Source organism: Streptomyces sp. NPDC091279 (assembly GCF_044757465.1).
Lineage (GTDB): Bacteria > Actinomycetota > Actinomycetes > Streptomycetales > Streptomycetaceae > Streptomyces.
The window spans coordinates 125473-356158 of the sequence record NZ_JBIVVA010000007.1; the positions used below are offsets into that span (position 1 = coordinate 125473).

Consider the following 230686-nt stretch of genomic DNA (forward strand, 5'->3'; position numbering starts at 1 on the left):
CCCGGCTCGCCCGCAAGGGCCCCGCTCGCCCGCATGAGCCCCCCCGCTCGCTCGCCGGGGCTCGTTGTCAGTGGGGCGTGGGATGCTTGGCGTAATGGCCAGGAAGACTGCGAATGATGACCCTCTTGCCCCGGTGACGCTCGCCGTGGGCCAGGAAGACCTGCTGCTCGACCGTGCGGTGCAGGAGGTGGTGGCCGCTGCCCGGGCCGCCGACTCCGACACGGACGTGCGGGATCTCGCGCCGGAGCAGTTGCAGCCGGGCACGCTCGCCGAGCTGACCAGTCCGTCGCTCTTCGCGGAGCGGAAGGTCGTGGTCGTGCGCAACGCGCAGGATCTGTCGGCCGACACGATCAAGGACGTGAAGTCCTATCTGGGCGCGCCCGCCGAGGAGATCACCCTCGTACTGCTGCACGCGGGCGGCGCCAAGGGCAAGGGGTTGCTCGACGCGGCGCGCAAGGCGGGGGCGCGGGAGGTGGCCTGCCCGAAGATGACCAAGCCGGCGGACCGGCTGGCGTTCGTGCGGCAGGAGTTCAGGGCGACCGGGAGGTCGGCCACGCCGGAGGCCTGTCAGGCGTTGGTCGAGGCGATCGGGAGTGATCTGCGGGAGTTGGCGTCGGCGGTCTCGCAGTTGGTCGCGGATGTCGAGGGGACGATCGACGAGGCCGTCGTCGGCCGGTACTACACGGGGCGGGCCGAGGCGTCGAGCTTCACGGTTGCGGACCGGGCCGTGGAGGGGCGGGCGGCGGAGGCGTTGGAGGCGCTGCGGTGGGCGTTGTCGACGGGGGTGGCGCCCGTTCTGATCACCAGTGCGCTGGCGCAGGGCGTGCGGGCGATCGGCAAGCTGTCGTCGGCGCGGGGCGGCAGGCCCGCCGACCTCGCCCGTGAACTGGGGATGCCCCCGTGGAAGATCGACCGGGTCCGCCAGCAGATGCGCGGCTGGACACCTGACGGCGTCTCGGTGGCGTTGCGCGCGGTGGCCACGGCGGATGCGGGAGTGAAGGGCGGCGGCGACGATCCGGCGTACGCCTTGGAGAAGGCGGTGGTTGCGATCGCGGGCGCGGCCAGGTCACGGGGGCGGGGGTAGCCGACGTTGTCGGGCGGTACTGGTTGCCGGGCGGTACTGGACGGGGCGGGCCGAGGCGTCGAGCCTGTCTGAGGGGCGGGCCCCGGCCTCTGGGTACGGCCCCTGGGTGGGCCCCGGCCTTGGTCTGTCTGAGGGGTGGGCCTCGGTACACCGCTCGGGATACGCAGGGGCAGACGGCCGTCTGAGCAGACAGAAGCCCCGCCCATGCGCCACGGGGGATGGACGCACGGACGGGGCAGTCAAGGGCCTGATGTTCAGCGCGGGGCGTGCATAGGGGCGCTCTGTTCCCTCAGTTCAGACAACCGCCGCTGGTACAGAGGGCCGATGGCATGTGTGCCCCTGGCCTCGCTCGGGGTGGTCTGTTCGATCAGATGATGGGAAACCGCCTTGAGGTGAGCGGCCCAAGCAATCACGTGCTGTTGAGCTGTCCGCCCGCACTCCTTCGGTTCACCGGGGAGGCACAGCGGGAGTTCCGGCCCAAGCTTGTTGGCTGCGTGCCGGACGTACCGAGCGAGGGTGAGCCATTCGTCCTCGCTCCGCCGAATGGCGTTGCTTTGGTCCTCCCACCCCCACGGGCCGAAGTCGTCCCCATGATCGTCCATGCGCGCTCCCGATCGTCTCAGCGCATTAAGCCGGTGAACCGATCGTAGCGGCGCTCTCTGCCTCCCTGGGGTCACAGTGCCCGACCGAGGGAACACGCGGACCACACGGCCCGCACATGGGAAGGAATTGCGGGGGCGTACACGACTGCGCGCCTTCTCCGTGCACGGCAGTGATATCGGCCAACGCCTCTGCCATTCGCACCCCTTCCCAGATTTCGGAAAGCGGCGAGTCCAGTACGTTGCCGATGTTCAGGAATCGGCCCAGCACGCACGGCCACACGTCACCGCTGGGGCCCATGGCGCACTTCTCATGCGCGCAGTGCCTGCACAGGTCCCCGATGGTCGGTTCAGCGCCGTTGCTGGCACGTCCGAATGCGCGGGTCCGGTCTCCGCCGACAGTGCCCACACCGAGTGTTGCAAGGTCCCGTGCTGCCTCTTGGACGCGCTGCCCGGACCGCACGGCGACGACGCCACCCCGGAGCGGAATATTCAGGCTGAGCGCCTTTTCGATGTTTGCCCGAGTCTTCTTGTGGGAGCCCCGGAGCCTGGTCACTTCGTCGTGTTCCTCCGCCGTGTCGGAGTAGTACGACGTGGCGAGTTTGACCCCACATCCCGTGAACGTCTCCCACAGCTCATCTCGAATGTGGGTCATGTTCGAGAACACTTCGACGGACAGCCCAGCTCCGTGCGCGTGCGTGATCAGCTCTCGCAGGTTCGGGTACAGCGTGGGTTCCCCGCCGATGAACTGCACGTCAAGCGCGCCGATCTCGGCGAGTTGGTCAATGGTGCGCTTCCAGTCCGGCACGGTCATGGTGCCGTGCGTTCCCTTGGGGGACGAGTCCGCATAGCAGTGATCGCAGAACTCGTTGCAAAGGCCCGTCACCTCCAGCCATGCGAATTTCAGTCGGTTTTGGGCAGCGCTCATCGTGAGACTCCTTGCGACTGGTGTTCAGCGGACAGTGCACCGCCCCTACCGGGATTCCGAATGGGTATCGGGGGGAGCCCCAATCGGCTACGTCCGGTAGGGGTGGAGTTCATGGGTGGCCCATAGCGGCCACGGTGAAGACGAAGCGCACCCATCCGAAGCGCATCACGTACTTCACGCTTTGCCCCTCTCGCGGCGGCACCGCTTGCACCCGGGGAAGGGGCACGGCGGGTAGTTCGGGCCGGGCAGGTAGACCACGCCGGATTTCACGTTCAGCGCTCCCCCGTACTCCGTCCACCACCCATCGGGCTGCCTTCGTACGCCGTGCCCTTGAACGGGCCCACAGCGGGCTTCTGTGTCGCCTCAGAGGACGTCACAAGCCCCACCCGCCCGCACGCCGGTTCTCTTTCTGCACAAGGGGCCGTAGGCGTTCTATGGTCGGCGTGTGTGATCTGTCATCGTCCGTCCGGGCGTGCTCCTGGTCATCGTCGGCAACGGTGTCGGGGCACTCCGCCCGCCCACACCGGCGCGGCGGGAACGTGAGGGCCGAACAGGGCGCGGGGTCCGCACCTTCCGGGTAGTCGGCGTTCACACTCGACCTCCTTCGCGTCCGTGGTCCGGCGCTGTCGGAACTGCTTCAAGGGGCAGGCAATCAGGGAGAGTTGGGGACGACCACGGCAGAAAGGCCGCAGTCCTGCCGCACTCTGGCCGCAGTGGATACGCTGACCTGGGCAGACAGGACCCGGACGAGAGGCGACGGGCACGATGACCGACAGCAGGCGCCGAAGATTTGCGGAGCGCCGAAAGGAGCGCGGATTTAATCAAGAGGAATTCGCGGAAGCGGTAGGCGTTGACCGGTCCACGGTCCAGCGCTGGGAGAATGGGAAAACCGGCCCCCAGCCCTGGCAAAGGCCCAAGATCGCTAAAGCGCTGGCAGTCACAGCGAATGAGCTTGACGCCATACTGATCCCCGACGCCTACACGCTGCCTCAGCCTCCAAGTACGTGGCTTTCCGTCGCGCCCCCCACGACCGATGATGAATTCGACGCGTTCGAGTTGGCGCGTAGAGTCTCGGCAAGTGACGTAGGGAAAGATACGCTAAGCCGACTCGAAAAATCCTTTGATGAGTTGGCCATGAAATATCCGGTGTCACCACCACAGGAACTGTTGGAGCGAGTACGAAAAAATTCCGCCTATGTCGCGCACCTCATGGATGCGCGTATGACCATTAGCGAACAGCGGCGGCTGTATGTTGTCGGAGGCTGGTTTCAGCTATTGGGCGCGACGCTCCATATTGACCTCAATCAAGAACACGCGGCTACGGCCCGATTGCAGACGGCGGCAACTCTCGCCCGGCACGCCGAACACCATGAAATTGAGGCTTGGTGTTACGAGACGGACGCTTGGCGCGTCCTGACGGACGGCGATTATAGCCGCGCGCTGGAACTTTCCCAAATCGCGCAGAAGCTCGCACCGGCAGGAAGCTCCGCCGCAATTCAGGCAACGGCACAAGAGGGAAGGGCAAGGGCGCGTCTCGGGGAAGGTGCAGAGACCTACGCCGCAATTGAAAAGGTCCACAGGATGTCAGCGGCCATGATTCCACGAAAAGGTACCGAGCATCATTACCAGTACGACCCTGGCAAGTCGCTGGCGTACACCGCAACAACGCTGGCGTGGGTCGGAGACCCGGCCGCAGAGACATATGCACGGGAAGTGATCGCAAGGTTGAATCCTGCCGAAGACATCCACAAATGGCCCCGTCGGGTTGCGTCGGCCAATATCGATTTGGCTTTGACCTTGCTCGGCGGTGACCGTCTGGACGAAGCGTGTAACGCAGCTCAGCGGGCAATACTGTCCGGCCGCATCGTCCCTTCTAATCACTGGCGTGCTTTGGAGGTCGTGAAGGCAGTGGAAACGCGGCAACTGCCGGAAGCTACGGATCTCCGGGAGGCTTACCAGGGGCTCAAGGCGCTAGAGGCCGGGGGCTAGAAACTATCACTTTGCGTATACCGGAATGGCCGTGTCGGCCGGGCCGTAGAGGTAGCTATGCCCGTTTCTTTGCCACGCTGCGTGACCAAAAGCAGAAAGCCCCCGACGACGCCCTGGCGCGGGCAATCATCGGGGGCTCTGTCTTTCTTCGCGCGGACTTCAGGGGCCTTGACTACCCCTTCAAGGACAAGTCGTCCGGTGTATGCGGCCACCAAGGCTGCTGTCCACAATCTGGCCCGCACGCTGGGCAGTGATCTCGCCGGGCGCGGCATCCGGGTCAACTCCACCAGCCCGGGCTGCATCGTCACCGAGATGTTCGACGCCGCCGACCCGGACCCTGCCACGCACGATGCCATCCGCTCCCAGGTGCCGCTGGGGCGCCGTCGACGGGGGTCTGGCAACCACCCTCCGCGACCGGCCGTAATCGTCGTATGAGCACAGCGGTCAACCTGGGCGGGTTCCTCCGCACCCGCCGCTCCCTCCTGCGCCCCGAAGACGTCGCCCTGCCGGATTTCGGAGGCCGACGCCGGGCCGCTGGCCTGCGCCGCGACGCCGTTCGCAGACAGACCTGCGCTTGGACGCCGTTCGCGCCTGGCGCGGCCGGTTCGCCCACGGCGGGCTACCGGCCCTGGCCACCCGACCCCGTCCCCGCACGAGCCCCCCCGTCCCCGCACGAGCCCCCCCGTCCCCGCACACCCCCCAGCTCCCCGCCCCCCCAACCAAAACCCCACCCCAAACCAAAAACCCCACCACCCGCCCGGAAATGGGCAGTTGATGGGGTTTCGGGTCGAGATGTTGAGCCCGTACCCGCGTGGCGAACGCAGGCCGCGTACAGGCTCGGGGGGGCCGGTCGGGAGCGGAGGAGAGAGGGCCCGCTCGGTTCCTTCCGGCGTCACATCAGATGTCAGCCCTTGAGAGCCGTGACCTTCGAAGCAAGCGCCGACTTCTTGTTGGCGGCCTGGTTCTTGTGGATGACGCCCTTCGAGACGGCCTTGTCGAGCGCACGCGCGGCTTCGCGCTGGAGCTCGGTGGCCTTCTCGACGTCACCCGCGGCAGCGGCCTCACGGGCCTTGCGGACCGCGGTCTTGAGGGAGGACTTCACGGCCTTGTTGCGCAGCCGGGCCTTCTCGTTGGTCTTGATCCGCTTGATCTGGGACTTGATGTTCGCCACGAATGAGCCTTTTCAGGTTCAGGCACCGGACCGCGAGGCCCCGCACCGATGATTTTTCAGAGAGTGTGTCTCGCGCTGAGAGGGCAAGAGACACAGCCGCCCACACTACCAGCGGCCCCCCGAGTGGCCCAAACCGGTCGTCGGTCCCCGCCCGTGGGACCATGGAAGCTACGTATCGATCCGACCCGAGGCATAAGGCGCCTCAAGAGACAGGACCCTGCGTGCCCGCGATCCCTGACAATGTGCCCGAGCCGAGCCGTACCGACCCGGCGCTGATCCGCAATTTCTGCATCATCGCGCACATCGACCACGGCAAGTCCACCCTCGCCGACCGGATGCTCCAGCTGACGGGAGTGGTCGAGCAGCGGCAGATGCGCGCTCAGTACCTCGACCGCATGGACATCGAGCGTGAGCGTGGCATCACGATCAAGTCCCAGGCGGTGCGCCTGCCGTGGGCTCCGACGCACGAGCCCGGCAACACGCACATCCTGAACATGATCGACACCCCCGGGCACGTCGACTTCACCTACGAGGTCTCGCGGTCGCTGGCCGCCTGCGAGGGCACCGTCCTCCTGGTCGACGCCGCTCAGGGCATCGAGGCGCAGACCCTCGCCAACCTCTACCTGGCGATGGAGAACGACCTCACGATCATCCCCGTGCTGAACAAGATCGACCTGCCGGCCGCGCAGCCCGAGAAGTTCGCCGAGGAGCTGGCCAACCTCGTCGGCTGCGACCCCGACGACGTGCTCCGCGTCTCCGCAAAGACCGGCATCGGCGTCGACGCGCTCCTGGACCGGGCCGTGCGGGACATCCCGGCGCCGGTCGGTGTGAAGGACGCCCCCGCCCGGGCGATGATCTTCGACTCGGTGTACGACTCGTACCGGGGCGTCGTGACGTACGTCCGTGTCATCGACGGCCAGCTCAACAAGCGTGAGCGCATCCGGATGATGTCCACCGGCGCCACCCACGAGCTCCTGGAGATCGGCACCAACTCGCCGGAGATGCTCGCGGCCGACGGCCTCGGCGTCGGCGAGGTGGGCTATCTGATCACCGGGGTGAAGGACGTCCGCCAGTCCAAGGTCGGCGACACCGTCACCAGCCAGCACAAGGGCGCGACCGAGGCCCTCGGCGGCTACAAGGACCCGAAGCCGATGGTCTTCTCGGGCCTGTATCCGCTGGACGGCTCGGACTACCCGGAGCTGCGCGAGGCCCTCGACAAGCTCCAGCTCAACGACGCCGCCCTGGTGTACGAGCCGGAGACGTCCGCCGCCCTCGGCTTCGGGTTCCGCGTCGGCTTCCTCGGCCTGCTGCACCTGGACGTGATCCGGGAGCGCCTGGAGCGCGAGTTCGGCCTCGACCTCATCGCCACCGCGCCGAACGTCGTCTACCGCGTCCTCATGGAGGACGGCGCCGAGCATGTCGTCACCAACCCGAGCGAGTTCCCCGAGGGCAAGATCACCGAGGTGTACGAGCCGGTCGTGCGCGCCACCATCCTGGCGCCGACCGAGTTCATCGGCTCGATCATGGAGCTGTGCCAGACCCGGCGCGGCACCCTGCTCGGCATGGACTACCTCTCCGAGGACCGGGTCGAGATCCGCTACACGCTGCCCCTCGCGGAGATCGTCTTCGACTTCTTCGACCAGCTGAAGTCCAAGACGCGCGGCTACGCGTCCCTCGACTACGAGCCCACCGGCGAGCAGACCTCCAGCCTGGTCAAGGTCGACATCCTGCTGCACGGCGACAAGGTGGACGCGTTCTCGGCGATCACCCACAAGGACCAGGCGTACGCGTACGGCGTGCGGCTCGTCGCCAAGCTGCGCGAGCTGATCCCCCGGCAGGCCTTCGAGGTGCCGATCCAGGCGGCCATCGGCTCCCGGGTGATCGCCCGCGAGACCATCCGCGCCATCCGCAAGGACGTCCTCGCCAAGTGCTATGGCGGTGACATCTCCCGGAAGCGGAAGCTGCTGGAGAAGCAGAAGGAGGGCAAGAAGCGGATGAAGATGGTGGGTTCCGTGGAGGTTCCCCAGGAGGCCTTCATCGCCGTCCTGAGCAGCGACGACAGCGCGGGTTCCGGCAAGGGCAAGAAGTAACCGCGGGTCCGTTCGCGGTTTCTCGGCAAAACGGTCGCAACAGGGGCCCGTCGTGCGAAGCCGCGGCGGGCCCCCGCGCGCGTACGGCGTCGTTTCCCGGGGAAAGCAGCAGAAACCGGGGGCGATCAGCGAGGAATCGGCGGGGAATCGGCGGAGAAAGTGACCGACCGCCGCCTCTTACGTACCGGGCGGTCGGGCCTTACGCTGATCCCTGCTCGATAGTTACTCGCGAGTTAAACAGCGCGGGTGAGCGAGCGCTGTGTGAGTGAGACCCGCACGCAGGACGCGCGCGTGAGACGCGTGAGTGGACAACAGCCGCACCGAGCCAGCCGTATCGAGCAGCCGCATCGACGCGGGCCCCGGAGGACGTCGTGAGCGACACCCAGACCCTGATCGAGAACCGGCCGTCCAGCGTGGCGGCCGTCTTCCTGGAGCGCGTGGCCGCCACCCCGGACGCCGAGGCCTACCGCTATCCGGTGCCGCCCGCCTCCGGACAGGGCCCCGACGACTGGGCCTCCCTCACCTGGGCCGAGGCCGCCGAACGGGTCCACGCGATCGCCGCCGGTCTGATCGAACTGGGCGTACGGCCCGAGCAGCGCGTCGCCCTCGCCTCCGCCACCCGCATCGAGTGGATTCTCGCCGACCTCGGCATCCTGTGCGCCGGCGCCGCCACCACCACCGTCTATCCGCAGACCAACGCGGACGAGTCGGCGTTCATCCTCGCCGACTCCGAGAGCCGGGTGCTGATCGCGGAGGACGCCGGTCAGCTCGCCAAGGCCCGGGAGCGGCGTGCGGAGCTGCCCGAGCTGACCCACATCGTGGTGATCGACCCGGCCGGCGTCGAGACCGGCGACGACGTGCTCACCCTCGCCGAACTGGAACGGCGCGGCGCCGCCCACCTGGAGAAACACCCCCGGCTGATCGAGGAGCGGGTCGGCGCCATCACCCGCGACCAGCTCGCCACCCTCATCTACACCTCCGGCACCACCGGCCGCCCCAAGGGCGTACGCCTCCCGCACGACAACTGGGCCTACCTCGCGCGGGCGATCGCCGCCACCGGCTTCGTCGGCCCCGACGACGTGCAGTACCTCTGGCTGCCGCTCGCGCACGTCTTCGGCAAGGTGCTCACCTCCGGCCAGATCGAGGTCGGGCACGTCACCGCCGTCGACGGCCGGGTCGACAGGATCATCGAGAACCTGCCGGTGGTACGGCCCACCTACATGGCCGCCGTGCCGCGCATCTTCGAGAAGGTCTACAACGGCGTCGCCGCCAAGGCCCGCGCGGGCGGCCCCGCCCAGTACAAGGTGTTCCAGTGGGCCGCCGAGGTCGCCCGCGCGTACGCCAAGGCCGCCCAGGACAGCTTCCGGCGCACCGGCACCATCTCCGTGCCGTTCGCCCTGGCCGCCAAGCACCGGGTCGCCGACGCGCTCGTCTACGCCAAGATCCGCGAGGCCTTCGGCGGCAACCTGCGCGCCTGTGTCTCCGGGTCCGCCGCGCTCGCCCCCGAGATCGGCTTCTTCTTCTCCGGCGCCGGCATCCACATCCTGGAGGGCTACGGCCTCACCGAGTCCTCCGCCGCCTCCTTCGTCAACCCCGGCGAGGCCTACCGCACCGGCACCGTCGGCAAGCCGCTGCCCGGCACCGAGGTCCGTATCGCCGACGACGGTGAGATCCTGCTGCGCGGCCCCGGCATCATGGAGGGCTACCAGGGGCTGCCCGAGAAGACCGCCGAGGTCCTGGAGCCGGACGGCTGGTTCCACACCGGCGACATCGGCGAGCTGTCCCCGGACGGCTATCTGCGCATCACCGACCGCAAGAAGGACCTCATCAAGACGTCCGGCGGCAAGTACATCGCGCCCGCCGAGGTCGAGGGCCAGTTCAAGGCCGTCTGCCCCTACGTCTCCAACATCCTGGTGCACGGCGCCGACCGGAACTTCTGCACCGCCCTCATCTCCCTCGACGAACCCGCCCTGCTGGAGTGGGCCAAGGAGAACGGCCTGGCGGGCAGGAGCTACGCCGAGGTCGTCGCCGCCCCGGCCACGGTCGCGATGGTCGAGGACTACGTGGGCGAGCTGAACGCCGGGCTCCAGCGCTGGCAGACCATCAAGAAGTTCCGGCTGCTGCCCCGCGACCTCGACGTCGAGCACGGTGAGATCACCCCGAGCCTCAAACTCAAGCGGCCGGTCGTGGAGCGCGCCTACCGGCACCTCATCGACGAGATGTACGCGGGCACCCGCGAGGCCTGATCGCCGTTCCGCTTGCCGCTGCGCGCCCACCCGGCCGTTCGCTCCGTCGGACGGACGCCGCCCCGAGTCGATCGGATTCCCCTCCGCATCCGATCAACTCCGGGCACACGCGTAGCACGGTTCTCCCTCATGACGGTCCACTTCGGTAACTCGGTGCTTACGGGTGGGTCCGGTCTGTCACGCTGTCGCCATCGACTGAGGCGTATTCGTGCACACCGTTCGGGGAGCTGTCCATGGGGGCCATTCCGACGCAACGGGAGACCGGTTCCGGTGCTCCCGGCGCGTCCCCCGCTGCCGACGCGGCCGTCCGGGGAAGCGCGCCCCCGCTCCCGCGGACCGCGCACCCGCAGGCCTACTCGACCCTGGTCGGCACCCCGCACGCGCCCGCCGCCGCCCGCGACCTGGTGCGCACCACGCTCGGCGAGTGGGTCGCCGCCGCGCTCCCCGGCGCCGACTTCGTCACCTGCCCACTCGTCGACAGCGCCGTGGTCGTCGTCAGCGAACTCGTCACCAACGCCATCGTCCACGCCGGTACCGACGTCGAGGTGATCTGCCGCCTGGAGGCCGACGACCGGGCCCTCGTCATCGAGGTCGCCGACCACCACCCCTCCCGCGCGCCCCGCGACACCGAGCCCTCCTACGACACCCCCGAGCACGGCCGCGGCCTGCGCCTGGTCTCCGCCCTCGCCGAGGCCTGGGGCGTCACCTACCGCCGGGGCGCCAAGACCGTCTGGGCCCGCCTGTCCGCCGAGACCGCCGCAGGACCCGGCGAGGAGGGCGACGACGGCGACGGCACCGGCGTCTCGGCGTTCGACGCGGCCGGCGCCCTGCCCGGCGGGCTGCGCGTCGCCGAGAGCCTCGCCCCCGAACCCCGGCCCGCCGAACGCGAGCGGGACTGGCTCGACCGGGGCGCCCTGTCGTTCCTCGCCGAAGCCTCCGACCTGCTCGCCGGACAGCTCGACGAGAACCTCGTCGCCGCCCTCGCCGGACAGCTGATCGTGCCCCGGCTGGCCGACTGGTGCGCCGTCTGGCTGGAGGACGAGGCCACCGCACGCGGCGGCCGCGCGGGCGACGGCACCGAAGGGCCGGGCCCGGTGCGCGTCTGGCACGCCAGCGAGAACCGCATCGAGGAGCTGCGCAAGGCCCTGGAGCAGGGCCCGCCCCGCCCCACCGACACCGGCCACGCCCCCGTCCCGTACCCGTGGCCCGGCCACGCGCTCGGCCCGCACGAGGAGCTGGGCGCCGCCCTCGCCTACCGCCTGGTGGCCGGCGGCCGCCCGCTCGGCACCCTGGTCATCGGCCGCTCCGGGCTGCCGAGCTTCCCCGACGAGATCACCGGCCTCGTCGAGGACCTCAGCCGCCGGGTCGCCCTCGCCGTCGGCGCGGCCCGCCAGTACGCCCGCCAGGCCACCATCAGCCAGGTTCTGCAACGCGGCCTGCTGCCCGCCGGGGTCGCCGAGATCCCCGGCGTGCGCAGCGCCCTCGTCTACGAACCCTGCGTGCAGGGCGGCCCCAGCGGCGACTTCTACGACCTCTTCCCGGGCGGCAAGGGCCGCTGGTGCTTCGCCGTCGGCGACGTCCAGGGCAAGGGCCCCGAGGCCGCCGTCGTCATCGGCCTCGCCCGGCCCTGGCTGCGGCTGCTGGCCCGCGAGGGCTACCACGTCGCCGACGTCCTGGACCGCCTGAACAAGCTCCTCCTCGACGACGCCACCGAGGCCGCCGACGCGGCAGCCCGCGCCCTGGTCCGCCCGCCGGGCCCCGGCGACGGCCCCCAGACCCGCTTCCTCTCCCTCCTCTACGGCGAACTGGTCCCCTTCGACGGCGGCGTCCGCTGCACCCTCGCCTCCGCCGGACACCCGCTGCCGCTGCTGCTCGGCCCCGACGGGACCGTCCGCACGGTGGCCAGACCGCAGACCCTGCTGGGGGTCGTCGAGGACGAGACGTACATCAGTGAAACGTTCGAACTGCGCCCCGGGGACACCCTCCTCTGCGTCACCGACGGCGTCACCGAGCGCCGTTCGGGACCGGACCAGTTCGACGACAACGACGGCCTCACCACCGCCTTCGCGGGCTGCGCGGGGCTGGACGCCGAAGGGGTCGCCGAACGCATCCGACGGCTGGTCCACGAGTTCGGCGCGAAACCGCCGGACGACGACCTCGCCCTCCTGGTGCTCCAGGCGGAGTGACCCGGACGGCTCCCCGCGCGCGTGCTGGACAATGGAAGGCATGCCTTCCGCACTCCCCGACGGTGAGCCCGTCCCCGACGACGGCGCGCTGCCCGCCGCCGCGCTCACCGGCGCCGCCGACCGCCCCCTCGGGTTCTACCTGCACGTCCCGTACTGCGCGACCCGCTGCGGCTACTGCGACTTCAACACCTACACGGCGACCGAGCTGCGCGGCACGGGCGGTGTCCTCGCCTCCCGCGACAACTACGCGGACACCCTCACCGACGAGGTCCGCCTCGCCCGCAAGGTCCTCGGCGACGACCCGCGCCCGGTCCGCACGGTCTTCGTCGGCGGCGGCACGCCCACCCTGCTGGGCGCGGCGGACCTGGTGCGGATGCTGGCGGCGATCCGCGACGAGTTCGGCCTCGCGCCCGACGCCGAGGTCAGCACCGAGGCCAACCCCGAGTCGGTCGACCCGGCCTACCTCGCCGAGCTGCGCGCGGGCGGCTTCAACCGGATCTCGTTCGGCATGCAGAGCGCCCGCCCGCACGTCCTGAAGATCCTCGACCGCACCCACACCCCCGGCCGCCCCGAGGCCTGCGTCGCCGAGGCCCGCGCGGCCGGCTTCGAGCACGTCAACCTCGACCTCATCTACGGCACCCCCGGCGAGTCCGACGACGACTGGCGGGCCACCCTCGACGCCGCCCTCGGCGCCGGTCCCGACCATGTCTCCGCGTACGCCCTGATCGTCGAGGAGGGCACCCAGCTGGCCCGCCGCATCCGCCGGGGCGAGGTCCCGATGACCGACGACGACGTCCACGCCGACCGGTACCTCATCGCCGACGAGACCCTCGCCGCGGCCGGGTTCGACTGGTACGAGGTGTCCAACTGGGCCACCTCCGACGCAGCCCGCTGCCTGCACAACGAGCTGTACTGGCGCGGCGCCGACTGGTGGGGCGCGGGCCCCGGCGCCCACTCCCACGTCGGCGGCGTCCGCTGGTGGAACGTCAAACATCCCGGCGCCTACGCGAGCGCCCTCGCCGCGGGCCGCTCACCCGGCGCGGGCCGCGAGATCCTCACCCCGGAGGACCGCCGCGTCGAACGCGTCCTCCTCGAACTCCGCCTCCGCGAAGGCGCCCCCCTCACCCTCCTCCACGAACAGGGCCGCAAGGCAGCCCACCAGGCCCTCACCGACGGCCTCCTCGCCCCCACCCCTTACGCGGCAGGCCGAGCAGCCCTCACCCTGAAGGGCCGCCTCCTGGCGGACGCGGTGGTACGAGACCTGGTGGACTGACATCCCGGGACGTCAGCCCGGCGCCGTGACGAAGTCGATCAATTCCTCGACCCGGCCCAGGAGTTCGGGTTCCAGGTCTTTGTAGGACGTGACCCGGGACAGGATCGCCTGCCAGACCGCGCCGGTGTTCTCCGGCCAGCCGACGGCTCGGCAGACGCCTGTTTTCCAGTCCTGGCCGCGAGGAACCCGGGGCCAGGCCTCGATGCCCACCGACGACGGCTTCACCGCCTCCCAGATGTCGATGTACGGGTGGCCCACCACCAGGGCGTGTGCGCTGGTGACCTGCTCGGCGATGCGCCACTCCTTGGTGCCCGGCACCAGGTGGTCGACGAGGATGCCGAGGCGGGCGTCCGGGCCCGGCGCGAACTCGGCGACGATCGACGGCAGGTCGTCCACCCCCTCCAGGTACTCCACGACGACGCCCTCGATGCGCAGGTCGTCGCCCCACACCCGTTCGACCAGTTCCGCGTCGTGCCGGCCCTCGACGTAGATGCGCCCGGCCCGCGCCACCCGCGCGCGGGCCCCGGGCACGGCCACCGAACCGGACGCCGTGCGCGCCGGGCGCCTCGGCCCCGACGCGGGGCGGACGAGGGTCACCACCCGGCCCTCCAGGAGGAAGCCGCGGGGTTCCAGCGGGAACACCCGGTGGGCGCCGAAGCGGTCCTCCAGGGTCACCGTGCCCGCCTCGCAGCGGATCACCGCCCCGCAGAAACCGGTGCCGGGCTCCTCCACCACCAGACCGGGGTCGGCCGGGACCTCCGGGGCGGGCTTGGGCTTCTTCCACGGCGGGGTCAGGTCGGCGGAGTACTGGCGCATTCGGATGACGATAGGAGAACCACGCCGACCCCGGTCACGACACGCCGAAACGCGCCGCCAGCCTGTCCCGTTGCGCCCGCACGAACCCCGCGTCCACCACCGCACCGTGACCGGGCACATACAGCGCGTCCTCGCCGCCCAGCGCGAGCAGCCGGTCGAGCGCCGCCGGCCACGCGGACGGAACGGCGTCCGGGCCCGCCTGCGGTTCACCCGACTCCTCGACCAGGTCGCCGCAGAACACCGTCGCGGGCGACCCCGGCACCAGCACCGCGAGGTCATGCGCGGTGTGGCCCGGGCCGACCCTCGCCAGAAGCACCCGCCGGCCGCCGCCCAGGTCGAGTTCCAGCTCGCCGGAGACCAGCCGGCCGGGCGGCACCAGAGCGCCCGCAGCCTCGGCGGCGACCCGCGCGTCAAGGCCGTTGCGTACCGCGTCCGCCCGGATCTCCGCCACGCCCTGCGCGAACACGGCGTCCAGACCCGCCGCCCCGAACACCTGCGCGTCCGCGAACGCCGGTGCCCCGAAGACATGGTCGAAATGAGCGTGTGTCAGCGCGAGATGAGTCACACGGCACCCCGCGAGCGCCTCGGCCCGCTCCCGGACCGACGCCCCCTCCACCAGGCTCGACCCCGCGTCGACCACCAGCGCCGCCGTGTCCCCCGCCACCAGCCCCGCCGTGCAGTCCCAGCCCGGCAGCCGGCACCGGCCGACCCCGTCCGCCAACCGTTCCCACCCCAGCTCTTCCCAAGTCACCGTCATACGGCGACGCTAGCGGTGGTGGGCCGACCTTGCCCCGGGTGCACCTCACCGCCGTACACTGGGCCCCGGCACGCTGGCACTCGCACGCGCTGAGTGCCAGGCAGGTAACAGGGGAAGAGTCTGGAGGTGGGCGCGATGCTGAACGAACGACGGCTTCAGGTGCTGCGCGCCATCGTCCAGGACTACGTCGGCACCGAGGAGCCGGTCGGCTCGAAAGCGCTGACCGAACGGCACAACCTCGGCGTCTCCCCGGCCACCGTGCGCAACGACATGGCCGCCCTGGAGGACGAGGGCTTCATCGCCCAGCCGCACACCAGCGCCGGACGCATCCCCACCGACAAGGGCTACCGGCTCTTCGTCGACAAGCTGGCCGGCGTCAAACCGATGTCGGGCCCCGAGCGGCGCGCCATCCACCACTTCCTCGACGGCGCCGTCGACCTGGACGACGTCGTCGCCCGCACGGTGCGGCTGCTCGCGCAGCTGACCCGGCAGGTCGCCGTCGTGCAGTACCCGTCGCTGACCCGTTCCACGGTCCGGCACGTGGAACTGCTCTCGCTGGCCCCGGCCCGCCTGATGCTGGTGCTCATCACCGACACCGGACGGGTCGAACAGCGGATGGTCGACTGCCCGGCGCCGTTCGGCGAGTCCTCGCTCGCCGATCTGCGGGCCCGGCTCAACAGCCGGGTCGCCGGGCGGCGCTTCACCGACGTGCCCACCCTCGTCGAGGACCTCCCCGAGGCCTTCGACCTGGAGGACCGGGGCACGGTCTCGACGGTGCTCTCCACCCTCCTGGAGACGCTCGTCGAGGAGAACGAGGAGCGGCTGATGATCGGCGGCACCGCCAATCTCACCCGCTTCGGACATGACTTTCCTCTCGTGATCCGTCCCGTCCTGGAGGCCCTGGAGGAACAGGTCGTTCTCCTCAAACTCCTGGGCGAGGCGGGGGATTCGGGCATGACCGTACGCATCGGTCACGAGAACGCCTACGAGGGACTCAACTCCACGTCCGTGGTGTCGGTCGGCTACGGTTCGGGCGGCGAGGCAGTAGCCAAGCTCGGCGTGGTCGGCCCGACCCGCATGGATTACCCGGGAACGATGGGAGCGGTACGCGCAGTGGCACGGTACGTCGGACAGATCCTGGCGGAGTCGTAAGTGGCCACGGACTACTACGCCGTTCTCGGCGTGCGCCGCGACGCTTCGCAGGATGAGATCAAGAAGGCCTTCCGGCGGCTCGCACGCGAGCTGCATCCGGATGTGAATCCGGACCCGAAGACCCAGGAGCGGTTCAAGGAGATCAACGCCGCCTACGAGGTGCTCTCCGACCCGCAGAAGAAGCAGGTCTACGACCTCGGCGGCGACCCCCTCTCGCAGGCGGGCGGCGGAGGCGCGGGCGGCTTCGGCGCGGGCGGCTTCGGGAACTTCTCGGACATCATGGACGCGTTCTTCGGAACGGCGTCGCAGCGGGGCCCGCGCTCGCGGACCCGGCGCGGCCAGGACGCCATGATCCGCCTGGAGGTCGAGCTGGACGAGGCGGCCTTCGGCACCACGAAGGACCTCCAGGTCGACACGGCCATCGTCTGCACCACGTGCAGCGGCGAAGGGGCCGCGCCCGGCACCAGCGCCCAGACCTGCGACATGTGCCGCGGCCGGGGCGAGGTGTCCCAGGTGACCCGGTCCTTCCTCGGCCAGGTCATGACCTCGCGGCCCTGCCCGCAGTGCCAGGGCTTCGGCACGGTCGTCCCGACGCCGTGCCCGGAGTGCGCCGGGGACGGGCGGGTGCGGTCGCGGCGCACGCTCACGGTGAAGATTCCGGCCGGTGTCGACAACGGCACGCGGATTCAGCTCGCCGGTGAGGGGGAGGTGGGGCCGGGAGGTGGTCCCGCCGGTGACCTGTACGTCGAGATCCATGAACTCCCGCATGCCATGTTCCAGCGGCGGGGGGATGATCTGCACTGCACGGTCACCCTGCCGATGACGGCCGCCGCGCTGGGCACGAAGGTTCCTCTGGAGACCCTGGACGGCCTCGAAGAGGTCGACATCCGTCCCGGGACCCAGTCGGGGCAGTCCATTCCGCTGCACCAGCGGGGCGTTACCCACCTGCGCGGTGGGGGGCGTGGGGATCTCATCGTGCATGTCGAGGTGCAGACTCCTACCAAGCTTGACCCTGAGCAGGAGCGGTTGTTGCGGGAGTTCGCCAAGCTGCGGGGTGAGGAGCGGCCGCTCGGGCAGTTCCAGCCGGGGCAGCAGGGGTTGTTCTCGCGGCTGAAGGACGCGTTCAACGGGCGTTGAGCCTGTGCGGTCGGCTGAGGCGGGCGTTTCTGGGGGCTGCCGCCCCCAGACCCCCGCTTCGGCCTGAACGGCCTCGTCCTCAAACTCCCGCAGAGGGGGGACCCTCACGGGCTGAAAATGCCCAAAGCGGCGTTTGCGGGAGCCGAAAATGGCCTCGCCCCCGTCAAGGGGACGGAACAGCCAGGGCCGATTCGGACCATCTCCGTCGACGTGACAACATGCCGTCATGTCCTCCCCGCTCACCGATCTTCTCCGGTATCCGATCGTGCAGGCCCCCATGGCGGGCGGCGTTTCCGTGCCGCAGTTGGCCGCTGCTGTGTCCGAGGCCGGTGGGCTCGGGTTTCTTGCCGCCGGGTACAAGACCGCCGACGGCATGTACCAGGAGATCAAGCAGTTGCGGGGGCTCACCGGGCGCCCGTTCGGCGTCAACCTCTTCATGCCGCAGCCCGAGTACGCGGACCCCTCCGCCGTCGAGGTGTACGCCCAGCAGCTGGCCGGTGAGGCCGCCTGGTACGCCACCGAGCTGGGGGACCCGGACAGCGGGCGGGACGACGGGTACGACGCCAAGCTCGCCGTGCTCCTCGACAACCCGGTGCCCGTCGTGTCGTTCCACTTCGGCATCCCGAAGCCGGAGGTGCTGGAGTCGCTGCGGCGGGCCGGGACCTTCACGCTCGTCACCGTCACCACCGCCGAGGAGGCTCGCGCCGTCGAGCGGGCCGGGGCCGACGCGGTGATCGCGCAGGGCGTCGAGGCCGGCGGCCACCAGGGCACCCACCGGGACCAGCCCGAGCTGGACGGCGCCGGGCTCGGGCTGCTCGCGCTGCTCGCGCAGGTCCGGGAGACCGTCGCGCTGCCGATCGTCGCCGCCGGCGGCATCATGCGCGGCCACCAGATCGCCGCCGCCCTCGCCTCCGGCGCCACCGCCGCCCAGCTCGGCACCGCCTTCCTCGCCACCCCCGAGTCCGGCGCCAACCCCGTGCACAAGCAGGCCCTCACCAACCCCCTGTTCGTCCGTACCGAGTTGACCCGGGCGTTCTCCGGGCGCCCGGCGCGTGGCCTGGTCAACCGGTTCCTGCGCGAGCACGGCCCGTACGCGCCCGCCGCCTATCCCGAGGTCCACCACCTCACCTCGCCGCTGCGCAAGGCCGCCGCCAAGGCCGGGGACGCGCAGGGCCTCGCGCTCTGGTCGGGGCAGGGGCACCGGATGGCCCGTGAGATGCCCGCCGGTCAGCTCGTCGAGGTGCTCGCCGCCGAGGTCGAGGAGGCCAGGTCGGCCCTGCTGGCCGGGGGCGAGGCGCGATGACCGCGCCGGTCTTCGTCGTCGACTCCCGCTCCCTCGACGGGCTGGGGGTGGAATACGTGCTCGACGGCGCCGAGGGACGGCACGCCGTCTCCGTGAAGCGGCTGCGGGCCGGGGAGCGGGTCGTGCTCACCGACGGGCTCGGGCGGTGGACCGAGGCAGTGGTGTACTCCGCCGAGGGGAAGGACCGGCTTCTCCTCACGGATCTGGCGGGCGTGAAGGAAGAGGCTCCTCCCTCTCCTCGGATCACTGTGGTGCAGGCGCTGCCCAAAGGCGATCGGGGTGAAGTCGCCGTCGAGACCATGACCGAGGTCGGCATCGACGCCGTCGTGCCCTGGCAGGCCTCGCGGTGCATCACGCAGTGGAAGGGCGAGCGGGGCGCGAAGGCCCTCGCCAAGTGGCGGGCCACCGCGCGCGAGTCCGGCAAGCAGTCCCGCCGGGTGCGCTTCCCGGAGATCGCGGAGGCGGCAACGACCAAGCAGGTGGCGGCACTTCTGGCCACCGCCGACCTCGCCGTCGTTCTCCACGAGGACCGGGAGCACGACAGCGCGCCGCTCGCCACCGCCCAACTCCCCGCCGACGGCGACATCGTGCTGGTCGTCGGGCCCGAAGGAGGCGTCTCCCCCGAGGAGTTGGCGCTCTTCGAGCAGGCGGGCGCGAAGGCTCACCGGCTCGGGCACAGTGTGCTGCGGACCTCCACCGCCGGGACCGCCGCCGGGGCGCTGCTGCTCGGGCGGACCGGGCGCTGGGCCTGACGTTCGTCCCCGGGGGCGTGCGAGGGGCGTGCGCGTGACCGTTTGCGCCCTACCGGGCCGGCGTGGGCGGTGGGACGCTGCCGGGTATGGCCGGACGGGTGCGCGGGGCGCGAGGGCGGCGGGTGCTCGCCGCCGTGGGACTGGTGACGGTGGCCGTGGGCGCCACGGCGGCGTGCGACCCGACGGGCGGACTCAGCTCCGCGACCGTCGCGTACACCACCGACCAGGCCGCCACCGAGCAACTGAAGCAGCAGAGGATCGGCGTGCAGTGGCTCACCTGCAACGGCGACTACGGCGACCGCGGCGCCACCCCGACCCCGTCGGCCGGTGCGACCACCGTCGTCTCCGTCGACTGCCGGGGCCGGACCACCGACGGCAAGGACATCACCGTCGACGGACAGGTCACCCGGGCCGTCAGCGGCGCCTGTGTGCGCGGCGACCTCACCGCGAAGGTCGGCGGCAAGCAGGTCTTCCACGTGACCGGGCTCGGCAACTGCGACGCCACCCCCTCGGCGATCTCCAACCCCACCTACGGGGGCGGGAGTCGGCCCACGGTCACGGTCACCGTCACCCGGACCGTGTGGTGCGTGGGCGACCCGCAGTGCGGGCCGGTGGCGGGCAAGTAGCCGCCGGGCAAGGCTCGTTGGGGAATGGATCAAAACCCCTGTTCCCGTGAGCCGTCGCTGCATAGGGTGATCGGGTGACTCAGCCCGTAGCCCCCGCGTATCTCCGGTACCCGCATCCGCACGGCGACCTGGTCGCGTTCACGGCCGAGGACGACGTCTGGCTCGCGCCCCTCGACGGTGGCCGGGCCTGGCGGGCCAGCGCCGACAACGTCCCCGTCAACCAGCCGCGCATCTCGCCCGACGGCACCACCCTCGCCTGGACCTCCACCCGCGACGGCGCCCCCGAGGTACATGTCGCGCCGGTCGACGGCGGGCCCTCGACTCGCCTGACGTACTGGGGGAGTCGACAGACCCGGGTACGCGGCTGGACCCCCGACGGACAGGTCCTCGCGACCACCACGCACGGCCAGGCATCCCTGCGCCGCAGCTGGGCGCGGGCCGTCCCGCTCGACGGCGGACCCGCGACGACCCTGCCCCACGGCCCCGTCGGCGACGTGGCGTTCGGCCCCGCCACCGTGCTGCTGTCCGCGCCGATGAGCCAGGAACCCGCCCGGTGGAAGCGCTACCGGGGCGGCACCGCGGGCAAGTTGTGGATCGACCACGACGGCGACGGCGAATTCACCCGCCTGCACCAGGAGTTGGACGGCAACCTGGAGTGCCCGGTGTGGGTCGGCGACCGGATCGCCTTCCTCTCCGACCACGAGGGCGTCGGGGCCGTCTACTCCTCCCTCGCGGACGGGTCCGACCTGCGCCGGCACACCGGCATCGAGGGCTTCTACGCCCGCCAACTCGCCGGGGACGGCCGGCGGTTGGTGTACAGCTCGGTCGGACAGCTCTGGCTGCTCGACGACCTGGAAGGCGCCGAACCCCGCCGTCTGGACGTACGGCTCGGCGGGGCCCGCGTCGACCGGCAGCCCTACCCGGTGAACGCCGGACGCTGGTTCGGCGCCGCCCACCCCGACCACACCGCACGCGGCAGCGCCGTCGCCGTCCGGGGTGCCGTGCACTGGGTCACCCACCGCTCGGGACCCGCCCGCGCGCTCGCCGCCGAACCCGGCGTCCGGGCCCGCATGCCCCGCGTCTTCCGCGCCGACGGCGAGGAGTGGGTGGTCTGGGTGACGGACGCCGAGGGCGACGACGCCCTGGAGTTCGCGCCCGCCACCGGCACCGCCCCGGGCGCCACCCCACGCCGGCTCGCCGCCGGACAGCTCGGCCGGGTCCTCTCCCTCGCCGTCGCCCCCGACGGCAGCCGGGTCGCCGTCGCCGCCCACGACGGACGCGTCCTGCTCGTCGAACGGGACAGCGGCGAGGTCCGCGAGGTCGACCGCAGCACCGACGGCGAGGCCTCCGGGCTGGTCTTCTCGCCCGACTCGGCATGGCTCGCCTGGTCCCACCCCGGCGCCCGCCCGCTGCGCCAACTGCGGCTCGCCCACACCACCGACCTCACCGTCACCGAGGCGACCCCGCTGCGCTTCCAGGACTGGTCGCCGACGTTCACCCTGGACGGCAAGCACCTCGCGTTCCTGTCCGCGCGCGCCTTCGACCCCGTCTACGACGAGCACGTCTTCGACCTCGCGTTCCTCGCCGGGGCCCGCCCGCACCTGATCACCCTCGCCGCGACCACGCCCTCGCCGTTCGGGCCGCAGCGGCACGGCCGCCCCTTCGACGCCCCCGACAAGGACGAGACCCCCGACAGCGAGGGCACCCCCGCCACCCGCGTCGACCTCGACGGACTCGCCGACCGGATCGTGCCGTTCCCCGTCGAGGCCGCCCGCTACTCCACCCTGCGCGCCGCGAAGGACGGCGTGCTGTGGCTGCGGCACCCGGTGCGCGGGGTCCTCGGCGCCTCCCGGGCCACCCCGGACGACCCCGACCCCAAGTCCGCCCTGGAGCGGTACGACCTCGCCCAGCAGCGCGTCGAGCACCTCGCCTCGGACGCCGACCACTTCGCCGTCAGCGGCGACGGCAAGCGGGTCCTGCTGTGGACCGACGGCAAGCTCAAGGTCGTCCCCAGCGACCGGCGGGCCTCCGGCGACGAGGACAGCGACACCAACATCACCGTCGACCTCGGGCGCATCCGGCAGATCGTCGACCCGGCCGCCGAGTGGCGCCAGATGTACGACGAGACCGGCCGCCTGATGCGGGACAACTTCTGGCGCGCCGACCTCGGCGGCGTCGACTGGGACGCCGTTCTCGACCGCTACCGGCCCGTCCTGGACCGCGTCGCCACCCATGACGACCTGGTCGACCTGCTCTGGGAGGTGCAAGGCGAACTCGGCGCCTCGCACGCCTACGTCAGCCCGCGCGGCTACGGCGGCGGCGAACGGCAGGGCCTGCTCGGCGCCGACCTGTCCCGGCACGAGGACGGCCACTGGCGCGTCGACCGGGTGCTGCCCGCCGAGACCTCCGACCCCGACGCCCGCTCCCCGCTCGCCGCACCCGGCGTCGCCGTCCGCGCCGGGGACGCGCTCGTCGCCGTCGCCGGACGCCCCGTCGACCCGGTCACCGGGCCCGCGCCGCTGCTGGTCGGCACCGCGGGCAAGCCCGTCGAGCTGACCGTGCTGCCGGCCGGCGGCGGCGATCCCCGGCACGCCGTCGTCGTCCCCCTCGCCGATGAGGAACCCCTGCGGTACCACGCCTGGGTCGCCGACCGGCGGGCCCATGTCCACGAGAAGTCCGGGGGCCGGCTCGGCTACCTGCACGTGCCCGACATGGTCGGCTCCGGGTGGGCGCAGCTCCACCGGGATCTCCGGATCGAGGTGGCCCGGGAGGGTCTGGTGGTCGACGTCCGGGAGAACCGGGGCGGCCACACCTCCCAGCTCGTCGTCGAGAAGCTGGCCCGCCGGATCGTCGGCTGGGACCTGCCCCGCGGGCTGCGCCCCTACAGCTACCCCGAGGACGCGCCGCGCGGCCCGGTCGTCGCCGTCGCGGACGAGTTCTCCGGCTCCGACGGGGACATCGTCAACGCCGCGATCAAGGCCCTCGGCATCGGCCCCGTCGTCGGCACCCGCACCTGGGGCGGGGTGATCGGCATCGACAGCCGCTACCACCTCGTCGACGGCACCCTCGTCACCCAGCCCAAGTACGCGTTCTGGCTTGAGGGATACGGGTGGGGCGTGGAGAACCACGGCGTCGACCCGGACGTCGAGGTCGTGCAGCGCCCGCAGGACCACGCGGCGGGCCGGGACGCCCAACTCGACGCGGCCATCGCACTGGCCCTGGAGAACCTCGCGGCCACCCCCGCCAGGACACCCCCAGAACTGCCCTAGCGGCACTGGATAGCATGCACGCGTACATGATCAGCCGGGCGTGAGGAGGCCACACCATGGCAGGGGAAGCACAGGGCGACTGCCTGTTCTGCGGGATCGTCGCGGGGCAGATCCCGGCGACGATCGTCCGGGAGACCGACACCACCGTCGCCTTCCGGGACATCAACCCGCAGGCGCCCATCCACATCCTGGTGATCCCCAAGGCGCACCACCCGGACGCCGCCGCGCTCGCGGAGGCCGATCCGCAGCTCGCCGCCGACGTGCTGCGCGCCACCCGCGCGGTCGCCGAGCAGGAGCAACTGGACAGCTACCGCACCGTCTTCAACACCGGCGCCGGTGCCGGGCAGACCGTCTTCCACGCCCACGCGCACGTCCTCGGCGGCCGTGGCCTCCAGTGGCCGCCCGGCTAGGTCCCCGTCATGTCCGTCCGTGAACTCGTCGTCCTCGGCACCGCCAGCCAGGTCCCGACCCGGCACCGCAACCACAACGGCTACCTGCTGCGCTGGGACGGCGAGGGCATCCTCTTCGACCCCGGCGAGGGCACCCAGCGCCAGATGCTGCGCGCCGGGGTCGCCGCGCACGACCTGAACCGGATCTGCGTCACGCACTTCCACGGCGACCACTCGCTGGGCCTGGCCGGGGTGATCCAGCGGATCAACCTCGACCGGGTCCCGCACGAGATCACCGCCCACTACCCCCGCTCGGGCCGCCGCTACTTCGAACGGCTGCGGTACGCCACCGCCTACCGCGAGACCGTCGCCCTCACCGAGGCCCCGGTCGACACCGACGGCGACCTCGCGGTGACCGCGTCCTACACCCTTGAGGCCCGCAGGCTGTCCCACCCCGTCGAGTCCTACGGCTACCGCCTCGTCGAGCCCGACGGCCGCCGGATGCTCCCCGAGCGGCTCGCCGCGCACGGCATCGCGGGCCCCGCCGTCGGCCGTCTCCAGCGCGAGGGCAGCGTCGACGGGGTGTCCCTCGCGGACGTCAGCGAGGTGCGCCGGGGCCAGCGGTTCGCGTTCGTCATGGACACCCGCCTCTGCGACGGCGTCCACGCACTCGCCGACGGCTGCGACCTGCTCGTCATCGAGTCGACGTTCCTCGACGAGGACGCCACCCTCGCCCAGGACCACGGCCACCTCACCGCCGGACAGGCGGCCGACGTGGCCCGCCGGGCGGGCGTCCGGCACCTGGTGCTGACCCACTTCAGCCAGCGGTACACGGACCCCACCGCGTTCGAACGACAGGCCCGCGCGGCCGGGTTCGACGGCGAGCTGACCGTGGCCCGCGACCTGCTCCGGGTCCCGATTCCGAAACGCAGCTGAAACCGCCGTACGATACTGCGATGCCCCTCCCCAAAGCGGAACTGCACCTGCACATCGAAGGCACCCTGGAGCCGGAGCTGGCTTTCGAGCTGGCCGCCCGTAACGGCGTCACGCTTCCGTACCCGGACACGGAGCAGTTGCGCGAGGCGTACGCGTTCGACGACCTCCAGTCGTTCCTGAACCTGTACTACGAGCTGATGGCCGTCCTGATCACCGAGCAGGACTTCGAGGCCCTCGCCGACGCCTACCTGACCCGCGCCGCCGCCCAGGGCGTGCGGCACGCGGAGATCTTCTTCGACCCCCAGGCCCACCTGGCCCGGGGCGTGTCGATGGAGACGGTGGTGGAGGGCCTGTGGCGTGCCCTGTCCCGCAGCGAGGAGACCCACGGGGTGTCGACCCGCCTGATCCTCTGTTTCCTGCGGGACCAGTCGGCACGGTCCGCCCTGGAGACCCTGGCGGCGGCCAAGCCGTACCTGGACCGGATCACCGGGGTCGGCCTGGACTCGGCGGAGGTCGGGCATCCGCCGGCGAAGTTCCGCGAGGTGTACGAGCAGGCGGCGGCGCTCGGGCTGCGCCGGGTCGCGCACGCCGGTGAGGAGGGCCCGCCGGAGTACATCACTGAGGCGCTCGACGTCCTCGGCGTGGAGCGCGTCGACCACGGCCTGCGCTGCGTGGAGGACCCGGCCCTGGTGGCCCGCCTGGTCCGGGACCGCACCCCGCTGACCCTGTGCCCGCTCTCCAACGTCCGCCTGCGCACCGTCGACACGCTGGCCGACCACCCGCTCCCGGCGATGCTGGAAGCGGGCCTGATGTGCACGGTCAACTCCGACGACCCGGCCTACTTCGGCGGCTACGCGGGCGACAACTTCGACGCCGTCCGCACCGCCCTCGGCCTCACCGAGGACCGCCTGCGCGAACTGGCCCGCAACTCCTTCCTGGCCTCCTTCCTGGAGGACGAGGAGGAACGGCGGGCGAGCTATCTGGCCGAGGTGGAGGCCTACGTCTTCCCGGCCTAGGCGACGATCGTGGTGTCCCGGGCGAGCGGCGCCACCGCCGTGGACGTCTCCACCGGGATCTCGACGACGGGCAGCACCCGCCGCCCCGCCCCGAGCGCGACGACGGTCATCGGAACGGCGATCACCAGCAGCGCGCAGGCCAGCACCAGGCCCATCACCGGGAACCCGGCGGCCGCCGCCAGCACGCTCCCGCTGAGCGGCCCGGCCGCCGTCCCCAGCGAGGACGCGGAGCCCACCAGCACGGCCCACCGCCCACGCGGGTCCAGGGAGGCGGCGAGCCCGATGACGTACGACAGGACGACCGGGTAGCCGAGGTTCCAGGCGATCTCGCCGACGGCGAAGGTGGTCAGGTCGGTGGCGGACGCGCTCAGCACGATGCAGGCCGCGATCAGGACCGTTCCGCCGCCTATCGGCACGGCCCGCCCTATCCGCGGGCCGATCGCGCCCGCGCCCAGCACCCCGAGCAGCCCGGCCCCGAGGGCGACGGCGAAGACCACGCCGACGACGGTCTCGGTGAGGTGCGCCTGCGCGGTGCCGATCCGCCCGCTGACGCCCCACAGCGCGTTCTGCGCGAGGGACCAGCAGGGCATGGTGGAGACGAGCAGCAGCCCGTACTTCAAATGCGGCAACCTCCGGCTGTCCGAAGCGTGTTGCGCGCTGGTGGTACGGGACGGCAACCGTCCGGTGAACGGCCACACGGCGAGCGCGGTGAGCGCGACCGCCGCCAGCGGCTGACCATGGCCGGGACCGAGGTGGGGGACCGTCAGATAGACGGCGCCGGCCAGCGCGGAGACGGTGAGCAGTCCGACGGTGGAGACCCGGTGCGGGTCGGACTGGGCGGCGATCCCGGTGGTGGCGACGGCGGAGGCGGTACCGGAGCCGACCCCGCCGAGCAGCGCGCCGGCCACCACGAGGGCCACGGGGTGAGCGAGGGCGGCGGTGCCGTACCCGGCGACGGCCAGCGCGAGCCCGACCCGGGCCAGCCGCCGCACGCCGAGCCGTTCCACCTTGGCGGCGAGCAGGAACCCGGCCGACGCCGAGCACAGCAGTATCGCGCTGCCGACGGCACCCGCCTGAGTGGCGGTCAGCGACAACCCGGAGTCGAGGCGGCCGACGGTGGTCGGCAGCAGATAGGGGGAGAGGTACCCGGCCGTGAAAAGGGCGACGAGGGACCAGGGGATGGTGCGGGGGGCGAACACGGGCGTTCCCAGGGCATGCGAAAGAAGCGGCTCAAGAAGGGGGGTGGGCGCAGGCCGTCGATCGACAGGAACGCGCGAAGAATTTGTATCAAGCACGCGGTTGGGGGAAGAAGCGCGGGGGGTGTGATCTAGGTCACAGTTGGGTTTGGGTGGGGAAACGCCGGGTAAACGACGGGTTTTTGAGGTCGCTCGGGCGAGATGGCAGCGCGGGCCGGCGCCAATCAGCCCGCCCGGGGGCGGCAGCCCTCAGCGCAGCCGACCTGGCGATGTGGCCTTCCGCTACCTCCACTCGACCGCCCCACCCCCGGAGGAACCTTCCACCTTGCCCCGGATCTCCCGCATCACCGCCACCACCGACGCCTCATGCTCCGGCGTCAGCCGGGCCACCGGCACGGAACAGCTGATCGCGTCCGTCGCGGGCGAGTCGTACCGCAGTGCGAACCCGAACCCCACGATCCCGACGACCCCCTCCTCGCGGTCCACGGAGTACCCCCGCTCCCGCACCTTCGCGAGATCGGCGACGAGCGCCTCCCGTGTCGTGTGCGTACGGGGCGTCCACGCCTCGTAGGGCCCCTCGGGCAACCCCGCGTCGTCCCGCTCGGCGAGCAACGCCTTCCCGAGCGCGCCCACATGGGCCGGCAACCGCCGCCCGACCCGGCTGATGGTCCGCAGATACTCGTGCGACTCCCGCGTCGCGAGATACGCCACGTCCCGCCCGTCGAGCCGCCCCATGTGGACCGTCTCGCCCAGCGCCTGGGACGCCTCGTCGAGATACGGCCGCACGGCCCGCACGCGCGGATCGGAGTCGAGATAGCTGGTGCCGGTGAGCAGCGCGTGGATGCCGATCCCGTACAGCGAGCCGGTGACGTCCGTGCGCACCCAGCCGCGCCCGATGAGCGTCTGGAGCAGCGCGTACATCGAGCTGCGCGGCACCGCCAGTTCGTCCGCCAGCTCCTGGAGCCGGGCGGGCCGGTCGCCGCGCTCGGCGAGCAGCTCCAGCAGTTCGACGGTCCGCGCGGCGGACTTCACCTCGCGGACGCCGCCTGGCGCGTCGCCCGCCTCCGACCTGCCCCGAGCCTCCGACATGTCCCGATCGTAAGCGGCGCGGACCGACCCATTGACGCCCGCCGTTCGCGTATCTAATCTCCATCTTCATACGTAGATCACGTCTACATAGGGAGATGGCGAGTGAGTCCCCACCCGGACCCGGTCCGACGGTTGCGCGAGGGCATGGCACGCGGCGTGCTGTCGTTCCCGCTCACCAGCTTCCACGCCGACGGCACCCTCGACCCCGACGGCTTCCGCACCCATGTCGCCGCCCAGATCGCCACCGCCCCCGGCGCCGTCTTCCCCGCCTGCGGCACCGGCGAGTTCTTCTCGCTCGACGAGGACGAGTACCGCACCGTCGTCACCGTCGCCGTCGAGGAGGCCGCCGGACGCGTCCCGGTGGTGGCCGGCGTCGGCTACGGCTGGGCCCAGGCCGCACGGTTCGCCCGCATCGCCGAGGAGGCCGGCGCCGACGCCCTGCTCGTCCTGCCGCACTACCTCGTCGCCGCCCCGCAGGACGGCCTTGTCGCCCACCTGGCACAGCTCGCCGCCCGCACCCGCCTCCCCCTCATCGCCTACCAGCGCGGCCAAGTCACCTACACCGCGGCCTCGTTGCGGCGCATCGCGCAGATCCCCGGCGTCATCGGACTCAAGGACGGGCACAGCGACCTCGACCGGCTCCAGCGCCTCACCCTCGCCGCCCCCGCAGGCTTCCTCTTCTTCAACGGCGCCGCCACCGCCGAGATCCAGGCCCGCGCCTACGCCACCGTCGGCGTCCCCGCCTACTCCTCCGCCGTGCACGCCTTCGCCCCCGAGATCGCGCACGCCTTCTTCACCGCCCTGAACGCCGCCGACCACTGCCGCGTCGACACCCTCCTGCGCGACTTCTACGTGCCGCTCGTCGAACTCCGCGACCGGGTGCCCGGATACGCCGTGTCCCTGGTCAAGGCGGCGGCCCGGCTGCGCGGACGCCCCGTCGGACCGGTCCGCGCCCCGCTCACCGACCCCTCGGACGCCGACCTCACCGACCTCACCGCCCTGCTCACCGCCGGACTCGCCCTCGTAGGAGCCGACCTGTGAACCTCACCATCACCGACGTCCGCCTCACCCCGATCCTCGTCGCGGACCCGCCGCTGCTCAACACCCAGGGCGTCCACCAGCCCTACACCCCCCGGCTGATCGTCGAGGTCGAGACCGCCGACGGCGTCACCGGCATCGGTGAGACCTACGGCGACACCAAGTACCTCGAACTCGCCCGCCCCTTCGCCAAGAAACTGAAGGGCCGTCACGTCAGCGACCTCAACGGCCTGTTCACCCTCGCCGACGAGGTGGCCGTCGCCGAATCCCGGGTCTCGGGCCAGGTCGACGTGGGCGGACTGCGCGGCGTCCAGACCGCCGACAAACTCCGCCTCTCCGTCGTCTCCGGCTTCGAGGTCGCCTGCCTCGACGCCCTCGGCCACGCCCTCGGCCTGCCCGTGCACGCCCTGCTCGGCGGCAAGGTCCGCGACGCCGTCGAGTACAGCGCCTACCTGTTCTACAAGTGGGACCAGCACCCCGAGGGCGTCGCCGCCGAACGGGACGACTGGGGCGCCGCCCTCGACCCGGCCGGCGTCGTCGCACAGGCCCGCCGCTTCACCGAGCGCTACGGCTTCACCTCCTTCAAGCTCAAGGGCGGCGTCTTCCCGCCCGACGAGGAGATCGCCGCGATCCACGCCCTCGCCGCCGCCTTCCCCGGCCACCCCCTGCGCCTCGACCCCAACGGCGCCTGGTCCGTGGCGACTTCACTCACCGTCGCCAAGGAACTCGGGGACGTCCTGGAGTACCTGGAGGACCCCGCACTCGGCACCCCGGCGATGGCCGAGGTGGCCGCCGCCACCGGCGTCCCGCTCGCCACCAACATGTGCGTGACGACGTTCGCGGAGATCCAGGAAGCCTTCACGCGGGGCGCCGTGCAGGTCGTCCTCTCCGACCACCACTACTGGGGCGGGCTGCGCAACACCCAGCAACTCGCCGCGATCTGCCGCACGTTCGGCGTCGGCGTCTCCATGCACTCCAACACCCACCTCGGCATCAGCCTCGCCGCGATGACCCACGTCGCCTCGACCGTGCCCGACCTCCACCACGCCTGCGACTCCCACTACCCCTGGCAGTCCGAGGACGTCCTCACCGAACGCCTCACCTTCACCGACGGCAAGGTCACCGTCTCCGACGCACCCGGACTCGGCGTCCAACTCGACCGCGACAGGCTCCAGTTCCTCCACCGGCGCTGGCTCGACGACGACGGCGGCCTGCGCGAGCGCGACGACGCCGCCGCCATGCGCGTCACCGACCCCGACTGGACCACCCCGGCCGTGCCGCGCTGGTAACTCCCCCTCCCCGCCTGCTCGTTCCTGCCCACGACCGGAGCCGCTCGTGTCAGCAGCAGTCCCCCCGGAGCACCCGCCCGCCGCCCGGACCGCCATCCGCAAGATCTTCCGCCGCGTGGTCCCGCTCTTCTTCGTCATGTTCGTCGCGAACTATGTGGACCGCGTCAACCTCGGCTTCGCCCAGGACCAACTCCGCGCCGACATCGGCCTGTCGGCCGCCGCCTTCGGACTCGGCGCCGGCATCTTCTTCGTCGCCTACGCCCTCTTCGAAGTCCCCTCCAACATCCTCATGGAGCGCTTCGGGCCCAAGATCTGGCTCACCCGCATCATGATCAGCTGGGGCGTCGTCGCCACCGCGATGGCCTTCGTCGACAGCCCGGCCATGTTCTACACCCTGCGCTTCCTGCTCGGCGCCGCCGAAGCCGGCTTCTTCCCCGCCGTCATCTACTACTTCAGCCGCTGGCTGCCCGACTCCCACCGGGGCCGGGCCACCTCCCTCTTCCTGATGGGCTCCGGCACCGCCACCGTCATCGTCGGCCCGATCTCCGGCGCCCTCCTCGACCTGCACGGCATCGGAGGCCACTCCGGCTGGCAGTGGATGTTCTTCGTCGAGGGCGTCTTCTCCGTCGTCCTCGGGTTCGTCGTCCACCGCTTCCTCGACTCCCGTATCGAGAGCGCCAGTTGGCTCACCGCCGACGAGAAACGCGAACTCGTCGCCGTCATCGACGCCGAACAGGACGCCCGCGACGCCCGACGCGGCACCGCCGCCCCCGCCTCCCGCTGGAGACTCCTCGCCGACCCCCAGATGCTGCTGTTCCTCTGGATCTACTTCGCCATCAACGTCGCCCTGTACGCGGTCACGTTCTGGCTGCCGTCCCTCGTCGACGACATCGGCGGCCTCAACGACATCCAGGTCGGCCTGGTCAGCTCCGTGCCCTGGCTGTGCGCCCTCGTCGCCGTCTACGTCAGCGGCCGGGTCTCCGACCGCGTCGGCCGCCGCCGACCCCTCCTGATCGCCCTCCTGCTCCTCGGCGGCACCGGCACCCTGCTCGCCGTGTTCGTCTCCCCGTGGGCCGGGCTCGGCGCCCTCTGCCTGGCCGCCATGGGCTTCAAACCGGCCTCGCCGATCTTCTGGACCATCCCGCAGAGCTACCTCGACGCCCGCGCCGCCGCCCCCGGCATCGCCCTCGTCAACTCCCTCGGCAACCTCGGCGGATTCGTCGCCCCGACCGCGTTCGGCATCATCGAGGACACCACCGGCTCCACGAAGGCAGGCCTCGTCGGCCTCACCGTCGTCGGCTTCCTCGCCGCCCTCAGCGTCCTGTTCCTCCACGGCGGCGGCCGCAACGACCACCCCCGCACCCGCCGCGCCCCCACCCCCGGCGCGGCCCGCACACCCCACGACCCCGGACCCACGCCCGCCTGACGCCCCGGACCGCCAACGGCGCCAACGGTGACGCCAACGGCCCGGCACCCACCCCCGCCCCTAACTCGGGCCCTATCCACCCCTATCCACAGGAACCTGACCGCCGTTGTCAGTGACGTGGTGCACACTGGCCTGATCCGCACCACGCCCAGGGAGTGCACCGTGATCGCGTCCCACGCGCCCACCGGAAAGGGACCGTCGACCGCCGACGCCGCGACGGCCGACCGGACCCAGGTCGACCCGCTCGCCGCGCTGCGCACACCCACCGACCCACCCTGGGACGTCTACCTCACCGGCACCGTCTTCCTCGACATCATCTTCACCGGGCTCGACACCGCCCCGGTACGCGGCACCGAGTCCTGGGCACGCGGCATGGGGTCCAGCCCCGGCGGCGTCGCCAACATGGCCACCGCCCTGGCCCGCCTCGGCCTGCGCACCTCGCTGGCCGCCGCGTTCGGCGACGACCACTACGGCGAGTACTGCTGGGACGCCCTGGAGACCGGCGAACACATCGACCTCTCCACCTCCCGCACCATCCCCGGCTGGCACTCCCCGGTCACCGTCTCCATGGCCTACGAGGGCGAACGGACCATGGTCTCCCACGGCCACGACCCCCACCCCGCCCCCGGCACCGTCCCCGACGACGAACCCTTTGGCATCCCCGACCACGCCCCGCACGCCCGCGCCGCCGTCGCCTCCCTCACCCCCGGCCGCAGCGCCCCCTGGATCGCCGAGGCCGCCGGGCGCGGCACCCGCGTCTTCGCCGACGTCGGCTGGGACGACACCGGCGCCTGGGATCTCGCGGGCCTCACCGACCTCGCCCACTGCGAGGCCTTCCTCCCCAACGCCGAAGAGGCCATGCGCTACACCGGCGCCAGCTGCCCGCGCGCCGCCGCCCACGCCCTCACCGCCCACGTCCCGCTCGCCGTCGTCACCCTCGGCGCCGAGGGCGCCTACGCCGTCGACCGGCGCACCGGCGAGAGCGCCGAGGTCCCCGCCATCGCCGTCGAGGCCCTCGACCCGACCGGCGCCGGAGACGTCTTCGTGGCCGGCTTCGTCACCGGCACCCTCGCCGACTGGCCGCTCGCCGACCGCCTCGCCTTCGCCGGCCTCACCGCCGCCCTCTCCGTCCAGGAGTTCGGCGGCTCCCTCTCGGCACCGGGCTGGTCCGAGATCACGGCCTGGTGGCGCCGGGTCCAGTCCCTCGAATCCCAGGCCCCGACGCCGTTGCGCCGCTACGCCTTCCTGGAATCGCTCCTCCCGCACGACCCCTCCCGCCCCTGGCCCCTGCGCAGAGCGGTCCCCACCATCGGCTTCGGCCGCTCAGCCTGACCACACACCAGAAGGGGCAAGCCGAACGACGGTGAGGGCCACGCCCGCCCGGACGCCCCGCCCCTCGGCCGCCCGGCGTGAGCAGCCGCTCGCGCCACCCGAGGAGCGAGCCGAACGACACCGAGGGCCCCGCCCCTCGGCCGCCCGGCGTGAGCGACCGGCCGTGCCACGCGGCGGGCGGGGCGCACGACGGTGAGGGCCTCGCGTGCAGCGGGGCGAACGGCGGTGAGGGCCGCGCCCGCCTCATGGCCCCGCCCGTTGCCCGCAGGCCCGGCCCGCCCGCCGGCCCCGCCCGTCGCCCGCAGGCCCCGGCCTCCCCGCCGGCCCCGCCCTCTCCTCACCGGCTCCCGGTGGCTCGCTCCAGTACGGTCGCGATCTGCTCCCGCACGGCCTCCCGCAGTTCGTCCGACAGGGCCCCGATCGCCGTGTCGGCCAGGGCGGACATGACGTCCGTCGCCCCGAGCCCTTCGCACGGCACTCGCTCGCTCAGGAACTCGTAGCCGTCCCGCACGGCGAGGCGCAGTTCGGGTCCGGCGGCCAGGGTGTCGTACACCGCCGTGGCGATCACGAACGGCGGCGGGCCGCCCGGCACCTCCGCGAGCTTGCGGTAGCCGCTCGCCACCGGGGTGCGCCAGCGCAGGCCGATCAACAGCGGCTGCTTGGCGAGGAGTTCGGGCAGCTCGGTCTCATAGGGTCCGTCGACGCCCAGGACGAGCGCACGGGCGCCCAGCACGGTCGCGGCGGGCAGCAGACAGCGCAGGGTGCTGCCGACGAGGTTGCCGCCGACCGTCGCCGTCCGCCGCACGGCACCCGTGCCGATGCCGGCCGCCGCCGCGCGCAGCACCTCCGGCACCCGGTCGTCCACCCGGTGCAGCAGGACGGCCGCGCCCAACTCCTCGGCGCCCAGGACGTTCGCCTCCGGTACCTCGCGCAGGGACATCGCCTGCTCCGGGAAGCCGTCGCGTTGCCAGGTGGCCCACACCAGCGTGGCACCACCGACGGGTATCGCCCCCTCGGTCAGGCACGCGCGGGCCTCGGGCAGGGACGTGGGCAGCCGCAGCAGCACGGTCCACCAGCTTTCTTCCGGAGGGACGTCGAACAACGGCGCGAGTGGACACCCGCGCGACGCTGGCCGGATTCTGCCCATGCGGCCCGGGGATGCATGCAGGGCTCACGGGGGCAATCAGGGCGCCTTTACCTGCGGGCCGCCTCCCGTAAACCCCCTGTCCGCCCCGGGCGGCGGCGGCCGAAAAGGCCTACGGGGATGTCAGTGGCCCGGCGTACCCTGGGATCACCAGGCCGCCCCTGTGGCGAGCGTGCCGCATCGAGGAGGACGAGCAAGGCCTACGAGCCGGCCCATGACGCAGACACCCACAGCTGACACCCCCGCGCGGGAACCGGCACGCGCACGGTTCACCGTTCCCGCCCAGCACCCCATGGTGGCCGTGCTGGGGTCCGGAGACTCGCTCCTGCGCGTGATCGAGAAGGCCTTCCCGGCGGCCGACATCCACGTCCGGGGCAACGAGATCAGCGCGGTCGGCGACGCCGGTGAAGTCGCCCTCATCCAGCGCCTGTTCGACGAAATGATGCTGGTGCTCCGCACGGGGCAGCCGATGACGGAGGACGCTGTGGAACGCTCGATCGCCATGCTCAGGGCGAGCGGGAACGGAGAGGGCGACGGCCCGGAGACCCCGGCCGAGGTGCTGACGCAGAACATCCTGTCCTCGCGCGGGCGCACCATCCGCCCCAAGACGCTCAACCAGAAGCGGTACGTCGACGCGATCGACAAGCACACGATCGTCTTCGGCATCGGCCCCGCCGGTACCGGCAAGACCTACCTGGCCATGGCCAAGGCCGTCCAGGCCCTCCAGTCCAAGCAGGTCACCCGCATCATCCTGACCCGCCCCGCGGTCGAGGCCGGCGAGCGCCTCGGCTTCCTCCCCGGCACCCTCTACGAAAAGATCGACCCCTACCTCCGCCCCCTCTACGACGCCCTCCACGACATGCTCGACCCGGACTCGATCCCCAAGCTGATGGCAGCGGGCACGATCGAGGTGGCCCCGCTCGCATATATGCGTGGCCGCTCGCAACCGACGTTCACCAACGTCCTGACACCGGACGGCTGGCGTCCCATCGGTGACCTCCAGGTCGGTGACCTGGTCATCGGTTCGAACGGCGAGCCGACCCCGGTGCTCGGCGTCTACCCGCAGGGCGAGCGGGACATCTACCGGGTCACCGCCCAGGACGGCTCCTGGACCCTGTGCTGCGGAGAGCACCTCTGGACGGTCCGCACGGCCTCGGACAAGCGCCGGGACAAGCCGTGGCGGGTCCTGGAGACCCAGGAGATGATCGGCAATCTGCGCGCGGCACACGCCCGCCGCTATGAGCTGCCGCTGCTCACCGAGCCGGTCCGGTTGCCGGAGCGCGCCGTGCCGATGGACCCGTACGCCCTCGGCCTGCTGCTGGGCGACGGCTGCCTGACGGGCTCCACCACGCCGTCCTTCGCCACCGATGACCCGGAGCTGGCCGTGGCGCTGGAGAGCGCGCTGCCGGGCGTCACGGTCCGCCACCGCGGCGGGCCCGACTACGTCCTGAACCGCGTCAAGTCGCCCGGCGACGTGGTGACCCTGGAGAACCCGGTCACCGGCGCCCTGCGCGCGCTGGACCTGATCGGTTCCAGGTCGAACAGCAAGTTCGTCCCGGACGACTACCTCCAGAACTCCGCCGAGGTCCGACTGGCCGTCCTCCAGGGCCTGTTGGACTCCGACGGCGGCCCGGTCACGCAGCAGGACCGGACCTGCCGCATCCAGTACGCGACGACGTCGATCATGCTCCGCGACGACGTGATCGCGCTGGTGCAGTCGCTGGGCGGGGTCGCGTACACCCGGCGCAGGGCGGCCGAGGGCCGCAAGCCCGGCTTCGCGGACGGGCGAGAGGTCGGCTACCGGCACGACGCCCACATCGTCGACATCCGCCTTCCCGAAGGCATCGAGCCCTTCCGTCTGGCCCGCAAGCGCGACACGTACCACGCGGCCGGAGGCGGTGGGCGCCCGATGCGGTTCATCGACAGCATCGAGCCCGCTGGGCGTGAGGAGACCGTCTGCATCCAGGTGGCCGCCGAGGACTCCCTCTACGTCACCACGGACTACCTGCTGACCCACAACACCCTCAACGACGCCTTCATCATTCTTGATGAGGCTCAGAACACGAGTCCTGAGCAGATGAAGATGTTTCTCACGCGGCTCGGGTTCGAGTCGAAGATCGTGATCACCGGGGATGTCACGCAGGTCGACCTGCCCAGTGGGACCAAGTCGGGGCTGCGGCAGGTGCAGGACATCCTGGAAGGCGTCGACGACGTGCACTTCTCGCGGCTGTCGTCGCAGGATGTCGTCCGGCACAAGCTGGTCGGCCGTATCGTCGACGCGTACGAGAAGTACGACAGCACGCACGGTACGGAGAACGGCGGCCACAAGGGCGGCCGGGGCACGTCCGGGCCCAAGGGGAAGTAGACAAGCACCGCGTCATGTCGATCGACGTCAACAACGAGTCCGGAACCGAGGTCGACGAGCAGGCGATCCTCGACATCGCCCGCTACGCCCTGGCGCGGATGCGCATCCACCCCCTCTCCGAGCTGTCGGTGATCGTCGTGGACGCCGACGCCATGGAGCAGCTCCACATCCAGTGGATGGACCTGCCCGGGCCGACCGATGTCATGTCCTTCCCGATGGACGAGCTGCGTCCGCCGAGCAAGGACGACGACGAGCCGCCGCAGGGGCTGCTCGGTGACATCGTGCTGTGCCCGGAGGTCGCCGAGAAGCAGGGCAAGGAGGCGGCCACCGAGCACTCCATGGACGAGGAGCTGCACCTGCTCACCGTCCACGGGGTGCTGCACCTGCTCGGCTACGACCACGAGGAGCCCGACGAGAAGGCCGAGATGTTCGGGCTCCAGGCGGCGATCGTGGACGGCTGGCGTGCGGAGAAGGGCCTGGAGGGTCCGTCGCCGGCTCCGACCGTCTCATGAGCCCGCAGATCGTCGCGGGCGCGATCGCCCTGGTCGTGGTGGCGTGGCTGGCGGCCTGCGCGGAGGCCGGTCTCGCCCGGGTGTCCAGTTTCCGGGCCGAGGAGGCCGTCAAGTCGGGCCGTCGGGGCGGCGCCAAGCTGGCCCGGATCGCGGCCGATCCGACGCGCTATCTGAACGTCGCGCTGCTGGTCCGCGTCGCCTGCGAGATGGCGGCGGCGGCGCTGGTGACGTACGCGTGTCTCCAGGCGTTCTCCGGCACGACCGAGGCGCTGCTCGTCGCCATCGGCGTCATGGTGCTGGTGTCGTACGTGGCGGTCGGGGTCTCCCCGCGCACCATCGGGCGTCAGCATCCCCTGAACACGGCGACGGTCGCGGCGTATGTGCTGCTGCCGCTGGCCCGGATCATGGGGCCGATCCCGAATCTGCTGATCCTCATCGGCAACGCCCTCACCCCGGGCAAGGGGTTCCGGCGTGGTCCGTTCGCGTCCGAGGCGGAGTTGCGGGCGATGGTGGACCTGGCGGAGCAGGAGTCGTTGATCGAGGACGAGGAGCGCCGGATGGTGCACTCGGTCTTCGAGCTGGGCGACACCCTGGTGCGTGAGGTGATGGTGCCGCGTACCGACCTCGTCGTCATCGAGCGGTACAAGACGATCCGGCAGGGCCTCACCCTCGCCCTGCGTTCCGGGTTCTCGCGCATCCCGGTGACGGGCGAGAGCGAGGACGATGTCGTCGGGATCGTCTATCTGAAGGACCTCGCGCGCAAGACGCACATCAGCCGGGACGCGGAGAGCGACCTCGTGGCGACGGCGATGCGTCCGGCGGCGTTCGTTCCGGACACGAAGAACGCCGGTGATCTGCTGCGCGAGATGCAGCAGGACCGCAATCACGTGGCGGTCGTCATCGACGAGTACGGCGGCACGGCCGGCATCGTCACCATCGAGGACATCCTTGAGGAGATCGTCGGTGAGATCACCGACGAGTACGACCGGGAGCTGCCGCCGGTGGAGAAGCTGGGCGACGACCGTTACCGGGTCACCGCCCGCCTCGACATCACCGACCTGGGTGAGCTGTACGGCCTGGAGGAGTACGACGACGAGGACGTGGAGACCGTCGGCGGGCTGCTCGCGAAGGCGTTGGGCCGGGTGCCGATCGCGGCCGCGTCCAGCGTGGTCGGGCTGCCGGACGGGCGGGAGCTGCGGCTGACGGCGGAGGCGGCGGCCGGGCGGCGAAACAAGATCGTGACGGTGCTGGTGGAGCCGGTGGTGGCGGCCGGGGCGACGGCGGGGGAGGGGTCGGCGGAGTGAGTCCGGGGGAGCTGCGGGCGCTGTGTCTGTCGTTCGGCGCGGCGGTCGAGGAGTTCCCGTTCGGGCCGGAGACGTCCGTCTTCAAGGTCGGCGGGAAGATGTTCGCGCTCTCGGCGCTGGACGGGCGTCCGCTGACCGTCAATCTCAAGTGCGACCCGGAGGACGCGGTGCGGCTGCGCGTGGAGCACGCGGGGCTGGTCGTGCCGGGGTGGCACATGAACAAACGGCACTGGAACACCGTGACGGTGGACGGGGCCCTTCCGGGGCGGCTGGTGCGGGAGTTGGTCGAGGACTCCTACGACGCGGTCGTGGCGGGGTTGCCGCGGGCGCAGCGGTTGCGGCTCGACCGGCCCTGAGCGGGGTGCGGTGGGTGGCGCTTCGTATGCTCGGGGCATGAGCGAGAGCAACGAGCTTGATCCTGAAGACCGCAAGATCGTCACGTTGGCGCGTTCGGCGCGGGCGCGTAACGGGGTGCCCGAGGGGGCGGCTGTGCGGGATGAGACGGGGCGTACGTATGTCGCGGGGACGGTGGAGTTGGCCTCGCTGAAGTTGTCCGCGTTGCAGACGGCGGTGGCGATGGCGGTGGCTTCGGGGGCGACGTCGTTGGAGGCGGCGGCGGTGGTGACCGAGGCGGACGAGGTGCCCGGCGCGGACCTCGCCGCCGTGCGGGACCTGGGAGGCGCGGGAACTCCGGTGCTGGTGGCGGGCGTTGACGGTGTCGTGCGGTCGACGGCCGCCGCGGGCTGAGCCTCCGGCGGGGTGGCGTGTCGGGTGCGGCGCCGGGGGCGTCGTTCCCGGTCGTGCCGTGGGCGGCGGCGGCCGTCGTTGTGCTGCTGGGGCTGGGCGGTGTGGGTCAGAGGGCGTCGGGGCCGCGTTCGCCGGTCCTGACCCGTACGACCGTCTCCACGGGCAGTGACCAGACCTTGCCGTCGCCGATCTTCCCGGTCTGCGCGGCCTTGACGATCGCGTCGATCACCGGGTCCGCGTCGGCGTCCTCGACGACGACCTCGATGCGGACCTTGGGGACCAGGTCGACCTGGTACTCGGCGCCCCGGTACACCTCGGTGTGGCCGCGCTGGCGGCCGTAGCCGCTGGCCTCGGTCACGGTGAGACCGTGCACGCCGAGTTCCTGGAGGGCGGTCTTCACCTCGTCGAGGCGGTGGGGCTTGACGATCGCGGTGATGAGCTTCATGCCTGGCTCTTGACCTTCTGCGCGGAGGGGACGACGGAGGCGGAGACCGGGGCGCCATGGCCCAGGACCCCGTGATCGTAAGCGCTCTCGGCGTGCACCGTAAGGTCGAGGCCGGTGTGCTCGTGCTCCTCGCTCGCCCGGAAGCCCATCGCCCTGTCGATCACCTTGCCGATCGCGTACGTCACCGCGAAGGCGTACCCGGCGACCACGACGACGGCCACCAGCTGCTTGCCGAGCTGTGCGAGCCCGCCCCCGTACAGCAGGCCGTCCGCCCCGCCGCTCATCGACTCGACGGCGAAGACGCCGATCAGCAGGGTGCCGATGACCCCGCCGACCAGGTGGACGCCGACGACGTCGAGGGAGTCGTCGTAGTTCCAGCGGAACTTCCAGCCCACGGCGTAGGAGCAGACGACGCCGGCGGCGAGGCCGATGACCAGGGCGCCGAGCAGGGAGACGGTGCCGCAGGACGGGGTGATGGCGACGAGTCCGGCGACGGCGCCGGAGGCCGCGCCCAGGGTGGTGGGGTGGCCGTCGCGCTTCTGCTCGACGAAGAGCCAGCCGAGGAGGCCGGTGCAGCCGGCGGCGAGGGTGTTGAGGAACGCGGCGGCCGCGAGGCCGTTGGCGCCGAGCGCGGAACCGGCGTTGAAACCGAACCAGCCGAACCAGAGGAGCCCGGCGCCCATCACGACCATGGGAAGGTTGTGCGGGCGCATCGCGTCCTTCTTGAAGCCGAGCCGCGGGCCCAGCACCAGGCACAGGGCCAGCCCCGAGGCGCCGGAGGTGATCTCGACGGGGAGCCCGCCCGCGAAGTCGAGGGCGCCGAGCCCGTCGAGAATCCAGCCGCCCGGACCCCACACCCAGTGCGCGACCGGAACGTATACCAGCAGCGCCCACACCGGCACGAAGACCAGCCACGCCCCGAACTTCGCCCGGTCCGCGACCGCGCCGCTGACCAGAGCCGCCGTGATGATCGCGAACGTCAGCTGGAACGTCGCGAACAGCAGCGTCGGCACCGTGCCGTGCAGGCTGTCCGGGCCGAGGCCCCGCATCCCGGCGTGTTCCAGGCCGCCGATGAGGCCGCCGCCGATGTCGTCGCCGAAGGTCAGGGAGTAGCCGGCGGCCAGCCACACCACGGTGACCAGGGCGATCGACACGAAGCTCATCATGAGCATGTTCAGGACGCTCTTGGTGCGGACCATGCCGCCGTAGAAGAGCGCCAGGCCCGGGGTCATCAGCAGGACCAGGGCGGTGGCGGCGAGCAGCCAGGCGGTGTCACCGGTGTCGGCGTGCGCTGCGGCGAGGGTCACGGGGTCTCCAACGCTGTGGGGGCTCGTCAGAGGGTCACCGGCATGCGTTTCCGGTCGCGTACGGGTGTATTTCCGTGACGTTTCATTGCGTGGGGGTTTCCGGAAGCTCACCGGCGGGTGCTGTGCCCGGGCGCTGTGCGGCGGTGCCTTGGCGATCAGGGAGAATGGGGGCCATGAGCGTGCGTACCCAGTCATCAGAGCAGCCGGCCGAGGCCGTCCACCGTGCCGGCTTCGCCTGCTTCGTGGGCCGCCCGAACGCGGGCAAGTCCACCCTTACGAACGCTCTGGTCGGGCAGAAGGTGGCGATCACGTCCAACCGGCCGCAGACCACGCGCCACACCGTCCGGGGCATCGTGCACCGGGAGAACGCGCAGCTGATCCTGGTCGACACCCCGGGGCTGCACAAGCCGCGCACGCTGCTGGGGGAGCGGCTGAACGACGTGGTCCGCACGACCTGGGCGGAGGTCGACGTGATCGGTTTCTGCGTGCCGGCCGACCAGAAGCTCGGCCCCGGTGACCGGTTCATCGCCAAGGAACTGGCCGGCATCCGCAAGACCCCGAAGGTCGCCATCATCACCAAGACCGACCTGGTCGACCCCAAGGTGCTCGCCGAGCAGCTCATCGCCATCGACCAGCTCGGCAAGGAACTCGGCATCGAGTGGGCCGAGATCGTCCCGGTGTCGGCCGTCGGCGACAAGCAGGTCGGTCTCCTCGCCGACCTCCTGGTGCCGCTCATGCCCGAGGGCCCGGCGCTCTACCCCGAGGGCGACCTCACCGACGAGCCCGAGCAGGTCATGGTCGCCGAGCTGATCCGCGAGGCGGCGCTCGAAGGCGTGCGGGACGAACTGCCGCACTCCATCGCCGTCGTCGTCGAGGAGATGCTCCCGCGCGAGGACCGCCCCGCCGACAAGCCCCTCCTCGACATCCACGCCAACCTCTACATCGAGCGCTCCAGCCAGAAGGGCATCATCATCGGCCCCCAGGGCAAGCGCCTCAAGGAGGTCGGCATCAAGAGCCGCAAGCAGATCGAGGCCCTCCTCGGCACCCCGGTCTTCCTCGACCTCCACGTGAAGATCGCCAAGGACTGGCAGCGGGACCCGAAGCAACTCCGCCGCCTGGGCTTCTGAGCCGCCCCTGCGGGAGGCGGCACTCCCCATCCGCCGGCCCCGGCTCGGCGCCGGTCGGTGGCCCGGCGATGCCCTCCGGCGGGCGCCCTCACCCCCGCCCCCGCAACCCCTCCCGCAGCCACGCGTACGACGCCTTCGGGGTCCGTGTCTGGGTGTCGAAGTCGACGTGGATCAGGCCGAAGCGGCGGGTGTAGCCCTCGGCCCACTCGAAGTTGTCGAGGAGGGACCAGACGAAGTAGCCGCGGACGTCGACGCCGGCCCGCATCGCGTCGTGGAGGGCGCGGAGGTGGGTGTCGAGGTAGGTGATGCGGGCCTGGTCCTCGATGCCGGGGTAGGAGCAGCCGTTCTCGGTGATGATGATCGGCGGGAGGCGGTCGGCGTAGCGGGATGCGAAGGCCGTGAGGAGTTCGGTGAGGCCCGCCGGGACCACCGGCCAGCCGAAGTCCGTCACCGGGTGGCCCTCGATCTCCCGGACGGAGAAGGGCAGTTCGGCCGGGAGTGTGAGGCCGCCGAACTCGATCTCGTCGCCCTGCGGTGCGCCCACCCGGGTCGGCGCGTAGTAGTTGATGCCGTACCAGTCGAGGGGTTCGGAGATCACCTTCAGGTCGGCGGCCACGTCTCCCGGCATCAACTCGCCCAGGCCCGAGGGGTATTCACCCAGGAGCAGCGGGTCGGCGAAGAGGCGGTTGAGGAGGAGGTCGTAGAAGTCCGCCGCCTCGATGTCCGCCGGGTCCTGGGAGGCCGGCCAGGTCGGGCCGTGGGAGTTGGCGACGCCGATGTCACGGGCGCCGGACGCGCGCAGGGCCTGGACGGCCAGGCCGTGGCCGAGGAGTTGGTGGTGGGCGGCGGGGAGGGCGTCGAACAGGAGCTTCCCGCCGGGGGCGTGGGCGCCCAACGCGTGGCCCAGCAAGGTGTGTTCGGCCGGTTCGTTGAGGGTGATCCACTTCGGGACGCGGTCGCCGAGGCGGGCCGCGACCACCGACACGTACTGAGCGAAACGCGATGCCGTGTCCCGGGTGAGCCAGTCCTCGGAGACCGGGAGATCCCAGTGGAAGAGGGTCGGGACCGGGCGGATGCCCGCGGCGCACAGTTCGTCGACGAGACGGTCGTAGAAGTCGAGCCCGCCGGGGGAGTTGACCCGGGGCCAGGAGATCGAGAAGCGGTAGGCGTCCACGCCGAGGCCGGCGAGGAGGGCCACGTCCTCGCGGTAGCGGTGGTAGTGGTCGCAGGCCACCGCCGCCGTCGAGCCGTCCTTCACCTGTCCCGCGACGGCCGTGAAGGTGTCCCACACGGACGCCTCGCGGGTGTCCGCCGCGCCCTCGATCTGGTGGGCCGACGTCGACACCCCCCACAGGAAGTCGGCCGGGAACTGGGATATCGGGTGCGCGGTCTGGTGCGGTACCGGGTTCTTCGCCATCGGCGGATCATCCGTACCCATCGGTAAGGAAGTCAACAGGGCGGCGGGGGAACGCCGTTGCCCGCCAGGCCCGTTCGCTCAGGCGTCCAGCGCCGCCCCCGCGCCGCCCCCGCGCCTCACCTCACCGTCCCCTTCAGGCGCCCTCCTTCAGGACTCGGGAGATCAACTCCCGTTGGTCGTCGGTCAGTCGGGGGTCGGCGGCGTGGACGGTGCGGCCGTCGACGGTGATCTCGTAGCTGAAGCCGTCCGGCACTCCGGTGGAGGACGCCTCCCGCCCCGCGGACAGGGCCCGTTCGGCCAGGGACCGCCACTCCTGGGCGTCGGGCAGTGCCGAGGTGTCCACCTCGGCACTGCGCTCGATGCCCGCGAACCCGCCCGTACGCCTCACTCGAATACGCATGGGACGTGTCTAGTACGGAACTACGCGGTCCGCACCCCGACCGTCTCCCATGCCTTCGTCACGGCTTGCAGCTCCGCCCCCTGCTGGTACCGCGCCTTGGCGGCGGCGGCCGTCGCCTTCGCGAACCCGGCGAAGTCCACGTCGTTGTCGAGGTCCCCGCCGGTCAGCACGTCGTACCAGATCTGCCCGGCGCGCTCCCAGGCGTTGCCGCCGAGGGCGGTGGCGACCAGGTAGAACGCGTGGTTGGGGATGCCGGAGTTGATGTGCACGCCGCCGTTGTCGCGGCCGGTGCGGACATAGTCGGCCATGGTCGCGGGCTGCGGGTCCTTGCCGAGGACGTCGTCGTCGTAGGCGGTGCCCGGGGCCTTCATGGAGCGCAGGGCGGTGCCGGTGACGCGCGGGGCGAGCAGGCCCGCGCCGATCAGCCAGTCGGCCTCGGTGGCGCTCTGGCCGAGCGTGTACTGCTTGATGAGGGAGCCGAAGACGTCGGAGACCGATTCGTTGAGCGCGCCGGACTGGCCGAAGTAGGTGAGGTTCGCGGTGTACTGCGTGACGCCGTGGGTCAGTTCGTGCCCGATGACGTCGATGGGGAGGGTGAAGTCGAGGAAGATCTCGCCGTCGCCGTCGCCGAACACCATCTGCTCGCCGTTCCAGAAGGCGTTGTTGTAGTCCTTGCTGTAGTGCACGCTCGCGTCGAGCGGCAGGCCCTCGCCGTCGATGGAGTGCCGCCCGTACGCCTTGAGATACAGCTCGAAGGTGGCGCCGAGACCGGCGTAGGCGCGGTTGACGGTGGCGTCCTGGCCGGGCTCGGAGCCCTCGGCGCGCACCTTGGTGCCGGGCAGGGTGGTGCCGTGCTTGGCGTCGTAGATGGTGCGCTGCGGCTGGTCGGAGGCGGCGCCCGGGGGCGCGGCGACGGCGGTGGCGCCGACGACGGTGGTCATCCGGCGGTGGGTGCGCTCCCAGGCGTCGCGCTCCAGGGTGCGGCGCGCGGCCGAGGAGAGCGCCGGGTCCTGGTTCTGGGCGATCCGGTCGAGGACGTGCGGTGGTACGACAGTGCAGAAGACGGGCTCGTGGCCCCCGTTGGTCGTCATGTCTCGCACCATCGCACTGAGTCACTCAACTGTCACTACCAGCGACCATGATTGGTGAAAAAGCGTGACATTGTCTGCGTCTGCCCCGGCCGTAGTGGTATGGCGCACTTTTTATCCCGTTCGCCCCGGTTCCCCCGCATACTGATTCCGCATACTGATACGACGACCCCGGCCCGGAGCGTCTGGACTAGCATGCTCCGCATCATGCGTTTCGCGCTCCTTCTCCTTAGCTGCCGCGGCGAGGGCCTGTAGTCCAGGTCGACTCCCTCCCCGCGGAGCTTGGCGTTGCGTCGTCGGCCGTCCTTCAGGACACCCCATGAGGAGCCTCGCGAACATGGCGAACCGCCAGCAGCCCAGCACCATGCCGATCCACAAGTACGGCCGTTACGAGCGGGTCGAGCTGCCCGACCGCACCTGGCCCGAGCAGCGGATCACCGCGGCTCCCCGCTGGCTCTCCACCGACCTGCGGGACGGCAACCAGTCCCTGATCGACCCGATGTCGCCCGAGCGCAAGCGCCGGATGTTCGACCAGCTGGTCAAGATGGGCTACAAGGAGATCGAGGTCGGCTTCCCCGCCTCCGGCCAGACCGACTTCGACTTCGTGCGCTCGATCATCGAGGAAGAGGGCGCGATCCCGGACGACGTCACGATCTCCGTGCTGACGCAGGCCCGTGAGGACCTGATCGAGCGGACCGTGGAGTCCCTGAAGGGCGCCCGCCGGGCCACCGTCCACCTCTACAACGCGACCGCGCCGGTCTTCCGCCGGGTCGTCTTCCGCGGCTCCAGGGACGACATCAAGCAGATCGCCGTGGACGGCACCCGGCTGGTCGTCGAGTACGCGGAGAAACTGCTGGGCCCCGAGACCGAGTTCGGCTACCAGTACAGCCCGGAGATCTTCACGGACACCGAGCTGGACTTCGCGCTGGAGGTGTGCGAGGCGGTCATGGACGTCTGGCAGCCCGCGCCGGGCCGCGAGATCATCCTCAACCTGCCTGCCACGGTGGAGCGTTCGACCCCGTCGACGCACGCGGACCGCTTCGAGTGGATGCACCGCAACCTCTCCCGCCGCGAGCACGTCTGCATCTCCGTCCACCCGCACAACGACCGCGGAACGGCGGTGGCGGCGGCCGAACTGGCGCTGATGGCCGGCGCCGACCGCGTCGAGGGCTGCCTGTTCGGACAGGGCGAGCGCACCGGCAACGTCGACCTCGTCACCCTGGGCATGAACCTGTTCTCGCAGGGCGTCGACCCGCAGATCGACTTCTCCGACATCGACGAGATCCGCCGCGTCTGGGAGTACTGCAACCAGATGGAGGTCCACCCGCGCCACCCGTACGTGGGCGACCTGGTCTACACGTCTTTCTCCGGCTCCCACCAGGACGCCATCAAGAAGGGCTTCGACGCCATGGAGGCCGACGCCGCCGCCAAGGGCGTCACCGTCGACGACATCGAGTGGGCCGTCCCGTACCTGCCGATCGACCCGAAGGACGTCGGCCGCTCCTACGAGGCCGTCATCCGCGTCAACTCCCAGTCCGGCAAGGGCGGTATCGCCTACGTCCTGAAGAACGACCACAAGCTGGACCTGCCCCGCCGGATGCAGATCGAGTTCTCGAAGATCATCCAGGCCAAGACGGACGCCGAGGGCGGCGAGATCACCGGCTCCGACATCTGGTCCGTCTTCCAGGACGAGTACCTGCCCAACCCCGACAACCCGTGGGGCCGCGTCCAGGTACGGCACGGCCAGTCGACGACCGACACCGACGGCGTCGACAGTCTCACCGTCGAGGCCACCGTCGACGGCGAGGACACCGTCCTGACCGGCTCGGGCAACGGTCCCATCTCGGCCTTCTTCGACGCCCTGCACGCCATCGGCATCGATGTGCGCCTGCTGGACTACCAGGAGCACACGATGAGCGAGGGCGCCTCCGCGCTGGCCGCCTCGTACATCGAATGCGCGATCGACGGCAAAGTCCTGTGGGGGATCGGCATCGACGCGAACACGACGCGTGCGTCGCTGAAGGCGGTCGGCTCCGCCGTCAACCGCGCGACCCGCTGACCCACCCTGACCGGCTGTTTAGGGGCCCTGATCGTCGTATACGGCGATCAGGGCCCCGTCGTTTCTCGGCCAACGGGGTGTGCGGGTCGAGGGGAGGTACCTGACGGGGTACTGACTCCACCTCCAAGATGTGGCTAACATCACGCAAAGCGCGGCGATGTTGCCGTGGCGTTACGGAGGTGCGACGTGCTGCCAGGACGGGGACGAGACGGCCGTGCCGGCAGGCCTGCCCGCTTACTGGGCGCCCGCACCGTATGGACGCCGGTCGGGGACGGCGAGTTCTTCTGCCCCGGCTGCGGAGGCGACCGCAACTACCAACGGCTCACCGGACGCCGCCGGTTCACCCTGCTCGGCCTGCCGGTGCGGCCCGGCAGCGAGACCGGCCCGGTCGTCGAATGCGCCTCCTGCCGCCGCCACTTCGGCACCGACGCCCTCGACCACCCCACCACCACCCGCTTCTCCGCGATGCTCAGGGACGCCGTGCACACCGTCGCCCTCGCGGTGCTGGCCACCGGCGACGGCTGCACCCGCGCCGCCCTGGAGTCGGCCGCCTGCGCCGTCCGCGCCGCCGGTTTCGACGACTGCACGACGGACCAACTGGCCGCCCTCGTCGAGGCGTTGGCCGACGACACCGGCCGCGCCCACAGCCGCCCGTGCGGCGCGGGACTCGCCATAGAGCTGCACGAGGCCCTCGACCCGCTCGCCCCGCACCTCGCCGGCGTGGGCCGCGAGTCGATCCTCCTCCAGGGTGCCCGCATCGCCCTCGCCGACGGCCCCTACACCCCCGCCGAACGCGATGTCCTGGCCACCGTCGGCGCCGCCCTCACCCTCTGCGCCGACGACGTCACCCGCCTCCTCGCGGCAGCCGCCCGTACCCCGTCCTGACCACACCCCGTCCCCCGAACGGATGACACCGCCCCGCCCCCCGAAGCCCCAACCCCCTTGGTCTGAACGGCACTTGGTCCCCCCGGCCACCTCCACCCATCGCGTCAACGACGGTCACCCCGGGAACCCTCAAGGGGTGACCTTCCCGAGCCGCACGCTGCTGGCCGCCGCCGTCCTCCTGGCCCCGCTCACCCTCGCCACCCCCACCGCCTCGGCAACCGCCCCCTGCACCTCCTCCGTCCCCTACGTCTCGGGCGAGGGCGGCTACGACACCTACCGCATCCCGGCCGCGCTCACCACCCGCCGGGGCACCCTCCTCGCCTTCGCCGAGGGCCGCCACAACGGCGCCGGCGACTCCGGCGCCATCGACGTCGTCCTGCGCCGCTCCACCGACGACGGCTGCACCTGGGGCCCCCTCCAGGTCGTCACGGCCGGGAACGGCGACACCCGGGGCAACCCGGCCCCCGTCATCGACCCGCACACCGGCGACATCGTCCTGGTGACCTCGTACAACAGCGGCCAGGTGACCGAGGCGCAGATCATGCGGGGCGAGGTCACGCCCGAGCAGGGCCGCCGCGTCTTCGTGCAGCGCGGCCGGGACGACGGACGCCGGTTCAGCGCGCCCCACGAGATCACCGGCGAGGTGAGACGCCCCGGCTGGCGCTGGTACGCCACCGGCCCCGGACACGCCGTCGCCCTCACCCGTGGCCCGCACGCCGGGCGCCTGGTGGTCCCGGCCGACCACTCCTCGGCGCCGCCCGCCGGTTCCCCCGACACCGGCCAGGAGGGCAGGTACTACGGCGGCCACGCCCTCTACAGCGACGACGGCGGCCACCGCTGGCACCTCGGCTTCGTCGACGACTCCTACGACGGCACGGCCAACGCCAACGAGACCAGCGCCGCCCAACTCCCCGACGGCAGGCTCTACTTCAGCGCCCGCGACCAGGGCGGCAGCACCGGAGGCAACCGCCTCGACAGCTACTCAAGCGACGGCGGCACGACCCTGGACCGCCCCTACACCGCCCAGCACACCCTGGACGAGGCCCCTGCGGTAGCGGCCAGCGTCCTCCAACTCCGTTCCCCATCAGCCCCCTTGCTGTTCTCGGCCCCCTCGGTCCCCACGGCCCGCCGCGCGATGGCCATCTGGCGCAGCACAGACAAGGGCACCACCTTCACCAAGACCCTCACCCTGTCCCCCCACCCAGCCGCCTACTCAGACCTTGTCCAACTCCCCCACGCCTCAGCAGCCCTCCTCTACGAAACAGGCACCAAGAACCCCTACGAGACCATTGAGTTCAGCCGTTTGACGAGGGAGCAGCTGGGCGAGTGAGGGGCGCGGGGCTGTATCGATGTGCGGTTCCGCCTCGTGGGCGCGACAGGCGGGGCCGAGCAATGTCATCGACGGTCCGGCAGCGCCCCGATAGGGGCGCGGGGCCGTATCGATGTGCGGCTCTGCCGCGTGGACGCGACAGGCGGGGCCGAGCATTCTCACTGACGGCCGGGCAGCGCCGTTAAGGGGCGCGGGGCCGTATCGATATGCGGCTCCGCCGCGCGGGCGCGACAGGCGGGCCGAGCAATGTCATCGACGGTCCGGCAGCGCCCCGATAGGGGCGCGGGGAACTGCGCGACCAGCCACGACGGCGCCGCAGTCAACCGACAACCTGACCCGGAATGACCAACGCGCCGCGCCGCTAAAGCAACCCCGCCGCCGCGAGGAACCCGGCGACCCGTTCCACCTCCTCCGGAGCCAACGGAACCTGCGGCTCCGCAGTAGCCGCACACTCGATGACCCCCCTCAGCCGCAGCGCGGCCTTGAACGCCCCGATCGCAGACGACCCACCCCCCATCCGGACCGGGTCCCCGACCCCGACCAGCCCGAACAGCCCACACAACCGCTCCTGTTCGGCCCGAGCGGCGTCCCACTCCCCACCCCGGCACAGCCGGTCGAGCCGGACGTACCCGTCGGGATCGACGTTGGCAAGGCCGGGCACCGCCCCACCCCCGCCCAACGCCAACGCACTGTCGACGAACAGCTCGGACCCCGTCAGCACGGCGAACCCGGGATACGCCCGCGCCCCGGCGACCACCGCCCGGAACCCGGCCAGGTCCCCGCTGGAGTCCTTGAGCCCGGCCAACACCCCCTCCGCCGCCAACTCCAGTACCAGACCGGCGTCGAGCTTGGTGTGCACGGCCGACGGAATGTCATAGGCGACGACAGGCACGGGACTGGCGGACGCCAACAGCCGGAAATGCCGGGCGATTTCGGCGGCATGGGTGCGTGTGTAGAACGGCGCCGTGGCGACGACCGCGTCCGCACCGGCCGACGTCACGGACTCGACGTGGTCCAGGACCCGGGGCGTCGTCATGTCGATCACCCCGGCCAGCACGGGGAGTTGACCGCCGACGTGGGCGACGACGGCCTCCACGACCTGGCGGCGCTGACGGTCGGTGAGGAAGGCGGCCTCGGAGGTGGAGCCGAGGACGAAGAGGCCGGAGACTCCGGCGCCGACCAGCCGGTCGACGAGCCGCAGCAGCGAGCGGACGTCCACCTCGCGTTCCGGTGTCAGGGGTGTGCACAGGGGCGGGACGACACCGGTCAGCGGGGTGGGGAAGGTCATGTGGGCTCCTGGGGTGCGCGGCCGTGGGCGGGCGGTGCGGGTTGTTCGTCGTTCACAGGATGGTGGCAGCGGTAGCGGTGCGCGGGCCGCGACGCGGCCGTGAACTCCGGCAGCAGCCGGGCGCACACATCGTCCGCCCTCCAGCAGCGGGTGCGGAACGGGCAGCCGCCGGGCGGCCGGGTCGCCGACGGCACGGGCCCGGTGAGCGGGATCGGGTCGACCGGTCCAGTCCGACCAGGCCCGTCAACTCCCCTACCCGTTCGTCCCGTTGGGCGCGGGTGCCGCGTCGGTGGACGTCCAGCGGGTCACGCAGGATGTGCCGTACGGGCAGCCTGCGGTTCAGGGCGGTCGAAAGGAACGGGCCAGTTCACTCACCGTACGGCCTCGCTCGCGGGCGCCTCGACGACGTCGGCGGTCACGCCCGTCTCCACGATCCGCCCGCCGTACATCACCACCACCCGGTCGGTGACGTCGGCGATCAGCGCCAGGTCGTGCGAGACGAGGATCAGCGCGCAGCCGAGTTCCGCGCGCAGCCGCAGCCGCAACGGCCTAGCCGAGCGTCTCGGCCAGTAGGGCTGCCGCCTGCGCGATGAGGGCGTCGTCGCGGACGGAGTCCTTGGCCGGCATGGACGACAGGAGGGCCAGGACGACGGGGGTGCCGTCGGGGGTCCAGGCGATGCCGACGTTGTTGTTGGTGCCGTAGCCGCCGGTGCCGGTCTTGTCGGCGACGGTCCAGTTCTTCGGCACCCCGGCCCGCAACCGGGTGCCGCTGGTGGTGTTGGTGAGGAGCCAGTGGGTGAGCCGGGCGCGGTCCTTGTCGTTCAGGGCGTCGCCCAGGACCAGGCGGGCGTAGGAGCGGCCGATCGCCGCCGGGCTCGTGGTGTCGGTGACGCGGTCCGGCTCCCCGGAGTTCAGCTCCGTCTCCCAGCGGTCGAGACGGGTCACCGGGTCGCCGATCGACCGCGCGAACCGGGTCACGGCGGTCGGCCCGCCCAGCTCACGCAGGAGCAGGTTGGCGGCGGCGTTGTCGCTGTAGCGGATGGCGACGTCGGCCAGTTCGGAGACGGTCATGCCCTCGGCCAGGTGCTCCCGGGTGTGGTCCGAACCCTCGACGAGATCGGCCTCCGTGTAGTGGACGCGCCGGCCGAGCACCTCGCCGTCCCGGTCCAGGTCACGCAGAACGGCGCTCACGGCCACGGTCTTGAACACCGAGCACATCGGGAACCGTTCGTCGGCCCGGTGGGCGACCGTCCTCCCGGTGCGGACGTTGTGCGCGAACACACCGAGCCGGGCGCCGTACCGTGCCTCCAACTCCCGCAGCCGGTCGGCGGGTTGCCGCCCGGCCGCCCCCGCCGAGGCGCCGGTGAGCAGGACGGCGGCAGAGGCGGCACCGGCGGCACCGGCGGCGATGACGGTACGGCGGGCAGGACGGGCAGGACGGGCAGGACGGGCAGGACGGGGCCGAGGGGCGTCGGGGGTGTGCGGCGAGGCTGAGATGACGTGCTCCTTCACTCGGCGGATCGGTCTCTGCCTTGACCGACGTTTTACGTGAGACGTCGGTTGCCTCGGCGGGGCACGCGGTGCCGGTCCGGCAGGGGGCGCCCGGGGTCGGTCCGGGTAGGTGAGAATGGGGCGCATGAGTCTGTTCCGTGATGACGGCGTCGTGCTGCGCACCCAGAAGCTGGGTGAGGCGGACCGGATCATCACGCTGCTCACGCGCGGTCACGGGCGGGTACGCGCCGTGGCCCGGGGGGTGCGCCGGACGAAGTCGAAGTTCGGGGCGCGCCTGGAGCCGTTCTCCCATGTCGACGTGCAGTTCTTCGCGCGGGGGAGTGAGCTGATCGGGCGTGGGCTGCCGTTGTGCACGCAGAGCGAGACGATCGCGCCGTACGGCGCCGGGATCGTCACCGACTACGCCCGCTACACCGCCGGTACGGCGATGCTGGAGACGGCGGAACGGTTCGCCGACCATGAGGGCGAGCCGGCCGTTCAGCAGTATCTGCTGCTGGTGGGCGCCCTGCGCACGCTGGCCCGCGGGGAGCACGCCCCGAACCTGGTCCTGGACGCCTTTCTGCTGCGTTCCCTCGCCGTGAACGGGTACGCGCCCAGCTTCGGGGACTGCGCGAAGTGCGGGTTGCCGGGGCCGAACCGGTTCTTCTCGGTGGCGTCCGGCGGCTCGGTCTGCGTCGACTGCCGGGTGCCCGGCAGCGTCGTTCCCTCGCCGCAGACCCTGGCACTGCTGGCGGCGCTCCTCACGGGAGACTGGGGGACCGCGGACGCCTGTGAGCCGCGGCACGTGCGGGAGGGCAGCGGGCTGGTGTCCGCCTATCTGCACTGGCACATGGAGCGCGGGCTGCGCTCGTTGCGTTACGTAGAGAAGTAAGCCAAGAGGAGACGAGAAGCATGGCTGTAAGCGGGATTCTGGGACGGCGGCGCCGCGAGTACCGGGCGCCGGAGCCGCACCCGTCCGGTGCCCACGCCCCGAAGCTCCCGAGCGAGCTGGTCCCCAAGCACGTGGCGATCATCATGGACGGCAACGGCCGCTGGGCGAAGGACCGCGGGCTGCCGCGCACCGAGGGCCACAAGGTCGGCGCCGAGCGGGTTCTCGACGTCCTCCAGGGTGGCATCGAGATGGGCGTGGGCAGCATCTCGCTGTACGCGTTCTCCACGGAGAACTGGAAGCGTTCCCCTGACGAGGTCCGCTTCCTGATGAACTTCAACCGGGACTTCATCCGCAAGACCCGCGACCAGCTCGACGGACTCGGCGTGCGGGTGCGGTGGGTGGGCCGGATGCCCAAGCTGTGGAAGTCGGTCGCCAAGGAACTCCAGATCGCCCAGGAGCAGACCAAGGACAACGACGCCCTGACCCTGTACTTCTGCATGAACTACGGCGGACGCGCGGAGATCGCCGACGCCGCCAAGGCGCTCGCCGAGGACGTGAAGGCGGGGCGCCTGGACCCGTCGAAGGTCGACGAGAAGACGTTCGCGAAGTACCTGTACTACCCGGACATGCCGGAGGTGGACCTGTTCCTGCGGCCGAGCGGTGAACTGCGCACGTCCAACTACCTGTTGTGGCAGAGCGCGTACGCCGAGATGGTCTTCCAGGACGTCCTGTGGCCCGACTTCGACCGCCGCGACCTGTGGCGTGCCTGCGTCGAGTTCGCGTCCCGTGACCGCCGTTTCGGCGGCGCCACCCCGAACGAGGTGCTGGCCGAGCTGGAGGGCCGCTCCGCCACCTGACGTCTACCGGCGGTTCACGGCGATCGCTCATCATCGGCACATGAAGCGCTTTCCCTCCGCCCTGCCGTCGGTCCTGCCGTCCGCCCTGCCGCCCGTTCTCGCCCTGTGCACGCTGCTGGCGGCGGCCCTGCCCGCGCAGGCCGCCGACCAGCCCGCGCACCGCGACAGCTACGGCACCAAGGCCCCGTACGCGCCGGGCCAGAACGCCCGCACGTACCAGAAGGCCCCGGCCGGGTTCGTGCCGGTGTTCACCGAGAACGTCTCCCGGCACGGTTCCCGGGCGGCCACCGACGGCGAGGACGGCGACCTGGTCCTCGCCCTGTGGGCCAAGGCTGAGGCGGCCGGTCAACTCACCCGCCAGGGAACGGAGTTCGGCCCCAAGGTGCGGGCCCTCCAGGCGGCCATGGCGAAGGTCGGCTACGGCGACCTCAGCGGTCGGGGCAAGCAGGAGATCCAGGACACCGCCACCCGCATGGCCAGGCGCCTGCCGTCCCTGTTCGCCGGGATCGTCCGCAAGGGCGAGAAGATCGACGTCGTCAGCTCGGGCCAGGGCCGCGCGGTCGACAGCGCCGACCTCTACGCCGCCGCGCTGTCCGCGTCCGACCCGGCCCTCAAGCCGTTGATCGGGGCGACCCGCACGGACAAGGACCTCCTCTACTTCCACAAGGCCGACGGCGGCGCCGCGTACCGCGACTACATAGCGAACGACCAGCGCCTGGCGACGACGCTCAAGACCCTCACCGACCAGCCGAAGACGCACCGGGCGGCCCGCAGCGTCCTGCTCCGCCTCTTCGAGCCGGCCTTCGTGAACGGCCTCTCCGACGCCGACCGGGTGGCCGCCGCGCAGGCTGTATACAACCTGTATGCCATCGCCCCCGCGATGAGCGAGGAGAGCCCGGGAGGCAAGGGCTGGGGTCTCGACCGGTACCTCTCGACCGCCGACGCGGCGTGGTTCGGGTACCTGAGCGACACCGAGGACTTCTACGAGAAGGGCCCGGGCTTCGCCGACAGCGACATCACGTACAAGATGGCGAACGTCCTCCTCACCGACTTCTTCCACCAGATCGACGCCAAGCGCGACGGCGCCAGCACCCTCGGCGCCGAACTCCGCTTCACCCACGCCGAGGAGATCATCCCCCTCGCCGCCCTCATGGGCCTGCCCGGCAGCACCACCCCGGCCACCGGGACCCACCCCTACACCTACGCCACCAACCCCTGGCGGGGCGCGGAGGTGTCCCCGCTGGGCGCCAACATCCAGTGGGACGTCTACGAGAAGAACGGCCGCTACCTCGTCCACATGCTCTACAACGAGAAGGAAACCTCCTTCAAGCCCACCTGCCACCCGATAGCCAAGGGCAGCAAGTTCTACGACGCGACCGAACTGGAGCGGTGCTTCGGGCGGGGGTAGGGCCGGCGGGTTCCGGGCGGGCGGGGCGGGCACCAGGCTGTTCGCCGCCGGGGCAGCCGGATCGTCCTGGTAGTCACGCCTGCTCATCCACGCCCTCCCGACCGGTGCCCCCGGGAACTCCCGGTGCCAGGCACCGCCGGGTGCGGGCGTCGCCGTTCATGAACGGGCTTCGGGGGTGCGGACCTTCGCCCGCGCCCACAACTCCTCGCTGTGTTCCGCGAAGCGATCGAACATCCCGCCGTCTCCCTGCCTGCGGAGATGCAGAAGGGGCGAGTCATGCCCGACGAGACGGGCGAGGTGGGGCGTCACAAGCGCCTCCTGATCGAAGCGGAACACGGAGAGGCTGACGTGGTTGACCGCGTCCTCCGGCGCACCGAAGCGAGTCTCCAGGCCGTCCAGCGGCCCCAGCCGGTCAAGGTGCTCCAACGTGATCCTGATGCGCGTGGACACCGTCAGCGCCACGTCCTCCACGATCTCCCGCTGCCGCGTCACCTCGGCGTCAGGGTCGCCCAGCAGAAACCGGACGCGACACCCCGCCGCCGTCTTCTGACGCACCGTCTCCAGGAAGGCGGGCACCTGCGTCCACAGGAAGTAGTTCGTGTACCCGGCGAAGAAGAGATCCCTGCCGGAGTCCTGGATCAGGTCGCTCCACACCGTCGACGGGCACGCGGAGCGGTACGGGTAACTGCGGACCAGTTCTCGGTCGTGACCGCTCTTGACGCGGTCCTTCACCACCTGGGGCCAGATCATTTCCTCGTCCACTCCCAACGACGGCCCCGCACCCGTGCAGGCCCCGGACAACGCGGCAGGCGATGACCGCCCCCAAGGGGACAACCACCGCCTGCCCGAACGGACTTGACTCCGGCGCTCAGACCCCGCCGAACGCCCCACCCTTGACGCCGGTCACGAACGACGCGAACGCGGTCGAGGGGACGCCCAGTACCGGACCGGCCGGGTTCTTGCTGTCCCGTACCGGCACGACGCCCTGCGGGGCAACGAGGTTGAAGGCGACCTCGACGCAAACGCCGCCGCCTCCGCTGTAGGACGACGTGAACCAACTCGGGGATTCCATCAACGCACCCTGCCCTTCGGTCAGTTGAACTTCCCGGACTTGACGCCCGACACGAAGTGTCCGAACGCGGCGACGGGAAAGTCCAGTACCGGACCGGCCGGGTTCTTGGAGTCCCGGACGGGCACGGTGCCGTGCGTGGCGACGAGGTTGGCAGCGGCCTCAAGGCAGTTGCCGCCGTTGGAGCTGTACGAGGACTTGAACCAACTCGGGGTTTCCATCAACGCGGTCTGTCCTTCGGTCAGTTGAACTCGCCGGACTTGACCCCGCTCACGAACGACGTGAACGCGGCGGTGGGGAGGTTCAGGACCGGACCGGTCCGGGACTTGCTGTCCCGGACCGGCACGATGCCGTGCGAGGTGGAGAGGTTGACGGCGACCTCGACGCACTCGCCGCCGTTGGAGCTGTACGAGGACGTGAACCAGCACGGGGATTCAGTCAACACAGCTTGCCCTTCGGTCAGTTGAACTCGCCGGACTTCACGCCGGTCACGAAGGTCGCGAACGCGGCGGTGGGGACGCTCAGAACCGGGCCGGTCGGGTTCTTGCTGTCGCGGACCGGGACCACGCCGTCGGAGGCGATGAGGTTGGCGGCGACCTCGATGCAGTCGCCGCCGTTGGAGCTGTAGGAAGACTTGTACCAGCCAGGCTCGTTAGTCACGGATTTGCCCTTTCGTATCCTCGATCATGGCCACCGATGCCGCCTGCGACAGTGCTTCGGCCTGTAGATGATGGTATGCGTTCAACACCGATAGAACGAACGTGCTTTCACGATCCACATGACCCTGAGCTTGCGACTCGGCGTAGGCCATCATGGACCGGTCGGCCATCGTCAGCAAGTTCACCGGAAGGTTGAACGGCCGCCGCTCTCCTATGCCGTACGGCGATACCTGGAGCACCGTGTTGGGGAGCGCGGCGAACTCGACCAGCCGTTGCAGCTGGGGCCCCATGACCGCTGGCCCGCCGACCGAGTGCCGGAGGCAGCTCTCGTCCATGACCACGAGCATCATGGGCGGGCGGGACCGCACGAGCGCTGCTTGCCGATCTTCAAGGAACTCGACTCGCTGTGCGGCCTGTTCGGGCGAGATCGCCCCTCGTCGTATGTCGCCGTCCGCCAACGCCTTTGCGTACTCCGGTGTTTGCAGCAGTCCCGGCACGATCCCGACGGCGAACAACCGGATCTCCACCGCTCGACCTTCGTACCCGACGTACTCGGGGAAGCCCTCCAGCAGCGAGCCATTTTGCAGCTCGTAATACCGACGCTCGAATGTGTCCGTTGAGCCAGCGGTGCCGAAGGCCACGTCCGCGCTACGCGAAAAGCGCAAAGTAGGAACCTTGCGGCCAGTTTCGACGGCCGAAATATGCGTGCTGGAATATGCCATTTGCTCGGATGTGACCTCCTGCGTCCAGCCACGAGCCTCCCGCAAGCTGCGCAGATGTGCGCCGTACGCAGCTCGGGGGCTCTTCTCCGGCTCTAACTCCTTGCGATTCACCGGAGTATCACTTCCCTTCTGCCTCTGATGACAGGTTGAACAGGGTCTGACTCTAAGCCAATCTGTGGCCTCCCGGTAGTGGAATGACTACGGAGAGGAGCGACTCATGTCCAAGGACACCGCCCCGTCCCTCGGAACCCTGTTGGTCGACGCTCACGACAAGGTGGGTGAGTTCCGGGCCGCGTTGTTCGGCCGTTGGTACCTGCGTCCCGTGAACGGGGGTGTCGAGTGGGACGTCGACCCCCGCGACGTCTCGCCGGCCAGCCCCGAACAGCGCCTGCGTGCCGAACTCGCCCGCGCCAACGCCCAGAGCCGCACGAACGCCTACTGCAAGCGCGACCCGAAATGACCACCCGCCCCCGGCTGAACTTCCGCCTCCCGCGCTGGTTACGCCCCCGCCGCCGCCGTTCCGCGTGGCCCAACACCCTCCACCACTCCCGCCGCACCGGCCCGGCCCTGGAGCCGTCGAGCTACCGGGCCGAGGTCCGCGCCGAGTGGTCCGCCCCCGGCACCGGTGAACCGAAGTGGCTGGTGCTCGGGACGTTCCAGTCGATCTCCCCGAAGCTGATACTGCGCTGGCTGGCCGGAGAGGCGGTGCGGGTCGCGGACCGGCTGGCTCCCCGGCCGACCGGCACCCCGTGGGTGTCCCCGCTGATGCACGCCTTCCGTGTGCCCGACCCCGGCTGTTCCGGCGAACTCCGCGCATGGGCCGCCGACACCGACGAACTGCACGCCGCCCGCACCCACATCAAACGCGGCTACCCGCTGTTCGTGACGTTCACGGACGACGACGACTGCACCTACACCCTCACCGTGTGGCCCGTGAACTCCCGCACCCCGCACGACAGTTACCCGCCCACTGCGATGCCGTTGCCGGTGTGGCACCGGGTCGGCGGACTCGCCCACCCCCTCTACGTCCTCGCCCCGCAGGACCCATGGACGTCACCGTGACAACTACCCCCCACCCCAAACCCGTTGACCCCGCCACCCTCACCGAAAAAGCCGCCGCCCGGGACGCCGCCCGCGCCGACAGCACCCGCATCATCGAGCGCTACCAGGCCCGCGAACCCGTCTCCCGCATCGCCGCCGACTACGGCGTCAACCCCGACTGGCTCGCCCTGCGCCTCGTCGAATGGGGCATCCACCGCCGCCACCGGCACGAGGCCCACGCGTTGCGCCGACCGGCGGGACACGTCTTCCGGGGCCGGACGAAACGCCGCACCACCGCCGAAGTCCGGGACGCCCAGGCCAAGTTCACCGCCAACCGGGACGACATCAGCGCCCGCTACCTCGCCGGAGCGTCCGTCACCGGACTCGCCCGCGAATACCAGGTCGCCCCCACCTGGATCGCCGAACGCCTCGACGACTGGGGCGTCCCCCGTCGGAAACGGCCCGTCCCGACGCAGGCGCACGACACCACCGTTCCACCGCACTGAGACTCCGCCCCCTCGCGCGGGCACCTCCTCGTGTCGGCGCGGCCCATCCGTCCGTTCACAGAGAAAGTGCGGCCCATGGCCAAGGAGAAACAGGAGAAGAACCCGCAGCCGCCCCCGCCGAGGCCACCCGGGCCCTGCGGCCCGCGTCCGCCGAACCGGTAGGCCGAACCCCCAACTCGCAAGCAACCAAGGCACCTTCCGAGAGAGGAACCATCATGGGCAAGCACGGAGACGGCAAGGACGGCAAGGACGGCGACAAGAAGCAGTCGCCGAAGGAGTCCGACGGCAAGTGGACCAAGCCGGTCACCAACCCGCCCAAGAAGCGGGGTAGTTGATGACCTCCCAGCAGCAACTGGTGGACGCTCTCACCGCCGAGGGCGCCCTGCCGGACGAGTGGCGGGACACCGTCACCTCCGTCGACCGGGGCCTGTTCATCCCGAACCGGATCGGCGACGTCGACAAAGCCGCCGACCCGGAGGAGTGGGCGCGGCTCGTCTACGCGGACGTACCCGTGGTGACGCAGGTGGACGACGGCGAGGGCGACGGGCCGGGTCGGCCGACGTCGTCCAGTTCGATGCCGTCGCTCATGCTCGACATGCTGTCCCTGCTCGGCGTCCAGGACGGCCACCGGGTCGGGGAGGTCGGCGCGGGCACGGGCCTGAACGCGGCCTGGCTGGCCCATCGGCTGGGCGTCGAGAACGTCAGCACCGTCGAGTACGACCCCGTCGTCGCGGAGCGGGCCCGGGCCAACCTGGCGGCGGCCGGACTGCCCGTCCCGGTGCTCACCGGCGACGGCATGGCCGGACTGCCGGACCACGCGCCCCTGGACCGGCTGATCTGCACGTGCACCGTGCGGACGGTGCCGTACGCGTGGGTCGCGCAGACGCCCGGCGGGCGGATCGTCACCCCGTGGGGCGGCTCGTTCCACTCGTACTCGTTCGCGGTGCTGGACGTGGCGGACGGTGTGGCGCGGGGCCGGTTCGTCGGCGACCCCGACTTCATGTGGTCCCGGGACCAACGGGGCCGCCGGTGGGCCATCGCCGACGTCTACCACCGGCAGGAGGGCGAGAAGTCCACGACGCCGGTGGACCCCCGCGAGATCGACGGCGACGCCGACGCCCTCTTCGCGATCGGCACCCAACTCCACGATGCCTACCCGCAGTTGCACCACGCCGACGACGGCTCAGGCGAGGCCACCTACTGGCTCCTCGGCGACGACGGGACCTCGTGGGCAACGGTCGAGTACGTGCCCGACCGCACGCACTTCGAGGTCGAACAGCACGGGCCACGACGCCTGTGGTCCGAGGCGGAGGCCGCCTGGAACTGGTGGCTCGACCAAGGCCGCCCGACCCGCGACCGGTTCGGCCTGACGGTCGACCAAAACGCCCAACGCCTATGGCTCGACGATCACCTTCTCCCCCCACTGCCACCAGCCGAACGGCACTCCACGTCACGCCGACCCGTTCCTCCTGCGCCGACGCTTCGACACTGAGCCGCATCGATGAACCTGCCGAGACAACGACGTTCAAGAAAGGTCCCTTTCCGGTGGAGGCCAGGGTCCGCCCTCGCCGCCGCCCCCCTCATATACGAAAGGCCCCGCGAGCCTCCCTCAAGGGGATCGCGGGGCCTCGCTCGTGGGAGAAGCGTCAGCTTGCTCCTACGACGTCCTTCTCCTCCGCGAAGTGGCACGCCGAGTCGTGGGCCGCCTCCGTGTTCGCCTCCCTGAAGCGCTCGGGGATCGCCAGCAGCGGCGTCTCCTGCGCGCACTTGTCCTGCGCCTTCCAGCAGCGGGTGCGGAAACGGCAGCCGGAGGGCGGGTTGGCCGGGGACGGCACGTCGCCGCTGAGCAGGATGCGCTCGCGGTGTTCGCGCGCCTCCGGGTCCGGTACCGGCACCGCCGACAGGAGCGCCTGGGTGTACGGGTGGGTGGGGTGGTCGTAGATCTGGGTGTCGGTCCCGATCTCCGCCATCCGGCCCAGGTACATCACGCCGACCCGGTCGGAGATGTGCCGCACGATGGACAGGTCGTGCGCGATGAAGAGATACGACAGGTCGAACTCGTTCTGGAGCTTCTCCATCAGGTTGATCACCTGGGCCTGCACGGAGACGTCCAGCGCGGAGACCGGCTCGTCGCAGATGATGATCTCGGGGTTGAGCGCCAACCCCCGTGCGATACCGATGCGTTGCCGCTGCCCACCGGAGAACTGGTGCGGATACCGGTTGATGTGCTCCGGGTTGAGGCCGACGACCTCCAGCAGGTCCTGGACCTTCTTGCGCCGGTTCTCCTTGGGGGCCACCTCGGGGTGGATCTCGAACGGCTCCCCGATGATGTCACCCACCGTCATCCGGGGGTTGAGCGAGGTGTACGGGTCCTGGAACACCATCTGGATGTTGCGCCGGACCGCCTTGAGGGCGCGGCCGGTGAGGCGGGTGATGTCCTCGCCCTTGTAGAAGATCTCGCCGGCGGTGGCGGTCTCCAGGTTCATCAGCAGCTTGGCGACGGTCGACTTGCCGCACCCGGACTCACCGACGATGCCCAGCGTCTCGCCCCGGTAGAGGTCGAACGAGATGCCGTCCACCGCCCGCACGGCGCCGACCTGGCGTTTGAAGACGATGCCCTGGGTCAGGGGAAAGTGTTTGACCAGGTTGCGGACCTGAAGGATGGGCTCCTTGTCGCGGGGCTCAGCCATGGATCGTCTCCTTCCAGAAGTGGCACGCGCTGCCGCGGCCGGTCAGCTCCGTGCCGTCCTGCTCGGTGACCTGCACCAGCGGCGGCACCTCGGCACGGCAGATGTCCTGGACGTGCGGGCAGCGCGGGCTGAACGCGCAACCGCCGGGAATCCGCAGCAGGTTGGGCGGCAGGCCCTTGATCGCGTACAGCTCCTGGCCCTTCTGGTCCAGGCGCGGGATCGATTCGAGCAGCCCCTTGGTGTAGGGATGCGCGGGCCGCTTGTAGATCTCGTGCACCGGCGCCTGCTCGACGATCCGGCCCGCGTACATCACGGCGATCTTGTCGGCGACGTCGGCGACCACCCCGAGGTCGTGCGTGATGAGGATCAGCCCCATCTGGAACTCCCGCTGCAACTCCGCCAGCAGGTCCATCACCTGAGCCTGGACGGTGACGTCGAGGGCGGTGGTGGGCTCGTCGGCGATGATCAGGTCGGGTTCCAGGGCGAGCGCCATCGCGATCATGATGCGCTGGCGCATCCCGCCGGAGAACTGGTGCGGATAGTCGCCCACCCGTGCCGCAGCCGCCGGGATGCGCACCCGGTCCATCAGCTCGATGGCCTTGGCCTTGGCCTCCTTGCGGGAGCTGCCGAGGTGGACCCGGAACATCTCGCCGAGCTGGAAGCCCACGGAGAGCACGGGGTTGAGGGAGGACAGCGCGTCCTGGAAGATCATGGCGATCTTGCGGCCGCGGATCTTCCGGCGCTCCTCGGCGGACATCTTGAGCATGTCCTGACCGCGGAAGAGGATCTCGCCCTGCGGAATCCGTCCCGGCGGCATGTCCAGGATGCCCATGAGGGCCTGGGCGGTGACCGACTTGCCGGAGCCCGACTCGCCGAGCACGGCGAGGGTCTCCCCGGCGGCGACCGAGTAGTTGACGCCGTTGACGGCCTTGACGACACCCTCGCGGGTGTGGAACTCGACGTGCAGGTCCCGGACTTCGAGGAGCGGAACGTCGCCGGCGCCGTCGCGCGGGGCGGGCTGCGCCGCCGTTTCTTCAGTGATGGTCATGTCCGTACGCCCTCCTCAGCGCAGCTTGGGGTCGAAGGCGTCGCGGACCGCGTCGCCGAGCATGATGAACGCGAGCACGGTGATGCTCAGCGCGGCGGCCGGGAAGAGCAGGGCGTGCGGCGAGGTCAGGAACCGGTCCTGGGCGTCGCTGATCATCAGGCCCCAGGAGATGTCCGGGGGCTGGATGCCGATGCCCAGGTAGGACAGCGCCGACTCGGCGGAGATGTAGACGCCGAGGTTCATGGTGGTGAGGACGATGACGGGGGCGAGGGTGTTCGGCAGGACGTGCCGGAAGGCTATCCGCCGGGTGTCCGCGCCGAGCGCCTTGGCCGCCATCACATAGTCGTTGTGCTTGTTGGTGATGACCTCGCCGCGCATGATGCGGTAGACCTGCGGCCAGCCGAGGACGGCCATGACCAGGGAGACGGTCCACACGTTGCTGGTCTGGAACATCGACATGATCAGCAGGGCGCCGATCATCAGCGGCAGCGCGAAGAACACCTCGGTCACCCGGGACAGCACGGTGTCCAGCCAGCCGCCGCGCAGCCCGGCGATCATGCCGAGGGTGGCGCCGAGGCCGGTGGTCAGGCAGGTGGTGGCGACGCCGACGATGATCGAGTTGCGGGTGCCCCACACCGTGCGGGTGTAGATGTCGCAGCCCTGGACGTCGTAGCCGAACCAGTGGTCGCCGGACGGGCCGTTCATCGAGTTCATGAGGTTGCAGAAGCCGTCGGAGAACGGGCTGCGGTCGGTGAACAGCTGCGGGGCCACGGCCAGCGCCAGCAGGAAGACGATGACGACGCCGGAGATGATGAACCACCAGTTGCGGCGCAGGTCCTCCCAGCCGTCCCTGAGCAGGCTGGCCGCGCGGGCCGCGCTCTTGTCGTCCTCGATCGGGCCGTCCGCCGAGGGCAGCGGGTCTCCGGTCGGGACGGTCTTCTCCATGGTGTTCTCACTCATAGCGAATCCTCGGGTCGAGCACGGCGTAGAGAACGTCTACGACCAGGTTGGCCACCAGGTAGATCAGGACGAGCAGGGTGGTCAGACCGACCACCACCGGCCGTTCCCGCAGATAGACGGACTGGGCCAACTGCCCGCCCAGACCAGGCAGGTTGAAGACCCGCTCGGTGATGATCGCGCCGCCCATCAGGGCGCCGAGGTCCATACCGAGGAACGTCACCACGGGGATCAGCGAGTTGCGCAGGGTGTGGACGCCGATGACCCGGCGGCGCGGCAGGCCCTTGGCGATCGCGGTGCGGACGTAGTCGGCGCGCACCGCCTCCATCACGCTGGTCCGGGTGAGGCGGCTGATGTACGCCATCGACGTCGACGCCAGCACGAGGCCGGGCAGGATGTAGCTGGTCGGCCAGCCGTCCTCGATGCCGGCCACCGGGAAGATCTGCCACTGCACGCCGAGCACCAGCTGCAACACGCTGCCGAGCACGAACACCGGCACGGAGATCAGGAACAGGGTGCTGATGAGCACCAGGTTGTCCACGAACCTGCCCCGGCGCAGGGCGGCCAGCGTGCCGGCGAGGACGCCGATGACGGCCTCGATCCCGAACGCGGTCAGCGAGAGCTGGAGGGTGACGGGGAACCGCTGGTCGACGATGTCGGAGATCGCCCGGCCCGTGTACGTCGTTCCCAGGTCCCCGGTGAACAGACCGCTGATGTAGTACCAGTACTGCACGATCAGCGGCTGATCGAGGTGGTATCTGGCGCGCAGGATGGCGGCGATCGTGGGATCGGCGCGCTTCTCTCCGGCGAGTGCCTGGATGGGATCGCCGTGCAGGGCGAACACCAGGCAGAAGATGATGAACGTGACGCCTATCAGTACAGGGATCGCCTGAAGGATACGGCGCACGACGTATCGGCCCATTGCTTCTCCAAAGAATGCTGACCCGCCCGTGGGCAGGAGGGCGGGGTGGAGGCGGACGGCGAACAGGGCGGGCAGGGGGGCCCGTTGAACGGACTCCCCCTGCCCACCCTTTGTGTGTCAGCCGTTATGTCGCGGGGTCCACGCCCCGACGGTTCAGGACAGCTTGACGGTGTCCCACAGGACGTTGTGCCCGGCGACCTCGACGCTCTTGATCTTCGAGCTGAAGCCACCGTTGAGGCGGTAGAAGTACACCGGGATGTACGGCATGTCCTTGAGGACCACGTCGTCGGCGGCCTGGTACTGCTTCACGGCCCCGGCCGAGTCGGTGGCCTGGTCGCCCGCGGCGAGCAGCTTCTCGAACTGCTCGTTCGTGTAGCCCGCGTAGTTGGAGCCGTTGGCGATGGCGTCCTTGGAGAAGATCGGGCGGAGGTAGTTCTCCATGTTCGGGTAGTCCATGTTCCAGCCCATCCGGAACGCGCCCTTGTACTTCTTGGCGTCCAGGTCGTTCAGGATCGTCTGGAACTGCTCGAACGGCTTCGCGGTCACCTTGATGCCCAGCGCGCTCTGGATCTGGTTGGCGACGGCCTGGACCCAGGCCTTGTGGTCGCCGTCGGCGTTGTAGCCGATCTCCAGGGTGTTGCCCGGCAGGCCGCCGCTCTCCTTGTAGAGCTTCTTGGCGGCGGCGGGGTCGTAGGTGCACGCCGTGCCGCAGGCGCCCTTGCGGTAGCCGTCGATGATCGGGCTGATGTAGTCGTCGGCGGGGGTGCGCGCGCCGAGGAAGATCTTCTCCGCGATCGTCTTCCGGTCGATGGCCATCGAGATCGACTTGCGCAGATCGGCGTTCTGGAACGCCTTGTTGTACTTCAGCGGGAAGCCGATGTAACCGACGCCGGAGTCCGGGATGTCGATCGAGCGGTCCGGGAGGTCCTTCTTGTACGTGGCCAGACCCGAGGTCGGGATGTTGATGTCCAGGTCGATGTTGCCGGCGACCAGGTCCTTGTACGCGGTGTCGAGGTTCGAGTAGATCTGGAACTTGATCTGCTTGACCGCGTAGCTCGACGCCTTGGGGTACTTGGCGTACTTGGTCACGGTGATGGACTCGTTGTGCTCGACCGAGCCCTTCATCTCGTAGGGGCCGTTGCCGATCGGCTTCTCACCGAAGGCCTTCGGGTCCTTGTAGAACGCCGTGGGCAGCGGGTCGAAGGCGAGGTAGGAGAGCTGCGCGGGGAACGCCGAGAACGGCGCCGTCAGCGTCACCTGGAGCGTGGAGTCGTCGACGACCTTGAGGCCGGACAGACCCTTCGCGGTGACCTTCTTCTTCGCGCCCGGGTTGAGGTCCGCGTAGCCCGCGATGTGCGAGAACAGCGCGTTGGTCTGCTGCGCGTTGTCCTGGTTCGCGCCGTAGTTCCAGGCGTCGGCGAAGGACTTGGCGGTCACCTTCTCACCGTTGTGGAAGGTGTAGCCCGACTTCAGCTTGATCGTCCAGACCTTGCTGTCCTTGGTCTCGATGGACTGCGCGACGTCGTTGACGACCTTGTTCTGGCCGTTGAGCCGGGTGAGACCGCTGAAGAGCGCGCTGACGACCTGGCCGCCCTCGGTCTCGTACGTGTTCGTGGGGATCAGGCCGTTCTGCGGCTCACCGATCTCCATCGAGACGGAACCGTCGCTGCCCCCGCTGGCGCCGTCGCCACCCCCACCACAGGCCGTCGCACCCAGTGCCACAACCGCGGCTATCGCAACCCACTTGGCGCTTCTGGCACCACGCATGGGGCCCCTCCTCATTAAGTCCATAGGTTCACCGCACGGAAGGGCACACGACGCATCACCGTCACCGGTGCCTGAAATGGTCAAGTGCCCCCGAGCTCGCAGGTCGGCCTGGCGAGGCCGTGACCCGAGGTCCGAGCTGTCTACGCGCCTAACTATCTGCCATCGGCCAGGACCGAACCACACCCCCCAGGTCTCGGTTCAATCACAGCTGGCGTGAAGGTCTTTCAAAATCCGGACAAACCGTTTGCTGAAAGATCCTTACGAAACGGACCTGTTACACAAGTATCGACATCGAGTGTCCGGAATGCGGACGCGTGGTCCAGAAAACCAGTTGCGGTGAACGGCGGAGCGACACTCGACGCCGTACCGGGGTGCCTGCCCCCGTGCGAAGCCCAGACGAGCCGGGCATTCGGCACACCCTAGCGCCGCGTCACCGGGTAGGTCACCGACTCCGGGCGATGCCGCGAGACCGTAGGGAAAACCCTGTATCCGGACGCCTTTCAGGGCCACTTCCGGCCAGGGACGCGACGTGGCCGGACCCCCAGAGGAGATCCGGCCACGGATGGAACGTCGGTGAGATCAGCCGTGCTTGGCCCGGCTGGCCGCGCGGGCGCGCTCACGCGCGTCCAGGTTCACCTTGCGGATACGGACCGCCTCCGGGGTCACCTCGACGCACTCGTCGTCGCGGCAGAACTCCAGGGACTGTTCGAGCGACAGCTTGCGCGGCGGCACGATCGCCTCGAACGAGTCGGCCGACGAGGACCGCATGTTCGTCAGCTTCTTCTCCTTGGTGATGTTCACGTCCATGTCGTCGGAGCGCGAGTTCTCGCCGACGATCATGCCCTCGTACACCTCGGTGCCGGGGTCGGTGAACAGCACGCCGCGCTCCTGGAGGTTCGTCATCGCGAACGCGGTGACGGCACCGGCGCGGTCGGCGACCAGGGAGCCGTTGTTGCGGGTCGCGAGGGTGCCGAACCAGGGCTCGTGACCCTCGTGGATCGAGTGCCCGATGCCGGTGCCGCGGGTCTGCGTGAGGAACTCGGTACGGAAGCCGATGAGACCGCGCGACGGCACCACGAACTCCATGCGGACCCAGCCCGAGCCGTGGTTGGACATGTTGTCCATGCGGCCCTTGCGCACGCCCATGAGCTGCGTGACGGCGCCCATGTGCTCCTCGGGCACGTCGATCGTCATGCGCTCGACGGGCTCGTGGACCTTGCCGTCGATCTCCTGCGTGACCACCTGCGGCTTGCCGATGGTCAGCTCGAAGCCCTCGCGGCGCATCTGCTCGACCAGGATGGCGAGCGCCAGCTCACCGCGGCCCTGCACCTCCCAGGCGTCGGGGCGCTCGGTGTCGAGGACGCGCAGCGAGACGTTACCGATCAACTCGCGGTCGAGACGGTCCTTGACCTGGCGGGCCGTCACCTTGCGGTCCTTGACGGCCGCCTTCGCGTCGGCGCCCTTGCCGGTGCCGCCCCGGCCGACCAGCGGCGAGGTGTTGGTGCCGATGGTCATGGAGATCGCCGGCTCGTCGACCGTGATGAGCGGCAGCGCGACCGGGTTCTCGGGGTCGGCGAGGGTCTCGCCGATCATGATGTCCGAGATACCGGCGACGGCACAGATGTCACCGGGGCCCGCCTTCTCGGCGGGCTTGCGGGTGAGGGCCTCGGTCATCATCAGCTCGGAGATGCGCACGTTGCTGACCGAGCCGTCGCGCTTGATCCAGGCGACGGTCTGGCCCTTGCGCAGCTCGCCCTGCTCGACGCGGAGCAGCGCGATACGGCCGAGGAAGTTGTCGGCGTCCAGGTTGGTGACGTGGGCCTGGAGCGGGGCTTCCTCGTCGTAGGTCGGCGCCGGGATGTGCTGGAGGATCGTCGAGAAGAACGGCTCCAGGCTGGTGGAGTCGGCCGGGACGGTGCCGTTCTCAGGCTTGGTCAGCGAGGCGATGCCGTCACGGCCGCAGGAGTAGACGATCGGGAACTCGATCTGCTCCTCGTCCGCGTCCAGGTCGAGGAAGAGGTCGTACGTCTCGTTGACGACCTCGTCGATCCGGGCGTCGGGGCGGTCCGTCTTGTTGATGCAGAGGATGACGGGCAGCCGGGCCTGGAGCGCCTTGCGGAGCACGAAGCGGGTCTGCGGCAGCGGGCCCTCGGAGGCGTCGACGAGGAGCACCACGCCGTCCACCATCGACAGACCGCGCTCGACCTCGCCGCCGAAGTCGGCGTGGCCGGGGGTGTCGATGATGTTGATGGTGATGACGTCCCCCCCGTCCTTCGGGTGGTACTTCACCGCCGTGTTCTTGGCGAGGATCGTGATGCCCTTCTCACGCTCCAGGTCGTTCGAGTCCATCATGCGGTCGTCGACGCCTTCGAGCTGATGGGCGGCGAAGGCACCGGCCTGCTTCAGCATGCCGTCGACGATGGTCGTCTTGCCGTGGTCGACGTGGGCGACGATGGCGACGTTGCGGATGTCGTGGCGCGTGGCCATATTGCGGAGTACTCCCGGAGTGTGAGGAAGGCCTTCGCGTACGTCCGTGTGACGCGGGCCCTGCCGGGCTTGACATGCCACGGCCTCACCCCATGTTACGGGCCTAATGTGACCGGGGCGCGCCCGGTGGCATCACCCCAGCTCAGGCCCGGTTCCAGCGCCCACGGGGCGGCAAAAGCACGCTCTTCCGCCCCCACCGGCCCCCGACGCACGAAGGCCGCCGCCCCTACCGGAGGAGCGACGACCTTGACACGACCCGAACCGGCTGAGTCCCACGATCCGAACGGCCCTAGTCCCATGCGTCGAACCCGCCGGGTCCCACGCGTCGAACGGTCCGGTGACCACACCCCGGACAGGTCCGCCCCGACTCGGTCATACGGGCGGGGCCGGAGTTCCGTCGTAGGGGCAGAGAGGTCGCAGGAGCGGAGACAGAGAGGGGGGAAGGAAGGCAGGGGGGAAGGAAGGCAGGGGGGAAGGCAGGGAGGGAGGAAGGAAGGGAGGGCTCAGTCGCCGGTCGGGGCGGCGGACGGCTTGGCGCCCTTCTTCAGGAAGCCCATGTCTTCGTAGACGGGGCTCTGGAAGCCGAAGGAACCGACGTTGGCGAGATTCGAGCGGGCGGCCGTGAGCTGGGGGCGCTGGTAGAGCGGGATGGACCCGGCGGTGGCCCAGATCCGGGAGTCGGCCTTGCGGATCAGGGCACGGCTCTCGTCGTCGTCCAGCGTCCCGGCGGCCTGGTCGAACAGCTGGTCGACCTGGTCGGTGCCGACGCGGGTGTAGTTCTGCTCGACGTTCAGGGAGCCGTCGGCGGCCGGGACGGGCTTGGCGTAGATGGGCCGCGCATCGGTGGCCGGGAAGGCGGAGGCGGGCCAGGAGTAGAGAGCGAGATCGTACTGACCGGAGGCGATGTGGTCCTTGAAGTAGCTGCTGTCGGAGACCTTGGTGATGTCGGTGCGGATGCCGACCTTCTCCAGCATGGTGCTGATCTTGTCGGCGACCGCCCGCAGCGAGCCGGAACCGGAACCCGACGGGAGCACGAAGCGCAGGGTGAGCGGCTTGCCGTCCTTGGCGAGCGGACCGGCCGCGGGCGAGGGAGCGGCGGTGCCCTTGGGGGCGTAGGCACCGGCGGCGCCGCCCTGCTTGAGGTGCTGGTCGTACTTGCCGTCGGCGAGGTGCTTGGCGCCGTCCTCGTTCTCCTTGGCGCCCTTGTCCTCGTGGTCGGTGTACTCGCTGCGCTCGCCGCGGGCCTTGTTGTCCTCGCCGACGATGTAGGTGCCGTCCTCGCCGCCCTCGGAGTCGTCGGCCTTCTGGCCCTCGGCACCGGCCGCCTTGTCGCCCTTGCCCTTCTTCTTGTCCTTGAGGGGGCCGCCGGGCACCCACCCGGCGTCGGCGAGCAGCGCCTGCGCCTCGGCGGTGTCCTGGTCGCCGAGGGCGCCGCTGTTGTCGGCATAGGCGGCCTGCCCGGCGAGGGCGAGGTGGCTGCCGATGGCGACGGCGGGCAGGCCGAGCGGCTTGAGGACGACGGCGGCGAGCGCCTTGCGGTCGAGGGCGCGGGCCACGGCCCGGCGGACCCGCTCGTCGGCGAGGGGGCCGTCGGAGCCGTTCATGGCGAGCTGGGTGTAGGCCGGTTCGAGGGACTTGCGGACGTCGAAGCCGCGCAGGGCCTGCTGCTGGCGTTCGTACGTGGCGATGGCCTTGCGCTGCTTCTTGCGGGCGCGGAGTTCTTCGTCGGCGGCGTCCTCGTCGGTGCCGTTGGCGATGGCCCAGGAGCGCAGGTCCTTGGCGGCGGTACGGCCACCGGCGGGCCCCGCGGCGCCCTGCGACAGGGTGCCGCCCGCACCGGGGTGTCCGGCGTGGGCGATGCGGGAGGCGGTGTCGGGGTCGATCTCGGCGAGGTCGACCTTCCCGGCGGCGAGCGCGGCGGCCCGCTTGGAGCGCGGGACGGCCTTGAGGTCGATCTCGGCGAGCTTGGCGGGCCTGCCCCACCAGCGCGGGTTGCGGGCGAGGGTGATCTGCTCGTCGTCCCGGTCGATCGACTTCACGCTGAACGGCCCGGCGGTCACCTTGAGCTTGCGCCGCGCCCCGTCGTTGAACGCGTCCGGGGTGCCCATCACGCTCTTCGGGTACAGCGGCGAGAACAGCGACCGCCAGTCCGCGTACGGCCGCGCGAAGGTGACCTTGACCTCCAGGTCGTTGGCGCCCTTCTGGATGTTCGCGATCCGGTCGTACCCGGCGTTGCGGGCGGTCCAGTAGGCGCTGTCCTTGCCGGACAGGGCACGCCACTGGGCGGCGAAGTCGGCGGCGCCGATCTCCCGGCCGTCGCTCCACACGGCCTGCTGGTTCAGCTTGTAGAGCACGACCTGCCGGGGCTCGGTCGCGACGACCTTGGCGGACTCCAGATAGTCCGCCGCCCGCTGCGGCCGCCCCTGCGCGTCCATCCGGAACATCGCAGGCAGCACGGCCTGCGCGACCCGGTTGGTGGCCGCGTCGGCGTCCGCCTGGAACGTGTTGAGGGTCTCCGGAACGTCGTCCACGGCCCAGCGCAGGGTGCCGCCGTCGGCGATCTGGTCCCGGGCGGCCGGCGCGATGTCCTGCCCGGCGAGCGGCTTCCCGGCCTCGTCGTCGGAACTGCATCCGGCAAGCACGGGCACCGCGAGCGCACCCGCGGTGAGGAAGGCGACCGAGCGCATGACCGCGCGCAGTCCGACGCCGTGGTGGGACATGTCGTCTACCTCCGGGAGAGACCGCCGCCGATCACGTTTGGCGGTATATGGAGCTGATCAGATCTATGCGGCCACTGAAGATGACGAATTCACCACAACGCCCCCGACACGACGACCAACCTCCACAAGCCCACCCATGCGGCGCAACCCCCACCAGCCCGCCCGGCGTCTGGGGTCTCTTGGACGCGAGGGCAGCGCAGGCCGGTGTCAACCAACCAGCCCGTCCGGCGCTTGAGGACGAGGCCGTCCAGGCCGAAGGGGGGTCTGGGGGCACAGCCCCCAGAGTCTGGTGCCCGAGCAACTCGATGCAGGCCAGCACATTCCAGCCCGTCCGGCGCTTGAGGACGAGGCCCGTTCAGGGCCGAAGCGGGGGTCTGGGGGCGCAGCCCCCAGGTCTCTTGGACGCGAGGGCAGCGCAGGCCAGTGCAACTCAGCCCGTCCGGCGCTTGAGGACGAGGCCCGTTCAGGGCCGAAGCGGGGGTCTGGGGGCGCAGCCCCCGGGTCTCTTCGGCGCGAGGGCAGCGCAGGCCAGTGCAACTCAGCCCGTCCGGCGTTTGAGGACGAGGCCCGTTCAGGGCCGAAGCGGGGGTCTGGGGGCACAGCCCCCAGGTCTCTTGGGCGCGAGGGCAGCGCAGGCCACAACATCCAGCCCGTCCGGCGCTTGAGGACAAGGCCCCTCGCCGCACCCGGCGAGGAAACAGCGCGCCCCAGCCAATCCGTGCACACGCCTTCCCACCGCGAGGTGAGACACGCAACACTCGCAGACGCATGAACGACCCCGCCCAGGGCCCCGCCGCCACAGGGAAGTGAGGCCACGTCATGTCCCTCCAAGACGACCTGACGTCAGTCCGACGCAGCGTCGAAGACCTGCTCACCTCCGTCGGCCGCCTCGAAAAACACCTCGGCCCCCACGGCATGGACATGCGCCGCGTCCGCAACGACGCCAACCACCTCCACGAGAGCCTCGCCCTGTTGCAGGCGGCCACCAAACCCCCCGCGACGCCCAGCGCCAGCGACCTCGTACCGGTCCCCGACACCCCGTACGACACCACCCTGTGGACGGACTCGGACGACGAAGGCGTCGGCGCCCGCCACCACGCCCCCTGAACCCGACCGGAGTCAACCCTTGACCACTGGTACGGAACCCACCCCCCGCCCGACCGGCGTCCGCACCGCGACCCGCGCCGCGATCACCGCCCGCCACCTGCGCACGGACCGCTGGTGGCTGGCCCCGGCCGGCACGGCGGCCGGCCTGCTCGCGTTCATCGTCTACTCGACGTGGCGGGCGCTCGCCGACGCGGACTACTACGCGGCGCCGTACGTGTCGCCGTTCTACTCGCCCTGTCTGGCGGAGCGCTGCCAGACCATGCACAGCGGTCCGAACGCGGACCTGTTCGGGAGTTGGTGGGCGATCTCCCCGGCGGTGATCATCCTGGTCTTCCCGCTCGGTTTCCGGCTGACCTGCTACTACTACCGCAAGGCCTACTACCGGGGTTTCTGGGCGTCGCCGCCGGCCTGCGCGGTGGCCGAGCCGCACGCGACGTACTCCGGTGAGACGCGCTTCCCGCTGGTTCTTCAGAACCTGCACCGGTACTTCTTCTACGCGGCGATCCTGGTGGCGGGGGTGCTGACGTACGACACGGTGCTGTCGTTCCGCGACGCGCAGCACCGGTGGGGCCATATGGGCCTGGGCACCGTGGTGTTCGTGGCCAACGTGGCGTTGATCTGGGCGTACACGCTCTCCTGCCACTCCTGTCGGCACATCGTCGGCGGCAAGCTGAAGCACTTCTCCCGGCACCCCGTGCGCTACCGGGCCTGGCGGGTCGTCGGACAACTGAATGCCCGTCATATGCAGCTCGCCTGGGCGTCGTTGGTGAGTGTGGCGGCCGCCGACCTCTATGTGTACCTGCTCGCGTCCGGCGTCTTCGACGATCCGAGGTTCTTCTGATGTCCGTGGTCGACCGCCAGGAGTGGGACGTTGTCGTGGTCGGCGCCGGTGGCGCGGGGCTGCGGGCGGCGATCGAGGCGCGGGAGCGGGGCGCCCGGACGGCGGTGATCTGCAAGTCGCTGTTCGGCAAGGCGCACACGGTGATGGCCGAGGGCGGCATCGCGGCGGCGATGGGCAACGTCAACTCCGGCGACAACTGGCAGGTCCACTTCCGGGACACCCTGCGCGGCGGCAAGTTCCTCAACCAGTGGCGGATGGCGGAGCTGCACGCGAAGGAAGCCCCGGACCGGGTATGGGAGTTGGAGACCTGGGGCGCCCTCTTCGACCGGACGCGGGACGGCCGGATCTCGCAGCGCAACTTCGGCGGCCACGAGTACCCGCGCCTCGCGCACGTCGGCGACCGCACCGGCCTGGAGCTGATCCGCACCCTCCAGCAGCGGATCGTGGCGTTCCAGCAGCAGGACAAGAAGGAGACCGGCGATTACGAGTCCCGGCTGAAGGTCTTCCAGGAGTGCACGGTGACACGGGTGTTGAAGGACGGCACCCGCGTCTCCGGCGTCTTCGCCTACACGCGGGAGTCGGGCCGTTTCTTCGTCCTGGAAGCGCCCTCCGTGGTGATCGCCACCGGCGGCATCGGCAAGTCCTTCAAGGTGACGTCGAATTCATGGGAGTACACCGGCGACGGTCACGCGCTGGCGCTGCTCGCCGGGGCGCCGTTGCTGAACATGGAGTTCGTGCAGTTCCATCCGACGGGCATGGTCTGGCCGCCGTCGGTGAAGGGCATCCTGGTCACGGAGTCGGTGCGCGGGGACGGCGGGGTGCTGCGCAACTCCGCCGGGAAACGGTTCATGTTCGACTACATCCCCGATGTCTTCAAGGAGAAGTACGCGGAGTCGGAGGAGGAGGGCGACCGCTGGTACGAGGACCCGGACCGCAACCGGCGCCCCCCTGAGCTGCTCCCCCGCGACGAGGTCGCCCGCGCCATCAACTCCGAGGTGAAGGCGGGCCGGGGCTCCCCGCACGGCGGGGTCTTCCTGGACGTGTCGACGCGGATGCCGGCCGAGGTGATCCGGCGCCGACTGCCGTCGATGTACCACCAGTTCAAGGAGTTGGCCGACGTCGACATCACGGCGGAGGCGATGGAGGTCGGGCCCACCTGTCACTACGTGATGGGCGGCATCGCCGTCGATTCCGAGACGGCGGCGGCGCGCGGGGTGCCGGGGCTGTACGCGGCCGGTGAGGTGGCGGGCGGCATGCACGGCTCGAACCGGCTGGGCGGCAACTCCCTGTCGGATCTGCTGGTGTTCGGGCGCCGGGCGGGTCTGCACGCGGCCGAGCACGCGGCGGCCCACGCGTTCGAGCGGCCGGGCGTGGACGCCGTTCAGGTGGAGTCGGCGGCGGCGGAGGCGCTGCGCCCGTTCTCGGCGGAGGAGCAACTGCCGTTCGACGGCGATGAGTTGGGGTCGACGGCGACGCGGCCGCCCGAGAACCCGTACACCCTGCACCAGGAACTCCAGCAGACGATGAACGACCTGGTCGGCATCATCCGCCGGGAGGGCGAGATGGAACAGGCCCTGGAGCGGCTGGCGGAGTTGCGGACTCGGGCCAGGCGGGCGGGGGTCGAGGGGCACCGCCAGTTCAACCCGGGCTGGCATCTCGCCCTGGACCTGCGGAACATGCTGCTGGTCAGCGAGTGCGTGGCGCGGGCCGCGCTGGAGCGCACGGAGTCGCGCGGCGGCCACACCCGCGAGGACCACCCGACGATGGAACGGTACTGGCGCCACGTCAACCTGCTCTGCACGCTGGCCGATTCACCCGACGAGCCCGTCCAGGGCCGGGGCCGGATCGCCCTGTCCCGCGAGAACACCCCGCCCATCCGCCCCGACCTGCTCGCCCTCTTCGAGAAGGAGGAGCTGGTCAAGTACCTGGCCGAAGAGGAGCTATTCGAGTGAGCAGCTACCAGGCCCGCTTCAAGGTGTGGCGGGGCGACGCGGAGGGCGGGGCGCTTCAGGACTTCACGGTCGAGGTGAACGACGGTGAGGTCGTCCTCGACATCGTGCACCGCCTCCAGGCCACTCAGGCGCCCGACCTCGCCGTTCGCTGGAACTGCAAGGCGGGCAAGTGCGGTTCGTGTTCGGCGGAGATCAACGGCCGCCCCCGGCTGCTGTGCATGACCCGCATGTCGGTGTTCACGCGGGAGGAGACGATCACCGTCACTCCGCTGCGGGCCTTCCCGGTCGTGCGCGATCTGGTGACCGACGTGGGCTTCAACTACCAGAAGGCGAGGGAGGTTCCGGCCTTCGTGCCGCCCGCCGGACTGGCTCCCGGCGCGTACCGGATGGCGCAGGAGGACGTGGACCGCTCGCAGGAGTTCCGCAAGTGCATCGAGTGTTTCCTCTGCCAGGACACCTGCCATGTGGTGCGTGACCACGAGGAGAACAAACCGGCGTTCGCGGGCCCGCGTTTCCTGATGCGGGTCGCGGAGCTGGACATGCACCCGCTCGACGCCGCCGCCGAGACCGGCCTCGACCGCAAGGCCACCGCGCAGGACGAGCACGGCCTCGGCTACTGCAACATCACCAAGTGCTGCACGGAGGTCTGCCCCGAACACATCCGCATCACGGACAACGCCCTGATCCCCCTCAAGGAACGAGCCGCCGACCGCAAGTACGACCCCTTGGTCTGGCTGGGTTCGAAGATCAGGAGGCGCCCGTAATACCCGTAGCCCCCGTCACACGCATCGCAGCCGTCGCACCCGTAGCCCCCGTCACTTCACACGCACCCACCCCTCCCGGTAGGCCGTCCAGTCGGCCTCGGTGGCCGCGAAGTCGACGTACAGGGCGACCCCGAACCGGGCGCGGTCGGCATCGGTGCGGGTCAGTCCGAGCCGTACGCCCCGGACGGCCGCCGGGACGGTCTCGGCGGCGGCCCGGTGCCCGAGCTTGGTCTCGTGGAAGAACGGCAGCCCCATCAGCAGGTCCGTCGACTTCGGGGTGACCTCCAGGGCCAGCGAGGTCTGCCGGGCGACATACCCGCCGTACAGGCTCCGCACCGGCATCGCGGTGTCGTACGACATCACGGCGATCTGGTCGACCCGCCGGGCCACCTGCCCGAAGTACGCCTGCGACCACCATTTGGGGTGCCCGGTGAGCGTGTCCAGGACGGAGTGCAGCGCGGGCAGCGGGTCGATCTGATGCGCGGCGACGGACAACGGCACCCCGCGCGCGCCGGTGACCCGGTGCAGGTCGTCGAGGAGGCCGAGGTAGTCGCGGTCCCCTGAGTGCAGGGGCTCCAGGTCGAAGTGGACGCCGTCGAACCCGGCGTCCAGGATCTGCCGGGTCGATCCGACGATCGCGGCCCGGGTCGCGCCCCGCTCCAGGCGCAGCCCCTCGGGCGTCTCGGTCGCCAGCCTGTCCCCGAGCCACGCCTGCACCCGCACCCCGGGAACGGCCCGATGCACCGCCCCGATCAGCCAACCCGCCCGCGTGTAGGCCGACGTGGGCAGTGTCCCGTCATGCTCCAACGGCCCCGCGTGCACATACAGATCCCGTATCCCGGTCCCCTTCAGCCGCCGGGCGAGCGCGTCGACGTCACCGTCCTTCTTGCGCCCGTCGACCCAGGCATGCCCCAGCCACACCGCGTCCCGCCCCCGGCTCTTTGCCCCGCCGCCGGGCTCACCCGCATAGGCGACCCGCAGGGCAACGGCAGCGGCGACGACCGGCACGACCAGCAGGAGAACGACCCCGAGGGCGACCCACCGCCCCCGACGCCGACGCCCGCGCACCCGGGGCAACGGCTCCGCACCGCCGCCCCGCCCCGACGGCTCGGCCGGGACCCGCTCGCCGTCGCCGCCGTCGGCCCCCGAACCGGCGTCCGGCCCCCGCTCCCGCTCCCGCTCCCCCGACCGCTCGTCCACGCGCCCACCCCTCCCCTGCCCCTGGCCCTTGTCCTCGCCCGTCACCACCCACCTCGCCCCGCCCTCCCCCTGTCTCCCCACCCCGGCGCACCCCGCTCGCGGGCGCGCATTCCTGCTCATACGCTCCCCCATGTGACGTCATCCTTGTTCCGGGGGCGGCCCAGGCGCCGCGCGCCCGCCTCCATATCGGCGCGGATGCTGTACACGGTGCTGGGCGGGCTGACGGGACTCGTGTGGCTGGTGCTGCCCGGGGTGACGTCCCACAGCACCACTCCGGTTCCGGCCCACCGCACCACTGAGGCCCCGGCCGACCAGGCACCCGCCCCCGCCACGGTCGCCGCCGAGACCTCCGCCACCGACCTGGTGGTACCGCTGGTCGCGGTGGTCGTCGCCGTGGTCCTCGGGGGGTACGGGTATCTCCGGCGCACCCGGCGGGCCCGCACCCGGACGACCCCCGCCCGGTCGGCCCCGTACGCCGGAAGTACCCCGCCCCCGTTGTCCGAGGTGGACGAACAGGTACGGACCCTGCTCGTGGAGGCCGACGACTGGGTCCGGGTGGCCCGGGAGGAACTGGACTTCGCGGAGGCGTCCCTGGGGGCCCCGGCCGTCATCCCCTACGTGCGGGCCGTGCGGGAGGCCGAGGCCGAGTTGTCGGCCGCCTTCCGGATGCGCGAGCAGTACGACGCCGGGGTACCCGAGGACCCCGCCGAGCGGCGCCAGGCGCTCGCCGGGATCATCGGCCGGTGCCAGGAGGCGGGCTGGCGGCTCGACACGGACGCGGACGGGTTCGACCGGCTGCGGGGGCTGGAACGCGGGTCGGCGGCGGGGCTCGCGGACGCGCTGGTGGTCGCGGAGACACGGTTCCGGAGGCTGGCCGGGTCCATCGGCGGTGCCGAGGCACGGCTCGTCGGCCTCGGGGCGCGGTACGGCACCGGCGCCACCGCGTCCGTCACCGGGTACCCCGAACAGGCCAGGGACCGGCTCGTGTTCGCCACCGCCCGCCTCAACGCGTCCCACCAGTGCGCCGACCGGGGCGAGCCGGACCGGGCCGCCCGGCACCTGCGCGCCGCCGAGGGCGCGATCGCCCAGGCCGACGGCTTCGTCACCGCCGTTGACCGCCTGGCCACCACCCTGGCATCGGCCGACCGCCTCCTCCCCAGCGCCCTGACGGACGCGGAAGCCGACCTCGCCCAGGCCCACAAGCCCACCCCCGAGCACGCCCCGCCGCCAGCGACCCCCGGCCGGCTCCGCCCGGACCCCGGCCCCACCGGAGCCACCCGCACCGCCCCGGACAACGACACGAGCGCCACACCCCCCACCGACCCCGACCACCCCCACCCGGACAACACCCCACCCGAACCACCGCCCCCCGAGCCCGACTTGCCCCACCCGGAGAGCGCCCCGGGCACAGCCCCCCGCCCCCAACCCGACCCACCCCACCCAGAGAACGGCCCAGCCGCAGCCACCCCCGCCGAACCCGACCGCCCCCGCCCGGAGGGCAACAGCGGCGGCGCGACCCGCCCCCAACCCGAGCAACCCCTCCCGGAGGGCACCGGTGGCGGGGCGTCGCTCGCCCAACCTGCCTTGTCCCAGGCTGAGTTCACCGGCGTGCCCCGTCGGGGCTGGCGTGCGTTCACCGTGCGGCGTTCCTCCCCGCCGGTCCTTCCCGCGAGCCGTGTGGCCGGAGGTGAGGCCGTCGACTCTCCTTATGCGTCCGGCGAGTTGGGGGCTCGGGTCGAGTCGGCCGGTGGGGTGCTCGGGGGTGTTCGGCGGATGGTGGCCGGTGGGGTGTACGACCCGCTCGACGCGCTACGGCGGGTCGTCGTCGCCATGTGGCCGCTGGACCCCGGGCGGACCGGGGCGGTCGCGGGGGCGGCGGCGCTGGTCGCCGAGCACGCCACCGCCGACGCGGACACCTTCGTCGGCACGCATCGAGGTGCCGTGGGCAGCGAGGCGCGGACCCGACTGGCGGCGGCGGTACGGCAGTTGGAGGCCGATCCGGTCGCCGCCGACGCGTCGGCCCGGCGGGCGCGGGAGCTGGCCGAGCGGGACGTGCGCGCGCACGGCAACCCCCTCACCGGCGCGACCGGGCACGAGAGCGGGTTGGCGGGCGCGCTGCTCGGCGGCGTTCTACTGTCTCCCGCGAGCGCGCATCCGGCCGCCGCCGTCGGCCCGCCGCCGAGCTTCGGCGGGCCCCGCACCTGGGGGCGCCGGGCGGGCGAGCCGGCGTAACGGCGGGGTCAGAAGAGGCTGAGGAGCGCCTCCGCCGGGTCGGTCAGGCCCGTTTCGCCGTCGGGGAGCGGGAGTTCGAACCAGACCGTCTTGCCCCGGGGGGTGCGGCGGGAGCCCCAGGACGTGCTGAGCAGGCCGACGAGTTGCAGGCCACGGCCGCCCTCGTCGGTGTCGCGGGCGCGGCGGCGGCGCGGCTGGACCAGGCCGGAGTCCCAGACCTCGCAGACCAGGGTGCGGTCGAGGAGGAGCCGGAGCCGGATCTCGCCCTCGCCGTAGCGCAGGGCGTTGGTGACGAGTTCGCTGACGAGGAGTTCGGCGGTGTCGACGAGGGGTTCGAGGTCCCAGGCGATCAGCTGGGTGCGGGCGTACTCGCGGGCGCGGCCGACGCTGCGGGGCTCGCGGGGCAGTGTCCAGTCGCCGACGGAATCGGCGGGCAGGCCCTGGACGCGGGCCATGAGCAGGGCGATGTCGTCCTCGCCGTGGTGGGTGTCGAGGGTGTTGAGGACGTGGTCGCAGACGTCCTCAAGGGGTTGGGAGGGGTCGGTGAGCGCGCCGACGAAGGCCTGGAGCCCCTCGTCGAGCGGGTGGTCGCGGGACTCGACGAGGCCGTCGGTGTAGAGGGCGAGGAGCGCGCCCTCGGGCAGGTCGACCTCGACCTCCTCGAACGGTTCCCCGCCGACCCCCAGGGGCATCCCGGGCGGGACGTCGAGCATCAGCGCGTCCTCGCCGGGTTCGACGAGGACCGGCGGGAGGTGACCGGCGTTGGCGAAGGTGCAGCGGCGGGTGACGGAGTCGTAGACGGCGTAGACGCAGGTGGCGAGGTACACCTCGGACAGGTCGGCCTCACGGGGCCGCCGGGCGGAGCGGGTGGCCTGCTGGACCCCGCCGGGTGCGCCGAGGCCGCGGGCGATCTCGTCCAACGCGCTGAGGACTTCGGCGGGTTCGAGGTCGAGCAGGGCCAACGTGCGCACGGCGGAGCGCAGTTCGCCCATCGCGACGGCGGCACGCAGGCCGCGCCCCATGACATCGCCGACCACCAACGCGGTGCGGTGGCCCGGCAGTTCGATGACGTCGAACCAGTCGCCGCCGACCTCGCTGGGCCGGTCGGAGTTGGAGTTGCCGGGCCGGTAGCGGCAGGCGATGTCGAGGCCGGCGGCGACCGGGTCGCCGGGCGGCAGCAGGGACCGTTGCAGTATCAACGCCCGCTCGTGCTCGCGCCGGTACAGGCGCGCGTTGTCGATACAGACGGCGGCGCGCGCGGCGAGTTCCACGGCGAGGTCGCGGTCCCGGTCGCCGAACGGCTCGCTGCCCTTGGTCCGGGCGAACTGCACGAGTCCGACGACGGTGTCGTGGGCGACCATCGGCACGGCCAGGGTGGACTGCACGAGCCCGCCCTCGGAGGCCGGTACCCGCTGGGTGCGGGCGGTGCGCAGGGCGTCCGCGCAGGGGGAGTTGAAGGGGTAGTGGTGGACGGCGCCGAGTTCGACGGAGGTGGCGCCGCCGACGAACGGGGCGTCGGAGACGGCGCTGGCGAAGGCGACCCGGCGCAGCGCGGCGCTGCCGTCGGCGAGGCCGGGCGGCGTCTCGTCCCCGGCGAGGAGCCCTTGGTAGAGGTCGACGGTGGCGAGGTCGCAGAAGCCGGGGACGACGACGTCGAGGAGTTCGCGGGCGGTGGTCTCCAGGTCGAGGGAGTTGCCGATGCGGGCACCGGCTTCGTTGAGGAGGGCGAGGTTGCGGCGGGCGGCGGCGGCCTCGCGGGCGGCGGCGCGGCGGGCGGTGATGTCGGTGCCCAGCCAGGCGACGCCGACGGGCCGGCCGCTTCCGCTGTGCACGCGGTAGAGGTTGACGGACCAGTGCCGGCGTTCGTCGTGGCCCGGCACGAATCCGGTGACGTGCATGTCGGTGATGGCGTTGCCGGTCTCCAGGACCCGGCGCAGGGTGGCCGTGACCCGGTCGGCCTCGCCGCGCGACAGATAGTCCTGGACGCCCCGGCCCCGGTGCAGGTCGGGGGTGCCGCCGAACAGGGAGGCGAACCGCTGGTTGACGCGCCGGACCCGTAGATCGGGGTCGATCAGCAGGAACCCGAACGGCGACTGGCCGAAGATCGACTGCGAGGCGGCGAGGTCGGTCTCGATGCTGCGCAGGGTGCGGACGTCGACGACGATGCAGACGGCGGCCTTCTGACCGTCCTCGGCCAGCGTCGGCATGACGTAGACCTCGGCGAGCCCCTCCTTGCCGTGCTCGCCGGCGCGGCCCGGTTCGGCCACCCGGAAGGGGACGACGCCGGTCCACTCGCGGCCGTCGAGGATCTCGGCCATCTTGCGCTGGCCCTGCTCGCGCAGGTCGGGGTCGACGAACGCCTCGATGGGGTCCATGCCGACGGCGTGTTCGGCGGAGATCCCGAAGAGCTGTTCGGCGCGCAGGCTCCACTGGTCGACGAGTCCGTCGGGGCCGATGGAGAAGGAGGCGACCTTGATGTAGTCGTAGATCGAGCCGGGCGGACTGCTCTGCCACAGGGCGTCGCCGGGGCGCGGGGGCTCGCCGACGCCCGCCCGCGCACGCTGCGCCTGCGGGGCCGCAGCACCCGCGATGTACGACCTCGCGCCGCCCGACGGGTCCTCGGACTCCGTGGCCTTCGCTGGTATCTCGCTCACGCGAACCGTCCCCTCCAGCTCACCGCGTCCGGCACCGGTCACCGGCAACGGCTGCCCGCAGTATCCAGCACTACGGCGCCGCACGACACGGTGTTCACGATCACAGCACGGTCCCGAAGGTTTTCGGTCCGGACCGTGACAACACTTCCAGTCTTCTAACCAGCCAACACACCGTCGAACCACTCCCGGCCACACCCGCCGACACGTGCCAGGGGCACACACCCGGCGGGGCGGTGCGAAGGACCCCCTCGTAGAGCCTTCACGCGCGGGCGAGGCGTCCGGTTCACCCCGGTACCGCCAGTTCGAACCAGACCGTTTTGCCCGCTTCTCCGGGCCGGGTACCCCAGTTGTCCGACGACAGCGCGACCAGTTGGATTCCCCGTCCGCTCTCGTCGTCGGGGCGGGCGACGCGTTCGCGGGGCGGGTCGGGCAGCGGGTCGGAGACCTCGACGCGCAGCAGGTCGCCCTGGCCCGCGGGGCGGACCAGGCGGACGCCGATCGGTCCGGTGGCGTGCCGCAGGGAGTTGGTGACGAGTTCGCTGACCAGCAGGGTCGCGAGATCGGTGAGGGCGTCCAGGTTCCAGCGGCGCAGCCGGTCGCGGACGGCGGCACGGGCGTTGCGGACGGCTCCCGGCTCGGCGGGAAAGCTCCACTCGACGCAGTCGCCTTCGGTGTCGATCACGCCGAATCACTTCCCGGGCCAGGGGGCCTACCCATGTCCGATTTCATGGGGTTAATGGCCACATACCCGATATTCAACGCGGAGTACCGCTCCCCCAGGGGCACTGTGGTACGAACGGCGGGAGCACTGTGGCACGAACGGCGTACCAGCCGCCCTCACTCCCCGGCCCGCCGCTCCCGCACACCCCCTGTGCGCCCCTACTCCCCCTGACCTGAGCGCCCCCCTACCCCCTACCTACTCGGCGCGCCCGACCTGTTCGGCCGTCAGCCGCGTCGCCGCCTCGCGCACCGCCGGCACGTCCTGGTCGAGCCAGTCGACATCCATGAGCTGATCGGCGGTGAGCCAGCGCAGCGCGTCGTGGTCCTGGAGGGCGCGGGGCTCGGCGGAGCCGGGGAGCAGCCGCGCGGTCCACACCTGGAGGACGAACGGCGGCTTCAGCGGCCACTGGCCGGGAACGCGTTCGACGGGGTGGATGTCCACGCCCAGCTCCTCGCGCAGTTCGCGGACGAGGGCGACCTCGGGGCTCTCGCCGGGTTCGACCTTGCCGCCGGGCAGCTCCCAGCGGCCCGCGAGTTCGGGGGGCGCGCTGCGGCGGGCCGCGAGCAGGCGGCCGTTGTCCAGGAGGGCGGCGCCCACCACGATCCGTTCCGTCATGCGCCGGAGCCTACGGGAGTCGTACGCGGGCGTTCGGCGCCCGTCAGTTGAGGGTGGTCGCCTCACCCTGGTCGTCGGGCCCGACGCATTCGACCCAGTACATCTGTTTGTGGCCGCGGGCGTCGAGCCGGTCCGCGGTCCTCTCCGCCTCGGCCCGCGTCGCATACCGGCCGACGCTGTAGCGATTGCCGTTGTCGTCCTCGCGTATCAGACGCCAGGGCAGAGTGAGTGTGCCGTCGTTCATCACGCCAATTCGCCCCTTCCCACCCGCGGTTGACGCCGCGCTCCGCCCACCCCGGAAACCGCGACCCGCATATGCCCGAGCGTACGCCCAACCCTCACGCAGCGAACATGCGTTTACACAAAGAGGTACGCAACCGGCCAGAAGGTAGGGGGCGCACAACAGCGGATGCGCCGTGCGGACCTGCCGACGCGCGCCTCCGGGGCGCCCCGAACAGGGGTGCGGCGACCTGCTAGAACGGCCGGAATCGAACGGCGTCGACGGGGACCGTCCGTCGCCGGTCGGGGGCGCGGGGGCGCGTCAACCCCCTCTGGATGTGCGCTACTTCACGGGCAGGTGGTACGCGGCCCGGTAGCGGTCGGCCGGGACGACCACGTCGGCCGTCTCCACCGCGCGCCCCGAGGCGTAGAACGTGCGCTGGATGACCAGGACCACATGACCGGGCACGCCCCCGAGCGCGTGCAGCTCCTCGGCGAGCCCGGGGCGGGCGCCGACCTCCTCCGTGACGTTGTCCACGATCACGTCGATGGCCGCCATGCGCTCGGCGACGCCCATCCCGCCGAGGGGGCCCTCCTCGGGCAGCATCACCGGGGTGCGGCCGGTGACCTCCAGGGGCTCCCAGGAGGTGGAGAGCATCATCGCCTCGCCGGCCTCGCGGAAGACGTAGCGGGTGCACATCACGCGGTCGCCGGGCTTGATGCCGAGCCGCTCGGCGACGGCGCCGCCCGCCTCGGTCTGCTCGCTGCGGGACTCCCAGCTGCCGCGCGCCTCCCCGTCGGCCTGCTCCTGCCGGAACGGCGTCGCCCCGCCCCCCGACCGGAAACCGGACCGGGCGATCCGGCGCGGCACGGGCCTCTCCCGCACATAGGTCCCCGACCCGGAACGGCCCTCGACCAGCCCCTCGGCCATCAGCACCTTGCGTGCCTCCAGCGCGACAGTGTCCGAGACGCCGTACTCTTCCCTGATCCGGGCCTGGGAGGGCAGACGGGTGTGCGGGGGCAGCGAACCGTCGACGATCTTCTTACGGAGATCACCCGCGACGCGCAGATACGCCGGCTGCTCACCGAAAGCCACAGGCCGCTCCCCTCAGCTGTACAGACAGCGACAGCCTGGCAACCCTGGGTTCAACCACGCAAGCAAAGGCCAAAGAATCACCCGATGTGATGACTCGCCCAGTCCAGAGACCTCCCAGCCCCTTCCTCCCCACTAGGGCCCCCACCACACCCAAACCCCCAGGGATTGACGATCCCGTGGCCCACCCCGAACCGGAGCTCGGCAGACTCACGCCGTCCAGGCGCGTGCAGGCGTCGACGCCGGGAGGGGCAGGCTCCGCGGAGTCTGCCCCTCCCTTGCGCTTTCTCCGGCTCAGCCCGCTGTGCAGGAGACCGTCGGCCAGGTCCAGTTGCCGTTCGGTTGGATGGTGACGCCCCAGGTGTTGCCTGTGCCGTTGGGTTTGGCGGTCAGGGTCTGGGAGTTGGGGTAGGTGGCGGTGATGTTCCAGGTGGCGAGGATCTTCGCCGGGGACGGGACGTTCATCGTCGCCGTCCAGGAACTGGAGCCGTTCACCGTGATGGTGAGGTTGTAGCGGTCGGACCACTGCTGGCCCGCCGAGACCGTCGCGGTGCAGGCGCCGGAGCCCCCGCCGCCGCTGCCGTCGGGTGCCACCGCGCGGCCCGTCTGGGGGGAGATCATCCCCGCGCACAGGTTGCGGGCGGCGAGGCCCTGGGCGATGCGCGGGATCGCCGCGACGGTGTTGGCCGGCCAGTCGTGCATGAGGATGACCTGGCCGCTGGTGAGCCGGCCGGCCGCCTGGACGATCGCGTCGGTGGAGGCGCCGTTCCAGTCCTGGGAGTCGACGTCCCAGATGATCTCCGTCAGGCCGTACTTCGCCTCGACCGCCTTGACCGTCGCGTTGGTCTCGCCGTACGGCGGGCGGAAGAGCTTGGGGGTGCCGCCGCCCGCGCCCGCGATGGCCTGCTGGGTGCGGGAGATCTCGGAGTCGATGGTGGCCTGCGTCTGCTGGGTCAGGTGCGGGTGGGTGTAGCTGTGGTTGCCGACCCACATCCCCGCGTCGACCTGGGCCTTGACCTGTGCGGGGTAACTGGCCGCGTTCTGGCCCTGGTTGAACATCGTGGCGCGCAGCCCGTTCTGCTTCAGCGCGTTGAGGAGGGTGGGGGTGCTGCCGGAGGGGCCGTCGTCGAAGGTGAGGCCGACATAGCCGGTGCAGGTGGCCGCCTGGGCCGGGGTGGCCGCGTCGACGGCGAGGGTGCCGGCGGCGGCGAGGGCGACCACGGTCAGCCGGGTGACCAGGGCGCGTAACGCGGATGTGCGTGCGGCGTTCATCGGAAAGGGGGCTCCAGCCTGGGGAGTTGGCGGATCAGGACGCGGCGCAGGAGACCGTGGGCCAGGTCCAGTTGCCGTTCGGCTGGACGGTGACGCCCCAACTGTTGCCCGAGCCGTTGGGTTTGGCGGTCAGGATCTGGGAGCTGGGGTAGGCGGCGGTGACGTTCCAGGTGGAGAGGATCTTCGCCGGGGACGGGACGTTCATCGTCGCCGTCCAGGAACTGGCCCCGGACACCGCGACGTTGAGGTTGTAGCGGTCGGACCACTGCTGCCCCGCCGTCACCGACGCCGTACAGGCGCTGCCGCCGCTGCCCGAACCCGCGTCGGCCACGGTGATGGTGGAGTTGCCGCTGCTCTGGTAGCCCTCGGTCGCCATGATCATGTAGTAGCTGAAGCTGCCCATCGGCATGCCCGCGCGGGCCCAGGCGTCGAAGTGGTTGCCGGTGGTGATGGTGCCGCCGGTGCGCTTGGACTGCCGCACGCTCCAGTACTGGTCGAAGGTCTTCGTGCCTTCCACCGAGGGGGCGTTGTAGCGCGTCGTCTTGTAGATGTCGTACGTGCCGCCGTCACTGGTCACGGTGCCCTTGTAGGTGCCGGTGGGCCGGTAGGTGCCCCAGTTGTCGACGATGTAGTACTCGACGAGCGGGTTCGATGTCCAGCCGTAGAGCGCCAGGTAGGCGTTGCCCGACGGGTTGAACGTCCCCGAGTAACTCACGCTGCGGCGGCCGCCGTTGCTCCAGCCCTTGCCCGCGACGAAGTTGCCGGTGTTGCTCCAGGAGGTGCTGTAACTGCCGCCGGAGCCGAGGTTCATGGAGACCGTCCCCTGGGAGTCGGTCCAGAACGAGTAGTAGTAACCGCCGTTAGAACCGGTCTGGTTGGTGTTGATCACCGTGTCGGCGCTGGCGGTGCCCGGCAGGGTCAGCGCCGCCAGCAAGGCCAGTAACAGGGCGCCGGCGCCGCTGACGAACAGCCGGAAACGGCCGCGTCGTTGGGGAGTGAGCTGTGCGGGTGTGTCGTTCATGGGGTGGTTCCTCCTCGTCCGGGAGCCGATGGGGTCCGGGGACGTGACGCGCGCCCAGGGCTGCTGGCGCTGGGCAGGGGGCGACGGCGGTCAGGTTCGTCGTCGCGCGGCACGGTCACGGCGGGCGGCTCCGCGTCGGCAGGGGGGAGCCCTGCCGACGGCGCCAGTGTTGAGCTGGCCCTGTCAACTGTCAAGACTTTCGGTCACCGCACCGAAAAGTTCGCCGTCGGCCCGGCTCGCCCACCCTTTCCATTTGTCCAGCCCACACGCTTAGTTGAGTGTTTCGCCGGAAGGTCGAGAGAGGAGAACACGGACCTTCAAGATCTATTGCCGAATGTTGCGACCGAATGTTTCGAAGAATTTCCGGACGCCCTGAACGCCGTGGACGTCCCGGATGCCCTCGGCGTAGAACGGCACGCGCGGCGGAATACCCGACGCGCAACGGCAGTTCGCCGTCATCATTCGGCGATGACGGTGAACTGCCGTTGCGGGGTGGGGCGTTGGTCGGTCGGTTTGCCGTTCCGGGGACGGTTACGCGCCCGCCCTGCGGCCCGGCTTGAACGCGTAGGTGCGGGCCTGCCACACGAGCAGCGAGGCCAGGGCCGCGAGGATGAGGAGAATCCACGGGAAGGACGCCGTGCCGGTGGCGTTCAGCAGGATGCCGCCGACCAGGCCGCCGCCCGCGACGGCGAGGTTGAAGACGGTGACGAAGATGGACTGGGCGGTGTCGGCGGCCCGGCCCGCCGCGTCCGCGAGCGCCGTTTGCAGCAACGTCGGCGCCCCGCCGAACGTCAGCCCCCACAGCACGACGCCGATCACGATCATCACGCCGTTCCCAGCCCCGATGCCCAGCACCAGCGCGCCGGCCGCGAACCCGACGCTGCTCGCCAGGGTGAGCAGCCGCAGCCGTTGGTCGGTGAAGAGTCCCGTCAGCCAGATGCCGACGAGGGCGGACACGCCGAAGACCAGCAGCATCACATCGACCCGGTCGGCCAGGTCGGCGGCGGCCAGGAAGGGCGCGATGTAGGTGTACAGCATGTTGTGGGCGAGCATCCACAGGAACATCACCGTCAGCACCTGGAGCACGCCCGGGATGCGGAAGACGTCCTTCAGCCCGGAGCCCTTCCGGGAGCCGAGGCCGGGCAGGTCGGGCACGGAGACGCGGACCCAGACCAGCAGGACGAGCCCGACGGCGGCCATGACCCAGAAGACCCCGCGCCAGTCGAACAGCGACCCCAGCCAGGTGCCCAACGGCACCCCGAAGGCCAGCGCGACCGGCTGCCCCACGCTGGCCAGCGCCAGCGCGCGCCCCTGGAGGTGGGTGGGGACCAGGCGCCGGACGTAACCGGCGAGCAGCCCCCAGACCACGCCGGCCGCCATGCCGGCGAAGAGGCGGGCGCCGAGGGTGAGCACGTAGTTGGTGGACAGCGCGGTGACGACGTTGAAGACGAGGAGGCCGGCGACCGCGGAGAGCATCAGTCCCCGGCGCCGCAGGGCGTGGGTCGCGGCGATGATGGGGATGGCCGCCACCACCGAACCGATCGCGTACAGCGTGATGAGCTGTCCGGCCAGGCCCTCGGAGACGCCGAGCCCCTCGCCGATGCGCGGGAGGAGCCCGGCCGGCATGGTCTCGGTGACGATGGCCAGGAACCCGGCGATGGTGAAGGCCAGGAGCTGGAACTTGGGAAGCTTGCCGACGGGCGGGCTGTCCACCTCCAGTACGCCTGTACAGGACGTGTCACGGTCGTTCATCAGGGCATCCTTCTCCTGCACTCGATGTCCGGTACTCGGTTTCCAGTACTCGATGTCCAGAACTCGATGTCCGGTACGTCTTGCGGTGATCGATGAGTGGCGACGGGTGGGCGTCCCGCCTCGGCCATGACCGTCGAGGCCGGAGAGGCATCCGCTCTCCGGCCTCGACGCAGGCGGGGGGACCAACGGCGTCAGGGGGCGCCGGGGTCCTGGACCGAGGTACGGACCGGAACCGACGGCTCCGGACCAGTACCCGGCGTTCTAGAACCGGGCGAGCAGCGAGCCGCAGCCGGTCAGCCGGTCCTCGATGGCGTTGTTCCGCAGCGCGTGCCAGTAGAGGACGGTGTTGTTGGAGAGGACCGGCTTGCCGAGCCAGTGCTCGGCCTCGGCGGCCACCCGCATCATGGCGACGTTGGTGCCGGTCTGCACGATGGCCTCCACGTCCGGGCCGTCGATCTCCCGTACGACCTCCCGCAGTTCGGCCTCGGAGACGTGCGCGATCTTCTCCGGGCTGGCGCAGCCGAGGCCGCGGAGGGCGACGACGTCGTAGCCGTTGTCGGTGAAGAACGTCTTCACCGAGTCGTCGTCGACCGGCAGATAGGGCGTGATGACGGCGATGCGGCGGACCTCGTGGGCGGTCAGGGCGGCCTGGTAGGCGTCGGGGCTCATGGTCACCGGCAGCCCGCCCGCGGCCGCCCGCATCGCCTCAAGGACGGGGGCGTGCGAGCCCGGTCCGTCCCAGTAGATCTCGGGCGAGAAACCGAGCACGACGCAGTCGGGGTTGCTCGGGACGAGGCTGTCGATGGCCCGGGTGGTGGAGGCCCGGTAACTGTCCACCAGCGAGGTGATCGACTCCTCCAGGGAGACGTCCTGGGTGAGCATGCGGGCGGTGTGGTTGGTGACGCCGGTGGGGCGCAGGGCCTCCATCTCCGGCTGGACCGAGGTGTTGGTGGCGGGCACGACCACGCCGACCTTGAGGCGCGGTCCGAGGGAGTCGGTCATGGTGAACTCCTCAGTGTTCTCAGAGGGTTGGGGGCGCTCAGCTGGTGAGGTAGGTCGGGTTCTTGATGAGCAGGTGGGCCCGCAGGACGAGTTCGGGCGACACCACCCGGTCGTTCCAGTCGGCCTGCGCGACGGGCTCCACGGCGACGGAGACCGCCCCGTCGTCCACCTCGAAGAACCGCGTGATCGTACGGGTCAACTCCTCGGCCAGCTCAGCTTTCTGAGGCTCCGTCAGTTTGTAGGGGAAGTGCTTGATGGTCACGTGCGGCATGCGCGGGGGTCCTTTTCGTCGCAACGGCGGTCAGGAGCGGGTCAGTTGGCGAGGCGGGCGCGGATCGCCGCGGTCAACTCGGCGACTCCTCGCGGCTTGAGGACGCTGTAGTGGTCGCCGTCGAGGGTGACCGTGGTGGGCGGGGTCGCGCAGAAGCCGTCGCTGTTCTCGATGAAGGAGTAGTCGTCGCCCTGCGCCTTCAGGATGGTCACCGGCGCGTTCAGGGTGCGCTCGGCCAACTCGCTGAAGGTGTATTCAAATTCGTAGGTCTCCTGCACGATCGCCGTGATCCGGCGTATCTGGTCCACCTCAAGCGCCGGGAACCTGCGGGCGACGAACGCGACGAACGTCTCCTCGTCGTGCGCCTCGGCCCGGCACTCCTCGACGTCCGGGCCGGTGATCGTCCCGGAGAACACCGAGTACAGGATCGTCAGATAGGCCAGGTCATCGTAGGTGGCGGAGCGGGCGCGCCGGGTGGTGCCCGGGGTGTCGACGTGGGGGTTGCCGGGGCAGATCAGCAGGACCTGTTCAACCCGCTCACCGAGCTGCTCCAGCTGCCAGGCCGTCTCGAAGGCGACCCGGGCCCCGAAGGAGTACCCCCAGAGCATGTAGGGGCCCTCGGGCTGGACCCGCCGGATCTCCGCGACGTCGGCGGCGGCCATCTCGCGGACGGTGGAGTAGGGGGCCTCGCCGCTGTTGATGCCGTACGCCTGGATGCCGTAGAACGGGCGGTCGACGTCGGCCTCCTGGGCCAGCGGGCGCAGGTTCATCGGGTAGCCGCCGAGCCCCGGCCAGCAGAAGACGGGCCGCTCGGCGCCGGTGTCCTGGAGCCGGACCAGGCGGGAGGAGTGGCCGGCGTCGTCGGCGCCGATCCGGGCGGCGAGGTCGACGAGCTTGGGGTGCTCGAAGATGGCCTGGAGGGGCAGTGCGGCGTCGAACTCACGGTTGATGCGGTTGATGAGGGCGACGGCGGTGAGCGAGTTGCCGCCGGAGGCGAAGAACTCGTCCTCGACGGACACCTCGTCGTACTTCAGGACCGTGCCCCAGGCGTCGGCCAGCCACTTCTCGTGCGGCGTGGAGGGCGCGACATAGCGGGAGACCTGCGCGGTCCGCACGTCCGGTGAGGCGGCGAGGGTGGTGAGGTCGACCTTGCCGTTGGGGCTGAGCGGGAGCGCGTCGAGCACCAGGACCCGGTTGGGGATCATGTAGTCCGGCAGGACCAGGGCGAGTTCGTCCTTGATCAGCTCGGCCGGCCCCTTCATGTGGACGGTGTCCTCGTCCATGCCCTCACTGCGGGCCTGGCCCTCGGTGACCCGGCCGCCGACGAAGAAGTACGAGGGGCCCGACGCGATGCCCTGGGAGGCGAGGACCTCGTCCATGCGGACGGCGGCGGGCAGCGGGTTGCCCGACTTGGAGCTGTAGCCCGAGGACATGAAGCCGAGGGAGAGGCCGTTGCGCTGGAGGTGGTGGAGCTTGGTGCCGAGGCCGATGTACGTCAGCCACTCCTCGGTCTCCCGGCTGACCGCGGTGATGCCGAACGACGCCCGGTCGTAGACCGCCTGGTTGATCGCGATGACATGGCGGGGCTGCACCAGGTCGTCCGAGACACGTGTCAACTCCCCGTCGGCGTACCGGTACTGGCCGGCCGGCAGGTCGTCCATGCGGCCGGGGTGGGCCTGCACATAGATCTCGGTGCGGTCCGCCTGCGGGGTGCCGTCGTGCGGGTGGATCTCGAAGGTGCCGAGGTAGTAGTCCTCGTCGGCGACCCCGAGGCGGTCCTTCACGGCCGGGGTGAAGGCGGCGGGGCGGATACCGCGCCCGTACGCGGGGAGCACCTCCTCGAAGACCCCGATCATGTGCCCGGTCTCGATCTCCAGGACTTCCTGGATGTTGTTGGCGTAGACCGGCTCGATGGCCTGCTTCTTGCCGATGAAGTGGACGCGCAGCGCGGCGCCCGAAGTGGCGTCGGCCACCCGCACGAGGGTGTGGTCGAGGGGATGGTAGTAGTACGTGCCGGCGTCGACGCCGTCCGCGCCGTCGGTCTCCACGTACAGCTGGGTGGCATACAGGGCACCCGGTGAGGCGTAGGAGTACTTCGGCAGCAGTCGTTCCCCGCTGTGGAACTGGCCGAACCAGCGCAGGAGTTCACCCAGCCGGGGCAGGGTCAGCGGCTCCGGGTCCGACACCGGGGCGGGAACGGGGCGGGGCGCGAGCAGCTCCAGGAGGTCGGCCCGGGTGACGGCGCCGCCGTCGTAGAAGCGGTACGTCTTGCGGGAGAAGACGGTCTCCCGCTGGCGCCGGGTCTCCTGCTTGCCCGGCAGCGGCACCGGGGGCCTGCCGCCGCTGTCGGCCGCGCGCAGGCCGGGGTTGGACAGCTGGGCCTTCACCTGGAGCTTGCTCGACTTGGACTGGTGGTGGGCGCCGTGGTTCCCCTGGTCCATCAGGGGCGCTTCCTGCGGGTTCAGTTCGAGGCAGACGACCAGGTTGGCCTGGTCGGTGCGCTCGTCGGTGACGGCGACGGCGGCGGCCCGCCGGACCCACGAGTGCTTCTCGACGGCCAGCGCGATCTCGTCCAGCTCGATGCGGTAGCCGCGCAGCTTGATCTGGTGGTCCATGCGGCCGACGCAGGTCATGGTCCCGTCCGGGTTCCAGTACGCGAGGTCACCGGTGCGGTAGAGGCGCTCGGTGGGGACGAACGGCGACATGATGAACCGTTCGGCGGTGAGGTCCGAGCGGTCCACGTAGCCGCGGGCCAGCTGGACGCCGCCGATGTACAGCTCGCCGGTGGTGCCGATGGGAACGGGCGCCAGGTCCTCGTCGAGGATGTAGCACTGGGTGTTGTCGACCGGGACGCCGATGGGCACGGAGCCGTCGTCGTCACCGATCTTGTCCGCGTCCACCCGGTAGGCGGTGGCGTTGATGGTGCATTCGGTGGGCCCGTACAGATTGACCAGGGCCGTCGCGGGGAAGCGCGCGGTGAACGTCTGCGCGAGCCGGCGGGAGAGCATCTCGCCGCCCGCGAAGACCTGCCGCAGCGAGGTGCAGGTGTCGAACCCCTCGGTGTCGAGGAGGGCCTGAAGGAGCGTCGGGACGCACTGGAGGGTGGTCACCTCGTGCTTCTTGATGACGTCCACCAGCGCCTCGGGGTCCCGGTAGATGCCCGGCGTCCCCAGCACGACCCGCGCGCCGGTGGCCGGGGCGAGGATCTCCCACTGCGCCGCGTCGAAGCTCATGGGCGTCTTCTGCAACACCGTCATGTCCGCGTTGAGGCCGCCGAAGTACTGCATCCAGCGCATCTGGGAGACGATGCTGCGGTGCTCGATCATCACCCCCTTGGGCTTGCCGGTGCTGCCCGAGGTGTAGATGACGTAGGCCAGGGAGTCCGGCCGGGGCCGGGGCACCTCGGCGGCGGCGACGCCGCTGGTGTCGGCCAGGGTGACCATCGTCGTGCCCGGCGGGGCCATGGCGGCGAGGCGTTCACGCAGGTGCTCCTGGGTGACGATGACCCGGGCCCGGCTGTCCTCCACCATGTAACGGACCCGCTCCTCGGGGTACTCCGGGGAGAGCGGGACGTAGGCGGCACCGGCCCGCAGGGTGCCCCACGCGCCCACCATGAGGTCCCACGACGGCTCGACGAACAGGCCGACCCTGTCGTCCGACCCCACGCCGAGCCGGCTGAGGGTCGCCGCCATGCGCTTGCTCGCATAGTTCAACTGCCCAAAGGTGTACCGTCGGCTGCCGCTCTCCACGACGACGGCCGACGGGTGCGTGCGCGACTGTAAGTCGAGGACGTCGGGGAGCGTCGTGGGCGCGTCATGGGCAGCGCCGGTCCTGACGGAAACTTCCTGAGTGGCTTTCATGGAATCCTCCACACTGGTTCGATTGAGGCACTCAGAATTTGCCAACCGCGATAGTGCCAAGTGCTCACAGGAATGCCATCCCTCTGCTCACGTACTTCAGAAGTACTTCGCAAAGGTTCCTTCAAAACGGAATGTGGCACGCCGCCGAGATAGCTGTCCAATAGCCGCCGACTTGGGCTCGATAGCAACCGCCTAAGTGTGAACAGGCGTGAAGGCGTGCCCGCGCATTTCCGATGGGCGGCGTCACGAGGCCGAGCGAACACCCGGGCAGCGCCGCGCCGGGCTCCCCCGCAAGATCGACAAGTGGGCCCCCGGGGGCTCCGGCGCAGGCTGTGCGGCCGCTGTGAATATGCCGGGCACGCTACGCGGGGGTGTCACGACGGTGTGTGCACGCCGTTTCGACGGAGGGCGCGCGGTGGGTCGGGGGCGGCGGACCGAGAGGGGTCAACAGGGCATATGCATCGGTCAGTTGAGACTTTGAACACTCTCCCCGAACGGGACGGGAACCTCGCACCTGGGGAGATACCGGCACCACCGCTCCAGCGGCACTCCAGTCTCACTCAAGCCCGGAGTGCCGCCGCTGCCGGGGAGGTTGACGGGGAAGGCGCGACCGGCGAGCCCACTCGTATACGACCCCGACACGATCGACGCCCCGCCGCACCTCCCCCCAGGTCCCCCCAGGCCGATGCCGCAGCCCGCCCACAACCCCTCCTCCCCCTTGAAATGTCCATGAAAGTGGTAGCGTGACGTGACCTACTATGTGCGGTGAGCGATAAGGGCAGTTCGTCGGAGGGGGAACACGTGGATCTGAACCGTGGATGACCGACGAGCGTCCGCCCAGGAAGGGCGCGGAGGAGGCCCGGTCACCGGGCCCCCGGGCACCTGTATGCCACCCCGCGCCTTCTGCGGGAGCGCTCCGGTCCACAGTTCAGCGCGAGAGGAACCACCGTGTCGAGCGTCAACTCCGGCCACCTCCGTCGCCTCGAATACTTCGTCGCCGTGGCGGAGGAACTCCATCTGGGGCGCGCCGCACAGCGCTGCGGAGTCTCCCAGCCCACCCTTTCCCAGCAGCTCAAGGTGCTTGAGGACGAGTTGGGGGTGCAGTTGCTCGAACGCGGCGCGCGGGGGCTCTCCGTCACCCCGGCCGGCGGGATTCTGGCCAGCGAGGCGCCGCTTCTTCTGGAAAACATATCTCGAATACAGGAAATGGTCCGGGCGTCCTCCCGAGTAGTGCGTGTGGCCTACAGCAAATCGGGGGCACCGCTCCAGCAGTCCATGGTGCGGAAGTTCCGTACCGAGAATCCTCATTATGAAGTCTCGATGAAGTCGAGCTGGTCCGAAAGCAACATCGACCTCGTGCGTTCGGGCGGCGTCGACTTCGCGTTCGTGCGGCCGCCCGTCGAAGCGGAGGATGTGCGCGTCTCGGTGGTGAAGACGGACGAACTCGTCGCCGTGGTGCCGTCCAGCCTCGACCATCTGCCCGGCCGTATCTCCGTCAACGACATCGCGGACCTGCCCATCGTCATGTGGCCCCGCAGCTCCGCCCCCGGCTACTACGAGAGCATCATGGAGTTCGCCTCGCCGGGCGGTGAGCCCCGTACGGTGCTGGAGGAGCCCGACTACATCTACGTCGCCGTCGCCGTCGCGGCCGGCGAGGGCGTCTCCTTCATGGACCTCAGCAGCGCGGAGTGGCTGAGCCGGGGCAATGACGTCCAGATCCGCGCCTTCGACTCCCCCGCCCCGAAGGTCGAACTCGCCGTCGCCTGGCGCGACTCACTCGACCACCAACTAGTCTCCCGCTTCCTCCGAGCCTGCCGCCAGTACAGCGCAACCCGCTACACCCGAGAACGGATAGCCCTGAACACATCCCGATGGACCCATCCGGGGCGGTGAGGGGGGTGCGGGGCGACCTTGGGGGCGCCGGCTCGTCCAGCACCGGTCCAGCGCGGGGAAACAACCAGGGGCCCGACCCCGAAGAGCCGGACCCCCTTTGACCTGGGCGTTCGGTAGGTCAGCGATGTGGTGCTATGTCAGCCACTACACGTTAAAACGGAACTCCACCACGTCGCCGTCCTGCATCACGTAGTCCTTGCCCTCCATGCGGGCCTTGCCCTTGGCTCGGGCCTCGGCTACTGAGCCTGTTTCGACCAGGTCTTCGAAGGAGATGACCTCGGCCTTGATGAAGCCCTTCTGGAAGTCGGTGTGGATCACGCCGGCCGCCTCGGGGGCTGTCGCGCCCTTCTTGATGGTCCAGGCGCGGGATTCCTTGGGGCCGGCCGTGAGGTAGGTCTGGAGGCCCAGGGTGGCGAAGCCGACGCGGGCGAGGGTGGCCAGGCCCGGCTCCTCGGCGCCGACCGACTCAAGCAGCTCCAGGGCGTCGGCCTCGTCCAGCTCGGCGAGGTCCTGCTCCAGCTTGGCGTTGAGGAAGATCGCCTCGGCGGGGGCGACCAGGGCACGCTGCTCGTTCTTGAAGGCGTCGTCGGTCAGTTCGTCCTCGTCGACGTTGAAGACGTAGAGGAACGGCTTCGTGGTGAGGAGGTGGAGGTCGTGGAGCAGCTCTTCGTTGCCGGAGCCCTGGACGATGCCCGCCGAGAACAGCGTGTCGCCCTTCTCCAGGATCGCCTGCGCCTCCTCGACCGCCTTCACCTTCGGGCCGACGTCCTTCTTGATCCGCGATTCCTTCTGGAGGCGCGGCAGGACCTTCTCGATGGTCTGGAGGTCGGCGAGGATCAGCTCGGTGTTGATCGTCTCGATGTCGTCCTTGGGTGAGACCTTGCCGTCGACGTGGACGACGTTCTCGTCCTTGAAGGCGCGGATGACCTGGCAGATCGCGTCGGACTCGCGGATGTTCGCCAGGAACTTGTTGCCCAGGCCCTCACCCTCGCTCGCGCCGCGCACGATGCCCGCGATGTCGACGAAGTCGACGGTCGCCGGGAGGGTCTTCTGCGAGGAGAAGATCTCGGCCAGCTTGGTGAGGCGGGCGTCGGGGACGCCGACGACGCCGACGTTCGGCTCGATGGTCGCGAACGGGTAGTTGGCCGCGAGCACGTCGTTCTTGGTGAGGGCGTTGAACAGGGTCGACTTGCCGACATTCGGCAGGCCGACGATTCCGATCGTGAGCGACACGTTGCGACTTCCCGTACGTGAGAGGACATCAGGGGCTGGGGGCTGCGGGCCCGGTCCTGACAACGGTGCGGCGGGCCGATCCACCAGTCTACGGCGTACCGGCACCCGCCCCGCCGACGTATCGAACGCTTGGCCAAGCCCCGTCTCCCGGCGTGTCTGGTGGACCGTTGCGCACATGATCCGACCTAGGTTGGTCCAGTGGAGCAACACAGGACGCGCCCCCCGCAGCAAGGACCGCGACGCGGCACGCCCCCACTGCCCCCGCAGGCGGCACGCGGGGGGAAGGGCGCAGCGGCGGGCAGGGCAGGCAATGGCGCCGGGTCGGCCGGGCGGCGGCGCCCCGGCGTCTCCCGGCCCGCCCCGGCCCGCTCGCCCCTCGCCGGTGCCCTGCGACGGCTGCCCAACCCGCGGCTGACCGGGCTGGGCGGCGGGCTGTTCTGCGGGGCCGTGATGGTCCTCCTCGGCCTGCTGGACGGCCTGCTCCTCGGGTCGCTCACCGCGTACAGCGTGCTGTTCGTGCCGGTGTGCCTGGTGACCGCCGCGTGGGTGCGACGGGGCGACCTGCTGACCGCGCCCGTCGTCGCGCCGATCGCCTTCGCCCTGGGGCTGCTGCCCGTGGCCGAGGGCGACGGCGGCTTCCTCGGCCGGCTGATGGGCCTGGTGACGGCGCTGGCCACCCAGGCCGGCTGGCTCTACGGCGGCACCCTGCTCGCCGGGATCGTGGTGCTCGCCCGCCGGGTCGCCCTGCTGCGCGAGCGCACGGACCGGCGCCGCTACCCCGTCTGAGGCCACCGGCTCCCTCAGCCCTCCTGCGTCGTCCTCCGTCGTCCTCAACCGTCCTTCGCGTGCATGGCGGCGCCCACGATCCCCGCGTTGTTCTGGAGCTGGGCGGGGACGATCTCCGCCTTGATGCCCTCGATGAAGTGCAGGAACTTGTCGGCCTTGCGGCTGACCCCGCCGCCGATGATGAACAGCTCGGGCGAGAAGAGCATCTCGACGTGGGCGAGGTACTTCTGGACCCGGTGGGCCCAGTGCTCCCAGGTCAGGTCGCCGTCCTCCTTGGCCTTGCTGGAGGCCTTCTTCTCGGCGTCGTGGCCGTTCAGCTCCAGGTGGCCCAGCTCGGTGTTGGGCAGCAGCGCGCCGTTCACGAAGACGGCGCTGCCGATGCCGGTGCCGAACGTCAGCAGGATGACCGTGCCCTTGCGGCCCTGGCCCGCGCCGAACGCGATCTCGGCGACGCCCGCCGCGTCCGCGTCGTTGACCACGGTGACCGGCAGGCCGCCGAGCCGCTCGCCGAACAGGGCGCGCGCGTCGGTGTCGATCCAGCTCTTGTCGACGTTGGCCGCCGTACGGATGGTGGAGCCGCCCGTGACCACGCCCGGGAAGGTGAGGCCGACCGGGCCGGTCCAGCCGAAGTGCTCCACGACCTCCTTGACCCCGTCGGCCACCCCGTCGGGGGTGGCCGGGTGCGGGGTCAGCACCTTGAACCGCTCGTGTGCGAGGTCGCCCTTGTCGAGGTCCACAGGGGCGCCCTTGATCCCTGATCCGCCGATGTCCACGCCGAAGATCTGCATGGCCCTACGTTACGACGGAGGACTGACAGTCACTCAGCGGAGGCACCGCCCAAGGCGTCCGGCGCCCCGGAACCACCGCGTCCCGCGACCAGGTCGGCCGCCTCTTCCCGCAGGTCACGGCGGAGTTCCTTGGGCAGCGAGAAGATGATCGACTCCTCGGCCGCCTTGACGATCTCGACGTCCTCGAAGCCGCGCCCGGCCAGGTACTCCAGGACCTGTTCGACGAGGATCTCGGGGACGGACGCGCCGGAGGTGACGCCGACCGTGGTGACGCCCTCCAGCCAGGCGGCGTCGATCTCGTCGGCGAAGTCCACGAGGTGCGCGTCGCGGGCGCCGGCCAGCTTGGCGACCTCGACGAGGCGGACGGAGTTGGAGGAGTTGCGGGAGCCGACCACGATGACGAGGTCCGCCTCCTCGCCCATCTGCTTGACGGCGAGCTGACGGTTCTGTGTGGCGTAGCAGATGTCGTCGCTGGGCGGCGAGATGAGCTGCGGGAACTTCTCCTGGAGGGCGTCGACGGTCTCCATCGTCTCGTCGACGGAGAGGGTGGTCTGCGAGAGCCAGACGACCCTGGAGGGGTCGCGGACCTCGATCTTGGCGACGTCCGCGGGGCCGTCGACGAGCTGGATGTGTTCGGGGGCCTCGCCGGAGGTGCCGATGACCTCCTCGTGGCCCTCGTGCCCGATCAGGAGGATGTCGTAGTCCTCCTTGGCGAAGCGGACGGCTTCCTTGTGCACCTTGGTGACGAGGGGGCAGGTCGCGTCGATGGTGGCGAGTCGGCCGCGCTCGGCCTCCTCGTGGACGACGGGGGCGACGCCGTGCGCGGAGAACATCACGATGTTCCCCTCGGGAACCTCCTCCGTCTGCTCGACGAAGATGGCTCCCTTCTTCTCCAGGGTCTGCACGACGTACTTGTTGTGGACGATCTCGTGACGGACATAGATCGGAGCGCCGTACTGCTCCAGGGCTTTCTCGACGGCGATCACGGCGCGGTCCACGCCCGCGCAGTAGCCCCGAGGGGCGGCGAGCAGGACACGGCGGCCAGGCGAAGCAGTCATGCCACCCATCGTAAGGCCGCGTTCGGCGGGTCAAAGATCACGTTTTTGGGGAGACTGGCCGTGAGGCGGGAGAGACGGGGCGCAACGGGACGGCCGAGAGCACAGGCGGAGGCACGATGTCCGGGACGGACGCGGCGGCACGAACGGCCGGAGAAGGGCATGACCTGCGGCGCAGCCTGGGCTTCCGGGATCTTGTCGTCTATGGGCTGCTGTTCATCGCGCCGATGGCCCCCGTAGGGGTGTTCGGAACCCTGGACGCGAAGTCGCACGGCGCGGTGGCGCTGGTCTACCTCGTCGCGACGGTGGCGATGGCGTTCACGGCGTTCAGTTACGCGCAGATGGTGCGGGTGGTCCCGCAGGCGGGCTCGGTGTTCGCCTACGCGCGCGTGGCGCTCGGCAAGGAGGCCGGGTTCGTCGCGGGCTGGATGGCGATGCTGGACTACCTGCTGATCCCGGCGGTCGCCTACCTGTTCTCCGGGATCGCCATGAACTCCCTGGTTCCCGGCGTCTCGCGCTGGGTGTGGACGGCGATCGCGGTGGTCGTCACCACGCTGCTGAACCTGTGGGGCGTGCGGGCCGCGGCCCGGGTCGGCTTCCTGGTCCTGGCGATGGAGATCGTGGTCCTGCTGGTCTTCGTCGTGTCGGCGATCGTCGTCCTCGCGCGCGACGGCGCCCAGCGCGGCTGGCTCTCGCCGTTGACGGGCGACGGTTCGCAGGGCGCGTTCGCGCTCTCGGCGGTGATCGGCGCGGTGTCGATCGCGGTGCTGTCGTATCTGGGCTTCGACGCGATCGCCTCCTTCGCCGAGGAGGTCACGGGCGGTTCGCAGAAGGTCGCCCGCGCGGTGCTGTTCTGCCTGGCGCTCGCGGGCGTGCTGTTCGTGGCGCAGACCTATCTGGTCGCGCTCCTGGAGCCGACGACGTCCGCCCAACTGGCCGCCGACCCGGGCAAGCAGGGCTCGGCCTTCTACGACGCCGTGGACGTCTCGGTCGGAAGCTGGCTGCACGACCTGGTGGCGGTGAGCAAGGCGATCGGCGCGGCGTTCGCGGCGCTGGCCGGACAGGCGGCGGCCGGCCGCCTGCTGTTCGCGATGGCCAGGGAACGGCGGCTGCCGCGCGCCCTGTCGAAGACGGACTCCGGCGTGCCCCGGCGCGCGCTGCTCTGTGCGGCCGTGATCACGATGGTCGCGGCGGTCTGGGCGGCCGACCGGGACGACGGCCTGGACCACCTGGTGTCGGTCGTCGACATCGGCGCCCTGACGGCGTTCACGCTGCTGCACGCGAGCGTGGTGGGCTGGTTCGCGGTCCGGCGCGCCGGGGGCCCGGTGAGCTGGTGGAAGCACGTCCTGATCCCGGTCCTGGGCGCGGCCATCACGATCGCGGTGATCGTGGAGGCCTCCGGCACGGCCCAGGTGGTGGGCGCGGTGTGGCTGGTGATCGGCCTGGTGATCCTGATCAGCCAACGAGGCTGGACAGAGGCGTGACGACCGCCTGACAGCAGCCCGACCGGCAGGACGACTGGGCTTGCGGGGGCCTCGGGCCGATCTGAGGCTGGCGGCGGGCTGGGGGCGGGGCCCGTTCGGGGAAACGGGGGCTGCGGGCGGGGTCTGGGGGTGTTTTTGCAGGTGGGGGGTGTTGTCAGTGGGGGCCGTTAGTCTCGGCGGTATGGCTGCCAATACGTCTTCGGAGTCGCCGCTTCCTGTCGGGGAGGTGTCGCGGCTGATCGGTGGGTGGGTCGATCGCCTCGGTGCCATCTGGGTCGAGGGGCAGATCACCCAGTTGTCGCGGCGACCCGGTGCCGGGGTCGTGTTTCTGACGCTGCGTGATCCGTCGTACGACATCTCGATCAGCGTCACCTGTTATCGCCAGGTGTTCGAGGCCGTCGCCGATGTCGTCGGGGAGGGCGCGCGGGTCGTCGTGCACGCGAAGCCCGAGTGGTACGCGCCGCGTGGGCAGTTGTCGCTGCGGGCCGCCGAGATCAAGCCGGTCGGGGTCGGGGAACTGCTGGCGCGTCTCGAACAGTTGAAGAAGTCGCTGGCCGCCGAGGGGCTGTTCGCGCGGGAGCGGAAGAAGCCGTTGCCGTTCCTGCCGCAGCTGATCGGGCTGGTGTGCGGGCGGGCGTCGGCCGCCGAGCGGGACGTCCTGGAGAACGCCCGGCACCGCTGGCCCGCCGTCCGCTTCGAGGTCCGCAACGTCCCCGTGCAGGGCGTCCACGCGGTCCCCCAGGTCGTCCAGGCGGTCAAGGAGCTGGACGCGATGGCGGAGGTCGACGTCATCGTCGTCGCGCGCGGGGGCGGCAGTGTGGAGGACCTGTTGCCGTTCTCCGACGAGCAGTTGGTGCGGGCGGTCGCGTCCTGTCGTACGCCGGTGGTGTCCGCGATCGGGCACGAGCCCGACAGTCCGCTCCTCGATCTGGTCGCCGACCTGCGGGCGTCCACGCCGACCGACGCGGCCAAGAAGGTCGTGCCGGACGTCGGTGAGGAGCTGGAGCGGGTGGACGGGCTGCGGAACCGGGCGCGCCGGTGCGTGGAGGCCGTTCTCGCGCGGGAGGAACGCGGGCTGGCGCACGCCCTCGCGCGGCCGTCGATGGAGGACCCGCACCGCATGATCGACGAGCGGGCCGACCATGTGGCGTCCCTCGTCGACCGCTCCCGGCGCACGCTGGGCCATCTCCTGGACCGCGCGGACTCGGAGCTGACCCACACGCACGCGCGCGTGGTGGCGCTCTCCCCCGCCGCCACCCTCCGGCGCGGGTACGCGGTGCTCCAGAAGGCCGACGGTCATGTGGTGCGGGCCCCGGAGGAGATCGCGGCGGGCGAGCCGCTGCGGGCGCGGGTGGCCGAGGGCGAGTTCACGGTTCGAGTCGATGAGAGCGATGCGTAGGGTGGGCGGAATGACCGGCAAGGTGGCGGAAGAGACCCTCGGGTACGAGCAGGCCCGGGACGAGCTGATCGAGGTCGTACGGCGCCTGGAGGCGGGCGGGACGACCCTGGAGGAGTCCCTCGCCCTCTGGGAGCGCGGCGAGGAGCTGGCCAAGGTGTGCCGCCGCTGGCTGGAGGGCGCCCGGGCCCGCCTGGACGCGGCCCTCGCGGAGGAGAACTCCGAGGACGGGGACGGGGAGTAGACGACGGGGGGGGGCGGTTACGCCGTTTTCAACGCCTTCGCCATTTCCGTCAGCTGGGCGAACGAGCCCGTGCCCGCGACCACCGTCGTCGCGCCCTTGCCCGGCAGGACGAGCGCGTCGTAGCGGCCGCCGGTGTAACGGGTCCAGGTGCGGCCGTCGATCTCCTGGGTGACCTTCGTCTCCTCGGCGCCCTGGCTCGCCTCGTCGACGAACGTCGACTGCTTCTGGGTCGACTGCTCTATCTGCACGTACTGCCCGTCGGGGGCCTGGAAGCCGAGGTGCCAGGCGTCGAAGGCGTCGCCCTTGAAGCGGACCGAGGTCGCCTTCCACTCCTTGGCCAGGCCCTCGGGCGCGGCCACCGGGTAGGCGGCGGCGCGGCGCGCCGTCAGCAGTTCGACACGGTAGTCGACACGTTTGACGTCGGGAGCGGAGTCGTTGTGCGGGATGAAGACGTAGATGACCGCCGCCGCGACCCCGATGAGGGCCAGCGAGAGAATCATGTCCCGGACCGTCTTCTGCTTACCGTTCGAACCTGCCACGCCCCTATCGTCGCAGGTGCCCCACCCCGCTCATCCGTGGGGCCCCCTGCTCATTTTGTCGGACTGGAGATAGAGTCGGAGTCACCCTCATCCGGCCGTCGTCGTATCAGAAAGGTGCGCTCCGATGACCGAGCATCATCACTTGCCGTCCGAGCTCGAAGTCCCCAGCGAAGCTCCCGACCGCAACCTCGCCCTGGAACTCGTCCGCGTCACCGAGGCCGCCGCCATGGCCGCCGGTCGCTGGGTCGGCCGGGGTGACAAGAACGGCGCCGACGGCGCGGCCGTACGCGCCATGCGGACCCTCGTCCACACCGTGTCGATGAACGGCGTCGTCGTCATCGGCGAGGGCGAGAAGGACGAAGCCCCGATGCTCTTCAACGGAGAGCGCGTCGGCGACGGCACCGGGCCCGAGTGCGACATCGCCGTCGACCCCATCGACGGAACGACCCTCACGGCGAAGGGCATGACCAACGCGATCGCCGTGCTGGCGGCCGCCGACCGCGGGTCGATGTTCGACCCGTCCGCCGTGTTCTACATGGACAAACTGGTCACCGGGCCCGAGGCGGCGGACTTCGTCGACATCAACGCGCCCGTGTCGGTCAACATCCGCCGGGTCGCGAAGGCCAAGCGGTCCACGCCACAGGACGTCACCGTCGTCGTTCTCGACCGGCCCCGGCACGCCGGGCTCATCGAGGAGATCCGGGAGACCGGCGCGCGCATCAGGCTGATCGCCGACGGCGATGTCGCCGGGTCGATCCTCGCGCTGCGCGAGGGCACCGGCGTCGATCTGCTCCTCGGCGTCGGCGGCACGCCGGAGGGCATCATCTCGGCGTGCGCCGTGAAGTGTCTCGGGGGCACGATCCAGGGCAAGTTGTGGCCCAAGGACGACGCGGAGCGGCAGCGCGCGATCGACGCGGGGCACGATCTCGACCGGGTGCTCACCACGGATGACCTCGTGTCGGGGGAGAACGTGTTCTTCGTCGCCACGGGCATCACCGACGGGGAGTTGTTGCGGGGGGTTCGGTATCGGTCGGAGACCGCCACGACCGACTCGATCGTGATGCGGTCGAAGTCCGGGACCGTGCGGAGGATCGACTCCGAGCATCGGCTCAGTAAGTTGCGGGCGTACAGCGCGGTGGACTTCGACCGGGGGAAGTGACGCCCCACGGGGTGGGGGCCCAGGAGCAACGCCCACGGGGTGGGGGGACCTGTTCGACCAGCGGCTGACGGTCGGTGGGGGCTGGTCGCGCGGTTCCCCGCGCCCCTTACCTGCGTGGCCCCTCCCCCAGTTGGAGAGCGAGGGAGCCCTACCCCCCCCGTTCTCCCTAGTGGGCGTCCCCTGGTGTGGATAGGGGGCGCCCGTCTGCTTGGGGTCAGCCGGCTTGGGCTATGTGGTTGGTGGCTGTGGCTGCCTTTTTGAGTTCTACGTCTCGGCGACGGCGGCGGGCCAGGACCACGCGGCGTTCGGCGGCGGTGAGGCCGCCCCAGACGCCGTAGGGCTCGGGTTGCAGGAGCGCGTGTTCGCGGCACTCGACCATCACCGGACAGCGGCCGCAGACACGCTTGGCCGCCTCCTCACGGGAGAGCCGGGCGGCGGTGGGCTCCTTGGACGGTGCGAAGAACAGGCCCGCCTCGTCGCGCCTGCACACCGCCTCGGTGTGCCAAGGGGCGTCTTGGTCCCTGTCCGGCACTGGCACCCGCTGCGCCGGAACGGCAGTTACCTGCAGGGACGAATGCGGCGGTTGCAGCACGGTCTACTCCTGACGACGGCTTCGCGAGCGAGCGACGATGCGCAAGGCCTACCCGCTGTGCGCGGGCCTATGCACTGAGTTCCCAACCGCTGGATTTCGGGGAGTTGAGCGTTCCGTTTCAATTCGGGGCGTCAGGGTCTTCAACGGTCCAGGTGGCGGCGTGCCTTGCGGTCGACGGCCTTGTCGACCGTGCGCTGCACCCGGTCGAGGATGTCCGCGACGAACCTGCCGCGCTTCGGGCGTGCCTCGATGTTGCCCAGCACGGCCCAGCCGTCGACGTGGACGACCGGCGCGTTCGGGTCGCCGGAGTCGAGGTGGTCCACCTCGAAGTTGCCGAGGACGCCGCCTCCGGTGCCGCGCAGCGAGACGTTCTCCGGGACGCGGACCTCGACGTTGCCGAAGACCGAGAGCGCCTTGATGACGACCTGCTGGTACTCGAACAGCGCCTCGCTGAGGTCGATCTCCACGCTGCCGAACACCGCGTACGCGTGGATGCGGCGACCCGCTCGCCAACGGCCCTTGCGGACGGCGCTGCTGAACACCGCCACCACGTGGTCGTCGGGGTCGGCCGGGAGGGCCTGTCGGGCGGGGCCGAGGGGCGCCGAGGTGAACGCCGGTGCGGCCGGGCGGGTGTGCGCGGCCGGCAGGTCCTGGACGAGGGGTTCGAGCTGGCCGACGGTCTTGGCGCGGTAGACGCCCTCGATCCGCTCGGCGTGCTCGTCTGCGGTCAGCCGGCCCTCCGCGAGGGCCTCGCGCAGGATGTCGGCGAAACGGTCACGGTCGGCGTCGGAGGCGCGCAGCTCGGCGGTCTCGGGCGCCGTGTCGGCCTGCGGGGCATGCTTCTGAAGGTCCACGGCAGCAGCGTACCCAAACGCGATAGATCGCGACCAGGGGTGTGGATAAACCTCTCCGACCCGTTCCCAGCGCCTCCCGGCCTCTCCCGACGCCCCTCGCTGCCTCCCGGCGCCTCCCGACCCCTCCCGACGCCTCTCGATGTCTCCCGGCGACCGCCTCGCCGTTTCTCCCCGCTTCCTCCCGGCTTCCCCTCGATGACGTGCGGGCGGGGTGTCGTTCTCACAACTGAGCCTTACCTAACCAGCGGCGCCTTCGGGGGCGGTTCTACGCTGAGGTGGCCCGCCAGTGTCGGCGGGTCGTCGTCCGTCGAGTGAGGAATGGGCTGAGATGCCTGAGTTCGCATACACCGATCTGCTCCCCATGGGAGAGGACTCCACGCCCTACCGGCTGGTGACCTCCGAGGGTGTCTCGACGTTCGAGGCCGACGGGCGGACGTTCCTCAAGGTCGAGCCCGAGGCCCTGCGCACGCTGGCGGCCGAGGCCATCCACGACATCCAGCACTATCTGCGCCCCGCCCACCTGGCCCAGCTGCGCCGGATCGTCGACGACCCCGAGGCGTCCGGCAACGACAAGTTCGTGGCGCTCGACCTGCTGAAGAACGCCAACATCGCGGCGGCCGGGGTGCTCCCGATGTGCCAGGACACCGGCACGGCGATCGTCATGGGCAAGCGCGGGCAGAACGTCCTCACCGAAGGTGAGGACGAGAAGGCCCTCTCGCACGGCATCTACGACGCCTACACCAAGCTGAACCTGCGCTACTCGCAGATGGCCCCGGTCACCATGTGGGAGGAGAAGAACACCGGCTCCAACCTCCCCGCGCAGATCGAGCTGTACGCGACCGACGGCGGCGCCTACAAGTTCCTCTTCATGGCGAAGGGCGGCGGCAGCGCCAACAAGTCGTTCCTCTACCAGGAGACGAAAGCCGTCCTGAACGAGGGCTCCATGATGAAGTTCCTGGAGCAGAAGATCCGTTCGCTGGGCACGGCCGCCTGCCCGCCGTACCACCTCGCGATCGTCGTCGGCGGGACGAGCGCCGAGTACGCGCTGAAGACCGCGAAGTACGCCTCCGCGCACTACCTGGACGAGATCCCGGCCGAGGGGTCGCCGCTCGGGCACGGGTTCCGGGACAAGGAGCTGGAGGAGAAGGTCTTCGAGCTGACGCAGAAGATCGGGATCGGCGCGCAGTTCGGCGGCAAGTACTTCTGCCACGACGTGCGGGTGGTGCGGCTGCCCCGGCACGGTGCCTCCTGCCCGGTCGCCATCGCCGTCTCCTGCTCGGCCGACCGGCAGGCCGTCGCGAAGATCACCGCCGAGGGCGTCTTCCTTGAGCAGTTGGAGACCGACCCGGCGCGGTTCCTGCCGGAGACCACCGACGAGCACCTCGACGACGCGTCCGACGTCGTGCGCATCGACCTCAACCAGCCGATGGACGACATCCTCGCCGAGCTGACCAAGTACCCGGTCAAGACCCGGCTCTCGCTCACCGGACCGCTCGTCGTCGCCCGTGACATCGCGCACGCGAAGATCAAGGAACGCCTCGACGCCGGCGAGGAGATGCCGCAGTACCTCAAGGACCACCCGGTGTACTACGCCGGGCCCGCGAAGACGCCGGAGGGGTACGCGTCCGGGTCCTTCGGGCCGACGACCGCCGGGCGCATGGACTCCTACGTCGAGCAGTTCCAGGCGGCCGGGGGGTCCAAGGTGATGCTCGCCAAGGGCAATCGCAGCAAGCAGGTGACCGACGCGTGTGATGCGCACGGGGGCTTCTACCTCGGTTCCATCGGGGGGCCTGCCGCGCGGCTCGCGCAGGACTGCATCAAGAAGGTCGAGGTCGTCGAGTACGAAGAGCTCGGCATGGAGGCGGTCTGGAAGATCGAGGTCGAGGACTTCCCGGCGTTCGTCGTCGTCGACGACAAGGGGAACGACTTCTTCCAGGACCCGGCGCCCGCGCCGACGTTCACGTCGATTCCGGTGCGGGGGGCTGGGCTGGGGTGAACGCCGTGGGGGTGGCTGGGGGTGGTTTCTCGCCCCCGCCGCCCTTACCCGTCCCACCACGAGGGGCTCCGCCCCTCACCCCGCCAGGGGCTCCGCCCCTCACCCCGTCGGGGCTGCGCCCCTGAACCCGCTGGGGGTGCGCGCCTGGACCCGCTGGGGGGCACGCCTGGACCTGCCGGGGTGGGCGCGTGAACCCCACCGGGGCCGTGTCCCCGGACCCCGTCGGGGCTGCGCCCCTGAACCCGCTGGTTGGCCAACGGCCGTTGGCCATTGAGCGTTGGCCAACGCCGGTGGGCCAACGCTGGCTTAGCCCACGCCAGTTGGCCAACAGTGGTGGGCAAACGCAGGTGGGCCAACGCCGGTGGGCCAACGCCCGTTGATCGGCATCGGCGCGCCAACGGCCGTTGGCCATCGGGCGGGACCTGTAACCGCTGGTGAGATCGTCGCCGCGCACGCCTATTGGCCTACGTGGGTTGGCCTACGCGGGTTGGCCCACACCAGGTGGCCAACACTCGTTGACCCACGCCTGTTGGCCTACGCCCGTTGGCCCACACCCGTTGGCCCACGCCGGTCGACCTGGGCGAGCTGGCCCACGCCGGTTGGCCAACACTCGTTGACCCACACCCGTTGGTCCACGCCCGTTGGCCCACGCCGGTCGACCTGGGCAGGCTGGCCCACGCCGGTAGGCCAACACCGGCAGGCCAACACCAGTAGGCCAACGCCAGTAGGCCAACGCCCGTTGATCGACACCGGCGCGCCAACGCCCGTTGAGCAACGGGCGGGACCTGCCCCCGCCGGCGAGAGCCTCGCCGCCCACGCCTGTTAGCCCACGCCCGTTGGCCAACGCCGGCAGGCCAACGCCCGTTCGCCGTCGACCAGGACCTGCAACCGCCGGCGAGAGCGTCGCCGCCCACACCCCCTAGCCCACGCCTGTTGGCCTACGCGAGTTGACCCACACCCGGCAGCCAACACCCGTTGACCCACGCCGGTTGGCCTACACGGGTTGGCCAACACCCGTTGACCCACACCCGTTGGCCCACACCCGTTGGCCAACACCCGTTGCCGCACACCCGCCGCCCCACACCCGTTCCCCCCGTGCGCCCTGCCCGCACGCACCGCCCCACGCCCAAGGCCCACCCCCGCCCCGCCAAGCCTTGGCCCCCGCACCCGCACCCGCACCCGCACCCCCCAACGCCCGACGGACCGGTCCTCCTGGATCTCAGGTGGACCGGTCCGGCTGAGTGGTGGGCAGGGGGGCGGGGGCAATTGCCCCGGCCCGGCCTGCACTCTACTTGCAGTTCAGCCAGTCGTAGCCGCCGTTTCCGTTCGGGTAGACCGCCACCTCTGTGCAATTCAGGCCCGTGTTCTGGACGTCCTGGCCGGAATTGAACTCGTACTGGAGAAGGGAACCGGTCGCGGCGCCCTGGCATTGCGTGTCGCCGAACGCCTGAATGGTGAAGTCCTGGCCGCCATTGGTGAAGGTGGCGGGGCTGAAGTGGACGATGTTGCCGGTCGAGGGCATCGCGACACAGACGGAGCCGCCCTTGGGCGGGAAAGCGAGCTTCACGCTGCCGGTTCCGGACGGGACCTGGCTCTTGTTGACGACGACCTCCCACTGGCTGGCCGCCGACGCCGTCGACGTGGTGACGCCGAGCAGCGTGACGGCCGCGACGCCCGCACCGAGGCCGAGACGGACCGCGCGGTTGCGGAGGAAAGAGGAACGGTTCGAGAACATGAAAAGGCTCCCTGGATTGACCGGAGTTCTCTGGCGAGTTCTTATCCTGGGAACACCGCGAACCGCTCCACTAGAGGCAAACATCACCGCGCCTTATCTCTTACGGGTTCTTTACACACCCCTCCTGGTTCCGATGATGTTTGCCTCTATTGCGGGCCGTGCGGCGTCGACAGGATTCGGGCAAGGGAAAACCCCCGTTGCTCGGTCCTTCATAAAGAAACGGACGCATCATGAAGATGATTGCGCGCAAGCGTCTGCTCGCCCCCGTCAGCGTCGCCGCGGTGGCCATGGTCGCCCTCGCCGCCGCCCCGGCCTCCGCCACCTCGATCACCATCCACGTCGGGAGCCAGCGCATCCCCTCCGGCGCGGGCTGCGTCTACGTGACGGACGACATCTCGGGCGGGTCGGCCGGGGGCATCAAGTTCACCTCGGGCGGCACGGTCACCGTCACCGGCATCGACGTCAACGCCGGCGACACCGTGTTCTTCGACTACCGCGACTCCAACTGCGACCGGACCACCATCCGCCAGGACAGCTACACGGCGCCCAGCGACGTCGCCAGCGGTGTCTGGAACATCAACTAGCCCTACCTCGCGACGACTTCGACCCCGGCGCCGGCTCAGCAGGCGTCGGGGTCCGCCGGCGTTCGCGCCGCGTCCCGTGTCGCCAGGTGGCCGAGCCAGTACAGGATCGCCTCCGACTGCCGGTGCACGCCGAGCTTGGTGTAGACGCGGCTGAGGTAGTTGCGGACCGTCTTGTCGGTCAGGGACATCGCCTCGGCGACCTCCCGCACCCCGAGCCCCGCCGCCAACAGGTCCATCAACTGCCGTTCCCGCAGCGACAGATGCGGGAGACAGGAGGGTGGGGGAAGGATCGGGCCGGGCGGGTGCGGGAGTGGGGACACGGGCGGGATCTGCTCCGCGCCCGGAGCCTCCCTCGCCGGTGCCTCCGCGTCCGACCCGTCCCTCGGCGCCGTTGCCCGGCCGGGGCGGTCTCTGGTCGCCTCCTCCGCGCGGGACCGGCAGGCGGCGCCGACCCGTTCCGCGGCTATCTCCGGGTCCAGGATGCTGGCCCCCCGTGACGCGCAGACCAGCGTCTCGGCGAGCGGGAACGCGTACCGGTTCTCGATCAGATAGCTGGCGGCGCCGTGGTCCAGGGCGAGCGCGACGTCGTTCCAGTCGAGGCGGGGCGCGAGGACCATCACGGGCGGGAGTTCGCCCTCGGCCGCCGCCGCGAAGTGCCGTACGCGGTGGCCCATTCCGGCGCCGTAGAAGAGCACGACGTCGTCGCCCGCGCGGATCTCGTGCGGCGTGCCGACCAGTCGGGCGGCCACTCCGGTGAGCCGTGCGGGCCGGTGGCCCTGGGGGTTGACCAGGGCAACTGACAACGATGTCGGCACTAATACGTCCGACTGGGCAGTGAGGTGGGAGGACACGACTGCTCCATATGGGGGGTTACGACACCGGAGCCCGATACGGTGGGGTCGCCCCGATGTGTTTGAACTTTTTAGCACACTATTCAATGACAGACCGTGCGGTAAGGCACAGGTCCACCACAGCGGGACATGAGAGAGGGACGGGAGCGGACGGCGGGCCCGGCGTACTGTCGGGCGTGGAGGTGATCGGCGCATGGCCGACAGGAACACGGCGGACGGTTTCCGGATCGAGCACGACTCCATGGGCGAGGTCCGGGTGCCCGCCGGCGCGAAGTGGCGGGCCCAGACCCAGCGGGCGGTGGAGAACTTCCCGGTCTCCGGGCAGCGCATCGAGCGCGCCCACATCGAGGCGCTGGCCCGCATCAAGGGGGCCGCGGCGAAGGTGAACGCCGAACTCGGCGTCGTCGAGGGGGACATCGCCGACGCGATCCAGCAGGCGGCCCGCGAGGTGGCCGAGGGGAGGTGGGACGAGGAGTTCCCGGTGGACGTCTTCCAGACCGGGTCGGGCACGTCGTCCAACATGAACGTCAACGAGGTGCTCGCCACCCTGGCCACCGAGCGGCTCGGCCGGGACGTGCACCCCAACGACCATGTGAACGCCTCCCAGTCGTCCAACGACGTCTTCCCCTCCTCGATCCACATCGCGGCCACCGCCGCCGTCACCCACGACCTCGTGCCCGCCCTGGAGCATCTCGCCGCCGCCCTCGGGCGCAAGGCGGAGGAGTTCGCGGACGTCGTGAAGTCGGGGCGCACGCACCTCATGGACGCCACTCCGGTGACCCTGGGCCAGGAGTTCGGCGGGTACGCGGCGCAGGTGCGCTACGGCGTGGAGCGGCTCACCGCGTCGCTCCCCCGGCTCGCCGAACTGCCCCTGGGCGGCACCGCCGTCGGCACCGGCATCAACACGCCGCCCGGCTTCTCGGCCGCCGTCATCGCGGAGGTGGCCCGCGCCACCGGGCTGCCGCTGACCGAGGCCCGCGACCACTTCGAGGCCCAGGGCGCCCGGGACGGCATCGTCGAGACCAGCGGACAGCTGCGGACCATCGCGGTCGGCCTGACGAAGATCGCCAACGACCTGCGCTGGATGGCGTCGGGGCCGCGCACCGGGCTCGCCGAGATCAGCCTGCCCGACCTCCAGCCCGGTTCCTCGATCATGCCCGGCAAGGTCAACCCGGTGATCCCGGAGGCCGTTCTCATGGTCGCCGCGCAGGTCGTCGGCAACGACGCCACGGTGGCCACCGCCGGGGCCGCGGGCAACTTCGAGCTGAACGTCATGCTGCCGGTCATCGCGAAGAACGTGCTGGAGTCGATCCGGCTGCTCGCCAACGTCACCCGGCTGCTCGCCGACCGGACCGTGGACGGCATCGTCGCGGACCGCGAACGGGCCCGCGAGTACGCCGAGTCGTCGCCCTCCGTCGTCACCCCGCTGAACAAGTACATCGGCTACGAGGAGGCCGCCAAGGTCGCCAAGGCGTCCCTCGCCGAACGCCGGACGATCCGTCAGGTGGTCCTGGACGGCGGCTATGTGGAGCGCGGCGACCTGACCGTCGAGCAGCTGGACGAGGCGCTGGATGTCCTGCGGATGACACGCCCGTAACCGGACGCGAACCTTTGGCTCCCGGCCGTGCGAACCGTGACCCGCGCCGCAGCGTCGTATGCCGCAGGCACCTAATATCTGTGCATGGCAGACGGTGGAGCGGTGAGCGCGGACGTGGAGCGGGTGACGGCGGGCGGTCCGACGGGTTTCTGGGACCCCGGGAGTCAGATCCTGTGGCGTTACCGGGAGAACGGCGGCGCCCGCCTCCACATCGTGCGCCCGGTCACCGTCGTGCGCGACGACGCCGAGCTGCTCGCGGTCTGGCTGGCGCCCGGCACCGAGTGCGTGCGCCCGGTCCTCGCCGACGGTACGCCCGTGCACCAGGAGCCGCTGGAGTCCCGTTACACCAAGCCGCGGACGGTCCAGCGCGACCGCTGGTTCGGCACCGGGGTGCTGAAGCTGGCGCGGCCGGGCGAGCCCTGGTCGGTGTGGCTGTTCTGGGAACCGGGCTGGGAGTTCAAGAACTGGTACGTGAACCTGGAGACGCCGCTGGCCCGTTGGGCGGGCGGGGTGGACTCCGAGGACCACTTCCTGGACATCACCGTGCAGCCGGACCGGGCGTGGGACTGGCGCGACGAGGACGAGTTCGCGCAGGCGCTGCGGGACGGTCTGATGGACCCGGAGCAGGCCGCGCGGGTGCGGGAGGCCGGGCACGCGGCGGTGGCGGCGATCCGCGCCTGGGGGCCGCCGTTCAGCGAAGGTTGGCAGCACTGGCGCCCCGATCCGTCGTGGCCTGTACCGTCACTCCCGGAGGACTGGGACCGTACGCCCGCGCATGTGTCCCCATGAGACCCTTGCTGCGCCCCCGGGCCGCAACCGTAGGATCGTCCTCCGCAAGGGCGCACAGCAGCAACTCCCGGAGCATGCGCCGGGCTTGGCCGAACGTGACCGAGGGGCGGCAGGACGTGAGCGAGGGGTACGAGGACACCGTTGCGAGCCGCAGAGGGTTCGCCGGTGGCACAGGAAGAGCCTCTGACCACGCGGAAATTCCGTTCCTGGGGCGCGTTTTCCGGGTATCGGCACTTCTGCGGGACGAACCGCGCGCACGGCGCGCAGCCCCGGACGGACGGATTCGACACGCGTGACGGAGCACCCCATCTCCTTCGAACGCCCCCAGCCGGGCGTCGACCCCGCGGACCCTCGCGGGGCGCTCCTGCACACCCCCGCGCAGGTGCCCGTCGCCCCGGCGGCGGCCTTACCTGCGCAGGCCCGCACGGGTGAGCCGCCGGAGCCCGCGCCGCCCTGCGGCCAGGCCAAGAGCGCGGCCGGCAGCGACACCGAGCACTCCCAGCCCGACGCCGACGAGCCGGGCACCCACCGGCCGCGCCCGGCGCCCGAGGGCATCCCCGCCCAGCCGGGTGCCGAGGCCGAGCGCGCGGTGGCCCTGGGCGACGCCGAACGGCGCTCCGGCAAGGGGCTGCCGCCGGGACAGCCGACGCCGATGCGGCGCGACGGCGACCGGCTGCGCTTCGTGGGCGCCGCGACCCGGCGGATCGCCCGCGGCATCGACCTGGACGAGATCGTCATGGGGCTGTGCCGGGCGACCGTACCGACGTTCTCGGACGCGATCCTGGTCTATCTGCGCGACCCGCTGCCGGTCGGCGACGAGCGGCCCACCGGGCCCCTGCTGCTGCGGCTGCGGCGCACCGACCGGATACCCGCCGAGCGGGACACCGAGGGCGGTTTCGCGCCGGTCGCGCCGCCGGAGCCGTCCGAACTTGACATCGTCGGCAACGAGTTGTGCGAGGTGCGGCCCGGCAGCGCGCTCGCGGAGGTGCTGCGCGGGGTCCGCCCGGTCTTCACCGACGCCCCCGCCGCCCGCGCCGCGCTGCCCGAACTGCTCGGTGAGGGCGGCGAGTTCACCGTCCCCGGCGGACAGCGCGCGATCCTCGCCCCGCTGCGCGGCCGACGTCGGGTGATCGGCGCCGCGCTCTTCCTGCGCCGCCCCGAACGCGTCGCCTTCGAGGCCGACGATCTGCTGGTCGCCGCCCAACTCGCCACGCACAGCGCGCTGGGCATCGACAAGGCGGTCCTGTACGGCCGTGAGGCGTACATCGCCGACGAGTTGCAGCGCACCATGCTGCCGGAGAACCTGCCGCGTCCGACGGGCGTACGGCTGGCGTCCCGCTACCTCCCGGCGGCCGAGACCGCGCGGGTGGGCGGCGACTGGTACGACGCGATCCCGTTGCCCGGCAGCCGGGTCGCCCTCGTCGTCGGCGATGTCATGGGCCACTCCATGACGTCGGCGGCGATCATGGGCCAGCTGCGCACCACCGCGCAGACCCTGGCCGGGCTCGACCTGCCGCCGCAGGAGGTGCTGCACCACCTCGACGAGCAGGCCCAACGGCTGGGCAGCGACCGCATGGCGACCTGCCTGTACGCCGTCTACGACCCGGTCTCGCACCGCATCACCATCGCCAACGCCGGTCATCCGCCGCCCATCCTGCTGCATCTGGGCGGCCGGGCCGAGGTCCTGCGGGTGCCCGCGGGGGCGCCGATCGGGGTCGGCGGCGTCGACTTCGAGGCCGTCGAGCTGGACGCGCCCGCCGGAGGCACCCTGCTGCTGTACACGGACGGTCTGGTGGAGTCCCGGCTGCGGGACGTGTGGACCGGCATCGAGCAGCTGCGCGAGAAGCTGGCCGCGACGGCTCAGCTGACCGGGCCCGACCATCCGCCGCCGCTGGAGGCCCTCTGCGACGAGGTGCTCGACATGCTCGGCCCGGGTGACCGGGACGACGACATCGCGCTGCTCGCCGCCCGCTTCGACGGGATCGCGCCGAGCGACGTCGCGTACTGGTTCCTTGAGCCGGAGGACGCCGCTCCGGGGCGGGCCCGTCGGCTGGCTCGCCGGGCCCTGTCCCGCTGGGGCATGGAGGACCTGACCGACTCGGTGGAACTGCTGGTCAGCGAGGTCGTGACGAACGCCGTGCGGTACGCGACCCGGCCGGTCACGCTGCGGCTGCTCCGTACCGACGTGCTGCGCTGCGAGGTCGGCGACGACGTGCCGCAGCTGCCCCGGCTGCGGCAGGCGCGCGCCACCGACGAGGGCGGCCGGGGTCTCTACCTGGTCAACCGGCTGGCCCGGCGCTGGGGCGCCACCCGGCTCAGTACCGGGAAGGTGGTCTGGTTCGAGCTGAACCGGAACTGAGGGGCTCCGTCGCGGGTGCCGGGGAGGCTTCCAGCGCAGGTGCCGGGGCTGATGGTCGGGGTCCGAAGTTGGATCACGTCCAAAAGTTGCCGACTTCGTGTGGGAAGCGTTGACTACTGGGGTACGCGAAACGACCTGACCCGATCCATCCCCGGATCACGGAGGCACTCGTGACGCAGACACCCCGACAGAATCCCTACACGACGAGCAACGCGGGCATTCCCGTGGAGAGCGACGAGCACTCGCTCACCGTCGGGGCGGACGGCCCGATCCTGCTCCAGGACCACTACCTCATCGAGAAGATGGCGCAGTTCAACCGGGAGCGGGTCCCCGAGCGCGTGGTGCACGCCAAGGGCAGCGGCGCGTACGGCGTCCTGGAAGTCACCCACGACGTCAGCCAGTTCACCAAGGCGGACCTCTTCCAGCCCGGCAAACGCACCCAGATGCTCGCGCGTTTCTCGACGGTCGCCGGTGAGCAGGGCTCCCCCGACACCTGGCGCGACCCGCGGGGTTTCGCGCTGAAGTTCTACACCGAGCACGGCAACTACGACATGGTCGGCAACAACACCCCGGTGTTCTTCGTGCGGGACCCGCAGAAGTTCCAGGACTTCATCCGCTCGCAGAAACGCCGGCCCGACAACGGCCTGCGCGACCACGACATGCAGTGGGACTTCTGGACCCTCTCCCCCGAGTCCGCGCACATGGTGACGTGGCTGATGGGCGACCGCGGCATCCCGAAGAGCTACCGGCACATGAACGGCTACTCGTCGCACACCTATATGTGGGTCAACGGCGGCGGCGAACGGTTCTGGATCAAGTACCACCTCAAGACCGACCAGGGCATCGACTTCCTCACCCAGGCCGACGCCGACCGGCTGGCCGGCGAGGACCCGGATCTGCACCGGCGTGACCTGTTCGACGCGATCAAGGGCGGCGAGCACCCGTCCTGGACGGTGTATGTGCAGGTCATGCCGTTCGAGGACGCGCCGGGTTACCGGTTCAACCCGTTCGATCTGACCAAGGTGTGGCCGCACGGCGACTACCCGCTGATCGAGGTCGGCCGGATGACCCTGAACCAGAACCCCGAGGACTACTTCGTCCACATCGAGCAGGCCGCGTTCGAGCCGTCGAACCTGGTGCCCGGCATCGGCCCGTCGCCGGACAAGATGCTGCTGGGCCGGCTGTTCTCCTACCCGGACACGCACCGCTACCGGATCGGCGCGAACTACACCCAGCTGCCGCCCAACCGGCCGCACTCCCCGGTGAGTTCGTACGCCAAGGACGGCGCGATGCGCTACGAACCGGCCCGGGTCGGCGCCCCCTACGCCCCCAACTCCTACGGCGGCCCGGCCGCGGACACCGACCGCTTCGGCGACATCGCGGGCTGGCGGGCGGCGGGCGAGATGGTCCGCGAGGCGTACGCCCTGCACTCCGAGGACGACGACTTCGGGCAGGCCGGCACGCAGGTCCGCGAGGTCCTCGACGACGCGGCCCGCGACCGCCTCGCCGACAACATCACCGGCCACCTCAAGGACGGCGTCTCCGCCCCGGTCCTCGCCCGCGCCCTCCAGTACTGGCGCAACGTCGACAAGGAACTCGGCGACCGGATCGCGGGCGCCTTCAACGGAGGCTGAGACCGGAGAGGCAGCTGACACCCGAGAGGCAGCTCCTCCCTGAGAGGCAGGGGAACGACAAGGGGCGCCCGGCAGCTCGCCGGGCGCCCCTTCTTGTCAGCTGTAGGTGGCCTCGCCGCTAGCCACCCGGGTTGAACGGGTCGTCCAGACCCCCGGTCGGGGTCTCGGTCGGCGTCTCGGTCGGGGTCTCGGTGGGGGTCTGCGTCGGCGTCTGCGTCGGGGTCTCGGTCGGCGTCTCGCTCTGCGTCGGCGTCTGACTCGGGGTCTGGCTCGGCGTCTCGCTGGGCGTCTGGCTCGGCGTCACGGTGGGCGTCGGGGTCACCGTGGGCTCCACGGCCGCGCCCTGCGTGGTGTCCAGGTCGAAGCGGGCGTCCTTGTCCGAGACCCCGAAGGTGTACGCGGCCCAGATCTGCGCCGGGAAGCCACCGCCGTTGACCCGGTCGAGGCCGCCGGCGCCGTACATCGCGACCTGGGCGCCGTTCTTCTGGGCCTCGCCGAACAGGCCCACCGAGGTGACCAGGTCGGGCGTGTAGCCGGTGAACCAGGCCGACTTGTTGTTGTCGGAGGTACCCGTCTTGCCGGCGACCTTACGGCCGTCGCGCTCGGCGTTGTCCCGCACCGACGTCTTGGCCGTACCGTCGTCGACCACGCCGGTCAGCACCGAGGTGACCGTGTCGGCGGCCTCGGTGCTGATGACCTGGTCGCCGATCGGGTTCGGCAGCTCGACCGAACGCTTGCTGTTCTCCACGGACTTGATGATGGACGGCGTGACCTTCTTGCCGTGGTTGTCGAGGGTCGCGTACACGCCCGCCATCTGAAGGGGGCTCGCGCCCATGGTGCCCAGGGTCTGCGCGGGCACCGCCTTCAGGCCCTCGGTGTCCATGCCGAGCTGGCCGCCGACCTTGAGCACGTGTTGCATGCCGACGTCCACGCCCAGCTGCGCGAAGACGGAGTTGACGGACTTGTTCATCGCCGTCTGGACGGTGATGGGGCCGTAGTTGCCGTCGTCCTCGTTCTCCGGGGCGAAGCCGACCTTGACGCCGTTGTCCACGACCGGGCGCTTGCTGGTGCCGTCGTAGATCGTGTCGGCCGTGATCTGGGTGCCGTTCTGCGTCTTGGCGTTCTCGTCGAGGGCCGCGGCGAGGATGACCGGCTTGAACGTCGAGGCCGGCTGGTAGTCCGTGCGGGTCGCGTTGTTGCGGAAGTGCTTGTAGTAGTCCGTGCCGCCGTACATCGCGACGACCGCGCCGGTCTTCGGGTCGACGGACGCGGCACCCGCCTGGACGTCCCCGTCGACGGAGCGTTCCTTCGCGTCCAGCTTGCTGGTCAGCTGCGACGTCGCGGCCTTCACCAGCGCCGCCTGCCGCTTCTTGTCGATGTTCAACGTGATGTTCCAGCCGCCCGCCCGGACCATCGACAGCGCCTCGTCGAGGTTGTCGGCGGTGCCCTGCGTGACCAGTTGCCTGGCCAGCTGGTTGTTGGCCGCGTCCACCAGGTAGCCGACCTGACCGCCCATGCCGGGCGCCGCCTTGGGCTCCTTGGGGGTCGGGAACGTCATGGCATCGCGCTTGGTCTTGTTCAGCCAGTCCTGACCGACCATGTTGTTCAGAACGTAGTTCCAGCGCTCCTTGACCAACTTCTTACCGGTCGGGGTGGCGATGGCCCAGTCGTACTGGTTCGGCGCCTGGAGCAGCGCGGCGAGATAGGCGCCCTGCTGGACGTCGAGCTTCTCGGCGTCGATCCCGTAGTAGGCCTGGGCGGCGGCCTGGATGCCGTAGGCGCCCCGGCCGTAGTAGCTGGTGTTGATGTACCCGGCGAGGATGTAGTCCTTGGTCTTCTCGCGGTCCAGCTTCAACGAGATGACCAGCTCGTTCAGCTTGCGCGTGATCGTCTGGTCCTGCGTCAGGTAGTAGTTCTTGACGTACTGCTGGGTGATCGTCGAACCACCCTGCGCGCCCTTGCCGGAGAGGGTGTTGATCAGGCCTCGGGCGGTGCCCTTGAGGTCGACGCCGGAGTCCTGGTAGAAGCTCTTGTTCTCCGCGGCGACGAAGGTGTAGCGCACCTCCTTCGGCACCTTGTTCAGGCCGACGATCTCGCGGTTGCGCTGGCCGTCCCGGGTCATCAGGGAGCCGTTGCTGTACTTGTAGACGTTGCTCTGGAGCTGCGCGTCGGCGTTGCCCGCGGGGATGTCGATCATCATGTACAGCACCACGAAGGCGCCCATGCCGAGCAGGCAGAGACCTATCAGGGTGCCGACGATCTTCTTCCAGGTGAACATCCGGCGTATCAGGCTCCGGCCGTCCTTGCCCTTGCCCTTGGTGCGGCCGCGTCCCTTGCCCTGTGCCGCCCTGCGGGCCTCGGCGCGTCCCCCGACGCCGGGAGACGGGTTCCCGGACGGAGGTGGGGGCGGTGCCGTCGTACGGCCGCCCCGCTGTCGCGCTCTTCTCTCGTCCGCGCGTCCCATTGGTCCGTTCCGCTCCGCTTCGTTCACGTGTGTTCAGAAGTCACACAGGTTCGCCGCCAAGGTCAGCTCAGAAAGCTAACACCGGGAGATGTACCAAAGGTCCGGTGGTCCCGCCTTTTGTGGACGTGACAATCAGCACCCGCCCCGATGGAACCGACGGCCGAGAGGGGTGAAGGGTTGCCCGGCCGGGTAATGTGATAGCACTTAGCTAGAAACAAGAACCCATACCTACGGGGGAACCTGATGACCACGCAGCCATCCACACCCGACGCCGACGCGCCCGACCTGCCCGAGATGCCCGCCCCGCGCGTGCGGGAGTTCACCGCGCACAGCGCCGGTGGCGGACTCGCCCTGCTGCTGTGCCTGGTCGGGCCGCTGGCCGGGATCGCCCTCATCGCCGTCGGCGCCACCCTCGAACCGGCGGGCACCAAGGCCACGTTGATCATCGTCGGCATCCTGGTGGTGGTCGCCGCCTTCATCGCCATGGGCGGCCTGAACAACGTCGCTCCGGGCGAGGCACGGGTCGTCCAGCTCTTCGGGCGCTACCGGGGGACCATCCGGCAGGACGGGCTGCGCTGGGTGAACCCGTTCACCTCCCGCACCAAGATCTCCACCCGGGTGCGCAACCACGAGACCGCCGTCCTCAAGGTGAACGACGCCTACGGCAACCCCATCGAACTCGCCGCGGTCGTCGTGTGGAACGTCCAGGACACCGCGCAGGCCGTCTTCGAGGTCGACGACTTCCTGGAGTTCGTCGCCACGCAGACCGAGGCGGCCGTCCGGCACATCGCCATCGAGTACCCCTACGACGCCCATGACGAGGGCGGCCTCTCGCTGCGCGGCAACGCCGAGGAGATCACCGAGAAGCTCGCCGTCGAACTGCACGCGCGCGTGGAGGCGGCCGGCGTGCGGATCATCGAGTCCCGGTTCACGCACCTCGCCTACGCTCCCGAGATCGCCTCCGCGATGCTCCAGCGGCAGCAGGCCGGGGCGATCGTGGCGGCGCGGCGGGAGATCGTCGACGGCGCGGTCGGGATGGTCGAGGCGGCGCTCGGGCGGATCTCCGAACGGGGGATCGTGGAGCTGGACGAGGAACGGAAGGCGGCGATGGTGTCCAACCTGTTGGTCGTGCTGTGCGGGGACCGGGCGGCGCAGCCGGTGCTGAACACGGGGACGCTCTACCAGTGACGGAGTCTTTGGAGGGTTCGGGCTCTCAGGGGCGGCCGCGGCAGCGCAAGCAGGTGCTGTTGCGGCTGGACCCCGCGGTGCACGACGCGCTGGCGCGCTGGGCCGGGGAGGAGTTGCGGTCCGCCAACGCGCAGATCGAGTTCCTCCTGCGGAGGGCGTTGAAGGACGCGGGACGACTGCCGGGCGAGGCCGGGCCGCTCCCCCGGCGCGGGCGCCCCCCTGGAGGCTCCGCCCCCAGACCCCCGACGGGCTGATTGCGTCGACCCTCTATGCGCGGTGGGTATACACAGCAGGTATACCCACCGTGTATAGTCCTCCCCATGTCCATCGGTCACACACTCCTAGGGCTCCTTGAGTCCGGGCCCCGGCATGGTTACGACCTGAAGCGGGCCTTTGACGAGAAGTTCGGTCATGACCGGCCGTTGCACTACGGCCAGGTCTACTCGACGATGTCCCGGCTGCTGAAGAACGGTCTGGTCGAGGTCGACGGCATCGAGGCGGGCGGGGGGCCCGAGCGGAAGCGGTACGCGATCACCGAGGCGGGGATCACCGACGTCGAACGGTGGCTGGTGACGCCGGAGCCGCCCGAGCCGTATCTCCAGTCGACCCTGTACACCAAGGTCGTGCTCGCGCTGCTGACGCGGCGGGACGCGGCCGATGTGCTCGACACGCAGCGGTCGGAGCATCTGCGGATGATGCGCATCCTCACCGACCGCAAGCGCAAGGGCGATCTCGCCGACCAACTGATCTGCGACCACGCCCTGTTCCACCTGGAGGCGGACCTGCGCTGGCTGGAGCTGGCCACGGCGCGTCTCGACAAGCTCCGTGAGGCGGTCAACCCGTGACGCACCCCGCCGGTTCCCTGCTCGCCGCCGACGACCTGCGCAAGGCGTACGGCAGCACGCTCGCGCTCGACGGCGCCGCGTTCTCCATCCACCCCGGCGAGGTCGTCGCCGTCATGGGCCCCTCCGGGTCCGGGAAGTCGACGCTGCTGCACTGCCTCGCCGGGATCGTCACCCCGGACTCCGGGTCGATCCGGTACGACGGCCAGGAGATGGCCACCATGAACGACACGCAGCGCAGCGCCCTGCGCCGCTCGGAGTTCGGATTCGTGTTCCAGTTCGGCCAGTTGGTGCCGGAGCTGACCTGCGTGGAGAACGTCGCGCTGCCGCTGCGGCTGAACGGCACCCCGCGCAAGCTCGCCGAACGCACCGCGCTGTCCTGGATGGAGCGCCTGGAGGTGGACGGCCTCGGCGGCCAGCGCCCCGGTGAGGTCTCCGGCGGACAGGGCCAACGGGTCGCGGTGGCACGGGCGTTGGTCACCGACCCGCGGGTGGTGTTCGCCGACGAGCCGACCGGCGCCCTCGACTCCCTCAACGGCGAGCGGGTGATGGAACTGCTCACCGAGGCCGCGCGCACCGCCGGTGCCGCCGTGGTCCTGGTGACCCACGAGGCCCGGGTGGCCGCCTACTCCGACCGCGAGATCGTCGTACGGGACGGCAGGTCACGGGACATGGAGCGCGCGGTATGAGCCCCCGGCAGTGGTCGAGAGACCTGGGGCTGGGCGTCAGGTTCGCCTTCGGCGGCGGGCGCGAGGGATGGGTGCGGGCGCTGCTCACGGCCGTCGGCGTGGGGCTCGGGGTGGCGCTGCTGCTGATCACCACGGCCCTGCCGAACGCCCTGACCGTCCGCAAGGAACGGGAGGCGGCACGCCAGGACGCCACCTATGTCTTCACGCCGGTGAAGAAGGCCGCCGACACCTTCGTCGTCGCGGACAACGACACCGAGTTCCACGGCGCCGACGTGCGCGGCCGGCTCCTCGAACCGGAGGGCGTCAAGGCGCCGTTGCCGCCCGGGCTGCACCGGTACCCGGCCGCCGGGGACATGGTCGTCTCGCCCGCGCTGAAGGAGCTGCTGGACTCCGCGGCCGGCAAGGAGCTGCGGACGCGGCTGCCGTACCGGGTGTCCGGGACCATCGGCGAGGTCGGCCTGATCGGCTCGCGGGAACTCGCCTACTACGCGGGCGTGTCCGGCCTCGCGGACCGGATCGACCCGCCGACCGTGGCCCGGCTCGACCACTTCGGCAGCACCGCCCCGAACGGCTCCGAAGACCCCGTGATGGCGCTGCTGATCCTCGTGGTGTTCGTGGTGCTGCTGATGCCGGTCGGGGTGTTCATCGCCGCCGCCGTGCGCTTCGGCGGCGAGCGCCGCGACCGTCGGCTGGCCGCGCTGCGACTGGTCGGCTCGGACAGCCGGATGGTGCGGCGGATCGCGGCGGGCGAGGCGATGGCGGGCGCGCTGCTCGGGCTCGTGTTCGGCGCCGGTTTCTTTCTGATTGCCCGTCAGATCGCGTCCAGCGTCGAGGTGTTCGGGGTCAGTGTGTTCCCGAGCTACCTCACCCCGGCCCCCGCGCTGGTCGCCCTGGTGCTGCTGGCGGTCCCGGCGGCGGCGGTGCTGGTGACGCTGCTCGCGCTGCGCGGGGTCGTCATCGAACCGCTCGGCGTGGTCCGCACGACGAAGCCCGCCCGGCGTCGGCTGTGGTGGCGGCTGCTGCTGCCGGTGGCCGGTCTGGCCGCGCTGTACCCGATGATCGGTCAGGGCGACGACGGCGGCACCTTCAACCAGTACCTGGTCACCGGCGGTGTCCTGCTGCTCCTGGTCGGCGTCACCGCGCTGCTGCCCTGGGTCGTCGAGAGCGTCGTCACCCGCCTCGGCACCGGCCCGCTGTCCTGGCAACTGGCGGTCAGGCGGCTCCAGTTGAGCAGCGGTTCGGCGGCCCGCATGGTCAACGGCATCGCGGTGGCCGTGGCCGGTGCGATCGCCCTCCAGATGCTCTTCACCGGCGTCGACGCCCAGTACAGCAAGCAGACCGGCTACGACCTGGAACGGGCGCAGATGCAGATGTCGGTGACCGACCGGGCGCCGGCGTCCCGGGTCTCCGACGCCATGCGGGACACCGAGGGCGTGCGCAAGGTCGTCGCGATCGGCAACTCCCAGATCGGCGACGGCCCCGTGGAGCCGAAGAACAGCACGGAGGTGAGCGTCGGGGACTGTGCCTCGCTGCGTGAGCTGGCCGCGCTGCCGAGCTGCCGGGACGGCGACGTCTTCGCGCTGACCGGCGGCGCGGAGGACTCCTGGACGACGTCGGTGCTGACGTCGCACAAGAAGCTCTACCTCAACCCCTCCTTCAGCGACGAGGAGCCGCTGGGCCGGGTCGCCTGGCAGCCGCCGAAGGACCTGAAGCAGGCGCGGACCCGCACGGACCCGACCGGCATGAAGCGGTCCGGGCTCCTGGTCACCGACGGCGCGCTGCCCAGCGCGGCGGCGGCCGGGGTGCACAGGGTGGTCTATCTGTCCCTCGACCCGAAGGTGGCGGACGCCAAGGAGCATGTGCGCGACACGGCGGCCGGTGTCGATGTCCTGCTCCAGCCGGAGACGCTGGTCGCCACGGAGCGCACGGCGGAGTTCGCCACGCTGCGCACCGGGCTGTTCGTGGGCGCGGCGGCGGTCCTCGCGCTGATCGGCGCGAGCCTGCTGGTGGGGCAGTTGGAGCAGTTGCGGGAGCGCAGGAAGCTGCTGTCGTCGCTGGTCGCCTTCGGTACCCGGCGGCGCACGCTGAGCCTGTCGGTGCTGTGGCAGTCGGCGCTGCCGGTCGGCCTCGGGCTGCTGCTGGCCGCCGTGGTGGGGCTGACCCTGGGCACGGTGCTGCTGCGGATGGTCGGCGCGCAGGTGCGGATCGACTGGGCCGGGGTGCTGGCGATGAGCGGCTTCGGCGCGGCGGTCGTGATGGCGGTGACGGCGTTGAGTCTGCCGCCGTTGCTCCGCCTGATGCGCCCGGAGGGCCTGCGCACCGAGTAACCACGCCCACGACGCCGCCGGGCCCCTCCCCCGCCCGTGGGGAGGGGCCCGGTTCAACGTCCGTACCGGCCGGACTTCTTGGGGCGGCGAACGGCGACGAGGGTCACGCGTCCTTGGATTCGCCCCCGGCGTCGGTGCCGCCGGACGGGCCGCCGGTCGTGGAGCCCGGGTCGGTGGCGTCGTTCGGGGGCGCTGCGGGGGCCGTCTGCGGTTGCCGGGCGGCGTGGGCGACGGCGACGGTCTGGCCGTGGGCGTAGGCCCGCAGATAGCCGACGACGGTGTTGGTGACCGCCACCAGCGGCACCGCGACGACCGCGCCGCCGATGCCCGCGATCATGCCGCCGCCCGCCACCGACAGCACCACGGCGAGCGGGTGGACGCGGACCGCGCGGCCCAGGATGAACGGCTGGAGGACATGGCCCTCGATCTGCTGGACCGCGAGGACCACGGCGAGGGTCATCACGGCGGTGAACACGCCCTGCGTCACCAGCGCCACGACGACCGCGAGGGCGCCCGAGGCGACCGCGCCGACCAGCGGGATGAAGGAGAACAGGAAGATGAACACGGCCAGCGGGACGGCCATCGGCACATTGAGGAAGTAGATGCCGAGGCCGATGAAGATGGCGTCGATGAGGGCGACCAGGACGGTGCCGCGCACATACGCGGTGAGGGTGCGCCAGGCGCGCGGTCCGGCGCCCGCGACGCCGGGGCGGGCGCCGGCGGGGACCAGCTTGAGCGTCCACTCCCAGATGCGCCGGCCGTCGTAGAGCAGGAACAGGGTGGAGAACATCGTCAGCAGGATGCCGGTGAGGGCCTCCACGACGACCTGGACGCCTTCGAGTCCGGCCGAGGTGATCTGGTCGGTGTTGGCGCCGATCGCCTCGCGGAGGTTCTTGGCGATCTGGTTGATCTGCGTGTCGGTGACGTGGAAGGGGCTGTTCAGCAGCCACTTGCGCAGTTCGTCGATGCCGTCCTGTATCTGGTCGGAGAGGTTGTTGATGTTCTCGACGACCTGCCAGGTGACGAACCAGCCGATCAGCCCCATGACGATGAAGCCCAGGATCGCGGTGAGCGCGGTGGCCAGACCTCGCGGCATCCCGTACCGGCACAGGCGGGCCACCGTCGGCTGGAGCAGCGCGGTGATGAGCAGCGCGGTGACGAAGGCGAGGACGAGCAGCTGGACGGCGCTGATGACCCGCATCAGCACCCACAGCGTCCCCGCGAGCACCAGCAGCCGCCAACTGGCCTCGGCGGCGACCCGCACGCCCCAGGGCACGGCGTGCGCGGGGTCGGGGCGGCTGACGACCTGGAGGATCTCGGGGGCGTGCTCGTGGGGTGCGGCGGCGTCGGCGGGGGCGGGGCGCGGGCGGCCGGGGTCGGCGGCGTCGTCGTCCTCCCGCTCGGCCTCGGCGCGGCGCTCGTTGAACCGTTCACTCATCTCGGTCAGCCGGGCACCGAAGCGACCGAGCCACCCTGGCACTCTCGACATGATCGATCCTCTTCCCCCGTCGTGCCCCACCACTCCCCCGGGACCTTTGCGCATCCGACCGTACAGGGCGACAGCCCCTCCCCCTAGGACGGGGAGGGGCTGCGCGGAGTTGAGCGGGGAAGGCGAACGGGCGCCTGCCGGGCTAGTACCAGCTGTTGGCCTGCCAGAAGGACCAGGCCTCGCACGGGCTGCCGTAGCGGCTGTCCATGTAGTTGAGGCCCCACTTGATCTGGGTCGCCGGGTTCGACTGCCAGTCGGAACCGGCCGAGGAGTACTTGGAGGCGGGCAGCGCCTGGAAGAGACCGTAGGCCCCGGAGGAGGCGTTGGTCGCGTTCATGTTCCAGCTGGACTCGTGGTTCACGATGTTGCTGAAGCACTGGAACTGCGCGTCCGGCACCATCTGCCGGGCCATCGCCTGGATCTGCGCGACCGTGTACGACGACTGCACGGGGAAGCTGGAGGCGTCACGGCTGGAGTCGCGGCTGGCGGCGGCCTTCTTGGCCTCCGCGCGCTCCTTGGCCAGCTTCTCGGCCTTCTCCGCGGCTTCCTTCTTCGCGATCGCGGTCTTGGCGGCCTCCTTGCGGGCCGACTCCTCCGCGTCCTTCTTGGCGGACGCGTCCGCCGCGATGGCCTGCGTCTCGGCCTGCTGCGTCAGGGACGCGGTCTGCACCTGCGCCTGCTGACCGGTGGGGATGTCCGCGAGGAGCGTCGCGTCGGCTGCCGTTGCCTCGGCGTCGTTGTTCTGCGCGACGCTGCCCGAGGCAACACCGACGACGCTTCCGACTGCGGTGACCGCGGTGGCCGAGGCCACTGCGAATCCCCGGACCGAAATCCGGCTCACACGGTTTCCTTCCAGCATCGCCCGCTTCGGTGACCGTGGCGGACGCAATCGTGCCCCTTGGCGCTGGCCTCCGTACTGCGGGGTCACGGGAGGCGCGGGCCCGGTGGACAACTCCCCTGCGGGAGCGGCCGCGTGGTGACTCGGGCGGCATACGACGACGTTGTGGAGTTGGCGGTGGTGCTCAAGTGGTGTCTGTACCCGTGGGGGTACATGTGTGTCGTATGCGGGGCCTGACAGGAACGAGACTCTAGCCGTATGGCTACGCCCCAAGGCAATTCCCGGTCGCGTGTGAAAGCTCACATCCCGTTTGGCGCAGGTCATTTCGAGAAACCTCCGCACGCGAAGACGCCGCCCGGCTAGGCTCACAGCCTTTTGCCGGGCGGCGCCAACCACCGCGTGGGCGGCCTCTGTCGGGCCGCGCGTGTCGCCTCTAGAGCTGCACGTCCTCCAGCATCTCGGTGACCAGGGCGGCGATCTGGGACCGCTCGGACCTGGTGAGGGTGACGTGCGCGAAGAGCGGATGTCCCTTCAGCTTCTCGACGACGGCGACGACACCGTCGTAGCGGCCGACCCGGAGGTTGTCGCGCTGGGCCACGTCATGGGTGAGCACCACCCGTGAGTTGGCGCCGATCCGCGACAACACGGTCAGCAGGACGTTCCGTTCGAGGGACTGTGCCTCGTCCACGATGACGAACGCGTCGTGCAGGGAGCGTCCGCGGATGTGGGTGAGGGGCAGCACCTCCAGCATGCCGCGGGCGGTGACCTCCTCGATGACCTCGCGGCTGGTGACCGCGGAGAGCGTGTCGAAGACCGCCTGCGCCCAGGGGCTCATCTTCTCGGACTCGGAGCCCGGCAGATAGCCGAGGTCCTGGCCGCCGACCGCGTACAGCGGCCGGAACACCATCACCTTCTTGTGCTGGCGGCGCTCCAGGACGGCTTCGAGGCCCGCGCACAGGGCGAGCGCCGACTTGCCGGTGCCGGCCCGGCCGCCCATCGACACGATCCCGATGTCCGGATCGAGCAGCAGGTCGAGCGCGATGCGCTGTTCGGCGCTGCGGCCCTTGATGCCGAACGCCTCCCGGTCGCCGCGCACGAGGCGGACGGTGCCGTCGGGACTCACCCGGCCGAGTGCCTTGCCGCGCTCGGACTGGAGGGTGAGGCCGGTGTGCACGGGGAGGTCGGCGGCCTCCGGGACGTACACGTGGCCTTCCTCGAAGAGGATGTCCACCTGCTCGCCGGGGACCGTCAGTTCGGACATGCCGGTCCAGCCGGAGTTCTCCGTGATGGCGAGTTCGGCCCGGTACTCCTCGGCGAGCAGGCCCACGGAGGACGCCTTGATCCGCAGCGGCAGGTCCTTGGAGACGACGGTGACGTCGAACCCTTCGGCCTGGAGATTGCGGGCGACGGCCAGGATGCGGGAGTCGTTGTCCCCCAGCCGGTAGCCGCTGGGCAGCACGCTGGGGTCCGAGTGGTTCAGCTCGACACGGACCGTCCCGCCCAACTCCCCGATGGGGATGGGGGCGTCGAGGCGGCCGAACTTCACCCGGTAGTCGTCCAGCAGCCGCAGGGCCTGCCGGGCGAAGTAGCCGAGTTCGGGATGGTGCCGCTTGGCCTCCAGTTCCGTGACGACGACGATCGGGAGCACCACTTCGTGCTCCTCGAACCGGGTCAGGGCGTTGGGATCGGCCAGCAGGACGCTGGTGTCGAGTACATAGGTGCGCCGGTCGGACGTGCGGCGCTTCGCGCTGGTCACCACGGAAGGACGTACCCCCTCGGAAGAGGTCGGGGAGCGACGGAGTGGGATACCGGGTTCGGCAGGGCGGGTCTGAGCCCGACCGGTCGTCGGCCGCCTTGCACGGGCCGGAAACCGGCCCTCCACTGCTGTGTCCGTGCCGTGATCGGACGGTAGGGCTGGTGCAACGGGCCTCCCGGGCGGACGGCCCCGTGCCGTCCGCTGAGATACGACACCCGTGGTTCGGGCGTCGACCTGCCAGGGTTATGCCCTTCAGGAGGCGCGACCATGCCACTGGGCAGGGCGGCGTGCCGGTGAACTCCTTGTTACGTACGTGTCCCGAGAGGTGTCCGGGGCGCGGCGGTCAGCCGCCGAAACGGCGGTGGCGGGCCGCGTAGTCGCGCAGGGCGCGCAGGAAGTCGACCTTGCGGAAGGCCGGCCAGAAGACCTCACAGAAGTAGTACTCGGAGTGGGCTGTCTGCCACAGCATGAATCCGGACAGCCGCTGTTCGCCGCTGGTGCGGATCACGAGGTCGGGGTCGGGCTGGGACTTGGTGTAGAGGTGGCGTCCGATCCGGTCGACGGTGACGGAGTCGGCCAGTTCCTCCAGGGAGGTGCCCTTGTCGGCGGCGTCCACGATCATGGAGCGCACGGCGTCGGCGATCTCCTGCCGGCCGCCGTAGCCGATGGCGACGTTGACGACTATGCCGTCGACGTGGGCGGTGGAGTCGGCCGCTTCCTTGAGCACGGTCTGCATGGGGGCGGGCAGGACGTCGGGGGCGCCGACGTGGTGCACGCGCCAGCGGCCGTCGGCGGCGAGGGTGCGTACGACGTCCTCGATGATGCCGAGGAGCGGGCCGAGTTCGTCCTGCGGGCGGTCGAAGTTGTCCGTCGACAGCAGCCAGAGGGTGACGACCTCGACGTCGGTCTCGGAGCACCAGCCGAGGAACTCCTCGATCTTCTCGGCGCCGGCCCGGTGGCCGTGCACACTGCTCGATCCCGCTGCCTTGGCCCAGCGTCGGTTGCCGTCCATGATGACGCCGATGTGCTTGGGCACCTGAGCGTGGTCCAGGTGACCTTCCACCCGGCGTGCGTACAGCCTGACCAGCAGGCCACGCAGCTTGTCGCGCAGGTTCACGTGATTGTCAGCCCCTCCGTAGGGATCGGACAGGCGCGATCCGGGCTCGGCACTCGGCCGAGGGCGGGCCCTGTCCGTTGGCGGTCCGGGGTCACTCCGTACGACGGGTCCCCGGTGACGAAGCCTACCCCCGCGCGGTGGGCCGGAGGCCAACGGGGACACGGGCGCCGGGCGGAAACCGGCGCGGTGGGCGAGGAGGAGAGGGGCCGTCGCGCGAGGGAACGGGGGCAAGAAAAACGGGCCGGTCCGTGGGGGGGGAGACGGACCGGCCCGAGGGGGGGTTTCCACCATAACCCTTCGTAAGTGATGCTGCGTGCTTTGACGCAAGACAACTACTCTCCGAATTCGAACGGCGACGCCGGGATGGCCTTGAAAGGCCTTCCGCGCACCTCGTTCATGGCCGAAACACAGCACATTCTCAGGGTAGTTGGGCGGAATGCATGGAGATCATGGGGATCGCGTGCACAATTTCCCGGGCGTGGCGCCGCGTCGCCCCATCCCCCACTCGGGTGACATGTCACCGCGTGTCTCTTTGACGTCTTCAAGCCTCATGACGGGACACCGGGCAGAGAAGGACGCGGGACGGCACCGCGGCACCGCGCGGCCCCCTCCACCGCGCGGTGCCGCCCGCGCAGCTTTGCTCACGCGAATTACCTTGACTCGAAGCTACGTGAGGCATGCCAAGGATGCGAGACACCCTCGATAACGATGTGGAAACCGCACCCTGACCTGTGAATGCAGGGCGCCGAACACCTCAGAGGCCCGGTATCCGCGAACCGCCCCTCCTCAGAGGCCGCTCTCCCTTCGAACGACCGTTCCTGGCCATCGCCGGTTTTCAGGAGAACGGCGCCCACCGACGGCGTGCGCCGAAGGGTTCACGCCCCCGGGGCGGGCCGCTTCTTGCGCGCGTCGACGAGATGACGGCTGCTGTACGCGACGAAGGACCCCTCGGCCTCGATCCGCTCATGGAGGGCGCGCACCCGGTCCACGTATGCCTCGACGGTGAAGCCGGGCACGGCGACGAGGTCCTCGAAGGAGCGGGGGGAGGTCATGAGCGGCATGGTCGCAGGGTGTTGTCAGTGGTCGCTGCTACTTTTCCGGCATGACAGAGACGGGTGGAGAACGGGAGACACTGCGGGCCAGCCTGGACCGGCAACGGGACGCCGTGCTGGGCAAGTTGGCGGGGCTGGACGACGAGGGGCTGCGCCGCCCGCTGACGCCGTCGGGCACCAGTCTGCTGGGCCTGGTGAAGCATCTGGCGTCGGTGGAGTACGGCTGGTTCGTGGAGACCTTCGGCGGCGAGGCGGAGCCGTTGTGGTTCGACCCGTACAGCGACCAGGACATGCGCGCGGACCAGGGGGAGACGACGGCGGAGATCGTCGCGTTCTACGGCCGGGCCAGGGCCGCCGCCGACGCCACGATCGCCGGGCTCCCCCTGGACGCGCCGGGCCGGCCCGCCTGGCGCGACGGCGAGGTGTCCCTGCGCTGGGTCCTGGTCCACATGATCGAGGAAACGGCGAGACACGCCGGGCACATGGACATCGTGCGGGAGCTGATCGACGGGGCGACGGGGGACCGGCTTCCGGGGTGAGCGGCCGTGGGTGGGGGGCTCAGCGGTTGACCGACTGGATCTCCTGCACGACGACGTTCTGGGTCGCTCCGAAGGTGCCGTCGGGGAGGTCGCCGCCCGCGCCGCCGGTGCCGGTCCAGTGGATCTTCCAGGTGACGGTGGCCTTGAGCGGGTAGGAGCCGTCCCCCGAGGAGCGCAGGTACTTCACTCCGCAGGGCGGGGTCTGCCCGGCCTTGCCCTGGGCGTAGGGCTCACCGATCCGGCCGCCGTTGACCGCGCAGGCCCCGGAGGCCGGGTAGGTCACCGCGTCCGAGGTGCCCGGGTCGATCTGGAGGCTCTGCGGCTCCGCGATCGCGGTCGCGGTGAGGTTCAGCACGGGGACGGACGCGGTGACGGAGACGGGCTTGAACGCCGCCGCGTCCAGCCAGGCCCAGGTGGGGAGGTTGACCTTCGTGGTGTCCGCCGGGGCCAGGGTCACCTTGGTGCCGGGCACGCGGATCTCGGCGTAGGCGAGTTCGGCGAGGATCTGCGGGGTGATCGCGTTCTTGACGGTCGCGGGCGGGGCGTCACCCGTGTCCACCCAGAAGGTGTCTTCGGTGCAGGAGTCCCAGCCGGGCGGGAAGCTCTCGTTGACGTACGCGTCCCACCAGTAGCCCTTGCCGGTCTTGTCCTTGTTGAAGTCCTTGTACGGCTTGCCGTTGACGTACCGGTCGCGCTGCTGGGCGTCCCACTCGTAGCCGGTCGACTCGGCGGCCCAGATCGGCAGCCGCTCCTTCTCCAGCTGCTCGGGCGTGTACTTCGGCGCGTACCAGCACGCGGGCGGCGTCCAGTCGGTGGCCGACGTCAGCGCCCCGGCGGAACCTCCGCTGCCGTTCTTGGAACGGTCGAAGACGACGCCGCCGACGGTGACGGACACCTTGCCGGTGCCGTCGGAGGCGGCGCTCTGGTCCGACCCACCGTTCGATTCGACTCCGTCCCGGCCGGCGAACGCCGGGGAGGAGACGAGGACAAGACCGAGGGCCAGGGCCAGAACGGTCCCACCTCTCGCCGAACTCCTTACTGCTGGCACGCCTTGCTCCCCCGGGTCGAAGCGATGTCAGTGGTCTGCCAGACGCCCTTGGCGTTCTTGGCTAGCTTGGTGTGGTACTCCACGAATGAATTCGAGGTGCCGGGCGACTTGTCGACCTTCTTGGTCTTCTTGTTCTTGATGTACGAGTCGCTCTCGTCGGAGCAGTAGGCGACGTAGGCCGCTTTGTCTCCCGACAGGGTCACCTTGTAGTCGTAGTAGCGGGTCTCGCCGACCCAGGTATTGCTTTTGTCGATGTACTGCTGGACATAGGTGATCGAATTGCTCAGCGCTTTGCCCGTGTTGTAGAAGCCCAGCGCCTTGGTACCGGTACTCCCCTGGAAAATCGCCTCGTCCACGGCATTGGTGGCCAGAGCGCTGTCCGCGACGACCGCGTCCTTCACCGCGCTGCCGGTCTTCTGATCCTTGAAGACGTTCTTGGCGTCGGACGGGAAAGTGATCTCCGGCCGCCCTGCCGAGTCCGCCGCACTCGGGGTCGGAGACGCCGACGTCTTCTCGTCCGTGTCCGCTCCCGCGATCTTTCCGGTGTCCTTGGCGTTGTCGGTCGTGTCGTCGTTTCCGCAGGCGGACAGGCACAGGGCCGTGACGGTGGTCAAGGTGAGCGCTGCTAGCACGGTGGGGCGGCGGTTCACTGTCGGCTCCTGGGCGGGTGGGAATTGTCTCCAGCGAAGTAACGCTATCCAGCCACTTGCGGCGGCACCAGGGTCATGACAGGCCCTGGATGGAGCGTATGAGGCCAAAATGGTTCGTCACAGTTGCGGTTGAGGGGTCACGTTTGCGTAACCGCATCCGGAACGGGAGGGGTTCGGGCATGGGGCGTCAATGGCGGGACGGGCACGGGACGTTGGCCGTGCCGGGCGGTGTCACCGTCGCGTTGGAGGTCGCCGCTTCCTATCGGGCCCGCACGAAGGGGCTGTTGGGGCGGGACTCGGTCGACGGGGTGATGCTGCTGTCGCCCGCGAACAGCGTGCACACGTTCCGGATGCGGATTCCGATCGACGTCGCCTATCTCGACCGGCGGCTGCGGGTGATCGCCGTGCGCACCATGAAGCCAGGGCGACTGGGCCGGCCCCGGCTGCGGTCACGCCATGTGCTGGAGGCCGAGGCGGGGGCGATGGCCGGGTGGGGGATTCGGGTCGGCGTTCAGGTGCGGGTGAGTGTGTAGGGCGAGGGAGCGTGCGGGGCCAGGGAGTGCGCGGGGCGGGAGAGCTTGCGGAGCCAGGGAACGTGCGGGGCGGGGCAAGTGGGCTTGTGTGTATTGCCGTTGACGCCTTCAGTTCTCAACCCTCGGTAGTTTCGCCAGCGTTCGGCGTAGGACGGTCGCGAACTCGTGGGGGTGCTTCGCGTAGCCCACGTGGCCGCCGGGGAATTCCACCAACTCCTGCGCCAGGTGGGCCGCGAGGGCGCGGGCCGGGCGGTGGACGGTCTGGTCGCGGGAGCCCGTGCCGCCCGCGACGGCGATCCGCGCGGCCACGGCGGCGACCGCGTCGAGGTCGGGCAGGTACCGCGTGGACGGCCGCAGCATGTGGGCGAGGAAAAACTCGGTGTTGTCGCGCGCCTCGGGCAGATCGGGCGCCGGACGCCCGCCGAACAGCACCGCCAGCGCCGCCATGGCCGCGCCCGTCCCCTCCCGGTGCCGGATCTCCTCGACGGTGTCGACGAGCCGCATGTGGTCGTCGGCGTCCGGCAACAGGCGGAAGGCGGGCGGTTCGTGGACGACCAGCGCGCTGACCCGCTCCGGGTGCAGGACCGTGAAGTGCAGGGCCGCGAGCCCTCCCGCGCAGCTTCCGAAGAGGGCGACCGGCTCCCCCGTCGGAACCAGATGGTCCAGCAATCGGCCGATGTCGTCGGCGTGTTCCTCGACGCGCTGGTCGACGGGCGGCCCGTCGAGCGGGCTGCGGGAGTTGCCGCGAGGGTCGTGGACGAGGACGCGGTGGTCGGTGGCGAGGCAGGCGGCGAGGGCCTCGAAGACGGCGGCGTCGGAGTTGCCCCCGGCGAGCAGGAGCAGGGGTGGTCCGGTGCGGCCGCGGACCTCGTGGTACAGGATCGCGCCGGGGACGGGCAGGCGTCCGGTGGTGGCACGCGCGGGTGAATTCATGGTGCTCCCCCGTCACGAAGTTCCGCGACGACGTAACGTCACGGCGTCGACACTCAGCGTACCGATGAGTGCGGTGATCCGGCGGAGAGCGGGGCGGCGTGGGCGGGCACTCGGGGTCGGGGGCGGCGTCCGGGGCGGCGGGTGGGCCGCGGATTCTGGTCACCGCGCAGCCGTTCGGGTTCGGGCCGGCGGCCGCTGCGGCGATCCTCGCCGATGAACTGGCCTGCCTCGGTGCCCGGTTGGGCTACCTCGGTGCCGAACACACCCTGGATCTCCAGCACATGCCGCCCTACGCGGCGGTGCACGACGTGACCGGACTGGCGGAGGGCGAGCGGCTCGCCCTGCTGCGCCAACTGGCCTGTGAGTACGACCTGTTGCTCACCGCCATGGACTTTCCGATGGCCGCGCTCGGCTGCCGGGCGGGGCTGCGGGTGGCGGTGTACGACGCGTTGACCTGGTACTGGCCGTGCATCCCGGCCGTCGTGCGGGAACCCTCCGTCCTCTACATCGCGCAGGACTTCTTCGGGGTACGGGAACGGGTCGCCGCGGAACGGGAGTTGGCGCGGCGGGCGGTCGTTGTCCCGCCGTTCATCGCGCCGGGGCCGCGGTGGCGGGCCGGTGGGCGGGACGTGCTGGTGAATCTGGGGGGATTGCAGAACCCGTTCTGGCAGCCTCGGGACACCGCCGCGTACGCCCGGCTAGTGGTGGCCGCGGTGCGGGCGGGGACGTCGGCGGAGCGGCGGGTGGTGGTGGCCACCGGGCGGCGTACGGCGCGCGATCTGGCCGACGTGGGGGGTGGTGTGGGGGGTGGGATTGTCGTCGGCACGTACGGCCGGGCCGAGGTGCTGCGGATGATGAGTGAATCCGCGTGCGCCTTCATGACGCCGGGGCTCGGGAACGTCTATGACGCGGCGGCTACCGGGGTGCCGACGGTGTGGCTGCCGCCGGCGAACAATACGCAGGCGTTGCAGGTGGAGTTGCTCTCCGCGCACGGGTGTTGTGACGAGCGGGTGGAGTGGGCGGATCTGGGGCGGCGGGTGGATCACCGGGGAGCGGAGGGTGAGGTGATGGGGGCGGTGCGGGCGGTGGTTCGTGAGGTGGGGGGTGATGTGGGGATGCGGGGGCGGTTGGTCGGGCGGGTGCGGGATGCGGTGCGGGCGGTTGGGGGTGCGGGTGGTCGGGCTCAGGGCCTGACGGTCCGGTTCGGGGGTGGGGGTGCGGGGTGCGCTGCGGCGGCGGTTGTGAGGTGGGCGATGCGTTGACGCCCGGGGGGCTTGCGGGTGCGTTTGCAGGTGCCGGTGCGTTGACATTCGGGGGGCTTGCGGGTGCGTTTGCGGGTGCCGGTGCGTCGTGGCTGGTCGCGCAGTTCCCCGCGCCCCTTAAAAGCGGTGGGTTCTCGCAGCGTCACCTGACACGTGCCGAAGCTGGTCGCGCCCGCTGCGGCGGAGCCGCACATCGATACAGCCCCGCGCCCCTTAAAAGCGGTGGGTTCTCGCAGCGTCACTTGACACGTGCCGAAGCTGGTCGCGCCCGCTGCGGCGGAGCCGCACATCGATACAGCCCCGCGCCCCTTAAAAACGGTGGGTTCTCGCAGCGTCACTTGACACGTGCCGAAGCTGGTCGCGCCCGCTGCGGCGCAGCCGCACATCGATACAGCCCCGCCCCACGGTGGGGCTAGTTGGTTGTTCGGGGGAAGGAGACTTCTACTCGGCGGTTTTTTTTGCGGCCTGATTCTGTGGAGTTGTCGGCGATGGGGTACTGCTCGCCGTAGCCGCGGACCTCGAAGGTGATGTCGGGGCTGTTCAACTCCTGGGAGAGGACGTCCTGCACGGCGTTGGCGCGCTGGCGGGACAGCACGTCGCCGTGGGCCGCGGAGCCGAGGTCGTCGGTGAAGCCGAAGACGCGGATCTTCGTGGCGTTCTGGTTCTCGATCTCGTCGGCGATGCCGGTGATCCGGGACCTCGCCTCGCCGCTCAGTTTCGCGCTGTCCTTGCTGAAGAGGACCTCGGCCTGGAGGGCGAACTTCACGTCCGAGTTGGTGTCCTCGCGGCGTTCGTCACCGCTCTGGTCCTCCACGACCGACTTGATGTCGAGGACCTTGGGCGTGGCGAGGGTGGCGCCCTCGGGAAGCTTGAGGTCGGGGTCGTTGCCGTCGACCTTGACGGGGGCGGCGGCGTTGGCCTCGGTGCCGGGCGGGACGCCGGGGTCGTCGTCGGCGTGGGCCGGGGTGGCGCCGAGGAGGTGGGTGACGACCAGCAGCGAGGTGGTCGTGAGGGTGAGGGCGAGGCGTGGTGTCCCGGGGGCGGCCGGGGTGCGGGTGGCGGTCATGGTCGGCCTCAACCGGAGATCGTGATGTCGGCGGGCGCGAACATCGGCAGCTGGAAGGAGACGTCGTCCGTGCCGCTGGGCGGCGCTGGGAACTGCATGAACACCGGTACCGTGGCGCCGGACTTGACGGAGGTGATGCCCGTCGTGGTCAGCGGGCGGCCGTCCGTGTCGCGCAGGACGTAGTAGCGCTTCTTGCCCTTGGGGTCGACCAGGGTCGCGCCGCCGAGGGAACGGCCGTTGCGGATGATCTCGGTCTCGTTGCCGCTCAACTGGGCAGGCAGGTTCAGTGTGTTGCCGCTGTCGTTCTTCAGGACTCCGCTCACGGTGACGAATCCGCCCGAGTCGCGGGTGGCCGAACTGATCTGGAGGGTAAGGCCGTTGGGGCCCTTCAGCTCGGCCATCGGGGTGTCCGACGTGGCTTCCTGGGCGCTCGGTCCCGAGTCGCCGGTCCGGGCCGCGGAGGCCGACGCCCCGGAGTTCTTGCCGTCGCCGCCACCGTCGTCTCCGCCGCAACCGGCCACACCGACGGCCAGGCCGGCCGCGACGGTCAGTGCGACCATGCCCCTGCGGGCCTTCGTAGTGAACCGAATGCTCATGACTCCGCTTCCTTCATCATTCGTCGTGCGCTGTCAGTCGGCCAGATGGACGTCGAAGAGATCCTTGGGCTCGGGCAGGCTGCCGAGGTCGTCCGGGTCGAGGTCCCAGTCCCGGTCCTCGCAGGTGAGCCTCGGCAGCACCGGGTCCGCGGGGGCGCTGGGGTCGGCGGAGGGGGTGGGGTCCGCAGAGGGGGTGGGATCGGTGCCGTCGTCGCCCGGGTCGGTGCCCGTGCCGTCGCCGTCGGTCGGCGGCTCGAAGGTGCAGAGCGGCTCGATCACGGCCTTGGCGGACGCCTTGGCGTACGTCCCCTCGGTGCCGGGCACGATGGTGTCCCCTACGGGTTCGTTCGTCTGCACCCTGATGGTGTAGCTCAGCTCCGCCAACTGCGGGGCACAATCGACCACATGTGACCCGTTCCGCCCCGCGAACTGGTACGCGCGCGGGCAGCCGTTCAGGATCGCCGTGTCGCCGTCGAGGATGTCTCCCCACTTCGTGGGGTCGAGGACGGTGTCAAGCCACGCGCCCGCGAGCTGGTCCCGGGTGTCCTGGGCCGCCGCGAGGGCCGCCGCGTCAGCCGCCGTCTGGGCGCCGTTGCGGGTCGCGGCGGCCTGGCCGACCGCGAGGTAGGCGAACGCGAGAAAGAGCAGGCCTCCCACCACCGTGAGGTAGATGGGGAAGGCCTGCCCCGCGTCGTCGAACCGGCGAACTCGGGTCAAGCTCCGGTGACTTCGGTGATTTTGTCGGTGATCGCGTTGAAGATCGTCTGCCCGATGTCCGTGCCCGTGATGGCCAGCACGATCGCCACGACCACCGCGATGATGCCCAGGTACTCGACGGCCGTCTGGCCCTCGTCGCCGCGTGCCGCGCGGGCCCTGAGACGCGAGACCGTGGTGGTGACCCAGCTGTTCATGGTGTTCCCCTCCCGAGCCGCTGTCGACGCCGGAACCGTATGCCGCGCCGGGCCGTCCGCCCGAGGGCCCCTGGGCCCAGAGCCGGGCCCAAACCGGAACGCGGTCGTGTAACTCCCGCCTCGTCCGCCTCACCGCCACCACACGTCTCCTCTGGTCCCGGACTCCCGTTCTGCCGTGCCCTGGACGGATGTCGTGCCCTGGTCGCGTGCCGTGCCGAGCCATTTCGCGGCGGCCTCGGAGCGGCTGGTGCTGTGGAGTTTGGCGAAGATGCGGTTGATGTGGTTCTTGACGGTCTTCTCGCTGATGAAGCAGGTGGCGGCGATCTGCTGGTTGTTCATGCCGGACGCGATGAGGTCCATGATCTCCGCCTCCCTCGCACTCAGTCGGAACCCGGACCGGTCGGGAACGGCCGGCCAGCCGTTCGCCCACCTCGATGACGACGACTCTCCCACACCTGGTTGCACTCGTGAAGGTAAATCTGAAGAAATTGTGGAGGCTGACGGCGATGATAGGCCGAAAACCTTTGGAGTGACCGGTGTTTGACGAGGTGAAGTTGACCGGGAAAGGGGGTTGTACTCGTGTGCATTCGCACTGTCCAGGGCGTCGGGCGGCGGCTCCCCGCCCCTCCCCCGCTGCCCGCGCACCTGCTCCAGCAGGGCTTCCGCCGCCGTCGGGGTGAAGTGGGCCCCGCCGCGTCCGATCTCCCGTACGGCGGTGACGAGTTGGTCCGCCGTGAACTCGCCGTGGACGAGATAGCCACCGGCGCCCCGGCGCAGCGCCTCCTGGACGGTCTCCGGCTCCCCGCTGTACGTCAGCATCATCACGGGGGCGATCGGCACCAGGTACGGCAGCGCCGAGAGGCCGTCGACGCCGGGCATCCGGACGTCCAACAGGATGATGTCCGGCCGGAGTTCGCGGGCCGCCTCGTAGGCCTGGCGGCCGTCCGCCGTCTCCGCGACGACCTCGATGCCCACGCGCCCGGAGAGCAGGGCCGTGAGTCCGGCGCGGACCACGGGGTTGTCGTCGGCGACCACAACGCGCAGCGGTTCAGCGGGAGTTGGCGTCGGCGGGAAGGCGTCGAACGGGCTCGGGGCCGTCGGGTCGGGCATCCGGTCCGGCATCGGGCGGGCCCCCTCTCGGGGCGTGGGGGCGGTCATGCGGGCGGCGCTGCCGTGAGGGCGGCCAGCGGGAGTTCGAGGCGGACCTCGGTGCCGTGCGGGTGGTCGCCCCGGCCGATCCGGATGCGGGCGCCGACGGACGCGGCCCGTTCCACCATGCCGACCAGGCCGAAGTGGCCCGCGTTGCGCAGCTGTTCGAGGTCGGTGCCCGGCGGCAGACCCCGGCCGTCGTCGTGGACGCTGAGGCATAGCAGGTCGCCGTGGACCCCGGCCCGCACGTCGACCCGGGCCGGGCCCGCGTGCCGGTGGGCGTTCTCCAGCGCCTCCGTCACGATGGTGAGCAACTGCCGTGCCACGGCGGGCGGAACCGGCGGCGCCGTCTGCTCGCCGGTGGGGCGGTAGACGGCGGTGAGGCCGGTGCGGGTGCTGATGTCCCGTGTGCGGGCGGCGAGTTCGGCCAGGACGTCGGTCGTGTGGTGCGGGTCGGACTCGTGGCGCAGGTCGGCGAGGAGTTCCCGGGACTCGACGGCGGCGCGGCGGACCGAGCGGGCCACCGACTCCGCCTGCCGCCGGACCAGTCGGGGGTCGATCCGGGGTGCGCTCGCCGACTCCGCGAGGCCCTGGGCCGCGAGCGCCACGCCGTGCAGGGTCTTGGCGACGGAGTCGTGCATCTCCCGTGCCAGCCGGGCCCGTTCGGCGCTCACCGCCTCCGTGACCGCGAGGCGGGCCCGCACGGCGGTCAGCGCCTCGGTGGCGGCGCCGAACCGGAGCATCAGGTTGCGCAGCGCCGAGCCCGCCGCACCGGCGATGACACAGAGCCCCGGCAGGATGAACGTGTCCGACGGGGTGACGTCCAGGCCCTTCCTGGTCGCGTAGACCAGCAGCAGGATCGCCGACTGGAGGGACGCGAACAGAGCGGCGCCGCGCCAGCCGTAGACGATGCCGGCCAGCAGCGGGGTGCAGACGCTGACGTAGGCGATGGTGGTGTCCGGGCCCGCCGAGATCAGCAGCAGCGACCCGAGGAGGGTGTCCACCGCCAGCAGCACGGGGTGGCGCAGCAGGAGCGGACCGAAGCGTTCCCAGTCCCGGAACAGCACGTACGAGCTCATGAAGGTGACGACCACGGCCACGCCGACCAGCCGGGTCGCCACCCCGGGCGCGGCGTTGACGAGCGCGGAGGGCGCGGCCAGCGCGATCATCGCGAGCCGGAACCCGAACACCTGCCGGCACATCGCCTGAAGCGCGTTGACCTGGATCGGGATGGTGGGAGTACGGGGAGGGGCACCCGGCGGTCCCTGGGCCGGAGCGGTTTCAGGGCCGGGATCAGGGTCGGGCTCGGGGTCGGTTTCAGGGTGGCCGACGGGGGTGGCGGCGCCCGGCGTGGGGAACGGCGGCGGGAGCGGCGGGGCCGGAGACGGGGACGGGGTGAACGGTGTGGACGGGGCGGCCGCTGGTTCCCAGCCCGGGGGGAGGGCCGGGGTCGCCGAGGTGACGGGGATGTCCGGGGCGCCGGTGCGGGTGTGGGCCGGGAGGACCGTGCCGGGCGGGGGCGTGGTGATCTCCGGGGTTCTGGGGCGGCGGCGGGCCAGCCCGAGGCGTTCTCTCGTCGTCGTCATGCCATCCACCGCCCGTCGTCCGCTACTTGCCCGTGAGGGTGCCGAAGTCGGTGCCGGAGCCGAGGAGCAGACCGGCGCCGAGCAGGATCATCGTGGCCGGGACCATGAACGTCGTGATCATCATGGTGGCCTTGGGGACCGCGCGGGCGGCCTTGCGGCGGGCGTTCTGCGCGTCGGTGCGCCGCATGTCCCTGGCGAGCGAGACGAGGGTGTCGACGATCGGCGCGCCGAGTTCCTCGCCCTGCTGGAGGGCGGTGACGAACAGGGCGACCTGCTCGGAGTCGTTGCGGCGGCGCAGCTGCGCGAAGGCCTCCCGGCGGCTCACCCCGAGGTCCATCTGGCGCAGGGTGATGCGGAGTTCGTCGGCCCAGGGGCCCTCGTAGCGGGCGGCGACACGCTCCAGGGCCTGCCGGAAACCGAGGCCCGCGCCGACGACGACGGCGAGGACGTCGAGGAAGTCGGGGAGGGTGCGTTCGATGACGTCCTTGCGGATGCGGATCGCCGACCAGATGCCGACCTCGGTCCAGAACGCGCCGAACGCGAACAGGATCACCGTCATCAGGAGGTTCCCCTTGAACAGGAACACCAGCCCGCCGACCCCGCCGAGGAACCCGTAGACCGCGCGGCGGGCCGCGTAGCGGTCGAGGGTGAGGCCGCCGGGGTTGCCCGCGAGGTCGATCCTGGCGCGCTGGCGGGCGACCAGTTTCGGGCCCATCAGGCGCAGCACGAGCGGCGCGTAGCGCATGCCGAGGCGGTCGACGAGGGAGTCGACGGCGCCGGTGCGGGTGGCGCCGACCTCCAGGGCGAGGGCGAGGTCGGCGGGGAGTCTGGCGTCGGCCCGGTAGAGGCGGATGCCGGCGAAGATGCCCCAGACGCTGAGGCCCGCGGCGAGGGCGAGGAGCAGTGCCATGGTTGTCGTCCCTTCCGGCTCAGACGTCGATGCGGGACAGGCGGCGGATGAGGACGAAGCCGATGGTGTAGAGGCCGAAGGCGACGACCACCGCGGTCTGCCCGAGCGGTGACTCGGTCATGCGTTCGAGGGCGCCGTCCTTGACGCCGTTCATGAGGAACAGGGAGCCGACGCCGAGCGCGGGGACGGCGTAGGAGGTCATGTTGACCTGGGAGAGTTGGGTGCGGACCTCGCGGCGGGTCTCCTTGCGTTCCTCCAGGGTCTCGGTGAGGTTGCGCAGGGCGCTGACGACCTGGCCGCCGGCCCGGTGGGAGAGGACGAGGGTGGTGACCAGGACGACGAGTTCCCGGGACGGGAGCCGGTCGGCCAGCTCGCCGAGCGCGTCGTCCATGGAGATGCCGACCGCCAACTGGTTGGCCACCTTGGCGAGTTCCTCCCCGGCCGGGGCCTCAAGCTCCTCGGCGGCCATGCCGATCGCGGTGCGCAGGGCGAGGCCCGCCTGGGTCGCGTTGGCCATGATGCGGGCGAGTTCGGGGAGTTGGCCAATGAACCGCTCGATGCGTTGCTGGCGTTGCCAGTTGAGGAACTGGACGGCCGCCCAGATGCCCAACAGCCCCGCTATCGGCCCGAAGAACGGCGCCAGGGTGGCCTGTCCGATCAGCCAGAGCCCGGCGACGGCGGCGACCATGCCGACGAAGAACTCCCCCGGCGTGACATCCAACCCCGTTGCCGCGAGCCGGAGTTCGAGTCTCCTGCCGAGCCTCGTGCGGCGCAGTCTGCGGTCCAGGCCCGCGAACCGGCGCCGGCGGCCGAGGGTCTCGATCTGACCGGCGGCCGAGAGGCGCTCGACCAGGGCTTGGCGCTGGGCCCGCCCGGTGGCGTACGCGTGAACGCCGAGGACGGCCAGCACGCAGGTCAACAGCGTGATGCCGGTGGTGAGTTGGACGAGGGTGCGCAGCGTCATGGGGAGGGTTCCTGCCTACCGGGTCTCTCGGGTGGCCAGCTGGTCCGCGTGCTGGGCGACGCCGAACGCCGGGGGGACGGGCTGGCTCGCCAGGTGGAGGCGGTCGGCGGTGCGGCGCGGCAGCGGGAAGTACTCGAACGTCCCGTACACGCGCCCGTCGGCGGCCATCGGCTGCGCCCGGAAGCGGGCGGCGGTGGTCAGCCGGTACGGTTCGCTGCCGTGGCTGTCGAGGATGGCGACCTCGGTGATCCGGCGGGCGCCGTCGGCGAACCGGGTCAGCTGGATGATCACGTCGAGGGCGCTGTTGATCTGGTCGTGCAGCGCCTCGAACGGCACCTCGACCTCCGACATGGACGCCAGTGTCTTCAGCCGCATCAGGGCGTCCTCCGCGCTGTTGGCGTGGACGGTGGCGAGGGAGCCGTCGTGGCCGGTGGACATGGCCTGGAGCATGTCGAGGGACTCGCCGCCGCGGACCTCGCCGACGACGATGCGGTCGGGGCGCATCCGCAGCGAGTTGCGGACCAGGTCGCGGATGGTGACCTGGCCCTTGCCCTCGACGTTCGGCGGGCGGGACTCCAGGCGGATCACATGGGCCTGCTGGAGCTGGAGTTCGGCGGAGTCCTCGATGGTGATGATGCGTTCGCCGTCCGGGATCAGCCCCGACAGGGCGTTGAGGAGCGTGGTCTTGCCGGTGCCGGTGGCGCCGGAGACGATCACGTTGAACTTGGCCTGCACCAGGCCCGCCAGCAGATACAGCATGGGTTCGTCGAGCGAGCCGAGGCCGATCATCTCCTGGAGGGTGAAGGAGCGCGGGAAGCGGCGGATGGTGAGGGTCGCGCCGGTGAGGGAGAGCGGCGGGATGATCACGTTGACGCGCTCGCCCGAGGGGAGGCGGGCGTCGACCATCGGATTCGACTCGTCCACCCGGCGGTTGACGGTGGAGACGATGCGTTCGATGGTCTGCATCAGCTGGTCGTGGGAGGGGAAGCGGAGCGGGAGCTGTTCGACCCGGCCGCCGCGTTCGACGAAGATCGCGTCGGGGCCGTTGACCATGATCTCGGTGATCGAGGCGTCCTCCAGGAGCGGTTCGAGGATGCCGAGGCCGAGGGCCTCGTCGACGACGCGGCGGATCAGCTGGGCGCGTTCGACGGTGGACAGGACCGGGCCCTCGCGGCTGATCAGGTGGCCGAGGACGCGCTCCAGCCGGGCCCGGCGTTCGGCCGCGGCCAGCGCGCTCATCTCCGCGAGGTCGATCTCCTCCAGGAGCTTGGCCCGGTAGGAGGCGACCAGGTGGCCGTCCTCGCCCTTGCCGCCGTTCTCCTCGGGGGAGCTGATGCGTGCCCGCAGACTCATGTTCCGGGTGCTCCTTTCTTTTGCGGGGATGGGGAGGGTTTGGGGGCTCTCCGGGTACTACGGGTTCTCTCGGGGGTTTCTCCGGGTACTACGGGGTGTTTCAGCGGGGCATCGTCGCCGTCCTGTGGGCCTGGCCGAAGTCCCAGAACGGGACGACGGAGGGGATGTCGACGGACGCGGTGACGGTGACCTCGTCGCCGCCGCCCCCGGGAGCGCAGTGCGTGCGGGCCACCAGCCAGCTGCTCACCGCCTGCGCGCAGCCCTCCGTCGCCGTTCCGTCCAGTGAGGCGCTGCGGGCGCCCGCCCTGGCCGCCGTTCCCGCCTGCTGGGCGGTGTACGCGACGAGGCCGAGTTGCACGGCTGCGAGGCCGACCAGCAGCAGGATCGGGAGGAACCCCAGGTATTCCAAGGCCACCTGGCCTCGGTCGCCGGGGGCCTGGTGGCCGGTTCCGGCGCCGGGGTCGTCTCGTCGGAACGGGGTCATCGGTCCGCCTCCTGTACGGCTCCGGCGTGGCCGTGTACGCGGAACGGGAAGGTGATCGTGCCCGGGAACAGGACGGGGACCTTGAGGGTGACGTCGGCGGTGAGGTAGCCGGGGGCGCCGGGGTGGCAGCTCACCTCGCGTTGCCAGGCGGGGGGTAGGGTGCGCTCGCCCTTCTGTTGGCAGGCGGTCTGCCAGTTGCCGTCTGCTGCGGTGGCGGCTCTTACCGCTTCGTCGGCGGCGTTCCCCGCGAGGGTGAAGGTGTAGCCGAGTAGGGCTAGTTGCCATAGCAACACCAGCGTGATGAGGATCGTTGGGGTCATGCCTAGCAGCTCGATGGTGACCTGGCCTTGGTCGGCCCGAAGGGGGCGGCTACCCCCGCGACCCTCGTTACCCCGGTCGGCCGGTGTTTGCCCTGACGGGCAGGGTCGTATGTCGAGTGCAGCGCCGTCGTGGCTGGTCGCGCAGTTCCCCGCGCCCCTTAAGGGCGTTGCCCGGGTGTCAGTCACAGCGCTCGGGACCCTTAAGGGCCTTGCCCCGCCGTCAGTCACATCGCTCGCGCCCCTTAAGGGCGTTGCCCCGGCGTCAGTCACATCGCTCGCGCCCCTTAAGGGCCTTGCCCCGGCGTCAGTCACATCGCTCGCGCCCCTTAAGGGCCTTGCCCCGCCGTCAGTTGCAGCGCTCGGGACCCTTAAGGGCGTTGCCCCGGCGTCAGTCACATCGCTCGCGCCCCTTAAGGGCCTTGCCCCGCCGTCAGTCACATCGCTCGGGGCCCTTAAGGGCCTTGCCTCGGCGTCAGTTGCAGCGCTCGGGGCCCTTAAGTGGGCCCACGCTCTCCGGGCCCGGGGTGTATCGCTTGGCTCAAGTGGTTGTGTCCTTGGCGGCATTGGTGTACCTCCCTCCCCGTCTCTGTCCCCATGGCTACCCCTCTCCTTCCTCCCTTCCCCCCCTTCTCAGGGCTCTCGGCGTCTGCGGAAGGGGGTTGGGGGGCGGTGGGCGCGGGAGCGGGAGCGGGGTGGGGGGACTTGGGGTGGGTTGAGGAGGCCCAGTTCTGCTGCCAGGCTCTGCATGGCCTGTTTCACCGTGCTCCTGGCGTCCAGTTCGTGGGCTCGGCCGGCGTCGAGGGTGGGTTGGAGTTCCTTGAAGTTGGCGGGGATGGTGGTCGCTGCCACCGGGGTGCCGGTGATGCGTTGGATCAGCGGGGGGTTGATCTCCGTCGCGCGGGTGTGGCGGTTGACCACCACCGTCGTCTCCTCGGCCTTGCGGATCTGGAGGCGGTCCCACATGCGCACGGCACGCTTGGCGCCGCGTACGGCGATGACGTCGGGCGTGGTGACGAGGAGCGCGACGTCGGCCATCTCCACCGCCGCCGCCCCCGCGCCGCCGATCTGCGCGCCGCAGTCGATGACGACGACCTCGTAGCGGGAGCGCAGGGCGCTGACGATCTGGCGGGCGGCGCGGTCGGTGACCTCCTCGCCGCGTTCGCCGTCGCCGGGGGCGAGGAGCAGGGCGAGCCCGGTGTCGTGGCGGAAGACGGCGTCGGCGAGGACCCGGGGCGAGAGGTCGGTGAGGGCGGCGAGGTCGACGACCGAGCGGCGGAACTGGACGTCGAGGAAGGAGGCGACGTCACCGGTCTGGAGGTCGAGGTCGACGAGGGCGGCGCCCCGCCCCGACGCCTGTGCGGCCAGGGCGAGTTGGACGGCGGTGTGGGTGGTGCCGACGCCGCCCTTGGCGCCGCTGACGGTGACGACGGTGCCGCCGCTGCCGGTGAACTGGTCGGTGGTGCCGCCCAGATGGCGTCGGACCCCGGCCGACCACTGGGCAACTGCCTGGACGCGGCTGGCGAGTTCCTCGTAGCTGAGGGGCAGGGCGACCAGGCCGCGGGCGCCGTAGTCCATGGCGGCCTGGAAGAGGCCGGGTCCGGCGTCGGTGGTGACGAGGATGACGCCGACGGCCGGGAAGCGCAGGGCGACCTCCCGGATGAGTTCCAACGCCGGGACGGGGCCGATGCGTTCGTGGACGATCACGATCTCGGGCAGCTCGTCGACGGACTCGGAGGCCAACCGGGCGAGGGTGTCGACGAGTTGGGTGGAGTCGGTGACCGGGGTGACCGGTTCGGCGTCGGGGAGCTGGCTGAGCAGCGTGGTGAGAGCGCGGACCGCGTCCGCGTCGCCGACCGCCGGAAGAATCCTCGTGGGCATGGCGGGCCTCTCACTTGTCCTTCGCGAGTTGGTACGTGCGGTCCTTGTCCGGGACCGTCGTGTCGCCGCCGGGCGCGACCAGGGCGAGGCGTACCCGTTGGGCGAAGGACTCGGCGTAGGTGATGCGCTGGGCGTCGAGGGCGGAGAGGGCGAAGGTGATCGGGACGGCGTCGGTGGGCACCCGCGTCCGGTCGTCGTCCTCGCTCGGGTCGAGGGCGGTGATCCTGCCGACGTCGAGGACCCGGGCGTTGGTCACGATGATCTTCGACTGGGCGGGGTCGCCGTCGCGTTCGCCCGCGAAGGTGGCGTAGACGTTGACGGTGGCGCCCGGGGTGATCTTGCCGGCGACGCCGGTGGCCGCGTCGATCATGATGGCGACCTCCTGCTGTCCCGGGCGCAGGGCGGGCTGGTCGACGATCATGTCGCTCTGGAGCAGGGAGCCTTCGCGCAGGGTGGTGACGGCGATCTTGCCGCGGATCTGGCCGAGGCTCGTTATCGCGGTCGGTGACAGCCAGCGCCTGGGCATGGTGATCTTCTCGAACTGGTCCGTGGTCAGGGTGGTGTAGGGCGCCACGCTCTTCTTGAGCCGGTAGGCGGTGACCTCGGGTCCGACCTTCGACTTGACGTCGTCGACGACGGACAGGACGCCGGCGAAGGCGCCGAGGGCGCAGACGACCGACAGGAGCAGGAGGAGCACGCCTCGGCGCTGACGTGAGTTCATGAACCGGACAACCTCATCGTGGGGACACTCGGGGGAGTGCGGACAGCGGCGGACGCGGGCAACGGCGGGCGCGGGCAGGGCCGTTCGGATCTCATCGGGCGGTGAGCTGGTTGTCGTTGGACGGCGGTGCGGCGGAGCAGAAGACGCAGCGGTCGCCGATGACGTCGATGCCGCACCAGTGGCAGACGCCCTGGCGTACCGACGTGACGAGTTGGTAGAGGACGGGCAGGTCGGGGAGGTAGGCGGCGAACTCGACGAACTTTCCGGTGCCCCACCAGACGGCGGACTCGGCCGGGGGCGGGACCTCTCTGAGGCCCTGGACGTTCCACTGGGCGGCGAGGGTCTCGGTGACCCAGTCGGACGGGGGCTGGCCCGGGGCGGTGAGCATCCAGGTACCGAACTCGGGTCCGGGGAGGGAGGTTTCGGGACCGACCTTGACCACGTGCGGTACCGGGTGGGCGAGGACGCCGAACTGGCTGCCGGGGACCCAGGAGCGGGCGTGCGCGGTGAGGCCGACGGGGACCCGGTCGAGGCGGGCGACGGAGCCGAGGAGGGCGCCGCAGTGGATGTAGTGGGTGAGCAGCCGGCCGGCCGAGGCGAGCACGCCGGGGCTGAGGTCGCAGGAGGCGAGCTGGCGTAACTGCCGTGCCAGGACGGCGAGTCCGAGCGGTGGCAGGTCCGGCCTGAACAGCGCGATGCGGTCGCTCTCCAGGAGGGAGCGGATGGTGTGCAGCCGCCGTCCGACGGCCGGGGGCGCGGCCCGGGAGAACACCACGACCAGGTGGCCGTACTGGTCGAGGACGGTCTGGACGGCGGACAGCGCCTGGTCCAGGGGCAGGTGGTCCAGACCCTGGAGGACCACCGCGGGCAGGGTCCGTTCATCCTGCGGCGCCAGTGCCATGTCGGCACTGGTCACGGCGATGGCAGTGGGCACGCACAGCTCCCCGTGTTGCGTCCGTCGGCCTGCCGGGACACGGCCCCGGCGCACTGAAATGACTTCACTGCGTGACTACGTCAGCACTGTATCCACGCCACTGTGATCCGGAGAACACCGAATGCGCAGGAGCTGGACGAACCGTGATGAACAAGTGGCGTCAAACCGGGGCAGGTTGAGCATCTCGCCGGTGCCGGGCGCAACCTTGACGTTCTTGACGTGCACTTGACCTGCTCATGCCATAAGCCGACGATGGGCCCACCCGCACCCGTACGTCGCTGGACCACCCCCCGCTCCACTCCCCCACTTCCGGCACCCCGGAACCCGGAGAAACCAGGAGATCTCATGCGACTCCGCACCAGAGGAGCCGGCCTGCTGGCCGCCTTCTTGGCGCTCGCCCTCGCCGCCCCCCTCTCCGCCACCGCGGACGGCGCCCGCGCCTCGGCCCCCGCGAAGGACGACATCCGCCAGTACGAGATCCACGTCGACCACAACACCCCCCTCACCCGCACCGCGATCGCCGCGTCCGGGGTGAGCGTGGACGAGACCGACGAGGAGACCGTCGTCGTCTCCGGCCGCGCCGAGCAGATAGGCCAACTACGCGCCGAGGGCTACGAGATCGCGCCGGTCGGCGCCGTCCCGGACCGCTCCGAGGGCGAACAGCGCCTGTTCGACTTCCCGTCGGCGGACTCGACGTACCACAACTACGCCGAGGCGACCGCCGAGATCAACCAACGGCTCGCCGCCTACCCGACCATCATGAACCGCCGGGTGATCGGCAAGTCCTACGAGGGCCGGGACATCGTCGCCATCAAGGTCAGCGACAACGTCGCCACCGACGAGGACGAGCCCGAGGTGCTCTTCACGTTCCACCAGCACGCCCGTGAACACCTCACGGTGGAAATGGCGTTGTACCTGCTGCGCGAGCTGGGCGCCGGATACGGCAGCGACTCCCGGATCACCAGCCTCGTCAACAGCCGCGAGATCTGGATCGTGCCGGACCTCAACCCGGACGGCGGCGAGTACGACATCGCCACCGGCTCCTACCGCTCCTGGCGCAAGAACCGGCAGCCCAACTCCGGTTCCAGCGCGGTCGGTACGGACCTGAACCGGAACTGGGGCTACAAGTGGGGCTGCTGCGGCGGCTCCTCGTCCTCCACCTCCTCCGAGACCTACCGGGGCCCCGCCGCCGAGTCGGCGACCGAGGTGAAGGTCATCGCCGACTTCGTGCGCGGCCGGAACATCGGCGGCAAGCAGCAGATCACCGCAGGCATCGACTTCCACACCTACAGCGAACTGGTGATGTGGCCGTTCGGCTACACCTCGGCCACCACCACGACCGGCATGACCGCCGACGACTACAACGCCTTCCGCACGGTCGGGCAGAAGATGGCCGCCAGCAACGGCTACACGGCCGAGCAGTCCAGCGCCCTGTACATCGCGGACGGCTCGATCGACGACTATCTGTGGGGCACCCACAAGATCTTCTCGTACACCTTCGAGATGTATCCCACCTCCTCCAGCGCGGGCGGCTTCTACCCGCCCGACGAGGTGATCGAGCGGGAGACCGCGCGCAACAAGGACGCGGTCCTGCAACTCCTGGAGAACGCCGACTGCATGTACCGCTCCATCGGCAAGCAGGCCCAGTACTGCGGCTGACGCAGGACGCGACCGCCCCGGCCGGTGTGCGCACACCGGCCGGGGCGGTCGCCGTTCTCCCGTGTCCCGCAGGAGATCAGAAGTGACCGCACACGATCACGGCGGACCCGGTACCAGACCGAATCCGCCGCGCTCCACGCAAACGAACGGTCACTCAGGAACCGTTGTCCGTACGGGACTTGGACTCTCCAACGGCTTTGAGGTCACCGTCGGCGCCCTCCTTGGCGTCGGCAACGGCCTTGTCGGCGTCGGCCTCGGCCCCCGCGTCCGTCTCGGCGTCGGAGTCCGGCTCCTCGGTGCCCTCGGCGTTCTCGGCGTCCTCGGCGTTCTCTGCGTCCTCGGCGTTCTCGGTGTCTTCGGCTCCCTCGACCGGCTCCACCTCGGTGCCGTCCTCGAAGTAGGCGTCGAGGACGGCGTCGAGCTGCCCCTCCCACTCCGCGAACCGGGCCCGCGCCGACGCCTCGATCTCGATCGGGAACCAGCGGCGGTCCGGGGTGTGGACGGTGATCGTGAAGCGCTTGCCGAACCGGGGTGACTCCGTCTCGACGGCGCCGATCTCGTCCCAGCGGAACTCGCACGCCTGGTCGTCGAGGGCCAGCCGGACGCCCCGGTGGTCGGCGACGATCCGCGCACGCCGGTCGGACGCCTCGAAGACGGGCCCGTCGACAGGCTCGTCGACCTCGTCGTCGCCCGCCTCAGCCGTTTTCTCGGTGTTCCCGGCGTTTTCGGCGTCCTCGGTGTCCGCGGCCTCCGGGGTGCCGGTCGCGGGGCTCGGCTCGGCGGTGCCGGCGGCCTCGGCCTCCGGGTCGGCTGCGGCGTCGACTTCCGTCGGCTGCTCCGCCTCCTTCTCGGTGGCGGCGGGCGACGTGAGCCCGGGGATGAAAGCCGGGTCGAATCCGGCGCCCTCCAGGGGCTGGCTGCTCGATCCTATGCGCTGCTCCACAGCGGGCAGTATGGTCGAAGATCCTGTGCCGGGCACAGCCAGCCCCCACTTCGTTATCAGACGCCTATACGAAAACACTCAGTACGGCGGATACCGCGAACCCCGTGACCGAGAGCACCGACTCCAGGACCGTCCAGCTCTTGAGGGTGTCGCGCTCGCTGATGCCGAAGTACTTGGCGACCATCCAGAAGCCGCCGTCGTTGACGTGCGAGGCGAAGATCGAGCCGGCCGAGATCGCCATGATGACCAGCGCGACGAACGCCTGCGAGTGGTCGCCCTCGGCGAGCAGCGGCGCCACGATGCCGGCCGTCGTGACGATCGCGACCGTCGCCGAGCCCTGCGCGACCCGCAGCACCAGCGAGATCAGATAGGCGAGGACCAGCACCGGCAGCCCGACGCCGTGGAACGTGTCCGACAGCGCCTGCGCCACCCCGCTCGCCTTGAGCACGGCACCGAAGACGCCGCCCGCGCCGACCACGAGCAGGATGTTGCCGACCGGCTTGAGGGACGCCGTGGACACCGCCTCCAGGGAGGCGCGGGACCAGCCGCGCCGGATGCCGAGGAGGTAGAAGGCGAGCAGCAGGGCGAGGGTGAGGGCGACGAAGGGGTGGCCGAAGAACTCGATCACCGAGCGGGTCGTGGACGGGTCCAGGGCGATCGACGAGAACGTGGCGGCGAGGATCAGCACCAACGGCGTTCCGATGATCCCGAGGACCGTGCCGAGCGGCACCGGCGCCTCCCTCGACTCCGTCGCGCTGTCGTGCCGTTGAGCGAGGACGGCACGTTTGGCCTCCTCGGCGGCCTCCACCATGTCCTGCGGCACCGGCACGAAGACGCGGCGCCCGATCCAGGCGGAGAACGCCCACGCGGCGAGGACGGCCGGGATGCCGCAGACGACGCCCATGAGGATGACCCAGCCGAGGTCCACCCGGAGCAGTCCGGCGGCGGCGACCGGGCCCGGGTGCGGGGGCAGGAAGGCGTGGGTCATGGAGAGGCCCGCGAGCAGGGGCAGGCAGTACAGCAGGATCGACGTGCCGGAGCGTTTGGCGGCCGCGTAGACGAGCGGGGCGAGGACGAAGATGCCGACGTCGAAGAAGACCGGGATGCCGAAGATGAGGCCGGTCAGGCCCATGGCGAGCGGGGCGCGTCTCTCGCCGAAGAGGTGCAGCAGCCGGGACGCCAACACCTCGGCGCCGCCGCTGACTTCGAGGATCGCGCCGAGCATGGTGCCGAGGCCGATGATGATGGCGATGTGGCCGAGGATGCCGCCCATGCCGGACTCGATGGTGGAGACGGCGTCCGATCGCTGGACGGTGCCGAAGAGTTCGGTGACCGAGAGCCCGGCCAGCAGGCCGACGACGATGGAGACGGCGAGCAGCGCGACGAACGGCTGGAGCCGGGCCTTGATGATGAGGAACAGCAGCAGGGCGATGCCGAGGGCGGCGACGGTCAGCAGACCCGCCGTCCCGTCGATGAGCAGGAGCAGTCCACCGGTGTGCGGCGGTATGCCGGAGGCGGCGAGCGACTGGGACATGAGCGTCCTCTTCGTGACGGCACAGTGCTTTCGGGCAGGGCGGATCACGGCACGGCACCCCGGAAGAAGCGAGGTGCCGTGCCGTGCGGGCGTACGGGGTAACGGAGTTGACGCCGCGTCAGCCAAGGACGGCCAGGGCGTCGATCTCGACGAGGAGGCCCGCCGGAAGGCCGACGTACACCGTGGTGCGGGCGGCGGGCGGCCCGGTGAGGCCCTGCTCGTCGAAGTAGGCGTTGTAGAGGGCGTTGAACTCGGCGAAGTGGTCGACGTCCGTCAGATAGACGCGGATCATCATCGCGTCGTCCCAACTCGCCCCGCCCTCCTGGAGGATGGCCTTGACGTTGGCGAGGGTCTGGAGGGTCTGCTCGCGCAGGGTGGGTCCTGCGGGGGTGGGGGCCTTGCCCTCCTCGGCGGGCAGGAAGCCGACCTGGCCCGCGACCTGGAGGATGTTCCCCTTCTTCACCCCGTGCGAGAACTTCGCCGGAGGGGCGGTGTGGGTCGTCGGGGTGAGGGCGATCTTGTCGGTCATACCGGTCCTTCGTCGGGGGTGGGCAAAGGGGTGTCGGTCCAGGACATCAGGAGGGGTCCAGAGGGTCGGGCACCGGGGTGCGGCCCGAGTACTCGCCGCTGATCGCGTCGGCGGTGCGGCGCACCAGCGGGAGGAGGGTGAGGAGTTCGTCGGCGGTGACGACGACGTTCGGTGCGGACACCGACATCGCGGCGGCGACCCGGCCGTCGGCGCCTCGGACGGGGGCGGCGACGCAGTTGATGGACTCCTCGTGGCCCCCGAGGTCGGTGGCCCAGCCCTGCTCCCGCACCTTCTCCAACTCCCGTAGGAAAGCAGGGGCGTTGGGTGTGGACTTGGCGGTGTAGAGGGGGTAGCCGAGGTGTTCGGCGAAGGCCCGGCGTTCGCTCTCGGGGAGGTCGGCGAGGAGCAGTTTGGCGACGGCGGCGACGGTGATGGCGACCGGTTTGCCGATCCGTGAGTACATCCGCACCGGGTAGCGGCTCTCCACCTTGTCGATGTAGAGGACCTCGTCCCCCTCGTGGACGGCGAGGTGGACGGTGTGCCCGCACTGTTCGTTGAGGCGGACCAGGTGCGGGTGGGCGATCTCGCGGATGTCCAGGTTCTCCATGGCTTCCTGGGCGAGCGCGATGAGCCGGGCGCCGAGCCGGTAGCGGTGGTCGGACTGCCTGTAGACCAGGCCGTGTTCGTGCAGGGTGCGCAGCAGCCGCAGCGCGGTCGACTTGTGGACACCGAGCCGGTCGGCGACGCGACCGAGGTCGGCGGGGCCCTCGGCGAGCAGCGGCAGGATGCTCAGTGCGCGGTCGACGGTCTGGCTCATGGCGTGGGTGCCTCCTTCTCGGCCCGGTCGCCGTCGTCGGCGGTGGTCAGGCCGGGGCCGAGTCGAAGTGTCCCCCACGCCGCGTCGTCGAGGGCGGCCAGCCGGTCGGCGTGCCCGGGGGCGGGCGGGACGGCGAGGTCGCCGGGGGTGGTGAGGGCGGCGGCGGCCATCAGGTGCCCGTGCCGCAGCCGGTCCCGGACGGGCAGGCCGCGCAGGGTCGCGGACAGGTACCCGGCGGCGAAGGCGTCCCCCGCGCCGACGGCCGCGACGACGTCGACGCGCGGCGCGGGCACGAAGGTGACGCCGTGCTCGTCGTGGACGGTGGCCCCGTGCGCGCCGTCCTTGACGACCAGCGTCCGGGGCTCGGGCAGCGCCCGCCGCACGGCCTCGGCGCCGTCGAGCCCCCACACCTCCAGTGCCTCGTCCGCGCCGACGAGCACCAGGTCGGCCCGGCGCGCGAGCCCCAGCAGCACGGCACCGGCCTCGGCGGCGTCGGGCCAGAGCCCGGCGCGGTGGTTGACGTCGAAGGAGACCAGCGGGCGTTCCTCGCCGGGTGCGGTGAGCGCGGTGAGCAGGGCGCGGCAGTCGGCGGAGAGGGCGGCGGTGATGCCGGACAGATGCAGCACCCGCGCGGCGCGAACGGCGGTGAGGTCGAGGTTGGCCGTGGACATCGCGGACGCGGCGGAACCGGCCCGGTAGTAGGCCACCTCGTGTCCGTCCCCGGCGCGGTCCTCGGCGGTGCGGAAGTAGACGCCGGTGGGGCGTGCGGGGTCCCGGCGGACGGCCCGGGTGTCAACGCCGTAGGAGGCGATCCGCTCGATCAGGTGATCCCCGAACCCGTCGGCGCCGACCCGGCTGACCCACCGCACGGAGTGTCCGGCGGCGGCGAGGGCGCAGGCGACGTTGGACTCGGCGCCGCCGATGGCCCGCTCGAAGGAGGGCACGTCAGCGAGGCGCCCGGGCCGCGAGGGCAGAAAGGTCACCATGGACTCGCCGAGCGTGACGACGTCGACGACCTCGGGGACGACGACGGTACGGGGTCCGGTGCCGGTCATGGGGGTAGGGCTCCTGGGGGGACGGGGGTGCGGGCGGGATGGCTGGCGGGTCTTGGCGGGAGGTTTGACGGAGGGGGCTTGGCGGGGGTCCGACCCGGGGTAGTCCGCTCCGGTGAGCCGGGGTTCGGCGGCTCGGTCGAGCCCGGTGGTCGGCTCCGGTGAGCCGGGGTCGGTGGCCGGTGGTCGGCTCCGTCGCGCCGGGTCGGTGGCTCCGTTGACCCGGGGTTGGCTGGGATGTTAGACAGCGGTGAGCGACATGCGCAATGGACGTTGCAGAGAATGCAACAGACGTCAGGAGGCTCCATGAGGGACGCAGCGCTGGCCCGGCTCGCCGGGGAACGCGTCGACCACCGCTTCAAGGGCCTCCCGCCGGACGCCGAGGGCCTGACCGTGGGCGAGCTGACCGCGCAGCGCCGGAACCTGTTCACCGGCGGCTTCACCACCCCGGTCCTCGCCCTCTCCGCCGAGCGCCTCGCGCACAACCTCGCGCTCATGGAGACCTACGCGAGCCGCCACGGCCTCCTCTTCGCCCCGCACGGCAAGACCTCCATGGCACCCCAGCTGTTCCAGCGGCAGATCGAGCACGGCGCCTGGGGCATCACCCTCGCCGTCCCCCACCAGGTCCGGGTGGCCCGCGCGTTCGGGGTCCAACGCGTCTTCCTGGCCAACGAGTTGGTCGACCCGGCCGCCCTCGCCTGGATCGCCGCCGAGCAGGACGCCGACCCCGACTTCCGGCTCATCTGCTACGTCGACTCCGCGGCGGGCGTCGCCCTGATGGACGCGGCGCTGGCCGGTGCGGCCCGCCCGCTCGACGTCGTCGTGGAACTCGCCGCCGGGGAAGGCGCCCGCACCGGCGCCAGGACCTGGGTCGACTGCGTGGAGGTCGCCGACGCGGTGGCCGCCACCCGCACCCTGCGCCTGGTCGGCGTCGCGGGCTACGAGGGCGAGGTGCCGGAGGCCGGTCCTGCGCGGGTCCGCACCTATCTGCGTCAACTGACCGAGCTGGCCGACTACTTCGACAAGGGGGGCCGGTTCGCGGGCGTCGAGGAGATCGTGGTGAGCGCGGGCGGCAGCGCCTGGTTCGACGCGGTGGCCGACGTCTTCGCCGGCATCCCCGAACTCTCCGCGCCCGTACTGAAGTTGTTGCGCTCGGGCGCCTACGTCTCGCACGACGACGGCCACTACCGCAGGCTCACGCCGTTCAACCGGGTACCGGAGGAAGGGTCGTTGGAACCGGCGTTCCGGCTGTGGACGCAGGTGGTGTCACAGCCCTCGGACGAGCAGGCATTCGTCAACGCGGGCAAGCGCGACGCGGCCTACGACCTGGACCTGCCCCTCGCCCAGGTGGTCAGGCGCGGCGGCTCGGAACACCCGGCCAACGGGATCACGGTCACCGGCCTCTCCGATCAGCACGCCTGGCTGAGCACCTCCCCGGTGGCGGATCTCGCCGTCGGCGACTGGGTGGGCCTGGGCCTGTCCCACCCGTGCACGTCGTTCGACAAGTGGCAGCTGATCCCGGTGGCCCAGGCTGACGGCACGGTCGTCGAGTACATCCGCACGTTCTTCTGACCAGGCTCCTCCGGCCCATCGCCCTCTCACTCATCCCCCTCTCACCCCTCTCCATCTCACCCCTCTCCATCTCACCCCTCTCCATCTGGCCCCCTTTCTTCTGGCCCACTCGCAACTCCCTTTCAGGAGGCCGGTCGTGGCGGAACTCGTGATCCGGGACGCCGATGTCGTGGACGGCAGCGGCGCCCCGTCCTACCGCGCGGACGTGGTGGTCGACGAGGGCAGGATCGTCGAGATCGTGCAGGAGGCATCGGGCCGCCAACGACCCGTCGCGCGAAGGGAGTTGGACGTGGAGGGGCTGACCCTCTCCCCCGGCTTCATCGACATGCACGCGCACAGCGATCTCGCCCTGCTGCGCGACCCCGACCACCGGGCCAAGGTCGCGCAGGGCGTCACCCTCGAAGTGCTGGGCCAGGACGGCCTGTCGTACGCGCCGGTCGACGACCGCACCCTCGCCGAGGTCCGCTCCACCATCACCGGCTGGAACGGCTACGGCGACGACATCGACTTCGACTGGCGTTCGGTCGGCGAGTATCTGGACCGGCTGGACCGGGGCATCGCCGTGAACGCGGCCTACCTGGTCCCGCAGGGCACGGTCCGGATGCTGGCGGTCGGCTGGGAGGACCGCGAGGCGACGCCCCAAGAGCTGGACCGGATGCGGGAGTTGGTCGCGGAGGGCCTGGAGCAGGGCGCGGTGGGCATGTCGTCGGGGCTGACGTACACGCCGGGCATGTACGCCCAGAATGCCGAACTGACCGAACTGTGCCGGGTGGTGGCGTCCTACGGCGGCTACTACTGCCCGCACCACCGCTCCTACGGGGCGGGCGCGCTGGCCGCGTACGAGGAGATGATCGCGCTCACCCGCGCGGCCGGCTGCGCCCTCCATCTCGCCCACGCCACCATGAACTTCGGCGTCAACGAGGGCCGCGCCCCCGAACTCCTGCGCCTGCTGGACGCGGCGCTGGCGGACGGCGCGGACATCACCCTCGACAGCTACCCCTACACCCCGGGTTCGACAACTCTCGCGGCGATGCTGCCCAGTTGGGCGAACGAGGGCGGCCCCGAGGCGACGTTGACCCGGCTCGCGGACGACGGGACGGCCGCCCGTATCCGCCACGACCTGGAGGTGGTCGGCGCGGACGGCTGCCACGGGGTGCCCATCGCGTGGGACACCATCGAGATCTCCGGCGTCACGGACGAGGCCCTCACCCCGTACGTGGGCCGCACGCTCCAGGAATCGGCCGACCAGCGCGGCGAACCGCCGTGGACGACGGCCCGCCGCCTCCTGCTCGCCGACCGGCTCGGCCCGACGATCCTCCAGCACGTCGGCCACGAGGAGAACGTCCGCACGATCATGCGCCACCGGGTGCACACCGGCGGCTCGGACGGCATCCTCCAGGGCACCAAGCCGCACCCGAGGGCGTACGGCACGTTCCCGCAGTATCTGGGGCGCTACGTAAGGGAGTTGGGGGTGCTGACCCTGGAGGAGTGTGTGGCCCACCTGACCTCACGCCCGGCAGCCCGCCTGCGCCTCCCTGACCGGGGCCTGGTCAGGGAGGGGTACCGGGCCGACCTGGTCCTCTTCGACCCACGGACGGTGTCTCCCGGCTCCACCTTCGCCCACCCGCGCGCCCTCCCCACCGGCATCCCGCACGTCCTGGTGAACGGCCGCCTCGTCATCGAGGACGGGCGGCGCACCGACGCCGTACCGGGCCACTCGGTCCGCCGGGGCACGGGAGAGGGGCGCCCACCGAAGCGGACGCCCCCGGGGTAGCCCCCTCAGTGGGAGGCGACCGGCGCTTCACCGACCTTGTCCGTGACGCCAACTCCCATGAGTGCGGCGTCGGTTGTGCCGAGGTAGCTGAGGCTCGACGCGTCGAAGACCCAGGCGTAGCCCTTCGGGGCGCCCTGGAAGGTGAGGCCGACGCCCTCCCGCCCGGCGGCGTCCTCGACGTGGTCGACGACGCTCACGCCGGGGAGCTTGGCGGTGGCGCGGTAGATCGCGGCACTGAGGTCGGGGAGCAGGGTGGCCTCGTCGATGAGGGCGCCGAGGTTCTCGACGACGACCTCGGTGCGGCGGCTCGCGCTCACGTTCCCGGCGTCCCCGGAGAGCTTCTTCAGCAGCGCGTCGGGGTCGGTGGGCAGGGCCTGGAGCTGCCGGAAGGTGAGGTATCCGGTGCCCTCCATCTCCATGGACATCTTCTTGGTGGGGTCGGCGACCGCGACGCCCTTCCGCAGCCCCGCGTTCGTGCCGTCCACCGAGTCCCACTGCTCCTGCCGGACAGCCCCGTTGTACGGCTTGGGCGTGAAACTCCCCTGGTGCTGGGCGAGTTCCTCGGGCGTGCTGAAGTCGACGCCCAACTCGGCCGCCGATCCTTGGGACTTGGTGTAGATGTACTGGTCGTCGCGTGCCGTGACCGCCGGCCGCTCGGCCGCCGCCAGGGCGATCCGGTCCAACAGCCGAGTGGCCTTCTGCTGACCGGCGGCAGTGACGCCTGCGGCGTCCGTACCGTGGGTGCCGTCCTGCCCGCTGCCGACCGCGACAACTCCCAGGCCCACGACGGCGGCCAGGGCCAGCGGCGCGGCGACGAGAAGCAGGCGGCGGCGGACGGGGGACGGGGGCGGGGTGGCCGCAGCCCCGGACTGCTCGGGGCGGGACTCGTGCTCGCGGGTGATGTGCTCCATCAGATGTTCCCTCAGTACGCGGTGGCGGTCCTGAGCGAGCACCGGACGGCCCTGCGCGGGCAGCAACTCGGCCAACTCGTGCTGGTCGAGGGGCTGTTCGCGGCGTAGCGGGTTGGTGTTCATCGCTTCGTCTCCTGCGTGGACCGAGCCGCCTGCCGGCGACTACCCGGTGACTGTCCGACCACGGCCGGGCGTTGCACTTCGGCGTTGGCGTTCTTGAGTTCCAGCTCGGTGAGCTTGCGCAGACGTTTGCGCGCACGCGAGAGCCGGGCCCGCACGGTGCCGACGGCCACGCCCAGGGCTTCGGCCGCCGTGGCGGCGTCCAGCCCCTCCCACACGCAGAGCGTGAACACCTCACGTTCCCCGCGCCGCATCGTGCTCAACGCCCTGTGCGCGGCGGCGAGTTCCTCGCTGTCGGCGAGCCGCCGGGCGACCTCGTCGGCGAAGTCGGGCACGGGGTCGGGGGGTGGAATCCTGCTGAGCGCGGCCTGGTGTCTTCGCGCCGCCCGCGCGGTGTTGCGCGTGACGTTCGTCGCGATCCCGAGCAGCCACGGGCGCAGACTGTCGTCCCCGGGAAGCACCCGCTCACGCAGCCGCCATGCCTCCAGAAAGGTCAGCGAGACGATGTCGTCGGCCGTGCTCCAAACGCCGGTCATCCTGCAATGACCTACATCACACCCCTCACCCCAAACCGACAGCCAACGGCCAACAGCTGGACAACGCCCGCCTTTAGGGGGCGCGGGGCTGTATCGATATGCGGCTCCGCCGCGCGGGCGCGACCAGCCACGACGGCGCCGCACCCGACAAACAACCCCCCGCCCCCTCCAGCACAACGCTACGGCTTAGGCAACGTGCACCCACTCGCACTCAAATTGAGCACGTTCGCAGACGTAAAACAGGCAGGCATGTTGTAGATCTGCTCGGCGTAATTGATCCCCTTCCGGACCGTCACCGCCCCACCCTCATCCACCTCACACGGATTGTTGACCGTGCACGACTCCCCGTCCTCGTTACCGGTGTTGTTGACGGCAACGACCTGCCCGGTCTCGGTGTCGATGACCGGCGACCCGGACGTCCCGCCGATCGTGTTGCACGCGGAGGTGTACCGGAGGGAGTCCTTCCACGTCCAGCTCCCCTCCTTGAGCCGGTACGCGAACCCATCGACGTTGCAGCTGTAGATCCGCTTCCAGTACCCGGAGACGACCTTGATGGAGGTCCCGGCGGTCGGATGCGTCGCACTGACGGTGAGCGGACTGATCCCGTAGGCACTCTTGATCGCCGCGTACGTGGTGGTGGTCCGGTAGATCGTCGCGTCGGTGTCGGTCATCGTCGAGTAGACGACCTGGTTGGCGCGGAGGGTGGCGACCTGACTGCCGGCCGAGTTCAGCAGCCCGAAGGTGCGGGAGGAGGACTGCCCGGTGATGACCTCGCCGGGGTCGGGGAACCCGGTCTCCAGGCAGTGCCCGTTGGTCAGCACCAGCGCGGGGGCGGTGTCCGCGGAGCCCGGGAAGCGGATGACGGAGCCGGAACAGTTGCTGAGCGAGACGGTACCGGCGAAGTCGACGGTCACCGCGGCGGCCTGCGGCGCGGCCACCGCGGGCGCCACACCGGTCCCGGCGACGGCCAGGGTGGCCAGCGCGGCAAGGAGAGGCTTGTTCATGTGGGGGTTCCCCTCTGCGGACAAAACGGCCGGAGTTCTTCCGACCTTCCGAGTTGTCATGGGCATTGTGAATGGAGGGAAGAAAGGGAACAAGGAGCTGTTTTCAGCCACGACGGACGCAATAGCCCCGCCCCCCAGCCCGCACGAGCCACGTCGACCGAAGGCCTCCGCTCCCACTCCCCCGCACCCGCCACGGCGGGCGCCCACGACGGAGGCCCGTCAGTCAAGTGGCGGAAAACACGACCCGTCCGGCGTTACCGGGCCGTAAGCTCCCAGACATGCAGGTGATCCAGTCGACGAAGCTCGCCAATGTCTGTTACGAGATCCGGGGGCCGGTTCTCCAGGAGGCGATGCGGCTGGAAGCGGCCGGTCATCGCATCCTCAAGCTGAACACCGGCAACCCCGCCGCGTTCGGCTTCGAGTGCCCGCCGGAGATCCTGGAGGACATCCTCCGCAACGTCTCCAGCGCACACGGCTACGGCGACGCCAAGGGCCTCCTCGCCGCCCGGCGCGCGGTCGTCATGCACAACCAGACCCTCGGCATCGAGACCGACGTCGAACACGTCTTCGTCGGCAACGGCGTCTCCGAGCTGATCGTGATGGCCATGCAGGGCCTGCTCGACGACGGCGACGAGGTCCTCGTACCGGCGCCCGACTACCCCCTGTGGACGGCCGCCGTCTCGCTGTCCGGCGGCACGGCCGTGCACTACCGCTGCGACGAGCAGTCGGACTGGATGCCGGACCTCGCGGACGTCGAGCGCAAGGTCACCGACCGCACCAAGGCCCTCGTCATCATCAACCCGAACAACCCGACGGGCGCGGTGTACGACGAGGCGATGCTCAGGGGGCTGACGGACATCGCCCGCCGGCACAACCTGCTGGTCTGCTCCGACGAGATCTACGACAAGATCCTCTACGACGGCGCCACCCACACCCCGACCGCCAAGGTCGCCCCCGACCTGCTCACCCTCACCTTCAACGGCATGTCGAAGGCGTACCGGGTGGCCGGTTACCGGGTCGGGTGGGTGGCGATCTCCGGGCCGCGCGCGCACGCCGACTCCTACATCGAGGGTCTGACGATCCTGGCGAACATGCGGCTGTGCGCGAACATGCCGGGCCAGCACGGGGTCGTCGCCGCGCTCAGCGGACGCCAGACGATCAACGAACTGGTACTGCCGGGCGGCCGCCTCAAGGAACAGCTCGACACGGCGTACGAGCTGCTGACGCAGATCCCGGGCGTGAGCTGCGTCCGCCCCAAGGGCGCCCTGTACCTCTTCCCCCGGCTCGACCCCAAGGTCTTCAAGATCAAGGACGACCGGCGGATGGTCCTTGACCTGCTGAGCCGCGAGAAGATCATGGTCGTCCAGGGCACCGGCTTCAACTGGCCGGAGCCGGACCACTTCCGCGTCGTCACCCTCCCCTCGGTCGGGGATCTGCGGGACGCGATGGGCCGGATCGCGCACTTCCTGGACGGGTACAGCCAGCCCTGACCTCACCTTCCGTACCCACGCGGCCCGATCCCGTGACCCTCGCGATCGCGCACAACTTTAGACGAAATCTAAGCTAGGATGGTTTCCTGTCACCGCACAGGAGGCCATCCCATGTACGAACCGATCCGTTCGAAGTCGGTCCACAGCACGATGGCCGGCACGACCTCCGACTTCCCCCACCGGTCCCGCGAGGAAGAGCTGGACATCCAGCTCGCGGGTCATCTCGCGGCGCTGCTCGCCGTGACCGACGAGCTGCGGGGGACCACACCGTCCGCCGAGCTGGACACGGCGGCGGAACGGCTCGCCGGGCAGGTCGCCCGGCTGCGCGGAGGGCCCACGCCGGCCCGCGCGTCCACCACCGGCCCGGATTCCGGCCCGACCGAACTGCACCGACGCGCGCACGCGCTCGCCGGGCGGGCCCTGGTCGTGGCGGCGTCCCGGGCGGACACGGCGGCGGCGATCCTCTCCGCCGAGCGCATCGACGCCCACGCGGCGGCCCTGGAGCCCCGCGAACTCGCGTCGCACTGAGCCTCGTCGAGGCTCCCCCGAACGGCCCCGGTCCGCGCGCCCGCAGCGCACGGACCGGGCGCCACACTCCCCCCGGCTCCCTCCGGTCCCCTCCGCGAACGAACGCGCCCCTGAACTCCGTTCACCAGCAGGCCAGTTCGCCTGCCCCGGGACCCAACCACCGTGCGACGGCCGCGCGTTCGTGTTCGCGTTCGTGCCGGAGATGCCGGGGAGGGTCCGCTGCACCCGGCAGGTCGCCAGGGCAGCGAACGTTCACGGCAGCAGGTCAGCGGAGTGCTCCCGCCGGACGGCGACCGGACGACGACCGGTCGGCGGTTGCAGATCCCGTAGATCGTGTTCGGATCACCGCCGCACAGCACCTCGCGGTAGCCGTTGGCCTGGGCGTACGGCAGTTCCTCGGCTTCGCGCGCATCGACGCCACGCGCGCCTTTCGTGAGGTCAGATGCGGGCGCAGCAACGGACGTTCACGCGGGGGCACGGTTTTTTCGCGCCGATCGGCGTGGCCGACGTCGACTACCCAGCCCTGCGCGGCCCGTGGCCGTGAACTGCGGTCACCGCCCCCAACACCCGCACCTGGAGCGGGTGTCACCCACTCCCGGCCGCCTCCGGAGACGGGCGGGCACCTGAACTCCGTTTATCCAATGGCCAGTTGCCAGGCCGCCGCTTCCTCGGCCGCCGCCGTCTCCCCGGCCTGCGGAACGGACGGTGCCGGTCGCCGCCGTTGCGCTGGTCCGGCCGGCGCGTTCGTCGACCGGTGGCGTTCGCCCTGAAGGCACGGCGAGCCGGCGCCGTCCGCACCAGGTGTCCGTGATGGGGCGGCTCTCACCCGGGCCGCCCCGATTCGCCGTGCTCACACCGGTGTTGCATGAAACGTCTACGATCTTGCCCACGAGGTCGCGCCGATCAGGTGCATGACCGGTGCGTCGACGTGGGGTGGGGGCGGTGTCGGTGGTGGACGTGGTGCGGGAGTCGGCGCGGGCAGGCCGGATGGTGTTCTTCGAGGAGTCCGCGCGGGACGGGGCGCAGGCGAAGACGCTGATGAGTGCCGGGTTCCGGGTGCGTCTCGCGCGGGAGCAGGGGGCGGTGTTCGGTGCGGACGGGCCACGGCACGTGGTGTTCGCGGCGGGGTTCCCCTCGGTGTGCGGGCAGGAGTTCGAGGCTACGCGGCGGGTGGCCCTGGAGGCGCAGGGCGCGGTGAGTCCGGCGGCGATCTGCCGGGGCACCGTGCCGGATGTGCGGCTCGCCCTGCGTGCGGTCCGGGGTGCGGCACACGCGCGGATCATGGTGATCGTGGCGGCGTCGGAGGCCACGGCCAGGGCGCTGGTGCACAGCGATGCCCGGGCGGCGCTGGACGCGGGTCTGGAGGTGGTCGAGGAGGCCGTCGAACTGGCCGACGGTGTCGCCGTCGACGTCTGTCTGGTGGACGCGCCGCGTGCGGACCACGCCCTGGTGGCCGAGTACGCCGGGGCGATGACGGCGCGGGGCGCGGGGACCATCGTTCTGGCCGACACGGTCGGTGACCTGCTGCCCGTTCAGAGCCGGACGCTGTTCGAGCGGGTGGCGGCCGGGGCCGGTCCGGAGGCGGTGCTGGTCTCGCACCTGCACAACGACCTCGGCCTGGGCCTGGCCAACACGCTGGCCGCGTTGGAGTCCGGGGTGCGGGTGGCGGCCTGTTCGTGGCTGGGCATGGCGGAGCGCAGCGGCATGGTGGCCACCGAGCAGCTGCTGTTCCTGCTGGCCCACGACCCGGCGAAGGCCGCGCAGATCCTGGGGCCCGGTGCCGCGCCGTGGTGGACGGCGCCGGATCTGACCCGGTTGCCCGGGATCGCGCGGATGGTGTCCGCCGAGACCGGCGTTCCCCTCACCGTCACGACGCCGATCGTCGGCACCGGCGTCGCCACGATCTCCACCGGCACGCCGTTCACCCACCCGCAGACGTTCCAGCCGTATGACCCGCAGGAGCATCTGGGGGTGGCGCCGACCGTGGTGCTGACCCACCTCGCGAGCCAACGGGTGGTGCGCGCGGTGGCCCAACGCCTCGGTCACGAGTTGGACCCGGCCCAGACCCGCACCGCCCTGACCTGGGCCAAGGACCGCGCCTACCGCCTGAGTCAGGCCGTCATCCCGGACGCCGACTTCGCCACGTACCTGGCCGGCCTCACCGCAGCCGCACCGGCACCAACGCCGGTACCCGCGCCCCTCCCCGTCCCCGCCTCCTGAACGGACCCCGCCATGCCGGTCACCGACCTGCCCGACGCCGTCACCGGCCCCGCCGCGCACGCCCTGGCCGCCGGGCGCGCCGTGATCCTGCCCAACCCGAGCCCGCTCACCTACGTCGCCGCCGCCGTCGACCCCCGGGCGGTCAACGAGGCCAAGGCCCGCCCCGCCGACCAGGAAGTCGCCCTGTGGGTGCACAGCGACACCACCTGGGCGGCCCTCGCCCCCGCCCTCGATCTGACGCCCACCGCCCTGACCAGGGCGTTCGACCTGCTGCGGCGCGAACTGGTCACCCTGCTGGTGCCGGTGCGCACCGAGGTGCCGCCACCGGTCTGGGCGCTGCCCGCCCTGCGCGACGGCCACGTCCTGCTCTTCGGGGCCCGTTGGCAGCCGCTGACCGCCCTGCTGGCGCGTTTCCCCCGCCTGTACGTCAGCAGCGCCAACCGCACCGGCCACGCGCCCGCGGCCAACGTCGCCGAGGCCACGGCGATGTTCGGCCCCGGCATCCCCGTCACCGACGCCGACCATCTGCGCGACACCAGCGCCCCGCACGCCGCGACGACCATGCTGCGCATCGCCCCCGACGCCACCCTGACCCACGTCCGCCGAGGAGCCCAGGACCAGACCCACGGCCCGGACCCGGCCGCCTACATGGCCCACCTGACCGGGCCGACCTGAGCACGGCACACCGGCTGCCTGCTGGCTGACGTTGCGTCACATACTGTTCTAATGGCCGGAGTTGAGGAGCAGGGATCTCGGATCGACCCGTTGATGGGGTGATCACGGCGAACCGGTCCGGCACGGGTTCGTCCCGCTGTCCGCGCATCCGGACTGGCAGCGCCCGGACGCGGCGGACCGGCTGCGCGTCTTCGTCGCTGCGTACGGTCTCGACGAGTCCGAACGTCGCCTGCTGGTGCCCCTGTTGGGGCGCCGCACGCGTGCCCTGCACGACTTCCTGCGCGACCAGGCAGCCCAAGGCGTCCACCCCTGGGCGAGGTTGTGGGCCGAGGGCCACGGTGCCGCCGGGCGAAGCGACGCCGAACACATCGAGCAACACGAAGCCCACTGGACCCACGCCCTACGCAACGCCCCCTGACCCACCCCACCCTGCCCCACCCCGACCAACGCCCACCTGCCCGCGCCGGTGGGGCACCGCCAGCCTCCGGGCCAGGGGGGTCCGCTCGTGCCCTGATCGCCGCGGCCGTGGATACTCCCGGGTGACTGGTGTGCAACCTCGGGCAATCTCAGGGGAGTTGGAGTGACGCCCCCTCTGGCGTGTTCTCGTCGTTCCACTTGAGCCGGGCCGTGACCGACAACGCCTGCCGCAGGTTGAGCCGTAGACCGCGAGCCTTTCCCACCGGCTGCGCGATCAGGCAAGAACGAGGAGTTCCCGAGGAAACGGAGGGGCTGAACAGATGACGCACACACCAACACCGTGGGGTACCCAGCGGATGGGGCCGTACGTGGCCACCACCACGGTTCCGCAGTACATCCCGGTGATCGATCCCGAGACGCAGATCGCGGTCATCGTGGACGAGCACGGCCGGACGGTCGAGTTGGGTAGCCACGGCACCAGCACGAGTGGCCTGACACCCACCAAGACCAGCCCCGGCGACGGAGCCGGCCCCGACGGCGCGACCGACGCGGACAGCACCGAGTCGTACGACCAGGACCAGAGTTCCGGCTGATGGGTGACGGCAGGTCGGTGCTGGTGCTGACCAATCCCTACGACGTGACAGCGGATGTGGTGCTGCGACTGCTCGCCGAACGCAGGGTTCCCGTGGTCCGCCTCGACCCCGGCACCGACCTGCACATGGATGCCTCACTGACCGCGACATACGGTCCGGGCGGCCAGCGGGGCATCCTGCGCACGGCGAGCCGCGAGATCGACACCACCCGGATTCGGTCCGTCTGGGTGCGCAGACCCTCGCCGTACGAAGGGCCGCAGGGGTTGAGCGACCAGGACCGCAGGTTCGCCGCCGAACAGGCGCGGTGGGGTGCGGGTGGCTTCCTCGCATCGCTGCCGGGCGTGCACTACGTCAACCATCCGTGGGCCAATCGGGATGCCGAGTTCAAGCCCATGCAGCTCTCGGCCGCGCGACGTTGCGGATTCCGGGTGCCTGACACAGTGATCACCAACGACCCTTGCGAGGCACGGGAGTTCGTCGGCCAACAGCCCGGCGGAGTGGTCTACAAGCCATTATGGAACACGCCCTATCGGGTGGACGGTCGGCCCCACAGCGTGTGGGTCCGGGAGGTACGGGAGCCGGAGATCACCGACGCCGTAGCTGTCTGTCCGCATCTGTTCCAGGCCAAAGTCGGCAAGGCTTTCGACGCGCGGGTGACCGCCGTCGGGGATCAGCTGTTCGGGGTCCGGATCGACAGCCCCGATCTCGACTGGCGTCGCCGTCAGGATCTGATGGCATGCACCCCGATCGAGGTGCCCGAATCGGTCGCGGGTCCGGTCGTCGCCTACCTCACCGAACTCCGTTTGACCTACGGTGCGTTCGACTTCGCCGTGACCACCGCCGATGACTGGTACTTCCTTGAGTGCAACCCGAACGGCCAGTGGGCGTGGCAGCCGGCCGAGACCACCGGGGCAGTCGCCCATGCCATCGCCGGCCAACTGGAGAAAGGACCCCGAACGTGAGCGCATCGCGTCAGCTCCGTGACACCTTGACGGACCAACTCACCGAGGACGGCGCCCTCGCGGAACCCGAGTGGCGCGACGCCGCCAGAGCGGTTGCGCGCGAGCTGTTCACGGGGTCCTACTTCAGGCCGGTGCCGGGCAGCGTCCCGACCGGCTACCGCCCCGTCCAGAAGGACGAGCCCGGCTGGCTGGAGGGGGTCTACGCCGACGAGACGCTGATCACCCAACTCGACGGCCGCGTCCGGCCCGACGACACGGCCGGGGCGACCGTGACCGGCAACCCGTCGTCCTCGTCCACCCTCCCCTCGCTGGTCCTGCGCATGTGGCAGCAACTCGACGTCGAACCCGGCCACCGGGTGCTGGAGATCGGCACCGGGACCGGCTACTCGACCGCCCTCGGCGCACACCGTCTCGGGGACGCCCACCTCACCAGCGTCGAGTACGACCCGGTGGTCGGCGCGGCAGCCGCCGCAGCGCTCAAGGCGGCGGGTTTCGCGCCCCGGCTGATCATCGGCGACGGGCTGCGCGGCGACCCGGAGGGCGCTCCCTACGACCGGCTCATCGCCACCTGCTCCGTCCGCTACCTCCCGCTCCCGTGGCTGTACCAGGTGAAACCGGGCGGAAAGATCCTGGTCACCCTCTCCGGGTGGAGCTACGCCAACGCCCTCGTCCTGCTCGACGTGACCGGCCCCGGAGAGGCCACGGGACGGTTCCTGCCCGGTTACACCAGTTTTATGATCGCCCGACCTCACGACCGTCCGCCCCACCCGGCACTTGCCCTGCTGCCCGGCGAGGAGCGCCCGACCCGGATCGACCCCGCGCAGCTCGACACCTGCACCGGCGGTTGGGTCGCCCAGCTGGCGGCGCCCTCGGCCGAGCGGCTGGGGGCCGGGGCGGAACAGATCCTCTGGGACGTGTCCACGGGTTCCCAGGCCCGAACTGCCCCGCATCCCCAAGGTGGTTGGACGGTCGTGCAGCGCGGCCCTGTACATCTGTGGGACCGGGTCGAGAGCGCGGTGGAACAGTGGCAGGACGCCGGCGAGCCCCATCAGGAGAAGTTCGGCATCACGGTCTCGCCCGTCGGCCAACGAGTGTGGCTCGACACCGAGGACGGCCCCGGCTGGGACTTGCCGATCTGACATAGCCCCCGCGCTCCTCCCCCTACCCCCGCCCCTCCCCCTCACCCCGCCCCTCCCCGAACCCCTCCTCAGCCTCCGGGCCGGCGAGGGGTTTCTCGTTCTCGGCCCGGGTTGCCGACGCGCCCTGACGTTTGGCTGACGGAAACCCCTTAAACCCCTCTTCTTGGAGTTACTCGGACGTAACGTTCGACAATTGATCAAGAGTTGATCATAATTTGAAACCTCAAGGGCTTGCCACGAACAAGCCCTTGATCCCCCCACCCCATTTCCGCTCCACCCCCCACAGGAGTTGTCATGACGGCCGATCAGATCGCCCCGGACACCACCCGCCCGCGCCGCCGCGCCTCCCGGCTGGCCGTCGCGGCCAGCACGGTGCTGGTCGCCGCCGCCACCGTGCTCGTCACCTCGCCGCAGGCCTCGGCCGCCACCACCTGGACGACCACCGGCGTCGGCGGAGGCCAGGCGCGTGCGGTGTTCATCGTCTCCAACAGCGCGGGCGGCGTCTGCTCCACCGCCAACAACCGCTTCAGCGACCCGGCGGGCTCCACCATCCGCACGACCGTCTTCGACAGCGACGTCAATTGCAGTGCCGGCGCGGGCCAGACCTGCACCGGGGTCGTTCCCTCGGAGAGCAGCGCGGTGCGGGTCTTCGACATCCGCACGTGCCGCTGGGTCGGCTGACGGCCGCGCCCTCCTCGTTCCGAACCGAAAGGACGGATTCCGTCCCATGACTGCCCCCACCAAGAGGTTCAGGTCGTCGCTGCGCGGCGCCCTCACCGTCACCGCCGCCGCCCTCGTCGCGACGCTGCCCCTGGCCGGGACCGCGAGCGCCTCGCCGTCGGCCGGTTTCGCCCACCGTACGGTCGTCACGGCCGACGGTGAGACGTTCCGGCTGGGGCTGGCCGCGACGCCCGTCGCACTGCCCGCCGACGGTGGCACCGTGCGGGTCAAGGGTGCCGGGTACAACCGGGCGCAGGGCGTGTTCCTCGCGTTCTGCGTCATCCCCGACGGCGTCCGGGTCGGCGACCCCAGCACGTACACCTCGTTGCCGGGGCCCTGCCTCGGTGGGCGGGCGGCGCAGGACGGTTCGTCGCGCCGGATCACCGACACGGGTACCGGGACGCCGGGCATCACGATCCCCTACGGGGCGGGTGGGTCGTTCGACACGACGCTGAATCTCAAGCGGGAGATCGCCGAGGGGGTTGTGTGCGGGGAAACGGTGCGGTGTGCGGTCGTTACTCGCGCGGACTTCACGGCGACGGACGACCGTACGTACGACCAGTACATCCCGGTCGCCTTCGCCCCGTCGGCGTCCTGAACCAGGCTGTCTGATGCGGGCCCGCGCCCCCCGGCACCCAAGAGACCTGGGGGCGCTGCCCCCAGACCCCCGTTCGGCCTGAACGGCCTCGTCCTCAAACGCCGGACGGGCTGGTTGGGGCCGGCCTGCGCTCCCTCGGGGGTGAGGACGTGGACGGGAACGTTCAGGTTCTGTGCCGCGGGTGCCACCGGTTCAAGAACGCAACGGAGTTCGGTGGTGCCCGTGCCGTGGCTCAGCGAGTCGTCCGAGCACGGTCCTCGTGGCCGTGGCGACGACTTCTGTACGGGGTGCACTTCTCCTGCGTGAACCAGACCACCGTGCTGGTTCATCTCAACGCGGTTCACCAGGAACCTGTCACCGGCGCGTGAGCCACGTTACGAGCCCGCTTCCTATACAGCTGATCGCGTGACGCCCAAGCCCCGCCATGTCCCCCAAGTCGGGGGGCGTGGCGGGGCTTTCGTCGTTCCCGACCGGGCTGCCATGTAGGCATACCGACCCTCGCTCGCGCGTTCTGTCAGGGGCGCGCGGGTACCTAATAGACAAGCCCGTGGCGGGCGTACCGTGTGTGCAAGGAGGGAGTCGACCATGCCGACTGAACTAGCCCTGAATGTCAAGACACACCGACGCCGCTTGGGGTGGAGTCAAGAACGACTTTCCGAGATGGCCGGGTTGTCGATCCAGACCGTACGAAAGCTCGAACAGGGCGGAGACGTCCGCACAGCTACCCTCCATGAAGTTGCCCGAGCGTTCGGCGTGACTACGGCGGCGCTGTTCGTTGCGGACTCCCCCGACCCTGTCATTGGCGACGAGGCATCCCGCCGGAACCTCGTGGAGCTACGGAAGGCGTTGATGCCGCCCGTGGGGCTGGAGGCCCCGGTGGTCCAAGCGGCCGAGGCTGAAGACGTTTCCGTTCTGCGCCAGCGTGTCGATGATGTGCATGTGCTGTACCACGCTGACAGGTACGACTCCGTGGCGCGACAACTCCCCGCCTTGCTCAGGGCAACCGAACTCGCTGCGGTGAACGCCGAGGGCGATCAGGACAAGCACGATGCCGTTCAGGTTCGGACCTGCTCTCTGCTCCTCACGGGGAAGTACCTGACTCAGGTGCGGCAGTACGACTTGGCGTATCACGCGCTCGCGGAATCCATCCGGCTCGCACGGGAGTCCGGGCAGACGTTGATCGCAGGTACCGGAATCGTTGGTATGTGCTGGTTGCTCCTGCGTCAGGACAGGTTCGACGACTGCGAAGTTCTCGCCCTGCAAACAGCCGACGCGATGGAACCGCGCATGTCGTCAGCGAAGCCGGCCGAGCTTGCCGTGTGGGGCGAACTGTGGTTGCGCGTCGCAGCCGCCACGGTGCGGAACAACAGGCCGGACGATGCGGCGGCAGCGCGTCGCATGGCGGGTACTGCGGCCAGTGCTCTTGCGCGAGAACTCGACAGTTTTCCGATTCCCTGGGGCGGGTTCGGCCCGATCACCGCCGAGATGAAGGCCGTTGAAGACCTCGCGTTGGACGGGGACGCGCGCGGAGTGCTCCGGCGGGCGGATGAAGGGATTCTGGGAGGGAAAGCCCTCAAGGCACTGGGAAAGCCGACCGCACCTGGGTGGGGCCGTCACCGACTGGACGTAGCACAATCTCATGTGGCGCTGGGGTCTCACCAAGACGCGATGTCGGAGTTGGCGGGGCTCCGGGGGAGTCACGGAAAGTGGCTCAAGCACCAGCCGCTGGCGCGGTATGTCATGACGGACGTCCTCAGCTCCCGTAAGCGGACCCTCACGGCGGAGATGCGCGACATGGCGTCCTACCTGGGGGTTTTCTGACAACTACTGCGCTTCACAGTAGTTGACCAGTCACATTCAGTGAACTATCCGTGATGGTTCCATGGTTTGACTGGCCGTCACACCCTTACCTTCATGGTCTGCCCCACACCCCGCAAAACGGGAGACCAGCCCATGAACCGTACGACCGCCGACCGGCAGCGACGACGGAACCTCTACGACGCATCCTCGGGATGGTGGCCCACCCCACGTGCCCACGGCGACGGGCGGACCACCTCGACGCAGAACACCCCACGGGTTCTCGGGGCGTCGAAGTGAACGCGGCCCCCGCCGTGGGCACGTTGGTCGTGGACACCGGCCAGGAGACCGTCGCCGAGTTCCGGGCGGAGTTGGCCGGGCGTTGGTACCTGCGTCCCGTGAGCGGCGGTGTCGAGTGGGACGTTGACCCCAGGACCGTCCAGCCGGCCAGCCCCGAGCAGCGCCTCCGCGTCGAACTCGCCCGCGCCAACGCCCAGAGCCACCGGAACGCCTACTGCAAGCGCGACCCGAAATGACCACCCGCCCCCGGCTGAACTTCCGCCTCCCCCGCTGGTTACGCCGACGTCGGCGCCCAACTGCCCTACGCTGTCCGCCGTTTCCCCGCACCGGCGTCCGGCCCCTGGAACCCTCCCTCTACCGTGCCGAGGTCCGCGCCGAGGGCCCTGTCCACGGCACCGGCGAGAACGCCCAGTGCGTGCTGGCCGCCTTCCAGTCCATCTCGCCCAAGCTGGTGCTCCGTTGGCTCAGCGGACGGGCGTTGCACCTCGCCGAGCGGCTCGACCCCCAGCCCGCCCGCACTCCGTGGGTGTCGCCGCTGATGCACACCATCACCTACCCCGCACCCGCCGGACCCGCCCGCCTCCGCGCCTGGGCCACCGACCCCACCGAACTCCACGCCGCCCGCGCACACATCAAGAACGGCTACCCCCTCTTCGTGAGGTTCACGGACGCGGACTGCACCTACACCCTCACCGCCTGGCCCGTCGCCTTCCACGCCAACTGGCCTGTGCAGCAAGGCCGTTCGGCCCTCGTTCCCGTTCCCGTTCGGCATCGGGTCGGCGGGCTTGCCCACCCCCTCTACGCACTCGCAGCGCAGGACCCATGGACGTCACCGTGACAACTACCCCCCACCCCAAGCCCGTTGGCCCCACCACCCCCGCCGAAAAAGCCGCCGCCCGCGACGCCGCCCGCGCCGACAGCGACGCCATCATCCAGCGCTACCAGGCCCGCGAACCCGTCTCCCGGATCGCCGCCGACTACCACGTCAACCCCGACTGGCTCGCCCTGCGCCTCATCGAATGGGGCATCCACCGCCGCCACCGCCACGAGGCCCACGCCCTGCGCCGACCCGCCGGACACGTCTTCCGGGGCCGGACCCGGCGTCGTTCCACCGCCGAAGTCCGCGCCGCCCAGGCCCAGTTCACCGGCGACCAGGCCGACGTCACCGCCCGCTACCTCGCCGGAACCTCCATCACCACCCTCGCCCGCGAGTACCAGGTCGCCCCCACCTGGATCACCGAACGACTCGACGACTGGGGCGTGCCGCGTCGGAGCCAGTCCGAAGCGACACGTGTCCAGACGCACGAGGCCCGGAAGCCCTGACGACCCACCAACCCCCGTCTCCGTCGGACGGGGCCAGTCTGACCCCCAACAGCTGGTGATCCCGACGGAGACGGGCCCCTGGTCCCGCCCGTGCCTCACCCCTTCCGCGCGGGCGGGGCCTCACCACCTCCTGACAGGACAGCACCATGGACCAAGTTGAAGAACCCAAAGCCCTCGCCGAGGGATGGAGCACCGGACTGGGCGGGGCGCTGGTGGAGGTCCGGCAGCGTCTCCTCACGGACGTGGTGAGCTATCTCGACGCACTCGATCGAATCCGCGAAGAGGAAAAGCACGAAGGAAGGAGGCGTTAGTACAGCCCTGTTCCGCGCGGTACGAGATTCCCCACTCGCTCACAGCTCAGGCCACAGCCGACTACGGCGAAGACCCCGAACTCTGGTACGGCTACGCAGATTCCGACGTGCCGGTCGTCACGCAGCGGGATGACGGCAAGCACACCGGTACGGCACCGGGGAAGGTACCGACGTCGTCCGCGTCCATGCCGTCCGTCGTGTTCGGGATGCCGGCCGACCTGGACGTGAAACCCGGTTCCCGAGTCTTGGAGATCGGCACGGGAACCGGGTGGAACACCGCGCTGCTTGCACACCGGTTACGGGTCGAGAACGTCGTCACGGTAGGAGGCGGCTTCGGCCCCCAACGGTTCGCCATGGGACTCAGACTCCGCGCCTGTGTGCATGCCGCTGCCGAGAAACGCGGCGGCGCACGGCCTGTCTGGTTCTACGGACTCACCGACCGTTCATGGGCCTGCATCCTGTTCCGCGACGGCGACACGGCCTCGGTCTGACAGTCCGGCCCCCGCCGACTGTGGGACGAAGCCTCGGCGGCCTACTCATGGTGGGTGAGCAAGGGAAAGCCCGGACCCGAACGCTTCTGCCTCACCGTGACCGCCGAAGGACAACGCGCGTGGATCGACGACCCGTCAGATTCCTGGTCGGTCTGAGCAGAACCTCAAGGGCCCCACATGTCTGCCACCGGAAGGAAGACAGGCGGGGCCCCGTCCATGAGTGGCAGCACCTCAACTCGACGCCACTGCAACTCAACCGGATCATCACCGGCATGCTCGCCCAGCGCCTCTACCGCAAGCTGCGCGACGTGACCCTTCTGCCCCCGGCCGTCTCGCCGCCCAGGCTTACGCGTCGCCCTGGCGCCCGTCCTCGCGGACCGGATCGGGGTCGACCACGAACGTTCCCTTACCCCACTCGGTGCAGACACCCCCCAACCTCCGGAGTTCCTGGGGGAGAACGTTTCAGAGTGGGGGGGTGGTCACCATCGATCTGAGTGACGATTCCCCGACGCTCGTCAAGCCGACTGCCACCAAGGATGTCGGGGGCGGGTCGTGGAGCTACGGATCGGTCATCACGACCACTGGGCAAAAGCGTTGCTACTCCCATTACTTCCACGGAGGAAAGTCGCATTCTGCAACCGTGCAGATCGGGGGAGCCTCCCGGAAAGTTGTCGAGCTGTGGGAAGTGACGGCGAAAGCTGAGCTGACGGCTGGTGCCGCGTTGCAGTGCAACGCATACTGGGCCACCTACGACCTTCCCAAGAAGCCCTAACCATAGGTTCTTCGTTCAGTACGGCATCACTGATGGCCTGGTGTAATCTGCTGAAGCTTTAGGGGGTGCCCGCGCAGGGGTGCGATCACGCCTGCGCGGGCACCCTCACGCGTTTCGGCCCAGTTTGACCGGCCGGTATCGGCAAAGGTAGATAGCAGCGCCCTTGATCCCAAGGAGACAATCGTTGTCATCCTCTACAAGGGCTCGACTCATAAGCACCTGGCTAAACAAAGGATTCCCGGACGCCGTGTCAACTTTACGCTCCCTCATTCTGCCGCCTATGGCCACGCTGGCGGTCGGTATATCTCTCGGTGCGCTCGGCCCCCTCCTCGGTACTGCCGATGACCCGGTGATCCATGCGATGCATGTCGTTCTCTCTGCTGGTTGGTCTTGGGCCGCCTTGGGGTTCGGTGTAGGAATAACCCGTAATTCTTTGGCTCAATCAGCCGTCTTGGCTGCTTTTTCCCTCCTGGCGGGTGTGGTCACCTACTATGCGGTCAAATCTCATCAAGGAGAGGTCGACGAGACTTCCTTTATATCAAAGGTAATCTTCTGGGGATTGTTTGCCGTCATTTTGGGTTCCATCCTCGGGGTGACCGGGAAGCTTGCAAAGAGCGAAGGGCTCCTCAGTCTTCCATTTCGATTGCTCATTCCACTGATCGCGCTCTTCGAGTCCTCAATGCGGCTACGCTCTGAAGCCACCACTCAAGGACAAGTGGTGAGCACCACGTGGGAGGTCACCCGAGGAGTAGCAGTTGCCGCCGTTATTGCCTTGATCGCCCAGGCAATAACGAGCTGGAGAAGCCGTGCATCCGCCGACCGAGGCGAGAATGTCCTGACTCGGTAGCCTCGCACCGGCTTCTGGCAGGCAGCGAAGAGGGCCGTTCCATCGGGAGCAGACCTCTTCACTGAGCGGCTCTGCCACTCCTTGAGGGAGAGCCTGTCCAGGACGTCTTGAGCGGGCAGGACTTCACCCGTCATACCGTTCCAGGCATCTGCACGCACCAGGCCCCGCTCACGTCGGCCGCCAAGCCACCGTTGCTTCCCTGCAACCTGATCGGCCGGACAGGCACTAGACAACGCAGAAGCCCCGTGCAGCCCAAGCAAGTGCCGCACGGGGCTTCTGCGTTGTCTGACCAGGCGATTCGCTAGAACACCCCATCATTGAGTATCCGCCGGACGGGCTGAGATGAGCCGGCCCCCGCCGACAAAGGGCCGGGAGTTGTCCAGCCCGACCCCTTGACGACAGCGAAGGCCCGTCGTTGCCTCCCTTCTCGGGGCTGATGAAGGGCGGAACGACGGGCCCAGGGCCCCGCACGCCGTTGTGCGGGGTCTCGCCTGTTCTTGGGTGGTGCACCGCGGCCGGTCGTGACGATCACTGGTCGGAGACAGCCCGGACCGGCCGCGGAGTGGGCGGGTGGGATCAGCCCAGGCGCTGGACCAGCGCGCGGTACTCGTCCCACAGCTCCTTCGGGGTGTGATCGCCGAAGGTGTTGAGGTGGTCGGGGATCAGGGACGCCTCCTCGCGCCAGATCTCCTTGTCCACGGTGAGCAGGAACTCCAGGTCGGCGTCGGCCAGTTCGAGGCCGTCGGTGTCCAGGGCGCCCTGCGCCGGGAGCACGCCGATCGGGGTCTCGACGCCCTCGGCACGGCCGTCGAGACGGTCGACGATCCACTTCAGGACGCGGCTGTTCTCCCCGAAGCCGGGCCACACGAACCGGCCCGCGTCGTCCTTGCGGAACCAGTTGACGTAGTAGATCTTCGGCAGCTTGGACTGGTCCTTGTCCTTCGCCACGTCGACCCAATGGCCCATGTAGTCACCCATGTTGTAGCCGCAGAACGGCAGCATGGCGAACGGGTCGCGGCGCAGCTCGCCGACCTTGCCCTCGGCGGCGGCGGTCTTCTCGGAGGCCACGTTGGCGCCGAGGAAGACGCCGTGGTTCCAGTCGAAGGACTCGGTGACCAGCGGAACTGCGGTGGCGCGCCGCCCGCCGAAGAGGATCGCGGAGATCGGCACGCCCTGGGGGTCCTCCCACTCGGGCGCGATGGTCGGGCACTGCGCCGCCGGCACCGTGAACCGGGCGTTCGGGTGGGCCGCCGGGACATCGGCGTCCGGCGTCCAGTCGTTGCCCTTCCAGTCCGTGAGGTGGGCCGGGGTCTGCTCCGTCATGCCCTCCCACCAGATGTCGTTGTCGTCGGTGAGGGCGACGTTGGTGAAGACCGAGTTGCCCCACAGGGTCTTCATCGCGTTGGCGTTGGTGTGCTCACCGGTGCCGGGCGCGACGCCGAAGAAACCGGCCTCGGGGTTGATCGCGTAGAGGCGGCCGTCCTCACCGAACCGCATCCAGGCGATGTCGTCGCCGATCGTCTCGACGGTCCAGCCGGAGATCGTGGGCTCCAGCATCGCGAGGTTCGTCTTGCCGCACGCGGAGGGGAACGCGGCGGCCACGTACTTCGCCTCGCCCTGCGGCGGCGTCAACTTGAGGATCAGCATGTGCTCGGCGAGCCAGCCCTCGTCGCGGGCCATGACCGACGCGATGCGCAGGGCGTAGCACTTCTTGCCGAGCAGCGCGTTGCCGCCGTAGCCGGAGCCGTAGGACCAGATCTCGCGGTCCTCGGGGAAGTGCGAGATGTACTTGGTGGTGTTGCACGGCCACGGCACATCCGCCTCGCCCTCCTGGAGGGGGGCGCCGAGGGTGTGCACGGCCTTCACGAAGAAGCCGTCGTCGCCCAGCTCGTCCAGTACGGCCTGCCCCATGCGGGTCATCGTCCGCATGGAGACGGCGACATACGCGGAGTCGGTGATCTCGACCCCCAGCGCGGACAGCGGCGAGCCCAGCGGGCCCATGCAGAACGGCACCACGTACATGGTCCGGCCGCGCATCGAGCCCCGGAAGATGCCGCCGTCGCCCTCCTTGCCCTGGAAGACCTCGCGCATCTCGGCGGGGTCCTTCCAGTGGTTGGTCGGACCGGCGTCCTCCTCGCGCGCGGAGCAGATGAAGGTGCGGTCCTCCACGCGGGCGACGTCACTGGGGTCGGAGGCCGCGTAGAAGGAGTGCGGCCGCTTGACCGGGTCGAGGCGCTTGAACGTGCCCTTGTTCACCAGCTCCCCGCACAGCCGCTCGTACTCGGTCTCGGAGCCGTCGCACCAGACCACGCGGTCCGGCTGGGTGAGGTCGGCGATCTCGTTGACCCACGAGATCAGTTCCTTGTGGTGGGTGGGAACGGCCGAGGGAGCCGCGTTGTCGCGCGCCACGATTGCTCCTAAATGAGGGTTTGGTGATGGGAGGCCCCGTGGGGGCTGCGACCCGGATGCCACCGCACGGGGTTCCTTGCACGAGAACCCTGCGCTCATCCGGTGCCGACCGCACTCATTTGATCATCCGACGAGAGCGCCCATCTGTCCAGGGGGCTTCACACTTGAGCGGAGTGAGGATCGCCACGTATCCGAATGTTTCGGAGAGTTTCTTTACGTGCACGTTGGGTTCACCCAACCGCCCTTTGACGACCGAACGTCGATCAGTTGGCCACAGTCGGTCACAGCTGGGCACAGCTGCCCCACAGCCGGCCCCAGCTGGCCGCAGCTGGCCACAGCGGCCCACAGCGGCAACGCCCCCGCCCGCCCTACACCGCCCCCTCCCCCTCCCTCCCCGCCCCCTCCCCCCACGTCAACTCCGGTATGACGATGGCCACTCCCCGCCGGTCCATCTCCCCCCGTTGACCCGTAACTTACGGTTACGTAGGTACGATGCTGGCTATGACTGCGTCCGCCCCCGACGCGCCCACGGACCAGCCCTCCGTCGGCCGCGGTCCCATCGCGCTCCCCCTCCCGCACGAGGTCAAGCCCAAGCTGCGCGGCTGGCTGCACCTGGGCATGTTCCCGGCCGTGCTCATCTCCGGTCTCGTCCTGACCGCCCTCGCCGACTCCCCCCGGGGCCGCCTGGCCTGCGGGATCTATGTGCTGACGGCGTGCCTGCTGTTCGGCGTGAGCGCGCTGTACCACCGGGGCGACTGGAGCCCACGGATGGACGGCGTCCTGCGCCGTCTTGATCACGCCAATATCTTCCTGATCATCGCGGGCACCTACACCCCGCTGACCATGCTGCTCCTGCCGGACGCCAAGGGTCAGTGGCTGCTCTGGGGCATCTGGGCGGCCGCCCTCGCGGGCATCGTCTTCCGGGTCTTCTGGGTGGGCGCACCCCGCTGGCTCTACACCCCCTGCTACATAGCGATGGGCTGGGCGGCGGTCTTCTTCCTTCCCGACTTCATGCGCACCGGCGGTATCGCGGTCCTGGTCCTGGTGATCGTCGGCGGTCTCCTCTACAGCGCGGGCGGTGTCGTCTACGGCATCAAGCGCCCCAATCCGTCACCGCGTTGGTTCGGCTTCCACGAGGTCTTCCACTCCTTGACTCTGGCGGCGTTCGTCGTCCACTACGTCGGCATCTCCTTGGTGGCGTATCAGCACGGGTGACGGGGGTCCCCGGGGAGGGGCGCGGGGGTTCGGTTGACGGTGGTTCGGGGGTTCGGTTGATGGTGGTCCGGGGTGGCGAGGGTTCGGGTGCGGGCGTGTTCTCACCCCCATGACGGTCCTGGCCGCCGTCGCGTATGACCGTCGTGGACGACGACAATGACCTCCATGACAGCCGCACCTCCCCCCACCCCCGCCGACCGCCCCCGACCAGGGCTGCGGGAGCGGAAGAAGATCAAGACCCGGGTGGCGATCCGTGCGGCGACGTTCGCGCTGATCGAGCGGCAGGGGTACGACGCGACGACCGTCGAGCAGATCGCGGACCGCGCCGAGGTGTCGGCGTCGACGGTGTTCCGGTACTTCCCGGCCAAGGAGGACATCGTCCTCAGCGACGAGTACGACCCGCTCCTCCTCGACGAACTGCGCGCCCGACCGGCCGGTGAACCCTGGACGGCCTCGCTGCGGCACGTGCTGCGCGAGGCCGTCGCGCGCGGTTGCGCGGAGCATCCGGAGGCGGTGCGGCTGCGCGCCCGGCTGGTCGTCGAGGTCCCCGCGGTCCGGGCCCGGATGCGCGAACTCCTCTCGGTCACCGGCCGTCTCCTCGCCGAGACCATCGGCGCCCGCACCGGCCTCGACCCGGCCGGCCTTGAGGTCAGGGTCTTCGCGACGTCCCTGCTCAGCGCCCTGTCGGAGGTCTTCATCCACTGGGCGGAGAACGGCTTCGAGGGCGACCTCGGTGACCTCGTGGACCGCGCCCTGGACGTCCACGAGCACGGCCTGCCGACCGGCCCCGCTCCGGAAAACCCCTGAACCGTCCCCGCCCTCCCATGCCATTCTGGCCGGGTGAACGGACCCGAGATCCACGTCGAAGTCGCCCCCGAACTGGCCTTGTTCGTCCCGCACGCCCGCCGAAGCGGAGCCACCCCCCTCACCGTCGACGGCATCGCGACCCTCGGCCATGTCGTCGAGTCGCCCGCCCACCACGACCAACTGGAAACGATCGTGACCCGGGCGCTGGAACGGTTCGCGGGATAGGCGCGGGGACAGGGAGAGTCCGGCTCTCCAGGCGCCCGAGAACCACCAAGACTTCTTCGCGAAGGACTCTTTGCAAAGAACTCTTCGCGGTCTAGCCTCGGTGTCATGACGACCGATGCGCCCAAGAGCCCCGACGACCCGACCGGCAGCCCGCGACCGGGCGGCCCGACCGACGGACCGGGCCGTTCGAACGTCGATGACGGCGCCGTCGTTCTGGATGCCAAGGGGCTGCGGGCGCTGGCGCACCCCGTGCGGGTGCAGTTGGTCGGGCTGCTGCGGAAGTACGGCCCCTCGACCGCGACCCGGCTCGCGGAGCGGCTCGGGGTCAACTCCGGTACCGCCAGCTACCACTTGCGTCAGCTCGGCGCGGCCGGATTCGTCGAGGAGGACACGGAACGGGGCAACGCCCGGGAACGCTGGTGGCGTTCGGTCCATCAGATGACCGAGCTGAACGACCGTGACCTGGCCGATCGCGAGCCCGAAGCCATCCTCGCCTACCGCCAGTCCATCGCCTCCATCTACACCCTGCGCACCCGGCAGACCCTCAACGAGCTGGAGACGATGCCCCGTTCATGGCGGGACACCTTCGACATGAGCGACTGGGCGTTGCGGCTCACGCCCGCCGAGGCCGGTGAACTGCGCGAGGAGCTGAGGGCCGTCATCGCCCGCTACCGGCGGGACACCCCGGAGGCGGCGGCGACCGCACCCGAGGGAGCCGAGCGGGTCGCCGTCATCACCCATCTCCTGCCCGAACTGGACACCCGAGCGGCGGGAACGGAGCCCTCGTGACGTCGTCCGGGGGCATACCCGGCGAGCGGCGGTCCCTGCGGCCGTTGGGCGGGGTGCTGGCGGCGATGGCCGTGTCGCTGACCGGTACCCGGGTCTCGGCCGTGGCGCTGCCCTGGTTCGTGCTCGTCACGACCGGCAGCGCGACCCGGACGGGGCTGGTGGCGTTCTGCGAGATGGCCCCGTATGTGCTGGTCAAGGCGTTGGCGGGGCCGCTGGTCGACCGGGTCGGACCGCGTGCCGTCTCCTGGTCGACGGACCTGGTCAGCGCGCTCGCGGCGGCGGCCGTTCCGCTGCTCCATGCCGTGGGTCTGCTCTCGTTCCCGCTGCTGCTGGCCCTGGTCGCGGTGATCGGCGCGGTCCGTGGGCCCGGCGATCTGGCCAAGGAGGTCATGGTGGTGGAGGCGGCCGAGCGGGGCGGGGTGCCGTTGGAGCGGGCCACCGGTCTGTCCGGTGCGACGGAGCGGCTCGCCGCCACGCTCGGTCCTGCGGTGGGCGGCTCCCTGGTGGCGCTGCTCGGCCCGTTGACCGGGCTGTTCGTCAACGCGGCCTGTTTCGCGCTGGGTTCGGTGGTCATCGGGGTGGCGCTGCCTCGCGGCATGGGGCACGCGGCGGGGGACCCCGGAGCGGCATCCGGCTCGGAGCGGTCCGGCTACTGGCGGCGGTTCGGTGCCGGATTCGCCTTTCTGCGGGGGGAGTTGCTGCTGCTCACCGTGATCGTCACGGTGGGGGTGACCAATCTGCTCGACGCCGCGTTCAGCGCGGTGCTCCTGCCCGTCTGGGCCAAGGAGTCCGGCCACGGGCCCGCCGTGATCGGTCTGGCGGGCAGCGCGATGGGGGCAACGGCGGTGGCTGGAAGCCTGCTGGCCGCGCTGGCCGCGCACCGGCTGCGGCGCAGGGCGGTGTTCTTCGCCGGGTTCCTGGTGTCCGGGGCGCCGAGGTTCCTGGTTCTCGCCCTCGACGCCCCGTTGGGCGTGGTGCTGGCCGTCTTCGCTGTGAGCGGGTTCGGTTCGGGGTTCCTCAACCCGGTGCTGGGCGCTGTCCTCTTCGAGCGGGTCCCGCGCCATCTGCTGGGCCGTGTCAACGCCCTCGGCGACTCGCTGGCCTGGTCCGGTATCCCGCTCGGCGGCCTGGTCGCCGGCGCGGCGGTGGCGTCCGTCGGTCTGGTGCCGGTCCTGTTCATCGCCGGGACCGCGTACTTCCTCACCACCAGCCTCGCCGGACTGCGCCCGGAATGGCGGGAGTTGGACCGCCCGGCCCCGGGAGCGGGCGCGGGCGTCCTGGCCTCACCTCCACCCCCTATCCCAAGTCCCCCTTCCCGCAGGCCACTCCATCCCCGTCGGCGTCCAACCCCAGGGGATCGTCAGCGCCGTTGAGCTTCAGGCGGGGGTAGTTGTTCTGGCTCAGCCAGGTGCAGCGGGACGTGGGGGTGTTCTTCACGGTCGGGGGGAACGTCGTGGGGACGCAGGTGTTGGCGGTGCCGTAGTGGCGGTCGCAGCCGGAGAGGGTGGTCGGGACCTGCTCCGAGGTGCGCTTCTTCTGTGGGCCCGTGGCCTTGGCCTTCGGGGCGTTCGCGAAGGTGTGGATGTGGGCGGAGGCGGTGTCCGGGGTCAGGGACTTCGGGCCGGTCAGGTGGACCCATTTCGCCAGCGACGGGATGCCGCCTGCGTCGACCGCGAAGAGCATGTACCAGCCGGGTGGGGCGAGGTTCGGGTTGCTCGTGACGTTCAGGTCGACGTTGTCGCCGTCGACGGAGAGGGGGAGGTCGACGAAGCGCTGGTTGGGGTCGGAGGAGTGGGTGACGGCGGCCGGGCGGATCAACTCGGCTTTCGCGATGGGGCGGTTGACGGTGATGCGCTGGGTGTCGCCGTAGGTCCACTCGGTGTCGATGAGTGAAGTGATCTGCGGGCGGGGGCCCTTGAGGAGGTAGGGGGGCGTGTAGAGCGACACGTTGTGGTTCCAGGAGCCGTTGCCCGGGTTGTCGCCGGTGGTCATCACGCGGCCGTCGGGGAGCAGGAACGCCGACGAGTGGTAGCCGCGCGCCTCCGGGTCGGCGGCCACCGGGTCGAAGGTGCCCGTGCCGGGGTCGTAGAGCGACGTCTCATACACCGGGTCGGCCCGGTTGTGCAGCGCGCCGCCCGTCTCCAGGACCGTGCCGTCGGGCAGCAGGACGGCGGAGACGTACATCTTGCCCTGGGCGCCGGTCTGTTCGACCTTGCCGTCGCCGAGGTCGACGGTGCCCTGCGGGATCGGGGGCCCGGGGACGTAGGCCGGGTTCGCCTGCTTGAGGTCGATGACGTCGGTGAGGCGGCCGGCGTCCGGGTTGGTGTCGATGTTGCCGCCGCCGAGGGTGAGGACGCGCTGATCCTGCGCCGGGGGCAGCAGCACGCTCGCCGACTGGTCCCGCTCGTCCTTGGCCTGCAACCCCGGGACCTGGGTGACCGTGTTGGCGTCGTAGTCGTAGAGCGCCGCGCCGGTGCCCGGGATGTTGTTGCCGAAGACATGGCTGCCGGAGTAGAAGAGGCGGCCGTCCTGCATCAGGATCATCGACGGGTACAGGCCCCAGAACGACCAGGTCTGGTTGACCTGCGACGACGGCAGCCACTTCTGCTGCGCGTCCGACCAGCGCTCGGCGGTCACCGAACCGGTCGAGTCCTCGCGCAGGCCGCCGAACGAGACGACGTCGCCGTTGCCGAGTTCGGTCGCCGAGGGGTACCAGTGGCCGTCGTTGAGGTCGTTGGTCCTGGTGTAGGTCTCGGTGGCCGGGTCGAAGAGGTAGGAGTCCTTGTAGCCCTCGTAGCCGTGGCTGCCGTCGGCGGCCGCGTAGGCCTTGTTGCCGCTCATCACCAGCACGCGTCCGTCCTGGAGTTGGACGTGCCCGGCGCAGAACATGTCCTTCGGCGTGGGGATGACCTGGTAGGTGCCGTCGGCCGGGTCGTACACGGCCGAGGTGAACGTGCCTGCCGCGAAGTCGACTTCACTGTTGCCGGAGCCCGCGATCAGCAGGACCTTGCCGTTGTTGAGGACGACGGAGTGCATGGACCGTACCGGGTTCCGCGTCGGCAGGACGTCCCAACGGCCGTTGGCGCACTGGGCGTTGGTGCCGGTGCAGGTGACCGGTGGGGGCACGTCGGGGACCTGCTCCATGGTGTAGTCGTCGGTGGTCGCCGAGCCGGTGCCGTAGACCGAGACGCCCCAGGTGATCCGGTCGGTGCCGGTCGGGATCACCGGGGTGCGGACCGTGGCCTGACTCCAACTCCCCTGCATGTCCAGGGTTTTGAGGTCGGTCCAGTACTGCCAGCCGGTCGTGGTGTCGTGCCGGAACAGGGTGATGCTCGCGTCCGGTGTCGTCGTCCGGTACCAGAGCGAGAGGTCGTACTGCCTGCCCTCGCTCACCACGGGCGCGCAGTCGGCGGACTCGGTGATGAGCGCCTTGCGGTCGCCGTCGGTGCGGCGGCTGAGGGACACCTTCATGGCCCGGCCCCCGCTGTGGGCGTCGTTCGTGGTCTCGAAGGTGACGTCGTTGTCGCCCCAGCCGGACTTCTCCCAGCAGTACGGCATGTCGTCCGCACCGGCCGTCTCGAACCCGGGGTTCTTGACCAGGTTGGCGGCCTCGGCGGACTGGGGCACGGCGAGCAGCAGCCCGGCGGTCAGGGCGCCCACCCCGACCAGCGCGGTTCTCCTGCGACGCGGGCGAACGGTCCGGTTCCTCACACGGCTCTCCTCCACTGCGGCTCTCCTCAACTGCGTTGCTCCACACGGCTCTTCACCACCCGCCGCGCTGCACTTCGCGCGTGGCCGTCACACGAGGGGGCGAACTCCCCTACGTCCGCGCCTTCTTGGCCTTGCGCGGGAGGTAGACCAGTGCCTCGGTGCCGACGAAGCGCAGGACGAACGTCGTCACCAGCGCGAGCGCCGTGGCACCGAGCGCGCCCATCCCGAACCGGTGCACGAACAGGGCGATCAGCGGGATGCGCAGCACGAGATCGGCGTTGGCGAGCAGCGTGAACCGTCCGGCCCGGTCCCAGAAACGGCGGTGCTCGCGCCGGTCGCGGAACAGCAGATGCTCGATGAGAACGAAGTTCCAGGCGACGCCGAGCTGGTTGGCGACGATCTCCGCCGGGACGTAGTGCAGGCCCGCCCTGGTGAGCGCCCACAGGCCGAGCAGGTTGGGCAGGAACCCGGACGCGCCGATCAGGCCGAAGCCGATCATGCGGGCCAGCGGCGCGGCGGCCCGCAGGCCGGCCAGGTGGCGCAGGAAGCGCAGGCCTTCCCTGGCGCTGGACTTGGACTCGCCGGCGAACCGGTCCTGGAAGACGAACGGCACCTCGGCGACGTGGGGCGGTCTGGTGCGGACGGTGAGTTCGAGGAGGATCTTGTAGCCGAGGGGCTTGAGGGCGTCGGCGGTGATGTCGTCGCGCCGGATCGCGAAGAAGCCGCTCATCGGGTCGCTGACGCCCCGCAGGCGGCGCGGGAAGAGGGACTTGGTGAGCCAGGTCGCGCCGCGTGAGACGGCCACCCGGTAACCACCGGCGAGCCCGGCCCGGCTGCCGCCCGCGATGTACCGGGAGGCGACCACGAGCCCGGCGCCCGCGCGTTTCCCGGTGGCGACCAACTCCGGTACCAGGGACGGCGGATGCTGGCAGTCGCCGTCCATGACGACGATCCACTCCGAGGTGGCCGCCGTGATGCCCTCGACGACCGCGCCGCCGAGTCCGCCGACGGGTTCGGCGCGGTGCAGGACGGTCACCGGGAAGGGGCAGTCGCGGGCGGCCGCGCGGATGACGTCCGGGGTGTCGTCGGTGGAGTCGTCGACGAAGACGACCTCGCAGGGCAGCCGGGACGGCACCGACTCCCGTATCTGGTGCAGGAGTTCACGGATGTTCGCGGACTCGTTGAAGGTCGGGACGACGAGGGTGACGGCGCCGGGTTCGGCGAGTTCGGCGGTGTGCGGCGCCGGGGCGGTCAACTCGCCCGGCACAATGGACTCCTGGGTCATCGGGCGCCTCCGGAGACCGACTGGATCTGCCGGATCTCGATGCGGTCGGGGCCGGTGCCGAAGGTGGCGACCGGTGTGGAGTGGTCGAGGGCGGACCGCACGTGGGGCAGGTCGGGCGCGTCGCGCCGGACGGTCGGGGAGGCGACCACGTAGTCGAGGTCGCGCCAGCCCCGGGGCATGGTGCGGGTGACGGCGGGGTCGAGGTCGGCCTTGTAGAACCAGATGACGCCGAGCCCGGGTCGGTACCCCTGGTGCACCAGGTCAAGCCAGAGCGCGTCGTCGACGAGGACCCGGGTGCCTTCCGGGTTGGTGACCTCGGTGGCCAGCCATCGGGAGGCGGCGCGGTAGGGGGCGTTGGCGTCGGTGGTGACGGCGGTGCGGGCGCCGTCGTACCAGCGGGGGACGACGACGGCACCGGCCGCGAGCGCGAGCACGACGGCGAGGGCCCGGCGTCCGTCGCGCAGCCATCGTTTCTCCTCGTCCGTCCGTCCGCGGCGCAGGACGGCGTGGGCGACGGAGGCGGTGCCGCCGGCCAGCACCAGGGCGAGGAACGGCAGTGCCTGGATGACGTACATCGCGGGCAGATAGCCGTTCGGGCGCAGGGCGAGGGCGGCGAGGATCGCGACGGTGAGGGCGGGTCCGGCGAGTGCGCGGGCGGTGACCGACCAGCGCCAGGTCACCAACAGCCAGGCGGCGCCCGCGAGTCCGCCGATCGGGAGGACGCGGTCGTAGTAGAGCCAGGACTGTAGGACGCCGTGGGAGCCGGAGCCGGGGTCCAGGACGAAACCCGAACCCGGCCTGGTCATCTGGTAGGTGACGCCGTCCCACAGCGAGACATGCCCGGCGCCCGGCACCAACTCGCCCTTCAGCAGGGCGAACAGGGGGTAGGAGAGGCCGATCAGGGTGCACGCGGTGACCGCGCCGGTGACGGCGAACTTACGGGTGTCGCGGTGGCTGTGCCGCCACATGGTGAGCAGCAGCGCCGGGAGGACGACGAGCATCGTCTCCTTGGTGAGGACGCCGACGGCGGCGGCGACACCGGCCCCGAAGTGGTGCCAGAGGTGGCGACTCGGGGAGGCGGCGAGGGTGAACGCCAGCAGCGTCCACAGGACGGCGAGGTTGTCGAGGAAGATCTCCCGCTGGAGGACGACCGACAGCGGGGAGAGCCCGAACAGGGCCATCGCGAGCCCGGCCGCCCAGCGGGGCAGGGACAGCCGCCGGGCCAGGACGTAGACGAGGATCGCGCTGACCGCGCTGATCAGCAGCATCACCGTCCGCATGGTGGGAACGGTCATCGCGCCCGGGCTGAGGACCGCCGGTATCCAGGTGAGCAGGGCGAGTTGGAGCCAGCCGAGCGGCGGGTGGTCGTACCAGTAGGTGTAGTGGGCGAGCCCCCGGCCCTGCTGCACGGCCCACGCCTGGGCGAGGTAGGTGCCCTCGTCGTCGCTGAGGGCGGGGTAGTCGGCGATGTTCCAGCCCTGCACGGCGAGGATCGTGACCAGGAGCGCGCCGCACAGCAGCAGGTCGGGGCGGGAGGCGCGGAGGCGGCCGGGCGGGCCCGATGCCGTCGCCGGGTCGTTTTCGGGCGCGGGCGAGCGCTGCGCGGGGACCTGGGAGGCGGTCGCCGCGGGGAGGGTGGAGGTCACGCGGGGACGTCCTCTCGGAGGTCGCGGGGCAGGGCGGCCTCGGTGAGGTGGGCGCCGGTGTGGGTGGTCAACTCCCAGTCGCCGTGGCCGCGTTGCTCGCGCCAGACGGCACGGATCGCGGCTCCGGCGAGGAGGATCTGGTAGAAGGGGCCGCCGACGACCAGCTTCAGGTAGTGCACGAGGCGGACCCGCAGCCCGTACTGGACGCCGAAGTCGTGCAGCCCGACGATCTCGAACACGAAGGTCACCAGGGCGGTGACGGCGGGCAGGAAGGTGAGGAAGGCGACGCCGACGGGCACGTCCATGAGGAGCGCGATCGCCGCGTTGAGCGGGATGACCACACCGGAGAACGCCTGGAGGAACGGCGTCATCAGGGTGTAGCGGGCGAGCAACCGCTGCCCGAATCCCGGGAGTTGCCGCCAGTCCTTCTTCCGGTAGACCTGAAGGAAGCCCTGGTTCCAGCGGGTGCGCTGCTTGAGCAGCGACATCAGGCTGCCGGGTGTCTCCTCGCGGGTGACCATCGCGGAGTCGTAGGCGACGACGACCTTCTTGCCGACGGAGGAGAGCCGCACCCCCAGGTCGCAGTCCTCGGCGAGGCAGTTGGGGTCCCAGCCGTCGGCCGCGCGCAGCACGTCGGTGCGGACGAAGACGGTGTTGCCGCCGAGCGGGATGAACCCCTTCTGCGCGTGCAGATGCAGCCGGGACCTGAACCAGAAGAAGTATTCGAGGCAGTTGCGCAGGCTGTACCAGCTGGAGTGGAAGTTGATCAGCTGCACCCCGCCCTGCACGACGTCCGCGCCGGTGGTCCGGAAGGCGTGGTCGACGTGGGCGAGCAGCTCCGGATGGACCTGGTCCTCGGCGTCGAAGACCCCGACGACGGCGCCCCGGCAGTGCGGCAGCGCGGTGTTCATGGCCTTCGGTTTGTTCTTCTTCTCATGGGTGTCGACGACGACCCTGACGCGCGGGTCGCGGGCGGCGGCCCGCTCGGCCACCGCCGTCGTGCCGGGGTCGTCGTGCCCCACGATGACGATGATCTCGAAGTCGGTGTGCGTGGATTCCAGCAGCCGCCGCACGGTGTGGTCGAGCACCGCTTGCTCGTGGCGGGCCGGCAGCAGCAGCGAGAACGACACGTGCGCGTCGCCGTCCGGCCTGCTGAACCGGGTGGAGGCGAGCACTTCGGGCGTCCGCCACGCGTGCATCTGCCACCACAGGGTGAACGCCGCCATCCAGAAAAGGGCGAGCGAAACGACGGCTATGAAGATCGACGTGAGCAAAAGATCCCCCCAGAACCCTGATGTCCCCCCGGACATGACGGCGCGTCACCGCGTTCGCGTCACGCCGGAGAGACTATGGGCTATCTGTGAAGGACACAGGCCGTTTCGGTGAAGTGCGTGTTTCCTCACCTTGTGGACTGGACGTGCGTAATCCGAACGGCCGTCATTTTTGCGCGAGTTGAGGGGGTGTCAGGTCATCCGGAGAGCGTGTCGCGCAGCCGCTTGGGGTCGGTGACGGGGGCGTCGCACGTGAAGTGCCGGCAGACGTAGGCGGCCGGTCGGCCGTCGACCAGCGGGCGGTCGGCCAGCAGCGGGAACTCCTCGCTCCCGGCGACCCCGTAGGCGACCACCGCTCCGGGCGCGGTGCCCAGAAGTGCCGTCCGGTGCAGGGCCGTTGAGGCCTTGTCGGCGGGCGCGGACGCCACCACGGCGACCTCGCGGGGACCGTCGAGCAGCGCCTCGGCGACGGCGAGCCCCCAGCCGACGAAGCGCGGCACGCGGGGCCCGAGCTTCTTCACGACGCCCAACGCCCGTTCGGCGGCGGTCCGGTGAGGTGCGGAGCCGGTCTGCGCCGCGTATCCGAGGAGGGCGCCCGCTGCGGCGGTCCAGCCGGACGGGGTGGCGTTGTCGGTCGGGTCCTGCGGGCGGCGGATCAACTGCTCGGCGTCGGAGGCGGTGTCGTAGAGGGCGCCGGTCTCCGGGTCGGTGAACCGGGCGAGGACGTGGTCCAGGAGGAACCCGGCGAACTCCAGCCAGACCCCCTCACCGGTGACCGAGGCGAGCGCGAGGAACCCCTCGGCGACATCGGCGTAGTCCTCCAACACCCCGGCGTGGGTGCCTACGTGGCCGTCCCTGCTGGTGCGGGCGAGCCTCGCCTGCTCATCGAGGTGCAGCCGCACCAGGAGGTCTGCGGCGCCGACCGCCGCTTCGACCAGGTCGGGGCGGTCGAAGTAGGCGCCGGTCTCGGCGAGTGCGGCGACGGCCAGGCCGTTCCAGGCGGCGACCACCTTGTCGTCGCGTCCGGGGGCGGGGCGCTCTCCACGGGCGGCGAGCAGGCGCCGTCGGATCGACTCGACCTTCTCGGCGTCGAACACGCTGTCCTGCTGCGGGAGTTGGAGCACCGAGGCGCCGTGCTCGAAGGTGCCGTCCTCGGTCACCCCGAAGTAGTGCGCGGCGATCCGGGCATCGTCCTCGCCGAGCACCTCGGCCAACTGCCCCGGCGTCCAGGCGTAGTAGGCGCCCTCCACATGCCGCCCGGTGCCGTCGTCGCTGTCGGCGTCGAGCGCGGAGGCGAACCCGCCCTCGTTCGTGCGGAGTTCACGCACCAGGAAGTCGGCGGTCTCCAGGGCGACCCGGCGGGCCGGCTCGGACCCGGTGGCCCGCCAGAGGTGGGCGTAGACGCGGCACAGCAACGCGTTGTCGTAGAGCATCTTCTCGAAGTGCGGCACGATCCAGTCCCGGTCGACGGAGTACCGCGCGAAGCCGCCCCCCAACTGGTCATAGATCCCGCCCCGGGCCATCCGCTCGCAGGTGTCCTGCGCCATCTGCAACGCGCCCTCGGCGCCGGTCCTCGCGTGGTGGCGCAGCAGGAACTCCAGCACCATGGACGGCGGGAACTTCGGCGCCCCGCCGAATCCGCCGCGCTGCGGGTCGTACTCCCGGGTGAGCCCGAGCAGCGCCTGCCCGATCTCCGGCTCCCCCGGCGCACCTCCGCCGCCGTTCCCGGTCCCGAAGTCGATCTCCCGCTGCGACAGATCGCGAACGATCTTCCCGGCGACCTCGGCGACCTCGTCCCGCCGGCCGGTCCAGGCGGCCCGCACGCCCTCCAGCACCTGCCGGAAGGACGGCATGCCGGAGCGCGGGGCGGGCGGGAAGTAGGTCCCGAAGTAGAAGGGCTCGGCGTCCGGCGTGAGGAACACGGTCATGGGCCAGCCGCCCTGCCCGGTGGCCGCCTGCACGGCCTCCATGTACACGGCGTCGACGTCCGGCCGCTCCTCCCGGTCGACCTTGACGCTGACGAAGTGCTCGTTCAGATAGGCGGCGGTGACATCGTCCTCGAACGACTCGTGCGCCATCACATGACACCAGTGGCACGCCGAGTACCCGACCGACAGCAGGACGGGCACGTCACGCCGGCGCGCTTCCTCGAAGGCCTCCGGGCTCCACGGCCACCAGTCGACCGGATTGTCAGCGTGCTGAAGCAAATACGGCGAGGTCACACCAGCTAGCCGGTTCATGCGATCCACCCTCTCACGTCGCCCAGCCCTGACGGGTCAGTCGGCGGCCCCCTGCCCCGCTGGGCCAGTTACCCTCATGCGCCATCACGTGGTGGATACAAATTGCCCCCTTTGTGCCCATATCACCCCTGCGGGCGATGGAGCTCCGCTCCGGCCCGGAGCCGGTGCCCGGCTGGGAGCAGGCAGTACGCTGAATCGAGCAGCACCGGGCCTGACGAGCATCCTCGAAGGAGGTACGCGATGACCGCGGAGATGGTCGCCCCCGCGTGGATGCGCACGCAGATCAGCGCGGAGCAGTATGACTCCTGGTCCGAGGAGCAGTGCGCCGGCATGGAGATCGTGGACGGGATGGTCGTCGTCAACCCGAGCACTTCCAAGCGCCACAACCGGCTGGCCCGGATTCTGGCGACCGCCTTGGACGCCGCCGCGGGCCCGGACTGGAACGCCGACACGGACTTCGACGTCCGCCTCCAGGACGTTCCTCTCACCAATCGGCGCCCGGACGTCACCGTGTACCGGGCGGAGACCATCGACCTCACGCCCACCCGCCCGGAACACGTGCTCCTGGTCGTCGAGGTGGTGTCCCCGGGTTCGGAGACCACCGACCGGATCGTCAAGGTCGACCAGTACGCCAAGGCAGGCATCCCCTTCTACTGGCGCATCGAACAGTCCGCGACCGGTGTCCCCCTCACCTACACCTACGTCCTCGACCCGGCCACCAGGACTTACCGGGACGGCGAGGTGTTCACCGGCACCGTGAAGACCGTCGCGCCCTTCTCCGTTACCGTCGACCTCGGAATCTGAGGGACGAAGGACCTCACCTCGGCATCGGCGCTGCGCGCTGGAGGGTCACGCCGTTGTCAGGATGGCCTCGCGGACGGCGTTCGGGTCGGCTCCGTCCGCCGCGAACGTCACGACGGGCCAGTCGTCGAAACGGGTTTCCATCAGCGTTCCTCTCCGGCGATCCGGAATCGCGGCTTGCCGCCAGGTCTCGTTGAACATCGGCATGCAGTCCCCCCGTCTGGCCCTGCCCCGCCCCGGTCACTCCACGGGAACAAGTCGGCCCTTCCCCCATTCCCGGCAGCCGCTCTACGCCTTGCCTGCCTCCGTGTTCGCGTAGGTCTCGCTTCTCACCTCGCCCGCGCTCTTCGCCTCGTCGGCCGAACTCCTCGCGGCCAGCGAGGAGTACAGGGCGCCTGTCGCGGCGATGGCGGTGGCCGTCCAGAAGGCGTAGGTGAAGCCCGGGTCTGCGGGCAGTGCGGTCCCCGGCGGGGTCCGGGAGGCCAGCAGGGCCGCCGCGAGTTGGCTGCCGACGGCGCCGCCCACCGTGCGGGCCACGGTGTTGATGCCGTTGGCCGTGGCGATGGCGTCCGGCGGGGCGACGTCATGGATGAGCCTGGGCAGCGCCGCCATGGCCCATCCGAACCCCGTGCCGATCACCGCGTACGCCGCCACGGCCTGCCACTCCCGGGCATGGAACCCGGCCATCGACGCCCCGCCCACCGCACTCACCGCGAGCCCCAACGCGAGCGGAGCGCGTCGCCCCAGCCCGCGTTCCACCCACCCGGTCGCCGAACTGGCCGCCAGCCCGAGCAGCGTGCCGGGCACCAGGATCAGCCCCGCGACGGTGACCGACGCGCCGAAGCCGTGGGCGACCGGTCGGGCCGCCTGCGCGGGCGGCCCGGCCGGGAGTTCGGCGAGTTTGGGCACCAGGACGTAGAACACGAACTGGGTCGCGCCCAGCAGGAACGCACCCATGTGAGCCGCCGCGATCGGGCGACCGAGCAGCAGCGCCGGGTCGATCAGCGGATGCGCCGACCGGCGCTCCCACCCCAGGAAGAGCCCGCCGCACACCACCGCGCCCGCGAACAGCGCGAGCACCCGGAGCGACAGCCACCCCCAGGACGGGCCTTCGGTCAGCGCCAGCAGCACACACACCAGCGTTAGGCCCAGCAGCCCGGCGCCCGGCAGGTCCAGCGGCGCCCGCACGGTCGCCCCACCGCCGGGCACATGACGCGCCACCGCCCCCAGGGCCAGCGACGTCAGCCCCGCGCCCGCGACGAACAGCCACCGCCAGGAGACGTGATCGACGATCAGCCCGCCGAGCAGCAGCCCCGCGCCCGCCGCACCGGCCACCAGCCCGGAGGTGAGCCCGAGCCCGAAGGCCCTGCGGTGCGGGGGCAGCACCTCGCGGATCAGCCCCAGGGAGAGCGGCAACAGCGCCAGGCTGACGCCCTGTACCGCGCGGAAGGCGATGAGGGAGCCGACGTTCCAGGCCAGTCCGGCGCCGATGTTGCCCGCCAGGTGCACAGCAAGCGTGATCATCAGGACGCGCCGTCTGCCGTGGCTGTCCCCGAGCCGGCTGAGTACCGGGGTGAGGACCGCGCTCGCCAGCAGCGTCGAGCTGAGCACCGCCCAGGAGGCGCCGACGGCGCTCGTGTGCAGGTCGGCCTGGAGGACGCTCAGCGTGGGCACGAGCATCGTCTGCACCAGGGAGTAGGACAGGACGGACAGGATCAGCGCGGTCAGTGCCTTCGCCCCGGACGGTGCGGCGGACGAAGCGGCGGGGGTGGACAAGGGGCTGACTCCTTGGACGGGGCTGGGCTCATCGGTCTGCGCGTAACGGTCCCGGTGGATTCGAGCCCGGTGGATTCGAGCCCGGCGGCCGCAGAGCCCGGAGGGGGTGGAACGGAGTTTGCGAACAGTGTTCGCTAACGGCGAGCATAGGCATCCTGCCCCTTGGTCACAACCCCGTGGCGTGGTCGTGGGATGGCACCGTCCGCCGGGAGGGCCGCCCGGGGCAGCCGTTAGGGTGCTGGATGTGAACGCACGCGCTCCCGGCCGACCGCGCGTCCTCTCCCGCGCCCGCATCGTCGAGGCGGCCCGCCGGATCGCGGACGACGAGGGACTCGACGCGCTGACGGTGCGCCGGGTCGCACAGCGGCTCAGCACCGGGCAGGCGTCCCTGTACCGGCACATCAAGGACCGTGACGAACTGCTCCGGCTCCTCGCGGAGGACGTGGCGGCCCAACTCCCCGGCCCCGCGGACCACCCCGACCCCCGGCACCAGGTCATCGGCCAGTGGCTCGCCGCGTACGACTACCTGGCCCGGCACCGCTGGGCGGCCCGGATCATCGCCGAGGGCCAGCACATGGCGGACGGCGCCTCGGCCTTCAACGACAGCGCCCTCGACGCACTCCGCCGGACGTCGACCGGCGACCACCGGCCCACCGGCGCGGCCGCACCCCCCGCCGATGTGCTGCGCGTCTACCGGGTGCTGTGGCACCTGCTGCTGGGCTCCCTGCTCAACGCCCACCCCGTGGGCCACGCGGGGCGCCCCACCGAACAGGACGGCGGACGCCCCGACCCCGCCCCGACAGACCCCCCGGAAGAAGCCGACCCCGCCCCGACAGACCCCCCGGAAGAAGCCGACGCCTCCCGCGACGACTTCACCTGGGCCCTGCCCCGCATCCTGGACAGCCTGCTACGCCCTGCCTGACAGCGCCGCCGACGAGGAGGGACGCCGCGTGAGGGAACAGCCGCGCGCTCCCTGGTGCTCGACTCCCCGACCCTGTCCCCGCTGCCCCCACCCTCACGACCGCTGGAAGAACTCCACCTCCGCCAGTGCCAGGTGGCGGCCCGAGGTCAGCCCCGTGGGGGAGTGCAGGGTCAGGCGGATGGTGGTCACGTCGCTGATGCCGGTGGGGAACGGTTGGGAGCCCGGCTTGTCGCTCAGGTCGAGTTGCCGGTCGTGCCGTTCGCCGTCCTCGCTCGTCACCTCCAGGTCGATCCGGAGTGCGCGGCCCTCCTGGGCGTACTCCTCCGGGTCCACCGAAGTGCCGTTGGTGATCAGCACGTTGACCAGGCGGAACGGCGTGCCGAAGGTGTAGGTCACCGAGGCGCCCGCCGCCGGCGCACCCCAGTAACGGTTCCGCAGCCCGTCCGTCGTGTTCTTCACCGGGTGACCCGGCACCTCGGCGCTCGCCGTGACACGCACCGGCGTCACCGGCTTCGGCTTGGACAGTTTGTCGAGGGTGTCCTGGTACAGGGCCCGCCCCGCCGGCAGCAGCAGGAAACCGCCCGCGCACAGGGCCAGCACCACGGCCAGGATGACCAGGAACCGCGTCCACCGGCCCGAACTCGCCCGCACCCGGCGCCGGAACGGCCACACCGTCCGCCACCACGGCAGCGGGTCCGCCTTCGCCTCGGGCCGCAGCGGCGTCGCACACCGTCGGCAGAACCGGCGTTCGGGCTGGTTGAGGGCGCCGCAGGACGGGCACGCCACCCCCGATGTCGTCTCCTCCCCCACCTCCACCGACCGCACGACCGGGCGGTGCGCCACGGGCTTCGCCGGGAGCACCGCCCCGACGGGGTCCGGGGCAGGCGGCGACGGTGCCGGGGACGGTGCCGGGGGTTCCGGGGGCGGTGCCGCGCCGGGTGCGGGGGAACGTCGTTCGGGCTCTGTCTCCCTTTCCGGAACGGGAGTTGACGCCCTCTTTGTCTCCGCCGCCGGAGGTGTCTGCACCTCGGGTTGCGAAGGGGGCGGCGTCGGGGTCGGGGTCGGGGTCGGGGTCGGGCGTGGTTCCTCCGACCAGCCCAGGTAGGTGCCGCAGTTGCCGCAGAAGTCGTCTCCGGGGCCGTTGGACGCCCCGCAGGCGGGACACGCGCGCATGACGTCACCTCCCTTCGTCGGCGGGTGGGCCGGGCAGGATCTCCACCCGGCAGACGGTGTGGACCGGGCACATCGCCCGGACGATCTCGCGGACCCGGTGTGCGTCCAGCCGCGTGTCCCCGCGCGTCGGGTCCGGCCAGACCAGCACGACGGGGTCGCCGGACGGCTCGGGCGGCAGGTCGCCGTCGGGGGTGCTCGACCAGCGGGCGGCGCCGCCGTCGCGGACCTCCGCGTGGGCGCCGAGCGCGAGCCGCAGGGCCTCGACGAGACCGCGCCGGGTGCCGCGCCAGCGGTGCAGTTCGACGGCGCGGCCGACCGCCTCGCGGCGCCGTTCGACGGGCCAGCGGGGATCGTCGTCGGCGCCCACCCAGGACGCCAGCCAGGCCAGGAAGTCGGCCGGGGCGAGCCGCGGGTCGAGGTAGGAGGGCAGGTTGTCGAGGGTCGCGAACACCGGGGCGAGGACGGTGTCGAGGCCGGAGGTGAACCGTTGCGCGAAGTCGTCGTCGGCGTAGAGGGCGGGCAGTTGCGCGCCGATCGGGTAGCGGCTCGGCAGGCCGGGGACGGCGGCCCGGCTCATCCGCGCGCCTCCGGTTCGACCGGCGTGACGACGACCTGGTGCTGGTAGGAGAAGACCAGCGCGCCCGCCGCCACGTCGATCCGGTCGGTGGGCCCGCCCCGGCGCCCGGTGACCGGGTCGGCCGGGAACAGCCGGATGTCCTCGATGAGGGCGTTGCCGGTGGCGCGTTGCAGCACGCCGAAGATCTCCCCGTACTGCACGGGCCGCCCGAACGGCCATCCGCTCCCGTCGGGTCCGCCGCGCAGCGGGTTGAGGTGCCGGTACAGCGCGGCCAGCGCCGCGTCGCGGACCGCGTCGGGGTCGCCGCCGGGCGCCACCGCGAGCCGGGCCACCACGGTGACGCCCTGGTAGACGGGCGGCTCCACCAGGACCCGGGTGCCGATCAGACGCCGTTCGTCGAGGCTGGTGGTGATCGCCTCCAACACCTGCTCGGACGGGATCAGTTGCTCGAAGCGGAGCCGGTCGTCGCCCTCGTCGGCGACCGCGTCCGGCACCACCAGGACGCGCACCGCGCCCGCACCGGTCGCGGCCGGCAGGCAGCGGACCCGGCGGACCGAGGGCGCCGCCTGGCGGGCGATGATCTCGTGGTCCTCGGCGGTCACCGCGCGCTCCTGCATGCGCAGCGCCTCGGGTGCCCGCAGTTTGGCGTTGTCGAGGGTCTCGCCCGCGACGCCACCACGGGCCGCCTCCCGGTTGGAGACCTGCGCGATGTAGGGGACGGAGCTGAGCAGCACGGAGAGGGTGCCGCGCGCGACGTTGCCCGCCGGGCCGCCGCCGGTGCGGTAGCGGGCGACCCGGATCTGGGCGCCCTTGGGCGGCACCGCGCCGCACCGGCGCAGCGTGCCGTCGGGTTCCCGCAGCACCGGCGGGAAGCTGAACTCGCCGTCGGTGACGTCCACCCGCACATGCCGGTCGTCGGGCCCGGAGCGGCCGAAGTGCTCGACGACCTCCCAGCGTTGCCAGCCGTCGGCCGAGGACACCTCGACCACCGGGGGGCCGCCGTCGAGGAGGATCGGCGGGCGGCCGATCCGGAACGTCTGCCCCGAGACGCCCTCCGAGGTGCCGAGCGGCACGTCGGTGACGGTCTCGGCGTGCTCGACGGACATGGTGCCGCCCACGGTGAACACGGCCGCCTCGCGCACGGTCGGGGACTCCGAGTAGAACGGCTGGCCTGGCTCCGCCTCGGTGACGCGGCAGCGCAGCCAGCCCGCCCGGGTGTCGCCGATGACCGACGCGGTGTGCGTGGCGGGGACGTGGACGATGACCTCGCCGGGGCGGTTGAGGCCGCCGGTGGTGTCCTCGCCGGTCTCGCAGCGCCGCCAGCCGCCGCCGTCCCACGCCTCCCACACCAGCGGGGGCTGGCGGGGGTCGACGCCGACGCCCTCGACGCGGCTGTCCAGGTGGACGGCGAGGATGCAGCGAGGCACCGCCGTCGGCAGGCCGAACAGCAGCGCGTCGCCCGGTTCCGGTGCCGCCTGGAAGCACGGCACGTCACGGTTCTCGGCGATGTCCCGGGTCCGGTCGGCCTGCTCGCCGGTGCGGGGCGCGGTCAGCAGGTGCGTCAACTCGCTGGGCACGATGCGCAGTTCGCCGGTGGTGGCGAAGACCGGGGGTTCCTCGCTCTCGCCGCGCACGGTGGTGACCTCGGTCCCGGCGGGCAGCACCACGGTGTCGGTCTGCGGCGCCGACAGCCAGAAGTCGACGTCGGCACCGGCCGCCGCCGGGGGGAAGAGGCGGATGCCCAGGAGGTCGAGGAACGCGCTGTAATTCTTGTCGGGCACCCGGTTGAGCCGGTACAGCAGCTGGTCGACGAGGTAGGCGAACGTCTCGATCAGGGTGACGCCCGGGTCGGAGACGTTGTGGTCGGTCCACTCCGGGGCGCGCTGCTGCACATACCGCTTCGCCTCGTCGACGAGTTGCTGGAAGCGGCGGTCGTCCAGGTTGGGGGAGGGCAGGGCCATCAGTCGGCGACCAATTCCTCGGCCCCCTCCTCGGAGGGGATCGTGTAGAAGGGGAAGACCAGGTTGCGCCGGTCGTTGGTGGAACGCAGCGTGTAGTGCACGTCGATGTAGAGGGTGCCGTCCTCGATCGCGTCGAAGGCGACGACCACGTCGTCCACGGCGATGCGCGGCTCCCAGCGTTCCAGGGCCTCGCGGACCTGCTGGGCGATGCGTCCGGCGGTGGCGCCGTCGCCGGGGGCGAAGACGTAGTCGTGGATGCCGCAGCCGAACTCGGGGCGCATCGGGCGTTCGCCGGGCGCGGTGCCGAGGACCAGCCGGATGGCCTCCTCGATCTCCTGCTCGCGTTCGACCATGCCGATCCCGCCGGTCGGCCCGACCCGCAGCGGGAAGCCCCAGCCGCGCCCGATGAACCGCTCGCTCATCACACGCCCCCGATCTGGACGTTCAGGGCGCCGAGGCTGATCATCGCGCCGCAGGTGGTCTTGTCGCCCAGCCGCGCGGCGGGCAGCCCGCCGATCAGCACCTGGCCCCGGACGGCCGCGGCCGGGTTGGGCAGGATCACGTTGACCGCCGAGGCCACCGCGTGCGGCGGGATCACGCAGGTGTGCACGCTGCCCGGGCCGGTGGGGCCGGTGGTCACGGCGGCGGGACGGCCGCCGATCAGCACGGTCAGCACCGCCCGCGCGGCGGGTCCGGTCGGCAGGGCGATCACACCGCCGTGGTTGGTGGGGTCACCGGTACGGGCTGCGGCTGGCATGCGGTGCTCCTTCGGGAACGGTCGCGCGGGGCAAGGGACTTGGGCAACGGCGGTGAGGTCGGGGCGAGTTGATCGGGTCGGCCTTGGCCATCCGGGCCAACGGTCGTCGGGTGGGCGTCAGTTGATGCGGATGAGCTTGGCCTTCAGGACGGCGAGGAGGCCGCCGTCGACGGTGACGCCCGACGCGCCGTTGACGGTGACGTCGCGGCCGCCGATCTTCACGCCGACCCGGCCCTGGATGTCGACGTTCCGGCCGGAGACGCTCACGTCGCCCCGTCCGGCGTCCAGGGTGATGCCCTTCGTGTCGAGCACGACGGAGGTGAGGCTCTGGCGGCTCTTCCCGGCGTACACCGTCAGCTCGATGCGGTCGCGCCGGTTGTCGAGGAACACCTCCAGGCGTTCGTCGGCCGAGCTGAGCCGGACGCCGGAGCGGCCGGGTGAGCGGGCGTCGAGCAGTTCGACCCGGTGTCCCGAACGGGAGACCAGGGAACGCCGGTTGACGCGTCCGGTGGTCGAGTCGATGAGCGGGACGTCGTGCGGGGACGGCTGGTCGACGCCGTTGTAGAGGCCGCCGATGACGTACGGGCTGTCCAGCAGGCCCTGTTCGAAGCCGACCAGGACCTCGTCGTTGACCTCGGGGCTGAACACTCCCCCGCCGCCCTTGCCGCCCCACTGCACGGTGCGCACCCAGTCGGTGACGTAGGTGTCGTCCAGCCAGGGGAACGTGAGGCGGACCCCGCCCCTCTGGGCGCCGCCCGTCTCGCGGACGTCGGTCACCACGCCGATGGCCAGGCCCGGCATGCGCGGGCCGCGCCCCGGTGCGTTGGCGCCGGTGACCAGGCCGGTCAGGGAGCGGTCGGGGCTGGTGCTGACCCACACCGTGGTGCGGTAGCCGCCGTGCGGTTCGAGGACGTGCTGCACGGCCGTCGTCGTGTATTTGCCGGAGAAGGCCTGGCCGACGTTGCCGAGCGCCACCGGCTTGCCGGCCCGCAGCCGGGGGTTGCCCTCGGCCAGCAGCTCCAACTCGCCGAATCCCGCGCTGATCTGGTCGGCCACGGCGCCGGCGACGGCGGTCGTCTCGGCCTGGGTGCGGTAGGGGGTGTCCGTGACGGTCACCTTGGCCGACGTGCCGAACCGGGCGGCGAGTTGGGGGCTGAGCCCCGGCATCACGGTGTCGCTGGTCACCGCCGGTTTTTTGGCCACGAGCCGGCGTTTGGTGGTGACGTCCCAGCCGCGCACCTCCACCTCCGAGGCCCCGTCGGCCGCCGACAGGGAGGCCCGCAGCGCCAGCAGGTTGCGCCCGTACTCCAGGACCATCGGGTTCTGGGTGGCCGGGGTGGAGGGCGCGGGCGCGCCGGACGCCTTCTCGGGCCGGGTGAACTGGAGCGTCCCCTGGTCGTCGACGCGGACCTGGGCGCCGCTCTCGCCCGCCAGGAACTGGAGGAAGTCCCAGTCGGACACGTTCGCCTGGGAGAGCTGCTGGTAGGTGACCGGCGCGGCCTCGACGGTCCCGCAGGCGAGCCCGGCCCCGGCGGCGACCTTGCGGACGATCGCCGCGGCCGTCATGTTCCGGTAGGCGACGACCTTGCGGCCCCGTTGCAGGCGGTGCGCCTTGGAGTAGGCGCGCAGCACGGTGAAGGAGCCGGTGGTGTCGCGGTCGACCTCCATGCCGGTGACCTCGCCGTTGAAGAGCCGTTCGCGGGCCTGGCCCGAGACGGTGACCACGGAGACCCGCAGCGGGGTGCCGATGGTGATGCCGGTGGCCTGGAGGAACTCGTGGTCGGGGTCGCGGAAGGTGAGGACGGCCGCGTCGGGCAGGCCGACGTTCTCGTCGACGACGCAGCTCATCAGCTGGGCGGCCCAGATCTGCGGGAGTTCGCCCGGTGTCTCCACGACGGGGTCCGCCGCGAACGACCGGCCGCCGCGCGCCTCGGGTGTGGTCACCGTTCCTCCTCGGCACCCTCGTCGCGCAGCCCCGGCACCACCAGTTCGGTGCCGGGTGCCAGCGCCATCGGGTCGTCGATGTCGTTCGCCTCGGCGATGACCCGCCAGGCCGTCGCGTCGCCGTACTCCCGCCAGGCCAGCAGGGCCAGGCTGTCGCCCGCGACGACGGTGTGCGTGCTGCGTGCGGTGCGGGCGCCGGACGTCGGGTTCTGGCCCGCCGGGTCGACGCTGGCCTCCTCGATGGAGAGGTCGCAGGTGGCCCTGAGCGGCCTGCCGTCCACGTCGAACAGCGTGTACGAGACGGCGAGGCTGGTGAGCACGCCGTCGAACGACGTCGTCTGGGCGGTGCCCCATTCGAACCGCACCCAGGGGCTGGCGGGTTTCTTGCGGCCGAGGCTGGCCGGGGTCGGCACGCATGCCTTCATCAGCTTCTTGACCGCCTGTTCCACGGAGTCGTCGTGGGTGGCGGTGGCGTCCAGGAACACTTCGAGGCTCAGGGTGCGCGGGCCGCTGCCGACGAACTCGGGCAGCGCCGACTCCCCCGCCATCCGGGACGGGGTGCGCCGCCACTCGGTGGTCTTGCCGAGCCGCAGGGTGGAGGGGTTGAACTGGAGGTCGAGCTGCGCGACGGTGCTGCCTGGCTTGGCGCCGACCGAGGTCGGGGGCTCCTTCAGGGTCAGCTGGGCCCTGGTCCTGCTGGAGCGGACCACTGAGGACATCGCGGGACCTCCTTTCCTGGAAGGGGGGGGCGGACAGAGGCGAACGGAGGGGAGGGGGCGGGGGTCAGGAGGGGCGCAGGCCCTGGTGGGCGATCTCCAGGGTCTCCACCGCCGCCACCGAGCTGGACGGGTCGAAGGAGGGCCCCTGCCAGCGCACCGGGACGATCCCGGAGACCTGCCAGCTGATGATCCGGGTGAGGTCCGGTTTCAGCGCGACGATCTCGCCGTCCTTGGGCCGCACCTGCTTCAGCGTCTCGTCGAGCCAGCGCGCGATCTTCGCCGTGTCGGCGGTGACCGGCCGGGTCAACGTGATGTTCGACCAGGTCACCCGGCCCGGCAGCTGCCAGGTGAACTCGTTGTTGCCGCCCTCGGCATAGCTCTCCATCTCGACCTCGGCGCCCATGCCGGAGCAGGTGTGGAAGGCGCCCAGGTCGTCGCCTCCGATGGCCAGCCGGAAGAACACGCTGGTGGCGAAGATGTTGTCGGTCATCCGTCCGTCATCCGTTCCATATGAAGCTCACATCCACGCCCTCAGCGGCGTCCGTCGTAGGGGCGTCCGGTGCGTTCCCGGCCGCGCCGCAGTTCGGTGCGGAGCAGCCGGGCCATCGGGTCGAGCAGCCGCCGCGCCAGGTCGTCCAGGTCGAGTCCGGCGTCCGGCGCCGGCTGCTCGCGCCGCTCCGCGCCCTTGCCGGTGCCCGCGCGCGAACGGCCGGACGCCGGGCCGCCCTTGGCGGGCTCGCCCATGAGGACCCCGGCGGCGGACGGCGGGGGCGCGGGTGGTGTCTTCTTCTTCATCCCGCCGCCCATGAGCAGCCCGGCACCGGTCGTGTCGGAGACGTCCCGCTGCACCGGGGTCGCCGCCCGCACGGTCACCGGCAGCACGACCGGGACGGGTTCCGCGGGCGCCGGTGCGTGGGGCGGCCGGTCCGCGAGCGGCGGCGCCTGCGGCGCGGTGACCGGCAACGCCCTGGTCTGAACGGTGGGCGGCGCGCCCTGCCCCGGCGACGCGGGCCGCACGACGGGAACCCGCCGAACGGCGCCCGGGGAGCCGCCCGTTGTTCCCGCACCCGGCCCCGCTGCCCCGGCCGACGGCCCGGCCACGGCCCGCTGAACGGTCGGGGGGCGTTCGGGCGGGGAGGCCGCAGCGACCGGCGACGGACCCGGCACCGGACGCGCACTCCCGCCCGACACGTCACCCGGCACCGGTCCGCCCGGCCAACGCGCCGCCACGACCGGCCGCCCACCGGAACGGGCGACGACAGGAGGCGCCGCGCCTTCCGAGTCCCTTGTACTCAGGGCGAGTTGACGGACGGGGAGGAGGTGCAGGGTGCGCTGCGCCGCAGGGGCGAGGTGCGCTGCGGGACGGGTTCCGGTGACCGGGTCCGCGCCCTGGGACCGGGCGCGCTCGCTCACCCCGGCCACGGTGCGGGCGACGACGACCGGACCCGGCGAGCCGGGAACGCCGGACCGCCGCTGCCCACCGGGCCTGGTGCCGGGCCGCTGCCCGCCGGACGAGGGGTGCCCGTCTCCCCCGGCGCCTTCCGGGTTCCCGACAGCCGAAGGCTGGGCGACGAACGGCGCCACCAACGGCGTCGCGGACTCGGCCCCGTACTCCCCCGCGCCGCCCCCGGCCCGCGCGTCCCCCGCGAGCTGAACGACGGCATCCGCACCGAGCAGCGGCGCATCCGCCCCGTCACCGGAGGAGGCACCGGAGGGCGTACCGGGCGAAGAACCGGGGGCCGACTTGGAGGGCGAGTCGGAGGGCGGGTTGGAGGACGGCTGCCCACCAACGCCCTTCGAGGGCAAGGGAGTTGCCGGGGACCCCGAGTCCTTTCGGGCCGGGGCCCGCTGCACGGCCGGAGCGGGCACGCCGGGCGCCCCGGGCACCTCGGCGCTGGGCGGCAACGCGGGCATCGGCGCCCCGAGCCCACCCCGGGCCCGAGCACCGGCGCCCGGAGAGGGGCGAGCCGTTCCCTGCGGGCGCGGGGTGTCAGCGGTGCCGTCGGCTTGGCGCTGCACCACCGGCATCACCGGACCGGGTGCGGTACCCGGAGCGGGGGTCGCGGCGCCGGGCACCTCGGCGCTCGGCGGCAACGCGGACATCGGCGCACCAAGCCCACCCCGCACCCGAGCACCGGCACGGCTGCCGACGCCGGGGGCGGGCGGGGTCGTTCCCTGCGCACCGGGGCTGTGGTCAACGCCCTTGCCAGGAACGTCCGTTGACTGCGAACCGGGGCTACGGTCAACGCCCTTGCCCGGCAGGCCAGTTGGCTGCGCACCGGCGTTGCGGTCAACACCCTTGCCGTGCACGTCCGTTGACCGCACACCGGCGTCACTCTGCGACCGCTGAACGGGAGCCGACCCACCCGGTCGCCGCACCTCAGCCGGGCCGCCCGAGCCGGACACTTCCGCCGTGCTGTCGGCCTGCCGTTGCACCACCGGCAGCACCGGGCCAGGAACGGCACCTGGAGCGGGCGCCGCAGGGCCGGGCACCTCGGTGCTGGGCGGCAACGCGGACATCGGCGCACCAAGCCCACCCCGCACCCGGGCACCGGCACCGCTGTCACCGCCCGAGGCGGGCGGAGCCGTTTCCTGCGTACCGGCACTGCGGTCAACGCCCTTGCCAGACACGTCAGTTGACGGTGAACCGGCGTCACCCTGCGACCGCTGAACGGCAGCCGTGCCGCCGGAGCGCCGCTCTTCACCCGAGCCACCCGACCGCCGCACCTCAGCAGACCCGCCCGTATCAGCCACCTCGGCCGTGCCGTCCGCCTGCCGTTGCACCACGGGCATCGCCGGGCCGGGAACGGCACTCGGAGCGGGCGCCGCACCACCCGGTGTCTCAGCGCCCGGTGTCTGCGTGCTCGGCGGCAGCGCGGACAGCTGTACGTCCAGGCCGCCGCGCACCGGGACCTCGTCCGGCGTCAACGGCGGTGCCGGGGACGGCGGTTCGGCCGGGGTGGCGCGTTGCACCGGGGCCGGGGTGCTGGGCGGCAGGACGGTGACCCGGCGTACCGGGCCGGATGTGCGGCGGGCCGCGGTCAGGGAGCGGCTCACCGGGAGGGGCCGCACGGCCGGGGCGGACGCCTGTGACGTGCCGTCTCCCTGCGCGGGCCGAGTCGCCGTGCGCGGCACGGTCCCGGGAGGTGTCTCCTGTCGGCCGCCTCGCTCCGTCGCGCGCTGAACGGCAGGGGTCGGCGCCCCCTGCTCGCCTCGACCCCGGAGAGTCGGGCCGGGCGTGGGCGGGAGCGCCGTGACGCGTCGGACCAGCGGGATCGGTGGGGCCGGTGGCGTCCGGTGCTCCGTGGGGGACACGGCCCGTTGGACGGGCGGGGCCGGGGTGGGGGTGGGGGTGGGGAGTACGGCGGGGGACGCGGTGGCGGTGAGGTCGGGGGCCCGGGTGGCGGCGTCGGCTGAACGGCCGTTGCGGGCAGGGGTGTTGGGGAGGTCGCGGGGAGGTTGTTCTGTCGCCGGGGAGGGGAGGTCGGCCGCTCCCTCGGGGCGCAGGGCGCGCAGGAGCAGGGGGCCGCCGCCGACCTGGGTGGAGCGGGGGGTGGCCGGGCGGGCGACGCCGCGCAGCAGACCGGCCGGGGCCGCCGGGAGCACGGCGTGGCCGAGTCCCGAGTCGAACGACGGGTTCTGCCAGGAGGTGAGGCCCGAGCGGAAGACGAGGCCGTCGCTCACCCCGAGCGGGGACCGGGCCACCGTGAGCCGCGGGGGCGCGGTGCGGCGCCAGCCGCCGTCCCAGTCGCCGGGGACGGTGGAACCCGGGTCGGCGTCGGCCTCCGGGGTCGCGCCGGTGGGGGCCGTCGTCGGACGGTCCCCGGCATCCGGCGCGGGGGCCCGGCGGCGCAGCCTGTCCCGCCATGCCATGTGCTCAACCGCCTTCGTTCACGCGGGTGTTGATACGGGCGATTTCGGCGACCCACTGCCGACGCTCGTCGTGGGTCAGGTCGAGGATCTCCTCGCGCCGCCAGTGGAAGTGGTAGGCGATGTACGCGATCTCCTCCCGGAGCCGGGGAAGGGCGTACGTCACGATTCCCCCAGGCGCCCACCCGAGAGGTCGACCTCGAAGTCGCCCTCGCAGTGCGGGCAGGTGACCGCGGCGCGGGTGTGGCCCTCGCTGTTGACGCGGCGGTAGAAGTCCTGGAGGAAGGCGACGTCGGTGGCGTACATCCGCTCCACGACCCCGGCGTGCACATCGGTGACCGCGCCGATCCGGGTGATCACCTGACTGAGCAGCACCACGCTGAGGTAGGCCGGGTTCTCCTTGACCCGCAGGTCGATCTGGGGGCGCAGTTCGTCGCGGGCGGTGGCCAGGCGCATCGCGCCGTGCCGGTGCACCGTGCCCTCCTCGTCCACGTAGCCGCGCGGCAGCTCGAATTCGAACTCCGTGCGCAGCCCGTGGTCCTCCCGGCGGCGCGGCGGGGCGGCGGCCGGGGTGGCCGCCGCCTGCTGCTCCGCAGGCTGGGCGGGCGCCGTCGCCTGGAGGATCTCCTCCAGGTTGCCCGCCGTGACCGTACGACGCCTCATTCGACCACGATCTCCTCGAACACGATCGTGACGGACTCGGTGGCCGGGGAGGACTCGCCCGCCTTCAGCGACGGGCCCTCCCACTTGGACGCCCAGCCCTGCATCAGCTGGATGCGGCGCACCGTGTTGCCCTCGGTGTCCTTGATCTCGATGGTGAGGTTCTGGCGGGCGGAGTTGACCGCGCCGTTGTTGAGGGTCTCCTTGATCCAGCTGGTGAACTCGCTGCTCTGGTCGAGCCCCCGGGTGATCGTGATCTCACCGGCCTGCCGGGCGCCGGGCTGCTTGCGGATGATCTGCTTGCCCTCGGCGCTGACCTGCTTGACCTCGACGACCTCCTCCTCGACGGTCAGTCCGCTGATCTCCTGGATCGACTCGACGAGGTAGCCGCCGAGTTGGACGCCGAAGACATGGGTGGAAAGCGCATCGCCCGTTGCCATGACTGTCTGTCACCTTTCCTTGCTGACCCGCGGGTCACTCGTCGATGAGGCTGGTGGTGTCGGAGAACTGGGCCAGCCGGAACACCACGAACTCGGCGGGCTTGACCGGCGAGACGCCGATCTCGCAGACGACCCGGCCCTGGTCGATGGATTCCTGCGGGTTGTTGTCGCGGTCGCACTTCACGTAGAACGCCTCTTCGGCGGTGCGGCCGAACAGGGCTCCCCGGCGCCACTCCTCGGTGAGGAACGCGGTGACGTTGCGCCGGATGCTGGACCAGAGCCGGTCGTCGTTCGGCTCGAAGACCACCCACTGGGTGCCCAGCAGGATGGACTCCTCCAGGTAGTTGAAGAGCCGGCGCACGTTCAGGTAGCGCCAGGCCGGGTCGGAGGAGAGGGTGCGGGCGCCCCAGATCCGGATGCCCCGGCCGGGGAAGGCCCGCACGCAGTTGACGCCGATCGGGTTGAGCAGGTCCTGTTCGCCCTTGCTGAGCCGGAGTTCCAGGTCGACCGCGCCGCGGATGACCTCGTTGGCGGGCGCCTTGTGCACCCCGCGTTCGGCGTCGCTGCGCGCCCACACCCCGGCGACGTGGCCGCTGGGCGGGACGGTGGTGTTGTGCCCGGCGGCCGGGTCGAAGACCCGCACCCACGGGTAGTAGAGGCTGGCGTAACGGGAGTCGTAGCCGGCCTCGTCGTTGCGCCAGGCGCGCACCTGCTGGGCGGAGAGGCCCGGCGGGGTGTCCAGGACGGCGACCCGGTCGCCCATCTGCTCGCAGTGCGAGATGACGGCGAGCTGCACGGTGCGCACGCCCTCGGCGTCGATGTCGCCGCGCTGGTGGGCGCTCATCAGGTCGGGCACCGCGACCATGGTGATCTCGTCGATCGACTCCAGTCCGGCGAACCCGGTGCGGGCGGCCGCGTCACCGACGTACTCGGCGGGGTCGAGCCGGGCCACCTCGCCGGAGTCCGAGGCGGCGGGCGGCTGCGGGGCGCCGGGGAGGGCGACGGTCTGGGCGGGGGGCTTGGTCTGGGTGGCGCCGCGCTGCTCGGTGACGTCGATCAGCTTGGAGGCGCGGACCTGGCTGACCAGGTAGCCCTTGACGTTCTTGCGGGTGGAGGCCTCGTAGGTCTCGACCACCTGGTCGCCCTGGCGGACCAGGACCTTGAAGCGGTCCTCGGGCGGGTTCTCGCCGTCCACCTCGGCGATCTCCACCGAGACGCCGGAGACGCCGGGCTTGGCCGCGACCAGGAAGCCGCCCAGCTCCACCGACTCGACGGCCTTGGCGTCGGCGCGCCGCCCGCCACCGGCCGCCGGGGCGGAGGTGTCCTGCGCGGACCCACCGATGCGCACCACGTACGCGGCGCCGCCGCCGTTGGAGAAGTAGCCGTAGACGGCGTGGGCGAGGTAGGTGCCCTCGGTGAAGCCACCGAAGGTCTGGGAGTACTGGTCCCAGCTGGTGACCAGCGTCGGGGCGTGGAAGGGGCCGCGCTCGGCGAATCCCACGAACGCGGCGACGGCGGTGCCCACCCCTTCGATCGGTCGGGCACCGGACTGCACCTCCTCCACGTATACGCCCGGGGTGAGGTACGTCGGCATGCTGGGCTCCTTCTTCACGATCCGTGCGGGTACGCCTGTGTCCAGGGCGAGTCTTCGGTGCGGGTGCGCGGTGGCGGGAGAGACGTTCGGACCTGACCGGGGGCAGGACGGCTGCCTTTCCGGACGCCCCGCACCGGCCGTCCGGGCGCCACCTGCGGTTGCCCTCGCGCTGCCCGTGCGGACCTGGACACTCCGGTTGCCCGCGCGATCTTCTGGAGGGCCAGGTCGGTGGCGACGAGGAGGCAGCGGAATGCGCACGTCCAGGCAGCGCGGCGAGAGCGCCGAGGAGCGGCAGCCGTCGGGCGGCCGGGCCGGTGCCCGCCGCGAGGCGTCCGGCACCGGTGCGGCCGTGCCGCCGCCGCTCACCGCCGCCGCGCTGAACGCGGTGCAGCGGTCCGCGGGCAACGCCGCCGCCACCGAGATGATCGCCCGCCGGGTGCGCCCCACGGCCGCGCCGCAGCAGGCGGACACCGGGGTGCGGGACGTCCTGAGATCGGGGGGCAAGCCGTTGCCCGGCGGGGTGCGCCAGGAGATGGAGGCGCGGATCGGCGCCGACTTCTCCTCGGTACGGCTGCACACCGGCGCGGCCGCCGCCCGCTCGGCCCGTGCCGTCGGGGCCCGCGCGTACACCTCGGGCGACAACGTGGTGATCGGCGACGGCGGCCGCGACAAGCACACCCTCGCCCATGAACTCACCCATGTCGTCCAGCAGCGCCAGGGCCCGGTCTCCGGCACCGATCGCGGCGACGGCCTGAAGGTCTCCGACCCCTCCGACAGGTTCGAGCGGGCCGCCGAGGCCAACGCGCACAAGGTCATGTCGGGCCCGGTGCCCGACGTGCAGCGACGCCCGGAGGAAGGGGCACCCGCACCCGGCTCCACGGTGCAACGACTGCCGGAGTCCGGGCCGGAATCGGAGTCGGGGTCGGGGTCGGGGCCGGTGGCGCACCAGCACGGCCCGGGGTGCGCGCATGAGGAAACGGTTCAGCGGGCCAGCGCCAGCGTGCTGGAGAACGCGGTCGTGACGCACTACAACCCCAGCCGGGAGGGCGCCGAGCCCGCGCGGGACCTGCTCATCGAGCGCCCCAGCCGGGTGACGGGACCCATCGCGCCGACGGGCACGGCGGGCCGGGCGGCGGCGCCGAACCCGATCGCGGTCAAGAAGCTCCACGCGGCCTACAAGGACAAGATGGGCAAGCGCGGGGCCCCCACCGAGGCCATGGTGTGGAAGGACCTGTTCGGCGGGGCCGGCTTCGACCGGGGCCATGTCATGGGCCTGGAGGTCGGCGGCAGCGACGTCACCCAGAACATCGTCCCGCAGTGGTCCCTGAACCAGGGCACCGGCATGTGGCGCCGCATCGAGCAGGCGCTGACCGGCATCGCCACGGGCAACCTACGCTTCGAGGTCAACTACGCCGCGAACCAGGGCAGTTACCACCGGGTGATGATCCCGGTCAGCATCGAGATCTACCTCGACAACGCCGCCTACGACACCTGGTCCAACGCGCCCGACACCAACGACCTGATCCGGGTGGGCCGCGACCCGAGCGACGTCGCGGAGTTCTACACGGAGGCGAAGGACGCGCTGAACGGCCAGACGACGCTGACCGAGGACCAGATGCAGAACTTCGCGCTGGCCGCGCTCTCCGAGGACAAGGCCACCTTCCTCGCCTACGAGGACTACGAGGAGAGCAGCGCCCAGGGCCAGACCCCGGGCGCGGGAACCAGCACCGCCGCCGCCCACAAGCAGGGCATGACCCGCAGCGACTTCCCCAAGGACCGCCGGGACAAGCTGATCAAGGCGTACATCGACGCGGGCTGGGTGACCAAGAACGGCAGCGGCGCGGGCGCGACCTACACGCTGGACGACGTTCCGGCGCCGGCTCCGGACAGTGACATGAGTTCCAGCTCCAGCAGCGAGTCCGACACCGACATGTCGTCGCAGGGTTCCCAGCAACTGCCGTCGCCGGGTGAGCCGTTCGCGACGATCCAGTTCGGCTCTCAGGACCGCAGCTCGGACGGGGACTTCAGCGACCGGATGTCCGTCGACTCCTCCTGACCGACGCGGCGCCCGCGGCCACCGGCTCAACGGCGGTGGCCGCGGGCGCCGTTGACGTCAGGCGCCGTTGACGTCAGGCGCCGTGGGCGTCCGCGAGGTAGGGGCCGAACTCGCCCTCCAGGACCAGCCGTCCGAGCTTGCGGTACTCCTGGGCGACCGCTGTCACCAGTTGCCGCATGGTGAGGGGCTCGCCGGTCTCCGCCGCGAGGTAGGCGGCGGTCACCGCGCAGGCCCGGATGGAGCCGCCGGCCAGCTCGAAGTGGTCGGCGCAGAACGCGAGATCGAGGTCGGCGGCCCGGGGCAGCCGGTCGCCGAGGCAGCGTTCCCACAGGGCGAGGCGGTGGCCCGCGTCCGGCACCGGGAAGTCCGCGACGACGTCGAGGCGGCGGGTGAACGCCTCGTCGAGGTTGGCCCGCAGGTTGGTGGTCAGCACCGCGATGCCGTCGAACGACTCCATGCGCTGGAGCAGGTACGCCGACTCGATGTTGGCGTGCCGGTCGTGGGCGCTCTTGACCTCGGAGCGCTTGCCGAAGATGGCGTCGGCCTCGTCGAAGAGCAGCACGGCGTTGACGGCGGAGGCCTCGGTGAAGATCCGTTCGAGGTTCTTCTCGGTCTCCCCCACGTACTTGTCGACGACCGTCGACAGGTCGACCACGTACAGGTCCATGCCCAGGTCGGCGGCGACGACCTCGGCGGACATCGTCTTGCCGGTGCCCGACTCCCCGGCGAACAGGGCGATCACGCCGCGTCCCCGGCCGCCGCCCGGCCGCATCCCCCACTGTCCGAGGACCTGTTCGCGGTGGCGGGCGCGGAGGGCGAGTTCGCGCAGCCGCCGGTGGGTGGTGGGCGGCAGCACCAGGTCGTCCCAGCCGACGCCGGGTTCGATGCGGCGGGCGAGCCGGTCGAGTCCGGCGCCGTTCTGGGCGCGGACGGCGGTGCGCAGGTCGTCGGGGTGCACGGGCCGGTCGGCGAGGCGGGCGGTGCGCACGGCCACGTCGGCGGCCCGGCGCAGCTGCCCGGCGTCGAGGCGGTGGGCGGCGACCGCGCGGGCCAGCTGGTCGGCGTCACCGACCGGGGAGCCGTCCCCGGCGGCGAGGTCGAGGGCGTGCCGCCAGCGCGCCGCCTGCCGGGCGGGCGAGGGCGCGGGCACGGTCAGCACGACCGGGGTGTCGGCGGCCCACGCCGGGTCCCAGCCGAGGGTGCCGTGCGTGAACAGCGGGATGCCGCGCAGGGCGGTGCACAACGCGCCCAACACCCGGGCCCGTTCGGCGGGTTGGCCCGGCAGCGCGTCCAGCGGGCCGAGGACGACCCCGGCGCCGGTCAGCCGGGCCTCGAACGCGGCGACCCGGGCGAGGTCGGGAACGTCGGCGGGGCGCCGGGCGAGCGCCGCCGCGTCCAGGACGAGCGGGCGCCGTCCGACGGCGTCCAGTGCGGCGACGGCCAGGCCCTCGGCGTCGCCGCCCCGGCTGCGGAGCTGGACCAGGCCGGTGGCGGCGGCGAGCGCGGCCCGGCGTACGTCGGCGTCTTCGGCGGTCGGGTCCGCGCGCACCTCGCCGAGCAGCCCGGCGAGCCGGGGGTCGGGCCGCGTGCTGCCCAGGAGGTGCCCGGTGACCCGGTCGGGCACCACCAACACCCGGGACAGCGGCGGCCGTTCGGGCTCGGTGACCTCCAGCAGGCCGCCCGCGATGAGCGGTGCCCCGGGGGCGAGCCGGAACCGGGCGGAGGTCGCCCGGGTGAGCCCGCACAGTTCGAGGGCGAGCCCGACCGTGGGCCGACGGCGCGTCAGATCGTCGTTGAGATAGCCGTAGAGCCGTTCGAAGCGGGCGTCGAGGTCCGGGGCGAGGGCGACCAGGAGCAGGTCGAGGTCCAGGTCGGACAGGTCGAACCGGGCGGCGAGCGTGCCGAGGACGGACCCGGCGACCGGCTGCCAGGGCGTCCGCCCCGCCGGGTCCTGGGCGGGTCCGTCGAGGAGCCGGTCCACCGCGTCGGGGGCGAGGTACTGCCCCCGGTACGGGTCGTCGGGGTCCGGGTCGGCGGCGCGCCGCACGGCCACCGCGCGCCGCACCCGCTCCTCCACGGCCCGCAGCCGCACCCACAGGTCGTCCTGTTCGACAACGGTGTCGGCGGCCGCGTCGATCACTTCGGCGGGGTGGCTCACGGCTGGCGGTCCCCCCGGCGGCGGCGTCGGGCAGGTGCGGGGCGTTCCCGGGGGCCCGCGTAGCCGTGCGGGCCTGGGTCGCTGGTCTCCGTGTAGCGCAGCCTGCGTCCTTGTTCGGGGTCTGCGGTGCGGTCGGTGGAGCGGATGACGAGCCCTTCGGTGACGGGCGGCGCGGCGGCCTTGGTGAGCCCGGCCAGGGGGGCGCGGACCCGGACCGAGAAGGACGCCTTCAGCTCGCCGTCCAGGGCCGACCACACGTCGGAGACGGCGGGGGTGTTGTCCTGGCTCCCGGCGGTGTCGACGCCGACGGTCAGGCCGAGTTCGGCGAGGGTGCCGGTGAGCAGGCGGGCGGGCAGGGTGTCGGTGTTGACGAGGGTGGCGAGCACCTGGGACAGCAGCCGGTGTTCGTCCTGCGGGCGGCTCGCCCACGCCGTGACCAGGTACGTCAGCTCGAACCAGCGGGGCGGGGAGCGCCGCGCCACCAGGTGGCCTTCCTCGTCGTAGACCTCTCCGGCGCCGCTGCCCCGGCGGACGGCGTCCTCGCGGATGTCGAACAGGAAGACGCAGACCGTCGGCGCGCTGCGGCGCGCGGCCCACTCCCGGCTGGGGGCGTCGAAGGCGACGTCGATGCCCGACGCCTCCAGACCGGATTCCGCGAGCAGCCGCCGCAGCCCCTCGTCGACCTCGTGGATCATCGGCGGGTCACCTCGTCCGGCGGCTGGATGCTGCCGGTGACCACCAGGAAGTCGGTCGTCACCGGGGAGAATCCGGGACCCCGGGCGGTGATGATGCGGGGTCCGGTCTCGTCCTTGGCGAGAATGAGGAGCTGCCCGATGAAGGTGCCGTTCGACAGCGGGACGGTGGGCGCGGCGGCCGCGGTGATCCCGGGTTTCCAGGTGAACCGGACGGGCACGCCGGGCGGGAAGTCCTTGCCGCGTACCGAGGTGACGAAGCCGGGCTTGCCGATGGCCGGGACCGCGACGATCCGGGGCTGGAGGATGCGCAGGCGCTGGCGGGCGGTGTTGTCGCTCTGGTCGGCGTCCGTGCCGGTGGTGGTGAGCGTGCCGGTGAGCTGGGCGGTGAGCGCCTTGTCGGGGCTGAGGACGACCCGGACGACGGTGGAGGCGCCCTGGTCGAGGTCGGGCAGCGCGCACACCCAGTTGGTGTCGCAGCCGGCCGGCGGTCCGCTGTTGGGGATGCCGTTGGGCAGGCCGATGCGGAGTCTCAGCCCGGTCGCCAGCGCGTTGCGCCCGTTGCGCACGGTGTACGTCACCACGACCCGGCCGCCGACATAGCCGGGGTTGGGCTGCGCGGTGAGCTTCAGTCCGGGCCCGGCGTCGGGCTCGCCCGGGGTGGGCGGGGTGGTGGTCGGCGGGGTGGTGGTCGGGGGCGCGGTCGTGGGAGGCGTGGTGGTGGGAGGGGCGGTCGTCGGGGGCGCTGTCGTCGGTGTGGGGGTCGGGCTCGACGGGGGTTCCGCGACGACCGGGACGACCGTGCGGCCGGTGTTGTCGCTGGGCTGCGGGTCGAGAACGGTGCCCGTGACCGACCAGTCGATCGGCGCGTCCCCGGGGGTGACCCCGGTGAGGGTGACGGTGACCGGGACGGTGCTGCCGGGCGGCACCACGCCGACGTCGCACTGGAGGGAGGCGGCGTCACAGGTGCCGCCGGGGTAGCTGAGCCCGGTGATGCGCACGCCGGTCGGCGGGGCCGCGGTGAGCACGGTGCCGGGCGAGGCGGCGGGCCCGTTGTTGACGACGTCGACCGTGAGGGTGGTCGTTTTGCCCACGGTGAGGTCGGGGACGGTGCCCGGCGCGGTCACCGCGAGGTCCACCGACTGCTGGACGCTGGGCTCCTTCTGACGGCCAGGCAACTCCGAGGTGAGCGGCGTGACATCGCCGGACGCAATGTCCAACAGGCGCAGTTTCTCAGGGCTGTTGACGGCGACTTCGGCACGGGAGCTGAACACCAGCCCCGTCCCGTCGGCCGTCCACGCGGCGTCCCGGGGCTGGAAGGGCCCGGTGAGTGAGGTGTCGGGCAGCTGCGTGCGGCACCCGTCGGCGGTGTTGCGGGCCGCCGCGGGCAGCAGCACCTGACAGTCGGCGCCGGACAGGGAGGTGCGCAGGATGCCGTCCCGCTCGTCGACGGCGCCGCCGCCGCTCTTGCGGTTGAAGGCGATGCTGAGTCCGTCCGGGGAGAACGCCGGGCTGTCGTCGATGACCTGGCAGTCGCCCGGGCAGATGGTGGCGCTCAGGTCACGCTGCTGGTCCAGGTGGTCCACGGGCACGGTCCAGATGTGCTTGTTGCCGCCGGTGCCGTCGATGACCTGGTTGCGGGTGAACGCCAGGGTGGTGCCGTCGGAGGACCAGGTGGGCTGGGCGTCCTGGCCCTGCTGCTGTCCGTCCGGCGGGGTGATCTGCCCGGTGATCGCGCCGGTCGACGCGTCCGCGATGAGGATGCGGCTGGGCCCCGCCGCGTCCCCGACGCCGCCCGGCGAACTCCGCGTGAACGCCAGGTACTTGCCGTCCGGGGAGAACGTCGGGTCGGTGTCCCAGTCCGTCGCGGCCCGCCCGGCGAGCGGCATCAGCTGCGGGTCGGTGCCGTCGGCGTTCGCGATCCAGATCCGCTCGACGCGCTGACCGTCGACGGTCTCGAAGCGGGTGACGACGATCCTGCGGCCGTCGGGCGTGTAGTTCTGCCGCTCGGTCCACGGGTCCTTGCCGGCCGTGGGCTGGAACAGCGGGTCCTTGGTGGGATCGGTGTTGGTGTCGGCGGCCGGGTCCTCGTCGAGGATCGTCAGGCCCAGGTCTCTGGGGTCGGAGCCGTCCATGCGGGCGTCCTGGAGGGTCACCGTCTGCGGGGTGGCCGCCGAGGTGCGCTCCACCACCGGGCCGCCGGTGTCGAGCGGCCCCAGCCAGGTCGGCCAGGCCAGCTCCCGGTCCTCGTTCAGGACCAGCGTCGGTTCCTGGCCGGAACCGGCGGTCGTGCGGAACACATGGTCCCAGGTGTTCTGGCAGGAACACGTCTCCTCGGGGCTCACGAACAGCACCCCGTCGCCGTCGGGCAGCCAGGCCGCCTGATGCCCGCGCCACGCGACGTAGTCGCCCGTGAGCAGCGACGTGTAACCGGTGCCGGACGCGGTGATCTCCCGCAGCCGGGAGACGCTTCCGCCGTTCTCGGTGGTGGTGAGGGTGTACGCGATCAGCTCGCGGTGCGCGTCGTCGTTCACCGGGTTCCACACCGGCTCGGTGGCGGTGCCGTACGCCGGGGCGGTGATCCGGGTGGCGGTACCTCCGGCCAACGGCCGCACATAGAGCTGTGTCCCGGCCAGCGGGTCGCTGTCACTGCTGTACGCCAGCCGTTGCCCGTCCGGGGAAACGGTCGGGTACTCCTCGTCGGCCGCGGTGTCGGTGAGCCGGGTCAGTCCGGTGCCGTCGGTGCCCACCCGGTACAGGTCGCGCTCGGTGGCGCCGGACGCGGCCGCGTCGAACACCACGCTCTGCCCGTCCGGGGTGAGCCGGGGGTGCGCCGCGTCCAGACCGCTGGTCAGCCGGCGTACCGAACCGTCCGCCGCGCGCAGATAGATCTGCGGGTCCTTCTCGTCCCGGCGGCTGGCGAAGACCAGCTGGCTGCCGAGGGCGTCCGGCTGGATGTCGTAGTGGGCCGGGCCCGCGCCGAACAGCGGGGTGCTGGAGGTGTCGGAGGCGACCGTGCCGAGGCTGCGGTGCCGGGTGCCCGCGTACGCGACGCGGGTCTCGGCCGCGTCGGCGGCCCGGGGCGCGGACACCGCGCTGCCCTGTCCGGCAGCCGCACTCACCCCCAGCAGCGGGATCAGCAGCAGCAACGACGTCCCGAGTCTCCCCAGGCGGTAGCGGCCGCCGGGGCCAGCCGTTCCCATGACGGTCCCCTTCACATTCCGGTGCGGCGGCCCGACGTACCCATCCGGAGCGCCTCCGCCACCCTGCCCGGGCCGGGTCCGGTACGGCAGGGCGGCGGAGCCGTACCCGGGGGAAGCGCGCGGTGCGCTTTCGGGCACCGCGGCTTTCCCGTACGGCGTCGACGCCGGTGTCAGATCAGCCCGTTGCGCAGCGCGTAGCCCACCGCGTGGGCCCGGTTGCGCAGTTCGAGCCGCGTGATGATCTCGTGCAGCACGTTCTTGACGGTCCGTTCCGAGTACGCGGTCTTGCGGGCGATCTCCGCGGTGTCCAGGCCCTCCGACACCAGCCGCAGCATGTCCGCCTCGCGCGTGGTGAGGGTCGACAGCGACATGCCCCGGGGATCGAGCGGCGAGCGCTGCAACCCGCTGACGTGGCTGAGCAGCCTGCCGAGCAGGTCACCGGGGAGGACGCCCTCGCCGTTGGCGATCGCCAGGACCAGCTGGAGCAACTGGTCCTGGTCGCCCTCGGAGCGCCGCAGCACGGCCGAGACACCGCACTCGATGACGCGTTGCAGCGCACCGGCGCCGAGGTCACCGACCACCAGGCCGGTGCGGGTGACGGTGTTGAGCCGCAGCCGGTCGAGTAAAGCGGTCACGTCGTCGTCGACGGCGTCCACGACCACCAGCGACACCATCGCCCGTTCGGCGTCGGCGTCGTCGAGCAGATCGACCTCGGGCCGTTGACGCAGTTGGTGCACGACGCCTATCCGCAGGATCGGATCGGCGGCGTACACGGCCAGGGTCACCCGGCTCCGGTGACCTGGCAGGCTCTTCTCCTGTGCACTGGACATGGGGTTCTACCTGTTTCGTGAATTCGTGGGTGCGGGCACGGGAAGGCGGGGTACTGGGAGGTGACGGACGCCGCGGGGCGTCGGTCGGGAGGCGTCGGTCGGAAGGCTCAGCAGGCGGGGCGTGGCGGTCAGGGAGGCGACGGGGGACACGAACGACCGTTGTCGGCACGGGAGTTACCTGTGACTGTCAGGGCATTGCGACTGCCCGGATCTTGCCCTCGCCTTCCTCGTGACATGCCCGCGGGCGCTTCTACGGTGAGGGCGTGACACCTTCCGCAGCCTCTCCGGGCCCCGGTGCGCCCGGCCTCGACATCCCGGCCGTGACAGTGACGCCGGGCGACACCGCCACGACCAGCCTCACCGTCCGCAACGACAGCGACATCGTCGAGGCGTACAGCCTGGAAGTCGTCGGTGACTGCGCCCCCTGGACCACGGTCGTACCCGCGCGCGTCTCCCTCTACCCGCACACGTCCGAAACCGTGACGATCCGTCTGGAGCCGCCGCGCTCGCCGGAGATCCGGGCCGGTGAGATGCCGCTCGCCGTGCGGGTGCTGCCCGCCGAGCACCCCGAGTCGGTGCGGGTGCCCGAAACGACCGTGCACATCGGGGAGTTCCGCGAGCTGCGCACCGAGCTGGCCCCGCGCCGGCGACGCGGCTGGCTGCGCGGGCGGTACCGGCTGGCGGTCCAGAACCAGGGCAACACCCCGGCGCAGCTGGGCTTCACGGCGGGGCAGGCGGGCGAGGAACTGGCGTTCGCCTTCAACCCGGCCAAGCCGAAGCTGGAGCCCGGCGAGTCGGCCGAGGTGGGCTTGCGTGTCCGCACCGGCAAGCCGGTGTGGTTCGGCGCCCAGAAGGTGTGGCCGTTCACCGTCGACACCGCCGACGACCGGGACCAGGACGAGCAGCCGGCCCCCTACGACCACGGCGTCCAGGCGCCGCTGGACGCCGAGTTCGTGCAGATCCCGATCTTCCCCAAGTGGCTGCTGGCGCTGCTCGCGATCCTGCTGGCGCTGCTGATCGCGTGGTTCGCGCTGGTCCGCCCCGCGGTGCGCAGCGCGGCCAAGGACGCGGCCGACGAGGCGATCCAGGCCCGCCCCACCACCGGCGGACAGCAGACACCGGGTGGCGGCAGCGGCGGTGCGTCCGGCGGCGCGGGCGGCGCGAGCCCCTCGGCGGGTGCGGGCAGCGGTGCGACGGGCGGCGGCACCGGTGGCGGTGGCAGCGGCGGTACCTCGGGCGGGGGGAGCAGCGGCCAGAGTTCGCAGACCATCGACGTCCAGGCGACCACCGGTCAGACCAAGACCGGCACCTACACGGTCCCCAAGAACAGCGTCTTCGGTGTCACGGACATCGTCATCGCCAACTTCCAGGGTGATGAGGGGGTGCTGACCATCAACTTCGGCGACCGGAAGATCACCACCATCGGGATGGAGACCTTCCGCAATCAGGACTACCACTGGGTGACCCCCATCAAGATCCCCGAGGGCGAGACCGTCTCCATCACGGTGACCTGCGACAAGCCGGGCACCCCGGCCACCGGACGTCAGGCGGCGGGCTGCCACGAGGTTCTCAACGTGAGCGGCGTGCTCAGCACCACCGACCAATGATGTTGAAATCTGTACATGCGAGCGATTGTCGATCGATGACGGATACAACTGCAAAGATCTAGACCAAATCAGTCCGGAAACAGCCACCCCCGGTCCGAAAACCAGCCCCCGCCCCCACAGACACCACCAAACCCCCACGGGGTCGCCTTATTTGGGGGGGGCGGGGGACCGTCCGACGGACAGCGGCCCCTGTCCGGTGTGCCTCACGATCCGTGCGGCACATCCGGGCAGGGGCCGCTGCGCTACGCGTCCGGGCCGAGGGCGGCCAGGTCGTAGGCGTTGCCGAGGGCGAGGTAGCCGTCCGAGGTGAGGTTGACGTGGTCACCGGAGTCGAAGTCGGCCGGCGCCGTGTCGTTGCCCAGCCGCAGCGCCTGCGGGTCGGCCGTGCTGGCCGCGTCCGGGACGGACACGAGTGACTCCGCGTCCATGGTGCTCACGGTCGGCGAGGTGAGGTCGGACTGGTCGGTGATCCAGGTGTTGGTGTCGATCCGGTTCTGGTCGACCGCGGCCGTGCAGGCGCTGTAGCCGTCGCAGGGGGTCAGGGTCGTGAGGACGACCTTGATGCCCCAGCCCCTCAACTGGTCGCGGAGCAGACCGAGGGCGTTGTCGACGTCGACATCGTCGTGGCCCGCGACGATGTCCTCCAGACCTTGGGTGATCACGACGGTACGGATGCCCGGCACCGACAGCACGTCCCGGTCGAGGCGGGTGACGGCCGCACGGCCACCGGCGCCCGCGCCCTGGTCCGCGCCGAGATAGTTGTTCTCGATGCCGGAGGCCACGACGCCGTAGACCGGGATGCCGTCGGCGTTGGTACGCAGCCGGTAGGACAGCACCTGGTTGAAGCGCGCGGTGTTGTAGCCCGCCGTGTTGCCCGCAGTACGGGTGTTGACGAGGCCGTCGCCGAGCACGGACACCCCCGGCCGATGGTCCGAGGTGCTGACGTCCACCTCGGTGAGGATGTCGGAGAAGTGGCCGGAGGTGGAGCCTGTCGCCTTGAACGCGGTGTCGGCGGTGTCGGCGGTGTGGTCGCCACTGCCGACGGCGCTGACGTAGCTGAGGGTGTCGGTCGCCGCCCAGGGATGCATGACCAGGTAGGTCACCTTGTTGACCAGATGCATGCTGGTCGTCAGCGAGGTGCCGGCAGCCCGGCTGATCGGGATCGGGTCGCTGTATATCTCACCGCCCTCGGGGATCACCACCGATCCACTGCCGCCGAAGGACACATCGAGGGGCGTGGCGGCGGTTGTCGCGCCGTTGCCGTACGGGGCGACGGTGACGTGGTCGAGGGTCAGCGGGTCGGTGCCCAGCGCGTTGGACAGCCGCAACCGGACGGTGTCGCCGCCGACGCTGGTCTGGGTGACCGTCCGGATGGTCTGGTCGCCGAAGGCGCCCATGCCGGAGAACTGGAACCGCTCCTCCGTGGGGGCGGTCCAACTGCCGCTCCACGCGGCACCGCCTGCGGCGGTGGCGGTGTCACGGACGGACATGCCGATGATGTGCATGCCCGGCACGTACTGACGGGCGGCGGCGGCCAGGTCGGGCAGCGTCACCGAACTGAGGGTCGCACCGGTCTTGAGAGGCACCGCGAAGGCGTAGATGTTGGCGCTCCGGGTCTCCTGCGCGCTCGGGGTGTTGCGGTGCGGCAGGGTGACGGCGGCCAGGGAGTCCGATCCGTACACCCAGTCGGGCATGGTCATGTAGTAGTGCTGCGAGGTTCCGTCGCCGTAGGTGAGAGACCCCTGCGGGGTGACGCAGTCCTCGTAAGTGCCGTTGCCCAGGCTGCAATTGGTGGCCGAGGTGTTGGTGTTGTCCGGGACGACCGGACTGGTGACGTCCGTCTGCTGGTGCGCGGAGCCGACGAAACCGTAGGTGGAGAAGCCGAGGAGGACGAGGGCCTGGCCGGTTGCGCCGTTCATCTGGATGGTCTGGTTGGCGGCCAGCACGTTGTCGCCCCCGGTGGCACCGAAGTCGGGCAGGGTGAAGGTGGCGCCGTCCACGGTGATCTTGCCGCCCGGCTGCCAGCCGGCCGCCTTGAGGTCCTGGAGGGAAAGGGTGGCGCCCACTCCGTCGGCGTCGCCCGTGGCGCGCTTGCTGTCGTCGGTGACGGCGGTGTTGTCGAACGCGGCCGACAGGTCGGCGTATGTCTTCGTGGCATGTCCCAGCGCGGTGAACTCGTACTGCTGCGGGGAGGAGACGTTGCCCGCCGCATCGACGGCGTAGACGTAGAGCGTGTGCGTGCCGGGGGCCACCGGGGTCACGGTGAGCGTCGCGGCGTTGTTGCTCGCCGTCGCGGTCTGCGCGGCCGGGGTGTGGGAGGTCGGCGGGGCGGCGTCCAGGCCGTAGAGGAACGTGGCCGCGTTGTTGCCGCTGGTGCCCGGGTCCACGGAGACGGTGAATTTCCCTGGGGTGCCGGCGGCGGTGACGCCCGCGGAGTCCTCCTCGTAGAGGTGGTCGGCGGAGGTGATGGTCGGCTGCGCGGGGCTGTGCAGGTCGACGGTGAAGTGGCAGGTCGCCGAGGTGGCCGAGGTGTCCTCACCGTCACTGGAGGTGGCCTTCCAGCTGACCACGCTGCCGTCGGCCAGCCCGCTCATGAACGACGACGGCAGTTGCTTGGGGGCCTTGGCGCCGCTGGCGACGGTCGCGCTGGTGGCCGTGGTGGCCGTACCGCTGCCGACCCAGTACGCGTATGTGGCGGCCAGGGCGTCCTTGTCGGTGTCGCTGACGGTGGCAGTGAGCGTGGGCGGGGTGGTGGCCAGGGTCTTGCCGACGATCGGATAGGGGGCGGCGGTGCCGCAGCCCAGCGAGGTGGAGCCGACCTTGGTCGCCAGGGTGCCGGGCTTGTCGGGCACGTGGTTGTAGGTGATGGACAGGGAGGGGTTGTTGTCGAACCGCTTGAAGTAGTCGCCGTCACCGCTGCCGGTGTGGCTGTTGACCAGGGCGAACGTCCAGCTCTTCCAGTGCGCGGCGGCGCCCTTGGCGATCGTGGAGGTCACCGGGAAGCCGCCCGACGGTTCACTTGTGCAGGCCGGGCCGAAGTTCTTGGTGGCCAGCTTCCCGGTCAGTGCCGGTTTCCGGTTCCAGGTGGTCGCGGAGCTGATCGCGCCGGACCAGTAGAGGGACACGTCGGAGGAGAGGCTGCAACTGGCGGAGTAGTTCTCCTTGGCGTTCACCGTGGCCGAGACGATGTGGGCACCGGCGATGCCGGCGGGCACGGCCAGTTGGAAGTAGGAACGCTCCGCGCCGATGCACCCGGTCCAGCTGTTGTATCCGACGCCGGGGTCGCCGTACTGGGTGGAGTCGTAGTTCTTCGCGGTGGGGCAGCCCTGTTGGGTCTCGACATAGTGCTGCTCGGAGCCGCTGGCGTAGTGCGGGTTCCATGTCGGGTCGATGTAGACCGGGAACCGGGTGTGCGGGTCACCGAGCAGCCCGGCGTCGGGCACGAGGGACAGGGTCCGGCCGTGCAGGCGCCCCCGGACCCGGGCGACCCGGGCCGTGGGCGCGGGGCCCGCTCCGGCGGCGGTGTGCGCGGCGCCGGTGGCGCGGGAGTCCCACATCACCGGCTGCGGGGCGCTGAAGAGCACCTCGCCGTTCGGGGTGGTCGCGGCCAGGTTGCCGTGGCCGTCTTCGGCGACGGTGACGCCCTTGGCCCGAGTCGTCAGGGCGAGCCGGGCGAGCGCGGGGTCGGCCGCGGCCTGCGCGTTCTTGACGACGAACACCTCGGACCAGCCGCCCTGGGTGTCGGCCGTGATCCGCAGGTCCACGTCGGGCAGCACACCCGGGTAGGTCAGGCTCGCTCCGGAGACGCGCGGGGTGGGCAGCCCGCGCGGCCAGGACAGGGCCAGGGACGCCTTGCCCTTGGTCATGGTGGCGAGCGGGGTGGCGCCGCCGCCGGAGAGGGTGAGGGGCTCGGCCGCGGCTCGGGGACTCCAGGTGCCTTCGGAGTTGCGGGTGAGGGTGGCGTCGACCGGAATCCAGCGGTGGGCCCTGCGCACCCGTACCGGCAGCAGGCTGGAGTCGTAGGTGACGGTTCCGGCGGGGTTCGCCGTCGTGGTGGCCGTCTCGGTGGTCAGGGCGTCGACCCTGACCGGCCGGCCCGTCGCCGCGGCCTGCCGTTGGGCTCCGGCGAGTGCCGTCTCCTCGGCCGCGGTCAGCCCGCCGCTGTCACCCGGACGCAGTGAGCCGGTGGGCGCCGGCGGTTTCGTGCCGTCCGACGGCGCCGGGGTCAGGTCCGGCTGGTCCGTGCTGACGTCCGTGACGGAGCCGGGCGGGGAGTCGGGCGGGGAGTCGGCCGCGGCCGAGGGAGCGGTGAGCGGAGTCAGACAGAGCGCGCCGATCGCGGCGAGGACCAGAAATCGGCCCGGTATTCGCGGGCTTCTTCTGAATGAATCGCCGACGGATCGTCGGCGGAATAGGTCGGACATCTGTCCCCCCATGTGAGTCCGAATGGAAAACGCCTATAGGCGCGAGGGAGGTTATCCACCAACCGGCCAAATCGGCAACAGAGCACCGAAGGCATCACGGCGAGGTCGGCGCCCGGAGCGCACACATGGAGGCGTACAACTTTGCTACCCGGTGAACCAGTTGCGGCACACTTTGATCAATTGGCACCGTTCATGTGCGAGTTGACCCATTTACCCTCCGGTGTTGATCGAACAAAGGGCCGTACATGGCGATTTCTATACCTTTTGACCATGTGAAGGGGCTGTGAGGACCGTGCGCGTAATGATCAAATAAGCCCTCGGCAACTGTGCTCGAATTCGGGGGGTCCTGAGTGCGTCGGAATTCACGTTGGCAGATCTACAGAAAGACCATGCGGATACGCAGGGTCCCGGCTCTGTGGATTGTCCCGGTCATTACGCTCGGCCTGCTCGGGGGATTCCTCGCACCGACGGACGCCGTTGCGACAGGACAGAGTGCGAACCATCTCGTAGCGGCGGAGAAGGAAAAATCGGTACCTGTCTCGCCGGTCACGGGCAAGGCCGCGAAGACTCCGCACATGGCGCGCTGGAGCGCCGCCGCGGCGCACACGTCCTGGCCCGCCAAGGCGACCGCCGACGTGACCGTTCCCGCACCGGGTGCCGCCGCCGCGCACGCCACCGGCGCCCCGGTGACCATCGCGTCGGCGAAGGGCGCGCGCCGGGCGAAGGCGGGCGCGCGGGTCCACGTCACGCTGCCGGGGCAGACGGCCGCGCAGAAGCTCGGCGTGCACGGCGTCGTCCTCACCGTGCGGCCGGACCGCGCTACGTCCGGCGGTACCGCTCAAGTCGCCCTGGACTACGCGGCGTTCAAGGACGCCTACGGCGGTGACTGGGGCGGCCGGCTGCGCCTCGTCCAGTTGCCGGCCTGCGCCCTGACCACCCCGCAGGCCACCGCGTGCAGGCAGCGGACCCCGCTGGTCTCGGACAACGATGCCAAGGCCCAGACGGTCTCGGCCCAGGTCACCCTGTCCGCCTCGGCCACGGCACGGCCCCTGGTCCTCGCGGCGGAGGCCGACGCCTCGGGCGGCGGAGGCAGCTACGCCGCCACCTCCCTGGCCCCGTCCGGCCAGTGGTCGGCCGGTGGCTCGACCGGTGCCTTCAGCTACTCGTACCCCATCTCCGTGCCCGACGTCCCCGGCAGCCTCACCCCGAACGTGTCCCTGAGCTACAGCTCACAGGGCGTGGACGGGCGCACCTCCTCGACGAACGCCCAGTCCTCCTGGATCGGCGACGGCTGGGACTACTCACCCGGCTTCGTCGAGCGCAGCTACGCCTCCTGCTCCGACGACACGGCGAACGGTTCCCCCAGCACGTCCGACGAGTGCTGGTCCGACGACGTCGACTCCCTCACCCTGTCGCTGAACGGTTCGTCCAACACCCTCGTCCACGACGACACCTCCGACACCTGGCACCCGCAGGGCGACAACGGCGAGAAGATCCAGGTCAAGACCGACACGGTCAACGGCGACAACGACAACGAGTACTTCGTCGTCACCACCGCGGACGGCACGCAGTACTACTTCGGCAGGAACCGGCTGCCCGGCTGGGCCACGGGCGACGCGACCACCAACTCGGTGTTCACCACACCCGTCTACGGCAACGACACCGGCGAACCATGCCACGCGGCGACGTTCGCCACCTCCTGGTGCCAGCAGGGCTACCGGTGGAACCTCGACTACACCGTCGACCCGCACGGCAACGCCCTCAGCTACTGGTACACACCCGAGACCGGGCACTACGGCCGGGACAACACCACCACACCCACCAGCTACGCCCGCGGCGGCTATCTCGCCAAGATCCAGTACGGTCAGCTGGCCGGCAAGGTCTACGACACCACCGCACCGGCCGCCGCCCAGGTGTTCTTCGACACCTCGGAGCGTTGCCTGGCCGACTCCGGCTTCGACTGCGCCACCTCGAAGATGACGACCGCCAACGCCTCGCACTGGCCGGACGTCCCCATCGACCAGACCTGCGCGTCCTCGGGCACCTGCGCCAACCACGGCCCGGCGTTCTTCACCACCAAACGCCTGACCGGAATCCGCACCCAGACCCTGGTCGGCACCGCCTACAAGGACGTCGACGCCTGGACGCTGACCCACACCTTCCCCTCGACCGGGGACACCACCACTGCCTCGCTGTGGCTGAGCCAGATCGTGCACACCGGCAAGGACGGCGGCAGCCTGGACCTGCCGCCGGTGAAGTTCGCCGGTCAGGCGCTGGCCAACCGCGTGGACGGACTCGACGGCTACCAGCCGATCACCCGGTACCGGCTGACCACCGTCACCACCGAGTCCGGCGAAGTCATCACCGTCAACTACACCGCGCCGCAATGCCACCGCAAAGGCACCGTGGTGCTGCCCTCCAGCGCGGACGCCAACACCTACCGCTGCTACCCGCAGTACTGGACTCCGCCGGGCCAGACCTCCCCGCAGCTCGACTGGTTCAACAAGTTCGTCGTCAACTCGGTGACCGCTCAGGACCCCACCGCCGGAGGCCTGCCCGTCCAGACGTCCTACACCTACGTCGGCGATCCGGCCTGGCACTACAACGACGACCCGATGACCCAGGCCAAGTACCGCACCTGGAACCAGTGGCGCGGCTACGGCTCGGTCGAGACCCGCACCGGCACGGCCCCGGCGAAGATCACGCTGTCCCGGGAGACGTACTTCCGCGGCATGGACGGCGACAAGACCTCCTCCGGCACCCGCAGCGTCACGCTCGACGACACGGCCGACGACGATCCGCAGAAGGACTCCGACTGGCTGGCCGGCCAGACCTTCGAGGCCCTCTCGTACAACGGCGACGGCGGCGCACTGCTCTCCGACGGCGTCACCGACCCCTGGAGCTCGGCGGCGACAGCCACCCAGTCCCGCACGAAGGCGGGGCTCGACCCGCTGATCGCGCACCGCACCAACATCAAACGGGCGCGCACCGTCACCACCAAGGCCGACGGCACCCGACGCACCACCGAGATCGACTACACGATCGACGGCGCCACCGGCCTGCCGCAGACCGTGGACGACCTGGGCGACGTCGCGACCTCGACCGACGACCAGTGCACCCGCACCTGGTACAGCACGGACGCCGCCGGCCATCTGCTGCCGGTGCCCCGCCGGGTCCAGGAACTGGCCGTCTCCTGCTCCGCCACGCCGAAGTACCCCCAGGACCTGCTCAGCGACGACCTGTCCTTCTTCGACGGCTCCACGGACAACACCGCCACGCCCACCAAGGGCGACGTCACGATGGTCCAGAAGGCCGACTCGGTGGCGGCCGACGGCACCCCGCACTACGTGACGGCGTTGAAGAACACCTACGACTCCTACGGCCGTGAACTCACCGAGACCGACGCCGACGGCCGGGTCACGACCACCGCCTACACCCCCGCGACCGGCACCTCCCCGACCGCCATCTCGGTCACCCGGCCCAAAGTCACCGGCCAGGCGGCCGGCTTCACCACCACGACCACGCTGGACCCGGCCCGCGGCCTCGACCTGAAGACCACCGACGCCGCCGGCTACGCCACCACGAGCACCTACGACCCGCTGGGCCGCCTGACCGCGGTGTGGAACCCGGGATTCCCCACCGACAACAACCCCAACACCAAGTACAGCTACACCCTCTCGCCGTCGGCACCGTCCACCGTCACCACCCAGACGCTCGACGACACCAACACCTACCGCACCTCCCTCTCCCTCTACGACGCGCTGCTGCGCCCGCGCGAGACACAGACGGGGACCCTCGACGGCGGCCGCACGATCACCGACACCGTCTACGACTCGCACGGCTGGCCGGTCAGTTCCTCCGACGCGTACTACAACAACGGGGCGCCCAGCGGCACGCTGGTCGACGCGGCCGACAACCAGACGCCGTCCCAGACCGGCACCCTCTACGACGGCGCGGGCCGGGCGACCGCGTCGATCGCCTACCACTTCGCATCCGAGACCTGGCGCACCACCACCGCCTACCCCGGTTCCGACCGCGTCGACGTCACCCCGTCCGCCGGTACCACTCCGTACGGCGCCACCCCCACCACCTCCTACACCGACGCACGGGGTCAGCTGGTCAAGCTGCTGCGCTACCACGGCACCACGGCCACCGGCGCCGCGGACTCCGTCACCTACTCCTACGACCCGGCCGGCCACCAGACCGGCCAGGACGACGGCCAGGGCCACACCTGGAGCAGCGGCTACGACCTCCTGGGCCGCCGCACCTCGCAGACCGACCCCGACACCGGTTCCTCCAGCTCCACCTACGACAACGCCGGCCAGCTGCTGACCGCGACCGACAGCCGCGGCAAGACCATCGGCTACGCGTACGACGAGATGGGCCGCAAGAAGGCCGCGTACGACATCACCGGTGGCGCCACGCCGTCGACCACGAACGAGCTGGCCGCCTGGACGTACGACACGCTCAAGAAGGGCAAGCCCACCGCGTCCGTGCGCTACGTCGGCGGCACCAGCGGCTCCGCCTACACCGAGAAAGTGGCCGGCTACGACAGCCACGGCTGGCCCCAGGCCACCCAACTCGTCGTCCCGGCCGCCGAAGGCGCGCTCCAGGGCACCTACACCACGCAGAACCGGTACAACCTCACCGGCACGCTCTCCTCGTACACCGACGCGGTACCGGCCGCGGTCAAACTGCCGCAGGAGACGGTCGGTTACACCTACGACGCCTACAACCGCCCCACCGCGGTCGCGGGCGACACCTGGGGGTACGTCCAGAAGCTCAGCTACACCGAGTTCGACGAGCCCTACCAGCTCACCTACGGCACCTCGGGCAACTTCGCGCAGCAGACCCTCAATTACGACGACCAGACGCACCGTCTGACGGACTCCACCACCATCACCCAGTCCGGCGCCGCGATCGCCGACAAGACCAGCTACAGCTACCAGCCGTCCGGCAACGTCACGAAGATCGCCGACAGACTCCAGACCGGCTCCACCGACACCCAGTGCTTCGACTACGACTGGGCGCAACGTCTGAAGGACGCCTGGACGGCCACCGACGACTGCGCGGCCACCCCCGCGCCCAAGGCCTCCACCACCGTCGGCGGCACCTCGCCCTACTGGCAGTCGTGGACCTACGACGCGACAGGTGCCCGTTCCTCCCAGGTGGACCACGACCCGTCCGGCGACACCTCCCGCGACGTGACGGCCTCGTACACGCCGTTCGCGGCGGGCAAGGGCCCGGCCCACGCCGTGTCCGCGGTGGACAAGGTGACGCCCGCCGACTCGGCCGCCGACACCACCGACTCCTACACGTACGACGAGGACGGCGACGTCCGCACCCGGACCACCCGTGCGGGAACAGACACCTTCACCTACGACGACGAGGGCCATCTGTCGGAACTGGCCTCGACCGGTTCCAGCGGTGACACGAAGTACCTCTACGACGCCGACGGCAGCCTCCTGATCCGGCACAGCCCGGACGCCACCACGCTCTACACCGGCGACGAGGAGATCACCCTCAAGGCAGGTGCCACCAGCGCTGACGGCGTCCGCTACATCTCCCTCGCCGGCCAGACCGTGGCCACCCACTCCTCCGACGGCACGTACACCTATCTCGTCGCCGACCGCCTGGGCACCGGCACCCTCGCGATCGACTCGCAGACCCAGCAGGTCACCCGCCGCCAGTACAAGCCGTTCGGCGAGACACGGAACCAGACCGGAACCTGGATCGGACAACGTGGCTACGTCGGCGGCACCCAGGACGACAACACCGGCCTGACCAACCTCGGCGCCCGCGAG

The 230686-nt window shown here is 70.8% G+C and carries 191 protein-coding genes and 4 pseudogenes (1 of these 195 cut by a window edge); 91 read left to right on the forward strand and 104 right to left on the reverse strand.

Annotated elements, in window-relative coordinates; all coding sequences use genetic code 11:
- Positions 1 to 94 precede the first annotated feature (94 nt).
- Positions 95 to 1084, forward strand: coding sequence for a DNA polymerase III subunit delta (holA, locus tag ACIQOU_RS19030; RefSeq protein ID WP_401537907.1), 990 nt, complete (start codon positions 95 to 97; stop codon positions 1082 to 1084).
- A gap of 627 nt (positions 1085 to 1711) precedes the next feature.
- Here holA and ACIQOU_RS19035 read toward each other — a convergent pair.
- Complete coding sequence (locus tag ACIQOU_RS19035; RefSeq protein WP_401537909.1) at positions 1712 to 2611, reverse strand: radical SAM protein; 900 nt, start codon at positions 2609 to 2611, stop codon at positions 1712 to 1714.
- Positions 2612 to 3376: 765 nt separating this feature from the next.
- Between ACIQOU_RS19035 and ACIQOU_RS19040 the strand changes: the two genes are divergently transcribed.
- Together ACIQOU_RS19040 and ACIQOU_RS19045 are read left to right on the forward strand one after the other, a co-directional pair.
- Positions 3377 to 4600 (forward strand): helix-turn-helix transcriptional regulator, encoded by a 1224-nt coding sequence (locus ACIQOU_RS19040; RefSeq protein WP_401537910.1) that lies wholly within the window; start codon positions 3377 to 3379, stop codon positions 4598 to 4600.
- Positions 4601 to 4657: 57 nt separating this feature from the next.
- Complete coding sequence (locus ACIQOU_RS19045; protein ID WP_401537911.1) at positions 4658 to 5035, forward strand: SDR family oxidoreductase; 378 nt, start codon at positions 4658 to 4660, stop codon at positions 5033 to 5035.
- Between the two features lie 469 nt (positions 5036 to 5504).
- On the opposite strand, the gene rpsT is transcribed toward ACIQOU_RS19045, so the two are convergent.
- A complete protein-coding gene (rpsT, locus tag ACIQOU_RS19050; RefSeq protein ID WP_401537912.1) occupies positions 5505 to 5771 on the reverse strand; it encodes a 30S ribosomal protein S20 in 267 nt (88 codons plus the stop codon).
- Positions 5772 to 5992: 221 nt separating this feature from the next.
- On the opposite strand from rpsT, the gene lepA reads away from it, so the two are divergent.
- The 4 genes from lepA to hemW all read left to right on the forward strand — a co-directional run bounded on the left by lepA (position 5993) and on the right by hemW (position 13566).
- The gene (lepA, locus tag ACIQOU_RS19055) at positions 5993 to 7861 is read left to right on the forward strand and encodes a translation elongation factor 4 (protein ID WP_401537913.1); all 1869 of its coding nucleotides are present in this window, start codon (positions 5993 to 5995) and stop codon (positions 7859 to 7861) included.
- A 371-nt stretch (positions 7862 to 8232) separates the two neighbouring features.
- Positions 8233 to 10107, forward strand: coding sequence for an AMP-dependent synthetase/ligase (locus ACIQOU_RS19060; RefSeq protein ID WP_401537914.1), 1875 nt, complete (start codon positions 8233 to 8235; stop codon positions 10105 to 10107).
- 233 nt (positions 10108 to 10340) lie between these two features.
- Positions 10341 to 12293 (forward strand): SpoIIE family protein phosphatase, encoded by a 1953-nt coding sequence (locus tag ACIQOU_RS19065; RefSeq protein WP_401537915.1) that lies wholly within the window; start codon positions 10341 to 10343, stop codon positions 12291 to 12293.
- Positions 12294 to 12333: 40 nt separating this feature from the next.
- Positions 12334 to 13566, forward strand: coding sequence for a radical SAM family heme chaperone HemW (gene hemW / locus ACIQOU_RS19070; protein ID WP_401537916.1), 1233 nt, complete (start codon positions 12334 to 12336; stop codon positions 13564 to 13566).
- Positions 13567 to 13578: 12 nt separating this feature from the next.
- Here hemW and ACIQOU_RS19075 read toward each other — a convergent pair whose 3' ends face one another.
- Complete coding sequence (locus tag ACIQOU_RS19075) at positions 13579 to 14382, reverse strand: DUF3097 domain-containing protein (protein ID WP_401537917.1); 804 nt, start codon at positions 14380 to 14382, stop codon at positions 13579 to 13581.
- 34 nt (positions 14383 to 14416) lie between these two features.
- A complete protein-coding gene (locus tag ACIQOU_RS19080) occupies positions 14417 to 15139 on the reverse strand; it encodes an MBL fold metallo-hydrolase (protein WP_401537918.1) in 723 nt (240 codons plus the stop codon).
- 135 nt (positions 15140 to 15274) lie between these two features.
- Here ACIQOU_RS19080 and hrcA point away from each other — a divergent pair, with 135 nt between their 5' ends.
- The 9 genes from hrcA to ACIQOU_RS19125 all read left to right on the forward strand — a co-directional run bounded on the left by hrcA (position 15275) and on the right by ACIQOU_RS19125 (position 25719).
- Entirely contained in the window at positions 15275 to 16291 is a 1017-nt protein-coding gene (gene hrcA / locus ACIQOU_RS19085) for a heat-inducible transcriptional repressor HrcA (RefSeq protein WP_401537919.1), read from the forward strand.
- The gene (gene dnaJ / locus ACIQOU_RS19090) at positions 16292 to 17428 is read left to right on the forward strand and encodes a molecular chaperone DnaJ (RefSeq protein ID WP_401537920.1); all 1137 of its coding nucleotides are present in this window, start codon (positions 16292 to 16294) and stop codon (positions 17426 to 17428) included.
- Positions 17429 to 17654: 226 nt separating this feature from the next.
- Positions 17655 to 18731: a nitronate monooxygenase gene (locus ACIQOU_RS19095; RefSeq protein ID WP_401537921.1), complete on the forward strand. Its 1077-nt coding sequence runs from the start codon at positions 17655 to 17657 to the stop codon at positions 18729 to 18731.
- A complete protein-coding gene (locus ACIQOU_RS19100) occupies positions 18728 to 19483 on the forward strand; it encodes a 16S rRNA (uracil(1498)-N(3))-methyltransferase (RefSeq protein ID WP_401537922.1) in 756 nt (251 codons plus the stop codon). Before ACIQOU_RS19095 ends, ACIQOU_RS19100 begins: the two co-directional genes overlap by 4 nt.
- Before the next feature lie 86 nt (positions 19484 to 19569).
- Positions 19570 to 20109, forward strand: coding sequence for a hypothetical protein (locus ACIQOU_RS19105; RefSeq protein WP_401537923.1), 540 nt, complete (start codon positions 19570 to 19572; stop codon positions 20107 to 20109).
- Between the two features lie 74 nt (positions 20110 to 20183).
- Positions 20184 to 23378 carry a S41 family peptidase gene (locus tag ACIQOU_RS19110; RefSeq protein WP_401537924.1) on the forward strand — a complete coding sequence of 1065 codons (3195 nt, stop codon included), beginning with the start codon at positions 20184 to 20186 and terminating at the stop codon, positions 23376 to 23378.
- A 56-nt stretch (positions 23379 to 23434) separates the two neighbouring features.
- Complete coding sequence (locus ACIQOU_RS19115) at positions 23435 to 23788, forward strand: histidine triad nucleotide-binding protein (RefSeq protein WP_401537925.1); 354 nt, start codon at positions 23435 to 23437, stop codon at positions 23786 to 23788.
- 9 nt (positions 23789 to 23797) lie between these two features.
- Positions 23798 to 24703: a ribonuclease Z gene (locus tag ACIQOU_RS19120; protein WP_401537926.1), complete on the forward strand. Its 906-nt coding sequence runs from the start codon at positions 23798 to 23800 to the stop codon at positions 24701 to 24703.
- 20 nt (positions 24704 to 24723) lie between these two features.
- Positions 24724 to 25719: an adenosine deaminase gene (locus tag ACIQOU_RS19125; RefSeq protein WP_401537927.1), complete on the forward strand. Its 996-nt coding sequence runs from the start codon at positions 24724 to 24726 to the stop codon at positions 25717 to 25719.
- Here ACIQOU_RS19125 and ACIQOU_RS19130 read toward each other — a convergent pair.
- Both ACIQOU_RS19130 and ACIQOU_RS19135 read right to left on the reverse strand, forming a co-directional pair.
- On the reverse strand, positions 25716 to 26918 hold the full coding sequence (locus tag ACIQOU_RS19130; RefSeq protein ID WP_401537928.1) for an MFS transporter: 1203 nt from the start codon (positions 26916 to 26918) through the stop codon (positions 25716 to 25718). The two genes, ACIQOU_RS19125 and ACIQOU_RS19130, sit on opposite strands and share 4 nt — an antisense overlap.
- A 279-nt stretch (positions 26919 to 27197) precedes the next feature.
- On the reverse strand, positions 27198 to 28004 hold the full coding sequence (locus tag ACIQOU_RS19135) for an IclR family transcriptional regulator (protein ID WP_401537929.1): 807 nt from the start codon (positions 28002 to 28004) through the stop codon (positions 27198 to 27200).
- Between the two features lie 144 nt (positions 28005 to 28148).
- On the opposite strand from ACIQOU_RS19135, the gene ACIQOU_RS19140 reads away from it, so the two are divergent.
- From ACIQOU_RS19140 to ACIQOU_RS19155, 4 genes are all read left to right on the forward strand, one after another.
- Positions 28149 to 29045 (forward strand): 5-dehydro-4-deoxyglucarate dehydratase, encoded by an 897-nt coding sequence (locus ACIQOU_RS19140; RefSeq protein ID WP_401538212.1) that lies wholly within the window; start codon positions 28149 to 28151, stop codon positions 29043 to 29045.
- Positions 29042 to 30331, forward strand: coding sequence for a glucarate dehydratase family protein (locus ACIQOU_RS19145; protein WP_401537930.1), 1290 nt, complete (start codon positions 29042 to 29044; stop codon positions 30329 to 30331). The genes ACIQOU_RS19140 and ACIQOU_RS19145 overlap by 4 nt, the downstream gene beginning before the upstream one ends.
- Positions 30332 to 30377: 46 nt before the next feature.
- The gene (locus ACIQOU_RS19150; protein ID WP_401537931.1) at positions 30378 to 31757 is read left to right on the forward strand and encodes an MFS transporter; all 1380 of its coding nucleotides are present in this window, start codon (positions 30378 to 30380) and stop codon (positions 31755 to 31757) included.
- A 162-nt stretch (positions 31758 to 31919) separates the two neighbouring features.
- Positions 31920 to 33089 carry a carbohydrate kinase family protein gene (locus ACIQOU_RS19155; RefSeq protein ID WP_401537932.1) on the forward strand — a complete coding sequence of 390 codons (1170 nt, stop codon included), beginning with the start codon at positions 31920 to 31922 and terminating at the stop codon, positions 33087 to 33089.
- Between the two features lie 337 nt (positions 33090 to 33426).
- Here the strand turns inward: ACIQOU_RS19155 and ACIQOU_RS19160 are convergent, their stop codons facing one another.
- Positions 33427 to 34155 carry an FAD binding domain-containing protein gene (locus ACIQOU_RS19160; protein WP_401538213.1) on the reverse strand — a complete coding sequence of 243 codons (729 nt, stop codon included), beginning with the start codon at positions 34153 to 34155 and terminating at the stop codon, positions 33427 to 33429.
- A gap of 292 nt (positions 34156 to 34447) precedes the next feature.
- Between ACIQOU_RS19160 and ACIQOU_RS19165 the strand changes: the two genes are divergently transcribed.
- Genes ACIQOU_RS19165 through ACIQOU_RS19185 form a run of 5 tightly spaced genes read left to right on the forward strand, consistent with a single transcriptional unit; the run spans position 34448 to position 39161 of the window.
- The gene (locus ACIQOU_RS19165; RefSeq protein ID WP_401537933.1) at positions 34448 to 36598 is read left to right on the forward strand and encodes a PhoH family protein; all 2151 of its coding nucleotides are present in this window, start codon (positions 34448 to 34450) and stop codon (positions 36596 to 36598) included.
- Positions 36599 to 36612: 14 nt separating this feature from the next.
- Complete coding sequence (gene ybeY / locus ACIQOU_RS19170; protein ID WP_401537934.1) at positions 36613 to 37110, forward strand: rRNA maturation RNase YbeY; 498 nt, start codon at positions 36613 to 36615, stop codon at positions 37108 to 37110.
- Positions 37107 to 38414: a hemolysin family protein gene (locus tag ACIQOU_RS19175; protein WP_401537935.1), complete on the forward strand. Its 1308-nt coding sequence runs from the start codon at positions 37107 to 37109 to the stop codon at positions 38412 to 38414. Before ybeY ends, ACIQOU_RS19175 begins: the two co-directional genes overlap by 4 nt.
- Positions 38411 to 38770, forward strand: a complete 360-nt coding sequence (locus tag ACIQOU_RS19180; RefSeq protein WP_401537936.1) for an MmcQ/YjbR family DNA-binding protein — start codon at positions 38411 to 38413, stop codon at positions 38768 to 38770. The genes ACIQOU_RS19175 and ACIQOU_RS19180 overlap by 4 nt, the downstream gene beginning before the upstream one ends.
- 37 nt (positions 38771 to 38807) lie before the next feature.
- Entirely contained in the window at positions 38808 to 39161 is a 354-nt protein-coding gene (locus tag ACIQOU_RS19185) for a cytidine deaminase (RefSeq protein WP_401537937.1), read from the forward strand.
- Positions 39162 to 39267: 106 nt separating this feature from the next.
- Here the strand turns inward: ACIQOU_RS19185 and ACIQOU_RS19190 are convergent, their stop codons facing one another.
- Entirely contained in the window at positions 39268 to 39606 is a 339-nt protein-coding gene (locus ACIQOU_RS19190) for a P-II family nitrogen regulator (protein ID WP_401537938.1), read from the reverse strand.
- Positions 39603 to 40913, reverse strand: a complete 1311-nt coding sequence (locus ACIQOU_RS19195) for an ammonium transporter (protein ID WP_401537939.1) — start codon at positions 40911 to 40913, stop codon at positions 39603 to 39605. Before ACIQOU_RS19195 ends, ACIQOU_RS19190 begins: the two co-directional genes overlap by 4 nt.
- Before the next feature lie 173 nt (positions 40914 to 41086).
- Between ACIQOU_RS19195 and era the strand changes: the two genes are divergently transcribed.
- Positions 41087 to 42040, forward strand: coding sequence for a GTPase Era (gene era, locus ACIQOU_RS19200; protein ID WP_401537940.1), 954 nt, complete (start codon positions 41087 to 41089; stop codon positions 42038 to 42040).
- An 88-nt stretch (positions 42041 to 42128) separates the two neighbouring features.
- Here the strand turns inward: era and ACIQOU_RS19205 are convergent, their stop codons facing one another.
- The 3 genes from ACIQOU_RS19205 to ACIQOU_RS19215 all read right to left on the reverse strand — a co-directional run bounded on the left by ACIQOU_RS19205 (position 42129) and on the right by ACIQOU_RS19215 (position 44948).
- Complete coding sequence (locus ACIQOU_RS19205; RefSeq protein WP_401537941.1) at positions 42129 to 43457, reverse strand: GH1 family beta-glucosidase; 1329 nt, start codon at positions 43455 to 43457, stop codon at positions 42129 to 42131.
- A 133-nt stretch (positions 43458 to 43590) separates the two neighbouring features.
- Entirely contained in the window at positions 43591 to 43857 is a 267-nt protein-coding gene (locus ACIQOU_RS19210) for a protealysin inhibitor emfourin (protein WP_401537942.1), read from the reverse strand.
- Between the two features lie 20 nt (positions 43858 to 43877).
- Entirely contained in the window at positions 43878 to 44948 is a 1071-nt protein-coding gene (locus tag ACIQOU_RS19215) for a M4 family metallopeptidase (RefSeq protein WP_401537943.1), read from the reverse strand.
- Between the two features lie 334 nt (positions 44949 to 45282).
- Here ACIQOU_RS19215 and leuA point away from each other — a divergent pair, with 334 nt between their 5' ends.
- From leuA to ACIQOU_RS19230, 3 genes are all read left to right on the forward strand, one after another.
- Positions 45283 to 47004 (forward strand): 2-isopropylmalate synthase, encoded by a 1722-nt coding sequence (gene leuA, locus ACIQOU_RS19220; RefSeq protein ID WP_401537944.1) that lies wholly within the window; start codon positions 45283 to 45285, stop codon positions 47002 to 47004.
- 186 nt (positions 47005 to 47190) lie between these two features.
- Positions 47191 to 47889, forward strand: coding sequence for a TerB family tellurite resistance protein (locus tag ACIQOU_RS19225; protein WP_401537945.1), 699 nt, complete (start codon positions 47191 to 47193; stop codon positions 47887 to 47889).
- Between the two features lie 136 nt (positions 47890 to 48025).
- Entirely contained in the window at positions 48026 to 49219 is a 1194-nt protein-coding gene (locus ACIQOU_RS19230) for an exo-alpha-sialidase (protein ID WP_401537946.1), read from the forward strand.
- A 361-nt stretch (positions 49220 to 49580) separates the two neighbouring features.
- On the opposite strand, the gene ACIQOU_RS19235 is transcribed toward ACIQOU_RS19230, so the two are convergent.
- From ACIQOU_RS19235 to bla, 3 genes are all read right to left on the reverse strand, one after another.
- Positions 49581 to 50507 (reverse strand): dihydrodipicolinate synthase family protein, encoded by a 927-nt coding sequence (locus ACIQOU_RS19235; protein WP_401537947.1) that lies wholly within the window; start codon positions 50505 to 50507, stop codon positions 49581 to 49583.
- A 371-nt stretch (positions 50508 to 50878) separates the two neighbouring features.
- Positions 50879 to 51052 carry a hypothetical protein gene (locus ACIQOU_RS19240; RefSeq protein WP_401538225.1) on the reverse strand — a complete coding sequence of 58 codons (174 nt, stop codon included), beginning with the start codon at positions 51050 to 51052 and terminating at the stop codon, positions 50879 to 50881.
- Positions 51053 to 51056: 4 nt separating this feature from the next.
- Positions 51057 to 51917, reverse strand: a complete 861-nt coding sequence (gene bla, locus ACIQOU_RS19245) for a class A beta-lactamase (RefSeq protein WP_401538214.1) — start codon at positions 51915 to 51917, stop codon at positions 51057 to 51059.
- Between the two features lie 226 nt (positions 51918 to 52143).
- Between bla and recO the strand changes: the two genes are divergently transcribed.
- From recO to ACIQOU_RS19260, 3 genes are read left to right on the forward strand one after another with little or no spacing between them, the layout of a single operon-like run.
- The gene (recO, locus tag ACIQOU_RS19250; protein WP_401537948.1) at positions 52144 to 52890 is read left to right on the forward strand and encodes a DNA repair protein RecO; all 747 of its coding nucleotides are present in this window, start codon (positions 52144 to 52146) and stop codon (positions 52888 to 52890) included.
- 20 nt (positions 52891 to 52910) lie between these two features.
- The gene (locus tag ACIQOU_RS19255; protein ID WP_401537949.1) at positions 52911 to 53747 is read left to right on the forward strand and encodes an isoprenyl transferase; all 837 of its coding nucleotides are present in this window, start codon (positions 52911 to 52913) and stop codon (positions 53745 to 53747) included.
- Positions 53748 to 53787: 40 nt separating this feature from the next.
- Positions 53788 to 55155: a histidine-type phosphatase gene (locus tag ACIQOU_RS19260; RefSeq protein WP_401537950.1), complete on the forward strand. Its 1368-nt coding sequence runs from the start codon at positions 53788 to 53790 to the stop codon at positions 55153 to 55155.
- Between the two features lie 156 nt (positions 55156 to 55311).
- Here the strand turns inward: ACIQOU_RS19260 and ACIQOU_RS19265 are convergent, their stop codons facing one another.
- From ACIQOU_RS19265 to ACIQOU_RS19290, 6 genes are all read right to left on the reverse strand, one after another.
- Positions 55312 to 55905, reverse strand: a complete 594-nt coding sequence (locus tag ACIQOU_RS19265) for an XRE family transcriptional regulator (protein ID WP_401537951.1) — start codon at positions 55903 to 55905, stop codon at positions 55312 to 55314.
- Positions 55906 to 56023: 118 nt separating this feature from the next.
- On the reverse strand, positions 56024 to 56227 hold the full coding sequence (locus ACIQOU_RS19270; protein WP_401537952.1) for a DUF397 domain-containing protein: 204 nt from the start codon (positions 56225 to 56227) through the stop codon (positions 56024 to 56026).
- Between the two features lie 20 nt (positions 56228 to 56247).
- Positions 56248 to 56445 carry a DUF397 domain-containing protein gene (locus ACIQOU_RS19275; RefSeq protein ID WP_401537953.1) on the reverse strand — a complete coding sequence of 66 codons (198 nt, stop codon included), beginning with the start codon at positions 56443 to 56445 and terminating at the stop codon, positions 56248 to 56250.
- A gap of 20 nt (positions 56446 to 56465) precedes the next feature.
- Positions 56466 to 56669: a DUF397 domain-containing protein gene (locus ACIQOU_RS19280; protein ID WP_401537954.1), complete on the reverse strand. Its 204-nt coding sequence runs from the start codon at positions 56667 to 56669 to the stop codon at positions 56466 to 56468.
- A gap of 14 nt (positions 56670 to 56683) precedes the next feature.
- On the reverse strand, positions 56684 to 56884 hold the full coding sequence (locus tag ACIQOU_RS19285; RefSeq protein ID WP_401537955.1) for a DUF397 domain-containing protein: 201 nt from the start codon (positions 56882 to 56884) through the stop codon (positions 56684 to 56686).
- On the reverse strand, positions 56877 to 57716 hold the full coding sequence (locus tag ACIQOU_RS19290; RefSeq protein ID WP_401537956.1) for a helix-turn-helix domain-containing protein: 840 nt from the start codon (positions 57714 to 57716) through the stop codon (positions 56877 to 56879). Before ACIQOU_RS19290 ends, ACIQOU_RS19285 begins: the two co-directional genes overlap by 8 nt.
- 106 nt (positions 57717 to 57822) lie before the next feature.
- Between ACIQOU_RS19290 and ACIQOU_RS19295 the strand changes: the two genes are divergently transcribed.
- The 4 genes from ACIQOU_RS19295 (at position 57823) to ACIQOU_RS19310 (ending at position 60644) form a co-directional block, all read left to right on the forward strand.
- Positions 57823 to 58065: a hypothetical protein gene (locus ACIQOU_RS19295; protein ID WP_401537957.1), complete on the forward strand. Its 243-nt coding sequence runs from the start codon at positions 57823 to 57825 to the stop codon at positions 58063 to 58065.
- Positions 58062 to 58667: a hypothetical protein gene (locus ACIQOU_RS19300; protein ID WP_401537958.1), complete on the forward strand. Its 606-nt coding sequence runs from the start codon at positions 58062 to 58064 to the stop codon at positions 58665 to 58667. The genes ACIQOU_RS19295 and ACIQOU_RS19300 overlap by 4 nt, the downstream gene beginning before the upstream one ends.
- On the forward strand, positions 58664 to 59152 hold the full coding sequence (locus ACIQOU_RS19305) for a hypothetical protein (RefSeq protein WP_401537959.1): 489 nt from the start codon (positions 58664 to 58666) through the stop codon (positions 59150 to 59152). Before ACIQOU_RS19300 ends, ACIQOU_RS19305 begins: the two co-directional genes overlap by 4 nt.
- A gap of 334 nt (positions 59153 to 59486) precedes the next feature.
- Positions 59487 to 60644: a methyltransferase domain-containing protein gene (locus ACIQOU_RS19310; protein ID WP_401537960.1), complete on the forward strand. Its 1158-nt coding sequence runs from the start codon at positions 59487 to 59489 to the stop codon at positions 60642 to 60644.
- Between the two features lie 154 nt (positions 60645 to 60798).
- Here ACIQOU_RS19310 and ACIQOU_RS19315 read toward each other — a convergent pair whose 3' ends face one another.
- The 7 genes from ACIQOU_RS19315 to ACIQOU_RS19345 form a co-directional block, all read right to left on the reverse strand.
- Positions 60799 to 61842 carry an ABC transporter ATP-binding protein gene (locus ACIQOU_RS19315; protein ID WP_401537961.1) on the reverse strand — a complete coding sequence of 348 codons (1044 nt, stop codon included), beginning with the start codon at positions 61840 to 61842 and terminating at the stop codon, positions 60799 to 60801.
- Positions 61835 to 62890 carry an ABC transporter ATP-binding protein gene (locus ACIQOU_RS19320; protein ID WP_401537962.1) on the reverse strand — a complete coding sequence of 352 codons (1056 nt, stop codon included), beginning with the start codon at positions 62888 to 62890 and terminating at the stop codon, positions 61835 to 61837. Before ACIQOU_RS19320 ends, ACIQOU_RS19315 begins: the two co-directional genes overlap by 8 nt.
- A 15-nt stretch (positions 62891 to 62905) precedes the next feature.
- The gene (locus ACIQOU_RS19325; protein WP_401537963.1) at positions 62906 to 63850 is read right to left on the reverse strand and encodes an ABC transporter permease; all 945 of its coding nucleotides are present in this window, start codon (positions 63848 to 63850) and stop codon (positions 62906 to 62908) included.
- Positions 63843 to 64769, reverse strand: coding sequence for an ABC transporter permease (locus tag ACIQOU_RS19330; RefSeq protein WP_401537964.1), 927 nt, complete (start codon positions 64767 to 64769; stop codon positions 63843 to 63845). The genes ACIQOU_RS19325 and ACIQOU_RS19330 overlap by 8 nt, the downstream gene beginning before the upstream one ends.
- A gap of 153 nt (positions 64770 to 64922) precedes the next feature.
- Positions 64923 to 66536, reverse strand: a complete 1614-nt coding sequence (locus tag ACIQOU_RS19335) for an ABC transporter substrate-binding protein (protein ID WP_401537965.1) — start codon at positions 66534 to 66536, stop codon at positions 64923 to 64925.
- Between the two features lie 579 nt (positions 66537 to 67115).
- Complete coding sequence (gene typA, locus ACIQOU_RS19340; RefSeq protein ID WP_401537966.1) at positions 67116 to 69023, reverse strand: translational GTPase TypA; 1908 nt, start codon at positions 69021 to 69023, stop codon at positions 67116 to 67118.
- Positions 69024 to 69526: 503 nt separating this feature from the next.
- Positions 69527 to 71743, reverse strand: a complete 2217-nt coding sequence (locus ACIQOU_RS19345; RefSeq protein ID WP_401537967.1) for an ABC transporter family substrate-binding protein — start codon at positions 71741 to 71743, stop codon at positions 69527 to 69529.
- An 819-nt stretch (positions 71744 to 72562) separates the two neighbouring features.
- Here ACIQOU_RS19345 and ACIQOU_RS19350 point away from each other — a divergent pair.
- Genes ACIQOU_RS19350 through ACIQOU_RS19365 form a run of 4 tightly spaced genes read left to right on the forward strand, consistent with a single transcriptional unit; the run spans position 72563 to position 76407 of the window.
- The gene (locus ACIQOU_RS19350; RefSeq protein WP_401537968.1) at positions 72563 to 72850 is read left to right on the forward strand and encodes a hypothetical protein; all 288 of its coding nucleotides are present in this window, start codon (positions 72563 to 72565) and stop codon (positions 72848 to 72850) included.
- A 19-nt stretch (positions 72851 to 72869) separates the two neighbouring features.
- Positions 72870 to 73691: a hypothetical protein gene (locus ACIQOU_RS19355; RefSeq protein WP_401537969.1), complete on the forward strand. Its 822-nt coding sequence runs from the start codon at positions 72870 to 72872 to the stop codon at positions 73689 to 73691.
- On the forward strand, positions 73691 to 75643 hold the full coding sequence (locus ACIQOU_RS19360) for a fumarate reductase/succinate dehydrogenase flavoprotein subunit (protein WP_401537970.1): 1953 nt from the start codon (positions 73691 to 73693) through the stop codon (positions 75641 to 75643). The genes ACIQOU_RS19355 and ACIQOU_RS19360 overlap by 1 nt, the downstream gene beginning before the upstream one ends.
- Positions 75640 to 76407, forward strand: a complete 768-nt coding sequence (locus tag ACIQOU_RS19365; RefSeq protein ID WP_401537971.1) for a succinate dehydrogenase/fumarate reductase iron-sulfur subunit — start codon at positions 75640 to 75642, stop codon at positions 76405 to 76407. The genes ACIQOU_RS19360 and ACIQOU_RS19365 overlap by 4 nt, the downstream gene beginning before the upstream one ends.
- 51 nt (positions 76408 to 76458) lie before the next feature.
- On the opposite strand, the gene ACIQOU_RS19370 is transcribed toward ACIQOU_RS19365, so the two are convergent.
- A complete protein-coding gene (locus ACIQOU_RS19370) occupies positions 76459 to 77607 on the reverse strand; it encodes a hypothetical protein (RefSeq protein WP_401537972.1) in 1149 nt (382 codons plus the stop codon).
- 132 nt (positions 77608 to 77739) lie between these two features.
- Here ACIQOU_RS19370 and ACIQOU_RS19375 point away from each other — a divergent pair, with 132 nt between their 5' ends.
- A complete protein-coding gene (locus ACIQOU_RS19375) occupies positions 77740 to 79839 on the forward strand; it encodes a hypothetical protein (protein WP_401537973.1) in 2100 nt (699 codons plus the stop codon).
- 8 nt (positions 79840 to 79847) lie between these two features.
- Here ACIQOU_RS19375 and ACIQOU_RS19380 read toward each other — a convergent pair whose 3' ends face one another.
- The 11 genes and pseudogenes from ACIQOU_RS19380 to ACIQOU_RS19430 form a co-directional block, all read right to left on the reverse strand.
- On the reverse strand, positions 79848 to 82493 hold the full coding sequence (locus ACIQOU_RS19380) for a SpoIIE family protein phosphatase (RefSeq protein WP_401537974.1): 2646 nt from the start codon (positions 82491 to 82493) through the stop codon (positions 79848 to 79850).
- A 283-nt stretch (positions 82494 to 82776) separates the two neighbouring features.
- Positions 82777 to 83197, reverse strand: a pseudogene (locus ACIQOU_RS19385) (ATP-binding protein).
- Between the two features lie 212 nt (positions 83198 to 83409).
- A complete protein-coding gene (locus tag ACIQOU_RS19390; RefSeq protein WP_401537975.1) occupies positions 83410 to 83829 on the reverse strand; it encodes a (deoxy)nucleoside triphosphate pyrophosphohydrolase in 420 nt (139 codons plus the stop codon).
- Between the two features lie 43 nt (positions 83830 to 83872).
- Positions 83873 to 84073 (reverse strand): SPOR domain-containing protein, encoded by a 201-nt coding sequence (locus ACIQOU_RS19395; RefSeq protein WP_401537976.1) that lies wholly within the window; start codon positions 84071 to 84073, stop codon positions 83873 to 83875.
- Positions 84074 to 84391: 318 nt separating this feature from the next.
- Positions 84392 to 85144 carry a GntR family transcriptional regulator gene (locus tag ACIQOU_RS19400; RefSeq protein WP_401537977.1) on the reverse strand — a complete coding sequence of 251 codons (753 nt, stop codon included), beginning with the start codon at positions 85142 to 85144 and terminating at the stop codon, positions 84392 to 84394.
- A 291-nt stretch (positions 85145 to 85435) separates the two neighbouring features.
- Complete coding sequence (locus ACIQOU_RS19405; RefSeq protein ID WP_401537978.1) at positions 85436 to 86413, reverse strand: polysaccharide deacetylase family protein; 978 nt, start codon at positions 86411 to 86413, stop codon at positions 85436 to 85438.
- Positions 86414 to 86447: 34 nt separating this feature from the next.
- Positions 86448 to 87434 carry a glycoside hydrolase family 11 protein gene (locus ACIQOU_RS19410; protein ID WP_401537979.1) on the reverse strand — a complete coding sequence of 329 codons (987 nt, stop codon included), beginning with the start codon at positions 87432 to 87434 and terminating at the stop codon, positions 86448 to 86450.
- A 531-nt stretch (positions 87435 to 87965) separates the two neighbouring features.
- The gene (locus ACIQOU_RS19415) at positions 87966 to 89186 is read right to left on the reverse strand and encodes an MFS transporter (RefSeq protein ID WP_401537980.1); all 1221 of its coding nucleotides are present in this window, start codon (positions 89184 to 89186) and stop codon (positions 87966 to 87968) included.
- Between the two features lie 261 nt (positions 89187 to 89447).
- A complete protein-coding gene (locus ACIQOU_RS19420) occupies positions 89448 to 90188 on the reverse strand; it encodes an arylmalonate decarboxylase (protein ID WP_401537981.1) in 741 nt (246 codons plus the stop codon).
- A gap of 37 nt (positions 90189 to 90225) precedes the next feature.
- Positions 90226 to 90459 (reverse strand): tautomerase family protein, encoded by a 234-nt coding sequence (locus ACIQOU_RS19425; RefSeq protein ID WP_401537982.1) that lies wholly within the window; start codon positions 90457 to 90459, stop codon positions 90226 to 90228.
- Between the two features lie 41 nt (positions 90460 to 90500).
- Positions 90501 to 94319, reverse strand: a complete 3819-nt coding sequence (locus ACIQOU_RS19430; protein WP_401537983.1) for an amino acid adenylation domain-containing protein — start codon at positions 94317 to 94319, stop codon at positions 90501 to 90503.
- Positions 94320 to 95267: 948 nt separating this feature from the next.
- Between ACIQOU_RS19430 and ACIQOU_RS19435 the strand changes: the two genes are divergently transcribed.
- Positions 95268 to 96212 (forward strand): LysR family transcriptional regulator, encoded by a 945-nt coding sequence (locus tag ACIQOU_RS19435; protein ID WP_401537984.1) that lies wholly within the window; start codon positions 95268 to 95270, stop codon positions 96210 to 96212.
- 144 nt (positions 96213 to 96356) lie between these two features.
- Here ACIQOU_RS19435 and ychF read toward each other — a convergent pair whose 3' ends face one another.
- Positions 96357 to 97445, reverse strand: a complete 1089-nt coding sequence (ychF, locus tag ACIQOU_RS19440; RefSeq protein ID WP_401537985.1) for a redox-regulated ATPase YchF — start codon at positions 97443 to 97445, stop codon at positions 96357 to 96359.
- A 198-nt stretch (positions 97446 to 97643) separates the two neighbouring features.
- On the opposite strand from ychF, the gene ACIQOU_RS19445 reads away from it, so the two are divergent.
- On the forward strand, positions 97644 to 98231 hold the full coding sequence (locus ACIQOU_RS19445) for a DUF6542 domain-containing protein (protein ID WP_401537986.1): 588 nt from the start codon (positions 97644 to 97646) through the stop codon (positions 98229 to 98231).
- Between the two features lie 44 nt (positions 98232 to 98275).
- Here ACIQOU_RS19445 and ppgK read toward each other — a convergent pair whose 3' ends face one another.
- Both ppgK and ACIQOU_RS19455 read right to left on the reverse strand, forming a co-directional pair.
- A complete protein-coding gene (gene ppgK, locus ACIQOU_RS19450) occupies positions 98276 to 99019 on the reverse strand; it encodes a polyphosphate--glucose phosphotransferase (protein ID WP_401537987.1) in 744 nt (247 codons plus the stop codon).
- A gap of 29 nt (positions 99020 to 99048) precedes the next feature.
- The gene (locus ACIQOU_RS19455; RefSeq protein WP_401537988.1) at positions 99049 to 100086 is read right to left on the reverse strand and encodes a 4-hydroxy-3-methylbut-2-enyl diphosphate reductase; all 1038 of its coding nucleotides are present in this window, start codon (positions 100084 to 100086) and stop codon (positions 99049 to 99051) included.
- A 107-nt stretch (positions 100087 to 100193) separates the two neighbouring features.
- On the opposite strand from ACIQOU_RS19455, the gene ACIQOU_RS19460 reads away from it, so the two are divergent.
- The 3 genes from ACIQOU_RS19460 (at position 100194) to ACIQOU_RS19470 (ending at position 103198) form a co-directional block, all read left to right on the forward strand.
- A complete protein-coding gene (locus tag ACIQOU_RS19460; RefSeq protein WP_401537989.1) occupies positions 100194 to 101558 on the forward strand; it encodes an APC family permease in 1365 nt (454 codons plus the stop codon).
- Positions 101559 to 101739: 181 nt separating this feature from the next.
- Positions 101740 to 102957: an exodeoxyribonuclease VII large subunit gene (gene xseA / locus ACIQOU_RS19465; RefSeq protein WP_401537990.1), complete on the forward strand. Its 1218-nt coding sequence runs from the start codon at positions 101740 to 101742 to the stop codon at positions 102955 to 102957.
- A gap of 10 nt (positions 102958 to 102967) precedes the next feature.
- On the forward strand, positions 102968 to 103198 hold the full coding sequence (locus ACIQOU_RS19470; RefSeq protein ID WP_401537991.1) for an exodeoxyribonuclease VII small subunit: 231 nt from the start codon (positions 102968 to 102970) through the stop codon (positions 103196 to 103198).
- Positions 103199 to 103215: 17 nt separating this feature from the next.
- On the opposite strand, the gene ACIQOU_RS19475 is transcribed toward ACIQOU_RS19470, so the two are convergent.
- Positions 103216 to 103737 (reverse strand): DUF4245 domain-containing protein, encoded by a 522-nt coding sequence (locus ACIQOU_RS19475; RefSeq protein WP_401537992.1) that lies wholly within the window; start codon positions 103735 to 103737, stop codon positions 103216 to 103218.
- Positions 103738 to 103861: 124 nt separating this feature from the next.
- On the opposite strand from ACIQOU_RS19475, the gene glpX reads away from it, so the two are divergent.
- A complete protein-coding gene (gene glpX, locus ACIQOU_RS19480) occupies positions 103862 to 104896 on the forward strand; it encodes a class II fructose-bisphosphatase (RefSeq protein WP_401537993.1) in 1035 nt (344 codons plus the stop codon).
- A 214-nt stretch (positions 104897 to 105110) separates the two neighbouring features.
- Here glpX and ACIQOU_RS19485 read toward each other — a convergent pair whose 3' ends face one another.
- Together ACIQOU_RS19485 and ACIQOU_RS19490 are read right to left on the reverse strand one after the other, a co-directional pair.
- Complete coding sequence (locus tag ACIQOU_RS19485) at positions 105111 to 105488, reverse strand: WhiB family transcriptional regulator (protein WP_401537994.1); 378 nt, start codon at positions 105486 to 105488, stop codon at positions 105111 to 105113.
- Between the two features lie 140 nt (positions 105489 to 105628).
- A complete protein-coding gene (locus tag ACIQOU_RS19490; RefSeq protein WP_401537995.1) occupies positions 105629 to 106342 on the reverse strand; it encodes a DUF1707 domain-containing protein in 714 nt (237 codons plus the stop codon).
- 328 nt (positions 106343 to 106670) lie between these two features.
- On the opposite strand from ACIQOU_RS19490, the gene ACIQOU_RS19495 reads away from it, so the two are divergent.
- Positions 106671 to 108338 (forward strand): fumarate hydratase, encoded by a 1668-nt coding sequence (locus ACIQOU_RS19495; RefSeq protein WP_401537996.1) that lies wholly within the window; start codon positions 106671 to 106673, stop codon positions 108336 to 108338.
- Between the two features lie 1288 nt (positions 108339 to 109626).
- On the opposite strand, the gene ACIQOU_RS19500 is transcribed toward ACIQOU_RS19495, so the two are convergent.
- Positions 109627 to 110073, reverse strand: a complete 447-nt coding sequence (locus ACIQOU_RS19500; protein WP_401537997.1) for a hypothetical protein — start codon at positions 110071 to 110073, stop codon at positions 109627 to 109629.
- 230 nt (positions 110074 to 110303) lie between these two features.
- On the opposite strand from ACIQOU_RS19500, the gene ACIQOU_RS19505 reads away from it, so the two are divergent.
- Complete coding sequence (locus tag ACIQOU_RS19505; RefSeq protein WP_401537998.1) at positions 110304 to 110657, forward strand: hypothetical protein; 354 nt, start codon at positions 110304 to 110306, stop codon at positions 110655 to 110657.
- A 35-nt stretch (positions 110658 to 110692) separates the two neighbouring features.
- Here ACIQOU_RS19505 and ACIQOU_RS19510 read toward each other — a convergent pair whose 3' ends face one another.
- Positions 110693 to 111460 (reverse strand): LuxR C-terminal-related transcriptional regulator, encoded by a 768-nt coding sequence (locus ACIQOU_RS19510; RefSeq protein WP_401537999.1) that lies wholly within the window; start codon positions 111458 to 111460, stop codon positions 110693 to 110695.
- A 241-nt stretch (positions 111461 to 111701) separates the two neighbouring features.
- Here ACIQOU_RS19510 and ACIQOU_RS19515 point away from each other — a divergent pair, with 241 nt between their 5' ends.
- The 4 genes from ACIQOU_RS19515 to ACIQOU_RS19530 all read left to right on the forward strand — a co-directional run bounded on the left by ACIQOU_RS19515 (position 111702) and on the right by ACIQOU_RS19530 (position 117887).
- Entirely contained in the window at positions 111702 to 113105 is a 1404-nt protein-coding gene (locus tag ACIQOU_RS19515; protein WP_401538000.1) for a class II fumarate hydratase, read from the forward strand.
- An 84-nt stretch (positions 113106 to 113189) separates the two neighbouring features.
- Entirely contained in the window at positions 113190 to 113894 is a 705-nt protein-coding gene (locus ACIQOU_RS19520; protein ID WP_401538001.1) for a DUF402 domain-containing protein, read from the forward strand.
- A gap of 292 nt (positions 113895 to 114186) precedes the next feature.
- On the forward strand, positions 114187 to 116253 hold the full coding sequence (locus tag ACIQOU_RS19525; RefSeq protein WP_401538002.1) for a SpoIIE family protein phosphatase: 2067 nt from the start codon (positions 114187 to 114189) through the stop codon (positions 116251 to 116253).
- 170 nt (positions 116254 to 116423) lie between these two features.
- Positions 116424 to 117887, forward strand: coding sequence for a catalase (locus tag ACIQOU_RS19530; RefSeq protein ID WP_401538003.1), 1464 nt, complete (start codon positions 116424 to 116426; stop codon positions 117885 to 117887).
- Positions 117888 to 118005: 118 nt separating this feature from the next.
- On the opposite strand, the gene ACIQOU_RS19535 is transcribed toward ACIQOU_RS19530, so the two are convergent.
- A complete protein-coding gene (locus ACIQOU_RS19535) occupies positions 118006 to 120351 on the reverse strand; it encodes a transglycosylase domain-containing protein (RefSeq protein ID WP_401538004.1) in 2346 nt (781 codons plus the stop codon).
- A 243-nt stretch (positions 120352 to 120594) separates the two neighbouring features.
- Between ACIQOU_RS19535 and ACIQOU_RS19540 the strand changes: the two genes are divergently transcribed.
- The 5 genes from ACIQOU_RS19540 (at position 120595) to ACIQOU_RS19560 (ending at position 125397) form a co-directional block, all read left to right on the forward strand.
- Complete coding sequence (locus ACIQOU_RS19540) at positions 120595 to 121539, forward strand: SPFH domain-containing protein (RefSeq protein ID WP_401538005.1); 945 nt, start codon at positions 120595 to 120597, stop codon at positions 121537 to 121539.
- A complete protein-coding gene (locus tag ACIQOU_RS19545) occupies positions 121536 to 121793 on the forward strand; it encodes a hypothetical protein (RefSeq protein WP_401538006.1) in 258 nt (85 codons plus the stop codon). Before ACIQOU_RS19540 ends, ACIQOU_RS19545 begins: the two co-directional genes overlap by 4 nt.
- Positions 121794 to 121859: 66 nt before the next feature.
- Positions 121860 to 122384: a PadR family transcriptional regulator gene (locus tag ACIQOU_RS19550; RefSeq protein WP_401538007.1), complete on the forward strand. Its 525-nt coding sequence runs from the start codon at positions 121860 to 121862 to the stop codon at positions 122382 to 122384.
- The gene (locus tag ACIQOU_RS19555) at positions 122381 to 123070 is read left to right on the forward strand and encodes an ABC transporter ATP-binding protein (RefSeq protein ID WP_401538009.1); all 690 of its coding nucleotides are present in this window, start codon (positions 122381 to 122383) and stop codon (positions 123068 to 123070) included. The genes ACIQOU_RS19550 and ACIQOU_RS19555 overlap by 4 nt, the downstream gene beginning before the upstream one ends.
- Positions 123067 to 125397 carry an FtsX-like permease family protein gene (locus ACIQOU_RS19560; RefSeq protein WP_401538011.1) on the forward strand — a complete coding sequence of 777 codons (2331 nt, stop codon included), beginning with the start codon at positions 123067 to 123069 and terminating at the stop codon, positions 125395 to 125397. Before ACIQOU_RS19555 ends, ACIQOU_RS19560 begins: the two co-directional genes overlap by 4 nt.
- 103 nt (positions 125398 to 125500) lie before the next feature.
- Here ACIQOU_RS19560 and ACIQOU_RS19565 read toward each other — a convergent pair whose 3' ends face one another.
- The 5 genes and pseudogenes from ACIQOU_RS19565 to ACIQOU_RS19585 form a co-directional block, all read right to left on the reverse strand.
- Positions 125501 to 126886 (reverse strand): AI-2E family transporter, encoded by a 1386-nt coding sequence (locus ACIQOU_RS19565; protein ID WP_401538012.1) that lies wholly within the window; start codon positions 126884 to 126886, stop codon positions 125501 to 125503.
- 142 nt (positions 126887 to 127028) lie between these two features.
- Complete coding sequence (locus tag ACIQOU_RS19570; protein ID WP_401538013.1) at positions 127029 to 127727, reverse strand: lytic transglycosylase domain-containing protein; 699 nt, start codon at positions 127725 to 127727, stop codon at positions 127029 to 127031.
- 430 nt (positions 127728 to 128157) lie between these two features.
- Positions 128158 to 129483, reverse strand: coding sequence for a PhoH family protein (locus ACIQOU_RS19575; RefSeq protein WP_401538014.1), 1326 nt, complete (start codon positions 129481 to 129483; stop codon positions 128158 to 128160).
- Between the two features lie 340 nt (positions 129484 to 129823).
- Complete coding sequence (locus tag ACIQOU_RS19580; protein WP_401538016.1) at positions 129824 to 130597, reverse strand: isoprenyl transferase; 774 nt, start codon at positions 130595 to 130597, stop codon at positions 129824 to 129826.
- A gap of 875 nt (positions 130598 to 131472) precedes the next feature.
- Positions 131473 to 131613, reverse strand: a pseudogene (locus ACIQOU_RS19585) (SAM-dependent methyltransferase); the annotation flags it as partial.
- A gap of 86 nt (positions 131614 to 131699) precedes the next feature.
- Here ACIQOU_RS19585 and ACIQOU_RS19590 point away from each other — a divergent pair.
- The gene (locus tag ACIQOU_RS19590) at positions 131700 to 132188 is read left to right on the forward strand and encodes a DinB family protein (protein WP_401538017.1); all 489 of its coding nucleotides are present in this window, start codon (positions 131700 to 131702) and stop codon (positions 132186 to 132188) included.
- A 19-nt stretch (positions 132189 to 132207) separates the two neighbouring features.
- Here ACIQOU_RS19590 and ACIQOU_RS19595 read toward each other — a convergent pair whose 3' ends face one another.
- Together ACIQOU_RS19595 and ACIQOU_RS19600 are read right to left on the reverse strand one after the other, a co-directional pair.
- Positions 132208 to 133236, reverse strand: coding sequence for a hypothetical protein (locus tag ACIQOU_RS19595; protein ID WP_401538018.1), 1029 nt, complete (start codon positions 133234 to 133236; stop codon positions 132208 to 132210).
- Positions 133224 to 133886 carry a hypothetical protein gene (locus tag ACIQOU_RS19600; RefSeq protein WP_401538019.1) on the reverse strand — a complete coding sequence of 221 codons (663 nt, stop codon included), beginning with the start codon at positions 133884 to 133886 and terminating at the stop codon, positions 133224 to 133226. Before ACIQOU_RS19600 ends, ACIQOU_RS19595 begins: the two co-directional genes overlap by 13 nt.
- A gap of 179 nt (positions 133887 to 134065) precedes the next feature.
- On the opposite strand from ACIQOU_RS19600, the gene ACIQOU_RS19605 reads away from it, so the two are divergent.
- A complete protein-coding gene (locus tag ACIQOU_RS19605; RefSeq protein WP_401538020.1) occupies positions 134066 to 134419 on the forward strand; it encodes a DUF192 domain-containing protein in 354 nt (117 codons plus the stop codon).
- 108 nt (positions 134420 to 134527) lie between these two features.
- Here the strand turns inward: ACIQOU_RS19605 and ACIQOU_RS19610 are convergent, their stop codons facing one another.
- Positions 134528 to 135352, reverse strand: coding sequence for an alpha/beta fold hydrolase (locus ACIQOU_RS19610; RefSeq protein WP_401538021.1), 825 nt, complete (start codon positions 135350 to 135352; stop codon positions 134528 to 134530).
- 98 nt (positions 135353 to 135450) lie between these two features.
- Here ACIQOU_RS19610 and ACIQOU_RS19615 point away from each other — a divergent pair, with 98 nt between their 5' ends.
- Entirely contained in the window at positions 135451 to 136614 is a 1164-nt protein-coding gene (locus tag ACIQOU_RS19615; RefSeq protein ID WP_401538022.1) for a hypothetical protein, read from the forward strand.
- Between the two features lie 412 nt (positions 136615 to 137026).
- Here ACIQOU_RS19615 and ACIQOU_RS19620 read toward each other — a convergent pair whose 3' ends face one another.
- The 14 genes from ACIQOU_RS19620 to ACIQOU_RS19685 all read right to left on the reverse strand — a co-directional run bounded on the left by ACIQOU_RS19620 (position 137027) and on the right by ACIQOU_RS19685 (position 149486).
- Positions 137027 to 137680: an OmpA family protein gene (locus ACIQOU_RS19620; RefSeq protein WP_401538023.1), complete on the reverse strand. Its 654-nt coding sequence runs from the start codon at positions 137678 to 137680 to the stop codon at positions 137027 to 137029.
- An 8-nt stretch (positions 137681 to 137688) separates the two neighbouring features.
- Positions 137689 to 138276 carry a hypothetical protein gene (locus ACIQOU_RS19625; RefSeq protein WP_401538024.1) on the reverse strand — a complete coding sequence of 196 codons (588 nt, stop codon included), beginning with the start codon at positions 138274 to 138276 and terminating at the stop codon, positions 137689 to 137691.
- A gap of 33 nt (positions 138277 to 138309) precedes the next feature.
- Entirely contained in the window at positions 138310 to 138993 is a 684-nt protein-coding gene (locus ACIQOU_RS19630) for a pilus assembly protein TadG-related protein (RefSeq protein WP_401538025.1), read from the reverse strand.
- Positions 138990 to 139187 carry a Flp family type IVb pilin gene (locus ACIQOU_RS19635; protein WP_401538026.1) on the reverse strand — a complete coding sequence of 66 codons (198 nt, stop codon included), beginning with the start codon at positions 139185 to 139187 and terminating at the stop codon, positions 138990 to 138992. The genes ACIQOU_RS19630 and ACIQOU_RS19635 overlap by 4 nt, the downstream gene beginning before the upstream one ends.
- Before the next feature lie 129 nt (positions 139188 to 139316).
- Positions 139317 to 140309, reverse strand: a complete 993-nt coding sequence (locus ACIQOU_RS19640) for a response regulator (protein ID WP_401538027.1) — start codon at positions 140307 to 140309, stop codon at positions 139317 to 139319.
- A 32-nt stretch (positions 140310 to 140341) separates the two neighbouring features.
- Complete coding sequence (locus tag ACIQOU_RS19645) at positions 140342 to 141922, reverse strand: sensor histidine kinase (RefSeq protein WP_401538028.1); 1581 nt, start codon at positions 141920 to 141922, stop codon at positions 140342 to 140344.
- 22 nt (positions 141923 to 141944) lie between these two features.
- On the reverse strand, positions 141945 to 142832 hold the full coding sequence (locus tag ACIQOU_RS19650; protein WP_401538029.1) for a DUF5936 domain-containing protein: 888 nt from the start codon (positions 142830 to 142832) through the stop codon (positions 141945 to 141947).
- A gap of 19 nt (positions 142833 to 142851) precedes the next feature.
- Positions 142852 to 143796 carry a type II secretion system F family protein gene (locus tag ACIQOU_RS19655; protein WP_401538030.1) on the reverse strand — a complete coding sequence of 315 codons (945 nt, stop codon included), beginning with the start codon at positions 143794 to 143796 and terminating at the stop codon, positions 142852 to 142854.
- 15 nt (positions 143797 to 143811) lie between these two features.
- Positions 143812 to 145149 (reverse strand): CpaF family protein, encoded by a 1338-nt coding sequence (locus tag ACIQOU_RS19660; RefSeq protein WP_401538031.1) that lies wholly within the window; start codon positions 145147 to 145149, stop codon positions 143812 to 143814.
- A 100-nt stretch (positions 145150 to 145249) separates the two neighbouring features.
- Positions 145250 to 145633, reverse strand: coding sequence for a TadE/TadG family type IV pilus assembly protein (locus ACIQOU_RS19665; protein ID WP_401538032.1), 384 nt, complete (start codon positions 145631 to 145633; stop codon positions 145250 to 145252).
- Positions 145630 to 145953 (reverse strand): pilus assembly protein, encoded by a 324-nt coding sequence (locus ACIQOU_RS19670; protein WP_401538033.1) that lies wholly within the window; start codon positions 145951 to 145953, stop codon positions 145630 to 145632. Before ACIQOU_RS19670 ends, ACIQOU_RS19665 begins: the two co-directional genes overlap by 4 nt.
- Positions 145954 to 146583: 630 nt before the next feature.
- Positions 146584 to 147831 carry a CpaE family protein gene (locus ACIQOU_RS19675; protein ID WP_401538034.1) on the reverse strand — a complete coding sequence of 416 codons (1248 nt, stop codon included), beginning with the start codon at positions 147829 to 147831 and terminating at the stop codon, positions 146584 to 146586.
- Between the two features lie 10 nt (positions 147832 to 147841).
- A complete protein-coding gene (gene cpaB, locus ACIQOU_RS19680) occupies positions 147842 to 148552 on the reverse strand; it encodes a Flp pilus assembly protein CpaB (RefSeq protein WP_401538035.1) in 711 nt (236 codons plus the stop codon).
- 91 nt (positions 148553 to 148643) lie between these two features.
- Positions 148644 to 149486: a hypothetical protein gene (locus ACIQOU_RS19685; protein ID WP_401538036.1), complete on the reverse strand. Its 843-nt coding sequence runs from the start codon at positions 149484 to 149486 to the stop codon at positions 148644 to 148646.
- A 345-nt stretch (positions 149487 to 149831) separates the two neighbouring features.
- On the opposite strand from ACIQOU_RS19685, the gene ACIQOU_RS19690 reads away from it, so the two are divergent.
- Positions 149832 to 151145, forward strand: coding sequence for a M14 family metallopeptidase (locus tag ACIQOU_RS19690; protein WP_401538037.1), 1314 nt, complete (start codon positions 149832 to 149834; stop codon positions 151143 to 151145).
- A gap of 154 nt (positions 151146 to 151299) precedes the next feature.
- On the opposite strand, the gene ACIQOU_RS19695 is transcribed toward ACIQOU_RS19690, so the two are convergent.
- The 5 genes from ACIQOU_RS19695 to ACIQOU_RS19715 all read right to left on the reverse strand — a co-directional run bounded on the left by ACIQOU_RS19695 (position 151300) and on the right by ACIQOU_RS19715 (position 156023).
- Entirely contained in the window at positions 151300 to 152088 is a 789-nt protein-coding gene (locus ACIQOU_RS19695; protein ID WP_401538038.1) for a hypothetical protein, read from the reverse strand.
- Positions 152089 to 152152: 64 nt separating this feature from the next.
- Positions 152153 to 153622: a GntP family permease gene (locus ACIQOU_RS19700; protein WP_401538039.1), complete on the reverse strand. Its 1470-nt coding sequence runs from the start codon at positions 153620 to 153622 to the stop codon at positions 152153 to 152155.
- A gap of 118 nt (positions 153623 to 153740) precedes the next feature.
- Complete coding sequence (locus tag ACIQOU_RS19705) at positions 153741 to 154151, reverse strand: RidA family protein (RefSeq protein ID WP_401538040.1); 411 nt, start codon at positions 154149 to 154151, stop codon at positions 153741 to 153743.
- Positions 154152 to 154197: 46 nt separating this feature from the next.
- The gene (locus ACIQOU_RS19710; RefSeq protein WP_401538041.1) at positions 154198 to 154968 is read right to left on the reverse strand and encodes an IclR family transcriptional regulator; all 771 of its coding nucleotides are present in this window, start codon (positions 154966 to 154968) and stop codon (positions 154198 to 154200) included.
- Positions 154965 to 156023, reverse strand: a complete 1059-nt coding sequence (locus ACIQOU_RS19715; RefSeq protein ID WP_401538042.1) for a sugar kinase — start codon at positions 156021 to 156023, stop codon at positions 154965 to 154967. Before ACIQOU_RS19715 ends, ACIQOU_RS19710 begins: the two co-directional genes overlap by 4 nt.
- A 303-nt stretch (positions 156024 to 156326) precedes the next feature.
- Here ACIQOU_RS19715 and ACIQOU_RS19720 point away from each other — a divergent pair, with 303 nt between their 5' ends.
- Both ACIQOU_RS19720 and ACIQOU_RS19725 read left to right on the forward strand, forming a co-directional pair.
- The gene (locus ACIQOU_RS19720) at positions 156327 to 157592 is read left to right on the forward strand and encodes an amino acid deaminase (RefSeq protein ID WP_401538043.1); all 1266 of its coding nucleotides are present in this window, start codon (positions 156327 to 156329) and stop codon (positions 157590 to 157592) included.
- Between the two features lie 136 nt (positions 157593 to 157728).
- Positions 157729 to 159366, forward strand: coding sequence for an amidohydrolase family protein (locus ACIQOU_RS19725; RefSeq protein WP_401538044.1), 1638 nt, complete (start codon positions 157729 to 157731; stop codon positions 159364 to 159366).
- A 5-nt stretch (positions 159367 to 159371) separates the two neighbouring features.
- On the opposite strand, the gene ACIQOU_RS19730 is transcribed toward ACIQOU_RS19725, so the two are convergent.
- The 3 genes from ACIQOU_RS19730 to ACIQOU_RS19740 all read right to left on the reverse strand — a co-directional run bounded on the left by ACIQOU_RS19730 (position 159372) and on the right by ACIQOU_RS19740 (position 161937).
- Positions 159372 to 160400: a CU044_5270 family protein gene (locus tag ACIQOU_RS19730; RefSeq protein WP_401538045.1), complete on the reverse strand. Its 1029-nt coding sequence runs from the start codon at positions 160398 to 160400 to the stop codon at positions 159372 to 159374.
- On the reverse strand, positions 160397 to 160975 hold the full coding sequence (locus ACIQOU_RS19735; protein WP_401538216.1) for an RNA polymerase sigma factor: 579 nt from the start codon (positions 160973 to 160975) through the stop codon (positions 160397 to 160399). Before ACIQOU_RS19735 ends, ACIQOU_RS19730 begins: the two co-directional genes overlap by 4 nt.
- 137 nt (positions 160976 to 161112) lie before the next feature.
- Positions 161113 to 161937, reverse strand: coding sequence for a trypsin-like serine peptidase (locus tag ACIQOU_RS19740; RefSeq protein WP_401538046.1), 825 nt, complete (start codon positions 161935 to 161937; stop codon positions 161113 to 161115).
- A gap of 278 nt (positions 161938 to 162215) precedes the next feature.
- On the opposite strand from ACIQOU_RS19740, the gene ACIQOU_RS19745 reads away from it, so the two are divergent.
- The 17 genes and pseudogenes from ACIQOU_RS19745 (at position 162216) to ACIQOU_RS19825 (ending at position 177120) form a co-directional block, all read left to right on the forward strand.
- Entirely contained in the window at positions 162216 to 163427 is a 1212-nt protein-coding gene (locus tag ACIQOU_RS19745) for a pyridoxal phosphate-dependent aminotransferase (protein ID WP_401538047.1), read from the forward strand.
- A 111-nt stretch (positions 163428 to 163538) separates the two neighbouring features.
- Positions 163539 to 163955: a hypothetical protein gene (locus ACIQOU_RS19750; RefSeq protein ID WP_401538048.1), complete on the forward strand. Its 417-nt coding sequence runs from the start codon at positions 163539 to 163541 to the stop codon at positions 163953 to 163955.
- A gap of 918 nt (positions 163956 to 164873) precedes the next feature.
- Positions 164874 to 166175, forward strand: a complete 1302-nt coding sequence (locus ACIQOU_RS19755; RefSeq protein WP_401538049.1) for a 2-isopropylmalate synthase — start codon at positions 164874 to 164876, stop codon at positions 166173 to 166175.
- Between the two features lie 12 nt (positions 166176 to 166187).
- Positions 166188 to 166850, forward strand: a complete 663-nt coding sequence (locus tag ACIQOU_RS19760; protein WP_401538050.1) for a hypothetical protein — start codon at positions 166188 to 166190, stop codon at positions 166848 to 166850.
- A 737-nt stretch (positions 166851 to 167587) separates the two neighbouring features.
- Entirely contained in the window at positions 167588 to 167860 is a 273-nt protein-coding gene (gene tgmA, locus ACIQOU_RS19765) for a putative ATP-grasp-modified RiPP (RefSeq protein WP_401538051.1), read from the forward strand.
- On the forward strand, positions 167860 to 168822 hold the full coding sequence (gene tgmB, locus ACIQOU_RS19770; RefSeq protein ID WP_401538052.1) for an ATP-grasp ribosomal peptide maturase: 963 nt from the start codon (positions 167860 to 167862) through the stop codon (positions 168820 to 168822). The genes tgmA and tgmB overlap by 1 nt, the downstream gene beginning before the upstream one ends.
- On the forward strand, positions 168819 to 169961 hold the full coding sequence (gene tgmC / locus ACIQOU_RS19775) for an ATP-grasp peptide maturase system methyltransferase (RefSeq protein WP_401538053.1): 1143 nt from the start codon (positions 168819 to 168821) through the stop codon (positions 169959 to 169961). Before tgmB ends, tgmC begins: the two co-directional genes overlap by 4 nt.
- Positions 169962 to 170255: 294 nt before the next feature.
- Positions 170256 to 170642, forward strand: a complete 387-nt coding sequence (locus ACIQOU_RS19780; protein WP_401538054.1) for a hypothetical protein — start codon at positions 170256 to 170258, stop codon at positions 170640 to 170642.
- Between the two features lie 46 nt (positions 170643 to 170688).
- Positions 170689 to 171279 (forward strand): hypothetical protein, encoded by a 591-nt coding sequence (locus ACIQOU_RS19785; protein ID WP_401538055.1) that lies wholly within the window; start codon positions 170689 to 170691, stop codon positions 171277 to 171279.
- A gap of 585 nt (positions 171280 to 171864) precedes the next feature.
- Positions 171865 to 173100: a helix-turn-helix transcriptional regulator gene (locus ACIQOU_RS19790; protein ID WP_401538056.1), complete on the forward strand. Its 1236-nt coding sequence runs from the start codon at positions 171865 to 171867 to the stop codon at positions 173098 to 173100.
- A 272-nt stretch (positions 173101 to 173372) separates the two neighbouring features.
- Positions 173373 to 173612, forward strand: a complete 240-nt coding sequence (locus tag ACIQOU_RS19795; RefSeq protein WP_401538057.1) for a hypothetical protein — start codon at positions 173373 to 173375, stop codon at positions 173610 to 173612.
- Positions 173609 to 174214, forward strand: a complete 606-nt coding sequence (locus ACIQOU_RS19800; protein ID WP_401538058.1) for a hypothetical protein — start codon at positions 173609 to 173611, stop codon at positions 174212 to 174214. Before ACIQOU_RS19795 ends, ACIQOU_RS19800 begins: the two co-directional genes overlap by 4 nt.
- Entirely contained in the window at positions 174211 to 174699 is a 489-nt protein-coding gene (locus ACIQOU_RS19805) for a hypothetical protein (protein ID WP_401538059.1), read from the forward strand. Before ACIQOU_RS19800 ends, ACIQOU_RS19805 begins: the two co-directional genes overlap by 4 nt.
- 146 nt (positions 174700 to 174845) lie before the next feature.
- The gene (locus tag ACIQOU_RS19810; RefSeq protein WP_401538226.1) at positions 174846 to 175010 is read left to right on the forward strand and encodes a hypothetical protein; all 165 of its coding nucleotides are present in this window, start codon (positions 174846 to 174848) and stop codon (positions 175008 to 175010) included.
- 26 nt (positions 175011 to 175036) lie between these two features.
- Positions 175037 to 175657 (forward strand): annotated as a pseudogene (locus ACIQOU_RS19815) (hypothetical protein).
- Positions 175658 to 175976: 319 nt separating this feature from the next.
- Complete coding sequence (locus ACIQOU_RS19820) at positions 175977 to 176273, forward strand: lactococcin 972 family bacteriocin (protein ID WP_401538060.1); 297 nt, start codon at positions 175977 to 175979, stop codon at positions 176271 to 176273.
- Between the two features lie 247 nt (positions 176274 to 176520).
- On the forward strand, positions 176521 to 177120 hold the full coding sequence (locus ACIQOU_RS19825; RefSeq protein ID WP_401538061.1) for a DUF6518 family protein: 600 nt from the start codon (positions 176521 to 176523) through the stop codon (positions 177118 to 177120).
- 576 nt (positions 177121 to 177696) lie between these two features.
- Here ACIQOU_RS19825 and ACIQOU_RS19830 read toward each other — a convergent pair.
- Positions 177697 to 179529, reverse strand: coding sequence for a phosphoenolpyruvate carboxykinase (GTP) (locus ACIQOU_RS19830; RefSeq protein WP_401538062.1), 1833 nt, complete (start codon positions 179527 to 179529; stop codon positions 177697 to 177699).
- Positions 179530 to 180030: 501 nt separating this feature from the next.
- Here ACIQOU_RS19830 and ACIQOU_RS19835 point away from each other — a divergent pair.
- The 5 genes and pseudogenes from ACIQOU_RS19835 (at position 180031) to ACIQOU_RS19855 (ending at position 183938) form a co-directional block, all read left to right on the forward strand.
- A complete protein-coding gene (locus ACIQOU_RS19835; RefSeq protein ID WP_401538063.1) occupies positions 180031 to 180744 on the forward strand; it encodes a hemolysin III family protein in 714 nt (237 codons plus the stop codon).
- Between the two features lie 165 nt (positions 180745 to 180909).
- Complete coding sequence (locus tag ACIQOU_RS19840; RefSeq protein WP_401538064.1) at positions 180910 to 181551, forward strand: TetR/AcrR family transcriptional regulator; 642 nt, start codon at positions 180910 to 180912, stop codon at positions 181549 to 181551.
- A gap of 33 nt (positions 181552 to 181584) precedes the next feature.
- Positions 181585 to 181713, forward strand: a pseudogene (locus ACIQOU_RS19845) (hypothetical protein); the annotation flags it as partial.
- Between the two features lie 168 nt (positions 181714 to 181881).
- Positions 181882 to 182565, forward strand: a complete 684-nt coding sequence (locus ACIQOU_RS19850) for an ArsR/SmtB family transcription factor (RefSeq protein WP_401538065.1) — start codon at positions 181882 to 181884, stop codon at positions 182563 to 182565.
- Positions 182562 to 183938: an MFS transporter gene (locus ACIQOU_RS19855; RefSeq protein WP_401538066.1), complete on the forward strand. Its 1377-nt coding sequence runs from the start codon at positions 182562 to 182564 to the stop codon at positions 183936 to 183938. The genes ACIQOU_RS19850 and ACIQOU_RS19855 overlap by 4 nt, the downstream gene beginning before the upstream one ends.
- Here ACIQOU_RS19855 and ACIQOU_RS19860 read toward each other — a convergent pair.
- From ACIQOU_RS19860 to ACIQOU_RS19880, 5 genes are all read right to left on the reverse strand, one after another.
- Entirely contained in the window at positions 183862 to 186276 is a 2415-nt protein-coding gene (locus ACIQOU_RS19860) for a galactose oxidase-like domain-containing protein (RefSeq protein ID WP_401538067.1), read from the reverse strand. The genes ACIQOU_RS19855 and ACIQOU_RS19860 overlap by 77 nt on opposite strands.
- 109 nt (positions 186277 to 186385) lie before the next feature.
- The gene (locus tag ACIQOU_RS19865) at positions 186386 to 187561 is read right to left on the reverse strand and encodes a glycosyltransferase (protein WP_401538068.1); all 1176 of its coding nucleotides are present in this window, start codon (positions 187559 to 187561) and stop codon (positions 186386 to 186388) included.
- The gene (locus ACIQOU_RS19870) at positions 187558 to 189207 is read right to left on the reverse strand and encodes an ArnT family glycosyltransferase (RefSeq protein ID WP_401538069.1); all 1650 of its coding nucleotides are present in this window, start codon (positions 189205 to 189207) and stop codon (positions 187558 to 187560) included. Before ACIQOU_RS19870 ends, ACIQOU_RS19865 begins: the two co-directional genes overlap by 4 nt.
- Positions 189204 to 190481, reverse strand: coding sequence for a glycosyltransferase (locus ACIQOU_RS19875; protein ID WP_401538071.1), 1278 nt, complete (start codon positions 190479 to 190481; stop codon positions 189204 to 189206). The genes ACIQOU_RS19870 and ACIQOU_RS19875 overlap by 4 nt, the downstream gene beginning before the upstream one ends.
- 194 nt (positions 190482 to 190675) lie before the next feature.
- Complete coding sequence (locus tag ACIQOU_RS19880; protein ID WP_401538072.1) at positions 190676 to 192718, reverse strand: thioredoxin domain-containing protein; 2043 nt, start codon at positions 192716 to 192718, stop codon at positions 190676 to 190678.
- A 240-nt stretch (positions 192719 to 192958) separates the two neighbouring features.
- Between ACIQOU_RS19880 and ACIQOU_RS19885 the strand changes: the two genes are divergently transcribed.
- A complete protein-coding gene (locus ACIQOU_RS19885; RefSeq protein ID WP_401538073.1) occupies positions 192959 to 193522 on the forward strand; it encodes a Uma2 family endonuclease in 564 nt (187 codons plus the stop codon).
- A gap of 285 nt (positions 193523 to 193807) precedes the next feature.
- Here ACIQOU_RS19885 and ACIQOU_RS19890 read toward each other — a convergent pair whose 3' ends face one another.
- Complete coding sequence (locus ACIQOU_RS19890; protein ID WP_401538074.1) at positions 193808 to 195295, reverse strand: MFS transporter; 1488 nt, start codon at positions 195293 to 195295, stop codon at positions 193808 to 193810.
- Positions 195296 to 195539: 244 nt separating this feature from the next.
- On the opposite strand from ACIQOU_RS19890, the gene ACIQOU_RS19895 reads away from it, so the two are divergent.
- A complete protein-coding gene (locus tag ACIQOU_RS19895; RefSeq protein ID WP_401538075.1) occupies positions 195540 to 196217 on the forward strand; it encodes a TetR/AcrR family transcriptional regulator in 678 nt (225 codons plus the stop codon).
- Between the two features lie 93 nt (positions 196218 to 196310).
- On the opposite strand, the gene ACIQOU_RS19900 is transcribed toward ACIQOU_RS19895, so the two are convergent.
- From ACIQOU_RS19900 to ACIQOU_RS19960, 13 genes are all read right to left on the reverse strand, one after another.
- Positions 196311 to 197060, reverse strand: a complete 750-nt coding sequence (locus ACIQOU_RS19900; RefSeq protein ID WP_401538076.1) for a zinc ribbon domain-containing protein — start codon at positions 197058 to 197060, stop codon at positions 196311 to 196313.
- 334 nt (positions 197061 to 197394) lie between these two features.
- Positions 197395 to 197967, reverse strand: a complete 573-nt coding sequence (locus ACIQOU_RS19905) for a phage tail protein (RefSeq protein WP_401538077.1) — start codon at positions 197965 to 197967, stop codon at positions 197395 to 197397.
- Positions 197964 to 199928 (reverse strand): putative baseplate assembly protein, encoded by a 1965-nt coding sequence (locus ACIQOU_RS19910; protein ID WP_401538078.1) that lies wholly within the window; start codon positions 199926 to 199928, stop codon positions 197964 to 197966. Before ACIQOU_RS19910 ends, ACIQOU_RS19905 begins: the two co-directional genes overlap by 4 nt.
- A complete protein-coding gene (locus tag ACIQOU_RS19915; protein ID WP_020938511.1) occupies positions 199928 to 200350 on the reverse strand; it encodes a GPW/gp25 family protein in 423 nt (140 codons plus the stop codon). Before ACIQOU_RS19915 ends, ACIQOU_RS19910 begins: the two co-directional genes overlap by 1 nt.
- A complete protein-coding gene (locus ACIQOU_RS19920; RefSeq protein ID WP_401538079.1) occupies positions 200350 to 200685 on the reverse strand; it encodes a PAAR domain-containing protein in 336 nt (111 codons plus the stop codon). Before ACIQOU_RS19920 ends, ACIQOU_RS19915 begins: the two co-directional genes overlap by 1 nt.
- Positions 200686 to 200802: 117 nt before the next feature.
- A complete protein-coding gene (locus tag ACIQOU_RS19925; RefSeq protein ID WP_401538080.1) occupies positions 200803 to 202629 on the reverse strand; it encodes a VgrG-related protein in 1827 nt (608 codons plus the stop codon).
- On the reverse strand, positions 202626 to 203348 hold the full coding sequence (locus ACIQOU_RS19930; RefSeq protein ID WP_401538081.1) for a LysM peptidoglycan-binding domain-containing protein: 723 nt from the start codon (positions 203346 to 203348) through the stop codon (positions 202626 to 202628). Before ACIQOU_RS19930 ends, ACIQOU_RS19925 begins: the two co-directional genes overlap by 4 nt.
- 64 nt (positions 203349 to 203412) lie before the next feature.
- Positions 203413 to 203838: a phage tail protein gene (locus ACIQOU_RS19935; protein WP_401538082.1), complete on the reverse strand. Its 426-nt coding sequence runs from the start codon at positions 203836 to 203838 to the stop codon at positions 203413 to 203415.
- A gap of 41 nt (positions 203839 to 203879) precedes the next feature.
- Positions 203880 to 207221 carry a hypothetical protein gene (locus ACIQOU_RS19940; RefSeq protein WP_401538083.1) on the reverse strand — a complete coding sequence of 1114 codons (3342 nt, stop codon included), beginning with the start codon at positions 207219 to 207221 and terminating at the stop codon, positions 203880 to 203882.
- A 4-nt stretch (positions 207222 to 207225) separates the two neighbouring features.
- Positions 207226 to 207384 (reverse strand): DUF6760 family protein, encoded by a 159-nt coding sequence (locus ACIQOU_RS19945; protein ID WP_189151611.1) that lies wholly within the window; start codon positions 207382 to 207384, stop codon positions 207226 to 207228.
- Complete coding sequence (locus ACIQOU_RS19950) at positions 207381 to 207881, reverse strand: hypothetical protein (RefSeq protein WP_401538084.1); 501 nt, start codon at positions 207879 to 207881, stop codon at positions 207381 to 207383. Before ACIQOU_RS19950 ends, ACIQOU_RS19945 begins: the two co-directional genes overlap by 4 nt.
- The gene (locus tag ACIQOU_RS19955; protein ID WP_401538085.1) at positions 207878 to 208318 is read right to left on the reverse strand and encodes a phage tail protein; all 441 of its coding nucleotides are present in this window, start codon (positions 208316 to 208318) and stop codon (positions 207878 to 207880) included. The genes ACIQOU_RS19950 and ACIQOU_RS19955 overlap by 4 nt, the downstream gene beginning before the upstream one ends.
- 34 nt (positions 208319 to 208352) lie before the next feature.
- Positions 208353 to 209912 carry a phage tail sheath family protein gene (locus ACIQOU_RS19960; RefSeq protein WP_401538086.1) on the reverse strand — a complete coding sequence of 520 codons (1560 nt, stop codon included), beginning with the start codon at positions 209910 to 209912 and terminating at the stop codon, positions 208353 to 208355.
- Positions 209913 to 210162: 250 nt separating this feature from the next.
- Between ACIQOU_RS19960 and ACIQOU_RS19965 the strand changes: the two genes are divergently transcribed.
- Positions 210163 to 211968 carry a DUF4157 domain-containing protein gene (locus ACIQOU_RS19965; RefSeq protein WP_401538087.1) on the forward strand — a complete coding sequence of 602 codons (1806 nt, stop codon included), beginning with the start codon at positions 210163 to 210165 and terminating at the stop codon, positions 211966 to 211968.
- Positions 211969 to 212041: 73 nt separating this feature from the next.
- Here ACIQOU_RS19965 and ACIQOU_RS19970 read toward each other — a convergent pair whose 3' ends face one another.
- From ACIQOU_RS19970 to ACIQOU_RS19985, 4 genes are all read right to left on the reverse strand, one after another.
- Positions 212042 to 214126, reverse strand: a complete 2085-nt coding sequence (locus tag ACIQOU_RS19970; RefSeq protein ID WP_401538088.1) for an AAA family ATPase — start codon at positions 214124 to 214126, stop codon at positions 212042 to 212044.
- Entirely contained in the window at positions 214123 to 214821 is a 699-nt protein-coding gene (locus ACIQOU_RS19975) for a DUF4255 domain-containing protein (RefSeq protein WP_401538089.1), read from the reverse strand. Before ACIQOU_RS19975 ends, ACIQOU_RS19970 begins: the two co-directional genes overlap by 4 nt.
- A complete protein-coding gene (locus ACIQOU_RS19980) occupies positions 214818 to 218021 on the reverse strand; it encodes a hypothetical protein (protein ID WP_401538090.1) in 3204 nt (1067 codons plus the stop codon). Before ACIQOU_RS19980 ends, ACIQOU_RS19975 begins: the two co-directional genes overlap by 4 nt.
- Positions 218022 to 218191: 170 nt before the next feature.
- Positions 218192 to 218851: a LuxR C-terminal-related transcriptional regulator gene (locus tag ACIQOU_RS19985; protein WP_401538091.1), complete on the reverse strand. Its 660-nt coding sequence runs from the start codon at positions 218849 to 218851 to the stop codon at positions 218192 to 218194.
- A 263-nt stretch (positions 218852 to 219114) separates the two neighbouring features.
- Between ACIQOU_RS19985 and ACIQOU_RS19990 the strand changes: the two genes are divergently transcribed.
- Complete coding sequence (locus ACIQOU_RS19990) at positions 219115 to 220458, forward strand: hydrolytic protein (protein ID WP_401538092.1); 1344 nt, start codon at positions 219115 to 219117, stop codon at positions 220456 to 220458.
- 242 nt (positions 220459 to 220700) lie between these two features.
- On the opposite strand, the gene ACIQOU_RS19995 is transcribed toward ACIQOU_RS19990, so the two are convergent.
- Positions 220701 to 224882 carry a hypothetical protein gene (locus tag ACIQOU_RS19995; protein WP_401538093.1) on the reverse strand — a complete coding sequence of 1394 codons (4182 nt, stop codon included), beginning with the start codon at positions 224880 to 224882 and terminating at the stop codon, positions 220701 to 220703.
- Positions 224883 to 225457: 575 nt separating this feature from the next.
- Between ACIQOU_RS19995 and ACIQOU_RS20000 the strand changes: the two genes are divergently transcribed.
- Positions 225458 to 230686, forward strand: the 5' portion of a protein-coding gene (locus ACIQOU_RS20000; protein ID WP_401538094.1) for an RHS repeat-associated core domain-containing protein. The gene runs 1539 nt beyond the window's last position; only the first 5229 of its 6768 coding nucleotides appear in the window; its start codon is at positions 225458 to 225460; its stop codon lies off the right edge, out of view.

What these genes read in the sequence shown, in the direction of transcription:
- holA (WP_401537907.1), top strand. Translation starts at nt 95, where the DNA reads ATGGCCAGGAAGACTGCGAATGATGACCCTCTTGCCCCGGTGACGCTC.
- ACIQOU_RS19035 (WP_401537909.1), bottom strand. Translation starts at nt 2,611, where the DNA reads ATGAGCGCTGCCCAAAACCGACTGAAATTCGCATGGCTGGAGGTGACG.
- ACIQOU_RS19040 (WP_401537910.1), top strand. Translation starts at nt 3,377, where the DNA reads ATGACCGACAGCAGGCGCCGAAGATTTGCGGAGCGCCGAAAGGAGCGC.
- ACIQOU_RS19045 (WP_401537911.1), top strand. Translation starts at nt 4,658, where the DNA reads ATGCCCGTTTCTTTGCCACGCTGCGTGACCAAAAGCAGAAAGCCCCCG.
- ACIQOU_RS19065 (WP_401537915.1), top strand. Translation starts at nt 10,341, where the DNA reads ATGGGGGCCATTCCGACGCAACGGGAGACCGGTTCCGGTGCTCCCGGC.
- hemW (WP_401537916.1), top strand. Translation starts at nt 12,334, where the DNA reads ATGCCTTCCGCACTCCCCGACGGTGAGCCCGTCCCCGACGACGGCGCG.
- ACIQOU_RS19075 (WP_401537917.1), bottom strand. Translation starts at nt 14,382, where the DNA reads ATGCGCCAGTACTCCGCCGACCTGACCCCGCCGTGGAAGAAGCCCAAG.
- ACIQOU_RS19080 (WP_401537918.1), bottom strand. Translation starts at nt 15,139, where the DNA reads ATGACGGTGACTTGGGAAGAGCTGGGGTGGGAACGGTTGGCGGACGGG.
- hrcA (WP_401537919.1), top strand. Translation starts at nt 15,275, where the DNA reads ATGCTGAACGAACGACGGCTTCAGGTGCTGCGCGCCATCGTCCAGGAC.
- ACIQOU_RS19095 (WP_401537921.1), top strand. Translation starts at nt 17,655, where the DNA reads ATGTCCTCCCCGCTCACCGATCTTCTCCGGTATCCGATCGTGCAGGCC.
- ACIQOU_RS19100 (WP_401537922.1), top strand. Translation starts at nt 18,728, where the DNA reads ATGACCGCGCCGGTCTTCGTCGTCGACTCCCGCTCCCTCGACGGGCTG.
- ACIQOU_RS19105 (WP_401537923.1), top strand. Translation starts at nt 19,570, where the DNA reads ATGGCCGGACGGGTGCGCGGGGCGCGAGGGCGGCGGGTGCTCGCCGCC.
- ACIQOU_RS19115 (WP_401537925.1), top strand. Translation starts at nt 23,435, where the DNA reads ATGGCAGGGGAAGCACAGGGCGACTGCCTGTTCTGCGGGATCGTCGCG.
- ACIQOU_RS19120 (WP_401537926.1), top strand. Translation starts at nt 23,798, where the DNA reads ATGTCCGTCCGTGAACTCGTCGTCCTCGGCACCGCCAGCCAGGTCCCG.
- ACIQOU_RS19125 (WP_401537927.1), top strand. Translation starts at nt 24,724, where the DNA reads ATGCCCCTCCCCAAAGCGGAACTGCACCTGCACATCGAAGGCACCCTG.
- ACIQOU_RS19135 (WP_401537929.1), bottom strand. Translation starts at nt 28,004, where the DNA reads ATGTCGGAGGCTCGGGGCAGGTCGGAGGCGGGCGACGCGCCAGGCGGC.
- ACIQOU_RS19140 (WP_401538212.1), top strand. Translation starts at nt 28,149, where the DNA reads ATGGCACGCGGCGTGCTGTCGTTCCCGCTCACCAGCTTCCACGCCGAC.
- ACIQOU_RS19165 (WP_401537933.1), top strand. Translation starts at nt 34,448, where the DNA reads ATGACGCAGACACCCACAGCTGACACCCCCGCGCGGGAACCGGCACGC.
- ybeY (WP_401537934.1), top strand. Translation starts at nt 36,613, where the DNA reads ATGTCGATCGACGTCAACAACGAGTCCGGAACCGAGGTCGACGAGCAG.
- ACIQOU_RS19175 (WP_401537935.1), top strand. Translation starts at nt 37,107, where the DNA reads ATGAGCCCGCAGATCGTCGCGGGCGCGATCGCCCTGGTCGTGGTGGCG.
- ACIQOU_RS19185 (WP_401537937.1), top strand. Translation starts at nt 38,808, where the DNA reads ATGAGCGAGAGCAACGAGCTTGATCCTGAAGACCGCAAGATCGTCACG.
- ACIQOU_RS19190 (WP_401537938.1), bottom strand. Translation starts at nt 39,606, where the DNA reads ATGAAGCTCATCACCGCGATCGTCAAGCCCCACCGCCTCGACGAGGTG.
- era (WP_401537940.1), top strand. Translation starts at nt 41,087, where the DNA reads ATGAGCGTGCGTACCCAGTCATCAGAGCAGCCGGCCGAGGCCGTCCAC.
- ACIQOU_RS19205 (WP_401537941.1), bottom strand. Translation starts at nt 43,457, where the DNA reads ATGGCGAAGAACCCGGTACCGCACCAGACCGCGCACCCGATATCCCAG.
- ACIQOU_RS19210 (WP_401537942.1), bottom strand. Translation starts at nt 43,857, where the DNA reads ATGCGTATTCGAGTGAGGCGTACGGGCGGGTTCGCGGGCATCGAGCGC.
- ACIQOU_RS19215 (WP_401537943.1), bottom strand. Translation starts at nt 44,948, where the DNA reads ATGACGACCAACGGGGGCCACGAGCCCGTCTTCTGCACTGTCGTACCA.
- leuA (WP_401537944.1), top strand. Translation starts at nt 45,283, where the DNA reads ATGGCGAACCGCCAGCAGCCCAGCACCATGCCGATCCACAAGTACGGC.
- ACIQOU_RS19235 (WP_401537947.1), bottom strand. Translation starts at nt 50,507, where the DNA reads ATGACCTTCCCCACCCCGCTGACCGGTGTCGTCCCGCCCCTGTGCACA.
- recO (WP_401537948.1), top strand. Translation starts at nt 52,144, where the DNA reads ATGAGTCTGTTCCGTGATGACGGCGTCGTGCTGCGCACCCAGAAGCTG.
- ACIQOU_RS19255 (WP_401537949.1), top strand. Translation starts at nt 52,911, where the DNA reads ATGGCTGTAAGCGGGATTCTGGGACGGCGGCGCCGCGAGTACCGGGCG.
- ACIQOU_RS19260 (WP_401537950.1), top strand. Translation starts at nt 53,788, where the DNA reads ATGAAGCGCTTTCCCTCCGCCCTGCCGTCGGTCCTGCCGTCCGCCCTG.
- ACIQOU_RS19265 (WP_401537951.1), bottom strand. Translation starts at nt 55,905, where the DNA reads ATGATCTGGCCCCAGGTGGTGAAGGACCGCGTCAAGAGCGGTCACGAC.
- ACIQOU_RS19270 (WP_401537952.1), bottom strand. Translation starts at nt 56,227, where the DNA reads ATGGAATCCCCGAGTTGGTTCACGTCGTCCTACAGCGGAGGCGGCGGC.
- ACIQOU_RS19275 (WP_401537953.1), bottom strand. Translation starts at nt 56,445, where the DNA reads ATGGAAACCCCGAGTTGGTTCAAGTCCTCGTACAGCTCCAACGGCGGC.
- ACIQOU_RS19295 (WP_401537957.1), top strand. Translation starts at nt 57,823, where the DNA reads ATGTCCAAGGACACCGCCCCGTCCCTCGGAACCCTGTTGGTCGACGCT.
- ACIQOU_RS19300 (WP_401537958.1), top strand. Translation starts at nt 58,062, where the DNA reads ATGACCACCCGCCCCCGGCTGAACTTCCGCCTCCCGCGCTGGTTACGC.
- ACIQOU_RS19310 (WP_401537960.1), top strand. Translation starts at nt 59,487, where the DNA reads ATGACCTCCCAGCAGCAACTGGTGGACGCTCTCACCGCCGAGGGCGCC.
- ACIQOU_RS19315 (WP_401537961.1), bottom strand. Translation starts at nt 61,842, where the DNA reads ATGGCTGAGCCCCGCGACAAGGAGCCCATCCTTCAGGTCCGCAACCTG.
- ACIQOU_RS19320 (WP_401537962.1), bottom strand. Translation starts at nt 62,890, where the DNA reads ATGACCATCACTGAAGAAACGGCGGCGCAGCCCGCCCCGCGCGACGGC.
- ACIQOU_RS19325 (WP_401537963.1), bottom strand. Translation starts at nt 63,850, where the DNA reads ATGAGTGAGAACACCATGGAGAAGACCGTCCCGACCGGAGACCCGCTG.
- ACIQOU_RS19330 (WP_401537964.1), bottom strand. Translation starts at nt 64,769, where the DNA reads ATGGGCCGATACGTCGTGCGCCGTATCCTTCAGGCGATCCCTGTACTG.
- ACIQOU_RS19335 (WP_401537965.1), bottom strand. Translation starts at nt 66,536, where the DNA reads ATGCGTGGTGCCAGAAGCGCCAAGTGGGTTGCGATAGCCGCGGTTGTG.
- typA (WP_401537966.1), bottom strand. Translation starts at nt 69,023, where the DNA reads ATGGCCACGCGCCACGACATCCGCAACGTCGCCATCGTCGCCCACGTC.
- ACIQOU_RS19345 (WP_401537967.1), bottom strand. Translation starts at nt 71,743, where the DNA reads ATGTCCCACCACGGCGTCGGACTGCGCGCGGTCATGCGCTCGGTCGCC.
- ACIQOU_RS19350 (WP_401537968.1), top strand. Translation starts at nt 72,563, where the DNA reads ATGTCCCTCCAAGACGACCTGACGTCAGTCCGACGCAGCGTCGAAGAC.
- ACIQOU_RS19360 (WP_401537970.1), top strand. Translation starts at nt 73,691, where the DNA reads ATGTCCGTGGTCGACCGCCAGGAGTGGGACGTTGTCGTGGTCGGCGCC.
- ACIQOU_RS19390 (WP_401537975.1), bottom strand. Translation starts at nt 83,829, where the DNA reads ATGACGGAACGGATCGTGGTGGGCGCCGCCCTCCTGGACAACGGCCGC.
- ACIQOU_RS19395 (WP_401537976.1), bottom strand. Translation starts at nt 84,073, where the DNA reads ATGAACGACGGCACACTCACTCTGCCCTGGCGTCTGATACGCGAGGAC.
- ACIQOU_RS19405 (WP_401537978.1), bottom strand. Translation starts at nt 86,413, where the DNA reads ATGAACGCCGCACGCACATCCGCGTTACGCGCCCTGGTCACCCGGCTG.
- ACIQOU_RS19410 (WP_401537979.1), bottom strand. Translation starts at nt 87,434, where the DNA reads ATGAACGACACACCCGCACAGCTCACTCCCCAACGACGCGGCCGTTTC.
- ACIQOU_RS19415 (WP_401537980.1), bottom strand. Translation starts at nt 89,186, where the DNA reads ATGAACGACCGTGACACGTCCTGTACAGGCGTACTGGAGGTGGACAGC.
- ACIQOU_RS19420 (WP_401537981.1), bottom strand. Translation starts at nt 90,188, where the DNA reads ATGACCGACTCCCTCGGACCGCGCCTCAAGGTCGGCGTGGTCGTGCCC.
- ACIQOU_RS19425 (WP_401537982.1), bottom strand. Translation starts at nt 90,459, where the DNA reads ATGCCGCACGTGACCATCAAGCACTTCCCCTACAAACTGACGGAGCCT.
- ACIQOU_RS19430 (WP_401537983.1), bottom strand. Translation starts at nt 94,319, where the DNA reads ATGAAAGCCACTCAGGAAGTTTCCGTCAGGACCGGCGCTGCCCATGAC.
- ppgK (WP_401537987.1), bottom strand. Translation starts at nt 99,019, where the DNA reads ATGCAGATCTTCGGCGTGGACATCGGCGGATCAGGGATCAAGGGCGCC.
- ACIQOU_RS19455 (WP_401537988.1), bottom strand. Translation starts at nt 100,086, where the DNA reads ATGGGTGGCATGACTGCTTCGCCTGGCCGCCGTGTCCTGCTCGCCGCC.
- ACIQOU_RS19460 (WP_401537989.1), top strand. Translation starts at nt 100,194, where the DNA reads ATGTCCGGGACGGACGCGGCGGCACGAACGGCCGGAGAAGGGCATGAC.
- xseA (WP_401537990.1), top strand. Translation starts at nt 101,740, where the DNA reads ATGGCTGCCAATACGTCTTCGGAGTCGCCGCTTCCTGTCGGGGAGGTG.
- ACIQOU_RS19470 (WP_401537991.1), top strand. Translation starts at nt 102,968, where the DNA reads ATGACCGGCAAGGTGGCGGAAGAGACCCTCGGGTACGAGCAGGCCCGG.
- glpX (WP_401537993.1), top strand. Translation starts at nt 103,862, where the DNA reads ATGACCGAGCATCATCACTTGCCGTCCGAGCTCGAAGTCCCCAGCGAA.
- ACIQOU_RS19495 (WP_401537996.1), top strand. Translation starts at nt 106,671, where the DNA reads ATGCCTGAGTTCGCATACACCGATCTGCTCCCCATGGGAGAGGACTCC.
- ACIQOU_RS19500 (WP_401537997.1), bottom strand. Translation starts at nt 110,073, where the DNA reads ATGTTCTCGAACCGTTCCTCTTTCCTCCGCAACCGCGCGGTCCGTCTC.
- ACIQOU_RS19505 (WP_401537998.1), top strand. Translation starts at nt 110,304, where the DNA reads ATGAAGATGATTGCGCGCAAGCGTCTGCTCGCCCCCGTCAGCGTCGCC.
- ACIQOU_RS19515 (WP_401538000.1), top strand. Translation starts at nt 111,702, where the DNA reads ATGGCCGACAGGAACACGGCGGACGGTTTCCGGATCGAGCACGACTCC.
- ACIQOU_RS19520 (WP_401538001.1), top strand. Translation starts at nt 113,190, where the DNA reads ATGGCAGACGGTGGAGCGGTGAGCGCGGACGTGGAGCGGGTGACGGCG.
- ACIQOU_RS19535 (WP_401538004.1), bottom strand. Translation starts at nt 120,351, where the DNA reads ATGGGACGCGCGGACGAGAGAAGAGCGCGACAGCGGGGCGGCCGTACG.
- ACIQOU_RS19540 (WP_401538005.1), top strand. Translation starts at nt 120,595, where the DNA reads ATGACCACGCAGCCATCCACACCCGACGCCGACGCGCCCGACCTGCCC.
- ACIQOU_RS19550 (WP_401538007.1), top strand. Translation starts at nt 121,860, where the DNA reads ATGTCCATCGGTCACACACTCCTAGGGCTCCTTGAGTCCGGGCCCCGG.
- ACIQOU_RS19560 (WP_401538011.1), top strand. Translation starts at nt 123,067, where the DNA reads ATGAGCCCCCGGCAGTGGTCGAGAGACCTGGGGCTGGGCGTCAGGTTC.
- ACIQOU_RS19565 (WP_401538012.1), bottom strand. Translation starts at nt 126,886, where the DNA reads ATGTCGAGAGTGCCAGGGTGGCTCGGTCGCTTCGGTGCCCGGCTGACC.
- ACIQOU_RS19590 (WP_401538017.1), top strand. Translation starts at nt 131,700, where the DNA reads ATGACAGAGACGGGTGGAGAACGGGAGACACTGCGGGCCAGCCTGGAC.
- ACIQOU_RS19605 (WP_401538020.1), top strand. Translation starts at nt 134,066, where the DNA reads ATGGGGCGTCAATGGCGGGACGGGCACGGGACGTTGGCCGTGCCGGGC.
- ACIQOU_RS19610 (WP_401538021.1), bottom strand. Translation starts at nt 135,352, where the DNA reads ATGAATTCACCCGCGCGTGCCACCACCGGACGCCTGCCCGTCCCCGGC.
- ACIQOU_RS19620 (WP_401538023.1), bottom strand. Translation starts at nt 137,680, where the DNA reads ATGACCGCCACCCGCACCCCGGCCGCCCCCGGGACACCACGCCTCGCC.
- ACIQOU_RS19625 (WP_401538024.1), bottom strand. Translation starts at nt 138,276, where the DNA reads ATGAGCATTCGGTTCACTACGAAGGCCCGCAGGGGCATGGTCGCACTG.
- ACIQOU_RS19635 (WP_401538026.1), bottom strand. Translation starts at nt 139,187, where the DNA reads ATGAACAGCTGGGTCACCACCACGGTCTCGCGTCTCAGGGCCCGCGCG.
- ACIQOU_RS19640 (WP_401538027.1), bottom strand. Translation starts at nt 140,309, where the DNA reads ATGCCGGACCGGATGCCCGACCCGACGGCCCCGAGCCCGTTCGACGCC.
- ACIQOU_RS19645 (WP_401538028.1), bottom strand. Translation starts at nt 141,922, where the DNA reads ATGACGACGACGAGAGAACGCCTCGGGCTGGCCCGCCGCCGCCCCAGA.
- ACIQOU_RS19650 (WP_401538029.1), bottom strand. Translation starts at nt 142,832, where the DNA reads ATGGCACTGCTCCTCGCCCTCGCCGCGGGCCTCAGCGTCTGGGGCATC.
- ACIQOU_RS19655 (WP_401538030.1), bottom strand. Translation starts at nt 143,796, where the DNA reads ATGACGCTGCGCACCCTCGTCCAACTCACCACCGGCATCACGCTGTTG.
- ACIQOU_RS19660 (WP_401538031.1), bottom strand. Translation starts at nt 145,149, where the DNA reads ATGAGTCTGCGGGCACGCATCAGCTCCCCCGAGGAGAACGGCGGCAAG.
- ACIQOU_RS19665 (WP_401538032.1), bottom strand. Translation starts at nt 145,633, where the DNA reads ATGACCCCGTTCCGACGAGACGACCCCGGCGCCGGAACCGGCCACCAG.
- ACIQOU_RS19670 (WP_401538033.1), bottom strand. Translation starts at nt 145,953, where the DNA reads ATGACCCCAACGATCCTCATCACGCTGGTGTTGCTATGGCAACTAGCC.
- ACIQOU_RS19675 (WP_401538034.1), bottom strand. Translation starts at nt 147,831, where the DNA reads ATGCCCACGAGGATTCTTCCGGCGGTCGGCGACGCGGACGCGGTCCGC.
- cpaB (WP_401538035.1), bottom strand. Translation starts at nt 148,552, where the DNA reads ATGAACTCACGTCAGCGCCGAGGCGTGCTCCTCCTGCTCCTGTCGGTC.
- ACIQOU_RS19690 (WP_401538037.1), top strand. Translation starts at nt 149,832, where the DNA reads ATGCGACTCCGCACCAGAGGAGCCGGCCTGCTGGCCGCCTTCTTGGCG.
- ACIQOU_RS19700 (WP_401538039.1), bottom strand. Translation starts at nt 153,622, where the DNA reads ATGTCCCAGTCGCTCGCCGCCTCCGGCATACCGCCGCACACCGGTGGA.
- ACIQOU_RS19705 (WP_401538040.1), bottom strand. Translation starts at nt 154,151, where the DNA reads ATGACCGACAAGATCGCCCTCACCCCGACGACCCACACCGCCCCTCCG.
- ACIQOU_RS19710 (WP_401538041.1), bottom strand. Translation starts at nt 154,968, where the DNA reads ATGAGCCAGACCGTCGACCGCGCACTGAGCATCCTGCCGCTGCTCGCC.
- ACIQOU_RS19715 (WP_401538042.1), bottom strand. Translation starts at nt 156,023, where the DNA reads ATGACCGGCACCGGACCCCGTACCGTCGTCGTCCCCGAGGTCGTCGAC.
- ACIQOU_RS19720 (WP_401538043.1), top strand. Translation starts at nt 156,327, where the DNA reads ATGAGGGACGCAGCGCTGGCCCGGCTCGCCGGGGAACGCGTCGACCAC.
- ACIQOU_RS19730 (WP_401538045.1), bottom strand. Translation starts at nt 160,400, where the DNA reads ATGAACACCAACCCGCTACGCCGCGAACAGCCCCTCGACCAGCACGAG.
- ACIQOU_RS19740 (WP_401538046.1), bottom strand. Translation starts at nt 161,937, where the DNA reads ATGAACAAGCCTCTCCTTGCCGCGCTGGCCACCCTGGCCGTCGCCGGG.
- ACIQOU_RS19745 (WP_401538047.1), top strand. Translation starts at nt 162,216, where the DNA reads ATGCAGGTGATCCAGTCGACGAAGCTCGCCAATGTCTGTTACGAGATC.
- ACIQOU_RS19750 (WP_401538048.1), top strand. Translation starts at nt 163,539, where the DNA reads ATGTACGAACCGATCCGTTCGAAGTCGGTCCACAGCACGATGGCCGGC.
- ACIQOU_RS19760 (WP_401538050.1), top strand. Translation starts at nt 166,188, where the DNA reads ATGCCGGTCACCGACCTGCCCGACGCCGTCACCGGCCCCGCCGCGCAC.
- tgmA (WP_401538051.1), top strand. Translation starts at nt 167,588, where the DNA reads ATGACGCACACACCAACACCGTGGGGTACCCAGCGGATGGGGCCGTAC.
- tgmB (WP_401538052.1), top strand. Translation starts at nt 167,860, where the DNA reads ATGGGTGACGGCAGGTCGGTGCTGGTGCTGACCAATCCCTACGACGTG.
- ACIQOU_RS19780 (WP_401538054.1), top strand. Translation starts at nt 170,256, where the DNA reads ATGACGGCCGATCAGATCGCCCCGGACACCACCCGCCCGCGCCGCCGC.
- ACIQOU_RS19785 (WP_401538055.1), top strand. Translation starts at nt 170,689, where the DNA reads ATGACTGCCCCCACCAAGAGGTTCAGGTCGTCGCTGCGCGGCGCCCTC.
- ACIQOU_RS19790 (WP_401538056.1), top strand. Translation starts at nt 171,865, where the DNA reads ATGCCGACTGAACTAGCCCTGAATGTCAAGACACACCGACGCCGCTTG.
- ACIQOU_RS19800 (WP_401538058.1), top strand. Translation starts at nt 173,609, where the DNA reads ATGACCACCCGCCCCCGGCTGAACTTCCGCCTCCCCCGCTGGTTACGC.
- ACIQOU_RS19810 (WP_401538226.1), top strand. Translation starts at nt 174,846, where the DNA reads ATGGACCAAGTTGAAGAACCCAAAGCCCTCGCCGAGGGATGGAGCACC.
- ACIQOU_RS19835 (WP_401538063.1), top strand. Translation starts at nt 180,031, where the DNA reads ATGACTGCGTCCGCCCCCGACGCGCCCACGGACCAGCCCTCCGTCGGC.
- ACIQOU_RS19840 (WP_401538064.1), top strand. Translation starts at nt 180,910, where the DNA reads ATGACAGCCGCACCTCCCCCCACCCCCGCCGACCGCCCCCGACCAGGG.
- ACIQOU_RS19850 (WP_401538065.1), top strand. Translation starts at nt 181,882, where the DNA reads ATGACGACCGATGCGCCCAAGAGCCCCGACGACCCGACCGGCAGCCCG.
- ACIQOU_RS19865 (WP_401538068.1), bottom strand. Translation starts at nt 187,561, where the DNA reads ATGACCCAGGAGTCCATTGTGCCGGGCGAGTTGACCGCCCCGGCGCCG.
- ACIQOU_RS19880 (WP_401538072.1), bottom strand. Translation starts at nt 192,718, where the DNA reads ATGAACCGGCTAGCTGGTGTGACCTCGCCGTATTTGCTTCAGCACGCT.
- ACIQOU_RS19885 (WP_401538073.1), top strand. Translation starts at nt 192,959, where the DNA reads ATGACCGCGGAGATGGTCGCCCCCGCGTGGATGCGCACGCAGATCAGC.
- ACIQOU_RS19905 (WP_401538077.1), bottom strand. Translation starts at nt 197,967, where the DNA reads ATGAGCCGGGCCGCCGTCCCCGGCCTGCCGAGCCGCTACCCGATCGGC.
- ACIQOU_RS19910 (WP_401538078.1), bottom strand. Translation starts at nt 199,928, where the DNA reads ATGGCCCTGCCCTCCCCCAACCTGGACGACCGCCGCTTCCAGCAACTC.
- ACIQOU_RS19915 (WP_020938511.1), bottom strand. Translation starts at nt 200,350, where the DNA reads ATGAGCGAGCGGTTCATCGGGCGCGGCTGGGGCTTCCCGCTGCGGGTC.
- ACIQOU_RS19920 (WP_401538079.1), bottom strand. Translation starts at nt 200,685, where the DNA reads ATGCCAGCCGCAGCCCGTACCGGTGACCCCACCAACCACGGCGGTGTG.
- ACIQOU_RS19930 (WP_401538081.1), bottom strand. Translation starts at nt 203,348, where the DNA reads ATGTCCTCAGTGGTCCGCTCCAGCAGGACCAGGGCCCAGCTGACCCTG.
- ACIQOU_RS19935 (WP_401538082.1), bottom strand. Translation starts at nt 203,838, where the DNA reads ATGACCGACAACATCTTCGCCACCAGCGTGTTCTTCCGGCTGGCCATC.
- ACIQOU_RS19940 (WP_401538083.1), bottom strand. Translation starts at nt 207,221, where the DNA reads ATGGCATGGCGGGACAGGCTGCGCCGCCGGGCCCCCGCGCCGGATGCC.
- ACIQOU_RS19950 (WP_401538084.1), bottom strand. Translation starts at nt 207,881, where the DNA reads ATGAGGCGTCGTACGGTCACGGCGGGCAACCTGGAGGAGATCCTCCAG.
- ACIQOU_RS19955 (WP_401538085.1), bottom strand. Translation starts at nt 208,318, where the DNA reads ATGGCAACGGGCGATGCGCTTTCCACCCATGTCTTCGGCGTCCAACTC.
- ACIQOU_RS19960 (WP_401538086.1), bottom strand. Translation starts at nt 209,912, where the DNA reads ATGCCGACGTACCTCACCCCGGGCGTATACGTGGAGGAGGTGCAGTCC.
- ACIQOU_RS19965 (WP_401538087.1), top strand. Translation starts at nt 210,163, where the DNA reads ATGCGCACGTCCAGGCAGCGCGGCGAGAGCGCCGAGGAGCGGCAGCCG.
- ACIQOU_RS19975 (WP_401538089.1), bottom strand. Translation starts at nt 214,821, where the DNA reads ATGATCCACGAGGTCGACGAGGGGCTGCGGCGGCTGCTCGCGGAATCC.
- ACIQOU_RS19980 (WP_401538090.1), bottom strand. Translation starts at nt 218,021, where the DNA reads ATGGGAACGGCTGGCCCCGGCGGCCGCTACCGCCTGGGGAGACTCGGG.
- ACIQOU_RS19985 (WP_401538091.1), bottom strand. Translation starts at nt 218,851, where the DNA reads ATGTCCAGTGCACAGGAGAAGAGCCTGCCAGGTCACCGGAGCCGGGTG.
- ACIQOU_RS19995 (WP_401538093.1), bottom strand. Translation starts at nt 224,882, where the DNA reads ATGTCCGACCTATTCCGCCGACGATCCGTCGGCGATTCATTCAGAAGA.